This window comes from Rhizobium herbae (genome assembly GCF_017873135.1).
Lineage (GTDB): Bacteria > Pseudomonadota > Alphaproteobacteria > Rhizobiales > Rhizobiaceae > Pararhizobium > Pararhizobium herbae.
Genome location: NZ_JAGGJV010000006.1, coordinates 230,687 through 458,550, shown reverse-complemented (window position 1 = coordinate 458,550; position 227,864 = coordinate 230,687). Strand labels below are relative to the sequence as shown.

204 protein-coding genes, 7 pseudogenes and 2 riboswitches (2 of these 213 running past the window's edge) are annotated in these 227,864 nt (G+C 61.1%); of the genes and pseudogenes, 69 read left to right on the top strand and 142 right to left on the bottom strand.

Annotated features, from left to right (window positions below):
• The 3 genes and pseudogenes from J2Z75_RS18730 to J2Z75_RS18720 form a co-directional block, all read left to right on the top strand.
• A protein-coding gene (locus J2Z75_RS18730; protein WP_234937415.1) for a hypothetical protein crosses the window boundary here: on the top strand, positions 1-69 show its end. 294 nt of this gene lie to the left of the window's left edge; only the last 69 of its 363 coding nucleotides appear in the window; its start codon lies off the left edge, out of view; its stop codon occupies positions 67-69.
• 163 nt (positions 70-232) lie between these two features.
• Complete coding sequence (locus J2Z75_RS18725; RefSeq protein WP_209854260.1) at positions 233-2,452, top strand: copper-transporting P-type ATPase; 2,220 nt, start codon at positions 233-235, stop codon at positions 2,450-2,452.
• Positions 2,449-2,652: pseudogene (locus J2Z75_RS18720) on the top strand (DUF2933 domain-containing protein); the annotation flags it as partial. The gene J2Z75_RS18725 and the pseudogene J2Z75_RS18720, both read left to right, overlap by 4 nt.
• Positions 2,653-2,663: 11 nt before the next feature.
• Here J2Z75_RS18720 and J2Z75_RS29275 read toward each other — a convergent pair.
• A pseudogene (locus J2Z75_RS29275) lies at positions 2,664-2,777 on the bottom strand (DedA family protein); the annotation flags it as partial.
• 234 nt (positions 2,778-3,011) lie between these two features.
• Here J2Z75_RS29275 and J2Z75_RS18715 point away from each other — a divergent pair.
• The 7 genes from J2Z75_RS18715 to J2Z75_RS18685 all read left to right on the top strand — a co-directional run bounded on the left by J2Z75_RS18715 (position 3,012) and on the right by J2Z75_RS18685 (position 8,796).
• Positions 3,012-3,356 (top strand): hypothetical protein, encoded by a 345-nt coding sequence (locus tag J2Z75_RS18715; protein ID WP_407692785.1) that lies wholly within the window; start codon positions 3,012-3,014, stop codon positions 3,354-3,356.
• A gap of 90 nt (positions 3,357-3,446) precedes the next feature.
• Positions 3,447-3,674 (top strand): hypothetical protein, encoded by a 228-nt coding sequence (locus J2Z75_RS18710; RefSeq protein ID WP_209854257.1) that lies wholly within the window; start codon positions 3,447-3,449, stop codon positions 3,672-3,674.
• Positions 3,671-5,134: a TolC family protein gene (locus J2Z75_RS18705; RefSeq protein WP_209854256.1), complete on the top strand. Its 1,464-nt coding sequence runs from the start codon at positions 3,671-3,673 to the stop codon at positions 5,132-5,134. Before J2Z75_RS18710 ends, J2Z75_RS18705 begins: the two co-directional genes overlap by 4 nt.
• Positions 5,135-5,148: 14 nt before the next feature.
• Entirely contained in the window at positions 5,149-6,498 is a 1,350-nt protein-coding gene (locus J2Z75_RS18700) for a multicopper oxidase family protein (RefSeq protein WP_209854255.1), read from the top strand.
• A 32-nt stretch (positions 6,499-6,530) separates the two neighbouring features.
• Entirely contained in the window at positions 6,531-7,010 is a 480-nt protein-coding gene (locus J2Z75_RS18695) for a cupredoxin domain-containing protein (protein ID WP_115113918.1), read from the top strand.
• Between the two features lie 22 nt (positions 7,011-7,032).
• Complete coding sequence (locus tag J2Z75_RS18690; protein ID WP_209854254.1) at positions 7,033-7,317, top strand: copper-binding protein; 285 nt, start codon at positions 7,033-7,035, stop codon at positions 7,315-7,317.
• A 123-nt stretch (positions 7,318-7,440) separates the two neighbouring features.
• Positions 7,441-8,796 carry an adenylate/guanylate cyclase domain-containing protein gene (locus tag J2Z75_RS18685; protein ID WP_209854253.1) on the top strand — a complete coding sequence of 452 codons (1,356 nt, stop codon included), beginning with the start codon at positions 7,441-7,443 and terminating at the stop codon, positions 8,794-8,796.
• Between the two features lie 786 nt (positions 8,797-9,582).
• Here J2Z75_RS18685 and J2Z75_RS29270 read toward each other — a convergent pair.
• From J2Z75_RS29270 to J2Z75_RS18640, 9 genes are all read right to left on the bottom strand, one after another.
• Positions 9,583-9,759, bottom strand: a complete 177-nt coding sequence (locus J2Z75_RS29270; protein WP_234937443.1) for a hypothetical protein — start codon at positions 9,757-9,759, stop codon at positions 9,583-9,585.
• 144 nt (positions 9,760-9,903) lie between these two features.
• Positions 9,904-10,899 carry an inositol 2-dehydrogenase gene (gene iolG, locus J2Z75_RS18675; protein WP_209854251.1) on the bottom strand — a complete coding sequence of 332 codons (996 nt, stop codon included), beginning with the start codon at positions 10,897-10,899 and terminating at the stop codon, positions 9,904-9,906.
• 68 nt (positions 10,900-10,967) lie between these two features.
• On the bottom strand, positions 10,968-11,780 hold the full coding sequence (locus tag J2Z75_RS18670; RefSeq protein ID WP_209854250.1) for a 3-methyl-2-oxobutanoate hydroxymethyltransferase: 813 nt from the start codon (positions 11,778-11,780) through the stop codon (positions 10,968-10,970).
• Between the two features lie 11 nt (positions 11,781-11,791).
• Positions 11,792-12,577 (bottom strand): TIM barrel protein, encoded by a 786-nt coding sequence (locus J2Z75_RS18665; RefSeq protein ID WP_407692777.1) that lies wholly within the window; start codon positions 12,575-12,577, stop codon positions 11,792-11,794.
• Positions 12,578-12,579: 2 nt separating this feature from the next.
• Positions 12,580-12,891 (bottom strand): MocE family 2Fe-2S type ferredoxin, encoded by a 312-nt coding sequence (locus J2Z75_RS18660; RefSeq protein WP_209854248.1) that lies wholly within the window; start codon positions 12,889-12,891, stop codon positions 12,580-12,582.
• A gap of 143 nt (positions 12,892-13,034) precedes the next feature.
• Positions 13,035-13,859: an ATP-binding cassette domain-containing protein gene (locus J2Z75_RS18655; RefSeq protein WP_209854247.1), complete on the bottom strand. Its 825-nt coding sequence runs from the start codon at positions 13,857-13,859 to the stop codon at positions 13,035-13,037.
• A complete protein-coding gene (locus tag J2Z75_RS18650; protein ID WP_209854246.1) occupies positions 13,859-14,869 on the bottom strand; it encodes an ABC transporter permease in 1,011 nt (336 codons plus the stop codon). Before J2Z75_RS18650 ends, J2Z75_RS18655 begins: the two co-directional genes overlap by 1 nt.
• A 110-nt stretch (positions 14,870-14,979) precedes the next feature.
• The gene (locus tag J2Z75_RS18645; RefSeq protein WP_209854333.1) at positions 14,980-15,930 is read right to left on the bottom strand and encodes a substrate-binding domain-containing protein; all 951 of its coding nucleotides are present in this window, start codon (positions 15,928-15,930) and stop codon (positions 14,980-14,982) included.
• Between the two features lie 149 nt (positions 15,931-16,079).
• Positions 16,080-17,102, bottom strand: coding sequence for a sterol desaturase family protein (locus tag J2Z75_RS18640; protein ID WP_209854245.1), 1,023 nt, complete (start codon positions 17,100-17,102; stop codon positions 16,080-16,082).
• 305 nt (positions 17,103-17,407) lie between these two features.
• Here J2Z75_RS18640 and J2Z75_RS18635 point away from each other — a divergent pair, with 305 nt between their 5' ends.
• From J2Z75_RS18635 to J2Z75_RS18620, 4 genes and pseudogenes are all read left to right on the top strand, one after another.
• Positions 17,408-18,436: a LacI family DNA-binding transcriptional regulator gene (locus tag J2Z75_RS18635; RefSeq protein WP_209854244.1), complete on the top strand. Its 1,029-nt coding sequence runs from the start codon at positions 17,408-17,410 to the stop codon at positions 18,434-18,436.
• Between the two features lie 141 nt (positions 18,437-18,577).
• Positions 18,578-19,807: an NAD(P)/FAD-dependent oxidoreductase gene (locus J2Z75_RS18630; RefSeq protein ID WP_327791272.1), complete on the top strand. Its 1,230-nt coding sequence runs from the start codon at positions 18,578-18,580 to the stop codon at positions 19,805-19,807.
• Positions 19,808-19,868: 61 nt separating this feature from the next.
• Positions 19,869-20,753 carry a formyltetrahydrofolate deformylase gene (gene purU / locus J2Z75_RS18625; protein WP_209854243.1) on the top strand — a complete coding sequence of 295 codons (885 nt, stop codon included), beginning with the start codon at positions 19,869-19,871 and terminating at the stop codon, positions 20,751-20,753.
• Between the two features lie 42 nt (positions 20,754-20,795).
• Positions 20,796-20,891: pseudogene (locus J2Z75_RS18620) on the top strand (bifunctional methylenetetrahydrofolate dehydrogenase/methenyltetrahydrofolate cyclohydrolase); the annotation flags it as partial.
• Positions 20,892-21,444: 553 nt separating this feature from the next.
• On the opposite strand, the gene J2Z75_RS18615 reads toward J2Z75_RS18620, so the two are convergent.
• The 5 genes from J2Z75_RS18615 to J2Z75_RS18595 are packed head-to-tail and all read right to left on the bottom strand — an operon-like array spanning position 21,445 to position 26,557.
• A complete protein-coding gene (locus tag J2Z75_RS18615; protein WP_209854242.1) occupies positions 21,445-22,182 on the bottom strand; it encodes an ABC transporter ATP-binding protein in 738 nt (245 codons plus the stop codon).
• Positions 22,179-23,027 carry an ABC transporter ATP-binding protein gene (locus J2Z75_RS18610; RefSeq protein ID WP_209854241.1) on the bottom strand — a complete coding sequence of 283 codons (849 nt, stop codon included), beginning with the start codon at positions 23,025-23,027 and terminating at the stop codon, positions 22,179-22,181. Before J2Z75_RS18610 ends, J2Z75_RS18615 begins: the two co-directional genes overlap by 4 nt.
• The gene (locus J2Z75_RS18605) at positions 23,014-23,916 is read right to left on the bottom strand and encodes an ABC transporter permease (RefSeq protein WP_209854240.1); all 903 of its coding nucleotides are present in this window, start codon (positions 23,914-23,916) and stop codon (positions 23,014-23,016) included. Before J2Z75_RS18605 ends, J2Z75_RS18610 begins: the two co-directional genes overlap by 14 nt.
• A complete protein-coding gene (locus J2Z75_RS18600; protein WP_209854239.1) occupies positions 23,916-24,941 on the bottom strand; it encodes an ABC transporter permease in 1,026 nt (341 codons plus the stop codon). The genes J2Z75_RS18605 and J2Z75_RS18600 overlap by 1 nt, the downstream gene beginning before the upstream one ends.
• A gap of 14 nt (positions 24,942-24,955) precedes the next feature.
• Positions 24,956-26,557: an ABC transporter substrate-binding protein gene (locus J2Z75_RS18595; protein ID WP_209854238.1), complete on the bottom strand. Its 1,602-nt coding sequence runs from the start codon at positions 26,555-26,557 to the stop codon at positions 24,956-24,958.
• A 128-nt stretch (positions 26,558-26,685) separates the two neighbouring features.
• Here J2Z75_RS18595 and J2Z75_RS18590 point away from each other — a divergent pair, with 128 nt between their 5' ends.
• From J2Z75_RS18590 to J2Z75_RS18575, 4 genes are read left to right on the top strand one after another with little or no spacing between them, the layout of a single operon-like run.
• The gene (locus J2Z75_RS18590; RefSeq protein WP_209854237.1) at positions 26,686-27,405 is read left to right on the top strand and encodes a FadR/GntR family transcriptional regulator; all 720 of its coding nucleotides are present in this window, start codon (positions 26,686-26,688) and stop codon (positions 27,403-27,405) included.
• Positions 27,406-27,465: 60 nt separating this feature from the next.
• A complete protein-coding gene (locus J2Z75_RS18585) occupies positions 27,466-28,440 on the top strand; it encodes a mannonate dehydratase (RefSeq protein WP_209854236.1) in 975 nt (324 codons plus the stop codon).
• A 51-nt stretch (positions 28,441-28,491) separates the two neighbouring features.
• Positions 28,492-29,394 (top strand): 5-dehydro-4-deoxyglucarate dehydratase, encoded by a 903-nt coding sequence (kdgD, locus tag J2Z75_RS18580; protein WP_209854235.1) that lies wholly within the window; start codon positions 28,492-28,494, stop codon positions 29,392-29,394.
• A gap of 47 nt (positions 29,395-29,441) precedes the next feature.
• Positions 29,442-30,746, top strand: a complete 1,305-nt coding sequence (locus tag J2Z75_RS18575) for a GH1 family beta-glucosidase (RefSeq protein WP_327791271.1) — start codon at positions 29,442-29,444, stop codon at positions 30,744-30,746.
• A 207-nt stretch (positions 30,747-30,953) separates the two neighbouring features.
• Here J2Z75_RS18575 and J2Z75_RS18570 read toward each other — a convergent pair.
• Both J2Z75_RS18570 and J2Z75_RS18565 read right to left on the bottom strand, forming a co-directional pair.
• Positions 30,954-31,711 (bottom strand): annotated as a pseudogene (locus J2Z75_RS18570) (IS6 family transposase).
• 121 nt (positions 31,712-31,832) lie between these two features.
• Positions 31,833-32,429 carry a TetR/AcrR family transcriptional regulator gene (locus J2Z75_RS18565; RefSeq protein ID WP_209854234.1) on the bottom strand — a complete coding sequence of 199 codons (597 nt, stop codon included), beginning with the start codon at positions 32,427-32,429 and terminating at the stop codon, positions 31,833-31,835.
• A gap of 104 nt (positions 32,430-32,533) precedes the next feature.
• On the opposite strand from J2Z75_RS18565, the gene J2Z75_RS18560 reads away from it, so the two are divergent.
• Positions 32,534-33,577 (top strand): saccharopine dehydrogenase family protein, encoded by a 1,044-nt coding sequence (locus J2Z75_RS18560; protein ID WP_209854233.1) that lies wholly within the window; start codon positions 32,534-32,536, stop codon positions 33,575-33,577.
• A 290-nt stretch (positions 33,578-33,867) separates the two neighbouring features.
• Here the strand turns inward: J2Z75_RS18560 and vapC are convergent, their stop codons facing one another.
• The 8 genes from vapC to J2Z75_RS18520 all read right to left on the bottom strand — a co-directional run bounded on the left by vapC (position 33,868) and on the right by J2Z75_RS18520 (position 40,819).
• Entirely contained in the window at positions 33,868-34,269 is a 402-nt protein-coding gene (gene vapC, locus J2Z75_RS18555; protein WP_209854232.1) for a type II toxin-antitoxin system tRNA(fMet)-specific endonuclease VapC, read from the bottom strand.
• On the bottom strand, positions 34,269-34,499 hold the full coding sequence (vapB, locus tag J2Z75_RS18550) for a type II toxin-antitoxin system VapB family antitoxin (RefSeq protein ID WP_209854231.1): 231 nt from the start codon (positions 34,497-34,499) through the stop codon (positions 34,269-34,271). The genes vapC and vapB overlap by 1 nt, the downstream gene beginning before the upstream one ends.
• Before the next feature lie 359 nt (positions 34,500-34,858).
• Positions 34,859-35,152, bottom strand: coding sequence for a DoxX family protein (locus tag J2Z75_RS29700; protein ID WP_407692784.1), 294 nt, complete (start codon positions 35,150-35,152; stop codon positions 34,859-34,861).
• 29 nt (positions 35,153-35,181) lie between these two features.
• The gene (locus tag J2Z75_RS18540) at positions 35,182-36,231 is read right to left on the bottom strand and encodes an ABC transporter ATP-binding protein (RefSeq protein WP_209854229.1); all 1,050 of its coding nucleotides are present in this window, start codon (positions 36,229-36,231) and stop codon (positions 35,182-35,184) included.
• A 10-nt stretch (positions 36,232-36,241) separates the two neighbouring features.
• Complete coding sequence (locus J2Z75_RS18535) at positions 36,242-37,750, bottom strand: apiosidase-like domain-containing protein (RefSeq protein WP_209854228.1); 1,509 nt, start codon at positions 37,748-37,750, stop codon at positions 36,242-36,244.
• A 2-nt stretch (positions 37,751-37,752) separates the two neighbouring features.
• Positions 37,753-38,619, bottom strand: coding sequence for a carbohydrate ABC transporter permease (locus tag J2Z75_RS18530; RefSeq protein WP_209854227.1), 867 nt, complete (start codon positions 38,617-38,619; stop codon positions 37,753-37,755).
• Positions 38,616-39,500 carry a carbohydrate ABC transporter permease gene (locus tag J2Z75_RS18525; RefSeq protein WP_407692783.1) on the bottom strand — a complete coding sequence of 295 codons (885 nt, stop codon included), beginning with the start codon at positions 39,498-39,500 and terminating at the stop codon, positions 38,616-38,618. The genes J2Z75_RS18530 and J2Z75_RS18525 overlap by 4 nt, the downstream gene beginning before the upstream one ends.
• A 74-nt stretch (positions 39,501-39,574) precedes the next feature.
• Positions 39,575-40,819, bottom strand: coding sequence for an ABC transporter substrate-binding protein (locus J2Z75_RS18520; RefSeq protein ID WP_209854225.1), 1,245 nt, complete (start codon positions 40,817-40,819; stop codon positions 39,575-39,577).
• 237 nt (positions 40,820-41,056) lie between these two features.
• Here J2Z75_RS18520 and J2Z75_RS18515 point away from each other — a divergent pair, with 237 nt between their 5' ends.
• A complete protein-coding gene (locus J2Z75_RS18515; protein WP_209854224.1) occupies positions 41,057-42,271 on the top strand; it encodes an ROK family transcriptional regulator in 1,215 nt (404 codons plus the stop codon).
• Between the two features lie 113 nt (positions 42,272-42,384).
• Here J2Z75_RS18515 and J2Z75_RS18510 read toward each other — a convergent pair.
• The 12 genes and pseudogenes from J2Z75_RS18510 to J2Z75_RS18455 form a co-directional block, all read right to left on the bottom strand.
• Positions 42,385-42,540: pseudogene (locus J2Z75_RS18510) on the bottom strand (type II toxin-antitoxin system RelE/ParE family toxin); the annotation flags it as partial.
• The gene (locus J2Z75_RS18505; protein ID WP_209854223.1) at positions 42,537-42,779 is read right to left on the bottom strand and encodes a type II toxin-antitoxin system ParD family antitoxin; all 243 of its coding nucleotides are present in this window, start codon (positions 42,777-42,779) and stop codon (positions 42,537-42,539) included. The pseudogene J2Z75_RS18510 and the gene J2Z75_RS18505, both read right to left, overlap by 4 nt.
• Positions 42,780-42,954: 175 nt before the next feature.
• Positions 42,955-43,272 (bottom strand): DUF982 domain-containing protein, encoded by a 318-nt coding sequence (locus J2Z75_RS18500; RefSeq protein WP_209854222.1) that lies wholly within the window; start codon positions 43,270-43,272, stop codon positions 42,955-42,957.
• 227 nt (positions 43,273-43,499) lie between these two features.
• Entirely contained in the window at positions 43,500-44,264 is a 765-nt protein-coding gene (locus tag J2Z75_RS18495) for an ABC transporter ATP-binding protein (RefSeq protein ID WP_209854221.1), read from the bottom strand.
• Positions 44,261-45,301, bottom strand: a complete 1,041-nt coding sequence (locus J2Z75_RS18490) for a FecCD family ABC transporter permease (RefSeq protein WP_209854220.1) — start codon at positions 45,299-45,301, stop codon at positions 44,261-44,263. The genes J2Z75_RS18495 and J2Z75_RS18490 overlap by 4 nt, the downstream gene beginning before the upstream one ends.
• An 8-nt stretch (positions 45,302-45,309) precedes the next feature.
• Positions 45,310-46,359 (bottom strand): ABC transporter substrate-binding protein, encoded by a 1,050-nt coding sequence (locus J2Z75_RS18485; protein ID WP_209854219.1) that lies wholly within the window; start codon positions 46,357-46,359, stop codon positions 45,310-45,312.
• A 251-nt stretch (positions 46,360-46,610) separates the two neighbouring features.
• Positions 46,611-46,853: riboswitch (cobalamin riboswitch) on the bottom strand.
• Positions 46,854-46,898: 45 nt separating this feature from the next.
• Positions 46,899-47,693, bottom strand: a complete 795-nt coding sequence (locus J2Z75_RS18480; protein ID WP_209854218.1) for an SDR family NAD(P)-dependent oxidoreductase — start codon at positions 47,691-47,693, stop codon at positions 46,899-46,901.
• 101 nt (positions 47,694-47,794) lie between these two features.
• On the bottom strand, positions 47,795-48,769 hold the full coding sequence (gene nrdF / locus J2Z75_RS18475) for a class 1b ribonucleoside-diphosphate reductase subunit beta (protein ID WP_209854217.1): 975 nt from the start codon (positions 48,767-48,769) through the stop codon (positions 47,795-47,797).
• A gap of 49 nt (positions 48,770-48,818) precedes the next feature.
• A complete protein-coding gene (gene nrdE, locus J2Z75_RS18470; protein ID WP_268842084.1) occupies positions 48,819-50,972 on the bottom strand; it encodes a class 1b ribonucleoside-diphosphate reductase subunit alpha in 2,154 nt (717 codons plus the stop codon).
• Positions 50,942-51,358 (bottom strand): class Ib ribonucleoside-diphosphate reductase assembly flavoprotein NrdI, encoded by a 417-nt coding sequence (nrdI, locus tag J2Z75_RS18465; protein ID WP_209854216.1) that lies wholly within the window; start codon positions 51,356-51,358, stop codon positions 50,942-50,944. The genes nrdE and nrdI overlap by 31 nt, the downstream gene beginning before the upstream one ends.
• Before the next feature lie 18 nt (positions 51,359-51,376).
• Complete coding sequence (nrdH, locus tag J2Z75_RS18460) at positions 51,377-51,598, bottom strand: glutaredoxin-like protein NrdH (RefSeq protein WP_209854215.1); 222 nt, start codon at positions 51,596-51,598, stop codon at positions 51,377-51,379.
• A gap of 264 nt (positions 51,599-51,862) precedes the next feature.
• A riboswitch (cobalamin riboswitch) is annotated at positions 51,863-52,086 on the bottom strand.
• Between the two features lie 271 nt (positions 52,087-52,357).
• Positions 52,358-53,557 carry a multidrug effflux MFS transporter gene (locus J2Z75_RS18455; protein ID WP_209854214.1) on the bottom strand — a complete coding sequence of 400 codons (1,200 nt, stop codon included), beginning with the start codon at positions 53,555-53,557 and terminating at the stop codon, positions 52,358-52,360.
• Positions 53,558-53,797: 240 nt separating this feature from the next.
• Here J2Z75_RS18455 and J2Z75_RS18450 point away from each other — a divergent pair, with 240 nt between their 5' ends.
• Complete coding sequence (locus J2Z75_RS18450; protein WP_209854213.1) at positions 53,798-54,460, top strand: TetR/AcrR family transcriptional regulator; 663 nt, start codon at positions 53,798-53,800, stop codon at positions 54,458-54,460.
• Positions 54,461-54,749: 289 nt separating this feature from the next.
• On the opposite strand, the gene J2Z75_RS18445 is transcribed toward J2Z75_RS18450, so the two are convergent.
• The 5 genes from J2Z75_RS18445 to J2Z75_RS18425 form a co-directional block, all read right to left on the bottom strand.
• Positions 54,750-55,487: a ThuA domain-containing protein gene (locus J2Z75_RS18445; RefSeq protein WP_209854212.1), complete on the bottom strand. Its 738-nt coding sequence runs from the start codon at positions 55,485-55,487 to the stop codon at positions 54,750-54,752.
• Between the two features lie 16 nt (positions 55,488-55,503).
• Positions 55,504-56,589 carry an ABC transporter ATP-binding protein gene (locus J2Z75_RS18440; RefSeq protein WP_209854211.1) on the bottom strand — a complete coding sequence of 362 codons (1,086 nt, stop codon included), beginning with the start codon at positions 56,587-56,589 and terminating at the stop codon, positions 55,504-55,506.
• A 27-nt stretch (positions 56,590-56,616) separates the two neighbouring features.
• Complete coding sequence (locus J2Z75_RS18435) at positions 56,617-57,531, bottom strand: carbohydrate ABC transporter permease (protein ID WP_209854210.1); 915 nt, start codon at positions 57,529-57,531, stop codon at positions 56,617-56,619.
• The gene (locus J2Z75_RS18430) at positions 57,532-58,419 is read right to left on the bottom strand and encodes a carbohydrate ABC transporter permease (RefSeq protein ID WP_209854209.1); all 888 of its coding nucleotides are present in this window, start codon (positions 58,417-58,419) and stop codon (positions 57,532-57,534) included.
• 102 nt (positions 58,420-58,521) lie between these two features.
• Positions 58,522-59,814 (bottom strand): ABC transporter substrate-binding protein, encoded by a 1,293-nt coding sequence (locus J2Z75_RS18425; protein WP_209854208.1) that lies wholly within the window; start codon positions 59,812-59,814, stop codon positions 58,522-58,524.
• Positions 59,815-60,014: 200 nt separating this feature from the next.
• On the opposite strand from J2Z75_RS18425, the gene J2Z75_RS18420 reads away from it, so the two are divergent.
• Genes J2Z75_RS18420 through J2Z75_RS18410 form a run of 3 tightly spaced genes read left to right on the top strand, consistent with a single transcriptional unit; the run spans position 60,015 to position 64,310 of the window.
• The gene (locus J2Z75_RS18420) at positions 60,015-61,022 is read left to right on the top strand and encodes a Gfo/Idh/MocA family protein (protein ID WP_209854207.1); all 1,008 of its coding nucleotides are present in this window, start codon (positions 60,015-60,017) and stop codon (positions 61,020-61,022) included.
• Between the two features lie 11 nt (positions 61,023-61,033).
• Complete coding sequence (locus J2Z75_RS18415; RefSeq protein ID WP_209854206.1) at positions 61,034-62,032, top strand: LacI family DNA-binding transcriptional regulator; 999 nt, start codon at positions 61,034-61,036, stop codon at positions 62,030-62,032.
• Positions 62,033-62,066: 34 nt separating this feature from the next.
• Entirely contained in the window at positions 62,067-64,310 is a 2,244-nt protein-coding gene (locus tag J2Z75_RS18410) for a glycoside hydrolase family 2 protein (protein WP_209854205.1), read from the top strand.
• Between the two features lie 40 nt (positions 64,311-64,350).
• Here J2Z75_RS18410 and J2Z75_RS18405 read toward each other — a convergent pair whose 3' ends face one another.
• The 10 genes from J2Z75_RS18405 to J2Z75_RS18360 form a co-directional block, all read right to left on the bottom strand.
• Positions 64,351-65,160, bottom strand: coding sequence for a phosphate/phosphite/phosphonate ABC transporter substrate-binding protein (locus J2Z75_RS18405; protein WP_209854204.1), 810 nt, complete (start codon positions 65,158-65,160; stop codon positions 64,351-64,353).
• Positions 65,161-65,280: 120 nt separating this feature from the next.
• On the bottom strand, positions 65,281-66,201 hold the full coding sequence (locus J2Z75_RS18400; RefSeq protein ID WP_209854203.1) for a fatty acid desaturase: 921 nt from the start codon (positions 66,199-66,201) through the stop codon (positions 65,281-65,283).
• Between the two features lie 157 nt (positions 66,202-66,358).
• On the bottom strand, positions 66,359-66,874 hold the full coding sequence (locus tag J2Z75_RS18395) for an RES family NAD+ phosphorylase (RefSeq protein ID WP_209854202.1): 516 nt from the start codon (positions 66,872-66,874) through the stop codon (positions 66,359-66,361).
• On the bottom strand, positions 66,867-67,238 hold the full coding sequence (locus J2Z75_RS18390; protein ID WP_209854201.1) for an antitoxin Xre/MbcA/ParS toxin-binding domain-containing protein: 372 nt from the start codon (positions 67,236-67,238) through the stop codon (positions 66,867-66,869). The genes J2Z75_RS18395 and J2Z75_RS18390 overlap by 8 nt, the downstream gene beginning before the upstream one ends.
• Before the next feature lie 78 nt (positions 67,239-67,316).
• Complete coding sequence (locus J2Z75_RS18385; protein WP_209854200.1) at positions 67,317-68,108, bottom strand: crotonase/enoyl-CoA hydratase family protein; 792 nt, start codon at positions 68,106-68,108, stop codon at positions 67,317-67,319.
• Positions 68,105-68,986 carry a hydroxymethylglutaryl-CoA lyase gene (locus tag J2Z75_RS18380; RefSeq protein WP_209854199.1) on the bottom strand — a complete coding sequence of 294 codons (882 nt, stop codon included), beginning with the start codon at positions 68,984-68,986 and terminating at the stop codon, positions 68,105-68,107. The genes J2Z75_RS18385 and J2Z75_RS18380 overlap by 4 nt, the downstream gene beginning before the upstream one ends.
• Positions 68,986-70,971, bottom strand: a complete 1,986-nt coding sequence (locus J2Z75_RS18375) for an acetyl/propionyl/methylcrotonyl-CoA carboxylase subunit alpha (RefSeq protein WP_209854198.1) — start codon at positions 70,969-70,971, stop codon at positions 68,986-68,988. Before J2Z75_RS18375 ends, J2Z75_RS18380 begins: the two co-directional genes overlap by 1 nt.
• Positions 70,972-70,988: 17 nt before the next feature.
• Entirely contained in the window at positions 70,989-71,372 is a 384-nt protein-coding gene (locus J2Z75_RS18370; RefSeq protein WP_209854197.1) for a RidA family protein, read from the bottom strand.
• 11 nt (positions 71,373-71,383) lie between these two features.
• Positions 71,384-72,991, bottom strand: a complete 1,608-nt coding sequence (locus tag J2Z75_RS18365) for a carboxyl transferase domain-containing protein (protein ID WP_209854196.1) — start codon at positions 72,989-72,991, stop codon at positions 71,384-71,386.
• 40 nt (positions 72,992-73,031) lie between these two features.
• Positions 73,032-74,195 carry an isovaleryl-CoA dehydrogenase gene (locus J2Z75_RS18360; protein ID WP_209854195.1) on the bottom strand — a complete coding sequence of 388 codons (1,164 nt, stop codon included), beginning with the start codon at positions 74,193-74,195 and terminating at the stop codon, positions 73,032-73,034.
• Between the two features lie 263 nt (positions 74,196-74,458).
• Here J2Z75_RS18360 and J2Z75_RS18355 point away from each other — a divergent pair, with 263 nt between their 5' ends.
• Positions 74,459-75,673: a TIGR03862 family flavoprotein gene (locus J2Z75_RS18355; RefSeq protein ID WP_209854194.1), complete on the top strand. Its 1,215-nt coding sequence runs from the start codon at positions 74,459-74,461 to the stop codon at positions 75,671-75,673.
• 21 nt (positions 75,674-75,694) lie between these two features.
• Here the strand turns inward: J2Z75_RS18355 and J2Z75_RS18350 are convergent, their stop codons facing one another.
• From J2Z75_RS18350 to gcl, 4 genes are all read right to left on the bottom strand, one after another.
• Complete coding sequence (locus J2Z75_RS18350; protein ID WP_209854193.1) at positions 75,695-76,963, bottom strand: glycerate kinase type-2 family protein; 1,269 nt, start codon at positions 76,961-76,963, stop codon at positions 75,695-75,697.
• A 62-nt stretch (positions 76,964-77,025) separates the two neighbouring features.
• A complete protein-coding gene (locus tag J2Z75_RS18345) occupies positions 77,026-77,910 on the bottom strand; it encodes a 2-hydroxy-3-oxopropionate reductase (RefSeq protein WP_209854192.1) in 885 nt (294 codons plus the stop codon).
• 5 nt (positions 77,911-77,915) lie between these two features.
• Positions 77,916-78,728 carry a hydroxypyruvate isomerase gene (hyi, locus tag J2Z75_RS18340; RefSeq protein ID WP_209854191.1) on the bottom strand — a complete coding sequence of 271 codons (813 nt, stop codon included), beginning with the start codon at positions 78,726-78,728 and terminating at the stop codon, positions 77,916-77,918.
• 22 nt (positions 78,729-78,750) lie between these two features.
• Complete coding sequence (gene gcl / locus J2Z75_RS18335; protein ID WP_209854190.1) at positions 78,751-80,535, bottom strand: glyoxylate carboligase; 1,785 nt, start codon at positions 80,533-80,535, stop codon at positions 78,751-78,753.
• 284 nt (positions 80,536-80,819) lie between these two features.
• Here gcl and J2Z75_RS18330 point away from each other — a divergent pair, with 284 nt between their 5' ends.
• Entirely contained in the window at positions 80,820-81,656 is an 837-nt protein-coding gene (locus J2Z75_RS18330; RefSeq protein WP_209854329.1) for an IclR family transcriptional regulator, read from the top strand.
• Between the two features lie 38 nt (positions 81,657-81,694).
• Here the strand turns inward: J2Z75_RS18330 and J2Z75_RS18325 are convergent, their stop codons facing one another.
• Positions 81,695-83,530 (bottom strand): patatin-like phospholipase family protein, encoded by a 1,836-nt coding sequence (locus tag J2Z75_RS18325; RefSeq protein ID WP_209854189.1) that lies wholly within the window; start codon positions 83,528-83,530, stop codon positions 81,695-81,697.
• A 344-nt stretch (positions 83,531-83,874) separates the two neighbouring features.
• On the opposite strand from J2Z75_RS18325, the pseudogene J2Z75_RS18320 reads away from it, so the two are divergent.
• Positions 83,875-84,000, top strand: a pseudogene (locus J2Z75_RS18320) (ATPase); the annotation flags it as partial.
• Positions 84,001-84,088: 88 nt separating this feature from the next.
• Positions 84,089-85,306: an MFS transporter gene (locus J2Z75_RS18315; protein WP_209854188.1), complete on the top strand. Its 1,218-nt coding sequence runs from the start codon at positions 84,089-84,091 to the stop codon at positions 85,304-85,306.
• Positions 85,307-85,356: 50 nt separating this feature from the next.
• Here J2Z75_RS18315 and J2Z75_RS18310 read toward each other — a convergent pair whose 3' ends face one another.
• The 5 genes from J2Z75_RS18310 to J2Z75_RS18290 form a co-directional block, all read right to left on the bottom strand.
• Positions 85,357-86,376 (bottom strand): glycoside hydrolase family 25 protein, encoded by a 1,020-nt coding sequence (locus J2Z75_RS18310; RefSeq protein ID WP_209854187.1) that lies wholly within the window; start codon positions 86,374-86,376, stop codon positions 85,357-85,359.
• Positions 86,377-86,567: 191 nt separating this feature from the next.
• Positions 86,568-87,452 (bottom strand): PA3715 family protein, encoded by an 885-nt coding sequence (locus tag J2Z75_RS18305; protein ID WP_234937414.1) that lies wholly within the window; start codon positions 87,450-87,452, stop codon positions 86,568-86,570.
• Positions 87,453-87,505: 53 nt separating this feature from the next.
• Complete coding sequence (locus J2Z75_RS18300; RefSeq protein ID WP_209854186.1) at positions 87,506-88,243, bottom strand: class I SAM-dependent methyltransferase; 738 nt, start codon at positions 88,241-88,243, stop codon at positions 87,506-87,508.
• A 766-nt stretch (positions 88,244-89,009) separates the two neighbouring features.
• The gene (guaD, locus tag J2Z75_RS18295) at positions 89,010-90,344 is read right to left on the bottom strand and encodes a guanine deaminase (RefSeq protein WP_209854185.1); all 1,335 of its coding nucleotides are present in this window, start codon (positions 90,342-90,344) and stop codon (positions 89,010-89,012) included.
• The gene (locus J2Z75_RS18290; RefSeq protein ID WP_209854184.1) at positions 90,341-91,576 is read right to left on the bottom strand and encodes a urate hydroxylase PuuD; all 1,236 of its coding nucleotides are present in this window, start codon (positions 91,574-91,576) and stop codon (positions 90,341-90,343) included. The genes guaD (J2Z75_RS18295) and J2Z75_RS18290 overlap by 4 nt, the downstream gene beginning before the upstream one ends.
• Before the next feature lie 135 nt (positions 91,577-91,711).
• Here J2Z75_RS18290 and J2Z75_RS18285 point away from each other — a divergent pair, with 135 nt between their 5' ends.
• Entirely contained in the window at positions 91,712-92,626 is a 915-nt protein-coding gene (locus tag J2Z75_RS18285) for a LysR family transcriptional regulator (RefSeq protein WP_209854183.1), read from the top strand.
• Positions 92,627-92,629: 3 nt separating this feature from the next.
• Here the strand turns inward: J2Z75_RS18285 and xdhC are convergent, their stop codons facing one another.
• The 4 genes from xdhC to uraH are packed head-to-tail and all read right to left on the bottom strand — an operon-like array spanning position 92,630 to position 97,684.
• Positions 92,630-93,493 carry a xanthine dehydrogenase accessory protein XdhC gene (gene xdhC, locus J2Z75_RS18280; RefSeq protein ID WP_209854182.1) on the bottom strand — a complete coding sequence of 288 codons (864 nt, stop codon included), beginning with the start codon at positions 93,491-93,493 and terminating at the stop codon, positions 92,630-92,632.
• A gap of 5 nt (positions 93,494-93,498) precedes the next feature.
• Positions 93,499-95,835: a xanthine dehydrogenase molybdopterin binding subunit gene (gene xdhB, locus J2Z75_RS18275; RefSeq protein WP_209854181.1), complete on the bottom strand. Its 2,337-nt coding sequence runs from the start codon at positions 95,833-95,835 to the stop codon at positions 93,499-93,501.
• A 10-nt stretch (positions 95,836-95,845) separates the two neighbouring features.
• On the bottom strand, positions 95,846-97,321 hold the full coding sequence (gene xdhA / locus J2Z75_RS18270; RefSeq protein ID WP_209854180.1) for a xanthine dehydrogenase small subunit: 1,476 nt from the start codon (positions 97,319-97,321) through the stop codon (positions 95,846-95,848).
• 3 nt (positions 97,322-97,324) lie between these two features.
• Positions 97,325-97,684 carry a hydroxyisourate hydrolase gene (gene uraH, locus J2Z75_RS18265; RefSeq protein ID WP_209854179.1) on the bottom strand — a complete coding sequence of 120 codons (360 nt, stop codon included), beginning with the start codon at positions 97,682-97,684 and terminating at the stop codon, positions 97,325-97,327.
• A 164-nt stretch (positions 97,685-97,848) separates the two neighbouring features.
• Between uraH and puuE the strand changes: the two genes are divergently transcribed.
• The 3 genes and pseudogenes from puuE to J2Z75_RS18250 form a co-directional block, all read left to right on the top strand.
• The gene (gene puuE / locus J2Z75_RS18260) at positions 97,849-99,267 is read left to right on the top strand and encodes an allantoinase PuuE (RefSeq protein WP_209854178.1); all 1,419 of its coding nucleotides are present in this window, start codon (positions 97,849-97,851) and stop codon (positions 99,265-99,267) included.
• A gap of 11 nt (positions 99,268-99,278) precedes the next feature.
• Positions 99,279-99,764: an ureidoglycolate lyase gene (locus J2Z75_RS18255; RefSeq protein ID WP_209854177.1), complete on the top strand. Its 486-nt coding sequence runs from the start codon at positions 99,279-99,281 to the stop codon at positions 99,762-99,764.
• Between the two features lie 26 nt (positions 99,765-99,790).
• Positions 99,791-99,954 (top strand): annotated as a pseudogene (locus tag J2Z75_RS18250) (YciI family protein); the annotation flags it as partial.
• Between the two features lie 948 nt (positions 99,955-100,902).
• Here the strand turns inward: J2Z75_RS18250 and J2Z75_RS18245 are convergent.
• Together J2Z75_RS18245 and J2Z75_RS18240 are read right to left on the bottom strand one after the other, a co-directional pair.
• Entirely contained in the window at positions 100,903-102,195 is a 1,293-nt protein-coding gene (locus J2Z75_RS18245) for an NCS2 family permease (RefSeq protein WP_209854176.1), read from the bottom strand.
• A 399-nt stretch (positions 102,196-102,594) separates the two neighbouring features.
• A complete protein-coding gene (locus tag J2Z75_RS18240; protein ID WP_234937413.1) occupies positions 102,595-103,029 on the bottom strand; it encodes an Lrp/AsnC family transcriptional regulator in 435 nt (144 codons plus the stop codon).
• 127 nt (positions 103,030-103,156) lie between these two features.
• On the opposite strand from J2Z75_RS18240, the gene J2Z75_RS18235 reads away from it, so the two are divergent.
• From J2Z75_RS18235 to J2Z75_RS18200, 8 genes are all read left to right on the top strand, one after another.
• On the top strand, positions 103,157-106,210 hold the full coding sequence (locus tag J2Z75_RS18235; RefSeq protein ID WP_209854174.1) for an aminotransferase class III-fold pyridoxal phosphate-dependent enzyme: 3,054 nt from the start codon (positions 103,157-103,159) through the stop codon (positions 106,208-106,210).
• A gap of 104 nt (positions 106,211-106,314) precedes the next feature.
• Positions 106,315-107,325 (top strand): amino acid ABC transporter substrate-binding protein, encoded by a 1,011-nt coding sequence (locus J2Z75_RS18230; RefSeq protein ID WP_209854173.1) that lies wholly within the window; start codon positions 106,315-106,317, stop codon positions 107,323-107,325.
• 549 nt (positions 107,326-107,874) lie between these two features.
• On the top strand, positions 107,875-108,894 hold the full coding sequence (locus J2Z75_RS18225) for a LacI family DNA-binding transcriptional regulator (protein ID WP_209854327.1): 1,020 nt from the start codon (positions 107,875-107,877) through the stop codon (positions 108,892-108,894).
• A 41-nt stretch (positions 108,895-108,935) separates the two neighbouring features.
• Positions 108,936-110,174 (top strand): ABC transporter substrate-binding protein, encoded by a 1,239-nt coding sequence (locus tag J2Z75_RS18220; protein WP_209854172.1) that lies wholly within the window; start codon positions 108,936-108,938, stop codon positions 110,172-110,174.
• 74 nt (positions 110,175-110,248) lie between these two features.
• Positions 110,249-111,166: a carbohydrate ABC transporter permease gene (locus tag J2Z75_RS18215; RefSeq protein WP_209854171.1), complete on the top strand. Its 918-nt coding sequence runs from the start codon at positions 110,249-110,251 to the stop codon at positions 111,164-111,166.
• A complete protein-coding gene (locus J2Z75_RS18210) occupies positions 111,163-112,041 on the top strand; it encodes a carbohydrate ABC transporter permease (RefSeq protein WP_209854170.1) in 879 nt (292 codons plus the stop codon). The genes J2Z75_RS18215 and J2Z75_RS18210 overlap by 4 nt, the downstream gene beginning before the upstream one ends.
• A 21-nt stretch (positions 112,042-112,062) precedes the next feature.
• Complete coding sequence (locus J2Z75_RS18205; RefSeq protein WP_209854169.1) at positions 112,063-113,991, top strand: glycoside hydrolase family 127 protein; 1,929 nt, start codon at positions 112,063-112,065, stop codon at positions 113,989-113,991.
• A 4-nt stretch (positions 113,992-113,995) separates the two neighbouring features.
• Entirely contained in the window at positions 113,996-115,069 is a 1,074-nt protein-coding gene (locus J2Z75_RS18200; RefSeq protein WP_209854168.1) for an ABC transporter ATP-binding protein, read from the top strand.
• Positions 115,070-115,091: 22 nt separating this feature from the next.
• On the opposite strand, the gene J2Z75_RS18195 is transcribed toward J2Z75_RS18200, so the two are convergent.
• The 4 genes from J2Z75_RS18195 to J2Z75_RS18180 form a co-directional block, all read right to left on the bottom strand.
• Entirely contained in the window at positions 115,092-118,235 is a 3,144-nt protein-coding gene (locus tag J2Z75_RS18195; protein WP_209854167.1) for an efflux RND transporter permease subunit, read from the bottom strand.
• Between the two features lie 32 nt (positions 118,236-118,267).
• Positions 118,268-119,419: an efflux RND transporter periplasmic adaptor subunit gene (locus tag J2Z75_RS18190; RefSeq protein ID WP_209854166.1), complete on the bottom strand. Its 1,152-nt coding sequence runs from the start codon at positions 119,417-119,419 to the stop codon at positions 118,268-118,270.
• 58 nt (positions 119,420-119,477) lie between these two features.
• Positions 119,478-120,080 (bottom strand): TetR family transcriptional regulator, encoded by a 603-nt coding sequence (locus J2Z75_RS18185; protein ID WP_209854165.1) that lies wholly within the window; start codon positions 120,078-120,080, stop codon positions 119,478-119,480.
• A gap of 96 nt (positions 120,081-120,176) precedes the next feature.
• Positions 120,177-121,085 carry a LysR family transcriptional regulator gene (locus tag J2Z75_RS18180; protein WP_209854164.1) on the bottom strand — a complete coding sequence of 303 codons (909 nt, stop codon included), beginning with the start codon at positions 121,083-121,085 and terminating at the stop codon, positions 120,177-120,179.
• 122 nt (positions 121,086-121,207) lie between these two features.
• Between J2Z75_RS18180 and J2Z75_RS18175 the strand changes: the two genes are divergently transcribed.
• The 3 genes from J2Z75_RS18175 (at position 121,208) to J2Z75_RS18165 (ending at position 123,605) form a co-directional block, all read left to right on the top strand.
• Positions 121,208-121,825 carry a glutathione S-transferase family protein gene (locus J2Z75_RS18175; protein ID WP_209854163.1) on the top strand — a complete coding sequence of 206 codons (618 nt, stop codon included), beginning with the start codon at positions 121,208-121,210 and terminating at the stop codon, positions 121,823-121,825.
• A gap of 58 nt (positions 121,826-121,883) precedes the next feature.
• On the top strand, positions 121,884-122,819 hold the full coding sequence (locus J2Z75_RS18170; RefSeq protein WP_407692776.1) for a pyridoxamine 5'-phosphate oxidase family protein: 936 nt from the start codon (positions 121,884-121,886) through the stop codon (positions 122,817-122,819).
• 93 nt (positions 122,820-122,912) lie between these two features.
• Positions 122,913-123,605 (top strand): DUF2161 domain-containing phosphodiesterase, encoded by a 693-nt coding sequence (locus J2Z75_RS18165; RefSeq protein WP_209854162.1) that lies wholly within the window; start codon positions 122,913-122,915, stop codon positions 123,603-123,605.
• Positions 123,606-123,626: 21 nt separating this feature from the next.
• Here the strand turns inward: J2Z75_RS18165 and J2Z75_RS18160 are convergent, their stop codons facing one another.
• The 10 genes from J2Z75_RS18160 to J2Z75_RS18115 form a co-directional block, all read right to left on the bottom strand.
• On the bottom strand, positions 123,627-124,775 hold the full coding sequence (locus J2Z75_RS18160) for a serine hydrolase domain-containing protein (RefSeq protein WP_209854161.1): 1,149 nt from the start codon (positions 124,773-124,775) through the stop codon (positions 123,627-123,629).
• Positions 124,772-125,638 carry an N-carbamoylputrescine amidase gene (aguB, locus tag J2Z75_RS18155; protein WP_209854325.1) on the bottom strand — a complete coding sequence of 289 codons (867 nt, stop codon included), beginning with the start codon at positions 125,636-125,638 and terminating at the stop codon, positions 124,772-124,774. Before aguB ends, J2Z75_RS18160 begins: the two co-directional genes overlap by 4 nt.
• A gap of 20 nt (positions 125,639-125,658) precedes the next feature.
• Positions 125,659-126,690, bottom strand: coding sequence for a histone deacetylase family protein (locus tag J2Z75_RS18150; protein ID WP_209854160.1), 1,032 nt, complete (start codon positions 126,688-126,690; stop codon positions 125,659-125,661).
• Positions 126,691-126,760: 70 nt separating this feature from the next.
• Positions 126,761-127,795 carry an ABC transporter substrate-binding protein gene (locus J2Z75_RS18145; protein ID WP_209854159.1) on the bottom strand — a complete coding sequence of 345 codons (1,035 nt, stop codon included), beginning with the start codon at positions 127,793-127,795 and terminating at the stop codon, positions 126,761-126,763.
• Positions 127,796-127,815: 20 nt separating this feature from the next.
• A complete protein-coding gene (locus tag J2Z75_RS18140; RefSeq protein ID WP_209854158.1) occupies positions 127,816-128,616 on the bottom strand; it encodes an ABC transporter permease in 801 nt (266 codons plus the stop codon).
• Positions 128,609-129,529, bottom strand: a complete 921-nt coding sequence (locus J2Z75_RS18135; protein WP_209854157.1) for an ABC transporter permease — start codon at positions 129,527-129,529, stop codon at positions 128,609-128,611. The genes J2Z75_RS18140 and J2Z75_RS18135 overlap by 8 nt, the downstream gene beginning before the upstream one ends.
• 1 nt (position 129,530) lies before the next feature.
• Positions 129,531-130,640, bottom strand: coding sequence for an ABC transporter ATP-binding protein (locus J2Z75_RS18130; RefSeq protein WP_407692782.1), 1,110 nt, complete (start codon positions 130,638-130,640; stop codon positions 129,531-129,533).
• 109 nt (positions 130,641-130,749) lie between these two features.
• Entirely contained in the window at positions 130,750-132,420 is a 1,671-nt protein-coding gene (locus J2Z75_RS18125) for an amidohydrolase (protein ID WP_209854155.1), read from the bottom strand.
• An 82-nt stretch (positions 132,421-132,502) separates the two neighbouring features.
• Positions 132,503-135,427, bottom strand: a complete 2,925-nt coding sequence (locus J2Z75_RS18120) for an aminotransferase (RefSeq protein ID WP_234937412.1) — start codon at positions 135,425-135,427, stop codon at positions 132,503-132,505.
• Between the two features lie 234 nt (positions 135,428-135,661).
• Positions 135,662-135,808 carry a DUF1127 domain-containing protein gene (locus tag J2Z75_RS18115; RefSeq protein ID WP_209854153.1) on the bottom strand — a complete coding sequence of 49 codons (147 nt, stop codon included), beginning with the start codon at positions 135,806-135,808 and terminating at the stop codon, positions 135,662-135,664.
• A 272-nt stretch (positions 135,809-136,080) separates the two neighbouring features.
• Here J2Z75_RS18115 and J2Z75_RS18110 point away from each other — a divergent pair, with 272 nt between their 5' ends.
• A complete protein-coding gene (locus J2Z75_RS18110; protein ID WP_209854152.1) occupies positions 136,081-136,260 on the top strand; it encodes a hypothetical protein in 180 nt (59 codons plus the stop codon).
• A gap of 108 nt (positions 136,261-136,368) precedes the next feature.
• On the opposite strand, the gene J2Z75_RS18105 is transcribed toward J2Z75_RS18110, so the two are convergent.
• From J2Z75_RS18105 to J2Z75_RS18075, 7 genes are all read right to left on the bottom strand, one after another.
• Positions 136,369-136,881, bottom strand: coding sequence for an NUDIX hydrolase (locus J2Z75_RS18105; RefSeq protein WP_209854151.1), 513 nt, complete (start codon positions 136,879-136,881; stop codon positions 136,369-136,371).
• 5 nt (positions 136,882-136,886) lie between these two features.
• On the bottom strand, positions 136,887-137,891 hold the full coding sequence (locus J2Z75_RS18100) for a LacI family DNA-binding transcriptional regulator (RefSeq protein ID WP_209854150.1): 1,005 nt from the start codon (positions 137,889-137,891) through the stop codon (positions 136,887-136,889).
• A gap of 316 nt (positions 137,892-138,207) precedes the next feature.
• Positions 138,208-139,305 (bottom strand): HPP family protein, encoded by a 1,098-nt coding sequence (locus J2Z75_RS18095; protein WP_209854324.1) that lies wholly within the window; start codon positions 139,303-139,305, stop codon positions 138,208-138,210.
• A gap of 157 nt (positions 139,306-139,462) precedes the next feature.
• On the bottom strand, positions 139,463-140,989 hold the full coding sequence (locus J2Z75_RS18090) for an ABC-F family ATP-binding cassette domain-containing protein (protein WP_209854149.1): 1,527 nt from the start codon (positions 140,987-140,989) through the stop codon (positions 139,463-139,465).
• Positions 140,990-141,340: 351 nt separating this feature from the next.
• Complete coding sequence (locus J2Z75_RS18085; RefSeq protein ID WP_209854148.1) at positions 141,341-142,096, bottom strand: ABC transporter ATP-binding protein; 756 nt, start codon at positions 142,094-142,096, stop codon at positions 141,341-141,343.
• Entirely contained in the window at positions 142,090-143,157 is a 1,068-nt protein-coding gene (locus J2Z75_RS18080) for a FecCD family ABC transporter permease (RefSeq protein ID WP_209854147.1), read from the bottom strand. The genes J2Z75_RS18085 and J2Z75_RS18080 overlap by 7 nt, the downstream gene beginning before the upstream one ends.
• A gap of 4 nt (positions 143,158-143,161) precedes the next feature.
• Entirely contained in the window at positions 143,162-144,289 is a 1,128-nt protein-coding gene (locus tag J2Z75_RS18075; RefSeq protein WP_234937437.1) for an ABC transporter substrate-binding protein, read from the bottom strand.
• 123 nt (positions 144,290-144,412) lie between these two features.
• Here J2Z75_RS18075 and J2Z75_RS18070 point away from each other — a divergent pair, with 123 nt between their 5' ends.
• The 4 genes from J2Z75_RS18070 to J2Z75_RS18055 all read left to right on the top strand — a co-directional run bounded on the left by J2Z75_RS18070 (position 144,413) and on the right by J2Z75_RS18055 (position 148,028).
• Positions 144,413-145,231 carry a class I SAM-dependent methyltransferase gene (locus J2Z75_RS18070; protein WP_209854145.1) on the top strand — a complete coding sequence of 273 codons (819 nt, stop codon included), beginning with the start codon at positions 144,413-144,415 and terminating at the stop codon, positions 145,229-145,231.
• Positions 145,232-145,313: 82 nt separating this feature from the next.
• Complete coding sequence (locus J2Z75_RS18065; protein ID WP_209854144.1) at positions 145,314-146,420, top strand: aminotransferase class I/II-fold pyridoxal phosphate-dependent enzyme; 1,107 nt, start codon at positions 145,314-145,316, stop codon at positions 146,418-146,420.
• 10 nt (positions 146,421-146,430) lie between these two features.
• Positions 146,431-147,048, top strand: a complete 618-nt coding sequence (locus J2Z75_RS18060; RefSeq protein WP_209854143.1) for a helix-turn-helix transcriptional regulator — start codon at positions 146,431-146,433, stop codon at positions 147,046-147,048.
• Positions 147,045-148,028, top strand: coding sequence for an ornithine cyclodeaminase family protein (locus J2Z75_RS18055; protein WP_209854142.1), 984 nt, complete (start codon positions 147,045-147,047; stop codon positions 148,026-148,028). The genes J2Z75_RS18060 and J2Z75_RS18055 overlap by 4 nt, the downstream gene beginning before the upstream one ends.
• Here the strand turns inward: J2Z75_RS18055 and J2Z75_RS18050 are convergent.
• A complete protein-coding gene (locus tag J2Z75_RS18050) occupies positions 148,003-148,428 on the bottom strand; it encodes a MerR family DNA-binding protein (RefSeq protein ID WP_209854141.1) in 426 nt (141 codons plus the stop codon). The genes J2Z75_RS18055 and J2Z75_RS18050 overlap by 26 nt on opposite strands.
• A 58-nt stretch (positions 148,429-148,486) precedes the next feature.
• Here J2Z75_RS18050 and J2Z75_RS18045 point away from each other — a divergent pair, with 58 nt between their 5' ends.
• On the top strand, positions 148,487-149,308 hold the full coding sequence (locus tag J2Z75_RS18045; RefSeq protein ID WP_209854140.1) for a MauE/DoxX family redox-associated membrane protein: 822 nt from the start codon (positions 148,487-148,489) through the stop codon (positions 149,306-149,308).
• Between the two features lie 49 nt (positions 149,309-149,357).
• On the opposite strand, the gene J2Z75_RS18040 is transcribed toward J2Z75_RS18045, so the two are convergent.
• The 4 genes from J2Z75_RS18040 to J2Z75_RS29540 form a co-directional block, all read right to left on the bottom strand.
• Positions 149,358-150,215, bottom strand: coding sequence for a metal ABC transporter substrate-binding protein (locus J2Z75_RS18040; RefSeq protein ID WP_407692781.1), 858 nt, complete (start codon positions 150,213-150,215; stop codon positions 149,358-149,360).
• Between the two features lie 65 nt (positions 150,216-150,280).
• Complete coding sequence (locus tag J2Z75_RS18035; RefSeq protein WP_209854138.1) at positions 150,281-151,144, bottom strand: metal ABC transporter permease; 864 nt, start codon at positions 151,142-151,144, stop codon at positions 150,281-150,283.
• On the bottom strand, positions 151,141-151,884 hold the full coding sequence (locus tag J2Z75_RS18030; RefSeq protein WP_209854137.1) for a metal ABC transporter ATP-binding protein: 744 nt from the start codon (positions 151,882-151,884) through the stop codon (positions 151,141-151,143). Before J2Z75_RS18030 ends, J2Z75_RS18035 begins: the two co-directional genes overlap by 4 nt.
• Positions 151,881-152,009, bottom strand: a complete 129-nt coding sequence (locus J2Z75_RS29540; protein WP_268842083.1) for a hypothetical protein — start codon at positions 152,007-152,009, stop codon at positions 151,881-151,883. The genes J2Z75_RS18030 and J2Z75_RS29540 overlap by 4 nt, the downstream gene beginning before the upstream one ends.
• 348 nt (positions 152,010-152,357) lie before the next feature.
• On the opposite strand from J2Z75_RS29540, the gene J2Z75_RS18025 reads away from it, so the two are divergent.
• The gene (locus tag J2Z75_RS18025; protein ID WP_234937409.1) at positions 152,358-152,822 is read left to right on the top strand and encodes a Fur family transcriptional regulator; all 465 of its coding nucleotides are present in this window, start codon (positions 152,358-152,360) and stop codon (positions 152,820-152,822) included.
• Between the two features lie 104 nt (positions 152,823-152,926).
• Here J2Z75_RS18025 and J2Z75_RS18020 read toward each other — a convergent pair whose 3' ends face one another.
• From J2Z75_RS18020 to J2Z75_RS17940, 17 genes are all read right to left on the bottom strand, one after another.
• Positions 152,927-153,784, bottom strand: coding sequence for a metal ABC transporter permease (locus J2Z75_RS18020; protein WP_327791269.1), 858 nt, complete (start codon positions 153,782-153,784; stop codon positions 152,927-152,929).
• Entirely contained in the window at positions 153,781-154,638 is an 858-nt protein-coding gene (sitC, locus tag J2Z75_RS18015; RefSeq protein ID WP_209854136.1) for an iron/manganese ABC transporter permease subunit SitC, read from the bottom strand. The genes J2Z75_RS18020 and sitC overlap by 4 nt, the downstream gene beginning before the upstream one ends.
• Positions 154,638-155,543, bottom strand: a complete 906-nt coding sequence (locus J2Z75_RS18010; protein ID WP_209854135.1) for a manganese/iron ABC transporter ATP-binding protein — start codon at positions 155,541-155,543, stop codon at positions 154,638-154,640. The genes sitC and J2Z75_RS18010 overlap by 1 nt, the downstream gene beginning before the upstream one ends.
• The gene (locus J2Z75_RS18005; RefSeq protein WP_209854134.1) at positions 155,540-156,448 is read right to left on the bottom strand and encodes a metal ABC transporter substrate-binding protein; all 909 of its coding nucleotides are present in this window, start codon (positions 156,446-156,448) and stop codon (positions 155,540-155,542) included. Before J2Z75_RS18005 ends, J2Z75_RS18010 begins: the two co-directional genes overlap by 4 nt.
• Before the next feature lie 149 nt (positions 156,449-156,597).
• Positions 156,598-158,103: an aldehyde dehydrogenase family protein gene (locus J2Z75_RS18000; RefSeq protein ID WP_209854133.1), complete on the bottom strand. Its 1,506-nt coding sequence runs from the start codon at positions 158,101-158,103 to the stop codon at positions 156,598-156,600.
• Complete coding sequence (locus tag J2Z75_RS17995) at positions 158,100-158,582, bottom strand: (2Fe-2S)-binding protein (RefSeq protein ID WP_209854132.1); 483 nt, start codon at positions 158,580-158,582, stop codon at positions 158,100-158,102. Before J2Z75_RS17995 ends, J2Z75_RS18000 begins: the two co-directional genes overlap by 4 nt.
• Positions 158,579-161,734, bottom strand: a complete 3,156-nt coding sequence (locus tag J2Z75_RS17990) for a molybdopterin cofactor-binding domain-containing protein (protein ID WP_209854131.1) — start codon at positions 161,732-161,734, stop codon at positions 158,579-158,581. Before J2Z75_RS17990 ends, J2Z75_RS17995 begins: the two co-directional genes overlap by 4 nt.
• A 2-nt stretch (positions 161,735-161,736) precedes the next feature.
• Positions 161,737-162,606 carry an aromatic ring-hydroxylating oxygenase subunit alpha gene (locus tag J2Z75_RS17985; RefSeq protein WP_209854130.1) on the bottom strand — a complete coding sequence of 290 codons (870 nt, stop codon included), beginning with the start codon at positions 162,604-162,606 and terminating at the stop codon, positions 161,737-161,739.
• A 21-nt stretch (positions 162,607-162,627) separates the two neighbouring features.
• Positions 162,628-164,013 carry an amidohydrolase family protein gene (locus tag J2Z75_RS17980; protein WP_209854129.1) on the bottom strand — a complete coding sequence of 462 codons (1,386 nt, stop codon included), beginning with the start codon at positions 164,011-164,013 and terminating at the stop codon, positions 162,628-162,630.
• Between the two features lie 45 nt (positions 164,014-164,058).
• The gene (locus J2Z75_RS17975; RefSeq protein ID WP_209854128.1) at positions 164,059-165,618 is read right to left on the bottom strand and encodes a GMC family oxidoreductase; all 1,560 of its coding nucleotides are present in this window, start codon (positions 165,616-165,618) and stop codon (positions 164,059-164,061) included.
• Entirely contained in the window at positions 165,618-166,226 is a 609-nt protein-coding gene (locus tag J2Z75_RS17970) for a thiamine pyrophosphate-dependent enzyme (RefSeq protein WP_209854127.1), read from the bottom strand. The genes J2Z75_RS17975 and J2Z75_RS17970 overlap by 1 nt, the downstream gene beginning before the upstream one ends.
• Entirely contained in the window at positions 166,223-166,723 is a 501-nt protein-coding gene (locus J2Z75_RS17965) for a thiamine pyrophosphate-binding protein (RefSeq protein ID WP_209854126.1), read from the bottom strand. The genes J2Z75_RS17970 and J2Z75_RS17965 overlap by 4 nt, the downstream gene beginning before the upstream one ends.
• 93 nt (positions 166,724-166,816) lie before the next feature.
• Complete coding sequence (locus J2Z75_RS17960) at positions 166,817-167,737, bottom strand: LysR family transcriptional regulator (protein ID WP_209854125.1); 921 nt, start codon at positions 167,735-167,737, stop codon at positions 166,817-166,819.
• Positions 167,738-167,740: 3 nt separating this feature from the next.
• Positions 167,741-169,540 carry an adenine deaminase gene (locus J2Z75_RS17955; protein WP_209854124.1) on the bottom strand — a complete coding sequence of 600 codons (1,800 nt, stop codon included), beginning with the start codon at positions 169,538-169,540 and terminating at the stop codon, positions 167,741-167,743.
• Between the two features lie 29 nt (positions 169,541-169,569).
• A complete protein-coding gene (locus J2Z75_RS17950; protein WP_209854123.1) occupies positions 169,570-170,202 on the bottom strand; it encodes a glutathione S-transferase family protein in 633 nt (210 codons plus the stop codon).
• Positions 170,202-170,942: a Rieske (2Fe-2S) protein gene (locus tag J2Z75_RS17945; protein WP_234937408.1), complete on the bottom strand. Its 741-nt coding sequence runs from the start codon at positions 170,940-170,942 to the stop codon at positions 170,202-170,204. The genes J2Z75_RS17950 and J2Z75_RS17945 overlap by 1 nt, the downstream gene beginning before the upstream one ends.
• A 27-nt stretch (positions 170,943-170,969) precedes the next feature.
• The gene (locus J2Z75_RS17940; protein WP_209854121.1) at positions 170,970-171,206 is read right to left on the bottom strand and encodes a hypothetical protein; all 237 of its coding nucleotides are present in this window, start codon (positions 171,204-171,206) and stop codon (positions 170,970-170,972) included.
• 551 nt (positions 171,207-171,757) lie between these two features.
• Here J2Z75_RS17940 and J2Z75_RS17935 point away from each other — a divergent pair.
• The 10 genes from J2Z75_RS17935 (at position 171,758) to J2Z75_RS17890 (ending at position 183,735) form a co-directional block, all read left to right on the top strand.
• A complete protein-coding gene (locus J2Z75_RS17935) occupies positions 171,758-172,882 on the top strand; it encodes a BMP family ABC transporter substrate-binding protein (RefSeq protein WP_209854120.1) in 1,125 nt (374 codons plus the stop codon).
• 100 nt (positions 172,883-172,982) lie between these two features.
• Positions 172,983-174,557, top strand: a complete 1,575-nt coding sequence (locus J2Z75_RS17930; protein ID WP_209854119.1) for an ABC transporter ATP-binding protein — start codon at positions 172,983-172,985, stop codon at positions 174,555-174,557.
• A complete protein-coding gene (locus J2Z75_RS17925) occupies positions 174,557-175,606 on the top strand; it encodes an ABC transporter permease (RefSeq protein ID WP_209854118.1) in 1,050 nt (349 codons plus the stop codon). The genes J2Z75_RS17930 and J2Z75_RS17925 overlap by 1 nt, the downstream gene beginning before the upstream one ends.
• An 11-nt stretch (positions 175,607-175,617) precedes the next feature.
• The gene (locus tag J2Z75_RS17920; RefSeq protein WP_209854117.1) at positions 175,618-176,553 is read left to right on the top strand and encodes an ABC transporter permease; all 936 of its coding nucleotides are present in this window, start codon (positions 175,618-175,620) and stop codon (positions 176,551-176,553) included.
• A gap of 20 nt (positions 176,554-176,573) precedes the next feature.
• Complete coding sequence (locus J2Z75_RS17915; RefSeq protein ID WP_209854116.1) at positions 176,574-177,974, top strand: 8-oxoguanine deaminase; 1,401 nt, start codon at positions 176,574-176,576, stop codon at positions 177,972-177,974.
• Between the two features lie 23 nt (positions 177,975-177,997).
• Positions 177,998-178,855, top strand: coding sequence for an aromatic ring-hydroxylating oxygenase subunit alpha (locus J2Z75_RS17910; RefSeq protein WP_209854115.1), 858 nt, complete (start codon positions 177,998-178,000; stop codon positions 178,853-178,855).
• The gene (guaD, locus tag J2Z75_RS17905; RefSeq protein WP_209854114.1) at positions 178,852-180,237 is read left to right on the top strand and encodes a guanine deaminase; all 1,386 of its coding nucleotides are present in this window, start codon (positions 178,852-178,854) and stop codon (positions 180,235-180,237) included. Before J2Z75_RS17910 ends, guaD (J2Z75_RS17905) begins: the two co-directional genes overlap by 4 nt.
• Positions 180,238-180,467: 230 nt before the next feature.
• Positions 180,468-180,926, top strand: coding sequence for a (2Fe-2S)-binding protein (locus tag J2Z75_RS17900; protein WP_209854113.1), 459 nt, complete (start codon positions 180,468-180,470; stop codon positions 180,924-180,926).
• Between the two features lie 3 nt (positions 180,927-180,929).
• A complete protein-coding gene (locus tag J2Z75_RS17895; RefSeq protein WP_209854112.1) occupies positions 180,930-183,086 on the top strand; it encodes a xanthine dehydrogenase family protein molybdopterin-binding subunit in 2,157 nt (718 codons plus the stop codon).
• A gap of 10 nt (positions 183,087-183,096) precedes the next feature.
• Positions 183,097-183,735 (top strand): Isoquinoline 1-oxidoreductase subunit, encoded by a 639-nt coding sequence (locus J2Z75_RS17890; protein ID WP_209854111.1) that lies wholly within the window; start codon positions 183,097-183,099, stop codon positions 183,733-183,735.
• A 207-nt stretch (positions 183,736-183,942) separates the two neighbouring features.
• On the opposite strand, the gene J2Z75_RS17885 is transcribed toward J2Z75_RS17890, so the two are convergent.
• Together J2Z75_RS17885 and J2Z75_RS17880 are read right to left on the bottom strand one after the other, a co-directional pair.
• The gene (locus tag J2Z75_RS17885) at positions 183,943-184,194 is read right to left on the bottom strand and encodes a helix-turn-helix domain-containing protein (RefSeq protein WP_209854110.1); all 252 of its coding nucleotides are present in this window, start codon (positions 184,192-184,194) and stop codon (positions 183,943-183,945) included.
• A gap of 229 nt (positions 184,195-184,423) precedes the next feature.
• Positions 184,424-184,708 (bottom strand): acylphosphatase, encoded by a 285-nt coding sequence (locus tag J2Z75_RS17880; RefSeq protein WP_209854109.1) that lies wholly within the window; start codon positions 184,706-184,708, stop codon positions 184,424-184,426.
• A 203-nt stretch (positions 184,709-184,911) separates the two neighbouring features.
• Between J2Z75_RS17880 and J2Z75_RS17875 the strand changes: the two genes are divergently transcribed.
• Both J2Z75_RS17875 and J2Z75_RS17870 read left to right on the top strand, forming a co-directional pair.
• A complete protein-coding gene (locus tag J2Z75_RS17875; RefSeq protein WP_209854321.1) occupies positions 184,912-185,118 on the top strand; it encodes a hypothetical protein in 207 nt (68 codons plus the stop codon).
• Positions 185,119-185,150: 32 nt separating this feature from the next.
• Entirely contained in the window at positions 185,151-186,020 is an 870-nt protein-coding gene (locus tag J2Z75_RS17870) for a glycerophosphodiester phosphodiesterase (RefSeq protein ID WP_209854320.1), read from the top strand.
• On the opposite strand, the gene J2Z75_RS17865 is transcribed toward J2Z75_RS17870, so the two are convergent.
• The 7 genes from J2Z75_RS17865 to J2Z75_RS17835 all read right to left on the bottom strand — a co-directional run bounded on the left by J2Z75_RS17865 (position 186,017) and on the right by J2Z75_RS17835 (position 193,224).
• On the bottom strand, positions 186,017-186,841 hold the full coding sequence (locus J2Z75_RS17865) for an inositol monophosphatase family protein (RefSeq protein WP_209854319.1): 825 nt from the start codon (positions 186,839-186,841) through the stop codon (positions 186,017-186,019). The two genes, J2Z75_RS17870 and J2Z75_RS17865, sit on opposite strands and share 4 nt — an antisense overlap.
• Positions 186,841-187,845, bottom strand: a complete 1,005-nt coding sequence (locus tag J2Z75_RS17860) for a LacI family DNA-binding transcriptional regulator (RefSeq protein WP_209854108.1) — start codon at positions 187,843-187,845, stop codon at positions 186,841-186,843. The genes J2Z75_RS17865 and J2Z75_RS17860 overlap by 1 nt, the downstream gene beginning before the upstream one ends.
• Positions 187,838-188,608: a glycerophosphodiester phosphodiesterase gene (locus J2Z75_RS17855; protein ID WP_209854107.1), complete on the bottom strand. Its 771-nt coding sequence runs from the start codon at positions 188,606-188,608 to the stop codon at positions 187,838-187,840. The genes J2Z75_RS17860 and J2Z75_RS17855 overlap by 8 nt, the downstream gene beginning before the upstream one ends.
• Positions 188,608-189,663: an ABC transporter ATP-binding protein gene (locus J2Z75_RS17850; RefSeq protein WP_209854106.1), complete on the bottom strand. Its 1,056-nt coding sequence runs from the start codon at positions 189,661-189,663 to the stop codon at positions 188,608-188,610. Before J2Z75_RS17850 ends, J2Z75_RS17855 begins: the two co-directional genes overlap by 1 nt.
• A complete protein-coding gene (locus J2Z75_RS17845; protein ID WP_209854105.1) occupies positions 189,663-190,505 on the bottom strand; it encodes a carbohydrate ABC transporter permease in 843 nt (280 codons plus the stop codon). The genes J2Z75_RS17850 and J2Z75_RS17845 overlap by 1 nt, the downstream gene beginning before the upstream one ends.
• Positions 190,506-190,507: 2 nt before the next feature.
• On the bottom strand, positions 190,508-191,809 hold the full coding sequence (locus J2Z75_RS17840) for a carbohydrate ABC transporter permease (protein WP_209854104.1): 1,302 nt from the start codon (positions 191,807-191,809) through the stop codon (positions 190,508-190,510).
• A gap of 68 nt (positions 191,810-191,877) precedes the next feature.
• Positions 191,878-193,224, bottom strand: a complete 1,347-nt coding sequence (locus tag J2Z75_RS17835; RefSeq protein WP_209854103.1) for an ABC transporter substrate-binding protein — start codon at positions 193,222-193,224, stop codon at positions 191,878-191,880.
• Positions 193,225-193,626: 402 nt separating this feature from the next.
• Here J2Z75_RS17835 and J2Z75_RS17830 point away from each other — a divergent pair, with 402 nt between their 5' ends.
• A complete protein-coding gene (locus tag J2Z75_RS17830; protein ID WP_209854318.1) occupies positions 193,627-194,091 on the top strand; it encodes an acyl-CoA thioesterase in 465 nt (154 codons plus the stop codon).
• Here the strand turns inward: J2Z75_RS17830 and J2Z75_RS17825 are convergent.
• The 4 genes from J2Z75_RS17825 to J2Z75_RS17810 all read right to left on the bottom strand — a co-directional run bounded on the left by J2Z75_RS17825 (position 194,088) and on the right by J2Z75_RS17810 (position 198,488).
• Positions 194,088-195,107: a LacI family DNA-binding transcriptional regulator gene (locus J2Z75_RS17825; RefSeq protein WP_209854317.1), complete on the bottom strand. Its 1,020-nt coding sequence runs from the start codon at positions 195,105-195,107 to the stop codon at positions 194,088-194,090. The two genes, J2Z75_RS17830 and J2Z75_RS17825, sit on opposite strands and share 4 nt — an antisense overlap.
• A 120-nt stretch (positions 195,108-195,227) precedes the next feature.
• On the bottom strand, positions 195,228-196,238 hold the full coding sequence (locus J2Z75_RS17820; RefSeq protein WP_209854102.1) for a zinc-dependent alcohol dehydrogenase family protein: 1,011 nt from the start codon (positions 196,236-196,238) through the stop codon (positions 195,228-195,230).
• A 23-nt stretch (positions 196,239-196,261) separates the two neighbouring features.
• A complete protein-coding gene (locus tag J2Z75_RS17815; protein WP_209854101.1) occupies positions 196,262-197,032 on the bottom strand; it encodes an L-iditol 2-dehydrogenase in 771 nt (256 codons plus the stop codon).
• Between the two features lie 142 nt (positions 197,033-197,174).
• The gene (locus J2Z75_RS17810; protein WP_209854100.1) at positions 197,175-198,488 is read right to left on the bottom strand and encodes an ABC transporter substrate-binding protein; all 1,314 of its coding nucleotides are present in this window, start codon (positions 198,486-198,488) and stop codon (positions 197,175-197,177) included.
• A 359-nt stretch (positions 198,489-198,847) separates the two neighbouring features.
• Here J2Z75_RS17810 and J2Z75_RS17805 point away from each other — a divergent pair, with 359 nt between their 5' ends.
• Complete coding sequence (locus J2Z75_RS17805; protein ID WP_234937433.1) at positions 198,848-199,810, top strand: tagatose kinase; 963 nt, start codon at positions 198,848-198,850, stop codon at positions 199,808-199,810.
• Positions 199,803-201,080, top strand: a complete 1,278-nt coding sequence (locus J2Z75_RS17800; protein WP_209854098.1) for a D-tagatose-bisphosphate aldolase, class II, non-catalytic subunit — start codon at positions 199,803-199,805, stop codon at positions 201,078-201,080. The genes J2Z75_RS17805 and J2Z75_RS17800 overlap by 8 nt, the downstream gene beginning before the upstream one ends.
• Positions 201,081-201,122: 42 nt before the next feature.
• Here J2Z75_RS17800 and J2Z75_RS17795 read toward each other — a convergent pair whose 3' ends face one another.
• The 8 genes from J2Z75_RS17795 to J2Z75_RS17760 all read right to left on the bottom strand — a co-directional run bounded on the left by J2Z75_RS17795 (position 201,123) and on the right by J2Z75_RS17760 (position 213,558).
• Positions 201,123-201,932: an ABC transporter permease gene (locus J2Z75_RS17795; protein ID WP_209854097.1), complete on the bottom strand. Its 810-nt coding sequence runs from the start codon at positions 201,930-201,932 to the stop codon at positions 201,123-201,125.
• Positions 201,929-202,798 carry an ABC transporter permease gene (locus tag J2Z75_RS17790; RefSeq protein ID WP_209854096.1) on the bottom strand — a complete coding sequence of 290 codons (870 nt, stop codon included), beginning with the start codon at positions 202,796-202,798 and terminating at the stop codon, positions 201,929-201,931. Before J2Z75_RS17790 ends, J2Z75_RS17795 begins: the two co-directional genes overlap by 4 nt.
• 60 nt (positions 202,799-202,858) lie before the next feature.
• Positions 202,859-204,037, bottom strand: a complete 1,179-nt coding sequence (locus J2Z75_RS17785) for an ABC transporter substrate-binding protein (protein WP_407692775.1) — start codon at positions 204,035-204,037, stop codon at positions 202,859-202,861.
• A 56-nt stretch (positions 204,038-204,093) separates the two neighbouring features.
• Positions 204,094-205,176 carry an ABC transporter ATP-binding protein gene (locus J2Z75_RS17780; RefSeq protein ID WP_209854094.1) on the bottom strand — a complete coding sequence of 361 codons (1,083 nt, stop codon included), beginning with the start codon at positions 205,174-205,176 and terminating at the stop codon, positions 204,094-204,096.
• 1 nt (position 205,177) lies between these two features.
• The gene (locus J2Z75_RS17775; protein WP_209854093.1) at positions 205,178-207,241 is read right to left on the bottom strand and encodes a hydantoinase/oxoprolinase family protein; all 2,064 of its coding nucleotides are present in this window, start codon (positions 207,239-207,241) and stop codon (positions 205,178-205,180) included.
• Positions 207,238-208,932 (bottom strand): hydantoinase B/oxoprolinase family protein, encoded by a 1,695-nt coding sequence (locus J2Z75_RS17770; protein ID WP_209854092.1) that lies wholly within the window; start codon positions 208,930-208,932, stop codon positions 207,238-207,240. Before J2Z75_RS17770 ends, J2Z75_RS17775 begins: the two co-directional genes overlap by 4 nt.
• Positions 208,933-209,051: 119 nt before the next feature.
• Positions 209,052-211,622, bottom strand: coding sequence for a LuxR C-terminal-related transcriptional regulator (locus J2Z75_RS17765; RefSeq protein WP_327791268.1), 2,571 nt, complete (start codon positions 211,620-211,622; stop codon positions 209,052-209,054).
• A 313-nt stretch (positions 211,623-211,935) separates the two neighbouring features.
• On the bottom strand, positions 211,936-213,558 hold the full coding sequence (locus J2Z75_RS17760; protein WP_209854090.1) for an ABC-F family ATP-binding cassette domain-containing protein: 1,623 nt from the start codon (positions 213,556-213,558) through the stop codon (positions 211,936-211,938).
• 176 nt (positions 213,559-213,734) lie between these two features.
• Here J2Z75_RS17760 and pepT point away from each other — a divergent pair, with 176 nt between their 5' ends.
• The gene (gene pepT / locus J2Z75_RS17755; protein ID WP_209854089.1) at positions 213,735-214,967 is read left to right on the top strand and encodes a peptidase T; all 1,233 of its coding nucleotides are present in this window, start codon (positions 213,735-213,737) and stop codon (positions 214,965-214,967) included.
• On the opposite strand, the gene eglC is transcribed toward pepT, so the two are convergent.
• The 4 genes from eglC to J2Z75_RS17735 form a co-directional block, all read right to left on the bottom strand.
• Positions 214,964-216,355 (bottom strand): endo-1,3-1,4-beta-glycanase EglC, encoded by a 1,392-nt coding sequence (gene eglC / locus J2Z75_RS17750; protein WP_209854088.1) that lies wholly within the window; start codon positions 216,353-216,355, stop codon positions 214,964-214,966. The two genes, pepT and eglC, sit on opposite strands and share 4 nt — an antisense overlap.
• Positions 216,356-216,573: 218 nt before the next feature.
• Entirely contained in the window at positions 216,574-217,305 is a 732-nt protein-coding gene (locus J2Z75_RS17745) for a methyltransferase family protein (protein ID WP_234937406.1), read from the bottom strand.
• Positions 217,306-217,328: 23 nt separating this feature from the next.
• The gene (gene cmoA, locus J2Z75_RS17740; RefSeq protein WP_234937405.1) at positions 217,329-218,087 is read right to left on the bottom strand and encodes a carboxy-S-adenosyl-L-methionine synthase CmoA; all 759 of its coding nucleotides are present in this window, start codon (positions 218,085-218,087) and stop codon (positions 217,329-217,331) included.
• A 162-nt stretch (positions 218,088-218,249) separates the two neighbouring features.
• Positions 218,250-219,587 (bottom strand): aspartate aminotransferase family protein, encoded by a 1,338-nt coding sequence (locus J2Z75_RS17735; protein ID WP_209854085.1) that lies wholly within the window; start codon positions 219,585-219,587, stop codon positions 218,250-218,252.
• A 142-nt stretch (positions 219,588-219,729) separates the two neighbouring features.
• Here J2Z75_RS17735 and J2Z75_RS17730 point away from each other — a divergent pair, with 142 nt between their 5' ends.
• Positions 219,730-220,278 carry a cupin domain-containing protein gene (locus tag J2Z75_RS17730; RefSeq protein ID WP_209854084.1) on the top strand — a complete coding sequence of 183 codons (549 nt, stop codon included), beginning with the start codon at positions 219,730-219,732 and terminating at the stop codon, positions 220,276-220,278.
• Between the two features lie 15 nt (positions 220,279-220,293).
• On the opposite strand, the gene J2Z75_RS17725 is transcribed toward J2Z75_RS17730, so the two are convergent.
• The 6 genes from J2Z75_RS17725 to J2Z75_RS17700 form a co-directional block, all read right to left on the bottom strand.
• Positions 220,294-221,508, bottom strand: coding sequence for an MFS transporter (locus J2Z75_RS17725; RefSeq protein WP_209854083.1), 1,215 nt, complete (start codon positions 221,506-221,508; stop codon positions 220,294-220,296).
• A gap of 77 nt (positions 221,509-221,585) precedes the next feature.
• Positions 221,586-223,022 (bottom strand): M81 family metallopeptidase, encoded by a 1,437-nt coding sequence (locus tag J2Z75_RS17720; RefSeq protein WP_209854082.1) that lies wholly within the window; start codon positions 223,020-223,022, stop codon positions 221,586-221,588.
• Between the two features lie 8 nt (positions 223,023-223,030).
• The gene (locus J2Z75_RS17715; protein ID WP_209854081.1) at positions 223,031-224,950 is read right to left on the bottom strand and encodes a beta-N-acetylhexosaminidase; all 1,920 of its coding nucleotides are present in this window, start codon (positions 224,948-224,950) and stop codon (positions 223,031-223,033) included.
• 17 nt (positions 224,951-224,967) lie between these two features.
• Positions 224,968-225,744: an SDR family oxidoreductase gene (locus J2Z75_RS17710; RefSeq protein ID WP_209854080.1), complete on the bottom strand. Its 777-nt coding sequence runs from the start codon at positions 225,742-225,744 to the stop codon at positions 224,968-224,970.
• 27 nt (positions 225,745-225,771) lie between these two features.
• Positions 225,772-226,635 carry a MurR/RpiR family transcriptional regulator gene (locus J2Z75_RS17705; protein ID WP_209854079.1) on the bottom strand — a complete coding sequence of 288 codons (864 nt, stop codon included), beginning with the start codon at positions 226,633-226,635 and terminating at the stop codon, positions 225,772-225,774.
• Positions 226,636-226,760: 125 nt separating this feature from the next.
• Positions 226,761-227,150 (bottom strand): RidA family protein, encoded by a 390-nt coding sequence (locus J2Z75_RS17700; RefSeq protein ID WP_209854078.1) that lies wholly within the window; start codon positions 227,148-227,150, stop codon positions 226,761-226,763.
• A 113-nt stretch (positions 227,151-227,263) separates the two neighbouring features.
• Here J2Z75_RS17700 and J2Z75_RS17695 point away from each other — a divergent pair, with 113 nt between their 5' ends.
• Together J2Z75_RS17695 and J2Z75_RS17690 are read left to right on the top strand one after the other, a co-directional pair.
• Positions 227,264-227,755, top strand: a complete 492-nt coding sequence (locus J2Z75_RS17695; protein WP_209854077.1) for a hypothetical protein — start codon at positions 227,264-227,266, stop codon at positions 227,753-227,755.
• 24 nt (positions 227,756-227,779) lie between these two features.
• Positions 227,780-227,864: the 5' end (the start) of a M81 family metallopeptidase gene (locus J2Z75_RS17690; protein ID WP_209854076.1), read on the top strand. 1,391 nt of this gene lie beyond the right edge of the window; 85 of the gene's 1,476 nt are visible here — the first part of the coding sequence; the start codon lies at positions 227,780-227,782; its stop codon lies beyond the right edge, outside the window.

The following is a 227,864-nucleotide window of genomic DNA, read 5'->3' as shown; positions in this document are numbered from 1 at the left end:
GATCGTCAGCGGCCGATCACCGGCCTCAGCTCTCGACCTGCACTCGGCCCTCCCCGATCCATTATTTGAACACTTCGCTCAACGGCGGAATGATCGGTTGTTGCCTGCGATACCTGCACGGCGATCATTTCGGCGCAATTGCCGACGCCGCCGCACCGCGTCTCCTTGCGAAGTCTTGGACTAGGCTGGGGAAGCGTCCGGACAAGAGACGAACCATCACGGAGTTAATCCAATGGACGATCAAAAGGACCATAAAGGTCATGACCACCACCATCATCACGGGCACGATGCTCAGGCCGCATTGGCAGCCGAAAAGAGCGCGGTCACCGATCAGGCCGCGGGCGTGATATACACCTGCCCCATGCACCCACAGGTGAGGCAGATTGGACCGGGGAACTGCCCAATCTGCGGGATGGCGCTCGAACCGGAAGTGATTACAGCCGAAACCGGGCCGAGCCCCGAACTGCTCGACATGAGACGCAGGTTCTGGATCGGGCTGGTCCTGACGGTGCCAGTGCTTGCCTTGGAAATGGGTGGTCACCTCACCAACCTCCATATGTTGCTCGGTGCGCAAACATCGAACTGGCTGCAGCTTGTCTTCGCCACGCCTGTGGTCTTGTGGGCAGGCGCTCCTTTCTTCGAACGGGCGTGGCGGTCAATCGTCACGCGTCACCTCAACATGTTCACCTTGATAGCGATGGGCACGGGCGTTGCTTGGGTCTACAGCGTTGTGGCGACAGTGGCACCCGGCCTTTTCCCTGCAACGTTCCAGTCCGGCGGAGGATCGGTGGCGGTCTATTTCGAGGCCGCCGCCGTCATCACGGTGCTTGTTCTGCTCGGACAGGTCCTGGAATTGCAAGCCCGCGAACAGACCGGAGGCGCAATCCGCGCATTGTTGGACCTTGCACCGAAGACGGCCCGCCGCATCCGCAGCGATGGAACCGACGAGGACATCGCGCTCGAAGCCGTTGCGGTTGGTGACCGGCTCCGCGTTCGCCCTGGCGAGAAGGTGCCGGTCGATGGCACGCTCGTCGAAGGTCGCAGCTCGATTGATGAATCGATGATCACAGGAGAGTCGATGCCCATCACCAAGGAGGTCGGTGGCAACCTCATAGGCGGCACGATGAACCAGACGGGCGGTTTCGTCATGGAAGCCGGAAAAGTGGGACGCGATACCATGCTATCGCGGATCGTGCGCATGGTCGCGGACGCCCAACGCTCCCGCGCCCCTATCCAGCGACTGGCGGACGAAGTCTCTGGCTGGTTTGTCCCCGTGGTCATCGCAATAGCCGTCATCGCATTCGCTACGTGGATGGCGTTTGGACCGGAGCCACGTTTCGCCCATGGGCTTGTTGCCGCAGTCGCGGTGCTCATCATCGCCTGCCCGTGCGCCCTTGGTCTTGCCACTCCGATGTCGATCATGGTTGGCGTAGGACGGGGCGCACAGCTTGGCGTTTTGATCAAGAACGCCGAAGCGCTGGAGCGCTTCGAGAAAATCGACACGCTGGTGGTCGACAAGACGGGAACTCTGACTGAAGGCAAGCCCAAGGTCACATCAATTGCGACGACAGACGGGGTGACGGAATCCGAACTGTTGCGGGTTGCCGCGACGTTGGAACGGGCGAGCGAGCATCCACTTGCGGCCGCAATCGTCGATGCCGCCAACGAACGCGGTGTGGCGCTCAGCACTGCCGAAGACTTCGACAGCCCCGTAGGCAAGGGGGTTACCGGGACAGTCGAGGGCTGCAAGGTTATTATCGGAAGCCACCGCATAATGGCTGAGGAGAACGTGGACGTTTCGTCCCTCACCGACCAGGCGGAAGTTCTTCGTGGTGATGGGGCAACCGTTATCTTTACCGCCATCGACGGCCACGTCGCCGGTCTTTTCGCCATCTCCGATCCCATCAAGGCAACGACACCCGCCGCTGTCCAAGCGTTGTTGAAGGAAAGTGTCCGGGTCGTCATGCTCACGGGAGATAACCAGACGACCGCCAATGCTGTCGCACGGAAGCTGGGGATCACGGAAGTCGAGGCGGAAATCCTGCCGGAGCACAAAAGCGAGATCGTCGCACGCCTGCGCAAGGAAGGCCGGATCGTCGCAATGGCCGGGGACGGGGTTAACGACGCCCCTGCCCTTGCCGCCGCCGATGTCGGCATTGCGATGGGAACGGGAACGGACGTGGCCATTGAAAGCGCAGGGGTCACTCTGCTCAAGGGCGACCTTCAGGGCATCGTCCGGGCACGGCAGTTGAGCCATGCCACGATGAAGAACATCCGGCAGAACCTGTTCTTCGCCTTCATCTACAATGCGGCGGGAGTGCCGGTTGCAGCAGGCGTCCTGTATCCGGCCTTCGGGCTTCTCCTGTCACCGATCATTGCCGCAGCGGCCATGGCGCTGTCCTCCGTCAGCGTGATCGGGAATGCACTCAGATTGAGAGGTGTGCGGATATGAAGTGGGAACGCAAATGGGCATTGCTCGTGGCATCCCTCGGTGTGATCGTGGCCTTCTTCGTGCTGCGGGAACACTGGGCGCACGCTCTCGGTCTGGCTCCCTACCTGCTGCTGTTGGCGTGTCCTTTGATGCACCTTTTTCACGGCCACGGTGGTCATCACCCTGATCAACACGAGCAGCGCACGAAAACGGATGACCTACGTTGCACAGGGAATTTGCCCGAAGCTAGGAGTCCAATGAGCACGGGCTCGGACTGAAATGGCAAAATCGTCGCTGCCCCGAAGGCGACCAGGAAAAGCCCGATATAGGCCGTTAAGTTACTCACTGAATATAACCCGCATATCTCCCATAAATTCCACACTCCCCCTTTAGAGCCCTGTCGACCTTGCCATGGTTGGAAGCTCTACAAGGTTTCTTAATTGGTGCATCGGAGGCATGGATCTTTGTGCAACGCCATATAATCGTCGCGAATCATCGGCTAGATGAAGTGCGTAATTGACAACTTCCGGGCTGATGGTAGTCCTCGGGCATGGGTATGTATCGAATCACATTGGCAAAAATGCTGGTTCTGCTTCGGTTGGCGATCATTGCATCACTGGCTGGATACTCATTGCCCGCCGCTTCGGCAGCGATGCATGGGTCGATAGCGACATCGACGGCTGTTGACGACCACCACGAGATGACAAACGGCGACCACGTCCATGGAGACGAAAGCGCCTCTCCGGATGAGATGCAGAAAATTGCGAAGACGGAGTGCTGCAAAGACTTCTGCGTGAGTTTTGCGATTATCGCGACCGCCGATGTGGACGGCGGCCCCGTCGTGATGGGTTCCATCCGCAATTTCATCGACGACAATCGTGTCGTCGGCGAACTCGTGCCGCTGCATCGCCCCCCTAATATCTGAATAGGACACGCCCGTCCTTGCGGGTCTGAACGTGCGTAGGTGGGCGTGATTGCCCGCTGCGCCGCTGCCATCTCCTATTCGGATTACACCATGAAACCTATATTTCTGGTGGTTGCCTTGCCGCTGTTCGCGAGCGGTTGCGCTGCCACGTTGCCTCCTGAAGTCATTGCTTCGGGCGATCTTGCCGACCTGCCGGTCGGCGTTCGCCCGGTCCGCTATCAAAGCCCCGTTTCGGGCTACACGCACCGCGTCCCGGTCGATCCCAAACCGTGGCGAAACCAGAACGACGCGCAGGCTCCTGACGGAGGCGCGTCATGAACGTAACGAAACTCAAGCTCGCGGCGACCGTCGCGCTCCCGCTTATTCTCGGTGGATGCGTCTCGGCAGCAGAGTATTCCCAGAAGAACTCCGGATTTTCGTCCGTATCCAACAAAACCGCAGAAGCGACTGGAAAAGACACGGTCTGGATTCAGAATCGCCACGATGCCCAGGCCGTCTCGGGTCGGGTAAAGACGTTGCTGGCGAAGAAAGACGTCGACGTCGAGACAGCGGTGCAGGTCGCCCTCCTCAACAACAAGGGTCTACAGGCAGCCTATGCCGATCTCGGTGACTCGGCTGCCGACGCCTGGAAGTCCACCATGCTGGTGAACCCGACGGTCGAGGTGGGGTTGATTGGAATTGGCACGCCGGGATTGGAGGCGTTCAAGACCGTCGAAGGTGTGATCGCCACCAACATCCTGGCCCTCGCCACACACAAACGGAACGTGGGCATTGCCGATACCGAATTCCGCAAGGCCCAGCTCAATGCGGCCCTGCAGACCTTGCAACTCGCAGCCGATACCCGGCGGGCATGGATCAACGCCGTTGCCTCCTGGGAAACGGTCGCCCAGCTCAACCAGGCACAGGCGACGGCAGATGCGGCCTCGGAGCTTGCGCAAAAGCTCGGCGAAACGGGTGCGATGACCAAGGGCGGCCAGGCCCGCGAGCACGTATTCTATGCGGAATTGGCGGGGCAGACCGCAAAGGCCCGCCTTGAGGCCCGCCTCGCGAAAGAAGAACTGACGCGGCTGATGGGGTTGTGGGGATCGGACACCGACTACCAGATTCCCAATCGCCTGGCACAGCTCCCGAAGGGTCTGATCAAGCGAGACCTGATCGAGGCGGAAGCCCTTCAACGTCGCGTTGACCTGCAGATGGCCAAGCTCGATCTCGACGCCACCGCCAAGTCGTACAACCTCACGGAAGCGACACGCTACGTCACCGATCTCGAAATCCTGACGGGGTTCGAGGCAGAACGGGAACTGGAGGATGGCGAGAAGAACGTCGACACGACCGGCAACGTCGCGCTGGAGTTCGTGATCCCGATCTTCGACAGCGGCAAGGCCCGGATGCGGAAATCGGAGCTGGCCTACATGCGGGCCGCCAACCTGCTCGCGGAAAAGGCCGTGAACGTTCGTTCCGAGGCGCGGTCCGCCTACCAGGCCTACCGATCGAACTACGACATCGCCCGACACTACCGCAACAGCGTCGTACCGTTGCGGACCAAGATCGAGGAAGAATCCCTCCTCACATACAACGGCATGATCACCAATACGTTCGAACTGCTCGCCGACAGCCGAGAGAAGGTCAACTCGATCCTCCTGGCCGTCAACGCAAAACGCGATTTCTGGTTGGCCGAAGCCAATCTCGCGCCTGCCATTTACGGCGGTGGCGCGGGAGCAGCGGGTGGTGAAACGGAAGTCGCAGCGGCTGCCGAAAGCGGCGGCGGCGGTCACTAGGAAAGGACAAAGACATGTTCAATAGAAGACAGATGCTCGGCGCAGGTGCGGCCCTGGTTTCGACCGCCGCCTGGGCGAAGACCTCCAACATGGGGCTGCCTGAGGCTGCCATCATGGAAACCGCCGACACGCAGACTCCAGTTCGGCCCTCATCGGGACCGAATTACACCCCGGTCGTAACTCTGAACGGATGGACGCTACCGCATCGGATGAACAACGGCGTCAAGGAATTCCACCTTGTCGCCGAGCCTGTCGAGCGTGAGATGGCCGAGGGCATGACAGCACACCTCTGGGGCTACAACGGCCAGTCCCCGGGCCCGACCATCGAGGCGGTCGAAGGCGACCGCGTTCGCATCTTTGTGACCAACAAGCTGCCGGAACATACGACCATCCACTGGCACGGCATGATCTTGCCGTCCGGCATGGATGGGGTCGGCGGCCTGTCGCAGCCCCACATCCCCGTCGGTAAGACCTTCGTCTACGAGTTCGACCTCGTGAAGTCGGGGACCTTCATGTACCACCCGCATTCCGACGAGATGGTCCAGATGGCCATGGGGATGATGGGCATGTTCATCATCCATCCGAAGGACGAGAAGTTCATGCCGGTGGACCGGGACTTCGTGTTCCTGCTCAGCGCCTATGACATCGATCCCGGCACCTACGTTCCGCGCATCATGGAAATGACGGACTTCAACCTCTGGGCCTGGAACAGCCGCATCTTCCCAGACATCAGCCCGCTTGTGGTCTCCAAGGATGACAGGGTCAGGGTCAGGGTGGGTAATCTCACCATGACCAACCATCCGATCCACATGCACGGCTATGACTTCGAGGTCACCTGCACGGACGGGGGCTGGGTAAGGCCGGAAGCCCGCTGGCCGGAAGTCAGCATCGACATCCCGGTCGGCGCGATGCGGGCCTACGAGTTCGACGCCAAATACGTCGGTGACTGGGCGATCCATTGCCATAAGTCGCACCATACGATGAACGCCATGGGACATGACGTCCCGACATTCATCGGTGTCGACAAGAAACAAGTCGCGGAAAAGATCAGGAAACTCCGCCCCGAATACATGCCGATGGGGACCGCTGGCATGGCCGACATGGGCGAGATGGAAATGGAAATTCCGGAGAACACCGTGCCGATGATGACCGGATGGGGTCCCCACGGCCCCATCGAGATGGGCGGCATGTTCTCCGTCGTCAAGGTCCGCGAGGGGATCGCGGCCGACGATTACACCGATCCCGGCTGGTACGAAAACCCGCCCGGTACGCAGGCCTGGGAGTGGACGGGCGAGCTTCCCGACACAACCAAGGCCAAGGATGCCAAAACCCAGATCACGGCCAAACCCATGAAGCACGGCTGATCTCATCTCCCAACCAACCAAAGGACTGAAACATGAAGACTGCAATTATCGCACTGTTCCTCGCGGCGCTCGCGTCTCCGGCCCTTGCCTCCGGTTCACACGCCGGCGGTCACGGTGAAGCCATGGCTGTCGGCGAGCCTGGCAAGAAGGCGCAAGCCACCCAGACCATCCGGGTTTCGATGAAGGAGACGGACGATGGCAAGATGATCTTCACGCCGAACACGTTCAAGGTCCGCAAAGGTCAGACCATCGTCTTCTCCATCAAGAACGCTGGCGAGCTGGACCACGAGTTCGTCCTCGACCAGGAAGACAAGATCATGGAGCACAAAGCCGTGATGGAGAAGTTCCCCGAGATGGAACACGACGACCCGAACGCGATCCGTTTGGCCGCTGGCAAGTCCGGCGAGATCGTCTGGAAGTTCACCAACGACGGCACGTTCAAGATCGCCTGCCTGGTTCCCGGTCACTACGACGCCGGGATGCATGGTGACGTGACCGTAGCCAAGAAGTAATCCGATACAAGGAGAAATGGACATGAAATCATCCATCAAGGTCGCTTCTGCGACGGTTCTCGCACTCGCGCTTGCTTCCGGGGTTTTCGCTGCCGAATTCACCAAGGGCACCGTCAAGAAGGTCGACGCCAAGGCGAAGAAGGTCACGCTGATCCACGAGGAACTCAAGTCCCTCGAAATGCCTGCCATGACGATGGTGTTCCGCGTCAAGGACGACGCCCTGCTTGAGAAGCTCAAGGAGGGCGCGAGCATCGAATTCGTCGCCGAGCGCGTCGAGGGCAAGCTGACTGTCACCGAGGTCAAGTAAGCCGATATTATCAGGGACGCAGCCCTTCGCATGGCCGCGTCCCACGCTCCTTTACGGTAACCGAGACAAGCGGGCTCGGCCGACAGGTAGGTCTTCGAAACACACCCGCCTCAAGCGACAGCCATGACGTCTTCACTTAGCGCCCATTGGGACACTGCACGGGAAATCCGTTCAATCCTTTTGCGGTTTGTCGCCTTCGCCATCCTGCTCGCCAACCTGTTGCTTGGCGGCAGCGATGGTGCCGAAGGGACCCATTTCCTCGTCGTCGTCAGCTATCTCGTCATCAGCATCGCTTCCGTGGCGACCGCGCGGTTCCTGCCTGGCCTCTCCTGGCTCAAGACGGTCTTTGTAGCTCTCGACGCGCTGCTGGTCGCCCTCATTCTGTACGCCCACATTCTTGGCGGACCGGTTACGAAAAACCACAACCTGACGACGACCAGTCTGGTGGTGGCGTTCATTCTGCTCAACCATGTCGGCCTGAAGCAAGACCGTCGGCTCGTCCTTGTCTTCTCGGGCATTGTCCTGGTTTCCTGGGTAGCCATGCTGGCGATCACAGCCGCCAGACATCATACAGCCGACGCAATGTCGCTGCTTGCGGCATTCTTTAACCAGGACCTGGGTCTCACGGTAAGCTTCGGCTTTACAGCCTTCGCCATCTATCTGCTTGCGAGGGATCACGACCGGACCCGAAAGGAGGCATTGAAAGCCGACAAGCGGCGTCTCAACCTTTCGCGCTTCTTCTCGCCGCTTGTGGTCGCGGACCTCCAGGAAGGCAGCTCAAACCTTGACCTTGAACGTCGCAATGCCGCGATCATGTTCGTCGACCTGCGAGATTTTACGAGTTTTGCCGAGACAGCGCCTGCGCGGGAACTGGCCCTGGTGCTGGCGGAATACCGCCACCTCGTTTCCGGGACCATCTTCCAACACGGGGGGACCGTCGACAAGTTCATCGGGGACGGGGTGATGGCGGTCTTCGGACAACCTACCCCGACAGAGGACGACGCAGACCGGGCCCTGGCATGCGCTCTCGACCTCGTCGATGCACTTAGCGATTGGAAGAACCACAGCATGTTGAACGGCTACCCTGCCCTCAACGCGGGCATCGGCCTGCACTACGGCACGGTCGTCGGCGGGGTACTGGATAGCGGATGCCACAGCGAGTTCACGGTGATCGGCGATGCTGTAAACGTCGCGCAGCGACTGGAAACCTTGGCTAAATCACTCGACGCACCACTTGTCGTCTCGTCTGCAGTGATGATCCGGCTGCAAAATCCAGTTCCATCCGCCCTCTGGATACCCCAAAGCTCCGTGCCGCTGCCGGGACGTCGGCTTCCGATAGATGTTTGGTATTTGCGTCGTGAAGCGGGTCTCAATCAGGCCGAGGACAACTCAGGCTACGAGACAGGGGGCATGCAGACCGCCCTCCAAAGATCGCCCTTCCAGTCATCCCCTCCCGCGTCCGATCTGCGCACCGCGTAATCAATGCCTCGGACGGACACCTTGGCGGGATCGCTACATTTCACGAGTGCTCGATGCTTTCCAGGATCAATGTAGACAGAACCGCCCGTAGCGTCACCTTGTGAAAGCGATATTACGACGTCGTAATCGTATCCAGCTCGCTCAGTCGCATGATTACTGACGAGACCAAGATTGACCACAGTGTCGTCGTCGAAATGCGCAGTGTGGAATATCAGGGGCTCTGCTGCCACCGCGCTTAAAGCCGATAGCAATCCGATCGCGAGGGTGAGTACAAAAGCACGCATTCCCACCTCCCATGGGTCAGCGAAGCCAGTATCATATCACTTATGTGGCGGCTTTCCACCAGAGTCTGACCAGTACTCAGACGTTCGCATACCTTGCGATTTCGCGACTATGAAACCGAAACCTCATTGGCGAATATCGAAGGCCGATATCGCCGAGTTTCGTCAACGTTACATATCAAAGACAGAGCTGAGACAGCTCATAAGGTCGAAAGGCCAGTCGCTAAGGCCAGTCCGCTGCGGAACACGACTTCACTCCGACCATACTCCGGTCTGACGTCGGCGAAGATTTTTTCATCCAACGGAAATAATGCAAGCATTCTGAGTTTCCGTTTGTGCCGGGCATCAGCCCGGGTTTTTATTGTCCCCAGAATTGGGAAATTTGGGCTTCATTTTGGGAATCCAAGCTTGCTTCACCCAAGATCAAAGCCCGGAAAACCGGGATTGTAAGCGCTGGGTTTCGTCGATTGGGAAATTACGGCGTGCTGATCACAACACATCTGAATCAGGCTCTACCCCCGAAACGTAGCTTTACTTCTCCTTGAAACAGGTGGCGAAGATTCCGATACGATCGAAACCCCAGCAGGCGCGTCAACCGAAGTGCCGTAGATTGTGAAACCCCACAGCCATGTGCGATGGATCCGGCGCTGTCGAACGCGGCACAGCCCGGCTGTTCAAGCATCGCCCTCGCCATAACGCCCGGCTTTCCGGAAAGAATAATCTTCCCGGAAGCAATCAAGGATTTCAGCTCCGCCACGGACTTTGGCGGCTGACCCTCATGTGTGAACGTCATGGTATGCCCCCGCAAAGAGCCAACCCCAAACCATTAAATGCTTGCCAAACTGACAGTCTGACCAGACTTGGCCGAGCGCGTCGCAGCCTCGGCGACGGCGAGCGCGTTGACGCCATCGTCAAGCGTGACGGGCAATGCCGACCCCGAATTGACGGCGTCGACAAACGCTGCCCATTCCGCGGAATAGGCCCGCATGTAGCGCTCCAGGAAAAAGAACTCGGGCTTCGCCGAGGTCACACCGTCCTTCGTCGCCTTGGAGACGGTATTCTCAAGGACATTGCCCGCAGACAGGAGCCCCTCCGAACCGAGCAACTCGACCCGCTGGTCGTAGCCATAGACGGCGCGACGGCTGTTCTTGATGACCGCAATGCGACCGTCGGCAAAATGTAGCGTCACCACGGCGGTATCGACATCGCCGGCCGCGCCGATTTCCGGATCGACGATCGAGCTGCCGACGGCCGTCACCGTTTCCGGCAAACCGCCCATGAGCCAGCAGGCCATGTCGAAGTCATGGATCATCATGTCGCGGAACAGACCACCGGATACCTTGACGTAGGAAACCGGCGGCGGCGCGGGATCGAACGACGTCACGGACAACAGCTCAGTCTTGCCGATCTCGCCACGATCGACAGCCGCCTTGAGCGCTGCGAAATTGGGGTCGAAGCGACGGTTGAAGCCGATCATGACCGGACGCCCGTTCTTCGCCGCAGCCACCTGGCAGGCTCGTGCCCGCTCAAGGCTGAGGTCGACCGGTTTTTCACACAGGACGGCCTTTCCGGCGGCGGTCGCTGCTTCAATCAGATCTGAATGGGTATCCGTGGATGTTGCGACCAGCACGGCGTCGATGGACGGGTCGTTGATGATCTCGGCCGTTGCCTTAGCCTCGGCCCCGTATTGGCCGGCGAGCTTTCGTGCCGCATCCATATTGACGTCCGAGATCGCAACCAGCGTGCTGCCGGGGTGCGAGGAGATTGCCTTTGCGTGAACGTTGCCGATGCGGCCGGCGCCGAGGAGGCCAACTTTGAGCATTTCAATTCCTTTCCATGGGCGGCTCGACGGCCGCTCGTTCTTTCTGATGTCGACAATGTTGCTCGACGTTAAGCTTTAATGCTGGCCGCGAAGCGCTCGAATTCGGCGTCCGTTATCGGCACTGCATGCTGCGGGGCCGGATAGGCGCCCGTCTCGACGTCGGAGATGAATTCCTTGAAGGCCGCCACCCGTTCCTGCTGCAGTCGCGCATATTCGGCCGCGAAGTTGCGATAGGTCTTTGCGTGCCTCGGTTTGTGGCCGGTCGTATGGCCAAGCACGTCCTCGGCGAAGAGATATTGCGCATCGGCTCCCGCCCCCGCGCCCATGCCGAGCATGATCAGCGGGGTGCTTTTAGAAATCACCTCGCCGACGCGATCCGGAACGACTTCCAGCTCCGCGCCGAAGCAGCCGATCGCCTCCAGCCGCTTGACGTGATCCCAGACCGCCCTGGCGCTTTCGGCAGTCTTGCCAACCGCCTTGAAGCCGCCGGTCCAGGTGGCTTGCGAGGGGATCAAGCCGACATGGGCGATCACCGGAACGGCGTTATCGCAAAGCGCTTTCTGAATATCGAGCGAGGCGGCGCAATAGACGCAGTCCGCGCCGATCGCCATGAAGCGGAAGGCCTCGCGCAAATAGTCTTCGGCGGTGGCGAGCTTGCCGAACGGGCCGAAGGGCAGCCCCACCTGGACAAAGCAGTTTCCGGCAGCCTCGCGCATCTCCGGGCTGAAGAATCGGCCCTCGATCGATAACATGTCGATACCCGCCGCGTTGGCAGCGGCCGCTTCGTCGAGCGTCGTGACATAGAGCATCGAGATCTTCTGGCCACGTGCTTTTATGGCACGGATGTCAGAGACCGTCGGACGGGTGTGATAGAGGCCCATTGGTTACCCTTTCAAATTGTGAATGCGTTACGGAAGGCTTCGAGTGCTGTGTCCGCATCGCCGGAGGCGAACGCTTCCATGCCGACCGGACCGGAATAACCCATGACCTTCAATGCTTTCGCGATGCCATGCCAGTTCACCTCGCCTGTTCCGGGTTCGCATCTCCCAGGGACATCGGCGACCTGAATTTCGCCGATCCACGGCAGGGACCTGCGGCAAAGCTCGATCAGGTTCCCCTCGCCGATCTGTGCATGATAGAGATCGAGATTAAGCCGCAGGCGCGGATGGTTCACGGCTGAAACGAGCGCCAGGGTGTCCTCCGCGCGGCCGAACGGCACGCCCGGATGATCGACCGGCAGGTTCAAGTTCTCCAGCGTGAACGTCACATCCGCTGCGTCAGCCAGGTCGACAACCCGGCAAAGCGTGTCGCGTGCTTTCATCCACATCGCGCCCGTCACGACTTCAATCGGCTGGACAGGAAGACCGCCCTCCCCGAGGCCGGTTCCGTGCAGGTTGAGGCGCTGCACGCCCAGCCGCTTGCCGACCTCGGCGGTTTCACGCGCAGTCTCCAAGAGCTCCGCGGCGCCTTCGTCATCCGTCAGTCGGCCGCGCAGATACCCGTTCATGATGGTGAAGGTGGCGCCGGTGGCCTCCAGCTTCGACAGGTCGTGATCCGGCCAGTTCCAGAGCCCGACGCCGAAACCCAAGTCTTTCAGCCGACTGGCTCGCCACTCTATCGGGCGATCGCGCCAGAGCATTTCGGCGCACGCGGCAAGTGCGAATGTTCCAGTTGTCATGTTCATATCTCGATAAAGACGCGGTCGTTTTCGACCTTGGCTACATAGGTCTTCAGGTTGATGCAGACGGGCATGCGCATCGCCTCACCCGTGCGATAATCGAAGACGCCGCTATGTTTGGGGCATTCGATCGAATGATCCATCACCAGGCCGTCTGAGAGATGAACCTTCTCGTGCGTGCAGAGGCCATCCGTGCAGTAGAAGTCGTCTTCCGGGCTACGGAAAATACAAAATGTTCGACCCTGATGATCGAAGCGAATGACTTCTTCCTGTTCCACGTCGTTGGTTCCACAGGCTTCCACCCATTGAGGCATGTCACGAATACTCTCTTCTGTTATCGCTTTTGGGGTCTACGACCCGGACCATGATGGGTCCGGGTCGCGAGGTGTCCGCACGTGGAGGTGTGCGGACCGGGAGAACTTAATCGACATCGCTTGCGCGGTGTCTGGCGGCCGCATCAATGCACGTGCTTCGCCGGCTCCGGATGACCTTCGCCTGCAGCCATGTAGCTTTCGATTTCGGCCTCCAGCTCGGCCATCTGCTCGCCGCCCGCCATCAGATCGGTGATCTCTTCCCGGCTCTTTTCGCCCTTGCGGAAATCTGCCGCGATGGCGCCGCGGATCAGCACGGCGAAGTGATCGCCGACGGCCATGGCGTGCATGACCTGGTGGGTGATGAAAATCACCGCGAGGCCGCGCCGCTTGGCCTCATTGACGATGCGCAAGACGTGCGAGGCCTGTTTGACCCCCAGCGCTGCGGTGGGCTCGTCCAGGATGAGTACACGTGCGCCGAAATGGACAGCGCGCGCGATGGCCAGGGCCTGCCGCTCGCCGCCCGACAGACCGCCGACCAGCCGGTCGCCGTCGTCAATGCGGGTGATACCGAATGACTGTACCGCTTTGACGGCAGTATCGTTGGCCAGCTTGCGGTCATAGACCTTAAACGGCCCGACCCACTTCGTCGGCTCTCGTCCGACAAAGAACGACCGCCCGACTGACATCAGCGGAAAGGTCCCGCCAAACTGATGGACCGTTGCGATGCCATGGTCGGCGGCCTCGCGCGGATTGGCGAAGGACACCGGCTTGCCGTCCATCGCCATCACGCCCGAGGTGGGTTTGTGCACCCCGGAGAGCAACCGGATCACCGTGGACTTGCCAGCACCGTTGTCGCCCAGCAGACAGAGTACTTCACCGGCCCGCACTTCGAGGTTGATGTCGTGCAAGACGTCAATCGGGCCAAAGCTTTTGTTGATGTTCTTCAGCGAAAGGATTGCCTGTGGCATTATTTGACCCCCATCTTCCTGGGCGAATAGGACAGCGCCATCTTGCGGAACGTGTTGTTCATCAAAACAGCCACGAGCAACAGGATGCCGATGATCAGCGACGACCAATTGCGGTCGAAATCGGTGTAGTAGATGCCCTGGTTGACGATGGCGAAGGTGATGGTGCCGAAGAAGATCCCGACGATCGAGCCGAAACCACCGGTCAACAGGACGCCGCCGACCACGACCGAGATGATGGCGTTGAAGATAAAGCTCTGCCCGCCTGCGACCTGCGCCGAGTTATAAAGGATCGCCTGACACATGCCGACGAAGGCGGCCGAGGTCGAGGACAGCACGAACAAGAGGATCGTCATCCGTTCGGTCGGGATGCCGGCATTGCGTGCCGAAACCTTGTCGCCGCCCATCGCGAAGATCCAGTTTCCAAAACGCGAGAAGTGGACGAAGAAGATATAGGCCGCGGTAATTGCAAGCCACCACAGCACCATTACTTGAACCTGCCCGCCGAAGAAGAAATCGCCGAAGATTGTCTTGGCCGCCCCCTCGGTGCTCAGCGCAACGCTGGTGGATTTAGTGATCAGAACGGTCAGGCCAAGGACGACGCCCTGCACGGCAAAAAGCGTACCCAAGGTGACGATTAACGACGGCACAGCGGTACGGATCACCATATAGCCGTTGATCAAGCCGATCAGGACGCCGAAAGACAGGGCGGCTGCAATGCCGAACCAGATCGGCAGACCGTAGTGGCCTGAGATCACAGCCACCGTCATCGCGCCAAAGGGCACCATCGCGCCCACCGAAATGTCCAGCTCTCCGGCGATCATCAACAGGCCGACGGGAATTGCGATAACGCCGAGGTTTGACGCCACGTTCATCCAACTGGCCATGCCTGCAGGTTGCAGAAAGGTCAGGCCGCCAAAGATTCCGAAAAAGATCATTACGGCTAGCAGGCCAAGAAAGGCGCCGGCCTCGGGGCGGCGCAGCATGGCGCCTGGTGAAAAGCTACTTTGCATGGGATCCCTTTCCCCGGATTTTAAATGTTTGATCAGCCAGAACCGATCCCGGTCGTTTGGGGTTCGGCCCGCAGAACGTGTCTGCGGGCAAATCCGTGCTTAAGGCGCGGTCAGCGTGCGCCTTTTTCAACACCGGCCAAAGTGGCTTCGATGTTGGCCGCGTCGACGATGCCCGGGCCGGTCAGAACCGGGTAGGTCGGCAGCGAAGTGCCAAAATCGATGGCCGAGGCCAGCAGGCTGACCGCCAGATAGCTTTGCAGGTAGGGTTGCTGGTCAATCGCGAAGGTCTGGGTGCCGCCCTTGATGCGCGCCAGACCCGCTGCGTTCATATCGAACGACCCCAGAGACACAGTGGTAATGCCCGACTGCTGGATACCGGTAGCCGCCGCATCCGCGTCGCCGGCCGAGATCGTGATGACGCCGTCGATCGTAGTGTCCTTCAACAGCGTGGCCTTGATGGCTTCGGCCACAGCGGTCGGGTCGCCAAAGCTGGTGGACGGCAGAGGCAGTTGCTCGGCAGCGCCGCCCCCGGCAACCATGCCGTCGGTCACGCCTTTACAGCGTGCTTCGGTGTTGTTGGCGCCCGGCAGAGTGTTCACGCACAGGACATGCTTCTTGCCATGGCTTGCAAAATAGGTGCCGCCAGCCTGACCAGCAACATATTCGTCAGAGCCGACATAGTTGATCGCCCCCAATTCGCGGGCTTTGTCAGCGCCGCCGGCGTTCATCAGGATCACCTTGATGCCGGCCGCAATCGCGTCCTTGATCGCCGGATCTTCGGCTTCTGGCACCCAATTCGGAATGACCAGACCGTCGACCTTCTGGCTGATCGCGGTGCGGATCAATTGCACCACGTCCGGCGCGAAGTTGTCGTAGTTCTGCAGGCGCAGATAGTTGACCGAACCACCATTGGCGACAACGGCCGGAGTGGCGTCATCGATGCCCTTTTTGATCAGGTTCCAGAAGGCGTCATCGTTCGAGCCGCCCACGACGGCAATTGTCGCCGCATTGGCCGTCGATGCGGCCGATGCGATCAGTGCCACGACGGCCGCGGCTTTCATCAGGTTCTTCACGAGTCTCACGTTAGTCTCCTCCCAGTTTTCGCCATTTGGCGGGTTTGAAATGTTGGTATCCGGTGCAGACGCCCGATTGCGGATCGTCTTAACCGTCGGGCACCGCCTCCTCGCGACACCCGATCCGATCTCGAATGTCAGGTGGTGGTGCCGCTCGCCTTGGCGTTCAGCCGTGCCTTCTTTTCCTGGAACCGTGCCTGCATCTGAGCCTCACCTTCCTTGGTGCCGTCGTGCCAGGTGCCGAACCACTTATCGAGCGGTATCAGCCCGTCGCCGCCGTAGTTCACCTCGAAATATTTGTGGTGCAGGTAGTGCGCATAGGCGTGGCCATCGACGGCGGTTTCCTCGGTGAGCTCGAGCTTTTCGAAGCCGATATGGCCGTTAACCGCACCAAATCCGGCGATGTGCAACTGGAACAGCGCGACGATCGGATTGGAGGGAATGACGAGGTGCCACAGGGCCACGGCGTGATAGAGAAAGCCTTCCACCGGATGCATGGACAGCGATGACCAGGGCGACGGATTGACCGAATTATGGTGCACGGAGTGGATCCACTTGTAGAGCAGCGGCGTATGGATCAGCCGGTGGATTAGGAAGAAATGGACCTCGTGAATGACCGGTGCGATGAAGACCAGCAGGGCCAGATAATAGGGATGCTCGTCCCAGTTGACCCAGGTGGCGGAGCCGTTTGCGAAACACCAGAGCATAAAGACTTCGACCACGGTCCAAAGTGGGATCGAGATGAAGAAGCTCCGCATGAAGTTGTCGATGTTCTGGCTCTTGAACCAGAAGACGTCAGAGGGCTGCTCCGATGGAAACTTGGCGTTATATTTGAAGCGATTTCCCTGAACGCGCTTCACATAATAAAAAAGCTCGATCGAGCCGTACATGACAAAGATCGCGGCCGCATTGACCGCATAAAGATAGAGCGGCCAGCCCCAGCTCAAGGTCTTCATCGTTTCGACGTCCGGAACGACCAGATACCAATAGGCAAGCGCGGTCGCCATGTGGAACGCATTCCACGGAAAGAGGTATTCCGGAAGCCAATGCAACACCTTCAGGAATTTTGGCGGCCATGCCCAGAACGGAGCAATCTCGATGCGTCCATTGGGAGACCAATCCCCTCGCTTGTTTCGTGTACCGAACTTCAGATCATCCATGTTCAATCCTCGAGCGAGCAACGTACATTGCTCGACAGCAGCCTTGATGTTGTTCACACAGGTCGATGCCGATCGACGGAGACAGACGGATCCGTTCGGCGCCCAGGTACTGGGTCCGTTCATCACACTCCGTTCCGCTGACTATCTTCCTCCCAAACGGCCGCTCATCCCGAGGCCGTCTTGCATGAGTGAAGTAAATGGCTTGACGCCTCTCAACGCAAGTGTTGTTGATATACAGAGATACAAAAGTTTCATTTGTATCAAAATGGCGTGAAATTTGATATTAAATGATACGAGGAGCGAAGATGACGCGTCCAACGATACGTGACCTGGCTGACGCTGCCGGCGTTTCCATCGCCACTGCGAACCGTGTGATCGGAGGCAGCGGCAACGTCAAACAATCGACCATGCTACGGGTAAAGGAGGCGGCCCAGGAGATCGGGTTTTACGGCATGGGCACGATCGACAGCCGGATTGCTGCCGCAAGGGCAAGATACCGTTTCGGCTTCCTGTTGCACCAGCCGTCCCGGCAATTTTACCTCAACCTCGCGCAGGCACTGCGAACCGCGGCTGAGCGAACCTCTGATTCCGTGATTGAACTGCGTATCGAGTTTCTCGACGACCTGTCGCCACAGAACACCGCAGCAAAAATGCTAGAGCTTGCCGAGAACTGCGACGCCATCGGCGTCGTTGCAGCGGTTCATCCCATCGTGAGCCAGACAGTGGAAACGCTGCAACGTCAGGGAACACCGGTATTCGCGCTGATTTCGCAGATCGCACCAACAGGCCAGGTACACTTTATCGGCCTTGATGGTTGGAAAGTGGGGCGCACGGCCGCCTGGATGTTCGAGCATGTTTGCGATCGCCCAGGCAAACTCGGCGTTCTCATGGGGAACCCCCGCTATAGATGCCAGGAGATGAACGAGAGTGGATTTCGATCTTATTTTCGGGAGTATGCCTCCGATTTCACCATTCTCGAACCCAGATCCACTTTTGAATCGAAGGCGGTTGCCGAGGAAATGACAGAGGATCTGCTCAGAGAACATCCTGACTTGCAAGGCCTGTATGTTGCCGGAGGCGGCATCTCCGGCGCTCTGAGCGCATTGAGGTCTACGGGTAGTGCGGGGAAAGTCATGCTGGTCGGCTACGAGCTGATGGACATAACGAAGCAGGCGCTTCTCGATGGAGCGATGACATTTGTCATCTCCCACCCCTTAAATCGCGTGGCCGAGGAAGCCCTTTCGGGCATGGTTCGTTCCGTCAAGGCCAAGGGAAGCGATGGTGTCTATACCAGCGTTCTGCCATTCGAAATCTATACCCGCGAGAACATATAGGTACGCGTGTAACGGCTTATGTTGACGTTATTAATCTCATTTTTATCAGATTATGATACATTTTGATATATTATATCATTGATGTGTTGCGTGCCGCCGGACATTGCGTATGGTCTGACCATACTTTGGGAGGCAACACCTGTGACTCAACATATCGTCATCGTCGGCGCTGGCGAGTGCGGCGGCCGTGCGGCACTGTCGTTGCGCGAAAGGGGCTTTGCAGGGTCTTTAACCCTGATCGGTAGCGAAGCCCTCGCGCCCTATGAACGGCCACCATTGTCCAAGGACGCGATCGTTCTCGAAGCGGAACCGAAGTTTGTTGCGGAAGCAGACCGGTACGCATCGCTTGCCATCGATTTGCGGCTCGGCGTTTCGGCAACCGGACTCGACCGCGGCCAAAAGCGTGTTGTCCTCTCTGACGGAGCGTTTGTTTCTTATGACAGGCTGCTTCTTGCCACGGGCGCGCGACCGCGTGAGCTGCCCACAATTTCCTCCCCGCGCGAGCGCGTCCGGACACTCCGCAGCCACGCCGACGCGATGGCTATACGCTCCTGCCTCGGACCGGGGCGGAAGATGGCGATCATCGGCGGCGGCTTCATCGGCCTGGAGCTGGCGGCGAGCGCAAGGCGGCTCGGCACATCGGTGACGCTGATCGAGGGACTGCCGCGGATCCTGTCGCGTGGCGTTCCTCCGGAGATCGCCGAGATTGTCGCGTCTCGCCATCAGGCAGAAGGCGTGGATATTCTCTGCAACGCCCGCATCGTCGGGATCAACGAGACTGGTAGCATCGTGCGTGTTCTCCTGGAAGACGGTTCCGCAATTGAAGCCGATATTCTGGTTGTCGGAATCGGATCAATCCCGAACATGGAGATCGCCGCCAAGGCAGGTTTGGCTGTTGACAACGGGATTGCCGTCGATACCCACCTGCTGACCAGCGACCCGGACATCTACGCCGCGGGTGACTGTTGCTCCTTCCCGAGCGATCACTACGGCGGGCGCCGCATCCGGCTTGAATCGTGGCGCAGCGCCCAGGAACAGGCACTTCTTGCCGCCGCCAACATGATGGGTGAGACGGAAGCACTCTCCGCCGTGCCCTGGTTCTGGTCGGATCAGTACGACCTTACTCTGCAAGTTGCGGGGCTGGCCGAGGGTGCCGTGACCACCGTCCGCCGTCACCTCTCTGAAGAGGCCTTTATTCTCTTCCATCTGGCCGCCGACGGACGGCTGCTTGCAGCCAGCGGTATCGGACCGGGCAACGCAATCGCCCGCGATATCCGCCTGGCCGAAATGCTCATTGGCGCCGGCCGGCATCCCGACCCCAAGGCGCTCGCAGCGCCGGAAGTCAAGCTTAAGCAATTGCTGGCAGCCTGACCCTTCCCCTTTTCGCAATCAACGCAGATAGACCGCTCGCTCGTTTCGACAGAGGATTGTCATGACCTCCTATGTACTTACCGTTTCCTGCAAATCGACCCGTGGCATCGTCGCGGCAATTACCGGCTATCTTGCCCAACAAGGGTGCAACATCGTCGATAGTTCACAGTTCGACGACCTCGAAACCGGTCTGTTCTTCATGCGGCTGAGTTTCGACAGCCAGGAAGGAAACCAGCAGACAGAGCTGGAAAAAGGCTTTGTAGCCATCGTAGCGCGGTTTCAAATGACAGCGCAGTTCCACGACAGCGGACACCGCATGAAGGTGCTGTTGATGGTGTCCCGCTTCGGCCATTGCCTGAACGACCTGCTCTACCGCTGGAAGATCGGTGCGCTGCCGATCGAGATCGTCGGCGTCGTCTCCAACCATTTCGACTACCAGAAGGTCGTCGTCAACCACGACATACCGTTCCACCATATTCCGGTCACCAAGGCCAACAAGGCACAAGCAGAAGCCCGGATCATGGACGTGGTCGAACAGACCGGCACCGAGCTGATCGTGCTCGCCCGTTACATGCAAATCCTGTCGGATTCGATGTGCCAGAAGATGTCGGGCAGGATCATCAATATCCACCACTCCTTCCTGCCGTCGTTCAAGGGCGCCAACCCCTACAAGCAGGCCTATGAGCGTGGCGTGAAGCTGATCGGCGCGACGGCGCACTATGTCACGGCCGATCTCGACGAAGGTCCGATCATCGAGCAGGACATTGCCCGCATCACCCATGCGCAGTCGGCCGAGGATTACGTCTCGATCGGCCGCGATGTCGAAAGCCAGGTTCTGGCCCGCGCCGTGCATGCCCATATCCATCACCGCACCTTCATCAACGGCAACCGCACCGTTGTCTTCCCGGCAAGTCCCGGCTCCTACGCGTCGGAACGCATGGGCTGATTCCAGGCTGTAGTTGTAAATGGAAAACAGGTTGCAGCATCGGTGATCGATGCCGTGAAAACCGCGTCGCAAACACTCAAGGACGAAATCGGCGTCAAGACCGGTCTGGCTGTGGTCATCGTCGGAAACGATCTGGCGATTTGATTGGCGTATCGGTCGTCCATTGGCTTATGCTTGAGAAAGGGGCATCATTTCCATTGGAGTGTCCGGCACGTTGATTGACGCCCCGTCTATCGAGGAGCTCATCATGAAAACGATGCAAGCGCTCGTCCTTTTCAAGCTCGGTCCAGTCGAAAATCTTGTTCTGAAGAAGTGTCCGTCCCGGAAATCAAAGCCGGCTGTGGTCCGCGCGACGCGTTCTCCTTCGCCCAATCGAGCGGGAATCGATGCTCGCCGAACTCGAGGCCTATGCAGGTTCGATCCTGCATGAGAGCGGGGTGCCAGTCGTGTCCCAGACTGAAATCCGCTTTGACTGAGAGTGAACTTTTGAAACCACAAAGCTGATGGTCGCCGTCGGATTGCTCTGATCCCCAACAACTGGACCGTTCATAACTGGAGTTTTCCGCGGTATTTTCCCGGCGGTCCAAAGTTTGGTCCCAGAGCAGCGTGATCTCGGCTTTGTGACGAGGGGCCGGTTTGCTATGGGCGCAGGTTGGAACATCGCGTTACTTCCGCTTAGAGAGCGGTTGCTTCACAAAAAGCTCGACTGGAACAACACCGCCGAATACTCCGCATGCGTGCGCCCAGCCTGCAAATCCGCCCGGTCGAGTTCATCGACAAAGACGCCATCCTTCATCACCAGTGCACGGTCGCACATATGAGCGATGACCGAGAGGTCGTGACTCACAAGCACATAGGTGAGCCCCTGCTGTTCGCGCAGATCGCTGAGGAGATTCAGCACCTCTGCCTGCACGGAAACGTCAAGTGCCGATGTCGGCTCGTCGAGCAGGAGGATTTGCGGTTCCAGCACCAGCGCGCGGGCAATGGCGACACGCTGGCGCTGGCCACCGGACAGTTCATGCGGAAAGCGTTCGGCGAAACCGGCGGGCAAGCCCACCCGTTCGAGGGCTTTGGGCACGCGGTCCCAGCCGCCCCCTTTTTTCATCGCCCGCACCGGCTCTGCCAGCACACGTTCGATGCGATGGCGCGGATGGATCGAACCGTAGGGGTCCTGGAACACCATCTGTGCCAGCAGCAGCTGTTCGATGGTACGGTTCTTGTCGACCGACTGGCGGTTCAGGCTGATACGCCCCGTCCAGTGACGGTCGAGACCCGCCAGCGAGCGCAGCACCGTAGATTTTCCGCAGCCGGATTCACCGACAATCCCAAGGCTTTCGCCCCTGGCGACGGAGAAGGACACCGCCTTCACCACCTGCTTCAGATTGCCGCCTTTGCCGAAGGCGACTTCGAGGTTTTCGACTTCGATCACGATCTTACCTCCGCTGCGTCGATTGATGGCCGGTCGAGTACCTGAAGCCGTCTCACGGGATGGCGCGGATTGGGCATGGCAGCAACAAGACCCCTTGTGTAGGGATGTTGCGCGTCTTCCAGCCTGACGAGGTTCTCCACCACCCGGCCCTTGTACATCACGAGGATGCGCTGGCAGAACGCGGCCACCATCCGGATGTCGTGGCTGATCAGGATCAGGCCGGAATTGTTCTCGGTGACGAGTTCGTCGAGCAGCTTAAGGACATCCCCGCGCACGCTGACATCGAGAGCCGAGGTCGGCTCGTCGGCGATGACAAGACGCGGCTTGGCAAGCAGCATCATGGCGATCATGACGCGCTGTCCCATCCCGCCGGAGATCTGATGGGGATAGAGGCGCATGGTCCGCTCGACATCGGCAATGCGCACCCGCTCAAGCATTCCGGCCGCGGCCTTGTAGGCAGCGGCTTTGCCCAGGCCCAAGTGAAGCTTGGCGGCTTCGGCAACCTGGTTGCCGATCGACAGCACCGGGTTCAGCGAATAGCGGGGATCCTGCATGATCAGCGCCATCTCGTTGCCGCGCAGTTTCCGCATCTGCTTTTCAGAGGCCTCGCCGAGCGATGTGCCCGCGAATTCGAGAGCCTCGGCTTCGATTTTTGCCGAATTGGGCAACAGTTTCATGATGGCGCGGCCCAACGTCGACTTGCCCGAACCGGACTCCCCGACGATGCCGAGCCGCTCCGCGCCCAGCGTAAAGCTGACGCCATCGACAGCCTTGAGCGTGCTGCGCGCAAAGTTCACATTCAAGTTCCTGACAGTCAGGATGCTGGTGCTATCAGGAACGGGCATGGCGCGGATCCAGAAGGTCGCGGAGGGCGTCGCCCACCAGGTTGAAAGCAAGGCTGGTCAGGAGGATCGCGATCCCCGGCATCACCGCAACCCACCAGTTGTCGATCATGAATTTCCGGCCGCTGGAGATCATCGCGCCCCATTCCGGTGACGGAGGCTGCGCGCCGAGACCGAGGAAGCCGAGTGCTGCGGCCGTGAGAATGATCCCGGCCATGTTCATGGTCAGCCGGACAACAACCGAGGGAATGCACATCGGGGCGATATACAGGAACAGCAGACGCAACGGAGACGCACCATAGAGGCGAGCCGCGGCGACATAATCGGTGTTGCGCACGATCAGCGCTTCGGCACGTGCCAGCCGGGCGATCGGCGGCCAGCCGGTCAGCGAGATGGCGATGATGGCCGTTCCCAGGCCTGCCCCGAGAGCAGCGGCAAAGGCCAGCGCCAGGATCAGCGACGGGAAGGACAGCACGATGTCGGTGGCCCGCATCAGGATAGCGTCCGTGCGGCCGCCGGCGAAGCCGGCGACCACGCCGATAATCAGCCCAACCGGCCCGACAATGACCGTGACGGACAGGACCGTCTGAATGGTGATGCGCGCACCGTAGATGAGGCGGGACAGGATATCGCGGCCGAATTCATCCGTGCCGGCCAGATGCGTCCAGCTCGGCGGCTGAAGCGCCTGCGGTAGGTTCTGCGTGATGGGGCTGTAGGGCGCGATCCAGGGCGCAAATATCGCCACGAGGATCAGCAGCGCAAGTACGGCAAACCCCAGCATGCCCAGCGGCTCGCGCGTCAGCTTGTCGATGCTCTTTTGAAGCGACCGGTAGAAACGGCCAGCACCCTGATGCAGCGCATTGTGTTGGACAATCATCTTCGCCTCGGTCATCAGCTGGCCTCGCGGGTACGGGGATCAAGAAGCACATAGGCCAGGTCGGCCAGAAAATTGAGCACCATGAAGATCAGCCCGATGACCAGCGTCCCGGCAACCACCGCGTTCATATCGCCGATCATCAGGGCATTGGTCATGTATTGGCCGATGCCGGGCCAGGAGAACACGATTTCCGTCACCACCGCACCTTCGAGCAGGCTGCCGTAGGAAATCGCAAGGACGGTGATCAGCTGCACGGCGATATTGGGAAGAATGTGCCCGATGACGATCCGGCTGCTCGAGGCACCCTTGGCGCGGGCAGCCACCACGTAGTCCTGGTTCAGCTGCTCCAGCGTGAAGCTGCGCGTCATGCGGGTGATATAGGCCATGGCCGAATAGGCCAGAATGCAGGCCGGCAGGATGATGTGGTTGACCGCGCTCCAGAACACTTCCGTGTCGCCTGCGAGCAGGCTGTCTATCAATAGAAGTCCGGTTTTCGGCTCGACGAGGCCTTCGAGATAGGTATCGACCCGCCCCGGCCCGCCGACCCAGGAGAGGCCGGCATAGAAGATCACCAGCCCAACGATGCCGAACCAGAAAACCGGGATGGAATGCCCGACAAGCGAAAGCACACGGGCGATCCGGTCGATGAGGGTATCGCGAAAGATCGCCGCCGCCATGCCCAGGGGCACGCCGACGACGGTGGAGATGATGACGGCCAGCGTGGCGAGTTCAAGGGTCGCCGGAAAGGCCGTGGACAGATCCTGCATCACCGGATTTCCGGTCAGAATCGCCGTCCCCAGATCTCCATGCAACAGCGCCTTTATATAGAGAAAGAACTGTTGGTAGAGCGGCAGATCAAGGCCAAGCCTTTGGCGCATCGCCTCGAAGGCGGCGGGGTCGGCCAGTTCGCCGACGATTGCGCCGACAGGATCCGCCGGCAGAACGCGGCCGATCACGAAGGTGACTGTCAGGAGCACGAACAGACTGACGAGCAGCTGGATCGCTCGTTTGCCGAGCTCTTTCAGGTTAAACTCTTGCATGATCGGCTACTCGATTACTGCGCGTCTGACTTGGTGATTTTGTTCACCCGCGTCATACCCATGGGATGGCCGCTATAGCCGATGACGCGCTTGTTGAGCGCAATCGGTTCGAAGCGTTCGAACATCGGCAGGACGGCCGGGCCGGCGGCGATGAACTTCTCCTGGATTTCCGTGACCAGCGCCTGACGGCGGGTGGCGTCGCGCTCGGCATTCGCCTCGTCGCGCAATTTGCTGATTTCCGGAATGTCCCATGCGGAACGCCAGACGAAATTGCCGGCGTTTTTCGCTTCTGCCGAGTTGTCCGGATTATAGGCGAAATTATCCAGCGCGCCGAGAGCGGTCGGCATGTAGGCGGATGTTTGCGGGATCAGAAGATCGAAATCCCGCGCCCGATGCGCCGCAACGATATCGGCGCCATTGCCCTGCTGGATCGTCACCCGGATGCCGACTTCGGCCAGATTGGCCTGAATGGCGGTTGCCATGTCGACCCTGGGGGCCTGCGAAACGACCTTGAGCGTCAGATCGAACCCATTGGGATAACCGGCCTCTGCCAGCATCTTTTTCGCTTCTTCGGGATGAAAGCCCCAGTCCGGGTTCTTGATGGCTCCAGCCCAATCCACCGGTACTGGCACATTGCGGGCCCGGCCATAGGCGCCGACGATGGTTTTCTCGATGCCTGCATAATCGATGCTGTTGGCAATCGCCTTGCGCACGAGGGGATCGGCCAGTTCCTTGCGGCCGGCATTCATCGACAGCACATAGAAGCCACCGGTCTGAACGCGATCGATAACGAAACCGTCCTTGTTCTGGAAGTAACCGATGTCGGAGGCGCTGAGCGCATTGGCGATATCAATATCGCCACGCTCCAGCATCAGCCGGGCCGCCTGGCTCTCGGGAACATGGCGCATGATGACACGGCGCAGCGTCGGCACACCTTGCCAGTAATCCTTGTTGGCCTCGAGCATCACGAGATCGTTGGGGGTCCAGCGCCGCAGCGTGAACGGCCCGGAACCCGCCGTGTTGGTCCGCAGCCACTCATTGCCGTAGTCGCCATTGTTGACGTGCTTTTGCACTTCGACGCTATCGACCACGCTGGCGACACCCATCGACATCCGGTAAAGCAGCGCGTCGGGGGTAACGGTCTTCGGAAACTGGATTCGGAATGTGCGGTCGTCCGGAGCCGAAACCATGCTTTCAATATTGGCAGCGCTGTATCCGGCCGTCTTGAAGTTGGCGGCGGACGCCTGGTCGAGCTTCATCAGGCGCACCAGCGAGAAAACCACGTCCTTCGCGGTCACCGGGTTTCCGGAGGCAAACTTGGCCTCGCGCAGATGAAAGGTGATCGAATCCTCGGTGACATCCCATTTTTCCGCCAGCTGCGGGGCGATGACATTGCCGTTCTGATTGTCGGTATAGACCAGACGATCATAGGTATTCGTCAGAATTTCGATTGTCTTTGCATCGACCCCCTGTTGCGGGTCCAGCGACAGCACCTGCACGAGCGAGGTACCGATAACCAGCTGGTCATTCGGCGTCGCCGCGATCGCCGCGGGAACATGCGCGGCCATCAGGGAAACAGCCAGCGCCAGGCGGATGGGCTTCCAAAACGATTTCATAATTCCTCCACTTCTGATACTTCTAACGTTAATGCATCATTCGTATCTTGTCATATGACTTACGTTAAGTGACGAACGCTTGCAAGCCCGTTGAGATCGCAGCGAAACCAAATGCCGAGGGAGAGACAATGAACAACGATGGCAAAGTGGAGCCCCACCGAAGGCAGCGGCTGGCACAGACCGTGATCGAGACGCTGCGCGACCGCATCGCCACAGGAGACCTGACGGAAGGGGATCAACTGCCAACGGAGATCCAGCTCGAGAGCGAATTCGGCGTGAGCCGGACAGTGGTACGCGAGGCGATCGCCGAACTCCGCGCGGGCGGGCTGGTGACGCCGGTCCAGGGCAAGGGCGTCTTCGTGGCAAGACAACAGCCCGGATTCCGGCACACAAGCCTGACGCCCCGGGAAATCAAAAGCATTCCGGAAACCTTGGAATTGCTGGAGTTCCGAATCGCCGTGGAGGTGGAAGCAGCGGCAATTTCGGCCTATCGGCGCTCGCCACATCAGGAAGAAGCGATTCGCGCCGCCAATCAGCAAATGGTCGCGGAGATCCAGGCCGGGAACCCGACGGTGGATGCCGATTTTGCCTTCCATCTCGCCATCGCCCAGGCCACCGACAATCGATATTACATTGAATCGATATCCCGCTTCGGCGCACGGTCGATCCCGCGCAGCCAGTTCCCGACACTGCCCGATACCAGCAATGTCGATTATCTCATGGGTATTACCGCGGAACACGACCGGATCATCGAGGCCATTGCCGACCAGGATCCGGATACCGCGCGCAACGCCATGCGTGACCATCTGCTGAACAGTCAGAAGCGATATCGCCGTCTCGCACGGTAACGTCTCGACAGCCATCAAAATTCATATTATGTCATACCTCACTAAAGACGGAGGTATGACATGTATATTGGTACACAACTCGCTGCGCGCGACGACGACGATTATCGGGTCTGGGCCCAGCTCGGCATCAAGCACATTTGCGCCGACCCGGAGGGCAAACCCGGAACGTGGTCGCTCGACGACCTCCACCGGCTCAGGGACAAGGTCGAGAGCTTCGGGCTGATACTGGACATGATCCAGCTGCCGCTTCCGTCCAACCCGATCGAGACCGCCACCTACCCCGACATTCTGCTTGCGGGGCCGGAACGCGACCGCCAGCTCGACGCGCTCTGCCGCCTGATCGAGAATCTGGCCACGGCCGGCATCCCGGCGGCCAAATACAATCTCAACCTGATCGGCATTCCGCGCACCCCCGACGAGCTTGGCCGTGGCGGCTCGCTGAATGCCTCGTTCCGCTGGGACAAGATCGACCAGTCCGCAGCCCCCGGCCTTGCCGGCGTGCTGTCGGAAGATGAGAACTGGGAGCGCATCGACTATTTCCTCTCCCGCGTGGTGCCGGTCGCAGAAGCCAGCAAGGTCCGGCTCGCCTGCCATCCACATGATCCGTACACCCCGCCGGGCTTCAAGGGCGTGACGCGCGTGCTCGGCACGGTCGACGGTCTCAAGAAATTCGTCACCATGCACGAGAGCCCCTATCACGGCCTCAATTTCTGCCAGGGAACTGTCGGTGAAATGCTCGACAATCCGCGAGAGGAAATCGACGACGTGATCCGCTGGTTCGGCAGCCGCAACAAGATCTTCAACCTTCACTTCCGCAACATCCGCGGCAAGAAGCTCTCGTTCATGGAAACCTTCCCGGACGAGGGCGACATGGACATGGCCCGCTCCATCAAGCTCTACCGGGAGGTGGGCTACCAATACATGATCATGCCGGATCACGTGCCCACGATCAGCGGCCGCGATCCGCAGGGCGTCGCCTTTGCCTTCTGCTACGGCTACACGGCCGCCCTCCTCCAGGCGCTTGACGTCTACTGAGCCATTTCCCGCCTTTTCTTTTTTCCTGCCCTTTCAGAAGGACCTTTTTTCATGACTCCGAATGAACTCAAGATCGCGCTCGGCAGCGGCCTGCTCTCTTTCCCAGTCACCACGTTCAAACCCGATCTCAGCATCGACGAGGAAGCCTATCGCGCCCATATCGACTGGCTCGATGGATTTGGCGCCGCCGTGCTGTTTGCGCCCGGAGGCACAGGCGAGCTTTTCTCGCTGACACCGGCGGAAGTGGCCGCTGTCACGAAAATGGCCAAGACCTCGGCCGGCAAGACGCCGATTCTGGGCGGTGCCGCCTACGGCACGGCCATGGCCGTGGAGATGGCCAAGGCGGCCGAAGCTGCCGGTGCCGACGGTATCCTGCTGCTGCCGCCCTATCTGATGTTCTGCGAGCAGGAAGGGTTGGTCGCCCATGTGGAAGCGGTGTGCAACGCGGTTGAAATAGGCGTCGTCGTCTATAATCGCGACAATATCGTTCTGACCGCCGATAGCCTGCAGACGCTCTGCGACCGGTGCCCCAACCTCATCGGCTTCAAGGACGGCTATGGCGAGGTTGACCGCGTGATCGAAATCACCACCAAGCTGGGAGACCGCATGGTCTATATCGGCGGCATGCCGACCCACGAACTCTATGCGACCGCCTATTTCGCCGCCGGCGTCACGACCTATTCCTCCGCCGTTTTCAACTTCGTGCCCGAACTGGCCCAGCGTTTCTACGCGGCGCTCCTTTCCGGGGACACGAAGACGACCGACAGCATTCTGAAGAACTTCTTCTTCCCGCTGACCACCCTGCGCAATCGCCGGAAAGGCTATGCCGTATCGATCATCAAGGCGGGCCTGGAGGTCAGAGGCCGCAAAGCTGGGCCCGTGCGCCCCCCTCTGGTGGATTTGACTGCAAGCGAAATGGACGACCTCAAGGCATTGGTCGACGCCAATCTTTAATCCGCAGTATTGGTGCTCCTGTCAAACAAGCAGCTCGGAACGGGAAAATGATGTTTTCGCACGATCGCAATGACTTCGGTCCTGACTTTGTCTTCGGTGTCGCGATGGCCGCCCATCAGATCGAAGGTGGACAGACCGACGGCAGAGGCGCGTCCATTTGGGACAGCTTCGCCGCCACCCCTGGCAATATCAAGAACGCCGAAAACGGAGTGGTCGCCTGCGACCACTATAACCGGTGGGCGGAAGATCTGGATCTGATCCGCGACGGCGGATTCGATGCTTACCGATTTTCATTTTCCTGGCCCCGGCTCATCCCGGAGGGGACGGGAGCCTCGAACGAAGCGGGCTTCGACTTCTACGATCGCCTCATCGACGGCATGCTGCAGCGCAATATCAAACCGCTCGCCACGCTCTATCATTGGGACCTGCCAAGCGCCCTGCAGGACAAGGGTGGCTGGATGAACAGGGACACGACCCGTGCCTTCGCAGATTATGCCACGCAGATCACCCGGCGCTTCGGCGACCGGCTGGCCACCACCGCAACCCTGAACGAGCCTTGGTGCATCACCATCCTGAGCCATTTTCTCGGGATACACGCACCGGGCTATCGCGACATCCGTGCCGCGTCGCGCGCGATGCATCATGTCCTGCTCGCCCACGGCCTCGGCATCGACGCGATGCGCGCCGAAGGCGGCAAGGATCTCGGCATCGTCGTGAACATGGAAAAATGCGAGCCGCTGACACAATCTCCGCAGGATGCGGCGGCCGCCGAGCTCGGCGATGCAATCTTCAACCAGTTCTTTCTCGACGGCGCCTTGAAAGGCCGGTACCCGAAACTCGTCACCGACAGAATCGCGCAATACCTGCCCGCCAACTGGCAGGACGATCTCAAGCAGATTTCCCCTCCGGTGGACTGGATCGGCCTCAACTACTATACCCGCTCCCTCTACCAATCTGATCCAACCGTTCCCGTATTTCCGTTTACCCAGTCCAGAGGTCCACTCGAAAAGAACGATCTTGGCTGGGAAACCTATCCGCAGGCCCTGACGGAGTTTCTCAAGCGCGCCTCCGATCGCTACCCCGGGCTGCCCATCTACGTCACTGAGAACGGCATGTCGGAGAGTGACGACGGCAAGCGCATCGAATTCTTCGACAAGCATTTCGCCGCTATCCGCGATGCCCAGAAGCAAGGCGTCGATGTCAGGGGATACATGGCCTGGACATTGATCGACAACTTCGAATGGGCCGAAGGCTACAGCGCAAAGTTCGGTATCGTCGCGATGGATCCCATAACCAGAGATCGAACGCCCAAAGGCAGCTATCAGGCATTTCAGACAATGCTCCACAAATGAAACGCGACAAAAATTCATAGCCGAGCAGTTTGATTTCGAGCAGGAGGAGCCGACCCCAGGCAAACTTTGTCATCCTGGCGCAATAAGTCTGCCACAGCACCTCTTTCTTTGGCTGTCCTTCAGAATGACGAGTCGAGACGGGGGCTGAGCTGGTCATCGGGCTTGTCGCAAACATTTTCGGAGCGCGCGATTATCCCCTGAGCATCTTCATTTTAATGCTTTGTTAACCTTTTGCAGTCCGAAGAGGCGCGCAAGCAAATCGTTCTGGTCGTTGACAGTCCAGCCGCCGGAAAAGCCGAAGCCCTTCTTGAGCCAGAGCATGGCTTCGAAACCTGCGATCGTCCGCCGCGCCGTTTTGAAGGATTGGAAACCGCCGATCTTGGGCATGGTCTTCTTTACCCGGAAGTGGTCGCTCTCGATTCTCTGTTGGAGGTGCTTGGTGACATAGTGAACCGGATCCGGATGCAGGTACCCACTATCGACTGACGTCTTGATTGCCGACGGAAAAGTATTTGCGCCGTCCGTCCCGATCTTTGCCGGTGATAGCAGGGGCTCGTCCTTCAGCATTCTGCGAAAGAACCGCTTGGCGGCGTCGAGATCGCGCTTAGCAGTCAGCAGGAAATCCACCGGATTGCCGTGTTTATCGATGGCTCGGTACAGATAGCGCCATTTGCCGCGGATCTTGACATAGGTTTCGTCGATCCGGACCGAGCCACAATGCGGGTGCCGAAACTGCCGCAGTCGTTTCTCGATCATCGGCGCATAAGCCAATACCCAGCGGTTGACCGTACTATGATCGACCTCGAACCCCGCTCGCGAAACATCTCTTCCAAGTCTCGATAGCTGAGCGGGTAACGCAGGTACCAGGCAACCGCCTGTACAATCAGCCATGCCTCGAAATTCCTGCCTTAGAAATCGTCCTTCGACTGGCGCTTCAGCTTCTCGGCAGTGGCATTCAAAATCATGGCTGGCTCCGCAACTTTCGGAGCGGCAATTTCCATGCCTATGGTCAACATACGGTTAAGCCCGAAAATTTGCGACAAGCCCGTTCAAGTCCTGCTGAAACTCAACAGCCCGTGAACCCAATCAACTGCGGCTCGCAGCAATCAGCGCATGGGCGGCATCGCGGAGCAAGCCGGTTGCCTCGCCGGGTTCAAAGAGTTGCATGCTGACAAAGGCGCCATTGATCAGGACCGCGAGCTGACCGGCAAGCCGGTCAGGTGCCGCAACCGACAGCCCCTGAGCTATGGTCCTCAGGCGTCGCCGCATCTCGCACATGTGGGCCTCGGCGACCTTGCGGGCGGGATGACCCGCTTCTGGAAACTCGGCCGCCGTGTTGATCTGCGGGCAACCCCGGTAGTTGTCCCGTCCGACCCTCTCGCCGATCCACTCGAAATGAGCGTCGAGCTCGGCCCTGGGGTCGTCCTGATGCTGTTCTTTCACCCGCTCCCAAGTGCTCCAGAAATCCTGGTCCTCACGCTTGAGGAAGGCGGCGATCAAATCATCCTTCGTGCCGAAATGGCGGTAGAGGCTGGTTTTGGCGACACCGGATTTTTCAACCACCAGATCGACGCCGACAGCGCGCACGCCACGGCGATAAAAGAGCTCCGATGCTGTCGCTAGAATTCTGTCCCGTACGTCGTTGATACCGGACGCGGGAGAGTTCGCTGTGTTCTTTGCCATATCTTTATCTCCAAGATTTCCCTTTCTAGCAGAAAGCCGATTGACACGCTACAGACCTGTATGTTGTATTAGCTACAGACAGGTCTGTAGCGAAGGAGAGAGCGATGACCAATAACCACGAGCAAATCACCAGGATACTACAGCCCGTAGCGGTCATAGGCGCGAACGGCCACACCGGCCGCTTTGTCGTCGCCGAACTGTTGCGGCGCGGATTCAAGCCGATTGCGATCGGGCGTAGTAGTGTGCGGCTGGCGGAGGCGGGTTATTACGAGCGCGGCATCGAATGCCGTGAAGCTGCAGTGGAAGACGACGCGGCGCTGGATCGGGCGCTCGCCGGCGCGGCGGTGGTCATTAACTGCGCCGGGCCGTTCATGGATACGGCCGACGCTGTGGTACGCGCCGCCTTGCGGGCGGGCATCCACTATCTGGACGTGACGGCCGAGCAGCCGAGCGTGCAGGCGACGTTCGAACGCCACGAGGTTGCGGCCCGCGATGCAGGCGTCGCCGTCATCCCTGCCATGGGCTTTTACGGCGGCCTAGCCGATTTGCTCGTCGCAACCGTCATGGGTGAGTGGGATCACGCCGACACCATCGAAATCCACGTCGCGCTCGACAGCTGGCTCCCAACAAAAGGCACGCGCATCACCGGAGAAAAGAATACTGCGAAGCGCCTTGCCGTCAGCGGCGGGCAGATGCAACCAGTGCATCAGCCTCCTGTCGAAAAAGTATCCGTCCTACCCGCCCCGTTCGGCCAGCAGACCTTCGTCGAGCTTCCCTTTTCGGAAGTGCCGCTGATCACCCGTCACGTTCGGACGAAGGAGTTGCACGCCTTTCTCAGCAAGGCAGCCCTAGGGGACGTACGCGATCCATCGACGCCTCCGCCGCGGGCCGTGGATGAAACCGGACGTTCGGCGCAGCGCTTCGCCGTGGAGGTCGTCGTCACGCAAGGAGAACTGCGCCGCCGGATCATCGCGCAAGGCCAGGACATCTACGCCGTCACGGCGCCGATCATCTGTGAAGCGGCCCAGCGCATCTTGTCGGGCGACATCCGCGATACCGGCGCAAAGCCGCCCGCCGCGATTTTCAACGCCGACAGCTTCCTGCGCGAGCTTGACCCGCATCTGTCGATCGAGACATTGGAAGTGTAGTCGGAAACGCTAAATCTAGACACCAGAAAGTCCCTCACAACAGTGTGGGACCTTTCTCACCGCTCATTTGAGAAAGCGGGGCTCGACAACCCCGCGGCCAAGCCTGGCAACATGGCATAACGACAGAGCAACGAACTATCAGCCATTTCGGTGCGGCGTGTTCAGTGCCAAATAATGTGGCTAAATTTCCTTCGCCTTGAACCAATACGAACCTTCGACCCGTCAGTAGGTGCCGACGGAGAGACGTTATCGGGGGGCTATCGACGGCTATGGTGAGCAAACGTTTTAGACTAGCCCGTCCAGTCTTCCACCCGTAAGCCGGGAACGCGATCAAATTCCCTTCGATTATTCGTAACGACAATCAACCCGCGCGAGCGAGCGTGTCCCGCAATCAATTGATCGTATGGACCGATTGGAGTTCCACTGCGCGCCAGTTCGGCTCGTAATTGACCCGTATGGCTTGCTGCCGGTTGATCGTACGATAACACTTCAAGGCGCGCCGCGAAGCCCTCCACAACGGGAAGGTTCTTTTCAGGACTGGCTGACTTTTCCGCTCCGTAGATCAGTTCCATCAAACTAACCGAGCTGATGCACAATTGATCATGGAAACGATTGAACGCCTCGCGCGCATGCTGTGGTCGATTTTTGATCGTAAAAATGCAAATGTTGGTGTCCAGCATGTACTTCAGCATTAAAATGCCTCGCGCTCCTGCGAGGCGGCCTGATCACGCTCACTCATGAAGTCGGATGTGGCCGCCGCTCCTTCAAACCAGCTGTCCCAGACCTCGCCAGCAGGTGCGATAATGCGAGTGCGTCCGACAGCGACAATATCGACGCGCTTCACATCATCAGGCAAAGCGACTGCCTTTGGAAGACGGACAGCTTGGCTTCGATTGCTTTGGAATACTGCACCCTGTTCCACCCAACGTCCCTCCGGATTGCATCCCGACTAATGATATACATAACGCTCCGTTTGGGATATGTCAATGGGATATACATCAGGCACGCACCACCAATTTTCGATACGGCTTCATAGCCCAATGCCTTCGCACTGCAGGAATCGAACCGCCGCTGCGAATAAAAAACAATCTATTTCAGATCTTAAGCCCAGTTTTTGGCGTAAGCATTTTTATGGAACTTTCTTCTAGAGGATATGGTGAATCGCTGTTCGCCCCGCACAAAGCCGGTCGATGTCGTGCCATCCGTCAGAAAAGATACGTCCTCCTGACCGATCAAATATCCTTGTATGGAACGACCGGCCTTCAATAAAATTTGTCGCGGCTAGAATTCTCGGCGGATAGTGCGGTCGACAGACAGTCTCTCACCTCCACGAACGGCGATGGCCAAGCAGACTATCGTCCAAAGTACACTATATTCCATTGCTCCCCACCCCCGCGCTGAGGTGACCCAGATCGTTACTGCGAGGAGGCCAGCGCAGATTGCGGCGGCCGGTCGTGTGAGAAAACCGGCGGCGACCAGCAAGCCACCAAAAAGCTCAATGACACCGGTAACCATCACAAGCAATTCCGCCGGTTCAAAGCCGATGGCACGGAACGCCCCCGCAACAGGAAACACCAATGCCGCGGCGGCGCATACGAGGCGAGTCAAATTCGTCTACCAGTTGCGGTTTCAAAAACGTGGGAACGGGGAGAAGCAAGGCTTACCATCAGCGTCTCGCCGGGCTTTGCGCTCAGGCGCTCCTTCGAGACGATGGTTATCTCCTCGCCGGCGAGGCGCGCCGTAATATGGGTCTCCGCACCGGTCGGCTCGATCACCAGAACCTCGACAGGAACGGCCCCCTCGCCGCCAATAACGATATCTTCCGGGCGGATGCCATAGGAAATCTCCGTGCCGACCATAACATTCGCAAGGCCCGGCAGTTCTAGCAGCCCGGCGACCGTGATCCCCATCCTGTTGGCTTTCGCCGGCAGGATGTTCATGGCCGGGCTTCCCATGAATGTCGCGACGAACAGGTTGTCCGGGCGGTCGTAGAGCTCTAGCGGCGAGCCGATCTGCTCGACGCGCCCGGCATTCATCACCACAATCTTGTCAGCCATCGTCATGGCCTCGATCTGATCGTGGGTCACATAGACGATCGTCGATTTGAGACGCTGATGCAGCGCCTTGATTTCGGCGCGCATCTTGACCCGGAGTTTCGCGTCGAGGTTCGACAAAGGTTCGTCGAACAGGAAAACTTTGGGATGCCGCACGATCGCGCGGCCCATAGCGACGCGTTGCCGCTGGCCGCCAGAGAGCTGGGCCGGCTTGCGATCGAGGAGCGGTGTCAGCGACAGGATATCGGCAGCCTTGTCGACTTCCGCCTTGATGTCGGCCTTGCTGCGCCCCGCAAGTTCCAGCGCAAAACCCATGTTCTGCGCCACCGTCATCTGCGGATAGAGCGCATAGTTCTGGAAGACCATGGCGATGTCCCGGTCTTTCGGCTCCAGATCGTTGACCCGCCGGCCATCTATGACGATCTCGCCCGATGTGATGGATTCCAGTCCTGCGATCATCCGAAGAAGCGTGGATTTCCCGCAGCCGGACGGACCGACCAGAATGACGAATTCGCCATCCAGGATCGGAACGTCCACGCCATGCATCACCGGGACGGCGCCGTAGGACTTCTTCAGATTGGAGATTTCGACGGTTGCCATGGGGAGTACCTCAGTCGAGTTTTCGGATGCGCAGGGCAAGATTGGGACGGCCCGGAAGTTCGATGCCGAACGCCGCCTCTGCCTTGCCGCCACGGACGATGTTGCCGTGGCGCTGCGGATGGGGAATGTGCGCGGCAATGCGCTTTGCCGGTGTTATCGTCATGTTCCAGGTGTCGATCAGGTCGATCTCGTAAGCACCGTCTTCGGCCGGAAGCCCCGTCGTCCACTGGTTCGGCTGGTGTTCGCCGAAATAGATGAAATCCACCTTGCCGCCGAGGTCACGCGCGCCGGAAATCCGGCTCCACGGCCACTGGTCGTTCATCCCCATCGGCTCAAGCCCTTCAAGCCGGTCTTCCTGGAGCAGCTGCAGCAGGAACTTGATCCTCTTCCAGCTTTCGCCGTGAAGGGTGCCGCCCTTGGCCCACCAGATCAGGTCGTCCCGGTCCGCATAGGTTTCGCCGTGGCCGGCATAACCGCCGCGCAAAACGGTCGTCCAGAAGCGGTGGACGAGTTCCTGCGCTGTGATATTGCCCCAGCTCGGCCAGATGTTGCCCTCATATTCCGGCTCGTCGTTGACGACGGGTTTACCGTAGGCGACGCGCCATTCCGGCGTGCGCTTCACATCCCAGTTCTGGATACAGACATGGGTGATCCACGGCTTGCGGTGATCGAAATTCATGGTCTGTTCGCCATTGTGAATCGAGCGGAGATGCTGGGCCGGATCGTTTTCCTCCAGAATGTGGCAGAAGCGGTCCCACGCCTGAACAGGGATCGTGTCGAGCAGAAAATCATATTCGTTGGCGAGTGCCCACCAGACGTTCCGGAAGGCCGAAAATCGTGCCGCCATGTATTTCACGTAACGCAGGTTCTGCTCTTCCGACATGGTGGCGTAGCCCCATCGGTCGTAGGGATGGAAGAGGATCAGGTCGGCTTCGATGCCGAGCTCGCCGAGACGGGCGATCTGCGTTTCCAGGTGCCGGAAGGCAACCGGATTCGGGTGATCGAAATCGATAGTGCCATCCGCATTTTCCATGAACATCGGCTGCAGCGGTTCATTGGTGTTGAAGGGATAGTCCTTCGGGAACACCGCCATGCGGATTTTGTTGAAACCGCTCATCTCGAGGCTTGCGAGCGTACGCTCCTGCATCTCCAGCGGCTGGTGGGCCCATGCGTAGCAGGTGGTGCCGAAAGGATAGTAGGGCGTGTTGTCGTCATAGGCGAAATGGAAGCGATTGCGCACGCGCACCGCACCATGCACACCCTCGCGCGCCGGCGCCACCGTGACTGAGCCAGACTGGCCATCGAGTTCCGCGACCGACGACTCGGTGACGAAGGTCCATTCTCCGATGGTGTCGGGCATGAAGCGAAGGAGATAATCCTCGCCGCCATCGTGGAAGCCGGTGACACGAACCTTGCGGTTACCCTGGCTGAAATAGCCATGAAACGTCAGGTCGAGATAGGGATTGTTATCGGCCGGGGCTTTGAAGCGGGTTTCGAAAACATCGTAGAGATGCGTCATGATTATTCCTTGACCGCCCCGGATGTCATGCCGGAGACGAAATAGCGTTGGAACATGAGATAGACGATGGCAGCGGGAAGCACCGTCATGATGATGGCAGCGTTGAGCTGGCCGTAATCGCTCTGGAACTGGCTCTGAAAATTCATGAGCCCGAGCGGCAGTGTCCACATCCGCGGATCCTGCAGGATCACCAGGGCCATGGCGAATTCATTCCAGGTGGCGACGAAATCCAGGATCAGCAGCGCCGAAAGAACCGGAAGCGAAATCGGCAGGAAAATTCGCCGGAAGATGGTGAAGTGGGAAGCCCCGTCGATGCGGGCCGCTTCCGACAGCTCCTTCGGCACGGCCGAGAAAAAGCCGTAGAGAATGAAGACCTGATAGGGGATGCCGAAAGCGAGGTAAGGCAGGATAATGCCCGGATAGGTGTTGATCAGGCCGAAGGCGTTCACCTGCCGGAAGATCGGTGCGAGCATGACCTGGAAGGGCAGCATCGTGCCGAACACGAAGAGCGCGAACAGTGCCCTGCTCATCCGCATCGGCACCTTGGCAAGCGCATAGGCCGCCATGGCCGAGACGAACAGTCCCAGCGGCACCTTGATGAATGTGATGACGATGCCGTTGAACGCGGTGGTCGAGAAATTGCCGCGGTTCCAGGCTGCGACGAAGTTGCCGAAGGCCAGTTCGGTCGGGGGACTAAAGGCGCTCGCGCCCATCACCGTCGCGTTCGACTTCAGCGACGTGAAGACGATGAACAGGAAGGGCATGATCCAGATGATCGCAAGCAAGATGAAGGCGACCCAAAGGGCCACGAGCACGGGATCGACCTTGTTGGAGCCGACGGGGCGAAACGCCTGGGAAAACATCTTCATCGCACCGCATCCTCACGCTTGAACATCCAGCGCATGTAAGGGATCACGACGACCAGCGTGATCAACAGCAGCACCACGGAAACGGCAGCCCCTCGCCCGAACACCCCGAGCTGCATCGATTGCGTATAGGCCCACATCGCCAGCATCTGCGTCGATTGCGCCGGCCCGCCGCCAGTCATGCCGTAGACGATATCGAAGGCCTTCAACGAATTGATGAGCGACAGCACGATGACGACCGTAATTGTCGGAACGAGAGCCGGCAGCGTTACATAGCGGAACACCCCCCAGCGCCCTGCCCCGTCGATGCGGGCCGCCTCGATCAGCGTCGTCGAGACACTCTGCAGCCCTGCGAGAAACAGCACCATGGAAAAGCCGACGGACTGCCAGAGATGGGCCACGAACACGGACCAGAGCGCGATCTTCTTGTCGCCGAGCCAGTCCATGATCCATCCGCTCAGCCCCCAGCTGGTCAGGAGCCCGTTGAAGAGGCCGAAGAACGGGTCGTACATCCATTTCCAGATGGTCGCGACGGCGATCGACGCGATGATGACGGGCAGGTAGAAAATGATGCGAAGCGACGAGCGGCCGGGAATGTTCTGGTTGAGCGCGAGCGCCACGCCGAAGGCGATCAGATTGGGCACGATCACGGCCGCGGTGGTCCAGATCAGCGTGTTCCACAGCGCACCCCAGAAAACCGGGTCCTGCGTCAGGATCGCACGGTAGTTTGCGACGCCCACGAACTTCGCCTGCGGGCTCAATCCATTCCACGACGAGAAGGACATCCGGATGACGTCGATCATCGGATAGACCGCGAACAGCAGGTAGACGATCAGGGCTGGCGCAAGCAGGACATAACCCTGCGTGCTCGGCCGCAACGACAGGCGCACTTTGGACATAGGATCACCGGGCCGGTGCAGGGTCCTGGAGCATGCTCGCAGGACCCTGCCTTGGGAGGTTAGCGATTGGCGATGAAGGTCTGGAGGGTCTTGCCCGCAGCGTCTGGCTTGATGTTGCCGGATGCCACTTCGTTGATGACGCGGAAATATTCCGTTGTCACGTCGAGCGGGAAGGCCTGGTCGCCATTCATGTAGATCTTGGTGTACTTGGCGAAGATATCCATCCACTTCTGGTCAAGCGGATCGACCTTCTCGTACTTCACGTTCGCGTTGATCGAGATCGAACCGAACGCACCGAGATTGTCCTGCTGCACCGTGTCGGAAAGCATGTAGTCGAGGAATTTTGCCGCCGCGTCCGCCTTGCTGCTCTTCGAGGAGACGTAGAGATATTCCGCGAATCCGTAGAGGCGATCGGTTCCGGTCGGGAACGGGAACAGATCGAAATCGGCGAGACGATTTTCGCCGCGCAGCTGACTTACCAGCCAGTCGCCTTCGAGCATCATAGCCGCACGGCCGGCGAGGAACAGGTTGAAGCTCTGCGAATTGTCGATGCCCATGAACGGCGAGAGAATGTAGTTCTGCGACCATTCATTCAGCTCCTGGAAGCTCGCCGTCGCGCAGGCCTCCGTCGACCAGTCGACCTTCATCGCCATCAGCGTATCGTGCTTTTCAGCGCCGCACTTGGCTTCCAGAATCACGTCCATCAGGCGCATCAGATGCCAATTGACCGTGCCGCCGAAGGTCATAGCGGGAATGCCCGCATCCTTCAGCTTGGCCGCATCGGCCTTCAGCTCGTCGTAGGTGGCGGGCGGTTGCGTGATGCCGGCCTTTTCGAACAGCCCCTTGTTGTAATAGATGCCCTCGCCATGGAAGGTATAGGGAACACCGTGGCGACCGCCCTCATAGATATTCGAAAAGCTGCCGGCCGTTCCGACCAGACGCTTGTCCCAACCATACTGGTCGTAATATTTGTCGAGCGGCTGCGAAAGGCCAGCATTGACGAATTCACCGCCGAGGCCAAGACCTGCCCACATGAAGAAGATGTCCGGCCCCTGGCTCGACTGGGCAGCGACGCGCAGGGCGGCTTTGTGCTCATCGACCGAGCGGTTCTCGAGCGAAATGGTGATATCGGGGTTGGCAGCCTCGAATTCCTTGATGATTTTCTGCCAAGCGACGTTGGCGGACTCGTTTTCGAACGACAGTGTCCAGATTTTCAGCTCTTCGGCGGCAGCCGAATTCAGCCCAAGTCCCGCGGTGATCGCCAGCACAGATAGTGTAGCTGCAATAGCAGTTCTGATTTTCATAAAAGCCTCCCATAGAGCGGTCCTCCCCGCTGCCCAAAAAATCGTTGACAAGGCCTCGCTTGTCAATCACTTTTTTCATATTCGAAATAAATGACTACAAAAATCTGGATTTTTGCGCGCATTTATGGCCGAAAAGAGCATTATTTGTCGCTTCGCAACGCAACATACTTCGTCCTCGAAAAATATTGCGTTGCGGTCGAGAGTCTGAATTAAAATTGCGCGGGAGGAGAAAGAAATATGCACGACGTAAAAGAGGTTTTTAGGGATCAGGAAGCGCCAGCCGGCCGCATCGTACGCGCGATTGCCGCGATCGGCGCGGCCACAGCATCGCAACTGGTAAAATCCACCGGCCTCGCCCGCTCTACGGTTTCAACACTTCTTTCGGAATTGAAAGATTGCGGCATTGTTCTCGAACTCGACACCAAGAGCAATGGCTTTGGTCGACCTTCGCAGCTTCTCTCCCTTAACCCCGCAACAGGGCGCTGCGCGGGCGTCCTCCTAGGTCTCGGCGAAATCCGCATCGTTATCTGCGACCTTGCCCATACCGTGCTTTCCGATGTCTGGTTCGAGATGCGCCGCGACTATACGCCGGAAGAAGCGGCTGAGCAGATCAAGGACAATCTGACCCGGCAATGCGCCTCGCTCGACCTTGCCATTGAGGACCTCCTAGGCGTTGGTCTCGCAATCTCCGCTCCACTCAGCTATGACGGGCGCGTACTGAATGGCGACGTGTTGCCGACCTGGGGCGGCGTCGATCTCGCCGCGATCTTTTCAAAACATCTTGAGTGTCCGCTGCATGCGGAAAACGAAAGCCATTGCGGCGCCCTTGCCGAAATGACCTGGGGTGCGGCGATCGGTGAAAAGGACTTTGTGCTCTACAAGTTCGATCTTGGCGTAGGCGGCGCAATTGTACGCGACGGCGTCGTCCAGCGGGGCTTCAACGGCAGTGCAGCTGAATTCGGCCACATTGCTCTTGATCCCAACGGTAGTCTCTGCCGCTGCGGCAATCGTGGCTGCTTGCAGACCTTTGTCGGTGGCTATCATCTCATGCGGCATGCGGAAGAATTTGGCGGCCAGCCGGTTACAATCGATCAGTTTATCGAGCGCGCCCGAGAAGGACGGTTAGGATACCGGCGGCTGATCGAGGATGCTGCGGAAAAGGCGGGTTGGGGCATGGGTGTCACAGCCACAATCCTCAATCCACCGCTCTTCATCATCGTCGGCAAGCTGGCGACGATCGGAGAGGCATTCACAAATCCCCTGAAGCGCAGTTTCGCGCGTCACACGCTACCCCCACCCGACCAGGTTGCCGACATGCCAAGACCCCGTTTCGTTGTGGGTAAGTTCCTTGGCAACGACGATACCGTGCTCGGTGCAGTGGCACTTGTGCTGCATCAGCACGGGCGAGTGGCTAATCGCTCTGAGACCAGAATCAAAAGCACCGCCGCATAATTGGTGCTGTCTCAGATTCAAAATCGCAGCCTTCCAGATTGTTTGAGCATAAATGAATACATGGGTCGCCTTGAACCAATTCGAACCTAAGGCACACCAAAACCCACAGCTCCATCCGTGGCGCTATGTGGATTAGCCGCTATCAGATCAAATAGTGCGAAAAGTTCATCGTGGTAGCGTTTTGCCTGGTCTAATCCGAACATACGAGCACCCTGCTCGGCGATCGCAATGATGTCTTCTTCCGCCTCGACAGAAAGTTTAAAACTCATGACTTGCTGGCACGGGCCATCGCCTCGACAAAGAGTTCATCCTTCGATCGAATGCCAATGCCACTTTGGAGCCCGGCCTCGACGAAACTTTGCATGGCGGCAATCTTGTCGCTTCGTGTCTGGTCGCGTCGGATCAGGTCGCGCACGTAGTCGCTAGCGTTCGAATATCGCCCAGTCCTGGCCTGCGCCTCCACCCAATCCTTCATCGGGTCTGGAAGAGATACGTTCATGGTCGCCATCGGAAATCTCCATTTGAAGGGATCAAATTCGATTTTGGCAAAGTTTGTCAAATATTTCCACATCTACATGGGGTCGGATCCGTCCCCCCCATTCTCTCTGCCGGTGGGATAACGCCTTTATGGAACTAAAATATACGTTTCGCAGGAGCCGTTTATGTTTCAGAGTTGCTCGTTTTCAAGCGTGTTTCGCGCCTGAACTTGTATTTCTGATGGACTTTCGGGACTCCTCACCCTGGATGACGCAAATGTAACAAATGAGGGCCTCGTCTGCAGCGCACATGAGCGCCTCACGCGCCGCATACGCCGGCACGATATCCCGCAATGCATCGCGACAAGCCCGTAGAGCATCAATATATTTGCTGCCGTCATGCGAAGGCCATTGTTCAATTAGCAACTGAGCGGCGGCGTCGACCGTGTCTATACGCCTGTATTTTTCTCCAACACTCATGAGTATCCAAAGTGCAGGAAAATGATGCGGCATGTTCGAGCCCATGACACTTTTCCTCCTGTCTACTTGCATATATTAGCTTTCATGCAAATATCATTCCAAACTGCCTGTCCATCGGGCTGATTGATTTGATCGACAAAGGCACGAAACCAGAGGTTCTGCCTGCGAACGTGGGGCGCTTTTATAAAAGCATTGGGCTTACCGCCGCTGCATGCTGGGCTTACCCGAAAAATAAGCCGTCGCGCCGAGCGGGAGCAAACACCCGTTTACAGTTAATCCAGCCGGTAGTGCACATGCTGCCGCCCATGATGGGCCGAGCGCTCGATATAGGCCCGCACACCAAACACATTGGCGATCAGCTCTTCGGTCAGTACGTCCTCCGGCGTTCCCGCAGCCACGACCTTTCCCTGGTGAAGAACGGCCAGAGTATCGCAGAACATCGCCGCGAGATTGAGATCGTGCAGCGCAATAATGCTGGTCGCCGGCAGTCGCGCCACGAGACTCAGGATTTCCAGCTGATGCTGGATATCGAGATGATTGGTCGGTTCATCGAGCAGCAGTTCGCTCGGCGTCTGCGCCAGGGCACGGGCGATATGCACCCGCTGGCGTTCGCCGCCCGACAGCGTATGCCACAACTGGCCGGTGCGCTCCGGCATGCCGACCTGGCGAAGTGCGGCATTGACCGCGGCATCGTCCGCAGCACTCCACGGCGACAGCGGCCCACGATGCGGCGTGCGGCCCAGCCGGACGACATCCAGCACGGTCACCTGCGCCTCGGTCGTTGCCTGCTGCTCGACGAAGGCAACGCGCCGGGCGATATCGAGACGCGCCATCGCGGCAATATCGGTGTTTCCGAGCGCGATGACGCCGCTTTTCACATTTCGCAGGCGGCAGATGAGCCGCAGCAGGCTGGATTTGCCCGACCCGTTCGGACCAAGCAACCCCAGCGTCTTGCCGGGGGCGACATCGATGCTGATGCCGTCGACGATCATCAGACCGCCGGCCGACCAGTGCACGTCACGAACCGAAATGCTCAAACCGGCCTCCTTGCCTTGTAGAGAATGAGCGCGAAGGCGGGCGCGCCGAACAATGCCGTCACCACGCCGATCGGCAAGATCTGCTGCGGAATGATGATACGGGAGACGATATCGGCCGCCACCATGAAGATCGCCCCGATCATCGCCGATGCCGGCAGCAGCCGCCGATGCGACGGGCCGACCAGAAACCGCGCGGCATGCGGAATGACGAGCCCGACGAAGCCGATGGAGCCGACGATGCTGACCATCGCCGCCGTCATCAGCGCTGTGGCGCCGAGAAGGATGACGCGGACCCGATTGACCGCGATCCCGAGGGCCGCCGCGGCATCGATACCGAACGTGAAGGCATCGAGCGCACGGGCATAAAACAGCGATACCACAAGACCGATGACCGCGACGGGAGCGGCCAGATAGACATCCGGCCAGCGCACGCCCGAAAGACTGCCGAGCAGCCAGAACATCACGCCGCGCGCCTGCTCGGCATTGGCGGATGTCGTGACGATGTAGGATGTCAGCGCGTTGAAAAGCTGCGAGCCGGCAACGCCTGCGAGAATGATCCGGTCAGCGCCTCCCCCCGCCCCGGCAGCGAGAGCCGAGACCAGCATGAAGGCGACAACCGCGCCGATAAACGCTCCGGTCGACAGTGTCAGGACGCCATAACCGAAGCCGAGGATCATCACCGCGACGGCGCCTGTCGAGGCGCCGGCCGAAATCCCGAGCACATAGGGTTCGGCCAGCGGGTTGCGCAGCAGCGCCTGCAGGATGGCCCCTGACAATGCCAGCGCCGCCCCGGCACTGGCCGCCAGCAGCGCGCGGCTGAGACGGTAGTCCCAGACGATGCCCTGATGGATGCGGCTCAATTCGAAGGCCGTGCCGAACAGTCGGTTGGAAACAGCCTTTGCCGTCGTTTCAAGCGGGATGGAAATCTCGCCGATGGAGACGGCAAGACTGATGATGAAACCGAGTGCTACGAAGCTGAGGGTGACGAGCGCCAGATGCGCCCACCACCTCCGACCGATCGCGACCGGTTGGACCATGGTTAGGCTCACTGCGACAATCCGAGGGACTTGATGCCCTTGGCAAGGATCTCGATACCGTCGATCGTGCGGATCGTCGGGTTCATCGATTGCGCGTCCATCTCGACAAAACGCTTGTTCTTCACGGCGTCGAGCTGGCGTGTGACCGGGTCCTTTTCGAGGAAATCGATCTTCACGGCCGGATCGTCGGCCGCGTAACGCCGGCGATCCATGGTGGCGATGACGATCACCGACGGATTGGCTTCGGCGATGGTTTCCCATCCGACCAGCGGCCACTCCTCTTCCGTTGTCACGACATTTTTGGCACCGAGTGTCTTCAGGATATAGGCCGGAGCGCTGTTCTTGCCGGCAATGAAGGCATCGCCCGCGACTTCCTTGCTGGAAAACCAGAAGACGACCGGAAGCGCGCCGAGCTTGGCATTGCCGATCGAGGCGACGGCATCGGCCTCGCGCTTCTTCAGGTCTGCAATGAGCTTGTCGCCGCGATCCCGGATATCGAAAATCGCCGCGAGTTCATCGATCTCCTGATAGATCAGATCCATCGTGAAGAGTTCGCGGCGCACGCCGTCGCCGCCATCGGTGTTGACCTTGGCGACACAATCGGCCGGCGAGACATAGGTGTTGATGCCGAGACCGGAGAACTGTTCGCGCTTGCCGACCGAGCCTTGCGCGCCGACATGCCATTCGAATTCGGCGGCCACGAGATCCGGCTCTTCGCCAACGACGGATTCGAAGCTCGGATCATTGTCTGCAAGCCGCTTGATCTTCCGGTTGTCGGCGTCGAACTGTTTCAGGACCGGCCCGACCCATACCGCGGTGCCGGCGATCTTGTCGGCGAGCCCCAGCGAAAACAGGATTTCGGTCATGCCCTGACCGATCGAAACGATCTTTTCAGGCGGCTTTTCGAAGCTGACGGACTGGCCGCAATTGGTGATTTTCAGCGGATAGGCCGTCGATGCGGCGGCGGTCGGCGTGGAGAGGCTGACAATCGCGAAAACGCTGGCAGCAAGCGGCGCCAGCAACGCAAGGGGGCGGATGGACGTGACGAGATTTGGCATACTGAGTTTCCTGAAACGGATGTCCAAGCCAAGCGACAGCGCGCTTCGGCCTTGGAGTGAAAGGGAAAACGGGCAACGCATCGGAAGCAGGCGCATGGCTACACAAGCGGGAGCGCCGTATTACCGAGACATGGGGCCTGGAATTTCTAGGAGGAAATTGCCGTTTCAAAGAAAATGGCGATGGGACGCTGGGGGTAGCGGTCGAAATCAGTCATGATGGCTCCTGTTCCGGGCAACCCCGCCCGGGAAGTTGGATGTTGCTTTCGACGGCAGGTCTCCTGGCTCGCGGATATCTGTCTTTCGCCTGCCTTCCCGAAAAACCCGTGGGGTTCGCAGTGGCATGGCGCTTCAAGGAAGCGCCACAGGGGCGATCGGCAATCCGCTTACAGTTGCGGGGGCAGCCACGGTCTTGGTCCCTGTTGGGTCTTCCGCACCGTGTTCCCTATTAATCCCCTCGAAGTCATCCATCGGGGAACCGTCTGATCTCACTTAGTCCGAGCACGGCGGCGGCGTCAAGACGGGAGCACCGCCCTTCCCGCCTACGGCATCAACTGGCCGCCATTGACCTCGATGATCTGGCCGGTGATGTAGCCGGACAGCGTCGGGGATGCGAGGAACAGATAGGTGCCGACGCACTCTTCCGGCGTGCCGACGCGACCCATGGGAACCGTTTTCCGTTGCGCGTCCAGCATTTCGGGGCTGGTGTAACGATCATGAAATGGCGTCGCGATAACGCCCGGCGCCACCGCATTGACGCGGATGTCGTCGCCGGCGAATTCCTTGGCATGCCCGCGCGTGATCGTCGATACGAAGCTCTTGGAGGCAGCGTAGAGGATCGCCCCGCCGCCGCCGCCGTTGCGGGCGGCGATCGATGTCGTGTTGATGATGAAGCCGCCCTGTCTCTTCAGCCACGGATGCGCCGCCCTGGTCGCCGCCAGCACGGAGCGGGCATTGAGGTCCATCACCCGCTCGTAATGCGCATCGCTCATCTCGGCCGTTGAGACGCGACCGAGCATGCCGCCGGCATTGTTGATCAATCCATCGAGGCGGCCGAAGTGACTGGCGGCCTCCCCGACCACCCGTTCCGTCACGCCATCGGCCGAGACGTCGCCCTGCACCAGAACCGCCGTGCCGCCGGAGCCCTCTACCTCGGCAAGCAAGTCCATCGCTGCCTGCCGGCTCTCGTTGTAGTGGATCGCCACCTTGGTGCCCTGCGCTGCGAAGGCGCGGACCAGCGCAGCCCCGATGCCTGTCGAAGCACCGGTGATCAGAACTGCCTTTCCATCGAGATCGGCAATCCTGATCCCGTCCCATAGCCCCTGTTGGCCTGTCATCTGCGTCCTCCATTTCCGGTCCGCATCATCGGATCCGGTTGGGAGAATAGGGGCTGGTCAGGAAATATCCAGCGTCCCATGGCAAAGGCACAATCCCCCGCTCAGAAATCCCAGTCGTCATCTTCGGTCGCGACCGCCTTGCCGATGACATAGGACGAGCCGGAGCCTGAAAAGAAGTCGTGATTCTCGTCGGCATTCGGCGACAGCGCCGAAAGAATGGCCGGATTGACCTTGCAGGCTTCGGGCGGAAACAGCGCCTCGTAGCCAAGGTTCATCAGCGCCTTGTTGGCGTTGTAGTGCAGGAACTTCTTGACGTCCTCGGTCAGGCCCACACCGTCATAGAGCGTTTCGGTATATTTGGCCTCGTTGTCATAAAGCTCGAAGAGAAGTTCGTAGGCAAAGTCCTTGATCTCCTGCCGCTTTTCGGCATTCAGCCATTCCAGCCCCTTCTGGAACTTGTAGCCGATATAATAGCCATGCACCGCCTCGTCGCGGATGATCAGGCGGATCATGTCCGCGGTGTTGGTGAGCTTCGCCCGGCTCGACCAGAACATTGGCAGATAGAAACCCGAATAGAACAGGAAGCTTTCCAGAAAGACGCTGGCGATCTTGCGTTTCAGCGGATCGGGGTTGCGGTATTGCTCGAGGATCAGCGCCGATTTCTTCTGCAGATGCTCGTTTTCCTCCGACCAGCGATAGGCGTCGTCCACGTCGGGCGTCGAGCACAGCGTCGAGAAGATCGAGGAATAGGAGCGCGCATGCACCGCTTCCATGAAGGAGATATTGGAATAGACGGCCTCCTCATGCGGCGTGATCGCGTCCTCCATCAGTTTCGGCGCGCCGATACTGGTCTGGATCGTGTCGAGCAGGGTCAATCCGGTGAAGACGCGGATGGTCAACTGCTGCTCTTCCGGCCGCAATGTCGCCCAGGACGGAATGTCGTTGGAGAGCGGCACCTTTTCCGGCAGCCAGAAATTTCCGGTCAGCCGGTTCCACACTTCAAGGTCCTTGTCGTCCTCGATGCGATTCCAGTTGATGGCGCGCACGCGGGAGGCGGGCTTGATGGCGATGTTCATGGGATGTCCTTGATTTTCATTGTTTTCGCACGTGGAATTGCCCCTCACCCTACAACGTACAGGACACGCACCCCTGCACCTCGGTACCGGACAACGCCATCTGCCGAAGGCGGATGTAGTAGATCGTCTTGATGCCCTTCTTCCAGGCATAGATCTGCGCCTTGTTGATATCGCGCGTCGTCGCCGTGTCGCGGAAGAACAGGGTCAGCGACAGGCCCTGGTCGACATGCTGGGTGGCCGCCGCATAGGTGTCGATGATCTTTTCCGGGCCTATCTCGTAGGCGTCCTGATAGTAGTCGAGGTTGTCGTTGGTCAGGTACGGCGCCGGATAGTAGACGCGGCCGATCTTGCCTTCCTTGCGGATCTCGATCTTCGAGACGATCGGATGGATCGAGGAGGTCGAGTGGTTGATGTAGGAGATCGATCCCGTCGGCGGCACGGCCTGCAGGTTCTGGTTGTAGAGCCCGGACGCCATGACGTCCTTCTTCAACGCCAGCCAGTCTGCTTGCGTCGGGATGTGGATGCCGGCGGTCTCGAACAGTTCGGCCACGCGCCCAGTGGCTGGCACCCATTCGGCTTCCGTATACTTGTCGAAATAGTCGCCGGAGGCGTATTTCGAGTTCTCGAAGCCCTTGAAGCTGACGCCTCGCTCAACCGCGATCCGGTTGGAGGCGCGGATGGCATGATAGGTCACCGTATAGAAATAGATGTTGGTAAAATCGACGCCTTCCTCCGAGCCGTAATGGATGCGCTCGCGAGCGAGATAGCCGTGCAGGTTCATCTGGCCGAGGCCGATCGCATGGCTGTCGTCGTTACCCTTCTCGATCGACGGGACAGACGAGATATGGCTCATGTCGGACACTGCGGTCAGCGCCCGGATCGACGTTTCGATCGTCTTGCCGAAGTCGGACGAATCCATTGCTGCTGCGATGTTCAGCGAGCCGAGATTGCAGGAAATGTCCTTGCCCATGTGCTTGTAGGAGAGGTCGTCATTGTAGTCGCTGGCCTCGCTCACCTGCAGGATTTCCGAGCAGAGATTGCTCATGGTGATGCGGCCGGCGATCGGGTTCGCCCGGTTCACCGTGTCCTCGAACATGATGTAGGGATAGCCGCTCTCGAACTGGATTTCGGCCAGCACCTGGAAGAACTCGCGCGCCTTGATCTTCTTCTTGGAGATGCGGGCATCATCCGCCATCTCGCGGTATTTTTCCGTCACCGAGATTTCGGTAAACGGCACGCCGTAGACGCGCTCGACGTCGTAGGGCGAGAACAGGTACATGTCCTCGTTATTCTTCGCCAGTTCGAAGGTGATATCCGGAACGACGACGCCGAGCGACAGCGTCTTGATGCGGATCTTCTCGTCGGCATTTTCGCGCTTGGTATCGAGGAAGCGCATGATGTCGGGGTGATGGGCGTTGAGATAGACGGCGCCAGCCCCCTGCCGCGCGCCGAGCTGGTTGGCATAGGAAAAACTATCTTCCAAAAGCTTCATCACCGGAATGATGCCCGACGACTGGTTCTCGATCTGCTTGATCGGCGCCCCGGCCTCGCGAATATTGGTGAGCGACAAAGCCACGCCGCCGCCGCGCTTGGAGAGCTGCAGCGCCGAATTGATCGAGCGGCCGATACTCTCCATATTGTCCTCGACGCGCAGCAGGAAGCAGGAGACGAGTTCGCCGCGCTGCTTCTTGCCGGCATTGAGGAAGGTCGGCGTCGCCGGCTGGAAACGGCCGGAAATAATCTCGTCGACCATGTCGCGCGCCAGCGCCTCGTTGCCCTGCGCCAGCGCCAGCGCCACCATGCAGATGCGGTCCTCGTAGCGCTCGAGATAGCGTTTTCCGTCAAAGGTCTTCAGCGTGTAGCTGGTGTAATACTTGAAGGCGCCGAGAAAGGTCGGGAAGCGGAATTTCTTCGCATAGGCATGGTCGAACAGGTCGCGCACGAAGTTGAAGGAATACTGGTCGAGCACCTCCCGCTCGTAATAGCCTTCCGTCACCAGGTAATCGAGCTTCTCCCTCAGATTGTGAAAGAAGACCGTGTTCTGGTTGACGTGCTGGAGGAAGTACTGCTTCGCGGCCAGCCGGTCCTTGTCGAGCTGGATCCTCCCCTCGTCGTCATAGAGGTTCAGCATCGCGTTGAGCGCATGATAATCCAGCGCGGTTTCAGCCGCCTTCAAAGGGCGTTCGAGCGTTGAGACGTCCAAAATCGTTCCAATCCGTTGATGACATTGGCGACATCTTCCTCCGTGCCCAGCAGCTCGAACCTGTAGAGGTACGGCACCTGGCACTTCCTGGAGATCACATCGCCCGCGAGACCGAACGTCTCGCCGAAATTGCTGTTGCCGGCTGCGATCACGCCCCGGATGAGAGACCGGTTGTCCGCGTCGTTGAGGAAGCGGATCACCTGTTTGGGAACGGCTCCCTTGCCGTCATCGCCGCAGTAGGTCGGCAGAATGAGGACGAAGGGCTCACGCACGTCCGGCGGCGCATCGCCAGTGCTGACGGGAATGCGGGCCACGCGCAGTCCGAGCTTGGCGACAAAGCGATGGGTGTTTTCCGAAAGGCTGGAATAATAGACGATCAGGCCCATCGCTTGGCACCTGCGCGATCAGGACAGCGCGCTGATCTTGTCCGGCCTGAAGCCGGCCCAATGGTCCAGCCCGGCCACCACCACCGGCACCTGCTGGTAGCCAAGACCGACCACGGTTGCAAAGGCGTCCTCGTCGCTGGAAATGTCGATGACCCGGTAGTCGATGCCGCTGCGCTCGAGCGCGCGATAGGTCGCGGTGCACTGGACGCAGGCAGGCTTGCTGTAGACGGTAATGCTCATGTCGTTCCTCGTTGTCTGTGATGAAAATGGGCGCACGAAAGGGTTCCGAGCCGCTGCACGCGGATCCGATCGTGTTGTTCTCAATGTCGCGCTGGCGAATGGACTAGGCGTACGCCGTCAATCGCGATCCCGCGTCTCCTGGTCTGCGAATGCGTTTGACTGACATGCCTTCACCCCGAAGCCTTTTGGCAGGTATCGGAGGAACGCAACATAAAGCGGAGTCATTCCGCTGCATATCACGCGACCTTCCGGACACCCCGCCCGTGGACGTTTTCGCTCAAGGCAGGTCTCCTGGCTTGCGGGTCGTCGCTTCTGTCCCGTCTTCCCGAAGCGTCATGCTTCAGTGACTTGAAATGGGACAGATGCTCGCCGCTTACAGTTGCGGGGGCAGCTCCGGCATTGCTCCGCCGGACTGGCAGCGCGCACCGTATTCCCGTCTTAGCCTCCGATCCTTACGATTCGGAGGAACCTCGAACACTAGATATGGTATACGACGGAACGGTGACGTCAATGTGTAGTTATCGGAAACATACCGCGAAGAGCGGAATTTTCCGGCTTTGTGGATAACGGGGAGTTAACGCCGTCATGCTGAAGCTGGCTTTGGAAAGACGCGGTGCCCCTCCCCTCTGCGACGTCGCGCGGCTGAAAACGTATCGACGTCCAATCTCGATATCAGCGGTGAAGCCTGTTAAAATTGCCAAGGCCCGGAACGCTTGTCCCGGGCCCTGGCAATTTGTCCAAAATCAATGGCCGGCGATTTTACTCGGCGGCGGCAACCGCGCGGCGCCGACCGATGGTCGCCTGGGTGAGAAGCAGCGCCCCGACCGCGCAGAGCGCGATGCCCATGGCCATCGGGACGGCCGTGCCGTCGAAGAAGACCGACGCGACGACCATCGCAACCGCGGCAGTGACGAAATGCAGCGTGCCCATCAGCGACGATGCCGTACCGGCAATCTCGCCATGCTCTTCCAGGGCAAGCACCGCCGTTGTCGGAATGACCAGACCAAGGAAGCCGTAGCCGACGAAGAGGAAGGCGGCCAGAACCGGCAACTGGTTGAAGCCGAGGCTCATGACGATGGCCATCGCGGCCATGGTGAGCGCGAAAGCGGTCACTGCGATGCGCATGACACGGACAAGGCCGAAGCGTTCGCCGAACCAGCCGGTTGCCTGCGATACCGTGAAGAACGACACGGCATTGATGGAGAAGGCGAAGCTGTATTGCGTCGGCGTCAGACCGTAATAGTCGATCAAGACGAAGGGCGAGTTTGCCAGATAGACGAGGAAGCTGGAAATGCCGAGGCCGCCGATAAAAGTGAGTGTCAGGAAGTTCTTGTCCCGAAGCAGCAGACCATAAGCCGCCATCGCGCTGCGCAGGCCGCTTTCGGCGCGGTGTTCCTTCGGCCGGGTTTCCTGCAATTGCGTCGCCAGCAGGATCAGGCCGATGAAGGCAGCAAGCGTCACGGCCCAGAATACGCCGCGCCAGCCGTAGAACTCGATGACCGCGCTGCCGGTCAGCGGCGCAAGAATGGGCGAAATGCTGAACACCAGCATCAGGAGCGACATCAGACGCGCAGCCTGCACGCCGGTATGCATGTCGCGGACGATGGCGCGCGGAATGACCATGCCGGCGGCACCGCCGATGCCCTGCAGGAAGCGGAAGGCGATCAGGGTTTCGATATCGCTCGCCAGTGCGCAGCCAATGCTGGCGACAGTGAAAATCCCGATGCCGATATAGAGCGGCGCCTTGCGTCCCCACATGTCCGACAGGGGACCGTAGACGAGCTGGGAGAGGGCAAATGAGATGAAGAAGGCGAGCAGGCTCAGCTGGACGATGTGGTTTTCAGCGCCGAGGTCCTGCCCGATCGATGGCAAAGCCGGCAGATACATGTCGATGGCAAAGGGACCGATGGCGGACAAGAGACCAAGAATGAGCGCGGTGCGGAAAAAAGAGGATGTCATGGTGATCATCTTTCAGAAAACAGCAGCGCAAAACCGGATCCGGTTGGCGCTGCATTGCTCTCACGAGGGTTCAATGTGATCGTTGCCAAACGGTCGCGCGGCGCTTGGGAGGAACTCGCAACCACTTGGCAGCCTGTGTCAATAAAATTGGACACAGGTGTAAAATTAGACACCATTGTCTAAAACGTCAATAGGCATTATCTTCTGTGCATGAAAAGTCCCAACGATACCGTTCCCAAGATGTCCGTACACAGCCAGCGCGGCCAATGCGCCAAGCGTCTCTCTATTCTGGAAGCCGCAGCCGAAGTCTTCTGCCGCCAGGGTTTTGCCGGTGCGAGCATCGACGAAATCGCTTCGGAAGCCTGCGTTTCGCGCCAGACGGTCTACAACCACTACCGCGAGAAGGACAATCTCTTCATGGCGGTGGTCGAGGATGTCATGGATCGCGCCAATGCGATGCTGTTTTCGACCCTGTCGAGCTTTCCGGAGAACCCGGAAAGCCTCGAAGACGATCTTGCCGCCTTCGCCGTGCGCCTCAGCCACAATTGCATCTGCAACCAGGATGGCAAATTCCTGCGCAAGCTGGTTCTATCCGAAGGCGAGCGCTACCCGCATCTGTTCGAATCCTGGCGCCAGCATGGGCCTGGCAAGATCGGCACGGCACTGGCAGCCCTTCTCTCCCGGCTTTCCCGCAAGGGCCTGTTGCAGATCGACGACTTCGATGTCGCCGCAAGACAGTTCCTGGCCCTGGTCAATGCGGACCTGCAGATGAGCACGCTGTTTGGCGTAACGCCAACGCAAGCAGAACTGGAAAGTGCTGCGCGCAATGCGGTGCGCACGTTCATGCGGGCCTACGCCCCACCGCCAGCGCAGACCAACGCGCCTGCGCTCAGGACTGCGTAAATCCCGGCCTCAATTGGCGCCGGTGATCATCGAAACGATCTCGTTGGATCGCATCGATCTTGCGCGCCCATATCCGGCTTTCTGGGAAACCGACAAATTCGCCTCGTTACCGAGCGCACCCCGCAACAGCGCAATCGCGCCACCTTCCTGAAATAATCTTTTATATTCAATGACTTGAACACGCTGACGCCCGCCACAAGGGCGAGCGCGACGGGCGAGTAACAGACTTGACAGCTCATGATTGGGGACCGGCCGGAAACCGAACCTCAGCACTGGCGGAGAACCGAGTTCAATCCGGACGCTTATGAATCGGCTCGGCACGGTGCCAGTTTTCCAGAATGCGGCCGTCCGTATGCGCCTGCTTCACCCAACGGATGCCGTTGGAAATCACCCGGTGCACGTTTTTGTCGTGATAGATGGGGAACGTCTCGTGGCCGGGGCTGAAGTAGAAGATGCGGCCCCTGCCGCGCTGGAAGGTGCAGCCGCTGCGGAACACTTCGCCGCCGGAATACCAGGACAGGAAGATCAGTTCGTCCGGCTGCGGAATATCGAAGGGCTCGCCGTACATTTCGGACGCATTGATCTCGAAGAACGGCGGCAGGCCCTCGGCGATCGGGTGCGACGGATTGATCACCCAGACGCGCTCAAGATCGCCCTCCGGCTTTTCCCGCCAGGAGAGATTGGCGTTGGTACCCATCAGCCGGCGAAACAGTTTCGAGTGGTGACCGGAATGCAGCACGACCAGCCCCATGCCCTTCAGCACGCGCTGCTGGATGCGGTCGATCAGCCCGTCGCTGACCTCCTCATGCGCCATGTGTCCCCACCAGAGCAGCACATCCGTGTCGTTGAGTACGCTGTCCGGCAGGCCCTCATCGGGATCATCGAGCGTGCCACGGCGGATGTCGAAATCCGGATGGGCGATGCCGGCGGCGATCGCGCCGTCGATCCGGTCGGGATAGATGTCCTGGACGGCTTTGTGAACCTGCTCGTGGCGGCCCTCGTTCCAGATGGTAACCTTGGTCTTCATGATGTCCTCGATGGTTTCAGAGTGTCTGCGGCCGGCGGATGACCAGGCCGTTGGAATCGAACAGGTGGCAGGCGGAAAGATCGACCGTCAGCGAAACACGGTCGCCGGGCCGGATGGAAAGGTCGCCTTCGGCGCGCACCACGATCGGATCCTTCGGCGAACCGACCGCCAGGTATGTTTCCACACCCAATCGCTCGACGATGACGACCTCGGCCGAGAAATCGCCTTGGCCGCCCAGCGAAACCTTCAGGTGTTCCGGCCGGATGCCGAGCTTCGCCTCGCCTACAGCGACATTGGCGCCGCCGTCCGCAAGCGAGATCGCAAGACCATCGGCATTCTCAAGCCGCAGCTTTCCCGCATCCGGCCGCGACAGCGTTACCGGCAGAATGTTCATCTTCGGCGAGCCGATGAAGGTGGCGACGAACTCGTTGTCGGGCGAATGATAGAGGTCCATCGGATGGCCGGCCTGCGCGACGGTGCCCTTGTTGAGCACGACGATCCGGTCCGCCATGGTCATCGCCTCCACCTGGTCGTGGGTGACGTAGACGACGGTCGCCTTCAGTTCCCGGTGCAGCCGTTGCAGTTCGGCGCGCATCTGCACGCGCAGGGCCGAATCGAGATTGGACAGCGGCTCGTCGAACAGGATCAACGACGGCTTCTTGATGATCGCCCGGCCGATCGCCACGCGCTGCCGCTGCCCGCCGGAAAGGGCGGCCGGGCGGCGGTCGAGATAATCGGTCAGCTGCAGGATTTCCGCGACGTCGCCGACCTGCCGCTTGATCTCGGCGACCGGCACCTTCTTAAGGCTCAGCGAAAAGCCGATATTCTCGGCCACCGTCATATGCGGATAGAGCGCATAGGACTGGAACACCATGGCGATGCCGCGCTTGTCCGGCGGCACGTCGTTGATGCGCTTACCGTTAAGGATCAGGTCGCCCTCATCGATGCCCTCGAGCCCGGCGATCATCCGAAGCAGCGTCGATTTCCCGCAACCGCTCGGGCCGACGAAGACGGCGAATTCTCCATCCTCGACGGTGATATCGACGCCCTTGATGACTTCCAGCGCGCCATAGAATTTTCGGACGTTCCTGAGATTGATCATGTCAAATGCTCTTGTCGTTTGGCCGCGTCATCCCTTGACGCCGCCTGAGAATGTCTGGACGAGGAACCGCCGCGCGAAACCGAAGGCGATGACGGCCGGCATCAGGTAGATGAAGGCAAGGGCCGCGAGGAACCCGTAGTCGATGGTGTTGACGCGCAGGAAGGCGCGGAACAGGCCGAGCGGCAGGGTCTGCAATTCCGGCGACGACAACAGGATCAGCGGCAAGAGGAAATCGCCCCAGGCCGAAATGAAGGCAAACAGCCCGGCCGCCGCCAGCCCCGGCAGAGCCAGCGGAATCAGCACCCGGCGGATCCGCTGCAGCATCGTCGCGCCATCCATCACCGCCGCCTCCTCATAGTCGCGCGGCAGGCCGTCGAAGAAGGTCTTCATGATCCACAGCGCCAGCGGCAGCTGCATCGTCGCCAGCACAAGGATCAGGCCGAGATAACCGTCGATGAAGCCGATCCAGCGCATGATGGCGCGCGCCGTGTCGCCACCAACAAAGATCCGGACCAGATTGCCCTCGATATTGTTGAGCGTCAGCAGGATCTTGTAGAGCGGAACGACCAGCGCCGTCGGCGGCAGCACCCGGATCAAAAGGATGGCGTAGAGAAACGGCTGCTTCCACCAGGCCCGCGTGCGCGACAGCGCATAACCGCCAAGCCCGGCCAGAACCATGACCAAAAGCGTCGCGCTGCCGACAACGAACAGCGAGTTGAACACCCAGCGCGCGCCGTCCTCCTCGGCAAACACGCGCACATAATTGTTGAGCGTCCATTCGCGCGGCCAGCTGAGGAATAGCTGCGCATTGCCGTCGAGCGAGGCAAGCAGCACCCAGAAGAACGGCACGGCGCAGAAGGCCGAGATCAGCGACAGGGTCGCATAGGCCAGAAGGTCCGGCCGGCGCGATTTCCCGGGTTTGTCGAGAGCGAAATCCGTCATTCAGAGCTGCACTTTCATGGCGCGCACATAGGCGATGCCCAGCACCAGCGAGATGGCCAGCGCCACCACCGCGACGGCAGCGCCATAGCCCAGCTGGAAGGCGGTAAAGGATTGATTGTAGATATAGATGCTGATGACCTCCGTCGCTCCGCCCGGCCCGCCGCGCGTCAGCGCATAGACGAGGCCGAAGACGGCAATGGTCGAGACGGCCGAGATCAGCATGTAGAGCAGGATCGTCGGCATCATCAGCGGCAGCGTGATCCGCCGGAAGATCTGCGAGGGGTTGGCGCCGTCCATGCGGGCTGCCTCGTAGACCTCGGACGGAATTGTACTGAGGCCCGCCGTCAGCAGGATCATCGCGGTGGCAATGCCGCGCCAGGTGTTGACGACGATGATCATCGTCAGCGGAAAGGTCTGCAGCCAGTCGGTCGGCGTCATGCCGAAGAACATCACGATGCGGGACAGCGTCGCATTCTCGCCGCCGGCTAGCATCGAGATCCACATGAAGCCGGCGACCACTTCGGGTGCAGCGTTCGGCAACAGGATGATCGAGCTGAACAGCTGTTTGAAGGCGAGATTCCGGCGCAGCAGGATGGCCGAGATCAGGCCAAGCACGAATTGCCCGATGATCGCCGACCCGACGACGAAGAAGAAAGTAACAAGCAGCGAGTTCCAGAACTTCGCGTCATGCAGCAGCCGGGAATAGTTGCGCAGGCCGACGAACCGGGGATTGAGTGCCGCCGCACCCGTCAGCGCCTCGTTGGTGAAGCTCAGATAGACGGAATAGACGGCGGGATAGATGACAAAGGCCAAAAGCAGCAGCAGGGATGGCGAAAGGATCAGCAGGAGCTGCCGCGCAACGCGCTTTTCGTATGTGCTTCGAACCATGGGACCCTGCGGCATGAAAGAAAAAGCGGGGGAGACGCGGCCAATGCCATTTGTTAAGGTGGCGGGTCGCGTCTCCCTTTGGATGATCAACGGTCAGGAGGATTATTTGACCGCTTCTTCGCCCAGGATTTCGCGTGCATAGTCGACGAGGATCGCTTGCGCGCCGGCCGCATCGGTTTCCTTGCGCAGCAGCGCTTCGGTAGCGCGGGCGACACCTTCGGCGACGGTGGCAAAACCGGCAGCCTGTTTCAGGTAGACGCCGTTTTCAGCCGCCGCATGGATCGGCAGCAGTTCGGTCAGCTTCTGGAACTCCGGATCCTGCGCCGCTGCCTTGCTGGCCGGGATATTGCCGATCTGCGCAGCGTAGGACACCTGTGTCTCGACCGAGCCGATTTCCATCAGCACCTTCTTGGCCAGTTCCAGGTTTTCAGCCTTGGAGTTGACGCCCCACGGAGCAGCCAGGTTGGCGAGCACATATTGTCCGCCGGTCTGACCCGGAATGGTCCAGGTTCCGACAGCCTTTTCGACATCCGGGATCGGGTTCTTGCTCTCGCGGCCCCAGTCGAAAATGTAGCACCATGAACCGCAAGTCGTTGCTGCCAGCCTGCCTTCCGGGAACATCTGGTATTTCGGAATGACCCAGGGCTCAGGCCCGAGCAGCGGCTGCGTCGGCATCAGGTCCTTGTCGATCAGTTCCTTGTAGACGCCGAACACGTCCTTGACGCCCTCGCCCGTCAGGTCGAGCTTGCCATCTTCGGTTGCCAGCTGCGGCGTCTTGGAGCCGACCAGCAAGTGCTGGAAGCCTTCGTCGAACGCGCCGGTACCCCAGCTGACGCCGGCCGGAAACAGCAGACCATAGGCGCCGGTCTTTTCCTTGATTTCGGCGGCCCGTGCCAGCAGATCGGCCCAGTCCTTCGGCTGCTCGGTCGAAATGCCGGCCTTGTCGAGAACGTCGCGGCGGAAATAGATTTCCTGGATGCCGAGCATGAACGGCATGACATAGGTCTCGCCGTCCGGGCTGACCGCCAGCTGCTTGGCGACGTCATAAAAGTTTGCGTAGCCATCCCAGGCCTTGAACTCGGCGGTAATCGGCGCGAGATAACCGGCTGCCACCATATCGGCAACGTAGGCCGTGGTCGGCGCGGAGAATATGTCGGGCGCGTTGCCGGCGCCGAGCTCGGTCAGGAGCTTGGTCATGTAGTCCTTGTCGGGCGAGGGATATTCCACGACCTCGACGGTGATGCCGTATTTCTTCTCGATTCTTGCGACGGTCGACTTCATGGCGTTGATGCCAGCCTGACCGTGGTTTGCAATGCGGATCGTCTCTGCCTGCGCCAGCGTCGCGAATGCGCCGAGCGTGATGGCACACAGGCCCACCAATACCGTTCTGTTCACGGATTATCCTCCCATTTCTCCTCACGGTGCCCTCCAGCGCCGCATGAAAAAATGTACACGTATTCTGAAATGAGGCAATAGTGATTTTCATAAGTCACTCCATGAGAAATTAAAGATATGAAATTCAACACTTATTTTCATATTGATTTGAATTTCACAGTTGTGTAATCGTGTACACAAAATCAGCGGGAGGATTTTTCATGTCATCGAAACTGCGCCTGGGCGTCATCGGCGCCGGGCTGAAAGCAGCCGAATATGCGCAGAGCTGGGCGGCCATGCCGGAGATCACCTTCGTCGCGCTCGCCGATGTCACCGAGGCCTCGCGCCAGCGGCTCGTCGATATCGTGACCGCGACGGGTGCGCCTGCCCCGCGATGCTTCACGGATTATCGCGAGATGCTGTCGGCCTGCCGCGACGAGATGGATGCGATCTACATCTCCACCCCGCACGCCTTCCACGCGGAGCAGGCAACCGCCGTCGCCGAAGCCGGGCTCGATATCTTCCTCGAAAAGCCGATGGTGACGACCGTCGCGGAAGCCGAAACGCTGATTGCCGCGCAGAAGAAATCCGGCGTCCTGATCGTCACCGCCTTCCAGGGCGGCCTCTCGCCGCTGGTGCTGGATACCTGCAAGCGCGCAGAAGCGGGCGAGTTCGGCGAACTGATCGCCATTGCCGGAACCATCTGGGAAAGCTGGGCGAGCAATTATGCCGGCCACTGGAAACAGCAGCCGGCAATTTCCGGCGGCGGCTTCATGTTCGATACCGGCGCCCACATGATGAACACCGTCTGCATGCTGGCCAATTCCGACTTCGACCGCGTCTCCGCCTACATGAACAATCGCGGCACGGCCGTCGATATCGTCACCGCCGTCTCCGCCCGGCTGAAGAACGGCGCACTGGCGACACTGACCGCCGCCGGCGAAGGACCTCCCGGTTGTGCGTCACATCTCACCTTTTTCTATTCGAAGGCGATCGTGCGTATCGACGCCTGGGGCGGCTGGCGCGAGATCAGCCTTGAAGGCAAACCCGGAACCCGCGAAGAGGCGGAAATCCTCGGCAATCCGATGAAAAACTTCCTCGCCATCCGCGCTGGCCTGTTGGAAAACTCAGGCTCGGTTGAAATGGGCTTGCGCTTCGCCAGGCTGTGGGATGCAATCAAGCAATCGGCAGCATCCGACGGCCAGTCCGTCTTCATCGATGCTGCCTGAAACCGGGTGGAATGGCAGGCATGAGCAGGAAGCGGATCACGTCGAAGGAACTGGCAAAGCTGGCCGGCGTGTCGTCCGCCACGATTTCCCGCGCCTTTTCACCCGATAGCCGCATCGGTGGCGCCACCCGCGACCGCATCCTCGCGGTTGCCCGCGAACATGGCTACCAGCCGAACGCCATTGCCCGCTCGCTCAACAACCAGCGCTCCCGCCTCGTCGCCCTCGTCGTCAACGCCATCGGCAACCCTTGCGAGGCGGAAGAGCAGCAGCTGCTCGTCCATCGCCTGCAGGCCAAGCAGCTGCTGCCGATCATTCTCTGCTGCGCCGACCATACCGACCGTTTGCAGCTGATGCGGCTGGCTTCCACCTATCAGGTGGATCATGTCGTCGTGTTTTCCGACATGGTGTCGATGCAGGACGCCGTCGAAATCTTCCACACGACACGCCCGATCATCGTTTCCTTCGAGCCGCTGGAAAATGACAGCGTCTCGCATATTCGCATAGACGGATCGGCGGCAGCCGGCGAGATCATCGACAAGATAGTCAAGGACGGCAAAAAGCGCTTCGCCTATCTCTCCGGCACGTCGTCCAGCTGGATCGACAAGCTGCGCCGCAAATGGTTCGCCGATGCGCTGGCCAGGCACGGCATGGCTTTCGAGGCGGATGCCTATGGCGACTATTCCTATGATTCCGGCTTCAAGGAAGCGGTTTTGCTGCTGCACCGCTCCAAGGCCGATGCGCTCATCTGCGGCAACGACGTCATGGCGATCGGCGCCCGCGATGCCGCCCGTCGCGTACTCAACCGCAATACGCCGGATGATCTCGCCATCGTCGGGCAGGACGGCATCGCCATGGCTGCCTGGGACTGTCATGATCTCACGACGCTCAGCCTCGATCATGCCGCCTTCATGGATGCCGTGGTAGACCTGATCGACCGTCACGACGCGGATCTTGAAGGTCCGCACAGCATCACCCTCACCTGCAAGGCCCGCTGGGGCACCACGGCCTGAAACCTCCAAACAGACCCGAACACAGGAAACCGCAATGCGTATCCTTGCCAATTTCAATGAGAACTGGACCTTCCACGAAGGCTTTTCACCCGACCTCGCAAAAACCTACCGTGAGGGACAGGCTATCAGCCTGCCGCACAACGCCGTCGAGCTGCCGTTCAACTATTTCGACGAGACCAGCTATCAACACGCCTTCACCTACCAGAAGATCCTCGCCTGGCAGCCGGATTTCGCCAATCGCGAGGTCTCGCTCGTCTTCGATGCGGCGATGGCCGATTCCGTTGTCTATCTGAACGGCGAGAAGATCATCGCCCACAAGGACGGCTACACGCCTTTCGAAGCGCGGCTGACGGGTCTCCTGAAACAGGGCGACAACCTGATTGCCGTCAAGATCGACGGCAGCGAGAACCCGTCAATCCCGCCCTTCGGCGGCCGTATCGACTACCTCACCTATGCCGGCATCTACCGCGATGTCTGGCTGAAGGTCACTGCCCCGGTTTCCATTGCCAATATCAAGATCGAGACGGCCAATGTGCTGGCGGATGCCAAATCCGTTTCGGTTCGCTGTGATCTGAACAACCCGCAAGGCCTTGCCTTCACCGGCACGGTCGATATCGAGTTGAAGAACGCTGCGGGCGAAACTCTCGCCAGTGTCTCTGCCGGAACGGATGGCAACAGCGTTACACTGACCATCGGCGACCTCCCCGGCCTCGACCTGTGGACCCTCGACAACCCCGTTCTCTACAAGATCGCGGTCACCCTGACCTCGGCCCACGGAACGGACATCACTTCCTCCCATTTCGGCTTCCGCACCGCCGAGTTCACACCGGAAGGCTTCCGCCTCAACGGCAAGCCGTTGAAAATCCGCGGCCTCAATCGCCACCAGTCCTTCCCCTATGTCGGCTACGCCATGGGCCGCGCCGCGCAGGAAGGCGACGCGGATATCCTGAAGAACATGCTGAAGTGCAATCTGGTGCGCACCTCGCATTACCCGCAGTCGACATGGTTCCTCGATCAATGCGACCGCATCGGCTTGTTGGTGTTCGAGGAAATTCCCGGCTGGCAGCATATCGGCGACGCGGAATGGAAGCAGGAATCGATCCGCAACGTCCGCCGGATGATCGAGCGCGACTGGAACCATCCGTCGATCGTCATCTGGGGCGTGCGCATCAACGAATCCCTCGACGACCATACTTTCTACACCGAAACCAACCGCCTCGCCCGCGAACTCGACCCGACGCGCCAGACCGGCGGCGTGCGCTACATCACCGACAGCGAACTGCTCGAAGACGTCTACACCATGAACGACTTCATCCTCGGCAACGAGGAACTGCCCGGTGCCAACCGGCCGCGCACGGCGCTGCGCAGCCAGCAGGAATGCACCGGCCTGTCGCGCAACGTGCCCTATCTGATTACCGAGTTCGGCGGGCACATGTACCCGACGAAGATCCACGATGCGGAGCAGCGCCAGGCCGAGCATGTCCGCCGCCATCTGGAGGTGCTCAACGCCGCCCATGCCGATCCGTCGATTTCCGGCGCCATCGGCTGGTGCATGTTCGACTACAACACCCACCAGGATTTCGGCTCCGGCGACCGCATCTGCTATCACGGCGTGCTCGACATGTTCCGAGAGCCGAAATTCGCAGCCTATGTCTATGCCAGCCAGTGCGATCCCGCCGACGAGGTGATCCTGAAGCCAGTCACCTACTGGGCGCGCGGCGAGCGCAGCATCGGCGGCGTGCTGCCCTTGATCATCCTCACCAATTGCGACGAGGTCGAACTGCGCTACGGGTCGCTGACCAAGCGGATCGGCCCGGATCGGGAGAATTTCCCGCATCTGCCGCACCCACCCGTCGTTATCGACCACCGGCATTTCAGCAATGACGAACTCGGCGTCTGGGGCCTGAAATGGGAGGACGGCTTCTTCACCGGCTATCTCGGCGGCAAGCCCGTGTCCGAACTTCACATGGTCGCCAATCCGCTACCGACGACGCTCGACATCCGCCCCGACCGGCAGGTGCTGAAGGCAAAGGGACGCGACAGCACCCGCGTGATCGTCCGCGCACTGGACCAGGTCGGCGCCCGCCTGCCCTTCCTGAATGATGTCGTGACGATCACGGTCGATGGCCCGGCCCGCGTCATCGGACCGGAGACGATCGCCTTCCAGGGTGGAACGACCGGCTTCTGGCTGGAGACGACGGGAACGCCCGGAGCGATCACGCTCACCGCCTCATCGTCCCGCTTCGAAACCGTAACGCTGGAACTGCAAGCCGCCTGATTGAGCCGACCATCCGTCGCCCGGCATCAGGCGACGGATATCAGGCGATGGCGGGATAACCCAGCCGCTGTGCCTGCCGCTCAAGTTCGGCTAGCGGTTCGTAATCGGCATCGGAAAGAACCGCGAAATCCTTCAACGACAGCACATTGCGAGCAGTCTCCAGCAAAGGCTCCGTGATCGCCTGCCGCAGGACTTGCCGCAGCAGCACGATTTCCTCGTCGGAAGCGTCGGCGCGTGTGATGAACGGCAACCCCGGCCCCCTGACCGTTTCGGCAAGGATGCGAACACCAGCAAGGCTCCCCGGATCGAACCGCAGCACGTTGCCATAGGTGACGCAGTCGATCGCCGCCACGTCCGCCTTGCCGGCTGTGATCGCCGCAATGCTGTTGCGATGCCCGCCGGTTGCGATCACCGAGGAAAAGAACCGGCCGTTGCGGGAAAGCGGCGCAATGGCGGCGCGCAACAGGTTGACGCCGGAATTGCTGTCCGGCTCGTTGATTGCCGCCCGCAAGCCCCACAGGTCGTCAAGCGACCGGGCGTCCGATTCCTTGGCGACAACGATGAAACTGCACTTGAACGGCCCGTCACAGCCGGGATGCCCGTAGACCGGCGTCGCCACCAGCCGCACCTTGCCGCGCAGGTGTTTGACATAGGGAAAACCGCAGGTCTGGGCCAGCAACAGGTCGGGATGCGTCCAGGCCTCGTTGTAGCGCACGGATGTGTCCAGCTTGTCTGGAACGCCCTCAAGACCAACCTGCTTCAGGGCGTCACTGAGGAACCGCCATAAAACCGCCGTCGCCTCGGCGAGCGGTGGCGGGCTGGTGTACATGGCAAGGCTCGCAAGGCGCATTCAGGGACTTTCACAAATAGCAGGCCGCGATGGCGTGAATAACACAAATCGACCGGCTCGATATCGTCGCTCGCGCAGATTTCGCCACGCCTCCCTGGTCTCAAACATATCCCTGCGGGATCAGGAGTGTCCGGGATGTGTCGGGTTGTCGTGCGGTTTCAGGAAAAACCGTCGCGCGATATCCCAGTAGCTGTTGTAGACCAGCCCGCCGTTCGAGCCGATCAGGGTCTCGCGGTTCTGGCGATAGACGGTTGGCAGACGGTACCAGGAAATGCCCGGCCGCAGGTGATGCAGCACATGCAGGTTGTTGTACAGAAACAGCAATCCGAACAGATGGCTGTTCTCGACGATCGCGGTGCGCTCCTCGTGCCGCTCGGCATAACGATGCTCGGCATAGGACCTCAGCCGCGTCATCGCCGCCCCCAGATAGACGAAGCCGAGGAAATAGAGCCAGAACGGCATGCCGCAGACAACCACGACCCAGAGCAGCACGACGGCGACGCCCGCAAGATGGATCGCCCAGATTCTGGCCCGGCCGGGCTCTCCCGCCCGCACAAGCCGTAACTCCTGCGCCAGAAAGCTCAGGAGCATGACGGCCGGTCCGATGGTCAGCCGCCCGAGCAATGTCGTGTTCCAGCGGGCGAGCAATCGTCCCGTGCCACCAAGGCTCTCCCAGGCCGTTCTGGTGAAATAGGAGGATTCCGGATCTTCGATCGGGTCCGTCAGATGCTCGTCGCGATGATGCTCCAGATGGCTTTCCCGATAAATCTCGTAGGGCAGCCAGAGCGAAAGCGGTATCGACCCGATGGCATCGTTGATCCGCTGGTTGCCTGTCGGATGCCCATGAATGACTTCATGCTGCAATGACCCATGCCAGGCGATCAGCCAGCCGCCGGCAAGCGCAACGACGATCAGCGGCAGGGCATGCCACCAGAAGGTCAGCGCCAGAAAGCCGCCATGGATCGTTGCGGCCAGAATGACGGTCGGCCATTCCACGCGGCGCGCAGGGACCTTGATGACGTAGGACAGTCTATCGGACATGCGCTGCTATTCCCCCAGGAGTTGAGAGAAATTACATCCCGGCGGTCGAATTAGATAATTATGTTTATTTATTTTGTGGGCTAATCGAGGAAAAATCGTTCGATTTCAATAGCCGCGCGCGAAGCTTTTGGCGAGAGCACCAGCTAGCGAAGACCGATCAAATCCAGGATGCCGGCGTCTTCGGCAGGCGTCCATCCGGATCGATCACGTCGAGCCGTGGCGCATCCTTTGCATTCCACCGCCAGAGCGCCACACAGGTCCCGCCCGGCGACATGAAGGATGGATAGACCACGCCATCGAACCCCTTACCGATCAGCCGTTCGCGCAGTCGATGGGTTTCGGGCGCCTCGCCCCGGTCGAGATGCATTCGCCATTCGCAACGGTGTATCTCGGCGGAGATCCCGAGACTGGAAAGCATTGTGGCATCGGTCAGGTCGGCCAGCTCCGCGCTTTTCAGCTCCAGCTGCGTGATCAGCGCCGGGTGCTGGACGAAGCCCTGATTGTACTCCGCCCAGGCCGTCGAGAGTTCGCGCGCCGCATAGATCGTCGGCACGCCGACCGGGTTCCAGCGGCCGCCGAAACGCGCGGCGCCCTCGCCCGAAAGCGGCGCGAAGGCCCATCTCGGCACGAAAGCGCGCCAAAGCGTCAGCGTCTCCGGGCTTTTGTCAGGCATAGACGCCGGACCGCACCGCCTCGAGATAGGCCAGCACCTTGTCCGATTTGCCTTCGCTTACCAGATCATAAGCCGTCTTGCCCGCCCAGCCGGGGATCGGCTGATGCTTGAACCAGATGGTCGCGCGGTTTTCGTCACCGGCCATTTCGCTGGCCATGGCAAGGATGCGCACGACCTGGCTCAAGGCGCTGTCCACCTTGCGCGCGCTCGATTTCGCCGTCAGCGTATTGCGGGCGACACCGATCAGCCGGGCAAGCTCGGACATTGTAACGCCAAGCTGTGCCGAAACACGCGGTGCCGACAGGAATGGCGACTGACCATCCCCAAACCGGCTTGCTGTCGTATCGAAGCTCAACGCTGTCATGACACATTCCTAACACATCTTGATAAAGACAGCATCAAAATATGCTCAAACCATGCGCCTTTCAAGCGCAGGACGCGATTAAATCGGTTTGCGCCACCACGGCTCCCGCTTCTCCAGAAACGCAGAGATGCCCTCCCGCGCCTCCGCCGTCTCCCAGGTATCGGCCAGACGCTCGATCGTCGCCTCGATGACGGCATCGGTGATCGGCATGCCCAGAGACCGCGCCAACGCCTTCGAGCGTCCCACGGCGCCCGGAGCCACCTGCAGATAGGGCGCGATCTCCGCCTCCATCGCCTTGTCAAGCATCTCCATCGGCACGACGCGCGTCAACAACCCGGCCGCCTGTGCGGCCTGCGCATCGATGATCCTTCCGGACATGAACAGCGGCCGCGCCTGTCCCTCGCCGATCCGCGCCACCACGTAGGGGCTGATCGTTGCCGGGATCAGCCCGAGCCGCGTCTCCGTCAACCCCAATTTCGCGGTATCCGCGGCGAGCGCAACGTCGGCAATGGCGATGAGGCCGATACCGCCGCCGAAGGCATTGCCATGGACCCGGGCAATGACGGGTTTTTCCAGGTCGTTCAGGGCCTTGAACATCCTTGCCAGACGACGCGCCTCCGCCATCCGCGTCGCCCGGTCCGCTTCGACCTGCGCCTTCATCCAGCCGAGATCGCCGCCAGCGCAGAAGCTTTCGCCCTCTCCCACCAGTTCGACCGCGCGCACCACCGTATCGACGCCCAGTTCCATCGCCACGTCCGTCAGTTCGTCGATCATGATGCTCGACAGCGCATTGTGCTTTTCCGGTCGCGCGAGCGTTACACGCGCCACGCCCCGGTCATCGACGAAAAGACGGATGGTCTCGAATGTCATCTGGAACTCCTCAAGCTGCGCGCAAACACCGAAGCCCTCTCAAGCGCGTCTTCTGCAAGGCCCGTTTCAAAACCGCGCCCCTTCAAATATCGGTGGACCATCAGCGTATCGACATTGCCCTTTGCCCCCGGCGCATAGGGGCAACCGCCGAGCCCGCCGACCGACGCGTCAAAAACCCGGATGCCGCGTTCGAGCGCGACGCCGATATTGTCGAGCGCCCGGCCGGACGTATCGTGGAAATGCCCGGCCAGTTTGGCAGCGGGGATCGCCGCCAGCACAGCCTCCAGCATGCGATCCACAGCTTCCGGCGTTCCCCTGCCGATCGTATCGCCGAGGCTGATTTCGTAGCAGCCGAGATCCTTCAGACGCCCGGCGACGCTGGCAGCGCTTTCGGGCGCAACAGCCCCGTCATAGGGGCACTCCACCACGCAGCTCACATAGCCGCGCACCGGAACCCCCTCTTCTCGTGCTGCCGCCGCCACCGGGCGAAACCGCTCGATGCTCTCGGCGATGGAGCAATTGATATTGTGCTGCGAAAACCCTTCGGATGCGGATGCAAAGATCGCCACCTCGTCCGCTCCGGCCGCAAGTGCTGCCTCGAAGCCCTTCATGTTCGGCGTCAAAACCGCATAACGGACCCCCGGCCTGCGGGCGATCCCGGCCATGACCTCAGCGGCATCGCCAAGCTGCGGCACCCATTTGGGGCTGACGAAGCTGGTCACCTCGATCCGTTCGAAGCCGCAGGCCGACAGCATATCGACCAGGCGGACCTTGGCAGCCGTGTCGATCAGCACCTTCTCGTTCTGCAACCCGTCCCGCGGCGCCATCTCGACGATCGAGACGCGGTTCGAAGCCCCGGCGGCATACGGCTCCGCCATCAGGCCTCCTCCGGCTTCAGCACGAGCAACACCGTGCCCTCGGTCGTCTGGTCGCCCTCCGCAACATTCAGGCTCTCCACGATGCCATCCCGGCTTGCCGACAGCGTCAGCTCCATCTTCATCGCTTCCATGACAACAAGCGCATCGCCTTTTGAGACCGCATCGCCCTGCCGCACGCGCACCAGCTTGATGAGACCCGGCATCGGCGCGATGAGACGGTCGCTACCGGCCGCGCTCTCCGATGCTCCGTCGAGCGGATCGGGCAGGCGGAAATCATGAGATCGGCCGTCGAGAAGCAGCGTCAGCCCATGGGGGTGTTCCAGCACCTCGACCCGGCTCTGCCGGCCATCGACTTCGGCATGGCAGCCCGTTTCCGACCGGCTGCCAATGCGCACAGGAACGACGCGGTTGCCGATGTGGACGGCAAACAGATCCAGCCCGCGCGCCGCCACGCGCAGGATGTGGCGTTCGCCGGCATGGTCCAGCGTCGCCGTGCGGGTCGCCTGCCCCCAGAGCTGCCAATGGCCGAGCGACAGCCAGGGATCGCCGGCCGGCGGGGTTTTCAGGGCGCCCAGAGAGAAAACAGCAGCAAGCGCCACCACCGCGTCGGCGGGCGCCTCGTTTTTGGTCAACGCCTCGAGCTCACGGTCGATCAACCCGGTATCGGGATATCCGAAGGCAAAATCCGGTTGCTGGCTCAGCCGGGCGAGAAAATCCAGATTGTTGGCAACGCCGCCGATATGGCTGCTTTGCAGCGCCTCGGTCAGACTGGCGAGCGCTGCCGTTCTGGTCGGCCCATGAACGATCACCTTGGCGATCATCGGGTCGTAATACGGGCTGACGCGATCGCCTTGCCGCACACCCGCATCGACCCGGACCCCGCCGGCCGGGAAGGCAAGATAGGACAGCGTGCCGGTCGAGGGGAGGAACCCGCGCGCCGGGTCCTCGGCATAGACCCGCGCTTCGAAAGCCCATCCCTCGATGGCGATGTCGGATTGTTTTTTCGGCAGCGGCTCGCCGCTCGCCACCCGCAATTGCCATTCGACCAGATCGACCCCGGTGATCGCCTCCGTCACCGGATGCTCGACCTGAAGGCGCGTGTTCATTTCCATGAAAAAGAACTTGTCCGGCCAGAGACCATCGGAGACATCGGCGATGAACTCGACCGTGCCCGCGCCGCAATAGTCGATGGCCCGTGCCGCGCGGACCGCCGCATCGCCCATGGCCCGGCGCATTTCCGCCGTCATGCCGGGCGCCGGTGCTTCCTCGATCACCTTCTGGTGCCGCCGTTGCAGGGAGCAGTCCCGTTCGAACAGATGCACGACATTGCCATGCCGGTCGCCGAAGACCTGGATTTCGATATGGCGCGGCCGCAGCAGGTATTTCTCGATCAGCACGGCGCCGTCGCCGAAGGCAGCTTGCGCCTCCCGCCGTGCCGCTTCGAGCGCCGGACCAAAATCCTCCGCCCGGTCGACCCGTCGCATGCCCTTGCCGCCGCCGCCGGCCCGCGCCTTGATCAGCACCGGAAAGCCGATCCCCATGGCCTGCTCGCCGAGAAACGCGGCATCCTGGTTGTCGCCGTGATAGCCGGGAACCACCGGCACGTCCGATTGCTCCATCAGCGCCTTTGCCGCATCCTTCAGCCCCATGGCGCGAATGGCTGCCGGTGACGGGCCGATGAACACCAGTCCCGCAGCCTCGACGCTTTCGGCAAATTCCGCATTCTCCGAAAGAAACCCATATCCGGGATGGACGGCCTGCGCTCCGGATCGCTGCGCCGCCGCGATGATGCGCTCACCGGACAGATAACTGTCGCTTAGCGATGCGCCACCGATGCGAAAAGCCTCGTCCGCCAGTTCGACATGCAGGGCGCCGGCATCCGCATCGGAATAGACCGCGACGGTGCGCACGCCCAGGCGCCGCGCCGTGCGGATGATGCGGCAGGCGATTTCGCCGCGATTGGCAATGAGGATCTTCGAGAACATCGATGTCTTCCGGTGGACTATTGTGCTGCGACGATTTCGACCTCAAGCAGCCAGCTCTCGTCGAAGATGCCGGCGATCACCACCGTCATCGCCGGCGCCAGGTGCCCGAGATACTCGCTGCGGATCTCGCGGTTGGCGATCGTATGGTGCCGGTCGGCGAGATAGGTCGTCACCTTGACGATATCCGCCTTGGTCATGCCGGCCGCCTTCAGCTGTGCATCGATGTTGAGCCAGACCTGCCGCGCCTGTGCCTCGAAGCTTGCGGGCACGGTGTCGTCGGAATCCGCCGGAATCTGGCCGCTGACCAGCAGCAGCCGCGTAAAATCCTCAAGCCGCACGGCCTGCGAATAACCGCCGCGCGGCTGGGGAGCATTCTTGGCATTGAAGGCTTCACGTTTCATGGTCTTTCTCCTCACATCCTGAACAGGCCAAAGCGGGTATCGGCAATCGGTGCATTCAATGCTGCTGAAAGAGACAGCGCCAGCACGTCGCGGCTCCTGCGGGGGTCGATGATGCCGTCGTCCCAAAGCCGGGCCGAGGCGTAGAGCGGGTGGCTCTGGGTTTCGAACAGGTTGAGAACCGGCTGCTTGAACTTCGCCTCGTCCTCTTCGCTCCAGGGGGTACCCGCCCGCTTTAGCGCGTCACCCCGCACGGTCGCCAGCACACCGGCCGCCTGCTCGCCGCCCATCACAGAAATCCGGCTGTTCGGCCAGGTCCAGAGGAAACGCGGCGAAAACGCCCGGCCGCCCATGCCGTAATTGCCCGCCCCGAAAGAGCCGCCGACCAGCATGGTGATCTTCGGCACCTTGGTCGTTGCCACCGCCGTCACCAGCTTGGCGCCGTGCTTGGCGATCCCCTCCGTCTCGTATTTCCGCCCGACCATGAAGCCGGTGATGTTCTGCAGGAAGACGAGCGGGATCTTGCGCTGCGAGCACAGCTCGACGAAATGAGTGCCCTTCAGCGCCGATTCCGAAAACAGCACGCCATTGTTGGCGATGATGCCGACGGGAATGCCGTGCACATGGGCGAAACCGCAGACCAGCGTTGAGCCATAGCGCGCCTTGAACTCGTCCAGCCGCGAACCGTCGACGATGCGGGCAATCACCTCGCGAATGTCATAGGGCGTGCGCAGGTCGGATGGGACAATGCCCGGAATGTCGTCGGGATTGTAGACCGGCTCCTCCGGTGCCTGCCGCTCGACGGTGGCAATCCTTGGTCGGTTGAGGTTGGCGACCGCCCGCCGCGCCAGCGCCAGCGCATGCGCATCGTCGCGCGCCAGATGATCGGCAACACCCGAAAGGCGGGTATGAACATCGCCGCCGCCGAGATCCTCGGAGGAGACGATCTCGCCGGTCGCGGCGCGCACCAGCGGCGGCCCCGCGAGGAAGATCGTGCCCTGCCCTTCGACGATAACAGCCTCGTCCGACATGGCCGGCACATAGGCGCCGCCCGCCGTGCACGAGCCCATCACCACGGCGATCTGCGGAATGCCGGCGGCCGACATATTGGCCTGATTGTAGAAGATGCGGCCGAAGTGATCGCGATCCGGAAAGACCTCGTCCTGGTTCGGCAGGTTGGCACCGCCGGAATCGACCAGATAGATGCAGGGCAGGTTGTTTTCCGCGGCAATCTCCTGCGCCCGCAAGTGCTTCTTCACCGTCATCGGATAATAGGTGCCGCCTTTGACCGTGGCGTCGTTGCAGACGATCATGCAGTCGCGGCCGGAAACACGGCCGATGCCCGTCACCAGTCCCGCCCCCGGAGCCTCGCCCTTGTAAAGCCCGTGCGCGGCGGTCAGGCCGATTTCCAGAAACGGCGTCGCCGGATCGATCAGCTGCGCAACGCGCTCGCGCGGCAGCATCTTGCCGCGGCTCACATGCCGTTCGCGCGCCACCTCGCCGCCGCCGCCGGCGGCCAGAACGGCCGCCTCCTCGACAACGCGCATCGCCTCGGCCATCGCCGCGCTGTTGGCACGGAATGTTTCCGACGACGTCGAAACCTGCGATTTCAGAACGGCCATTCATCCCCCGATCGACCAAACATCCTGCTCTCCTCCCGCGTTACGCCGTCTCGCCGAACAGCTCCCTGCCGATCAGCATGCGGCGGATTTCCGAGGTTCCGGCACCGATCTCGTAAAGCTTCGCATCCCTGAGCAACCGGCCCGCCGGATAGTCGTTGGTATAGCCGTTGCCGCCCAGCACCTGGATGGTTTCCAGCGCCAGCGCCGTTGCCCGTTCCGCCGCGTAAAGGATGCATCCCGCCGCATCCTTGCGCGTCGTCTCGCCCCGGTCGCAGGCGGCGGCCACGGCATAGACGTAAGCCCGCGCGGCGTTCATCGTCACATACATGTCGGCGATCTTGCCCTGCATCAGCTGGAATTCGCCGATCGGCTGGCCGAACTGCTTTCTCTCATGCAGATAGGGGACCGCGACGTCGAGGCAAGCCGCCATGATCCCGAGCGGCCCGGCGGACAGCACGACGCGTTCATAGTCGAGCCCCGACATCAGGATGCGGACGCCGCCACCTAAAGTACCGAGAACATTCTCCTCCGGCACAGCGCAATCGCTGAAGATCAGTTCGCAGGTGTTGGAGCCGCGCATGCCGAGCTTGTCGAGCTTCTGGCCGGTGGAGAACCCGGCGAAATCCTTCTCCACCAGGAACGCCGTGATGCCGCGCGGCCCTGCTTCCGGGTCGGTTTTGGCGTAGACGACCAGAACGTCCGCATCCGGCCCGTTGGTGATCCACATCTTGTTGCCGTTCAGCACGTAGCGGTCGCCGCGCTTGTCGGCGCGCAGTTTCATCGACACCACATCGGACCCGGCTCCGGGCTCCGACATCGCCAGTGCCCCGACATGTTCGCCGGAAATCAGCTTGGGCAGATAACGGGCCTTCTGCGCGCCGGAGCCGTTGCGGTTGATCTGGTTGACACAGAGATTGGAATGCGCCCCGTAGCTCAGGCCCACCGACGCCGACGCCCGGCTGATCTCCTCCATCGCCACGCAATGGGCGAGATAACCGAGACCGATGCCGCCGTAGTCCTCGCCCGCCGTGATGCCGAGCAGCCCGAGTTCGCCCATCTCCCGCCAGAGCGGCATCGGAAAGCTGTTGTCCCTGTCGATATCGGCTGCCTTCGGCGCGATGCGTTCGCCGGCAAACCGACGCACGGTCTCACGCAGAGCCTCGATCTCTTCGCCCAAGGCAAAGCTCAAACCGCCTGAATACATCGAACCTCCTCCCGAGATCGCAGCCGTCAGACACAGACCGGGCAGGCTCCTCTTCCCGTCCGGTCAACACGTCTGATGACACTATCACACGTGCCCGACAATTTCCGAACCAAGACAGGAAGTTGTGCGCACGATTTGCAAAAATTGCGATGCAAAACCGGTTGTTTGCGTTCCGGCGATGGCGGGGCAAGATCAACGCCGCCCTTGCGCCGGGCCTCAGCAAACGCCAAGACTGGACCACGAGAATCGGCACTGGGCAATTCATGACGGGAAAGCAGATCGCAATCATCGGCGGCGGGCCGGCGGGGCTGATGGCGGCGGAGGTGCTGTCGCTCTCCGGCCATGCCGTCACGGTCTACGACGCCATGCCGACCTTCGGGCGTAAATTCCTGCTCGCCGGCAAGTCCGGCCTCAACATCACCCATTCCGAAGACTACCAGCGCTTCGCCACCCGTTTCGGAGATGCATCCGGGCGACTGCGCCCGGCGCTTGATGCCTTCACGCCCGAAGACGTGCGGACATGGGCCACCGGTCTCGGCACGGAGACATTCGTCGGCACATCGGGCCGCGTCTTCCCGAATGTCATGAAGGCCTCACCGCTTCTGCGCGCCTGGCTGGGGAGGCTGGAGGCACAGGGCGTGACGCTGCTGACCCGCCACCGCTGGAGGGGTTTTGCAGATGGCGGTCTTGCCTTCGAAACACCCGGTGGCCCCACAACGATCCGCAGCGACGCCACCCTGTTTGCGCTCGGCGGCGCCAGCTGGCCGCGCCTCGGGTCGGACGGCGCCTGGACCACGCTTTTGCGCGACCGGGGCGTCAGAGTGAACGACCTTCAGCCCGCCAATTGCGGCTTCGATGTCGACTGGAGCGATGTCTTCAAAACGCGCTTTGCCGGAGCGCCCTTGAAGTCGGTCACCACCACATCGGACGCCGGCACGTTTCAGGGCGAGTTCGTGGTCTCCCGGCACGGCATCGAAGGCAGTCTCGTCTATGCGCATGCTGCGGCATTGCGGGACCGGCTGATCCGGCAGGGGGAGGCAAGCCTCATCGTCGATCTTTCTCCAGGAAGAAGTGTCGCGCGTCTGGCAAAGGACCTTGCAAGGCAGGACGCAAAGGCAAGCCTCTCCAATCGCCTGCGCAAGGGCGGCGGTCTTGAAGGCGTCAAGGCTGCTCTGGTGCGCGAACTTGGGGCCCAGTCCATTCTCAACGATGCCGCGCAGTTGGCGCATTTGATCAAGGCGCTTCCCATTCCCGTCGTCCGGCCGCGTCCCATTGCCGAGGCAATCTCCTCGGCGGGCGGCATTGGCCTTCACGGTGTGGATGATCGTTTCATGCTGAAAGCTGTCCCTGGCCTCTTTGCTGCCGGCGAAATGCTCGATTGGGAAGCGCCGACCGGTGGCTATCTGCTGACCGCGTGTTTCGCGACCGGTCGGGCGGCGGCGCAGGGGATCGATGGCTGGCTGCGGACAAGCGGTTGAGGATTATATCGGCGAAAGTGCCTATTGGACGAGAATCGCCCGGAAATCATTGACATTGGTGCCCGTCGGGCCCGGCTTGAAAATGTCGCCGATCGCATCGAATGCCGACCAGCTGTCGTTACGGTCGAGCAGAGCAGCCCCATCGACACCGGCCTTGGCAAGACGCGCAACAGTCGTTCCATCGGCAAAGCCCCCCGCATTGTCCTCCGACCCGTCGATGCCATCGGTATCTGCCGCGAGCGCTGCAATGCCCTCCGCTCCATCGATGCCCAGGGCCAGTGACAGCAGAAATTCGCTGTTGCGCCCACCCCTGCCCTTGCCGCGGATCGTCACCGTGGTCTCGCCGCCCGAGAGAATGACCACGGGTTTGCGGAAAGGCCGGTTGCGCGCTGCCACTTCGCGGGCAATCGCCGCATGGACGCGCCCGACCTCGCGCGCCTCGCCTTCCATCGCATCCGACAGAATGACGGCTTCGATACCGGCGGCCCGCGCCTTTTCGGCCGCCGCCTCCAGAGAAACAGCCGCGGATGCGACGAGTTGCACATGGTTTCGCGAGAAGCGCGGATCGGATGGACTTGGCGCAGCGGATGCATCGCTGCGGATGAATGCCATCACTTTCTCCGGCAGATCGAGCCGGTAACGCTCGATATAACGCAGCGCATCCTCCCGTGTACTCGCATCGGGAATCGTCGGCCCCGAGGCCACCAGCGCCGGATCGTCGCCAGGAATATCCGACACCACCAGCGACACGACCTTCGCCGGCCAGGCCGCAGCCGCCAGCCGCCCGCCCTTGATGCCGGAAACATGCTTGCGGATCGCATTCATCGCGCTGATCGGCGCTCCGGATGCCAGCAGCGCCCGGTTGACCGCAATCTCATCTTGAAGCGTCAGGTCGCCCGCCGGCAACGGCAACAGCGCCGAGCCGCCACCGCAGATCAGCGCCACGACCAGATCGTCCTCGCCAAGCCCGCTAACCTCCTCCAGCAAGCGCCGCGACGCCGTCAGCCCGTTCTCGTCCGGCAGCGGATGCGATGCCTCCAGCACCTCGATCCGCTCGCAACGGGCGCCATATCCGTAGCGTGTCACGACCGCGCCCGAGAGCGGCCCCTCCCAAAGCCGCTCGAACACCTGCGCCATCTGGGCCGCACCCTTGCCGGCGCCGATCACCACGGTGCGGCCCTTCGGCCTTTCCGGCAGACTGGCGGCCAGCACCCTGGCCGGATCGGCGGCAGCGATCGCCGCATGAAACAGCGTTTCCAGAAAGGCTTTCGGGTCGGCGATCACGGCCATGTCTTTATCCTTATTCATGAAAGAGACCGGGCGGCCCTCCTCCTGGCCGCCCGGTCCTGTCGTCAGGCGACCGCGTGGTTGGCCATGCGTTCCAGAGCCGTGACGAGGCCCGAGTGATCGAGGTTGGCGTCGCCATTGGCGGCGCAGCTGTTGAACAGTTCCTGGGTTGCCGCCGTGTTCGGCAGCGAGATGCCGAGCGATTTTGCTCCTTGCAGTGCCAGATTGAGATCCTTCTGGTGCAGCGAGATGCGGAAGCCCGGCTCGAAGGTGCGCTTGATCATCCGGTCGCCATGCACTTCGAGGATACGCGACGAGGCAAAGCCGCCCATCAGGGCTTCGCGCACCCGCGCCGGATCGGCACCGGCCTTCGATGCAAAGACCAGCGCTTCCGAAACCGCCTCTATCGTCAAGGCAACGATGATCTGGTTGGCAACCTTGGTCACCTGCCCGTCGCCGCAATCGCCGACCAACGTGATGTTCTTGCCCATCAGCTTGAACAGCGGCAGCGCCCGCTCGAAACTTCCTTCGGTACCGCCTGCCATGATAGACAGCGACGCGTTCCTGGCGCCGACTTCGCCGCCGGAGACCGGGGCGTCCATATATTCGGCGCCCGTCTCGCGAATCTTCCTGGCAAATTCCTTGGTGTCGATCGGCGAGATCGAGCTCATGTCGATCACCAGCTTGCCCTTCGACAGGCCGGAGGCGACGCCGTTTTCGCCGAACAGGACGTCCTTCACATCCGGCGTATCCGGCAGCATCAGGATGGTGATGTCGACCTTGTCCGCCAAAGCCTTCGGGGTGTCGGCAAAGCGCAGGCCGTTGTCGATGAGCTCCTGCTTCGGCGGGATGTGGAATTTCGAGGTAATAACGGTGTGGCCGGCATCCTGCAGGTGGCGCGCCATCGGCGTGCCCATGATACCCAGTCCGATAAAGCCGATTGTGGCCATGATGCTTAACTCCTGATCCTGATGATGTCTGCGCCGCGGGCGGATGTGGCTGATGCAAGCCAGCCGAGCCCTTCGGATGTCGTGGTGCGCGGCTTGTATTCGCAGCCGATGAAACCGTCATAGCCGGCCGCATCCAGCGCCTCGAAGACGAAGGGATAGTTGATCTCGCCGGTGCCCGGTTCGTTGCGGCCGGGATTATCGGCCAACTGGATATGGGCAATCTGCGCCTGGTGCTTCCTGAACGTGCCGATCAGCTCGCCCTCGGTGCGCTGCTGGTGGTAGAGGTCGTACTGGATGAACAGGTTGTCGCTGCCGACTTCGGCGATGATCGACGCCGCCTGCTCCACCGTGTTGAGGTAGAAGCCGGGAATATCGAAGCGGTTGATCGGCTCGATCAGCAGCCGGATGCCGTGTTTGCTGAGTTCGCTCGCCGCCAGCCGCAGATTGGCAACGAACGTCGCCCGCAGCACCGCATCCGAAACGCCGACCGGCGCAATGCCCGAGAGGCAGTTGATCTGCGTGCAGCCGAGCGCCGTCGCGTAGTCGATGGCGGACGCCACGCCACGGCGGAATTCGTCGATCCGGTCGGGAAGGACGGCGATGCCGCGCTCGCCGGCGGCCCAGTCGCCGGCCGGCAGGTTGTGCAGCACCTGCGTCAGGCCATTGACCTCCAGCGCCGCCTTCAGCGCCCTGGCGTCGAAATCATAGGGAAAGAGATATTCCACCGCCGTGAACCCGGCCTTGGCGGCCAGCGCGAACCGGTCGAGGAACGGCACCTCGTTGAAAAGCATGGTCAGGTTTGCCGCAAACTTGGGCATGATGTTTCCTCCGTATTTTCTGTCAGTCGAGCAGCGCCATGATCGCCGTCGGGGCATCCTCGCCACGTTCGGCCAGCTCCTCGAACTCGACCACCGCATTGATATCGGCGCCCATCGAAATATTGGTGACGCGCTCGAGGATGAATTCGATCACGACCGGAACCTGATGCTCATTCATCAGGTCCTTGGCCCTTGCGAACGCCTCCTGGAACTCGTTCGGGCTCCTCACCCGGATCGCCTTGCAGCCGAGCCCTTCGGCGACTGCCACATGATCGACGCCGTAGCCCTTCTCGGCATCCCCGGATGCGTTGATATTGTCGAAGGCAAGGCTGACTTCGAAATCCATCGCAAAACCGCGCTGCGCCTGACGGATCAGGCCGAGATAGGAATTGTTCACGACCACATGCAGGTAAGGCAGCTTGTGCTGGGCGCCGACGGCCAGTTCCTCGATCATGAACTGGAAATCATAGTCGCCCGAAAGCGCCACGATCGTCCTGTCCGGATCGGCTGCCCGCACGCCGAGCGCTGCCGGCAGTGTCCAGCCGAGCGGGCCGGCCTGGCCGCAATTGATCCAGTTGCGTGGGCGATAGACATGCAGGAACTGCGCGCCGGCGATTTGGCTGAGCCCGATGGTCGAGACATAGCAGGTGTCGCGGCCGAATGCCTTGTTCATCTCCTCGTAGACACGCTGTGGCTTCAGCGGCGTCTGGTCGAAATGCGTCTTGCGCAGCATGGTCCGCTTGCGTTCGCGGCACTCCTCCGCCCAGCCCGACCAGTCCTTCAGCTTGCCCGCCGTCTTCCATTCGGTGGCGACATCGAGAAACAGCTTGAGGGCCGCGCCCGCATCCGAGACGATGCCGAAATCAGGCGCGAAGACACGGCCGATCTGCGTCGGTTCGATATCGACATGAACAAAGGTGCGGCCTTCCGTATAGGTCGGCACGTTGCCGGTGTGGCGATTGGCCCAGCGGTTGCCGACCCCGAGCACGAAGTCGGAGGCGAGCAAGTTGGCATTGCCGTAGCGGTGCGACGTCTGCAGCCCGCACATGCCGGCCATCAGCGGATGATCGTCCGGGATCGTGCCCCAGCCCATCAGTGTCGGGATGACCGGAATGCCGGTGATCTCGGCAAATTCCGTGAGCAGATCGGACGCATCCGCATTGATGATGCCGCCGCCGGCAACGATCAGCGGCCGCTCCGCTGCGTTCAGCATGGCGATCGCCTTTTCGGCCTGCGCCCGCGTCGCCGCCGGCTTGTAGGGCTCAAGCGGCGCATAGGTGTCGATGTCGAACTCGATTTCGGCGAGCTGCACATCGACCGGCAGGTCGATCAGCACCGGACCGGGACGGCCCGAGCGCATCAGGTGGAAGGCCTTCTGGAACACGAACGGCACCAGCGCCGGCTCCATGACGGTGACCGCCCACTTGGTCAGCGGCCCGGCGATCCTGGCTATATCGACCGCCTGGAAATCCTCCTTGTCGAGCCGGGCGCGCGGCGCCTGGCCGGTGATGCAGAGGATCGGGATCGAATCCGCCTGGGCCGAATAGAGCCCGGTGATCATGTCGGTGCCGGCCGGCCCCGAGGTGCCGATGCAGACGCCGATATTGCCGTGGCGGGCGCGGGTATAGCCTTCCGCCATATGGGAAGCGCCCTCGACATGCCGCGCCAGAATGTGGCGCACCGAGCCGCGCGCCTTCAGCGCCGAATAAAAGGGATTGATCGCCGCCCCCGGAACCCCGAAGGCGCAATCGACGCCTTCCCTCTCCAGAACCAGAACCGCCGCATCGACTGCGCGCATTTTCGCCATGACTGTCTCCTCCATCGTGTGAGGATCAGGGTAGACATTTTTTTCCATCAGGCAATTATTGAATGGAAATCATTCCCATCATGTGGAAATAAACATTTTCAACGAATCCGCTATGAATGGAGGCCGCTGGGAGCATGAAAAATCGCTATGGATTTCAGGGCCCGGCCACGCCCTCCCTCTTCTCCCCGCTGGGGAGAAGGGGAAGAAGCCGAATGCACCCCACAATCGTTCCGCTTCAGGCAGCGATGCAATATGTCATCACCTACGAAACACACGGAGCCGACATGCCCGACAAGCCGCAACCATCGAGACAGGATGCCCTCCGTGCCAAGCCCGGCCGCAAGGCGAGCGAAAACGCCGCCCCTTCCTCCGTCCAGGTTCTCGACCGCAGCCTGAAACTGCTCGACCTCGTCGCATCCGGTGAAGGTGCGGCCCTCACCGACCTTTCCGACCAATCCGGCATGGCCCCCTCCACCGTCCACCGCCTGCTCACCTCGCTGGAGGGGCACGGCATGGTCGCCCACGATGCCGAGACCGGCGCCTGGACGATCGGACTGAAAGCCTTCGAGATCGGCAATGCCTTCCTGCGCTTCCGCAAGCTCGGCACGATCAGCCGCCCGTTCCTGAAACAGCTGATGGAACATTCGGGCGAAACCGCCAATATCGGCATTGAGGACGGCGGCGATGTCGTCTTCATCTCGCAGGTCGAAAGCCATGCGCCGATGCGCGCCTTCTTCCGCCCCGGCCGCCGCGGCCCGATCCACGCGTCCGGCATCGGCAAGGCCATTCTCTCGACCTGGAACAACGCCGACATCGAACGCCTGCTCTCCCCCCGCCCCCTCGCCCGCTTCACCGAAAAAACCCGCGACACCCTGCCCAGGCTGCTCGCCGATATTGAGCTTATCCGCACCCGCGGCTGGTCGATCGACGACGAGGAACACACGCTGGGCATGCGTTGCCTCGCCGCCCCGATCTTCAACGAATATGGCGAAGCAATCGCCGGGATTTCCGTGTCGGGCCCGGCGGTGCGGCTACCGGACGAGACGCTTACGGCACTGGGTCCGGTGGTGCGGGCGGCGGCGGACGGCGTGACGCGGGCGATGGGGGGATCGGCAGGTTGACAGATGGGCGTTCCTGCTGGTTCTTGGATCAGGCTCGCCTAACCACGTGAGGCCCCGAGCACCGCTCGAACTCCCGGGTTATCCTCGCGGAGCCGTTCTTCGATCCATCGGCGCGTCCAGTCATAGGCGTCCGAAACCAACTCGGAGTGCCGGCTCCAGTCCATGAAACCGATCGGGTTGGCAAGCTGTGGGCAGACCGAGACATCCTCGTCGCCAAGCGCGATGTCCTGTGACCGGTGCGCCAGCATGCTGGCAGCAATGACCTGAAGCATGCTGGGGACCTTTGGCAAGCCGGCGTGACCGAAAGGGTTCAGCCAGGCGACGGCCAGTTCGGTCGCTCCGGGGATGCGGTCATAGTCGATGTGGTATTTCTGCGGTGCATTCGACCCAAGGCTAACGACGACATTCGGTCCGGTCTTGAGTTCCTTCATCTGGTCCAGTGGCAGATTGTTCATGATGGCGCCGTCCACCAGCATATCGCCGTCTGCCGTAAAGAAAGGCGGCAGGACGCCGGGGATGGAGCCGGACGCGCGAACGGCCTGCCAGAGCTTTCCGCGACGGTGGACATGCGGCTGACGGCTGCTCAGATTGCTCGAAAGGGCAAAGAACGGAAGCCAGAGATCCTCGATGAGAACCTCGCCATATTGCAACCGAAGCGCCCGGTCGAACACCTTGTGATCCAGAAGTGCGAAATGCGGCACCGTGAGGCGACGAAACGCCCGGCTCTTGATGAATATGTCGTGCGTGCCCCGGTCGATCCCGTCGGCATCCAGCCCGCTTGCGAAGCCGGCCATCATCGCCGCTCCGGAACTCGTGCCCCCGAGATAGTCGAAACAAGCGCCCGCCTCGACGAAAGCCTTGTAGACGCCCAGATGGGCGCTGCCGAGGGATCCACCGCCCGCCGCCACGTAACCCCGTGCCTTGCCGGAGATAAATCGGACGAGCCGCTCTATGTCAGCCCCGTCCTCCAGCGCGACATGATGATGATGGCCAACGTGAGGACGCTCATCAAGCCATGCCGAGGTACCCGAGACGGTTGCCGAACGACTCTCGTGTATGAGCACGAGCCGCGCGTTCGATGCCGGGTGGGTCGATAGCGCCAGTTCCTCCGACGCGTTCCGGCGGGGCGAACAGGACGCATCGCCGGTCAACAGGACGACATCGGCCTGGCGTATGCAGACCCGTGTCCATTCATTGGGTTCCTCTTCGGCGACATAGACGATGATTTCCGTTTCGGCCTCCATCTCGTTCAACCAGTTGAGGACCCGGCGGTGATCGACCGGGAGACCGGCAAACCGTGCGCAAATGTCGGCCCGGGTGACGAGTTGAACCCGCGTCGCGGCATCGAACGCTTTCTCTAGGTGCGCGATGAAGATCGGTGAAATGCGGCTTCCGCCGGCTGGAACGATGGCAACCGTCCGGATCTTGCCATTGTCCTTGAAGCGCGAAGAGCTGGCCGATTGCATGGCAAAACGGCGTGCCAGAAATACGGTGACGGCCTGTCGCAGGCAAGGCAAGGCCTCGGCCGCCGTGTCGAAGTGGTCCTTGCGGATTTCGAGGACGATGGAGTCACGTGCGGCAATGACGGTAGCTGTCCGGGGCAGCCCTGCGAAGAAGCCGACCTCGCCAACGAGTTCGCCCTGACCGATCTCGGCGACCGGGCCGGCAGATTCTCCTTTATGCACGACAAAGCGCCCCGACAGCACGATGAAAAACCTGTCGGATGGATCGGCCTCCCGAACCAGAACCTCACCGCGCCGCAAGACCCGGCGATCGGACTCTGCCGCCAAAGCCTCGAGAGCCTCCAACGATGCCCGATCGAACATCAATGTCGCCGACAGCGATCTCACGGCAAGAGAATCGACGGAGGGCATCTGAACCACCTCCTGGGCGTTCCGGTCTGATCGTGGTTTGTATCTGCTTACATAAGGATCGCCGAAAACCGCAAAATAGCAATCTCCGCTCTCACAAGGCGCAGGCTGCTCACACGAGGCCCCAAGCGGCGACCATTCGCAGGGTCGGCGTTCAATCGCTTTGCGTGCCCTTATTCGAAACCTCAGCACAGAACATTCAACCAAACAGTTGACTATCCAGCTTCGCGCATCTATATTCACCCTTATGGTTGATCATTTACGCCCAATGAATTCCGTATTCCACGCCCCGTTGGGAAGATTCCCCGCCAAACCCCCAACCATCGGCCCAGCGAAGGAGAAGACCAATGAACCAGCTTGCAACCGTCAATGCCTTTGGCGTTCTGACAGCGCCCGGAACCTTGAAGATCGAACGCCTTCTGCCCGGACCGATCGAGCGCGTCTGGGCCTATCTGACCGAATACGACCGGCGCATCCCGGCCTGAAACCGGCTCTTTGCGGCGGCGGACCGTCGTCGTAAACTCGAGCCGCGCATCGCATGCTTGAAACGGAGACACGGGAATGAACGCCTCTTCCTATCGCTGGGTGATTGTCGCCGCCGGCGGCCTGCTCGGCTGCCTCGCCATCGGCGCCATGTTTTCCCTGCCGGTGTTTCTCCTGCCGATCTCGCGCGATACCGGCTGGTCGGTCACCGGCATATCGAGCGCCATGACCATCGGCTTCCTTGCCATGGCGCTCGCCAGCATGGTCTGGGGCACGCTGTCGGATCGATGGGGGCCCCGCATCATCGTGCTGACGGGATCGGTCATCCTGACGGCAAGCCTGGCGCTCGCCAGCCGGGCAACGTCGCTTGTCGAGTTCCAGCTGGTCTTCGGGCTTGTCGTCGGCGGCGCCACCGCCGCCATCTTCGCGCCGATGATGGCCTGCGTCACCGGCTGGTTCGATACCCGTCGCAGCCTTGCCGTTTCGCTCGTCTCGGCCGGCATGGGCATGGCGCCGATGACCATGTCGCCGCTCGCCGCCTGGCTCGTCTCCGTCTATGACTGGCGAACCTCGATGCTGATCATCGCCGCCCTTGCCGCCGCCATCATGATCCCCGTTTCGTTTCTGGTGCGCAGCCCTCCCGTCGAGGAGCGCGAAAGCACAATTGCCTCCGGCGATGAAGGTCCGCGGTCCGGGATGACCGTGGCGCAGGCCGTCAGGTCGCCGCAGTTCATCGTCCTGCTGCTGACGAATTTCTTCTGCTGCGCCACCCATTCCGGTCCGATCTTCCATACGGTGAGCTACGCGGTCAGCTGCGGCATCCCGCTGATCGCCGCCGTGTCGATCTACAGCGTCGAGGGCCTTGCCGGCATGGGCGGCCGCGTCGCCTTCGGCCTTCTCGGAGACCGGTTCGGCGCCAAGCGCATCCTGGTCATCGGCCTGCTCATCCAGGCTTTTGGCGCCCTTGCCTATGTTTTCGTGCGCGAGCTTTCGGCGTTTTATGCCGTGGCGGCGCTGTTCGGCTTCATCTATGCCGGGGTGATGCCGCTCTACGCCGTGCTGGCGCGCGAAAACTTCCCGCAGCGGATGATGGGCACCGTCATCGGCGGAACGGCCATGGCCGGCAGCCTCGGCATGGCGACAGGCCCGGTGGCAGGCGGCCTGATCTACGACACCTTCGCCACCTACAGCTGGCTCTATATCGGCGCCTGGGGCATCGGCATCGGCGCCTTCCTGATCGCGATGACGTTCAGGCCATTCCCGAAAGCCCAGCCTGCGTTCGCACAAGCGGCCTGAGCGGCAGGGCAAGCCGGATCAGCAGCACCGCTTCCTGGGGCGGAGCAAGCTCAGTTGCGCGCCACCCAGTCGTGCCAGTCGTCCTCGCTGCCGTGAAACACATTGAGGTCGATCCTGCCCTCGACGCCGTGCGAGAGCCCCGAGCCCGAATATTGCCAGAACAGCCATTTGCGGCCCGGATAAACCTGGGACGGATGGGCGGCGACCGAACGCAGCCAGAAGGGATGGTTCTTGAATTCGCCCGTCAGATTGTCGCGGTAGAAATCCGGTGCGGTATAGATCACCGGGCGCTTGCCATAGTGGCGCTCCAGCTTGTCCATGAAGACCTGCATCTTCTCGACCGCCTTGGCCCGCGACAGGCGATACTTGCAGCTCGATTCGCCGTTATATTCGACGTCGATCACCGGCGGCAGCGCGTCCGGGTCGCGCGGCACGTTGCGGATGAACCAGTCGGCCTGTTCGCCGGCTGTGCGGCACCAGTAGAAGAAGTGATAGGCGCCGCGCTTCAGCCCGGCATCCTTGGCCCGCTTCCAGTTCTTCCTGAACATCGGATCGAGATGGTCGCCGCCGTCCGTCGCCTTGATATAGGCGAAATTCGCGCCTTGCGTCCGCAGCTTTTCCCAGTCGATGTCGCCCTGCCAGCGCGAAATATCGACGCCGTGCACGGCCAGTTTGCGCGGCGAAGCCTTGCCGAAATTGATCGGATGCGCATCGCGGAACTGGCGGCTGTAGATCTGCGCGCGCCGGGTCCGCACGGTATTGCCGGCCGGGTCGTCAGGAACGACCAGCGCCACCGGCCGCTCCGCCGGAACGGCCATGCCCTCGTCTGTCATCGATTCGAACGCCTGCGGCTGCGGCACCTGGCCGGCCCATGCCAGCTGTTCCGGATGATTTTCGGCCTGCGCGATGATCGCCCCGACATCGGCCGTCGGTACCGGCCCTTGCGCGACGGAACTCGTCGTCTCCTTCGACGGCAGCCCGGATACCAGGCTTTCCGGCCCGGAACTCGACGTGCAGCCCGCCAGGACAAGGGCGGCAAAAAGGATCGCTGGAACAGCCAATAGACGCATCAATAACCCGTACGCAAAACAGAAACTGGCGGCATCCGCGCCCACTGCTTCAATTGCTAACGGAAAATTACCAACAAAAACTGAATCCGATCTATTTCGGGAAAGCGCGGAGCAACAAACCGGGCCGGCGTTCAGATGACGGAAATCGTTTCAGCCGGGAGACCAGCACGCCCGCAAACGGCCGGAGCCGTTCAATCCAGTGGCTTGGAGGCCTCTGGAACGTTGTATTGCTTGCCATCGTAGACGAGGCGCATGGTCGATTTCTTCTGGCTCACTTGCTGGTCGCCGCACTCGCCGTTGGCCCCCACCGCCGAAACCCTGGACGACGATGTCTCCGAGACCAGAATATCCGCGTACCCGTTATGAACAGTCGATTGCATCGCCAGAGTGCGATTGGTTTCGTCAAACGTTCCGGCGCAGTTGGTATCCCATTCGCCGTGATTGTCGCTCACCGTGATCCCGTCCAGCACCGGCACGAGCTTGCCGTTCACGATCGCATAGAGCCAGAGACCGACCTCTCCGAACGGGTTGGGGCCTGAGCTCCCGTGCTGGAAGATGCGCAGACCGAATGCCATTTGCCCCGGAGCCAACTGGTAACGGGCGGTATCAAAGGCAACCTGCGTGATGCGCACCGCGTCATCCGACATGCGGCCCGCAAGGCGCAGACGTTGCCGGACATCCAGGCTGGCCGCATCGAGCACCAGCAGTTCCAGATCGCCCGTATTGCCGTCATCCGATTGCGCGCCGACCAGCGGCACCGCGACCAGCATCAGCTCGGGATGGGCCGGCCAGACGCGGCACAGGATGGCATGCGGATCGTCGCCAACCAGACTCTCTTCCGGCAGCGTGATCACGAAGCCGTCCACGGTGAAACCGGTATCGGATGCTTTTACCGCGTTGGGATAGGCGTGCTGGACAATATCCTTGGCCCGCGCGCCACATTCGTCGTCGGCGGCGTGCGACACCCCCATACCGAGCAATAACGTCGCTGCGGCCAGCAGGGTATGCAGGACAGCGATTTTTGCGGCTCGGATCATCATGGGGCGGAAATTGGCACAGCGCGTCTGAAATGACAAACACGCGGGCTTCCGCCCGAGAGGGAGCTACGCGCCCGGGGCATCTGCCGGGGTCACTTTGTCAGCACGCAGATGAATCCTGTTGTGAAATAGGGTGTCTTGGTGCGGCCCAGTATCGGCCGCAGAATGAGCAAGATCGGTAGGTTCCAAACGAACAACAACTGTACCGCGAGGTCTATGCGTTTATCCTTGAACCACAGGCTACGCACCAGAAGGTGCATCGCGGTCCGCCCCCAACTCGCCCTCGCCCGGATATTGATCGATGAGCAATGCTGGAAGAGTTTCCGGAGCCCGAATTCAGTGTACCGGAAAAAGTCATAAGGCTCGTCATGGAGGGGGAAAAAGAACGGCGCTGACACGAACGCCATGCCCCCTTCTTTTAAAACGTGCCGAATGTTTTCCGCCGCAGCGTAGGGGTTGATAACATGCTCGATCACTTCTGCGCATATGACGAAATCAAACGACTTCGCGGGCAACTTTGTCGCTGTCAAATCATCCACGACGTCAGGCTTGCGAGCTGGATCGACGTCCGAGCTGACGACCTCGACACCAGTCTTAACGTTGGCGAGGATCACATCCATCACTTCTCCGCCAGCGCCAATATTGAGCACCCTGCTTCCCGATGGGATCAGGCGGACGAATTCAGAGAGAGCAGAATTCAATGGATCGCGAGACAGCCGTTTCGCGAGTTTTTTCAATTTTGATTTTAACAAGACGTCCCCAAACAAGCCGGCAAAATCTACAATTATAGATAGTATCGCATTTGTAACGGGCTGTTTCTCTATAGGCAACTAAGTTTTCCAGCGCTTCCCGAATACAGACTTGAGTACGCTTCTTGCATTGACGGAACGTGTTCCCGGCCTACCGCATTGCTGCATACGAGGGATAACGTCACGCCGTCTCCAGCGCCCGTTTGGCACCCGTTTCCAGCTTCCGTCCGTTCATCGCCTTGCCCGCTACATAATCCTCGGGCTTGACCCAAGGATTCGCTCCCAAGCATCATTCCCAGTCAGCGCCCACCGAAAAAACCATCCCCGTTCATCCCCGCCCTTTCGTTCCGTGCGATCCTCCTCTCGTTCCGCCAAGGATACACCGGTTTGCGTTGCCGGCGAGGCGGGGCCGGTGCCCGGACGGTTTGGCGAAACGCGCGCGAAATCCCCGGGGCTGCGTGAAAGGCGGTTCTCCTCCGGTTCGTGAATGAACCGGGCGTGCCGGGTCATCACACCGTCTTACGACGGTCCAGGATGGTACCCCGCCTCATTGAAAGGCTCGGCGGATAAGCGGCCGGGCCGGGGCATTGGAGGTCTCTCCTCGAAAAGGGAGAGGCGTAGAAGAACCTGAGAAGCGCGGCAAAAGACACTGAACGGGGCGCTGGAAGGCGTCATATAAATTACTTAGTCATCGGCACTTTCCAGCGCCCCGGCCAAGTAACACAAAAGCAAACCCACGGCGGATTTTCCGGGCGTGGCTGAAGGGCGTTGAAGCTGCCGCGATTTCCCTCTTCTCCCCAGCGGGGAGAAGAGGAAATTCACCCCCCTCAAGGGGAGGGTATAAATCTCACACCGTCTCCAACACCCGCGCAGCGGCATTCACCTTCCGCGCCTTCATCGCCTTGCCCGCCACATAGACCTCGGCGACGCAACGATCGTCGCCCATCGTCTGCAGGATGAACAGTTCCTCGACCAGCGATTTCGCGGTACGCATCCTCAGCTCCATCGCCGATTTGCCACTCGAGTCGAGCACAACGATATCGGCGTCGGCGCCCACGTGCAGCGAGCCGATGCGATCCTGAAGACCCAGCGCCCGGGCGTTGCCCAGCGTCATGCGATAGAAGGAATTGAGCGGCGACAGGCGCTGGCCCTGCAGGTGCAGAACCTTGTAGGCCTCGTCCATCGTCTCCAGCATCGAGAAGCTGGTGCCCGCCCCGACATCGGTTGCCACCGACCAGCGGGCGCCGAGCCGGTCGAAGCGGTCGCGGTCGAACAGGCCGGAGCCGAGGAAGAGATTGGAGGTCGGGCAGAACACGCCGACCGCCCCGGTCTCCGCCAGCACCGAAATCTCCCGGTCGCTGAGATAAATGCAGTGCCCGAGCAGCGTCTTGTCGGTCAGGAGATCGTAGCGGGCATAGATGTCGGTATAGTCCTTCGCATCCGGATAGAGCGAGGTGGCAAAGGCGATCTCGTCCTTGTTTTCGGACAGATGCGTCTGCACGTAGCAATCCGGATGCTCGCGTACCAATGCCCGGCTCATCTCCATCTGCTCCGGTGTCGAGGTGATGGCAAAGCGCGGGCTGATCGCATACTGCGCCCTGCCGCGTCCGTGCCATTTGCCGATCAGCCGCCTGGTCTCGTCATAGCCCTTTTGCGGCGTGTCGCGCAGCGCGTCCGGCGCATTGCGGTCCATCATCACCTTGCCGCCGACCATCAGCATGCCGCGCTGTTCGGCCGCCGTGAAATAGGCATCGACGCTTTGCGGATGCACCGAACAATAGGCCACCGCCGTCGTCGTGCCATTGGACAGCAGCTCGTCCATGAACCGTCCGGCGATGAAGGCCGCGTGTTCGGCTTGCGCGAATTTCTGTTCCTCGACGAAAATATAGGTGTTCAGCCATTCGAGCAGTTGCGCGCCATAGGAGGCGATCGCCTGCGTCTGCGGAAAATGCAGATGCGTATCGATCAGACCGGGCAGGATCAGATGTGGCCGATGATCGGCCACCGTCACGTCGGCGGTCGCGGCCTTGCGAATATCGGCATAATCGCCGACGGCTGCGATCTTGCCGTTACGCACCAGAACCGCCCCATCGTCCACGGTGAGGTACGATGCGGTATCATCGATACCCTTCGGCTCATCGACAAAGGTCAGCACGCGTCCACGGATCAGGAGTTCGCTCATTGGGTTTTTCCTCCGTTCACAACTGTCTCGTACCAGGCGGCCAGCAGCTTGCGCTCGTCGTCGGTCACGGCCGTCACGTTTGCCGGCGGCATCGCATGCGAGCGGCCGGCCTGCAGGTAGATTTCGCGCGCATGGGCGGCGATCTCGGCGTCGGTCTCCAACACCACCCCCTTCGGCGGCTTGATCATGCCCTCCCAGCCCGGTTCCTGCGCATGGCACATCGCACAGCGGCCAAGAATGGTGTCGCGCACCTTCGGAAAGGCCTCCGCCGTCACAAAGGGCTGTTGCACTGCCGAAACCTGTTCCGGCTCGCCGGTCAGGATCTTCGGCACGGTCGAAAGCCACATGATGACGATGAACAGCAGCACGGTGGCCAGCCAGGTCCAGGTCGGGTTGCCGGCATTGGCGTGGCGCGTGTTGAAATAGTGGCGGATGGTGACGCCCATCAGGAACACCAGCGAGGCGATGATCCAGTTGAACTCAGTGCCGAAGGCCAGCGGATAGTGGTTCGACAGCATCAGGAACAGCACGGGCAGCGTCAGGTAGTTGTTGTGCGTCGAGCGCTGCTTGGCGATCCTGCCGTATTTGGCGTCCGGCGTGCGGCCCGCGATCAGGTCGGCGACGACGATGCGCTGGTTCGGCATGATGATGAAGAACACGTTGGCGGACATGATCGTCGCGGTGAAGGCGCCGAGATGCAGGAAGGCGGCGCGGCCGGTGAACAGCTGCGTATAACCCCAGGCAACCGCGACCAGGATGAAATAGAGCGCCACCATCAGCCGCGTATTGTCATTGCCGAACGGCGACTTGCAGATCAGGTCGTAGATGATCCAGCCGAAGGCCAGCGAGGCGAGCGATATGCCGATGGCGACGGGCTTGGAGACATCGAGAACGTTCGGATCGATCAGGTAGAGATCGGCGCCGGCATAATAGACCAGACACAGCATGCCGAAGCCGGAAAGCCAGGTGACATAGGATTCCCATTTGAACCAGATCAGGTGTTCCGGCATGTTGGACGGTGCCACCAGGTATTTCTGGATATGGTAGAAGCCGCCGCCATGCACCTGCCATTCCTCGCCATAGGCGCCGGCCGGAAGGTCCGGACGCTTGCGCAGGCCAAGATCGAGCGCGACGAAATAGAACGACGAACCGATCCAGGCGATGGCGGTGATGACGTGGAGCCAGCGGACGGCAAAGGTCAGCCAGTCCCAGGCAATGGCGTATTCATACATGTGGGCCTCCCTGTTTGGGAGACTTCTGCCATCGCGCGATACCAACCGAAATGCCGGCTAATCCCGAACACTTTCAAAAAAATCTATAAGATCACCCCCGCTGTGATCGGTTGCTGCCTGTGGTAGAAGGGTGCCATGTCCTATCTCGATAACATCCGCGTCTTCGTCCGCGTCGTCGAACTCGGTACGCTTTCCTCCGCCGGCCGCGACCAGCGGGTGACGCCGGCTGTGGCCAGCAACCGTATCAAGGAACTGGAAAAACACCTCGGCGTGCGCCTGTTCAACCGCACGACGCGCAAGCTGTCGCCGACCGAACATGGCCGCGTCTTCTATCTGGGCGCCGTCAAGATCATCGAGGCGGTCAACGAGGCCGAAAGCGCGATTGCCGATCTCTCGCACAATCCCAAGGGGTCGCTGCGGATCACCGCGCCGCTCGGCATGGGCCGGCGGCTGATCGCCTCCGGCATTCCCGAATTCCACGACAAGTATCCGGATATCGAGGTGCGCCTGCGCCTCTCCGACCACAATGTCGATATTTTGAGCGAAGGCGTCGATGTCGCCTTCAAGCTCGGCGTGCTCGAAGATTCCAACCTGCGCATGCGCGGCATCCTCAACTGCCAGCGCGTTGTCTGCGCCGCCCCCGGCTATCTGGCGAAACGCGGCATACCGCAGACGCCGGATGCCCTCATCGACGACAAGCACGACTGTCTGCTTTTGCGCTATCCGGGCTCGAAGGAATATTACTGGACACTGCAGACGCCGGACGGCATTCGCAAGCTGGAAATCGGCGGCCCCTACGATTCCGACGACGGCGACGTGCTGACCCAATGGGCGCTGGAAGGTCGCGGCATCATCAACAAGCCGCTGTTCGAGGTCAAAGCCCATCTCAACGACGGCACGCTGGTGGAAATCCTGAAAGACACCCCGCCGGCCACCGTCCAGCTCGCCGCGATCTATCCGCACAAGCGCTTCCAGGACCCGAAGGTCCGCCTGATGATCGATTTCATGGCCGAGCGCTGTCAGCGGATGATCAGCAAGATGCTGGAGTAGCGACTATCGTGCGCTCGCTGTGGCGCGGTTGCTTCGTGCGGTGCCAACTTTGGCAACATCATGATTGAGGGCCGCCGTCATGATCTCGGCGGCGGCCAATGCCGCAATCACCGCCGGCCGCTTGTCCTTCACCGCCGTGCCGCCGATCGGGCAGATCAGGCGGTCGAAGAGATCGGCGCGGCCGACTTCGCGGGAGAGCCAGTTCTTGAAGGTCGCGCGCTTCGTCTTTGAGCCGATCATGCCGACATAGGCGGCATCGTCGCGGCGCAGTGCCTCCGCAGCGATCAGGAAATCCAGCGCGTGGTCATGGGTGAGGATGACGAAAGAACTTCCCGCCGGAGCATCGCGCACCAAAGCTTCCGGCACCGCCGTCAGGCAGGTCTCGATACTAGGCACATTGGATGCGGACAGTTCGTCCTCGCGGGTATCGACGAGAATGATGCGCAACGGAACCAGCGAAAGAGCCATGGCGAGCGCATCGCCGACATGCCCGGCGCCAAAGATATAGACATGCGGTCGAGCCGCCATTTCATGGTCGCAACGGGCGATGAGTTGTGTCGAGAGGTCGGTATTCATGGCCGTGAAGGCAAGGCCGACGCGGCCGCCGCAGCATTGGCCGATTTCCGGGCCGAGCGGCACATCCATCGGTTCGGCCGGCAGACCTTGCCGCAGAGCCCGGCGGGCGTGATCGATGGCCATATATTCGAGCTGGCCGCCGCCGATCGTGCCGAAGATGCGCTCGGCTGTCACCAGCATCCAGGCGTCGGTATCGCGCGGCGTCGAACCGGCGGCACCCGTCACCTCGACGAGCACGCAATCCGGTTCCCGGCGCAGAAAATCCCTGATGTCTTCGCGCTTGGCAGCCATGCCATTCACCCGTTCTTTGCCGCGCGGCGCAGCCGCTCGATGGCGAGCAGCACCCGCTCCGGCGTTGCCGGCGCGTCGATGCGCGGTGCGATACGATACGCCGCAACGCTCGCCGCCGCCATCGAGATCGCTTCCAGAACCGAGATCGGCAGCATGAACGGCGGCTCGCCGACAGCCTTGGAACGGCGGATCGTCTCCTCGCGGTTGACCGACCATTCGGCGAGCTTGACGTTGAAGATGCGCGGCCGGTCGGAGGCGAGCGGGATCTTGTAGGTCGACGGCGCATGGGTGCGCAGCCGGCCCTTGGCATCCCACCACAATTCCTCCGTTGTCAGCCAGCCCATGCCCTGGACGAAGGCACCCTCGACCTGACCGATATCCAGCGCCGGATTGAGCGACTTGCCGACATCGTGGAGCACGTCGACACGATCGACCTGATACTCGCCGGTCAGCGTATCGACGCTGACCTCAGAGCAGGAAGCGCCATAGGCATAGTAGAAGAACGGCCGCCCCCGGCCCTCGGACCGGTTCCAGTGAATTTTCGGCGTCTTGTAGAAACCCGCGGCCGAGAGCTGGATACGGGATCCGTAGGCGATCCTGATGAAATCCGAAAAGGCGATGCGCTCGGCGCCGATACGGATCGTGTTCGGCTCGAAGGCGACATCCTTCTCGCTGACGCCCCAGCGCTCGGCGGCAAAGGCCACCAGCCTTGCCTTGATCTGCTGCGCCGCGTTGGCGGCGGCCATGCCGTTGAGGTCCGAGCCGGACGAGGCGGCGGTCGCCGACGTGTTCGGCACCTTGCCCGTGGTCGTTGCCGTCACCTTGATCCGGTTGAGATCGACCTGGAATTCATCGGCCACCACCTGGGCGACCTTGGTATAGAGCCCCTGCCCCATCTCGGTGCCGCCATGGTTCAAATGGATCGAACCATCGGCATAGACATGCACCAGCGCACCGGCCTGATTGTATTCCGTCTTGGTGAAGGAGATGCCGAACTTGACCGGCGTCAGCGCGATGCCACGCTTGATGATTTGGCTTTTGCGGTTGAAGGCGAGCACTTCCGCGCGGCGCGCGGCATAATCGCAGGATGTTTCCAGCTCCTCGATGATGCGACCGATGATATTGTCTTCGACGGTCTGGTGATAGGGCGTCAGGTTGCGCCCTTCGCCGCCGTAAAAATTCAGCTTGCGGATGTCGAGCGGGTCCTTGCCGAGCGCATAGGCCACATCCTCGATCATCCGCTCGCCGCCGACCATGCCCTGCGGCCCGCCGAAACCGCGAAAGGCGGTGTTAGACACGGTGTTGGTCTTCAGCGGCCGCGAGCGCAGCCGGACATGCGGATAGAAATAGCAATTGTCGGCATGGAACAGCGCGCGGTCGGTCACCGGGCCGGAGAGATCGGCCGAGAAGCCGCAGCGGGCTGAGAAGATCGCATCGACAGCCTCGATCCGGCCGTCGTCGTCGAAGCCGACCTTGTAGCCGACATGGAAATCATGGCGCTTGCCGGTCGCGGTCATGTCGTCGTCGCGGTCCGGGCGGATCTTCACGGCGCAATGATATTTCTTCGCCGCCAGCGCTGCCACGGCGGCAAACAGGTTGGCCTGCGTCTCCTTGCCGCCGAAGGCGCCGCCCATGCGGCGCACGTTGATCGTCACCGCATTCGAGGCGACGCCAAGCACCTGGCCGACCATGTGCTGCGTTTCGCTTGGGTGCTGGGTCGAGGAATAGAGTGTGATCTCGTCGTCCTCGCCGGGAATGGCAAAGGAGATGTGGCCCTCGAGATAGAAATGATCCTGCCCGCCGATGCGCATCTCGCCTTCGAGGATGTTCTTGGCCTTGGCAAAACCGGCGGCGATATCGCCGCGCTCCAGCTTCAGGGGATCGATGACCAGCGGATAATTTGCCGCGGCCGCTTCCAGAACGTCGGTGACATGCGGCAGGTCGCGGTACTCGATCTTGACCCTGGCGGCAGCGCGGCGGGCCGCATCGCGGGTTTCGGCAATGACGGCGAAGATCGGCTGGCCGTGGAACTCGACCTTGCCGGTCGCAAAGACCGGGTCGTCATGCTTGTGCGCCGGGCTGACATCGTTCTCGCCGGGAATATCCGCCGCAGTTAGAACTCCGATGACGCCGGGCGCGGATGTCACCGCGTCGAAATCGATCGACAGGATTTGCGCATGAGCGCGCTGCGACAGGCCGAGATAGGCGTGCAGCGTGCCTGATGGTTCGGGAATGTCGTCGATATATTCGGCGGTCCCGGTCACATGCTTGTGGCCGGATTCATGGCGCTCGTTTTCGTGGACGCCGCCGCGGATGCGGTCGATGGGCTGCATGACGTTCATGATCTTCTCCTCACACAGCCTGCTTGCGGTCAAGCCGCACCGGCTCGTCGCCCTGCGTTTCCAGATAGAAGCGGCGCAGAAGGTTTTTCGCCACCAGCAATCGGTAATCGGCGGATGCGCGCCAGTCGGTCAGCGGCGTATAGTCCTTGCCTAGCGCTTCCATCGCGGTCTCGATCGTCGCCTCGGTCCAGCCGGCACCGATCAAGGCGGCCTCGGCATTGGCGGCCCGCTTCGGCGTTCCGGCCATGCCGCCGTAGGCGATCACGGCTTCTGAGACCTTGCCGTTGCCATCAACGACCAGGTGGAACGCACCGCAGACGGCGGAGATGTCCTCGTCCAGCCGCTTGGTGATCTTGTAGACCGCATAACGCGCATTCTCGCTCACAAACGGAATGCGGACCGCCTCGACGAATTCGCCGGGCTGGCGGTCCTGCTTGCCGTATTCGATGAAGAAGCTTTCGAGCGGCACGGTTCGCTGCACCTTGCCCTTGCGAAGCACGACGGAAGCGCCGAGCGCGATCAGGGCCGGTGGCGTGTCGCCGATCGGCGAGCCGTTGGCGATGTTGCCGCCGATGGTGCCCATGTTGCGCACCTGCTGGCCGCCGATGCGGTTCCAGAGTTCGATGAGCTGCGGAAAGTGTTTTGAGATCAGCGGAAAGGATTCGGTGTAGCTGACACCGGCGCCGAAGGTGATGCCGGTCTCATCGGCCGTGATGCGGCGCAGTTCATCGAGATGGCTGAGATGCACGACGGGCGCGATGTCGCGCATGAATTTCGTCACCCACAGGCCGACATCGGTGGAACCCGCGACGATGCGGGCGTTGGGCTCCGCCTCGTAGATATCGGCGAGATCGTCGACGGAAGCCGGCAGCAGGAAGCGCTCGGAACCCTCGCCGATCTCGACGCGCTTGCCGTCCTTCAGCGCCTCCAGCTTCTGGATGATCTTGGCGCGTTCCGCGACCAGCGGATCGCGGTCGAGATCACCGATCACCGACACGGCCTCGGCAGCGCGGATGATGGCGGCATAACCGGTGCAGCGACAGAGATTGCCCTGCAATGCCTTCTCGATCTCCGTCACCGAGGGTTTCGGATTTTCCATCCAGAGACCGTAGAGCGACATGACGAAACCGGGCGTGCAGAAGCCGCATTGCGAGGCATGCGTATCGACCATTGCCTGCTGCACCGGATGCAGCGGGCCGCCGGGCGAAGCGAGTGAATCCACCGTGACGACATGGCAGCCGTCAAGCGAGCCGACGAAACGGATGCAGGCATTGACCGATTCATATTTCAGCCGGCCATCGAGCAAGCGTCCGACCAGCACCGTGCAGGCACCGCAATCGCCTTCGGCGCAGCCTTCCTTGGTGCCGCGCAGATTGCGGTCGAGCCGCAGGAAATCGAGCAAGGTCTGGACTGCCGAAACGGCCGAAAGTTCGACCAGGCGGTGATTGAGCAGGAAGCGGATGGAACTGCGTATCTGGACGGTCATGGCTCAGCTCCCGCGATAGGTCGAATAGCTGTAGGGCGAAAGCAGCAGCGGCACATGGTAATGCACCGACACGTCCGCGATGCCGAAGCGGATGGGGATGATGTCGAGAAACGGCACGTCGCCGTCCTTTCGGTCGAGGTAATCGCCGGCATGGAAACGCAGTTCGTAGGTGCCGGAGGTCATCGCATCGCCGCTCAACAGCGGCGCATCGCAGCGGCCGTCATCATTGGTGCGGGTGGAACCGATCAGCCCGGCGCGTTCGCCGTCGATGCGAAAGAGATCGATGCGCAGGTTTTCGGCAGGCTTGCCGAGCGCCGTGTCGAGCACATGGGTCGTCAGCCGGCCGGCTGTTCCAGTTTGCATGCGTTTCACCTCCTCGAGACTGCATTCATCGGACCACTATCCGCCAGGGCACTTCCCTGCGGTAGCGGGCTGATCGTTCGAGACTTTCAAAATTTTGAAGGGGAATGGCGCGCGCGTTTTCTGTTTAGAAATCGGTCAATCACACATCTGGGAGGAATGACTTCATGAGATATCCCCGCGATCTGCAGGGCTACGGCGCCGTGACGCCCGATGCAACCTGGCCGGGAGGCGCCCGCATCGCAGTCCAGTTTGTCGTCAACTACGAAGAGGGTGGCGAAAACTGCGTACTCCACGGCGACATCGCCTCGGAAGCCTTCCTGTCGGAGATTGTTGGTGCCCAGGCATGGCCCGGCCAGCGCCATTGGAACATGGAATCGATCTATGAATACGGCGCCCGCGCCGGCTTCTGGCGGCTACACCGGCTGCTGACCGAACGGGACGTTCCGGTCACCGTCTATGGTGTCGCTACCGCCTTGAAACGCTCCCCGGAACAGGTGGCGGCGATGCAAAGCGCAGGCTGGGAAATCGCTTCGCACGGGCTGAAATGGGTCGAACACAAGGACATGGACCCGGCCGAGGAGCGCAAGCAGATCGTCGACGCGATCCGGCTGCATACGCTCGTCACCGGCGAACGGCCGCGCGGCTGGTACACCGGCCGTTGCTCGGAAAACACCGTCGATCTGGTGACCGAGGAAGGCGGCTTTGCCTATGTCTCCGACAGCTATGCCGACGACCTACCCTATTGGCACGAACACGCTGGCAGGCACCAGCTGGTCATCCCCTATACGCTCGACACCAACGACATGCGTTTTGCCACAGCGCAAGGGTTCAACAGCGGCGACCAGTTCTTCAGTTATCTGAAAGACACGTTCGACGTGCTTTATTCGGAAGGTGCAGAGGGCGCGCCAAAAATGATGAATATCGGCCTGCATTGCCGGCTGGCGGGACGGCCGGGGCGCGCGGCGGCTCTTGCCCGGTTCATCGATTACGTGAAGAGCCACGACAAGGTCTGGATCGCCCGCCGCATCGATATCGCCGATCATTGGGCCAAGGCATTTCCCTTCAAGCCGAATGAAAACCGCCCGTCGCACCTTGCAGAAGAGGCTTTCGTAACCCGCTTCGGCGGCGTCTTCGAACATTCGGACTGGATCGCCCGGCGCGCCTATGCGGGCGAGTTGGGAGCAGCCAACGATACCGCGATCGGCCTGCATGCCGCCTTGGCGGCGGTCTTTCGTGGGGCGAGCGAAACGGAGCGGCTGGCGGTGCTCAATGCCCATCCGGATCTCGCCGGAAAACTGGCGCAGGCCAAGCGCCTGACCGAAAGCTCGACCAGCGAACAGGCGTCCGCCGGGCTCGACGCCCTGACGGATGCCGAACGCGAGCAGTTCACCATTCTCAATGGCCGCTATGTCAAGACGTTCGGCTTCCCCTTCATCATCGCCGTTCGCGGTCTCGGCAAGGACGACATCCTGGCCGCCTTTCAACGCCGTATCGGCAATGACTGGCAGAGCGAATTTCAAACGGCCTGCCGTCAGGTCGAGCGGATCGCCCTGCTGCGCCTGACCGACATGCTGCCGAACTGAGGGTGGAGAGGATGAAGACGATCGACATCAGACCGCTGACCCGCGAGGCTTTCGCCCCCTTCGGCGAAGTTCTCGAAACCGAAGGCGCACACAGTTTCCCGATCAATGCGGGCAAATGCGTGCGCTACCATGATCTTGCCAGGATCGAGACGACGGGTGAAAAGGCCCGCCCGATGATCAGCCTGCTGCGCGGCGAGCCCTATTCGCTGCCACTGGAACTCGGCATGGTCGAGCGGCACCCGTTGGGTAGCCAGGCGTTCATACCGCTAAGCGAACATCCCTTTCTCGTGGTTGTTGCCGAGGAAACGCCGGACGGGCCGGGCGAGCCGATCGCCTTCAAGACGGCGCCCGGCCAAGGCGTCAATATAGGCCGCAACGTCTGGCACGGCATCCTGACGCCACTCGAAGGGGTCTCCGACTTCGCCGTCGTCGACCGCGCCGGCGAAGGCGTCAATCTGGAAGAGTATTTTTATGAGACGCCGTTTTTGATCCGGTGAGGCCAGCTCTAACAATGAGACAGACGATGCGTGTGATGGTGTTCGTGAAAGCTACCGAAGATAGCGAGAAGGGGGTTTTTTCACGCCCGAGACCAACACGATGATGGAGGCGATGGGCAAATTCAACGACGAGCTTCGCGATGCCGGCATCCTTCGCGGTGCCGATGGCCTCAAGCCCTCCTCGGCGGGCTGAGACTGTCGGCCGAGGCCTCTCTAATTCCTTTATGGTCTTGGCCGACAACGCAGCATGACCGCAGGCAAGGCACAGCAGGGGAAAGTGATAACTCCCCGAGTTCACCAAGAACGGACATTGTTTTCGTCGCAGAACTCCCTATCATTCCACGTTGCAAACATAGAAAAGTAAATGACACTTCAGTCGGGACTTTGCGACAAAATAGAATAAGCCGATCAGAAGCAGGCGAAATTGGAGTTATCGAGTTTGAAGCCCTTCATCAGTGCTATCGAAAGAGCGGATGGAAAAGCTCGAGTTACATTCGTTGACCACGGTAATGGACTGTACTCATTCGGGGAAGAACAAGAGCTTGACGATGAAATCCCTGGATTTGGACCATACACCTACTGGAGTCCAACCTACGAGTCGGGGCTTTATGATGAGTTCACAGCAGCAGAGCACGAGGCGAAGGCCGTTATCCAATGGCTAAGAGAAACAAGAGCTGATTAATTGAGTGATCGCGTTGGGGTCCAGAAGTGGCCATGTAACACAATCATTCGTAGCGTATTTTTTGCTTCCGCCGATGCGATAGTAATGTGTCCGCTGCTTCCTCGGTGGAGGGAAGTGGCCGCTCTGCCCTGAGTATATGGAACGCACCGCAATTCTCATCTGGACATCCACATGATACGACATCGACATGATATCGGGTCTGACCTGACCTTTTTTGTTGCGCATTCATTCGCTCATCGCTCTTAATGGTGTCTACGATCGCACCACGCCTTAGAAATTTCCCCGTCATTGCTAGCCTGCCTTGTTCGGTGTTCGCCCGTCTCAAAATGCCAGCACAACCGTCCGTCTGCAATGCGCCGACAGCGTACGCCCGAACATATCGTGAAAACGGGCCGCGATGAATGCGACCCGTTTCCGAAGCATTGGCGAGCGGGGTTATCGCCCCTTCGCCTCGCCTCACTCCGCGAAAAACGCAAAGCGGATGACGAACAGCACTGCCACAATCAGGGTTGCCGGATGGATCGCCCGCCATTTTCCGGTGAACAGTTTCAGGACGACATAGCTGATGAAGCCGAAGGCGAGGCCGTTGGCGATCGAGTAGGTGAAGGGCATGGCAAGTGCCGTGAGCGCTGCCGGTGCGGCTTCGGTCAGGTCTTCCCAATCGACTTCAGTCAGTTCGCGCATCATCAGGCCTGCGACGTAAAGCAGGGCCGGTGCCGTCGCATAGGTGGGGACGGAGCCTGCCAATGGCGAGATGAACAGCGAGGCGAGGAAGAGGACGGCGATGACCAGAGCCGTCAGACCCGTGCGGCCGCCGGCCTGAACGCCCGATGCGCTTTCGACATAGGCGGTGGTGCTGCTGGTGCCCATCAGCGAACCGGCGACGATGGCCGTGCTGTCGGCGAGCAGCGCGCGGCCGAGGCGGCTCGGCTTGCCTTCCTGGATCAGGTTGGCGCGCTTGGCGACGCCGATCAGCGTGCCGGTGGCGTCGAACACTTCGACCAGGACGAAGACGAGGATGACATGGATCAGGCCGCCATGCAGCGCGCCGACGATGTCGAGCTGCAGGAAGGTCGGCGCCATGCTCGGCGGCATCGAGACGATGCCGCGGAATTCGCTGACGCCGGTCATCCACGACAGCACCGTGACGGCCAGAATGCCGATCAGGATGGCCCCGCGCACCCTGAGCGCATCAAGCACCGCGATGACGAAGAAGCCGAAGATCGCGAGCAGCGGCCCGGTTGCCTTCAGGCTGCCGAGGCCGACCAGCGTTGCCGGATTGTCGACGACGATGCTGGCATTCTTCAGGGCGATGATGCCGAGGAAGAGGCCGATACCGGTGGCAATGGCGCTGCGCAGCGAATGCGGGATACCTTCGATCAGCCAGCTGCGGATGCCCGTCACCGTCAGGAAGACGAAGATCAGGCCCGAGATGAAGACGGCGCCCAGCGCCTGCTGCCAGGTGAAGCCGAGGGCGGCGACGACCGTGAAGGCGAAGAAGGCATTCAGCCCCATGCCCGGCGCCATGCCGATCGGCCAGTTGGCAACCAGCGCCATGACGGCCGAGCCAAGGGCTGCGGCGATACAGGTGGCGACGAAGATCGCGTCGCGGTCCATGCCGGTGGTCGACAGAATGTCCGGATTGACGAAGATGATGTACGACATCGTCAGAAATGTCGTCATGCCCGCGACCAGTTCGGTGCGGATTGTCGTATTGTGCTCAGTCAGCTTGAAGAGCCGTTCAAACATATTTCCTCCCTTGCCCAGGATCGTCAGATCCTGGCGCATGCCACTGGCCAAACCGCCTTCTCCTCCGGCGGACCAACCAAAACTGTACCGATTTTCAAGCCGTATCGGCTTGTCAGGGCCCCTGCCCGATCAGTCTCCCGCTGCCCAAGACGGGAAGCCGGATGTCTCATTTACGGTTTTGTGATTGTGCGTTTTCGTGCGCCGGATCGCTAGCCGTCCATTTCGACGGGGCAAGCGAAAGACTTTCAAATTTTTCGAGGGACAGTTTTGGGCGGAACGGGGTTCGGCGGCCGGAAACGTCGCGGCCTCTTTCGTCAAGTTGGCGCTGCCACGGGTGTAGTCGCTGCAATTCGTCCGTACATCATTGTGTGGGCATTGGCAGCGAAGTCAAGCGCGGCCTCAGCTGCGCTCGATGTCGCGGCGCAGAACGATGGAGGTCGTCAGGTCATCGACATTTTCCATCGTCGCCACTTCGTTCCGCAGTTCGTTCAGCGCATTGATCGACCCGACCTCGACCTCGACGACGAGATCGAGCTGACCGCTGACGGAGGACACTTTTCGCACGGAGGAGAACCCGGCCAAGCGGTCGAGCACGCCGATCGACGGCGTCTTCTTCAGCGTCAAAAGCAGGAAGGCCTGGACCTGGCCTTCGTCCAGCTGACCGATATCGGCCCTGTAGCCACGAATGATCCCCGCCTTTTCCAGCCGGGTGACCCGCTCGGTCGTCGCACTTCTCGACAGGCCGATGCGTCCGGCGAGCGACTTCATCGGGATCCGCGCTTCCCGCGACAGGATGCTCAGGATCGTCCGGTCGATCGCGTCTGTATCCTGCATATTTTCCGCCTTTGAGGGAGCCGACAAGATGACGGTTATTATAAACACAATGCCGGTGCAACCGTCGCTATGCCGGGTGCACCGGACGGCCCATCGTGCAACTCTGATGGCAACACGGGGACACGACATGAACGATATGCTGAAGACCACACCGGATTTTTCCATCGACGACGCCAAGAGCCTGCTTGCCGAGCATTATGGTCTCGACGGTTTGCTGTCGCCGCTCGACAGCGAACGCGACCAGAATTTCAAGGTGGTGGCCAATAATGGCGGGGTCTATATCCTCAAGATCGTCAATGCCGGCGAACCGCTGGTCGAGAGCGAATTCCAGACCGCCCTTCTCGGGCATATCGGCCAGCACGCGCCTGATCTGCCGGTTCCCCACCTTTGGCCAACGACATCCGGCTCCAGCCTTGCGGAGACGACGAGCGCGCATGGCGTTCGCCACCTGCTGCGCCTCGTCGGCTGGGTGCCGGGTTTGCCGCTGGCCCAGTCCGCCCGCAGCGAGAACGCGCTGACGTCGCTCGGCCGCCTGCTCGGCCGCTTCGATGAAGCGCTGCAAGGCTTCATGCATCCGGGGGCTCTCCGCGATCTCGACTGGAACATCCGCAATGCCGGTCGCTCCGCCGACAGGCTGCAGCATATTGACGGCACCGAGGACCGGGCGCTGCTCAAGCGATTCCTCGCCCGCTTCGAGACGGTGGTCGAGCCGAAACTGCCGAAACTGCGCTCGACGGTCATTCACAACGATGCCAATGACTGGAACGTGCTGGTCGCCGATGACGATCATGACCGGATCGCCGGCCTGATCGATCTCGGCGACGCGCTCTATGCGCCTGTCATCGCCGAGGTTGCCATCGCTGCCGCCTATGCCGGGCTCGACCATGCCGATCCGATCGGTGCTGCCGCCGCGATCGTGCGCGGCTTCCATGCGGAATATCCCCTTCTCGAAGAGGAAATCGATCTCCTGTTCGATCTGATCGCCATGCGGCTCGTCACCTCGGTGACGATCTCGGCCTCGCGCCATGCCCATACCGGCGGCAACCCCTATCTCGCCATCAGCGAAAAGCCGGCCTGGACGCTGTTGCGCAAGATGGATGCGATGAACCCGCGTTTTGCCACCGTGATCCTGCGTCATGCCTGCGGCTTCGAAGCCGCACCGGGCGCGCATGCCGTTACCGCGTGGATTGCAGCCAACCGCAAGTCGCTTCGTCCGCTGCTCGACAAGCCGGCCGCGACCTACCCGGCCGCGCTCGTGCCCTATGCTGACCCCAAGCATCCGATGACGGTGGCCTCCGCTGGCGAGCGGCCGAACGAGGCGCAGGCGATCTGGGAAGCCTATTGCAGCGAACGGGGAGTCGATCTCGGCATCGGCCCCTGGGGAGAGGCGCGCACGGTCTATTCCGGCGAGATGTTCGTATCGCGGCTGATCGAAAAGACCCGCCGAACCCGTCATCTCGGCCTCGACCTGTTCATGGCTGCGGGCACCAGGCTCTACACGCCGCTTGCGGCCACGGTCGTCAGTGTCGAGATCGAGCCGGATCCGCTCGGCTACGGCTGCCTGATTGCGCTGCGCCACGAACCGGAGGGCTGCCCGGCCTTCGTAACGCTCTGGGGCCATCTTGCCCACGAAGCGCTCGGCAGGCTGAAAGCGGGCGACCGTCTGGAGGCCGGAGCGCTGGTCGGGGAGATGGGGGCTTCCACTGAAAACGGCGGCTGGGCGCCGCACCTGCACCTGCAGATTTCCACCGACACCCGGCTCTCCGCCACCGAAATCCTCGGCGTCGGGGAAGCGCGCTATCTGGATGTCTGGGCCGAGCTGTTTCCGGATGCGCTGACATATGCAGGCATCGCGCCGGAATTCTACGCGAAAACCGGGCGATCGCATGAGGAGATCGTCAAGCAGCGCAAGGAACTTTTGGTTCCCAACCTGTCGATCTCATACGACAAGCCGATCAAGTTCGTGCGCGGCAACGGCGTCTGGTTGATCGACGACAGCGGCCGTGCCTATCTCGACTGCTTCAACAATGTCTGCCACATCGGCCATGCCCATCCGGCCGTGGTCGAGGCAATGGCGCGACAGGCAGCGACGCTCAACACCAATACGCGTTACCTGCACGATAATATCGTCACCTATGCCGAGCGGCTGACCGCAACGCTGCCGAAGGAACTGACGGTCGCCGGCTTCGTCAACAGCGGCTCGGAGGCCAACGGCCTGGCGCTCAGGATGATGCGCGCCCATACCTGCCGCGAAAACGCCATCGTGCTCGACTGGGCCTATCACGGCACGACGCAGGAGCTGATCGACATCAGCCCCTACAAGTTTCAGCGCAAGGGCGGCAAGGGACAGAAGCCGCATATCCATGTCGCACCGGTTCCCGACAGCTATCGTGCACCCGCTGACTGGCCGCTCGAGGAACACGGAAAACGCTATGCCGAAAGCGTCGCAGACCTGATCGCGGCGATGCAGGCGAAGGGCGAAGGTCCGGGCTTCTTCATCGCCGAATCCATCCCCAGCGTTGCCGGACAGGTCTTCCTGCCGGACGGTTACCTGAAGGAAGTCTACCGGATGGTGCGTGAGGTCGGCGGCATCTGCATCGCCGATGAGGTCCAGGTCGGCTTCGGCCGGGTCGGCAGCCACTGGTGGGCCTTCGAGGAACAGGGCGTTACCCCCGATATCGTCACCATGGGCAAACCGATCGGCAACGGCCATCCGCTGGCCGCCGTCGTGACGACGCGCGAGATCGCCAACAGCTTCAACAACGGCATGGAATATTTCAACACGTTCGGCGGCAATCCAGTGTCCTGCGCCGTGGGCCTCGCCGTGCTTGATGTCATCGAGGGGCAGGACCTGCGCCACAATGCGCTGGAGATCGGCAATTATCTGATGGCCGGCTTCCGGGCGCTGCAAGAACGTCACGAAGTGATCGGCGACGTGCGCGGCATGGGGCTTTTCCTCGGTGTCGAACTCGTCACAGACCGCAAGACCAAGGCACCCGCAACGGACTTCGCACGCGCAGTCTCGAACGGCGCAAGGCGGCGCGGTGTGCTGATGGGCACCGAAGGACCGCATGACAACGTGCTGAAGATGCGACCGCCGATGATCTTCTCGAAACGGGACGCGGACCATCTGCTGGCCGTACTCGAGGAAACATTCGAGGCGGTCGCGGCAAAGAGCTAACCGTCCCGACAAATACGAAAAAACCAACAACGACAGAGCTTGGCAGCGCTTGGCGCCGCCCGGACAGAACACGTGCGACTTAAAAACCGGAGGAGAACCAACCCATGAAATCAGCAATTTTTGCATTGGCGGCCACAGCAGTGCTGGCCGCTACCACAGCGCAGGCGGGTACGCTCGACATCGCCCGCGAACGCGGCGCGCTTCGCTGCGGCGTCAGCCAGGGCGTGCTCGGCTTTTCGAGCCCGAACGACAAGGGCGAGTGGACCGGCTTCGACGTCGATTTCTGCCGCGCGGTTGCGGCGGCGACGCTCGGCGATTCCAGCAAGGTGCAATATGTGCCGCTCTCGACCAAGGAGCGTTTCGCCGCCCTGCAATCGGGCGAAGTCGATCTCCTGTCGCGCCAGACCACCTGGACGCTGTCGCGCGATACCGATCTCGGCATGAGCTTCATCGGCGCCAACTACTATGACGGCCAGGCCTTCATGATCCGCAAGGATATGGGCGTGAAAAGCGCCAAGGAACTGTCCGGCGCTTCGGTCTGCACCGAAACCGGCACGACCACCGAGCAGAACATGGCCGACTATTTCAGCGCCAACAACATCCAGTACAATGTCATCGCGTTTGAAAAACCGGACCAGACCATTCAGGCATTCGGGACCGGCCGCTGCGATGTTTACTCGACGGACGCCTCTGCCCTCTATTCCCAACGCCTGACGCTGACCGATCCCGACAACTACGTCGTGCTCCCGGAAGTCATTTCCAAGGAGCCGCTGGGACCGGCCGTGCGCCAGGGCGACGAGCAGTGGTTCAAGATCGTCCGCTGGACCTTGTTCGCGATGATCGAGGCGGAAGAACTCGGCATCACTCAGGAAAACGCAGCCGTGACGGCGGAAGACGGGACCGTTGCACAGAAGCGGTTTCTTGGCAGCGATGGCGGCATCTCGAAAAACCTGGGTCTCGATCCGAAATGGGCATTCCAGGCCATCTCGGCCGTCGGCAATTATGGCGAGGTCTTCGAGCGCCATCTCGGCAAGGACAGCCCGCTCAAGATCGATCGCGGCCTGAACAGGCTGTGGAGCGACGGCGGCCTCGCCTACGCGCCGCCACTGCGATAAAAACACAAACATGCAAATAGCCGTCGCGAGGTTCACGCTTCGCGGCGGTTTTTCGTTTTCTGGAAAATGAATGTTTGGAAAGGTCCTAGAATCGAAAAAGCCTGCCGCGGGAGGAGGTGCGGCAGGCTTTCGAATAGAACCGAACGGCAACTGGGAGGAGGAGTGTTGCCATTCCGCAAGTGCCCTCTGGGAGGAGGAGCGAGGACACTCACAATACCGAAGCTCTGCGGGAGGAGGTGCATCACTTCGATGAATTCAATATACATTGATTTCGCTTAAATCGTAGGCAGAATTTTGCAAAGCAGCCATGCGCTATGCGCGTAGCAAATAGCTCGCCAAACCATAAATCGTTTCAATGCCCGGCCCGCGTGATCTGCCCGCATAGCAGTGAGTGCCACTCTTTCGCGGCATTGCGCAACGGAAGAAAGTCTCCATCGACACCTGCAACGCCTGCTTCCCTGACCTCCATCAATTTTTTTGAGAAAACGTTTTTCCATTTGACATAGCCGCTGGTAAAAGGTTTTCTCATGTCAACAAAGGGAGGATGTTCTGGATATCGGGGGAACCAAGAAGCGGATTACCATCCATGACGTTGCGGCCGCGGCCGGCGTCAGCATTTCGACTGCGTCGAAAGCGCTGAACAATACAGGACGCATGGGAGACGAGACGCGGGAGCGTGTGAAGCGTGTCGCAAGCAATATCGGCTTTCGTCCGAACGCATTGGCGCGCGGCCTGCTGAGCAAGCGCAGCTTCACCATCGGGCTTCTGACCAACGATACCTACGGCCGTTTCACCCTACCGGTGATGGCCGGAATCTCGGAGGCGCTGGTCGATCACGGCGTCTCGGTCTTCCTCTGTGCCATCGAGGACGATCCGGCGCTCGGGCAGATTCATGTCGAGGCGATGCTCGACAAGCAGGTGGATGGCATCATTGCTACCGGCAAGCGGCTCGACAGGCGCCTGCCGGTCGATCTCTCCAACCTGCCGGTTCCGGTGGTCTACGCCTTCACAGAGGGCACGCCGAACAGCGTTACGTTCCGCTCGGACGATGCACAGGGAGCCACGCTCGCAGTTGAATGGCTTTTGAAGAGCGGCCGGAGCCGCATCGTGCATATCACCGGACCGAAGGAATTCTTTTCGGTGCGGGAGCGTGCCGATGCCTACAGCGCGGCGGCCGGTGGAGATGAGCCGGTGATGTACGGCGTCTGGTCCGAAAGTTGGGGTCACGAAGCGATCAAGCAGATCTGGAACAGAGCGGGAGAAAAACCGGATGCGCTGTTCTGCGGCAACGACCAGATCGCCCGGGGCGCCGTGGACGCCCTGCGCGAGCGCGGCGTCAAGGTGCCGGAAGATGTGTCGGTCATCGGCTTCGACAATTGGGAGATTGTCGCGGCCCAGACGCGGCCGCCGCTGACGACGGTGGATATGGAACTGAAGGAACTCGGGCGGCAGGCGGGATTGACCGTTTTGGCGCTCGCGGAGGGACGGCCTGTCGAGCCGGGCGTGAGGAAACTGCCATGCCGGCTGGTTGTCCGGCAGTCATGCGGGGGCAAAACCCCGAGGGAATAAGCAAAGGCGCGAGGAGAAAGCGCCATATTGGGAGGAGTGTCATGATCAAGCGACTATTGGCAGCGACCAGCATCGCTACCCTGTGCCTGGTTGCCAGTGCATCAGCCGCCGAAAAGGTGGAAATGTGGGTTCGCACCGGCGTCGGCGATGCCTTCAAGAAGGCCGTCGAATCCTATAATTCCAGTCATGAGAACCAGGTCGCCATGACCGAAGTACCGTTCTCGGAACTGGTGCAGAAATACGCGACTTCGATTGCCGGCGGACAGGCGCCCGATGCGCTGTCGATGGACCTGATCTACAACCCCGCCTTCGCAGCGGCCGGTCAACTGGAAGACCTGACGGACTGGGCGAAGTCTCTGCCCTATTTCAATTCGCTATCGCCCTCGCACGTCAAGCTCGGCACCTACGAGGACCGCATCTACGGTCTGCCTCTATCTGTAGAGACCTCGGTCTTCGCCTGGAACAAGGACCTCTATAAAAAGGCCGGCCTCGACCCTGAAAAGGCACCGACCACCTGGGATGAGATCACCGCCAACGCGGAAAAAATCCGGGCATTGGGTGACGATACCTATGGCTTCTACTTCTCCGGTGGCGGTTGCGGCGGCTGCATGATCTTCACCTTCACCCCGCTCGTCTGGGGCTCCGGCGCCGACATCCTGTCGGCCGACAGCAAGACCGCGACGCTCGATACGCCGGAAATGCGCAAGGCGGTCGATATCTACCGCAACATGGTCAAGAAGGATCTCGTGCCGGCAGGGGCTGCCAGCGACAACGGCGCGAACTTCCTCTCTTTCACCAACGGCAAGATCGGCCAGCAGAGCCTCGGCGCCTTTGCCATCGGGTCGCTGGTGACCGAACACCCGGACATCAACTTCGGCGTCACGCTGATCCCCGGCGCCACGGGCGGAACGTCGTCTTTTGCCGGCGGCGACAATTTCGTCATCACCAAGGGCACGCCGAAGATCGCCGCCGTCAAGGAATTCCTCGAATATATCTATTCCGAGGACGGCCAGAAGATCATGGCAAAATACGGCAGCCTGCCGACCCGCGGCGATATCGCCGACAAGGTGCTGGCGGGTCTCGATCCGCGGCTGCAGGTCGGCATTCAGGCGATTTCCGTCGCCAAGACGCCCTATACGCTGCAGTTCAACGACCTGATCAACAGCGCCAACGGCCCCTGGGCGAGCTTCACCAACGCCGCCATCTACGGTGACGACGTTGATGGCGCTTTCTCAAACGCCCAGACGGAAATGCAGTCGATCATCGACAGCGGCCAATAATCTCCCCGGCCGCTGTGGCCGGGAGGAAAAGCCGCCTCCCGGCCAATTTTTCCAAATCCATGCGGAGCATTTCGATGACCGGTTCCGGTTCGAAGACCCTATCGCCGCAGCGCAAAAGACGGCGCAGATCGGGTTGGCGCGGCCTTGTCTACATCGCGCCGGCAATGGCGCTCGTTATCCTGTTCTTCGTCATGCCGGTGATCTTCACCGGCTGGATGAGCCTGCACAACTGGCCGCTGATGGGCGGCACGCGCTGGATCGGCTTCAAGAATTACGTCCGCATGTTCCACGACGCCCGCTTCATGTCGGCATTGCAGTTCACGGCCTATTATACCGTCATCGTCACCATCGCGATCTTCGCCGTCGCCTTTCCGCTGGCGATCTTCGTGGAAAAACAACGGCGCTTCGTCAGCGCCTACCGCACCATCATCTTCCTGCCCGTCGTCGTCGGCCTCGCCACCGCCTCGCTGCTCTGGGTGTGGCTTGCCAATGTCGACAGCGGCTTCATCGGGCCGGCGCTGAAGGCGCTTGGTTGGGTCGACAAAAGCCCGAACCTGCTCGCCACCTTCGATAGTGCCTTCCTGACGATCATTGTCATGGTCGTGTGGAAGATCGCAGGCTTTACCATGATCATCCTTTTGACCGGCCTCCAGGCCATCCCGTCGGAACTGACGGAGGCCGCCCGCATCGACGGCGCCGGACGCTGGCAGCGTTTCCGGCATCTGACACTACCCTTGATGCGCAAGACCATCGCGCTGGCGCTGATCATTTCCGTCACCGGCTCGATCCTTGCCTTCGACCAATTCTACATCATGACATCCGGCGGACCGCAGAACCGGATGATCTCGGTGGTCTACTACATCTTCAACCAGTCCTTCGTGTCGTTCAATCTCGGCTATGGCGCGGCCCTTTCGATCGCCCTTCTCGCCATTCTGGTTGCGATCAGCATCGTCCAGCTCTGGCTGCTGCGCGTCGGCGAGGAGCGGCCATGAATCCTTCAACGAGGAACCTTTCGAAGCAACGCCGCGCAGCTAAGGCCTTGCGGTCCAACAGCGCCTATCACGCGACTGGTATCGCCATCTGCCTGTTCTTCCTGGCGCCCTTCGTCATCACCTTTCTGGCTTCCTTTCGCCACGGCACGGAAGCCCGCCTGCCGCCGCTGCCGCCATGGCCGAGCTCTGGCATCAGCATCGATTCCTACCTGTCGCTCGACACGTTCGGCGCGGGCATCTGGCAGCACACGATCAATTCGCTGCTGGTCTCGCTTGCGACCGTGGTGCTGACCGTCGCCGTCAGCCTGCTCGCCGGCTATGGGTTCTCGCGCTACCGCTTTCCGCTGAAGAACGTGCTGTTCGTCTTGATCATCGCCACGCTGATGATCCCGTTCCAGTCGATCCTGACGCCGCTGTTCATCATCCTCGCCAAACTGGGCTTGAACAATTCGCTGCTCGGGCTGACGCTGGTCTATGTGACGCTGCAGCTGCCCTTCTCGGTATTCATGATGCGCAACGCCTTCGATGCCGTGCCGAAGGAGATCGAAGAGGCGGCGCGCATCGACGGCGCGCGCGATCTGCGGTTGCTTGTGCGCGTGCTTCTGCCGCTGGTCCTGCCGGGCGTCGCGACCGTGGCGATCTTCGCCTTCCTCAACGCCTGGAACGAATTCCTCGCAGCGCTGATCCTGTTGTCCAGCAACGACAAATACACGCTGCCCGTCCTGATGATGGCGGTGCGTGCCGGGCGTCTCGGCGCGGTCAACTGGGGCGCGGTGCAAGCCGGCGTTGCCGTCATGACGGTCCCCTGCCTGATCGTCTTCCTGCTTTTGCAACGCTACTACATGCGCGGGCTGATGGCCGGCGCGGTGAAATGATCTCAAGAAACGGATGAAGCCATGAACACGATGAAAAGAGACCGCCAGTTCCGCCCCCTGCCCGTACCCAGCGTCGATATCCACGGCCTGTTCGGCGATCGCCAGGATGCGATCTGCGACACGACCGCCGAAACGCTGCTCGACCGCTGCGTCGAGGCCGGCATGCTTGATGCCATCGACACCAGCAAGCCGAGCCCCGGCATCGTCATCCCGATCCAGCCCTGGGGCGGCACCACGCAGATGTTCTGGGACTCGGATCTCGGCAAGTCGATCGAGACGGTCGCCTATTCGCTATACCGCCGACCGAACCCGAAGCTCGAAGCGCGTGTCGACGAGATCATCGACATGTACGGGAAGATGCAGGATGAGGACGGCTATCTCAATGCCTGGTTCCAGCGTGTCCAACCCGGCCGCCGCTGGACCAACCTGCGCGACCATCACGAACTCTATTGCGCCGGTCATCTGATCGAGGGCGCCGTCGCCTATTTCCAGGCGACCGGCAAGCGCAAGCTGCTCGACATCATGTGCCGTTATGCCGACTACCTGATCAAGACCTTCGGCCGTGGCGAAGGCCAGCTGCGCGGCTATTGCGGCCATGAGGAGATCGAACTGGCGCTCGTGAAGCTTGCCCGCGTCACCGGCAGCAAGAAATATCTCGACCTCTGCAAGTTCTTCATCGACGAGCGCGGCACCGAGCCGCATTATTTCACCGAGGAAACCATCCGCGACGGCCGCGATCCGGCCAACTTCATTCAGAAGACCTATGAATACAGCCAGTCTCACCAGCCCGTGCGCGACCAGAAAAAGGTCGTCGGCCATGCCGTGCGCGCCATGTATCTCTATTCCGGCATGGCGGATATCGCCACCGAATACAACGACGACAGCCTGACGGCGGCGCTCGAAACCCTCTGGGACGACCTGACGACCAAGCAGATGTATATCACCGGCGGTATCGGTCCGGCCGCATCCAACGAGGGCTTCACCGACTATTACGACCTGCCCAACGAAAGCGCCTATGCCGAGACCTGCGCCTCGGTCGGCCTCGTCTTCTGGGCCAACCGCATGCTCGGGCGCGGCCCGAACCGACGCTATGCCGATATCATGGAACAGGCGCTCTACAATGGCGCCATGTCGGGCCTGTCGCTCGACGGCAAGACCTTCTTTTACGAAAACCCGCTGGAGAGCGGCGGCAAGCATCACCGCTGGGTCTGGCACCATTGCCCCTGCTGCCCGCCGAACATCGCCCGCCTGCTCGCCTCGATCGGCTCCTATATGTATGCATTGTCGGACGACGAGATCGCCGTGCATCTCTATGGGGAGAGTACTGCACGGTTCGAGATCGGCGGCGCCAAGATCGAGCTGGCGCAGAAGACCCGTTATCCCTGGGACGGCGCGATCCGCTTCGATGTGACGACGGACAATCCGGCCCGTTTCGCAATCTCGCTGCGCATACCGGAATGGGCTGATGGTTCGATGCTGAAGGTCAACGGCGAGACCGTCGATCTCAGTGTCGTGACGATCGACGGTTATGCCCGCATCGAGCGCGACTGGAAGAGCGGAGACCATATCGATCTCGATATTCCGCTTGCACCACGGGCGCTGTTTGCCAATCCGCTCGTCCGCCAGGATGCCGGCCGCGCGGCGCTGATGCGCGGACCGCTGGTCTACTGCGTCGAGGCAACCGACAATGGCCGGGAATTGAACGCGATCGAATTGACCGGTAACCTCGCCGCGGCAAGGACAACGGAAATCGCCGAGCTGCGCGGCGCGGTGGCGCTCGATGTTCCCGTCATGCGCGATGAAACCGACTGGGGCACCACGCTTTATCGTACAACGCCGCCGAGGACGAAAAGGGCAACGGCGCGGTTCGTGCCTTACCCTTTCTGGGACAATCGGGAGCCGGGCGAAATGCTGGTCTGGGTCCGAGCGGGCGAAGTAAGCGGTGAATAACAATATGTCCGATACCGGTGTGGTGCTGACCGACATTCGCAAGAGCTTCGGCAGCCTGGAAGTCATTCACGGCATCGACCTGACGATCGCGGAGGGTTCCTTCGTGGTCTTCGTCGGCCCGTCCGGCTGCGGAAAATCGACACTGCTCCGGATGATCGCCGGGCTGGAAGAGGTGACCGACGGCGAGATCGAGATCAAGGGGCGCAACGTCACCGATCTCGATCCCTCCGACCGGGGCATCGCCATGGTCTTCCAGTCCTATGCGCTCTATCCGCATATGAGCGTGCGCGACAACCTGGCCTTCGGGCTGAAGATGGCGCACACGGAGCCGGCCGAGATCGAAGCCCGCGTCAGGGCAGCATCGGCGATCCTCAAGATCGATCCTCTGCTCGAACGCCGGCCCGGACAGCTATCCGGCGGCCAGCGCCAGCGGGTGGCGATCGGCCGGGCGATCGTGCGCAAGCCGGATGTGTTCCTGTTCGACGAGCCGCTCTCCAATCTCGACGCGGAACTGCGCGTCTCGATGCGCATCGAGATCGCACGGCTTCACCGCGAGCTCGGCAATACGATGATCTATGTCACCCACGACCAGACGGAGGCAATGACGCTCGCCGACGTGATCGTCGTGCTGCGCGATGGCCGCATCGAGCAGACCGGCAGCCCGCGCGAAATCTACGAGAACCCGGCCAATATGTTCGTGGCCGGCTTCATCGGCTCGCCGCGGATGAACCTGTTGAATGCACAGTGGCTGGGCAACGGCAAGGTCGCGATCGGGCAGACCGAAATGACGATCCCCGTGAGCGGTGGCGGCCTCAAGCCCGGAGACAAGGTGTCCTTCGGTATCCGTCCCGAGCATCTTGTCGTCGCTGATAATACCGACGAAGGGCTCGATGCGAGGGTCGATTTCTTCGAATATCTGGGTGGCACGCAATATCTCTACTGCCAGCTCGCCGACGGCCAGCCGATTACCGCCGAGCATCGCGGCGCCGAACCGATCGCGGCGGGAAGCACCGTTCGACTGACGTCCGAGACAGGCAAACGGCGCCTCTTCGATCATGAAGGGCGCCGTCTGACGTAGCTTCCGCTCAAGGCTGGGTGGACTATTCCGCCGCAAGCGATGCCGGATACATCGTCTCCATCTCGGGTTCGTCGCTCGCCTGCTCGGGCTCGGCAGCCTTGCTCTTCGGTTCCTTGCCGAAGAACAGGGCGTAGCCGGCCGGCAGCACGAGGATGGTCAGCACCGTGGCGACCAGGATGCCGCCCATCATCGCATAGGCAAGCGGTCCCCAGAAGACGCCGCGCGAGATCGGGATCAGCGCCAGGACCGCCGTCATTGCCGTCAGCACGATCGGGCGGAAACGGCGGACGGCCGAGCCGACGATGGCCTCCGTCCGATCCATGCCTGCGGCAATATCCTGGTCGATCTGATCGACGAGGATGATCGAGTTTCGCATGATGATGCCGAGCAGCGCGATGACGCCGAGGATCGCCACGAAGCCGAAGGGCGCGCCGCTGATCAGAAGGGCGGCGGCCGCACCGATGATGCCGAGCGGGCCGGTTGCCAGCACCAGCATCGCCTTGCCGAAATGCTGCAGCTGGATCATCAGCAGCACGACGATGACGGCGAGCATGATCGGCGCCTTGTCGGCGATCGACTGCTGGCTTTCGGCCGCATCTTCGGCGCCACCCTGGATTTCGACCGAGTAGCCGGGCGCTAGGCTGTCGCGCAGCGGCTTCATGTCGGCATACATCTTCATCGCCACGTCGTTGGGCTGCACGCCATCGGGCAGCGTGCCGCGCACCGTGATCGTCGGCAGGCGGTTGCGGCGCCATTCAACGCCCTGCTCCAGAACCGGGACGACCTTGGCAACCTGCGACAACGGCACATAACTGCCGAAATCGGTCGGGATATAGATCGAATCCACCGCCGACAGCAGATGGCGGCTCGTTTCCGGTTCGCGGGCAACGATCGAAACCGTTTCCTCACCGTCGCGGAAATCGTCGAGCGGCGCACCGCTCATCGTCGCCTGCAGCACCTGGCGGATGCGCTGCGAGGAGACGCCAAGGGCACGGGCGCGGTCCTGGTCGATCACCAGCTTCATGGCAGGGACCGGCTCGAGCCAATCATCATGGATGGCGCCAAGCTCGGGGTTTTCGGCAAACTTCGCCTTGACCTGATCGGCAATGCGGCGAACTTCCGCACGGTCCTGTCCGGTCACGCGCATCTGTACCGGCCAGCCCGTCGGAGGCCCGAGGAACAGACGGTCGACCTTGCCGCGAATGGACGGGAAATCCTCTGCAAGGATCGTCCGCAACTTGACGATCAGTCTTTCACGGGCCGGTTCGTCATTGGCCATGACCAGAAGCTGGGCGAAGTTCGGATTGCGCAGCTGCTGGTCGAGCGGCAGGAAGAAGCGCGGGGCGCCTTCGCCGATATAGGTGGCGATGAACTTCTTGTCCTTGTCGTCCAGTATCTTCGCTTCGAGCGCCTTGGCCTGGGTCTCCACCTCCTTGATGCTGGTGCCTTCCGGCAGCCAGAGATCGACGAGGATTTCCGGACGCGAGGACTGCGGGAAGAAGTTCTTCGGAATGAACTGGAAGGCCCAGAGGCTGGTGGCAAAGGTCATCAGCGTCAGGACAAGAACGATGGCGCGGTGGCGCACGGCCCAGCCGACTGTTCCGCGCAGGCGACGGTAAAAGCGCGTGTCGAAGACATCGTGATGCTCGCCGGCATGGGCACGCTGCTTGAGGATCATATAGCCGAGCCAGGGCGTGAAATAGACGGCCACGAACCACGAGACGACCAGCGCGATGCCGACCACATAGAACAGCGAGCGCACATATTCGCCGGCGGTGGAGGCCGCAAAGCCGACGGGGATGAAGCCCGCAGTGGTGATCAGCGTGCCGGTCAGCATCGGAAAGGCCGTCGAGGAATAGGCAAAGCTGGCGGCATCGAGCTTGCCCAGCCCCTCCTCCAGCTTCCGCTCCATCAGTTCGACGACGATCATCGCATCATCGACCAGGAGCCCGAGCGCGATGATCAGGGCACCCAGCGAAATGCGCTGCAGGTCGATGCCGAGTTCGTACATGATGGCGAAGGTGGCGGCGAGGACGAGCGGAATGGCAATGGCGATGACCAGGCCGGAGCGCCAGCCGATCGACAGGAAGGAGACGACCAGCACGATCACCAGCGCCTCACCGAGCGCATGCATGAACTCGGTGACAGCGTCGGTCACCACTTCCGGCTGGTTGGCGATCTGATCGACGGCGACACCATAGGGAAGCGCGGATTCGAAGCGCTTGTAGGTCTCCTCGACCGCCGCGCCGACATCCTTGACGTTGTATCCCTTGGCCATGACGACGCCGAGCTGGACGCTATCCTGACCGTTGTACCGGTACTTGCGCTGGTAGGGATCCTCAAGGCCCGAAGAGACGGTGGCGATATCGCCGAGGCGCGTGACCTCGCTGCCGGATTTCAACCGAAGCTCGCGGATATCCGACGCCTTGGTCAGCCCGCCCTCGACGGAGATACGCACCGAGCGCGTGCCGGTATCGACGGAACCGGCCGGATCGACATTGTTCTGCCCCTTGATGGCATTCTGCACGTCGGTCAGCGTCAGTCCGCGGGAGGCGAGCACCGCGGAGGAAATGTCGATATAGATCTTCTCCGGCTGGTCGCCGATGATGACGGCCTTTTCGACGCCGGGCGTCGTCAACAGCATGTCGCGCGCCTGGATGGCAAATTTCTTCAGTTCCGGATAGCTGTAGCCATCACCGCTGAGCGAATGCAGGGTGATGAAGGTATCGCCGAACTCGTCGTTGAAATAAGGCCCGAGCAGGCCCTGCGGCAGTTCGTTGGCGATGTCGCCGACCTTCTTGCGCACTTGATAGAAGGCATCGGCAACCTCAGCCGAATTGGTGTCGCCCTTGACCTGCAGCGTGATGATGGCGCTGCCGGCACGGGTATAGGAACGGACGAAATCGAGATGCGGCGTTTCCTGCAGCTTGCGCTCGATCTTGTTGACGACCTGGTCTTCCATGTCCTGGATCGAGGCGCCCGGCCAGATCGCCTGAACGACCATGACACGGAAGGTGAAGTCCGGATCTTCCTTCTGGCCCATGCGCATCAGGCCGAGCACGCCGGTGATGAGGATCAGGCCGAACAGGAACCGCGCGATGCTCGGATGCCCGATCGCCCAGCGCGACAGGTTGAAGGACTGCTTTTGATCGATGGAGGTGGTCATCGGCGTTGTTCCGCTTTCGATGGATCTGGGTTTCAGCGCACGAGCCGGGCGTTGCTGCCGGCGTCATTGGCCGACGCGGACTGCTGCGGTGTTTCGCTGTCGAGCTTCACCTTGAGGCCTTCCGTCATGAACTGGGTGCCGGCGGCGACCACAACATCGCCGGGCTTCAGCCCTTCGGAGATCCGCACGCCGTCACCGGTAAAACCGGCGACCTTGACCGGTCGGGAATGCACGGTGTCACCGGCACGATCGACCGTCCAGACGACCGGCTGATCGTCCTTCTTGGCAAGCGCGCTGAGCGGGATGGACACCAGCTGCTGGTTATTCGTCGCGGAGGCGACAATACCGGCGGTCATGCCGAGAAGCACGTTCGGATCGCTCGGCAGGCTGACGCGGACGGCAAAGGTGCGCGATTGCGGTTCTGCGCTGCCGGCAACCTCGCGAACCCTGCCCTGAAGGAACAGCGCGGCATCCGACCAGAAGCCCACCTTGACGGCCTTGCCGGGCTTGAACTGTGCGATATCCGTTTCGGGTATGGCAACCAGCACTTCCTTCTCGCCGTCGACGGCGACAGTGACAACCGGTGTTCCAGAGCTGACGACCTGGCCGACATCGGCGTTGATGGCGGTAACGATGCCGTTCTGATCGGATTTCAGATCGGTGTAGCTGACCTGGTTCCTTGCCTGATCCAGAGCCGATTTTGCCGAGTCGCGGGTAGCGACAGCCTGATTGTAACTGAGCGTCGCCTGCTCCAGCTGCGATTTCGGAGAGACGTTCTTGGCAAACAGCTGCTCGGCACGGACGCGAGCCAATTCCGTGGTTTCGACCTGCCGATCGGCTGAATCAAGGCTTGCCTGCGCGCTGCGGACGGCAAGCTCATAGTCTGCCGGGTCGACACGGGCGAGCAGATCGCCGGATTTCACCCGCTGACCGATATCGACGAGCCGCTCCGTGATCTTGCCATTGATCCGAAAACCGAGGTTCATTTCGGTGCGGGCACGAACCGTGCCGGAATAGCTGAGCATGCGCGTGCTGTCGACCGCGGCAATCTCGACCACCTTCACGGGGCGGACGATCTCCTTCGTCGCTGCTTTCTCCTCGGAGCAGCCCGACAATGCAAGGACCGCGACGGACGTAAGGGCAATAACCGACAAACGAATGCTGGACTGACTGGGCGAAAACATCTTCGCGCTCCTGATTTCTAAATGAATTGTCGAAGGTAGGCCGCATGCGCGGCCGCGTTTATCTCAAGGCCTTGATGGCGAATTCGATGAGTTCTTCGGGCGTCGCCCGATTAGGCTTGGAAAGACATTGGGCCACCATCTGCGGATGGCACATGTTGACGGTCGCAGCACCGAAACACCGGGCCGCAATGGCAGCGTCCTGCTCGGCAAATTCGCCGGAGGCTATACCCTGACGGATGATCTCCTTGAGCAGCTCTTGCATCCGGTCAATGTGCTTTTCGATGACGTGCCAGTCCCGCTCAATGGCGACGATGACCATCTCGTGCACCTTTTCGTGATCGAGCATCGCAGTAACGATCATCTGGTGCTGCGCATGCAGATACTGCCGCAGCCGATCGGCCGCGCCGATCGGCAGACGGGAGATTGCCAGGGCCTGCTGATAGCCGCCCTCAAGCATGCGTCCACAAAGAGCCTGGTGAATTTCGGTCTTCGACGCAAAGAAGCGGTAGATATTGGCGGGCGACATGCCGAGGTCACGCGCAATGTCGGCGACATTGGTTTTGGTGTAGCCATAGTGCCGGAAAAGCCGCTCGGCGGAATCCAGTATCCGCGTCACATTTTCCTGCCGGGTGGCATCGAGGATTTCGGTGCTGTCATTCATCTCTACAATCTTTCGATTTACGACTGACGAATTTTGAATTTCGTCAGTCGTAAATCGAAAACGGCCGCCTGTCAACCGGGCAATTTTAGCAAATTCTTATGAAGAGGCACTCTGCACATAGCGATTGGCGCGCAATTCCGACACGAGAAAATCGACAAAAGCGCGTGTCTTGGCGGAGACATGCCGGCCCTCGGCGTGCATCACATGGATCGGCACGGGCGGCTCTTCGTAGTCCGCCAGCACGATCCGCAGCCGGCCATTACTGACAGCCGACGCCACCTGATAGGACAAGGCGCTTGCCAGGCCCCAACCGCTGACGGCCGTCGAGATCGCGGCATCGACCGTGTTGCAGAAAAGCCTGGGATGAAGCGTGACGCTGGTATCGGCTCCTTGAGCAAACCGCCAGTCGAGCGGCGCCGACGAGCCCGTATTGGCAATGATGGTGTGCCCCGCCAGGTCGGCGGGAACCCGTGGCACCGGATGGTTTTCGAAATAGGAAGGCGCTCCGCAGATGACCCGCCGCACGCTGCCGACCTTGATGGCGCTATACCCGGAATCCGGCAGGTGTCCGATCCGCAAGGCGACATCGATGCCCTCCTCCATCAGGTTGACGACGCGGTCGAGCAAAAGCGCGCGCCCTGTCACCGCGGGATGCCGGGTCAGGAACGATGTCAGGATCGGCATGACATAGATCTGGCCGAACAGAACGGGTGCCGTGACCGTCAGCAGGCCGGACGGCGTGGCATGGGAGCCGCCGGCGGAGGCTTCGGCTTCGTCGATATCGGCAAGGATGCGGCGGCAATCCTCGACATAGCGGCGGCCTGGCGCCGTCAGTTTCACCGATCGCGTCGACCGCAGGAACAGCCGCGCGCCGGTCAAGTCCTCCAGATAGGCAATGGCCCGGGTCACTGCCGGCGGGCTCGTGTGCAGCGCCCGCGCCGCCTGGGCAAAACTGCCGGTATCGGCGACCTTCACCACAACCCGCATGCATTGAAGCCGATCCATGATCTTTCTTCCTCACCATTATTTCGTAAAATGGAATTATGTCTTGATATTTATCATGCTTCTGTTCGCACAAAGAAAGAAACATAGTCTCCACGGCGATCAACGAACCATGGAGACCCGCTATGAAGCTCTATTACCATCCCCTTTCCGGCCATGCGCATCGCGCCCGGCTGTTCCTGTCCCTGCTCGGTGTCCATGCGGAGCTGGTCGAAGTGAACCTTGCAGCCGGCGCGCATAAAGCACCTGACTTCCTCAAGCTCAATCCGTTCGGCCAGGTGCCGGTGCTGGATGACGGCGGCACGATCATCGCCGATTCCAACGCCATCCTCGTCTATCTCGCGAAGAAGCACGCGGCGGAAAACTGGCTTCCCGAAGACCCAAAGGGTGCCGCTGCCGTGCAACGCTGGCTTTCGGTCGCCGCCGGAGAGATCGCCTACGGCCCCTGTGCGGCGCGGCTTGTCACCGTCTTCGGCGCACCGTTCAACGCAGCCGAAGTCATCGCCCGCGCCCATGTCATCCTGGCGCGTGTCGACGCGGAACTCAACGGGCGCCAATGGATCGCCGCCGACCATCCGACCATCGCCGATGTCGCGCTCTACAGCTACATCGCCCGCGCGCCGGAAGGAAATGTCGACCGAAGCGCCTATGCGAATGTCAACGCCTGGCTGAAGCGCGTCGAAACTCTTCCCGGCTTCGTTGCCTTCCAGAAGACCGCGATCGGCATTCCTGAAATGGCCTGATCAAACACCCGGAGAGCGGCGTCGTGCCGCTCGTCCTTCTTTTCAAGAGGACCATACGATGCCGACCGCCCACATGATCGAAGCCCCATCACCCTGGCATGCGGGCGAGCGTGCCCTCCAGCAGCAAACCGGCGTTGCCGAGCGCATGGAAGAGGTCGGCCGCCGCGTACTGCGCGATTACCTGATCGACCAGCATCGAGCCTTTTATCCGCAACTTCCCTTCATCGTCCTCGGCACTGTGGATGACGAGGGGAACCCCTGGGCGACGTTGCGCGCCGCGCATCCGGGCTTCCTGCAAAGCCCCGATCCTGTCACGTTGAGCGTCAGCCTCGCGCGCGAACCCGGCGACCCGGCTGACGCCGGAATGGACGATGGCGACGCAATCGGCATGCTCGGTATCGAGCTGCACACGCGCCGCCGCAACCGGCTGAACGGAACGATCACACGCAGCGGGTCCGACGCGTTTGATGTGAAGGTCGGTCAATCCTATGGCAACTGTCCGAGATACATCCAGCCGCGCGATTTCAAGTTCATCCGCGACCCGTCCGCATCGCCTGCCGGTGAGCCATTGACGCTTGATCGGCTCGACGCTGGCGTTCGGCGGATGATTACCGCCGCCGATACATTCTTCGTCGCGTCCTATGCCGAGGTGGAGAACGGGCAACGGCAGGTGGATGTCTCGCATCGCGGCGGCGAAGCCGGCTTCGTCCGCATCGACGAGGCCAGCGTTCTGACCATTCCGGACTTCGCCGGCAATCTGTTCTTCAACACGCTCGGCAATATCCTTGCCAACGGCAAGGCCGGCCTCGTCTTTGTCGACTTCGAGACCGGTGACCTGCTCCACCTGTCGGGCGACGCGGAAGTGGTGCTGGAATCTCCGGATATTGCAGCTTTTCAGAGAGCTGAACGTCTCTGGCGTTTCACGCCACGCCGCGTCATCCGGCGGCCCGATGCCTTGCCCTTGCGTTGGGGTTGGGATCAGGAGGGGCAATAGCAGCCAGCCACTGTCCGCAAAATTGCAAGCCTCCGTTGATCTCGCCCACGAAACGCGTAAAGACCGTGGCTGACGATGATGTGAGGACATGATTTGGAGACCACGCTCTATCTGCCGATCAAAGGTTTTCTCGAAGCGGCCGGCTACAGCGTCAAGGGCGAAATCGCCGGCTGCGATCTCGTGGGCCTCACGCCTGACGAGCCGCCGGTCGTGGTGGTCTGCGAACTCAAGCTCAGTTTCAATCTCGAACTGGTCCTCCAGGCCGTCGACAGGGCGGCGGCGAGCGACGAAGTGTGGATTGCCGCCCGCGTTTCTGCGAAGGGAAAGGGCCGCGAAAGCGATCGTCGCTACCGCGACCTCTGCCGGCGGCTTGGTTTTGGCATGCTCGGTGTTGCCGACAATGGCACGGTCGATGTCATCGTCAGCCCGGTTGCACCGATGCCGCGCAAGAATGCGCGCAAGCGGTCGCGCCTCGTCAACGAACACAAGCGCCGCAAAGGCGATCCGGCGGTTGGCGGCAGCACGCGCGCACCGATCATGACGGCCTATCGCCAGCAGGCGCTTGCCTGCGCGGCCGCCCTGCAAGCCGGGCCGCTCCGCCCCAGGGACCTGAAGCCGATCGTGCCTACAGCAATGAATATCCTGCGCGGCAATGTCTATGGCTGGTTCGAACGGCTTGAGCGCGGCATTTACGGCCTGACGCCTTTGGGCGCGCAGGCCCTGATGCGCTGGCCAGCTACTCCGGACGAAGAAGCGAACATGCTGCTTATCGAGAAAGCCGGCTAGCCCGATTTCGCACCGCCTCCATCAGGAGGCCGCAGCTGTGGCGACTTTGCGCAGCATGCGCACGATGGCCTGATCGAGGATCGGATCGACCGGCAGGGCCTGCGACGACAGCTTGACGATCACAGTTTCGGTGGCCGGCTCGATCCAGATCCATTGGCCGTGAATGCCGATGGCTGCAAGTTCTCCGCCGCCGGTCTCGTACCAATAGTTGCGGTAGCTGCCGGTTGGAAACAGCGTCGTCTGGTCGCCGTTCTTCCATGCTTCACGGTTGCCGCCCGTCCAGAGGCCATCGATGAAAGACGGCGGGATCAGTCCGCCGCCCTGCCTGCGGACGAGTTCGCCGGCCAGCGCCAGGTCGCGCGCCGTCGCCGACATGCCACCGGCGGCGCGGGCCGTGCCGATGCGGTCGACCGTGATCATGGCATCGGACTTAGCCCCCATCGGCTTCCAGAGATGCTGGCTGAGCAACGTGGCCAGCCGCGCACCGGCAGCCCGCTCCAGCACGATACCGGCAAGATCCGTATCGGGCGAGCGATAAGCATGTTTTTCTCCGTGTTCCCAGGAGCCCTTCCCGATGCTGCAGATGAAGCTCTTCAAATCCGGCGCCGGGTTGCCAGGCTTGTCGGGGTTCCATCCGGTTGCGCGGCGGTAGCGGTCAAAGCCGCCCGAGGTGTCGAGATAGTCCTCGACGAAATCGACGCTGATTTCCATGTCGAACAGTTGCTGCACCGTTGCATCCGCATAGGCGGAACCGGCGACTTCTGGCACGTAGTCACCGACAAGCTTGTCGAACGAGAGCAGACCCTTTCCGGCAAGAATTCCGGCAAGCAATGCGGTCAGCGACTTTGAAACGGAGAAGATGATGTGTGGGCGGGCCGGATCGGAATGCGCCGCCGACCATTCGGCGACGATGCGTCCGTTCCGCATCACGACAAGCTCGTCGGTTTCGCTCGAGGTTAGAAACGCCTTCAGCGACACGGCCCCGCCGTCAACGCCTGATACCTCCAGCGTTTCAAGCGCGCTCAGGTTGATCGGCGGCCCTTCGCCCTGGCGGCTGGAGAGAATGACGGCGGAAGGCACGACCTCGCTGACATTCCGGAAGGACCAGCGGGAATAGGGCGCTGTTCGCCAGTTGGCGAGCGTCACGTCCGCGCGTGTGAAATCCGTCATGTCCTGTCTCCACCATCCGCCGTTGCCAGCACGCCATAAAGCTCCGGGCGACGATCGCGGAACATGCCCCAGGCGGCGCGATTATCGGCCAGCAATTGCCTGTCGAAACTGGCGACCAGCACCTCCTCGGCATCGCGCCCGGCACTGGCCGCAAGTTGCCCATCCGGACCGGCAATGAAGGAAGAGCCGTAATAGGATTGTGACAGGCCGCCGATCGTTTCCGAGCCGATCCGGTTGGCGGCGGCGACCGGCATCATGTTGGCGGCGGCGTGGCCGCGCATCACCATGCGCCAATGCTCCATCGTATCGAGATCGGGCCGGGCGGGCTCCGAGCCGATCGCGGTCGGATAGAGGACCAGCTCTGCCCCCATCAGCGCCATGGCGCGGGCGGCTTCCGGAAACCACTGGTCCCAGCAGATCCCGATACCGATCGTACCGAAGCGTGTCGGCCAGACCTTGAAGCCGGTATCGCCGGGCCGGAAATAGAATTTTTCGCTGTAGCCCGGCCCATCCGGAATATGCGATTTCCGGTAGACACCGAGGATCGCGCCCGTGTCGTCGATCATCGCAAGGCTGTTGTAGAAAGCCTGGTTTTTCTTCTCGAAAAATGAAACCGGCAGCAGGACGCCAAGTTCGCGTGCCAAGGCCTGCATCGGTGCGATCACCGGATGAGCGGCAAGCGGATGCGCCTGCGCGAAATGGACCGGATCCTGCGTCTGGCAGAAATACAGACCTTCGAAAAGCTCCTGAACCAATACGATGTTGGCGCCCTTCGCAGCGGCCTGCCGGATCAGCCGCGAAGCGGTCGCGAGATTTTCGGCGAGATCATCCGTGCAGGCGAACTGCACGACGCCCAAACTCATGATTGATGCGGGAGCCACGATCAAACGTCCTCGAATCCGGTCAGGACGCTCACCGCGTTGACGCCGATCTCGGCGACGGCATAGCCGCCTTCCATGACAAACAGTGTCGGCACGCCGAGGCGGGCAATGCGCTCTCCGATCTTCGGAAAATCCTCGGTCTTCAGCCTGAACTTGCTGATCGGATCCTTCTCGAACGTATCGACGCCGAGCGAGACCACCACGACATCAGGATTATAGGCCACCAGCTTGCCGCAGGCATCCTCCAGCGACTGGCTCCAGCGCGCCCAATCGGTGCCGAAACGCATGGGATAGTTGAGATTGTAGCCCTCCCCCTCACCGGCGCCGCGTTCGTTCGCATGTCCGAGGAAATAGGGATACTCCTGCATCGGATCGGCATGGAGATTGATCACCTGCACGTCAGCGCGGGAATAGAAGATTTCCTGCGTGCCGTTGCCATGGTGATAGTCGACATCGAGGATCGAGACACGTTTGGCACCGTTGTCGCGGAACCATTGCGCGGCCACGGCCGCATTGTTGATGTAGCAATAGCCGCCCATGAAGCCGGCGCCGGCATGGTGGCCCGGCGGGCGGCAGAGCGCGAAAGCGGCGCGTTCGCCATCCTGCACGAGACCGGCGGCCGTCAGCGCAACATCGTGCGAGGATTTGATCGCGTCCCACGAGCCTTCGACGATGCCGCAGCCGGCATCGAAGGAATAATAGCCGAGCAGCCCATCGATGAACTCCGGCGGCACGTCGCCGCGCAGGCCCCGTGTCGGCCACGTGAAGGGCAGCGCCGTGCCGGAACGGCCCTCGGCGGTCCAGCGGTCCCAGATCGTCGGCAGGAAATCGAGATAATCCTGCCTGTGAACGCGGGCGGCCGTCGTCAGATCATGCTCCTCAGGTGCAAGGATCGGCCCCAGGCCGATGGCCTTGATGCGCGCGGAAACATATTCGGCACGCGAGGTCAGTTCGTAGCCGGGAACGATGGCACCCGCGACGAGTTCGAGCTGGTCGGCATGGCCGCGGTGGCGGGGCGAGAATACGGTTTTCATGAATGATATCCGTCAGCAGGAATGAGATCGCACCCCGCGCTGCTTGCTGCGGGGTGCGATGATTTCGGGCTTACTTCTGAAGCTCGGTCCAGATCTTCGTGTAGAGTTCCTGAACTTCCGGCGGGCAGGTCTTCGAAGGAACGCCAAGCGACGCGAACTCCTTCGGCACGTCGATTTCCGGCGCCCCCTTCATGTCGGCCGGCATGAACTTGTCAGATCCGGCGATGCCGTTGGCATAACGGTGGAAGCCGGAATTCATGCCGGCATTTTCCGGATCCATCATGAAGTTCTGGAACAGCTTGGCATTCTCGACATTCTTGGCATCCTTGAGGACGGCAAGATTGTCGCTCCAGTTGACGAAGCCTTCCTTCGGATAACCATAGTGAATCGCCGGGTTCTTCAACCGCTGGCGGAAGGCCGAGCCGTTCCAGTCGCTCGAGGCGGAAAAATCGCCCGAGCCCATCTTCTCGATGGTGCCGTATTCCATCGCCACCCAGTTCGGCTTGGCCTTGACCAGCGTGTCGCGCACCTTCTTGAGGATCGTCAGATCGCCGGTGCATTTGGTTCCGCCGTTGTAGAGTACGGCGGCGTCGATGACGTCGGTCATTTCCGGAACGACGTTGACCTTGCCCTTCAGCTCATCCGGCGTATCGAAGATGATGCCCCAGGTGTTGATATCGCCCTTGTAGACATCGGTGTTGACGACGGTACCGACCGTGCCCATCGCCCAGGGAACCGTATACTTTCGGCCCGGATCGAAGTCGGTCTCGGTCCATTCGGGCGCCACGTTCTTGAAGTTTTCCATCTTGGACGGATCGGTTTCAAGCAGCAGCCCTTCCGAAATCCAGATGGGAACATAATTCTGCGACGGCACGACCATGTCGAAGCCGGAACCGCCCTGGCGAACCTTGGCAAGCGCGGTGTCGTTGGAATCGTAGTCGGTGATGGTCACCTTGACCTTGTACTGGTCCTCGAATTTCTTGATCATCTCTGGACTGGTGTAGTTGCCCCAGTTGTAGATGTTGAGTTCGCCTTCCGCATGGGCAAACCCCGCCGACGCGAGAAGTGTGGCCGTCAAGGCCATGGCTGCTGTGATCCGTTTCATGGTGCTGTTCCCTTTTCTTGTTAGACTCGTTTTCTGTTGACGACGAAGAAGACGGTGACGACGCAGATCGACAGGAGCAGAAACAGCGTCGAGATCGCGTTCATTTCCGGGGTGATGGTCCGGCGGATCTGGCCGAGCATGTAGGTCGGCAGCGTATCCTGACCCGCCGATTTGACGAATTCGGTGATGACGACATCGTCCAGCGAGATCACGAAGGCCAGCATGAAGCCGGCGAGAATGCCGGGCCAGAGCAACGGCAGGGTGACGTAGCGAAAGGCATTCCACGGCGTCGCGTAGAGATCGGCGGCGGCCTTCTCCAGCGTCAGGTCCATGTTTTCCAACCGCGCCCGGATCGGCAGGTAGGCAAACGGGATGCAGAATGCCGTGTGGGCAGCGATGAGATAACCAAGCCCGGAATAGCCGGTCCAGATCTTGATGCGGGCAAAGAAGATCAGGAGCGCCACGGCGGTGACGATCTCCGGGATCATCAGCGGCTGGTTGATGAAGGCATATTTCAGCGTCAGGCCGCGATAGGGCTCCGTCCGCGTCGTCGCCAACGCCGCCATCGTGGCTGCAATCGTTGCGATGACGGCCGCGACCGCAGCGATCTGCAGGGAGCGCAGCGATGCGTCGATGACCTGCTGATTTTCGAAGGCCTTGGCGAACCACCGCAGCGAAACACCTTCGAAGGAGGCGAGCGATTCCCCGGCATTGAACGAATAGAACACCAGAACGGCGATCGGCAGATAAAGCGCGAAGAAGCAGATCATCGCAATCGTGGTGAAGCCGCGCTGGCGGCGGATCGAGAATGTCCTAGCCATGCCGGCTCCCTTGCGATCCGGCATTGCGGACGTAGGCCAGCAGCGCCACCATGACGATCAGCATCAGCGTGATCGACAGCGCCGATCCGAGCGGCCAGTTGCGGCCCTGCCCGAACTGCAATTCGATGAGGTTGCCCAGCATCAGGTTCTTGCCCCCGCCAAGGATGCTCGGTGTCACATACGCCCCGAGCGCCGGGATGAAGACGAGGATCGAGCCGGCGATGATGCCGGGCTTGACCAGCGGAATAACGATCTTGCGCAAGACCTTGAACGGTGTCGCGTAGAGATCGTAGCCGGCTTCGACCAGCCGGAAATCCAGCTTTTCCATGCTGGCATAGAGCGGCAGGACCATCAGCGGCAGATAGACATAGACCATGCCCGTGAGGATGGCACCGTCGGTGAACAGCATCTGGATCGGCCCTGAGATCAGATCGAATTTCAACAGAAGGCCGTTGATCAGCCCCTCGTTGCGGATGATTTCGAGGATGGCGAAAGTCCGGATGAGAAGATTGGTCCAGAACGGAATGGTGATCAGGAACAGCCAGAGTTCCCGCGTCCGCTCCGGCCGTGTCGCGATGAAATAGGCCGTCGGAAAGCCGGCCAGCAGCGTCAGGATCGTGGTGACCAGCGACAGCACGACCGAGCGCACGAAGATCGACACATGCGCATCGGCGATCGAGAACGTGCCGTCAAAAATATCCTTTTCCATGACGACGCTGATCCAGCCCTCCAGCGAAGGCAGCCATTGCACGTCGCCGTAGGGGCCGGGCGTCAGGAAGGAATAGACAAGAACGATCAGCAGCGGACCAGAGGCGGCAAGGAGGATGATCAGTAGGGCGGGAAGCGAAAGCAGCCACCGTTTCCGGATGTCCCTGCTCTTTTCCGCCTCGATCGTCCCCGCTGCGTCTGGCATCTCAGTTCCTCAAGACCCGGGCGGCGTTGGCCTCAAGGGCGATGCCGACCCTGTCACCCTCGGCAAAACGCGCGCTCTGCAGCGGTTTGTTCTGTTCTCGCAGGGTAAAAAGCGTCTCTCCGTCCGAAAGGCGAACATGGTAGTGGGTGTCGGTGCCGAAATAGACGACGTTTTCGAGCGTTCCGGTCATCTGGCAGGCGGCGGGCTGGTCCGGCGGGCAAAGCATCGCATGTTCCGGCCGCAGCACCACCGTCACCTCGCCTTCCGCATGGAAATCCTGCGGCACCGTCGCCGAAATCCGGCCTGCGACCGGCGTGTCAACGTCGGCCACACCGTCGGCCACAGACTTGATCCGGCCTTTGAGGAAATTGGTCTCGCCGATAAAATCGGCGACGAAACGATCCGTCGGCGCATCATAGATCTCGCGCGGATTGCCGACCTGCAGGATTTTGCCCGACGACATGACGGCGATACGGTCCGACATGGTCAGCGCCTCTTCCTGGTCATGCGTCACGAAGATGAAGGTGATGCCGGTTTCAGCCTGCAGGCGCTTCAGCTCGATCTGCATGTCCTTGCGCAGCTTGTAGTCCAGTGCCGACAGCGGCTCGTCGAGAAGCAGGACCTTCGGCTGCGGCGCAAGCGCGCGGGCCAAGGCGACGCGCTGCTGCTGCCCGCCGGAAATCTGGCTCGTCCGCCGGCCGGCAAGCGCTTCCATGCGCACCAGCCTCAGCATGGCGGCGACGCGATCCCTGACCTCCTGTTTCGGGCGACCAAGCATCGTCAGGCCGAAGCCGATATTGTCAGCGACCGTCATATGCGGGAAGAGGGCGTAACTCTGAAAGACCGTGTTGACCGGGCGCTTGAAGGGCGGCATGGCAGCAATGTTCTCGCCATTCAGCATGATGTCGCCGGATGTCGGAAACTCAAAGCCGGCAATCAGCCGCAAAAGGGTGGTCTTGCCGCATCCGGAAGGCCCGAGAAGCGTAAAGAACTCGTTTTGCCGGATCGATACCGATGCCTTGTCGACGGCGGCGAACGCAAACTCGCCGAAGCCGAATATCTTGGAAACATTGCGAATTTCAATCGCGTTCAATTCCGCCATATGCGGCACACCCAACCTTGCATGAAGCTGCTGTTCCCGCCTTTTCGGCTTTGCGCTAGGTGACCACAGCGCCTTCCCGTTGACAACACGATTCTGTTTTCTAAGGCAAAAATATTTATCAGGAGGAAAAACTTATCCGCCCACCGCAAATGGTGGTGACCGGTTTGATCGTGTGCAAGTCGGCCGGAGCCACCGTTTCGATATCCCCGTTGAGCACAACGATGTCGGCAAGGTACCCTTGCCTGATCTTGCCCTTGCGGTCCTCCTTGAACTCCGCATAGGCGCCCTCGACGCAATAGGCGGAAAGCGCCTCTATCAGCGAAAAGGACTGGTCCGGATCGCTCCCGGCCCAGCGCTTGCGGGTAACTGCGGCCTCGACGCCGATCAGCGGGTCGATCGGCGACACCGGCCAGTCGGAGGCAAAGCAGATGCGCGCGCCTGCATCCTTCAGCGTTCGCCAGGCATAGCTCAGCGGCCAGCGTTCCCTGCCAATGCGCGAGACGGTCGGCTCCAGCGGCACGCCGGCGCAGCCGGGCGGGTGCGGCGGCTGCATGGAGGCGATGACGCCGAGTTCGGCAAACCGGGCGATGTCGTCGGGATGCACCACCTCGATATGCTCGATGCGATGGCGGCTGTCGCGCGCGCCGTTCTCCTGCCTTGCTGCTTCATAGCCATCGAGCACCGCACGAACGGCACCGTCACCGATGGCATGGACCGCGATCTGCAGCCCGCGCCGGTCGGCCTCCACGGCCACCGCGCGGAAACTCTCGGGCGTGAACAGCCCCTCGCCGCAATCGCCCGGCTTGTCCGCGTATGGCTCGACCATGACCGCCGTCCAGCTGTCGAGCACGCCATCGTAGAACACCTTGACGACGCCGGAAGACAGCCAGTCGCTGTCAAAGCGACGGGCCAGATCGGAGGCCTTTTCGAGCATGTCGAGCGACATGAAATTCTTGTAGTGGAAAGGGATCATCACCCGGCATGGCAAACCACCGTCTTCCTTCTCGATCGCCGAGAGCAGCTCAAGCTGATAGAGATTGCCGTCCATATTCTGGATGGTGGTGATGCCGTGGCGGGCGCAATAGTCGAGGCCGCGCCGCATCACGGCGATATCCTGCGCCCATTGCGCTGCGTTCGGATAGGGATCCGGCTCGCCGCCGGTTGCAAGACCGAGGCGGTAGCGATCGAACCCGCCGGCCGCCTGCAACGGGCTGAAGGCTTCCATCTCGCGCAGTTCCCCGGTCGCCAGACCGTCCTCGCCCATCACGACCTCGTTGCCCGGACCGAGTTCGGCGCCATGGAGCATGTCGACCAGTTCGAGCGCCCCGGTATTGGCCCAGGCCGTGTGATGATCCGGCGCAAAGAGGACCAGCGGCTGGTGCGAGAGGATCGCATCGAGATGATGACGCGTCAGGCGCTCGGTATCGCCCAGGATCGTATAGTCAGCCCCTTGCGCGAAGAGAACTCTTTCATCGGTCCGTGCCGCAGCATAGGTCCGCACAGCCTCGGTCAATGCTGCAAGCCCGCTTACCCCGGCGAGCTGGAGATGATCGAGTTCGGCCGCGCCAGAAAACAGGTGCATGTGGTTTTCGGAAAATCCGGGGAGCACCGTTCCACCGGCCGCGTCGATGACCTGCGTGTCTGCTCCTAGAAACGAATCGATATCCGCCTGGGTACCGACCGCGACGATCCGGCCGGAGGCGAGCGCCACGGCCTCGGCCCGGGTATTGTCATCATCCAGCGTCAGGACACGCGCGTTGAGAATGACGATATCGGCGGTCTGGGTCATGAGGGGACTCGCTGCTTGCCATGAATGTGGCGCGAGCTAAGCCGATCGCGCCACGCAATTCAACCGGGATCAATGGCTTTCCTCACCATCCTTCCGAAAGCACGCGCTCCAGCATGTCGGCGAAGAAATCGGCGCTCTGACGCGACAGACAAAGCGGCGGCTTGATCTTCAGCACGTTCAGATGATCGCCGGTCGGCTGCATGAGGACGCCGAGTTGCAGCAACCGGTCGCAGATCGCAGCCGTTTCCAAGGTTGCCGGCGTGAGCGTCTCGCGGTCGCGGACGAATTCGAGACCGAGATAGAGCCCCATACCGTGCACCGCGCCGACGAGGGGAAAGCGCTGACCCAGAGCTTCAAGCCGGCGCTTCAGGTGACCGCCGACGATTCGGGCATTTTCCTGCAGACCCTCGTCGCGCATGATGTCGAGCACGGTCAAACCGACGACGGAGCTCACCGGGCTGCCGCCGGCGGAGGAGAAGAAGTAGCCTTCCTTCTCCAGTGCATCGGCGATTGCCCTGGTGGTGATGACGGCACCGAGCGGATGGCCGTTGCCCATGCCCTTGGCAATCGTGATGATATCGGGCGTGACGCCCTGCTCCTCGAAGCCCCAGAAGTGATGGCCGAGACGGCCATAACCGACCTGCACCTCGTCGGCGATGCAGACGCCGCCGCGTGCCCGGACCATCGCATAGACATCCTTCAGGTAGCCGGGCGGCAGAGGAATGCCACCGGCGTTGCCGTAGACGCATTCGCAGATGAACCCGGCCAATCTCTTGCCGTCCCGGTCGAGTTTTTCGAGCACGGGAGCGACAGTTGCGACATAGTCGGCCGTCGATCCCGGTCCCCGAAAAGGGCCACGATAAGTGTTGGGCGACATCACCGGATGCACCCAGTCCGGCCGGGTGGTCAGCGCCTGCGGGTTGTCGGCGATGGAGGTCGATACCGCGTCGCTGGCGACCGACCAGCCGTGATACCCCTCGAGAAGACAAAGCATGCTGCGCGCACCCGTCGCCGCCCAGGCGAGCCGCAGGGCGAGATCGTTGGCTTCCGAGCCGCTGTTGACCAGAAACACCGTATCGAGCCCATCGGGCGCCAGCGCCGCCAGCCGTTCGGAAAACTCCGCCACCGAAGCATAGTGAAACCGGGAATTGGTGTTGAGCCGCTGCCATTGCCGGTGGACGGCATCGGCAAGCCGCGGATGTCCATGGCCGAGAATGGTGACGTTGTTGACCATGTCGAGATAGGCGCGTCCCTCGACATCGACCATATGCTCGCGCCAGCCACGCTCGATCTGCGGCGGTGTCTCGTAGTAGTTCTTCTGCGGCTTGGCGAAATGGCTCTGGCGGCGGGCAAGAAGCGCTGAACTCCCGGGCGCCGGCGCATCGCAGTCGAAGCCGAGAAGCCTGGCAGGCGACGGGCAGAGCGCCGCCCAGGCCGCGGCATGACCCGGAGATACGAACGACGGCGGCACAATCTCCTTGTCGCGGCAGAGTTGGACCCGCAACATGCCCTTTTCGCCCTGCGCACCAGCGACCGCGCCAAGCGGCTTGCCGCGACCGACAACGGTCTCCAGGCTGGGCAAGGTCTCGATACCGGTCAGATGGAGTGCTGCATCCTCCCCCACCAGGACGAGGCCGTTGTCGGTGAATTTGAGAATACCATCAAAGGGGGCTACGACGCTCGTGCCCGCCGGCAAAAGCAGATCGACATGGAGTGCGAAGGTATCGGCTGGCTTCGGCGAAAGCAAAACCGTGCGGGTCAAACGGTATTCGCCATAGCGGGTCGCAGTAAGAGCGTGTTCGCCACAGGCGTTCTGCAACGCGCTCACCTCGAGTTCGAGTTCCGGCCATGGTACACCGTCGAACAGCGGGCTTTGCGTATCCAATGCGATCGTTGCAACCTGCGCCAGATCGATTCCTGGCAACAGCAAGCCGCCGGCGATAGGGGTGGCCGGGGCAATCGAGTACCCCACGGACTGGACGATCGCCGTCTCCATCAGCGCTGGCGGCACGGAGACCGCCACGTCGAAGATCATCCGTTCGTGGTCGATATTGCCGCTGACATAGGGGTTGTCCGGATCAAGCGCCAGCTGCTGTTCGCTGCTCGCCACCAGCACGGCGGACCGCGCCACGATCAGCGGCCAGAGCGCCTGCAATTCGGCGTCATTGAGTGGAAAAACCGCGTGAAACGCCTTTATGGCAGGCAAAATGACGAAGGGATCGCCATCGGCATGATGCAGCAGCGAAGCGCACGTGACGGCGAGATCGGCTGCGAGCCAGCCGTTCATACTATCGCCGAAATCGATCACCCCGTTCGGGATCAACTGGCCATGGTCGTTCGGTTGGCTGACGACATTGTCGTCGGTCACGTCATGATGGATCGCCTGCAGCCGCAGCTCCGGTTTCAGAGCGTCGAGCCGTTGCATGGCCGTGTCCATCGCCCGGGTGATACGCTCCTTTCGATCAGCGTCGTTCACGGCGGACAGGAGATGGCGCACGACCGGTTCGGCGTGACGCAGATCCCATTGCAGATCGCGCGACAGGCCGGGATGGATGAAATCCGAAAGCGCCAGCGCAAGCCGACCGCCGAGCGCGCCGAGTGCCGCGATCGTGACCGGGGGCAAATGTTTCCGCCGCGTCAGCGGCTCGCCCTCGATATAGTCGAGCAGGCGGATCTGATAGTCCTGTCCGCGCACCTTGGCGAACACGATGTCCGCTCCGTCTACGGCCGCGATAACCCTCGGCACGCGCGGCATTCCGGGTTTGCCGGCGATATGGCGCAAAGCGGCGTTCTGGGCTTCAAGCTCAATGGTCGCATAATCCGAGCGGCAGATTTTCAGGACGAAACGGCCGTTTGCCGCATCGATGCGATAATTGCGATCCTGCTGGCTGCCAAGTTCGACGATCGGTCCCGACAGACCATAATGGACGGCGAAAAGACGAGCGGTATCTTCGGCATTCACTTCGGGCCGCGACAACTCTGCCCGCCGCAAAAACGCATGTTCCAATGTCTCGCTCCCCGGAATCAGATTGCCTGCAGATTGGCACAGCCCGGAATGAACGCGAACGGAAATTGACATGGCTCTTACACCCTGGGTTCCGGACCTCGAAGCCTCTTGCGAGACACCGATGACGGTCCGCCAAAACCCAGTTCTGAATTCAAATGTCATCCAATGCAAAACGCCCGCTGCGGTGCAACGGGCGTTTCGACAGATCTCTTCAAGGTACGGTGTTCGCTCTGATCAGCGAGCGACCGACGCACGAGCGATGCTCTGGATGTCGAAGCGGTCGATGCCGAGATCCTGGAGTTCGCGGGTAGTCATGCGGCCGAGTTCAGTGACCGTCTGACGATACTTGCGCCAGTTATTGAAGGAGCGTGCTACGTTCATGATGATCCCCTTTCTAGGGCTGTCCGATTCCGGCAGCCAGTCCGTGGCGCCGTTGTCGTTTTGATGATCGGAATATAAGCCTCCCGATTATGCAGTAACAGCGCCAATACTTCAGGCCACCCATGCGTCGGATGCATAGTCACTTTGGCGAAGATGCCTTCGAAGACGTATCGTGCTTCAATCATCATTCATTGCGGCGTTTTTTGCCGGCGCGCTGGAACTTCCCGCCATCTACGGCGTTTCAAGCGCGAGATGAAACAGGAGTCCCTAATATGCTCGCAAAGTTTTCTTATCTCGCATTCGGCTTCGTTCTGGGCGCTGCTCTCTTGCTGACGCTGACAATGGTCAACAGCAACAACACGGTGCTGTCGAAAACGAGCCGCCTGAACGGAATTGACACGCCCGCGCACACTACGGCACCCGCAGATTTTGCGATGGAACGGTTTGGGTAGAAACGCGGTCGCGGGGAGTTATGTTTGGATTTCATCGCGCTCCAGGTGATCGCGACATTGAATCCCATGTTGTGAACCAGGACCCGCTCTCATCATCCAGCAATGACCTCACGACAACAGAGCCCGCTGCATCGACAGGAAAAGACCCTTCAGCTCCGGTTCGCGGACACGCCGGGCTGCTTCGCTGCAAGACACCCACTCGCTGATCCGCTGGCCTTTTTCGCGAAAGGCGTCTGAAACCTCTTCGACATCAAGAAGATGAACTTGGACGCAGCAAGGAATGCGCTGGCCGTTGCCGGACACTTTCAGGTAGGTGAAATATCCAAACGGCTTCTTCTTAGTCTTGCCGCGCACGCCGGCCTCTTCAAAGGCTTCTATGGCAGCGACCTCGTGCGGCTTCTTCCCCGCTATCGGCCAGCCCTTCGGAATGATCCAGCGGCCGCTCTCGCGACTGGTCACCAGAAGCACCTCGAAGAGGCCACGGTCCTTGCGGAGGCGATAGCAGAGTGCCGCGAACTGGTCGCGCATTCGTTCCTTAAGCGGCACGCCGGTGACGGAGGCGGGTTCGAACAGAAACGTGCCCGGCTTTTTCGAGAGCTTTTTTTTGGGTGCACTGGTCATGGCATCTAGCCGCCTCTGATCGAGGTTCGCCACACCAGATCGGCGTGCAGACACACCGATTGGCTTTCGGGCTGCACGGTATCTCCCGCCAACCAGGAAACCGTCTCGCGCGCGATCATGTCCACCGGCTGTGCGAATGTGGTCAACTGATAGGACGACCAGGAGGCCTGTTCGATATCGTCGAAACCGGCCACGCAGATCTGATCGGGGATCGACATCGAAAACTGATGCCGGGCAGCATCCATGAAGCCGCAGGCAAGGAGATCGGTGGCACAGAACACGGCATCCGGACGCTCCTTGCGGGTCAGAAGCTGCTGGGCGACAACCCGGCCACTCTCGTAGCCCGTATGACCGAACCGTTCGACGATCACATCCAGTCCGAGCGCCTTGGCGGCAGCAACGAAACCGCGCTCGCGTGCCATCAGGCTCGGCGTTCCCGCCTGCGAATTGGCAAAGGCAAGCTTACGGCAGCCTGCCCGCACGAAAGCCGTGGCAATCCGCGCCGCCGCATCCTCGTCGTCGAGGTTGATTTTGAGCGGCCCTTCACTGTCGTCATCGCGGTTGATCAGTACCAGCCGCTGGCCGTTCTTCAGACACAGGTCGGTAATCGACTTGTCGGGCAGGCCGGAGAGGATGATCGAGGCGTCGGCGCGGTACCGGATCGCCTGCCGCAGCGCAAGATCGACGCTGTCATCGGAGCGATCGGTATTGATCAGCATCGCGACCTTGCCGGAATTCTGCAACTGCTGTGTCAAGGCCCGGGTCATCGCCGAGCGATAGGGCGTGCCGATGTCCGACACAATGAGGCAGACGATGCCGCTCTCGTTGCGCATCAGCCCACGAGCCAGATGGTTGACGTGGTAGCCAAGCACCTCGGCGGCATCCAGCACCTTCTGGCGGGTTTTCGGCGATACGCTGGCGCCGGACGTAAACGTGCGCGAAACCGCGGAGCGCGAAACGCCCGCCTTTTCAGCTACTTCCTGCGCACTGACGAATAGTTTTTGCGACACGTTGCTGTCCACCCTCTTGGGGGAAAGGTTGCATAATTTTGCAATTGTGTGCAAGCATTAGATCAAGTGAAACATGATAGTTTTATGACAAATTTATGACGAAATCGTTTGAGACGGTTCTCGCCTCCCGCAGAATTTGCACAGGATTGCAAAAAGCGATTGACCTCGAGGCGATGCTTCAACAGGAGGACGTTTCAGCTTGCCGTCCGGCCGAATTCGATCACTCTGGATGCTTGCCGCCGCCGCCGGTGCAATAGAAGACTTGCGTAAAATCGCCGGGCTTTGAAAGAAACGCCGGGATCGCAAATAATCCAGGCTACCCAGACGTCGGGAATGTTCGCGCCACCGCGCTGAGCAGGTCGGTCTGGGATATCAATCCGACAATCCGCCGGTCCTCGTCGACGATGATGACCGCGTGGCTCCGTCCGTCCGTCAGCACCGGCAGCAGGGAGAACGCCGGATCGATCGCCGAGGCGGTGGCCGCCTTCGACAGGAGTTCGCCGACGCGCCCGCCTGACCTCGAAAGTTCCCGCAGGCCGATCGTTCCGACCAGCCGGTCATGCTCATCCCTGACCGGCAGCGTGCGGATATTGTGCTTCAAAAGAAGCTCTCGCGCGTCAGTGGGATCGGCATGCTCGTCAATGGAAATGACATCGCGGGACATGATGTCGGCGCAGCTGATATCGCCATGCGCGCGGATGGTCGCCTGTAGCGCGACCTGTTGGAGCAGACGGCTGAGATCCCCCCGGTCGATGTCGAAGGTTTCATCCAGCGTCACAAGCGCCGCATCGACATCCTCATCGCGAAAGCCGACCCGCAGCGACGGCGGCACATCCGCGGTCAGGTGAGTATTGACCACTGCCTTGGCTGCGACATGAGGATAGTTTCGCCGCGCGAGCTTGTGAAACAGCAAGCCGAGCCCGACGAGAATGCATGAATTCAAGCCGACCGGGACAAAGGGAAAGAGCAGGCCCCAACCGGCAACGACCGGCCCGCCGAGCACGGCGGTCAGCGCCGCAGCACCGCCGGGCGGATGAAGGCAGCGTGCAAACGACATCGCGCCGATTGCCAGCGATACGCCGACACCGATGGCGATGATCGGGTCATGGATCAGATAGGCCGCGATGATGCCCATCAGCGCCGAAATCGTATTGCCGCCGATGATCGACCACGGCTGCGCCAGAGGGCTGGCAGGAACCGCAAACAACAGCACAGCGGAAGCCCCCATCGGCGCCACGATCAACGGCAGATGCGGCCCCTGCCCGAACAGGTAACCGCTGATCAGGCCCGTCAGGCCGATGCCGATCAGCGCGCCGACGCAGGCGATCAACCGTTCGCGCAAGGTCGCGCCGGCCAGAATCGGCGCGAACATCCGAAAACGGCCGTCCGATTTTGGCTTTTGAGGATGGGACATCAGGAAACCGGACGCGCGGAGAGATAAGATCGGGATACCGGCGCGCATGATCCCGTTTCCCGGCTATAGGAAAATCATATACAAAGCGCAACGTCCAAAACGGCCGCGCGCCGAGGCGGCATTGGGGAGCGTCCGGTTTTCCGGCCGCCCCCGTTGCTTATTCAATCCTCGCCGCGGCAGCGAAAAACCCTTCCGGGCTTTCGACTTCGACCAGCTTCTTCCTGTCGATCTGCCAGAAGCGGTTGCCGACCGCGCGAACGAAACTGCGGTCGTGCGAAACGAAGAGGCAACTGGCCTGATGCGCCATCAGCTCACCTTCCAGCGCTTCCTGACCATCGATATCCAGATGGTTCGTCGGCTCGTCGAGCAGATAGACGTTCGGGTTGGTCAGCCGCAGGACGAGCATGCCGAGCCGCGCCTTCTGTCCACCCGAGAGTTGGCCGACCGGTCGTGCCTGCAACTCTATTGCCATGCCGGCGCCGGCAAGCAGCGCCCTTGCCCGCTGATCGCCGATATCGAAACGGCGAATGATCGTCTCCATCGGCGTTTCGGCATCGCGGAGATCGGCGAGCGCCTGATCGCCATAGCCGAGCACCAGCGAGGGCGTCGCCTTGATGCCATCCTGCGCTATCTCCGGCTGTTCGATCGCCTTGCGGAGCATGGAGACGAGGCGGGTCTTCCCAGTACCGTTGGCGCCAAGCAGCACGATCCGGTCGCCCTGGCAGACGAATTGCCTGCCGGTCCTGAACAGCAACGTGCCGTCGGGTGTCTGAACCGCAGCATCCTCCAGCGTGATCAGCACCTTGGCGTGGGTGCCGCGATTGGCAAGCCTGATCGCCCCGGCGGAACGCTCCAGATGCGCGGGCTTGGCGGCATCTTCGAGTTTGTCGGCCCGCTGCCTCAACTGCTTGGTCTTCACCACCAGCAGGTCGCTGCCGGAGTTGATGCCGATATTGTTGAGCTTGGCCGCCTGCTTGCGCAATTGCTCGGCGACCTTGATATCGCGCTGATAGCGGCGTTCATCGGCAGCGTCGGCATCATCCAGCGCTGCCCGCGCCCGTGTGTAGGGCAACGGAAAGATCGGCGATTGCTCCGTCCGGAGAAAGAGCGTGCTGTTGGTCACCGTGTCGAGGAAGGCCCGGTCGTGGCTGGAGATAATCACCGGCACGTCGCGTGGCAGCGCATTCAGCCACGCCTCGAGCATGGCGATCTTGCCGAGATCGAGATGGTTGGTCGGCTCGTCGAGCATCAGCACATCCGGCTCGGTCACCCAGACGCGGGCCAGCATGGCGATGCGTTGCCAGCCGCCGCTCAACTGTTTCAATGGACGCTGCCGCAGGGCTTCCGGTACATCGAGCGATTCCAGCACCACATCGACACGCCAACTCTCGCTCTCCTGCTGGTCGGCGGGGAGTGCGTCGAGTACCACGGCATAGAAAGACATGTCGGACAAAGCAGGCGGTACATTCTGCTCGACATAGCCGATCGTCAGCCCGCGCGCCTTTGTGATGTCGCCTTCGCTCGCTTCAAGCACACCGGCAATGCAGCGAAACAGCGTCGATTTCCCGCGGCCGTTGGCGGCGACGAGGCCGATGCGGTCGCCGGCATTGACGACGAGGTTGAGCCTGGAGAAAAGCCGGCTGCCCAGCACGATGCCGAGATTGCGGATGTTGATAAGGGTCATGATCGTTCTCTGGTCTTGCCGCACGGTCATCCATCGAGGGCTCTCAGGCCATCATCGATGCGATGCGTCAGGCGCGGCGGATATAAAAATGCAAGCGGCTCAAGTCATTAACTCAAGCGCCGCAGTGCCACGAAGGGCAGACCAGAAGGCGGTTTTCTTAAGAGAAACGGACTTTGGTCAGCCCTGCAAACGCATTTGCAGGGCGTTGACGGGGCCACGCTGGCGATGGTGCCGGAAATATGTGTTCATTGCGCAGCCCTCCTTTCTCGATATACGCACTCATAACATCCGATTCCGGGAACCGCAATCGCCCCACATCGAGCAAAAGCTGGCTCGACCCGCTGCGGAATCTCAGATGATCGAGTGATCGACGATGACGACCGGCTTGCCGTGCGAGCACATCTCGACCCGCGCCTCGACCCGGTAGATATCGCGGAGCATCGCCTCGGTGATCACGTCGCCGGTCGTGCCGCTGGCCACCATCGCGCCCTTGGCGATGACGATGGTGTTGTCGCAATAGCGCAGTGCATGATTGAGATCGTGCAGGGCGATCAGCACCGACATGCCCGATTTTGCCGCCAGCTTGCGCATGAAGCCGAGCACCTCGATTTGACGAAACAGGTCGAGCGCCGAGGTGGGTTCGTCCATCAAAAGAACTTCGGGCTTGCGGACCAGCGCCTGGGCGATAGAGACGAGCTGGCGCTGACCGCCGGAAAGCTCGCCCAAGCCACGGAAAGCCAAATCGTTGATCCGCAGCGCCTGCAGGATGCGGTCGATCTCCAGCAGTTCGCTGTCGCGTACCTTCCAGCTGGATCCCTGCTTGCTGGCGAGCAGGACCGATTCGTAGACCGTCAGCACGGCATTGGCGCCGGTATCCTGCGGCATGTAGCAGATGGTCTCCGGCCCCTTCAGCGTATCGGAGAGCACCACCGTTCCCGGTCCCGAGGCAAGCCCGGCGATACGCTTGAACAAGGTGGATTTGCCGGCGGCATTAGGCCCGATCACTGCGGTCATGACGCCGCCGTTCAGAATATCGGTATCCACGTCCGACAGCACCGTGTGCTTGCCGTATTTCGCGCCGACGCCTTTCAGCGTAAGGCCTACCATGCCCGCCTCCGGTTGGTGAAGATCAGCACGAAGAAGAACGGCACGCCGACAAGGGCGGTGATGACGCCGATCGGCAGGATGGCGCCGGGAATGAGCGTCTTCGAGACGATCGAGGTCGTCGACAGCAGCAGCGCACCGCAGAGAACGGAGGCTGGCAGAAAGAACCGCTGGTCTTCGCCCACCAGCATGCGGGCGATATGCGGGCCGACCAGCCCGACGAAACCAATGGTGCCGACGAAGGAAACGGGAATGGCGGCGAGCAGGCTGACCGTCATCATCGTATGCAGCCGCAGCCGGCGCACGTTGATGCCGAGGCTTGCCGCCTTGTCTTCGCCGAGACGCAGCGCCGTCAGCGCCCAGGCATGCCGCGCAAACAGCGGGATGGCGAACAGGAGGACGGCGCCGGTGATCCAGACCTTCGGCCAGGTCGCCTTGGTGAGACTGCCCATCGTCCAGAAGACAACGGCGGCCAGCGCCTGTTCGGAGGCCAGATATTCGAGCAGCGACAGCAGCGCATTGAAGGTGAAGACCAGCGCGATGCCCAGAAGCACGATCGTCTCGACGGTGACACCGCGCATGGTGGAGGCGAAATGGATGAAGAGTGCGGCGGCCATTGCCATCAGGAAGGCGTTGATCGGGATCATGTACTGGACGGCAGCCGGAAAGATCGCCACGCCGCCGACGAGACCGAGTGCCGCGCCGAACCCGGCGGCGGCGGAAATGCCGAGGGTAAAGGGGCTGGCCAGCGGATTGGCGAGAATGGTCTGCATCTGCGCGCCGGCCAGCGACAGCGATGCCCCGACGGTGATCGCCATCAGCGCGATCGGCATGCGGATATCCCAGATGACGACGCGCAGCTGATCACTGACCGATTCGGCATGAAACAGCGAGGTCAGCACTTCACGCAGCGTGTAGTTGGCCGGCCCCAGCGCCATGTCGATCGATACGCTCAGGAACAGAGCCACCAGCATGCCGCAGATCAGGGCAATCCGGCGAAAGGCGAGAGCGCGATACTGATCGCGCCCTGTAGTCGTTTCGATCTGTTCGGCGGCGACGGCCATCGGACTATTCGTCCTTCAGGGAGACGAAATAACCGGGCTTGTAGTCCAGCGGCAGGAAACGCGCATGCAGCTCCTTGAACGTGGCCTCAGGATCGAGGTCCTTGAACAGGTCTGGATGCAGCCATTTCGCAATCTCCTGGATCGCCACGAACTGGTACGGATTGTTGTAGAACTGGTGCCAGATGGCGTGAACATTGCCATCCTTGACAGCCTTGACGCCGGTGAAGGCAGGGCGCGTGGTCAGGTTTTCGAGCTTGCGATGCGCTTCGGTGAGGTCGGCGCCATAGCCGACGCCAACCCAGTTGCCGCCGGGAACGTAACCTTGCCAGTTGCCGCCAGTGATGATGATCTGGTCGGGATTGGAAGCGATGATCTGCTCCGGATTGACGGTACCGAACGTGCCTGGAATGATGTCCTTGGCCATGTTCGTGCCGCCGGCGATTTCGACCATCTTGCCGAAATTCTCATTGCCGAACGACATGCAGCAATCGTCGGAATAACCGCCGGCGCGCTCAACGAACACCACTGGCCGGGCCGGGTCCTGCTTGGCAAGCACGTCCGTAACCTTGGCGATGCTGTCGGCACGGAACTTGATGAAGTCTTCAGCCTTGGCTTCCTCGCCGAGCAGCTTGCCCATCACCCGCATGCTGGCCTCGGTGTTTTCCATCGGCTTCTCGCGGAAGTCGATATAAACAAGCGGAATGCCGACCTTGGCGAGTTTTTCGATATAGCCTGCTTCTTCGGTCGCCGTCTTGGCATCGAGATTCATAATGACGACGTCGGGCTTCAGCGAAACGGCCTGCTCGATATCGAAGGTGCCGTCCTTCATGCCGCCGAACGTCGGCAGCTTGGCGATCTCCGGATATTTGGCGAGATAGGCAGCATAGCTTTCCGGATCGGCCTTGGTCAGATCGTCCCGCCAGCCGACGACGCGCTTGAAGGGAGCATCCCGGTCCAGAGCCGCGACGAAATAGATCTGGCGGCCTTCGCCGAGAATGACATGTTCGACCGGCACGCTCACTTCGACATCACGGCCCGTCACATCCTTGATGACGACCTTCTCGCCGGCCAGTGCCGTGCCGGAAAAAAGCGCGCAGAAAGCTGCGGCGACCAAGGTCGCCTTGCCGAACATACCCATTGTTTTCAACTCCATCGGGGAAACTGTGCGCTTCGTAAATATCATGATATTGACAGTCAAGTTATATCTTTTAGAAGCATTCCAGGAACCGGCCACTTCGATTCAAGGCAGCATATTATGAGCGATACTCCACGACTGACGAATTACGACCTGCGCGACGAGATAAAAGCCTATTGGTCGGCGCGCGCGGCAACGTTCGATCAGTCGCCCGGCCACGAGATTTTCTCCGAGGAGGAACGCGCCGCCTGGCATCGCCTGATCGTCAAGCACCTCGGCAGTGGCGATGGCCGCATGGCGCTCGATCTGGCGAGCGGCACTGGCGTGATCTCACATCTGATGGACGATCTCGGTTTCAAGGTCACCGGCCTCGACTGGGCCGAACCGATGCTGGAGCGCGCACGCAACAAGGCAAAAACGCGCACCCGCAGCATCACTTTCCGCATTGGCGACGCGGAAAACACCATGGAGCCCGACAATCACTACGATGCGATCACTAACCGGCATCTCGTCTGGACGCTGGTGGACCCCGTCAAGGCCTTTGCCGAATGGCTGCGGGTGTTGAAACCCGGTGGAACGCTGCTGGTGATCGACGGCGATTTCGTCAACACGACCTTGTTCGAACGCATGCTGATGAAACTCGCCGGCTGGGGGCAGCGCTACCGGCTCCTGAAGAGCGATCCGCTTCATGCCCCGCCCGGCATGATGGAAACCCATCGCAGCATCCTGTCGCGGGTCTATTTCTCGCAAGGGGCACGGGCCGAAGCCGTTGCTGGCCTGCTGGCTCAGGCCGGGTTCGAAAATATCACCATCGATACAGATCTGGGTGAGATTCACCGGACCCAAGCCAAAAACTGGAATGTCCTGAAGGGCATGGCCCGCAGGACTCAGCATCGATATGCGATCCGGGCCATCAAACCGGCATGGGCACAAATGTAGACAAAATTTCTATTCGATACTTTATTGTCTACATTCTCCATGCTAGACAAGCCGCACAGCCATTGTCGCGGAGATCACCAGCATGCAGATCGAGGAATTCACGCTCGAACGGATTCAGTCGCTCTACGAAAACCTCGTTGAGTTCAATCTCTCCGACAGCGGCGTCCATCCCTATTCGCTCAAGGAACTGCTGACGCCCGATCAGCTGCTCGGGCTGCATGAGGTAGAACTCGGTTACGGCTGGACCAATGGCGGCGTCGAGCTGCGCGACACCATCGCCCGGCTTTACAAGGACCGCGACCGCGAAAACGTCATTGTTACCAACGGTTCGGCGGAAGCGAACTTCATTCTGGTCATGACCCTGCTGGAACCCGGCGACGAGCTGGTGCTGTTCGTGCCGAACTACCTGCAGATCCGCGGCTGGGCGAAGGCGCTCGGCGTCACAGTCAAGGAGATCGTGCTGCGTGAGGAGCTGGGCTGGCTGCCGGATCTGGACGAGGTTCGCGCCGCGGTGACGCCGAAGACAAAGCTGATCAGCCTGTGCAACCCCAACAATCCGACCGGCAGCCTGCTGCCGCGCGAAACGATGGATGCACTTGTCGCTATCGCCCGCGAACATGACGTCTATCTGCATGCCGACGAAATCTACAAGGGTTCGGAGCTGGATACCGAGGAATCCATCAGCTTTGCCGATCTCTATGAAAAGGCCGTTGTCACCGCCGGCCTCTCCAAGGCGATGGCGCTTCCGGGCCTGCGGCTCGGCTGGTTGGTCGGACCCGCAAAGGAAATCTACGGCACCTGGCAGCGCAAGGACTACACCTCGATCACCACCGGCGCGCTCAGCGAACACATCGCCAATATCGTTCTACAGCCGGCCAAGCGCGCGGAAATCCTGTCGCGCAGCCGCCGTCTGCTGCGGGAAAACCGTGCCCTGCTGACGTCCTGGATCGACGCCCACAACAATCTCTTTTCCTACCTGCCCCCACGGGCCGGCGGCATGGCGTTCGTGCGCTACAACCGGGACATCAACTCATCGGTGCTGGTCGATCGTATCCGGCAGGAAAAGAGCGTCATGCTTGTGCCCGGCGATGTCTATGGCCTCGATGGCTATATCCGCATCGGCATCGGCGCACCGAAACATCATCTGGAGGTCGGGCTGGGCCGACTGGCGGACTTCATGAGAGGTTGAGGAGCGACGGATGAAACCAGAACTCGCTCCCTATGCGGCCGTTTGCGATGGCGTCGCCCAGCTGTTCCAGCCTTTCGTCGAGGTCGTCCTGCACGACCTCGAAACGGAGACGGCAGCGCATATCGCCGGGAATTTTTCCAAGCGCGAGATCGGTGAACCGTCGCTGCTGCACGAGATCGATTTCCGGCCCACCGAGCGTCTTCTCGGCCCCTATGAAAAGGTCAACTGGGATGGCCGCCGGATCAAGTCGATCAGCATCATCGTGCGCGACGGTACCGAGCGACCGATTGCCGTGATGTGCATCAACGCGGACGTCTCGCATTTCCACGCGGTGATGCAGACATTGAGCGCCTTCGCCTCGGTCCCGGTCGATCATGCCAAGCCGGCAAGCCTGTTCAAGGAGGACTGGCACGAGCGGATCAACGAGTACATCCAGAACTGGACCGGTTCGCGCGGACTGATCATCTCGGACCTGACACGTGAGCAGAAGCAGCAGGTGGTCAAGGATCTCTCCGCCGACGGCGCCTTCGGCGGCAGGAACTCGGCTGCCTATATCTCGCGCATTCTCGGCATGGGCCGTGCGACCGTCTACAAATACCTGAACCAGGAACGATCGGCCGAAGAATGATCATCCTGTCCCGATCGGAAATCGAAGCCGTGGTCGATCTCGGCAGCGCATTGGGCACCATCGAAGCGGCCTACATCGCCGCATCCGAAGGCCGGGCGACGATGCCGCCGGTCGGCTATCTTGCCTTTCCGGAACGGGATGGCGATTGCCATATCAAATACGGCCATATCGCAGGCGACCCCAGCTTCGTCGTCAAGATCGCATCCGGCTTCTACGGCAATCCGTCGATCGGGTTGCCGACGTCGAACGGGGTGATGCTGGTCTTCTCCGCCAGCACCGGCGTTCTGGAGGCGATACTGCTCGACGAAGGCTTCCTGACTGACCTGCGCACCGGCCTTGGCGGCGCCATCGCCACCCGGGCGCTTTGCCGGCCGGATGCGCGGCGCGTGGCGATCGTCGGCACCGGTATTCAGGCCCGATGGCAGATCCGCTGCCTCCGGCAGGCGATGAAGCAAACGCCGCTCGCTTTCAGTATCTGGGGCCGCTCGGAGAACAAGGCACGGGAAACGGCAAGCGCCTTGGCGAGCGAGGGCATCGACCTGGAGGTCGCGCCCGACCTTGAGCGCCTCTGCCGTGGCGTCGATATTATCATCACCACCACACCGTCCCGCGAGCCGCTGATCCACGATGCCTGGATCCGGCCCGGCACGCATATTACCGCGATCGGGGCCGATGCGCCGGGCAAGCAGGAACTGGACACGTCGCTCGTCATCCGCGCCGATCGCCGCATCGGCGACCGGCTCGAACAGTCGCTGGATCACGGCGAATTCTCCACCGTATTCAAATCCGGATTGATGGCGCGCAAGGACTGCGCCGAGCTTGGAGCGGTTCTTTGCGGAAAGGCCGCTGGCCGGACACGTCCCGACGACATCACGATTGCCGACCTGACAGGCATAGCCGTCCAGGACATCGCCATAACGAACTCGATCCTCGATGCCTACCGGCTTTCGTCAGTCAGTCACCCTCGAAAGCCGCGATGATGGGGCACGGGCCGCTTGCGGTCGCGCCGCAGGCATCGGCGAGCCGGCGGAGCGATTGACGCGCAGCGCTCAACTCGGCAATTTTGGCATCGAGCGCAACGATGCGCTCCCGCGCAAGCGCATGAGCGCGATGACGGTCCTCGCTGGCATCCAGCTCCAGCAGTTCGCCGATCTCATCGAGCGTAAAGCCCGCCGTCTGGGCCGAACGAATGAAGCGCAGGCGGCGGACATCGTCGTCTCCATAGCGCCGGACGCCGCCGGCAGCACCTACGCCACCCGTGCGCTGTGGTGTGCCAAGAAGACCCCGCCGCTGATAATAACGCACTGTCTCCACGCCGACGCCGCCTGCGCGCGCCAGCCCGGCAATTGTTGTTTCCTTCATCGCTTGACTCCGTACCACGGTACAGACCTTATAGTCCCTGCAATCGATCGAACCAAGCGAAATGAAAGATTGCAACATGCTCGACAAAACATCCCGGACAGCCACCCTTTACCGGATGGTCATGGACACCCACACCTGCCCCTATGGCCTGAAGGCCAGGGATCTGCTGCAGCGGCAGGGTTACACGGTGGACGATCACTGGCTGACGACGCGCGACCAAACCGACGCATTCAAGGCCGAACACGCCGTCAGGACGACGCCGCAAACCTTCATCGACGGGGTGCGCATCGGCGGCTACGATGATCTGCGCCGGCATTTCGGCAAGACGGTCCGGGACCCGAAGGCCGTTACCTACCGGCCAGTGATAGCCGTCTTTGCCGTTACCGCGCTGATGGCGGTTGCAACCAGCTACGCCGCATATGGCACCATCTTCACGGTCCGTGCGGCGGAATGGTTCATCGCCTTCAGCATGGCTGTACTGGCTATCCTGAAACTCCAGAATATCGAGAGTTTCTCGACGATGTTCCTGAACTACGACCTGCTGGCGAAGCGCTGGGTTCGTTACGGCTACATCTATCCGTTCGCGGAAGCCGGCGCGGGTATGCTGATGATAGCCGGCGCGCTCAACTGGGTTTCGATCCCCGTCGCACTGTTCATCGGCACCATTGGAGCCGTGTCGGTGTTCAAGGCCGTCTATATCGACAAGCGTGAATTGAAATGCGCCTGCGTCGGCGGCGACAGCAATGTGCCGCTCGGCTTTGTGTCCCTGACGGAAAACCTGATGATGGTGGCCATGGCAATCTGGATGCTGGCGATGATGCTGTCCGGCACCGGCGCTGAACACGCCATGCCGGACCTCGGCATGATCCATGGCAGTCTTTCAGGCCCAGCTGGTTAATATCCCCAAAGGCAGGCAGGGCGGCAAATCCCGCCACCCTGCCTTGTTCCTATTTGGCGAATGCCGTCGCAACCTGATCAACGTTATAACGGAACATCTTCAGATACGAAGAAGCCGGCCCGTCCTTGTCGGACAGGGATTCCACATAGAGCTCACCGCCGGGCTTGGCACCTGTCGCGGTGGCGATCTGGTTGACAAGCTTGGGATCATTCGAATTCTCGATGAAGTAAACCTTGACCCCTTCGGCCTTGATCTGGTCGATGAGCTTGGCAACGTCGGCGGCAGAGGCTTCCGTCTCGGTGGACAGGCCGACCGGCGAGAGGAACTTTACTTTGTATTCCCGGCCGAAATATCCGAATGCGTCATGGCTCGTCAGAACCTTGCGCTTGTCGTCGGGTACCGCGTCAAGTTTGGAATGCGCATAGGCGTCGAGCTGCTTCAGTTCAGCGAGATATTTTTCAGCATTGGCGCGGAAATGCGGGGCATCCTGCGGATCGGCCGCCGACAGCGCCTTTTCGATATTCGTCACCCACAGCATGACATTGACCGGGCTGTTCCAGACATGGGGGTCGGTCACCTCTTTGCCGTCCTCTTCCATCTCGCGGGTCTTGATCCCCTCGGAGGCGACGGTTGGCTTGCCCGTATATCCGGATGCGGTAATCAGCCGGTCCATCCATCCTTCCAGACCTTCGCCGCTGACGAACACCACGTCGGCCTCTTTCAGGGCCTTGGCATCGTCAGGGGACGGCTCGAACTCATGCGGGTCGCCGTTGGGGCCGACCAGGCTCCTGACGTTGACATGAGTGCCGCCGATTTCATGGACGACGTCGGCAAGCACCGTGAAGCTCGCGACGACCTCCAGGGTCTTCGCCGAAGCGAGCGGTGCCGACGCCAGCAGCGAGATCATCGCCGTTCCGACAAGGATCAACTTCCGTAAATGTGCCATCGGGCACTCCTTATGTTTTGCATCGTTCAGATGCGGGCTGGGAAAAGACGCCGGACTGCGCCGGAAGGGCAGAAAAGCAGCGAAAGGCAATAGGCGGCAGCGGCGACCAGGATGATCGTCGGCCCCGATGCCAATCCGAAATGGTAGGAGATGATCAGCCCGAGAAGGCCGGAGACGGCCGCCACGCCGGCGGCGATGAGCATCATGACAGGCAGGGTCCGTGCCCAGAGCTGGGCAACGGATGCGGGCAGCATCATGAGGCCGACCGCCATCAGCGTTCCCAGGGCCTGAAAGCTTGCAACCAGGTTGAGAACGACCAGAAACAGAAAGAGGACATGGTAGATCGCGCCGCCGCCGCGCACGGAGCGCAGGAAGCCGGGATCGAAGCATTCGACGACCAAAGGCCGGTAGACAATGGCGAGCGTGACGACCGTAAACGACGTGATCGCGCCCACGAAATAGAGAGCCGTTGCGTCGATGGCGAGAATGGTGCCGAACAGCACGTGAAGCAGATCGATGTTGGAGCCGCGCAGCGAGACGACCAGCACTCCGAGCGCCAAGGAAGCCAGATAGAAGCTCGCAAAGCTTGCATCCTCCTTCAGCACCGTCGTGCGGCTGACCAATCCGGAAAGCAGAGCAACGATCAGGCCCGCGACGATGCCGCCGAGCCCCATGGCGGGAAGGGAAAGCCCGCCCGCAATCAGGAAGCCGATTGCCGCACCCGGGAGGACCGCGTGGCTCATCGCATCGCCGACAAGGCTCATCCGCCGCAACATCAGCAGCACGCCGATCGGTCCCGATCCGATCCCCAATGCGACGCAGGCGATCAAGGCACGGCGCATGAAGCCGTATTCGACGAACGGATGGATGACAGCCGCATAGAAGCTCATGCCGCGAACCCCTCGCCGGGGGGGTGGCCATGGAGGTTTTCCGCCATCGTCCTTGCCCGAAGCAGATTCTCCGGCGTCAACGCGGTTTCGGTGGAACCCCAGCTGATCGGGCGGCGAGCCATCAGGAGCGTCTGCGGAAAATGCGCGCGGATCTGATCGAAGTCATGCAGGACGGCGATGACGGTCCGTCCCGCCCCGTTCCAACGTTTGACGATCGCCAGCAGATCACGCGTCGTTCCGGCGTCGATAGCGGTGAATGGTTCGTCCAGCATGATGATCTCCGCGTCCTGAAGCAGAAGACGGGCGAACAGGACACGCTGGAACTGGCCGGCAGAAAGGGTGCCGATATGGCGGCGTTCCAGCCCCTCCAGCCCGACCGATTGAAGCGCATCCCTCCCCTTTCGCGCCGCCTCACGCGACACGCCGCCGAAAGCGCCCGTCCGCCCCCACATGCCCAACATCACCGTATCGGCGACGGACAGGGGGAAGTGACGATCGATCTCGGCAGCCTGTGGCAGATAACCGAACCTGGAACCCTTGGAAGTTCCCCTTTCGATGCTTCCCGAGGACAGCGAAAGCTCGCCCATCACGGCTTTGAGCAGCGTCGATTTTCCCGCTCCGTTCGGCCCGGCGATCGCGGTCAGGCTTCCCGGTTCGAACGATCCGGTGATGCCCTGAACGGCAAGCAGCCGGTCGTAGGTAATGGAGACGTCGTTCAGCCGAACCGCGCCCTGTCTCATGGCAGAGCCACCGCCCAGGCGATCGCTGCCCACAACGCGACAAGCAACACGCCAATTGCCGCCACCCGGACCACGGACGAAAACGCCATGACTGACGCGCGGAAAGGGTCGAAATCGAATTTCATATCAACATTCTTTGACGTTATATCATAACAAACCGATTGCTAGCCGACGATCCCGGTCGTTGTCAACTCCCTGTCGAATCAAAAAGCCGCGGACAACAAAGCCGGACCAGATAGCGGTGTTCGACATCCCGGCGATCAACACGCTGACGGTCTCGGCGTGGAAATCGCAGGGCTTCCGTCCAACCTCTATCTGCCGGAACTGGCACATCTGAAGGATGGATACGGTCGTCGGCGATATCTCCGAGCCCAACCTCGAAGCATTGAGCGAACGTCAACCGGATCTCATCACGTCGGCGGCGATTTGTTCTCCTCTCGACTGACAGTATGGAATGGGCGTAGAAGGAATCGATGACGAAAAAGACGACTGAAATCGCAGAAGCGACGGCCACGCTGGAGCGGCTTTGCCGGGAGAAAGGGCTGCGCATTACCGGCCCGCGGCGCATCATCGTGCAGGTTCTTGCCTCGTCCGACGATCATCCCGATGTCGTCGAGCTTCATCGCCGGGCGACCGCCGTCGATCCCGGCATTGCGATCGCCACGGTCTACAGAACCGTCAAGCTGCTTGAGGAAAATCGCATCGTCGAACGCCACGCCTTCGGCGACGGGCGCGGCCGGTTCGAGACGGTCGATCAGGTCCATCACGATCACCTGATCGATGTGGATACCGGCAAGGTGGTCGAGTTCCATTCGGAAGAGATCGAGGCGCTTCAGGAAGAAATCGCCCGCCTGCATGGCTACACCATCGTCAGCCACCGGCTGGAGATTTTCGTCAAGAAACTCGACAAAAACGGCTCCACGAGCGATTCGGAGTGAACGGTCTTTTCTGTGCGGGAACCGCACCGTCCTGATTTTTCAACTTTCAGAAGATGGCAAAGCGCCGGCGGGACCGGATCCGTAATCCGGCCCCTTGTCATGCCTCAACGCATCTCGGCTTTCGCCCCACCGGCCTCGCTCCGCGCCGCTGTGCGGGTGGCATGGACGAAGGCGGCAATGAAGGCGGCCGTCATCAGAAGGACGATGGTCGGTGCCGGGGCGCTATCGATGAAAAAGCTCAGATAGACGCCGAAGAAGGACGCGACAACCGCGACGGCCACCGCCAGCATCAGCATCGTGCTGAACTTCTTGGTCAGCAGGAAGGCGATGGCGCCCGGCGCGATCAGCATGGCGATGGCGAGAATGATGCCGACGGCCTTCAGCGCGCCGACAATCGTCAGCGAAATCAGGCAGAGCAGGCCGTAATGCAGCAGCCTGACTGGCAGGCCGACAGCTTTCGCCTGTGCAGGATCGAAGGCGTGCAGCAGAAAATCCCGCCATTTGACCGCAATGATGCCTGCCGTGATCGCCGCGATGACGGCCGTTTCGGCGATATCGCGCCAGCCGACGCCGAGCATGTCGCCAAACAGGATATGATCGAGATGCACGTCGGACTGGATCTTGACGTAAAGCACCAAGCCCAGACCGAACATGCCGGAAAAGACAACGCCCATCACCGTGTCCTGCTTGATGCGGCTGTTGTCCTTGAGGAAACCCGTGGCAACCGCGCAGAACATGCCGGCTGCGAATGCTCCGACGGCGAAAGGAAAGCCAACGATATAAGCAATGACCACGCCCGGAAAGACCGCATGGCTGATGGCATCGCCCATCAGCGACCAGCCCTTCAGGACCATGAAACAGGAAAGCAACGCGGTTGGAACCGCCACCAGAACCGAGATGACGAGCGCATTCACCATGAACCCGAACTGAAACGGGGAAAGCAGTGTTTCGATGGCGGTCACAGGCCTGCCTCCAGTCCCTGGTTTGCCCGACGGCGGGCAGCCAGCATTCCGTGCTTGGGGGCGAAGAAGAAAGCCAGGAGGAAAATCAGCGTTTGCAGAACGACGATGATGCCGCCGGTCGCGCCGTCAAGAAAATAGCTGGCATAGGCGCCGGTAAAACTGGTCAGCGCGCCGATGACGACGGCAATGACGAGAAGCCGTGGAAAACGGTCGGTCAGCAGATAGGCGGTCGCACCCGGTGTGACGACCATGCAGATGACGAGGAACGCGCCGACGGTCTGGAGAGCGGCGACCGTCGAGGCGGACAAAAGCGTGAAGAACATGATCTTCAGCGCCGCCGGGTTGAGGCCGATCGAACGCGCGTGGTTTTCATCAAAGAAGACCACCATCAGGTCCTTCCACTTCACCAGAAGAATGGCGAGCGAAACGAAGCCGATGATGGCGAGTTGCAGCGTATCCTGCGGCGTGATGGCGAGGATATTGCCAAGTACGATCGTCTGGATATTCACCGATGTCGGCGACAGCGACACCATGAACAGCCCGAGACCGAAGAAGGAGGAAAAGATCAGGCCGATGATCGCATCTTCCTTCAACTTGGTCCGCTGGTTGAGAAACAGCATGGCGGCGGCGGCAAGGCCGCCGGAGAAGAAGGCGCCGATGGAAAACGGCAGACCGAGCATATAGGCGCCGGCAACCCCCGGCACGATCGCATGCGAAAGTGCATCGCCGATCAGCGACCAGCCCTTGAGCATCAGATAGCAGGACAGGAAGGCACAGACGCCGCCGACCAGCGCCGACACCCACATGGCGTTGACCATGTAATCATAGGTGAAAGGTTCGAACAGCAGCGCCATCAGTCCTTGCCTCCGGCGCCATCTGCCGGGTCGCGTTCGACCGGTTCGTCGCCATAAAGAACGAAGGGTCTTTCATCGTCGGAGATGAAACCGACCGGATGCTGCTTGCCGCCGTCGGCGCCGCTCAGAACGAAATGCCGCAGCACGCCACCGAACGTTCTTTCGAGATTGGCCTGCGTAAAGGTTTCCGCCGTCGGGCCGTAAGCCAGCACGGTGCGATTGAGCAGAACGGTGCGATCGCAGAATTCCGGCACACTGCCAAGATTGTGGGTGGAAACCAGCATCACCCGTCCCTCGTCACGCAACGCGCGCAGCAGTGTGATGATGGCGTCCTCCGTCTTGACATCGACGCCGGTGAAAGGCTCATCGAGCAGGATCACGCGCCCATCCTGGGCAAGCGCGCGCGCAAGGAAGACGCGTTTCTTCTGGCCGCCGGAGAGTTCGCCGATCTGGCGTTTGCGAAAATCGCTCATGCCGACGCGGGCAAGCGCCGATGATACCGCTTCATGGTCCACGCTCCTGGCTCTGCGCATCATGCCCATATAGCCGTAGCGGCCCATCATCACGACATCTTCGACAAGTACCGGAAAGTTCCAGTCGACATCCTCGCTCTGCGGAACATAGGCAATGAGGTTCTTCTTGAGCGCTGCGTCCACCGTCTGGCCAAGCACCGAAATGGACCCCTTCGATGTGCGCACGAAGCCCATGATCGCCTTGAACAGCGTCGATTTGCCGGAGCCGTTCATGCCGACCAGCGCGGTGATCGTCCCGGTCGGAATGTGGAACGTGGCGTCATGCAAAGCCGTATGACCGTTGCGGTAAGTCACCATCGCATCCGTGACGGAAATGCCTGAGCCCCCCTCCAAGGAAGGGGGGCTTGCAAAGGAATGGACCTGAGCGTTCATTCGGCAAGACCGTTGGCAATAGTGTCGGAGGTCACGCGCAGCAGGTCGATATAGGTCGGAACAGGACCATCGGGCTCGCTGAGGGAATCGACATAGAGGACGCCGCCGTATTTGGCGCCCGTCTCCCGCGCAACCTGTTTTGCCGGATTGGCCGAGATTGTACTCTCACTGAAGACGACAGTGATCTTGTTGGCCCGGACCGCGTCGATGACCTTACGAACCTGCTGAGGCGTTCCCTGCTGGTCGGCATTGATCGGCCACAAATACAGCTCCTTCAGCCCGAAATCGCGTGCCAGATAGCTGAACGCGCCCTCGCTCGATACCAGCCAGCGCCTGTCTTGCGGAATGGCGGCAAGCTTGGCCTTGATCGGATCGACGGCATCCTTGATCTTCTGCTTATACGCAGCAGCGTTTGCCTTGTAGGTCTCGGCATTCTTCGGGTCGTATTTCACGAAGGCATCGCGGATGTTGTCGACATAGATTGCCGCCGCGCTCGGGGACATCCACGCATGCGGGTTGGGCTTGCCCTGATAGGGGCCTTCGGAAATCCCCATCGGCTCGACGCCGTCCGAGACCACGACACTCGGAACATCCTCGACGTTCTGGAAGAATTTTTCGAACCAGAGCTCCAGGTTGAGACCGTTCCAGAGGATCAGCTGCGCCCCCTGCGCCCGGCGAATATCGCCCGGCGTCGGCGCATAATTATGGATCTCCGCCCCGGGCTTGGTGATCGATTCGACGATCGCGGCGTCACCCGCAACATTCTGGGCGATATCGGCGATGACGGTAAATGTCGTAACGGCCTTGAATTTCTCCTCGGCTGCCGCCGGCGTTGCCGCTACGGCAAGCGCGATTGCGGCCCCCATCATTCCGGCCAGCGCCGACCGCCTCACCCTATCGAGCATCCGCGTCTCCTTATTGCGACTAAGTTTCAACTACAACAATAGGCGATGTCGCCTTTATTGCAAGTGCGAATTAGTCGCAATAATGACTTTTAATGGCCGAACTTCAACGCGGAGCATACCGGGCGTCAGAGCCCCGGGTAGGCGACGCCTCATATGACGGCGCAAACGGTCTTTGTTTCCAGATAGTTTTCCAATCCCTGCGCACCGTTCTCATAGCCCCAGCCGGACTGTTTGTGCCCGCCCTTGGGCAGTTCCGGAGAAAAGTAGGAATGGCAGTTGATCCAGACAGTGCCCGACCGGATGCGCCCTGCCAGCCGGTGGGCGGAACCAAGATCCGCCGTCCAGACGCTGGCGGCAAGGCCGTAAGGCGAGTCATTGGCATAGGCGACGGCTTCATCGACATCGTCGAAGGGGGTTATGGCCACGACGGGACCGAAGATTTCCTCGCGCATTATCCGCATGTCCGCGCGAACGCCGGTCACCACCGTCGGCTGGAAGAATGCGCCGTCCTGCCCGCCTCCGGCAATGATCGTCGCACCGTCGCTACGCCCTTCGGCGATATATCCGGCCACCCTGTCCGCCTGCTTGCGGTTGACCAGCGGCCCAAGATCCACTTCCCGATCGAGCCCGTGGCCGAGGCGCAGCTTTGACGCCTCCCGCGCCAGCCCCTCGACCAGCCGCTCGTGCACAGAACGATGCGCATAAACCCGCGAACCGGCGACGCAGACCTGACCGGCATTGGCAAAGATACCGCGTGCGATGCCCGGGACAGCGAGAGCGAAATCCGCGTCGGGCAGGACGATGGCGGGCGATTTGCCGCCGAGTTCCAGCGTCAGCTTCTTCAGGTTCCCCTGCGCCGCGCCGAGGATCATCTTGCCGACTTCGGTCGAGCCGGTGAAGGCGACCTTGTCGACGTCCGGATGCGCCGTCAGCGCCGCGCCCACGGTTTCGCCAAAGCCCGTGACGATATTGGTGACGCCTGCGGGCAGGCCCGCGTCCAGCATCAACTCACCGAGACGCAGCGCCGTCAGCGATGTCTCTTCTGCCGGCTTGAGCACGACGGTGCAGCCGGCGGCAAGCGCCGGCGCCAGCTTCATCGCCGCCATCAGCAGCGGCGAATTCCAGGGCGTGATGGCGGCAACGACGCCGATCGGTTCGCGGGTGGTATAGGCGAACATTTTCTTGCCCGGCGGCTGATAGCCGATCGAGGTCGGGATCGTCGAACCGAGGATCTTGGTGGCGAAACCGGCAAAATAGCGAAACTGCTCGGCAGCAGCCGGTATTTCGCCGAAGCGGCCGGTCTTCAGGGATTTCCCCTGATCAAGCGTTTCGAGTTCGGCGAGTTCATCCGCATGCGCATCGATCAGATCGGCGATGCGCCACAGCAGCTTGCCACGGGCGGATGGGGTCATGCCGCGCCAGAGATCACTTTCGAAGGCGGCGCGGGCCGAAGCCACGGCGCTGTTTGCATCGTCTGCCGTCCCCTTGGCAAGTTCGGCCAGACGGCGGCCCGTTGCCGGATCGAGCGTTTCAAAAACGGAACCGTCGGACGCATCGACCCAGGCGCCACCGATCAGGTGTTGCTTGCGCGACCGGGCGAGAAAGGCCCTGGCCGCTTCATTGGTCGGCTCGCTGTTGCGGATGATGACGGTCATTGTGTTTCTCCGGCGAGTGCGGCCACGGCGGCAAGCGCGCCGCGAATGATGGAATGATAGCCGGTGCAGCGGCAGAGATTGCCCTCCAGGGCGGCACGGATATCGGCCTCGCCCGCATCCGGCTTTTCCCGCAGCAGGGCCGTCAGCACGATCGAGAACCCCGGCGCGCAATAGCCGCACTGGAAGGCGTTTTCTGCCGCAAGCGCTTGACGGATGACCGTCGCTTCGGAAAGACGATCGAGCCCTTCCGGCGTGACGATGTCCGCCCCTTGCAACTGCCAGGCCATCAGAAGGCAGGCATTGACTGGCACGCCATTCATCAGGACGGTACAGGCACCGCAACGGCCGATGCCGCAGGCCTTCTTGGCAGCCATATGCCCAAAATCATCTCGCAACAGGTCAATCAGGCACGCATCGCCGGGCGCATCGAGCTGGATGATTTCACCGTTGAGACGAAACGTGACGTGTTCGCCGGTCATGCGCGGCCTTCCATGGTATCAAGCAGCATCTGCGGATCGAACGGCGTGCAGACCGGCCAGATGCCGATGGCATTCGCAACCGCATTGGCGACAGCCGGAGTAACGGCGCCGATGCCGAGTTCGCCGACACCGCGCGGGCCGAAGGGATCGTCCGCATCCAGCGTTTCCAGCGCATGCACCCGCAGCGTCTCCGGCGCATCGGCGATGCCCGGCAGCATGTAGCTGTCGAGGTTGCCTGTCACGAAAAGTCCGTTCTCCATGATCGCATCCTCGCTCAGCGTGAAGCCGAGACCTTGCAAGCCGCCGCCTTCGATCTGGCCGAGATAAGCGGCGGCATCCAGCACCGGCCCCGCCGCCGTGTGCTGCACGAGATCGAGAACGCGCACCTGACCGGTAATGCGGCTGACGGCGACCCGCGCCAGCGTGGCGCCGAAGGCAAACAGGAAACGGGCATTACCGTACTGGTATTCCGTCTTCGGAAAATCGAAGCTTGTCGAGACAGAGGGCAAAGCGTCGGGGCCGAGCGCATCGGCAAGCTGGCGGAAGTTCAGGAGGGGCACGCCACTGTTCGATCCGCGCTCGCCGATACCGCCAGCCATCAGAACAAGCTGTGAGACCGGCCGCTTGAGCACGCCGGCAGCACCGGTCAGGATATTTTGCGAGAATTCAGGCGCTGCCAGCGCGGCAGCCTTCCACACGACATAGGTACCCCGCGACGCGGTGGTCGAGCCGGATTCCGGTGTTGCTGCGGTATCGCCCGTCACGGCGCGGATATCGGCGCGGGCGCAGCCCAGCGCGCTTGAAACTGCCGCCTGAACGGAGGCCAACAGCCCCTGCCCCATCTCGTCCAGTCCATACAGCGCCTCGATCATGCCATCCGGTGCCAGCCGCAGCCCGCCGCCTGCCGGATCAGGCGGCAGGGTGCCGAGACCGTTGCCCTGATAATTCAACGCCATGCCGATACCAAGAACCTCGCTGCCATCCGGCGACAGGCCACCGGGCTTCCGCCAGAGCGAATCGGCCTGCGCGGCGGTGAGCATTTCAGCCAGCCGTTCAGAGGGCGCGACCCGTTGGCCGAGCGTTCCCGGCATGCCTGGCTGCCGCAGATTGCGGCGGCGCATGTCGAGGGGATCGAGGCCGCAGACTGCGGCCAGCCTGTCCATCTGGCATTCGACTGCAAAGGTCATCTGATTGGCGCCAAAGCCGCGAAAGGCACCGCAGACCCCGTTATTGGTATAGGCAAGCCTGCCGCTGCTGGCGACATGCGCAACAACATAGGGGCCGCAGGCATGTTCAAGCGCTGTTTCGAGAACCGCCGCACCGAGAGAGACATAGGCCCCGGCGTCGCCGATAACCTCCACTTCCTGGGCAAGAAGCATCCCTTCCCTGTCGCAGGCCGTGCGCATGCGGATCGTCATCGGGTTGCGCTTCGTGCCTGCCGTCACCGATTCCGCCCGGTCAAGCTGCAGGCGAACCCGACGGCCGGTCTTCAAGGCCAGAAGCGCCAGAGCGGGCTGTACGGTCAGTTCGTCCTTGCCGCCGAAGGCGCCGCCGGTGGGACTGGTGACAACGCGGATCCTGTCTTCCGGCATTGCCAGGATTCGCGACAGTTGCAGACGGTCGCGGCTGCCATGCTGGCCGCCCGCGCAGACGGTCAATATTTCGTCTTCGTCGACGAAGGCATGGCCACCTTCGGTTTCCATGAAGCCGTGCATCTGCCTCGGCGTCTCATAGGTGGCCTCGATCACATGGGCGGCATGGGCAAAGCCGGTCTCGATATCGCCCTTCGAAAAGCTCAGGGCACATTGCAGATTGCCGCCGTCATGGACCGCTTGCGCATCCGGCAGGAGGGCCGTGCGCGGATCGGTCACCACCGGCAGCGGCGCATAGTCGACCCGGATCAGGGCAAGTGCCCTTTCGGCCGTTCGCGCATCGACGGCGGCGACAGCGGCCACCGCGTCGCCGGCATAACGGACGGTGTCGAAACAGAAAGCCGGCTGGTCCTGGATGACGATGCCGAAGGCATTGTCTCCGGGGATATCCCGGTGCGTTACGACCGCGGCGACACCGGGCAGCGCTTCCGCGGCGCTGGTATCGATCGAAAGGATACGTGCATGCGGGATGCCGGCGCGCAGGATGCGCCCGACCAGCATGTCCGGCGTGCGGTGGTCCGTCAGATAGGCAAATGTGCCGGCGACCTTGGCGGGACCATCGGGACGGACATGCCAGCGATCGCCATACGCGGCTTTCGACAGCAGCGTTTCGGCCACCGGATTGCCGGACGCATGCATCATGTCCACGGCGCCTGGCTGGGTGTCGCCCGGCAGTGCGCCGCTGAGACCGTAAACGAGCGCATTGGCAGCGGCATGGCACCGATAGGCAGCTGAGCGGAACGCATCGCCGGGCGCTGCGATTTCCGTAAGGAGACCGGCGTGTATCCCGGCCCAATCGACTTCCGCAAGAGGCCGGTTCGCAAGCATCCGCTCCGTCCGTAGCAATCGGGCCGGCATGACACTACCGCCACCGACAGCAAGCCGGGCAGCTTGGATCGTGTCTCCATCGAGATCGAGTACGGCCGAGATGCCGATGATGCTTGGCGTGAACGCGGCGCGCAGGCCGATCTTGCGCTGTGTCCAGCGGCAACCGGGCTTTGGGCGGGGAATAATGATGGTCTCGATGACAACGGGGCGGCTATGGTCTTCCGCAAGCCATGCGGCCAGCGATACCGTCCGTCGCCCCTCAAGCGTTACGATTTCCAGCGACGCATCCAGTGCCAGAAGGGACGGCAAGAGACAGCCGGTTCGCCCGGCGATATTGCCGCCGACGGTTGCCAGATTGCGCACGGCGGGGCCTGCGACAGTTTTCGCGACGGCGGTCAGTAGTGGCAGGGCAGCAGCCAGTGCGGCATCGCGCGTCAGCTGCGCAAGCGGGACGAGCGCGCCGATGCGGACCTTATCAACACCGACCTCGATCGACGACAGTCCCACGATCCGCGTCAGATCGATCAGCCGTTGCGGCCTTGGCTGGCCTTTCGCCCATTCGAGCTGAAGCGCCGTGGCGCCGGCCACAAGGCGGGACGAGGGATCGGCGGCAAACGACAGCGCTTCGTCTGCCGAAGCCGCGCGCACCACCGTGAACCCACTTGCGGCCATGGTCACGCAGCCCCTGCCGTGGTGCCGAAACGCAGACCTTTTTCCTTCAGCCAGCGGCGATAGGCGATGGAGGAGCTGTCGGCGCGGGTCGGGATTTCCTGACGGGGTTCCAATGGCAGCAGAAGCGGGCGCTGGTTTTCCACGATGATGCGGTCCTGCAGGAAGATGACCTGTTCGAAATTGAGCAGCGCGGTCTGCGTCGAGGTATCATCGACCAGATACATCACCGGCTGGGCCCGGCAGAGCCCCTCTTCCAAAGGCTGGATGAACAGCGCAATGGCATCCAGCCGATTGGGCGAGGTCGGACAGACCCGGTAGAGCATCACCACGAAAGGATTGGGCACGCGGTAGGTCAAGTGCACGAAGGCGCCTTCGGATTCGGTGGCGGCGATGCGCGGCTGGAAGAAGGTGCAGTTCGTCGCCCAGACCTCATCGACATCGCGGCGGATTTCGCTGAGATAACCCGGTACTTCCGTGTGCGGTTCGGAGCCGAGAATATCCGCATGGACGAAGGGGAAATGCGCCATGTCGAGGAAATTCTCAACGACGCGCAGGCCCGAGGCGCGCATCTTCACCCAGCCGCACGGCACGAAACGGCGATCGTCCTCGCCCGCTTCCATGATATCGAAGATCTCGCGCCGGGGCGTTCCGAGCGTCGTCCAGATGCAGCCGTAGCGTTCGCGCACGGGCAGAGGCAGGCCGAATGAACCATCGTCAAGCAGCTCGCGGACGACCGGGGCACCGCCTTCGTCGCGGTAAAGCTCGATCTCCTGTCCGAGCAGGCGCGTGCGCACCGGCTGGGCCGTGAGGTCCGCGCCCGTTTCCACGGCGTACCACTCGTCAAGCGCTGCCCTGTCGGTCGTCTTGCTCATCCGCTCAGGCTCCCTTTGCCTTCATTGGGTCTTCTGGGTCCATTGGACCGTCCCGCCGGCGTTTTCTGCCAGAAAGGCGGCACGGCGGGCGAAATGCCCCGGCGCCAGCCTGTGGATTTCACGGATGATCTCCTGAATATCCGCCGTTTTCAGCACACCATCCTCGACCAGGATCTGTCCGTCCACCATGGTCAGCGACACGTCGCCGCCGCGCACGGCGTGAACGAGATTGTGCTGCAGGTTGAAATACGGCCCCTCCCCGAAGAGCGGCGTCATGCGCGGCGTGTCCGTGCGCACGGCAATGATATCGGCCCGCTTGCCCACCTCGATGGAGCCGATTTCATCGTCGAGCCCGATCGCCTTTGCGCCGGTGATCGTCGCCATGCGCAGTACCTGCCAGCTGTCCATGGCGGCCGCATCCAGGTCCTTGAGCTTGCCGAGCAGCGAGGCGACCTTCATTTCCTCGAACATGTCGAAATTGTTGTTTTCCTTCTCGCCATCCGTACCGATGCCGACAGGAATGCCTGCCGCCAGCATGTCGCCGACCAGTGCGATGCCGCTGGCGAGCTTCATGTTGCTGACGGGATTGTGTGCCACGGATACCCGGTGGTTGGCGATGAGTTCGATTTCGGCGGCATCGAGCCAGACACCATGGGCGATCATGGTTCGCGGCGCCTCGAAAAACCCGAGGTCCTCCAGCACGAACATCGGCCGCTTGCCGTAGCGCGTCTGGAATTCGGCAAGCTCGATCTCGGCTTCGCTGCAATGGGTATGGAAGCCGGTGCCGTGCTTCCTGGCGATCTCGATGGCGCGTCTCTGGCCCGCCTCGTCGGCATAAAACAGATGTTCGAGCCCCACCCAGACATTGACCCGGCCGCCGGCCTTGCGATGCCATGTCTCGATCAGCGCCTCGTTCATGTCGAGCGTATCGAAATAGTTGTATTCGGGATGCTCGCCGACATAGGGCACGGCCACCAGCCGGTTGCCGATGGCCTCGGCCGCCTTGGCACTGCCGTCCATGAAACGCCACATGTCGACGACGGTTGTGGTGCCGCCAAGCACGGATTCCGCATAACACAGCCATGAGGCGGCTTCGGCTTCATGGCGCTGCAGGACGCGGTGCATGGGATTGATATGCAGCGTCAGCCAGTCCCAGACCGGCAGATGCTCGGCCGTGCCGCGCAGGAAGCCCGAATGGGCGTGGGCGTTCACCAGACCCGGCATCAGCACGCTGTTGGCCACCTGCTTGACCGGCACGGCGGCATGCACGGTCTGCAACGCCGCAAGCGTGCCAACGGCCGCAATGCGGCCATCCTCGATCAGCACCGCGCCATCCGGCACGACGCTGTTTGCGGCATCCATGGTGAGCAGATAATCGCCTGCCAGAATGATACTGTCCGTCGTCATGGCCGCAGCCTCCCTTTCGGCTTTTTCAATCAGGCCATGCAAATCTCAGGCCGCTTGCAGGATAAAGTCCGCCGCGCGCTCGCCGATCATGGTGACGGGCGCGTGGGTATTGCAGCTGGGAATGATCGGAATGACCGAGGCATCGGCGATCATCAGCCCGTCCAGCCCGTGCACCGCCAGGCGGCTGTCGACGACCGACATGGCGTCCTCGCCCATCTTCGCGGTGCCGCAGGTATGAAAGAAGGTCGAGCAGGACATGCGGATGAAATCGATGATTTCCGTCCGGCCCGGGTGCCTGGCCGGCGCCGCGAAACCATCGAACCAATCGGCATAGGCATGGGTTCGGGCAAGGTTCAGGGCAAAATCGACCGCCTGGACCAGGTCGTCCATATCGCCTTGTTCGGCCAGAAAATTCGGCTGTATGTCGAGCGGCGACCGTGGGTCCGTCCCCAGCAGCCGCAGAAAACCGCGGCTGCGCGAGCGCATGAGCCCGGTGCCGATCGCAAAAACGTCGCCGCTCAGATCATAACTTGCGGTAACATCCGGCGTGGCGCTGCGATTGAGCACCGGGAAGGTGTGGACGTTGGCCTGGGCAAGGTTTGCCTGCGTCTTCCAGTTGACCATCGACCCGCCGCCATTGTCGCGCGGGGGACCGACAGGCCTGCTGGCGCGGAAATTGATGGCGCGGACCAGAGGATGATCCTGCAGGTTCCGGCCGACGCCGGGGAGATCCGCCAGCACGGGAAGCCCCAGCCGTTTCAATTCGGCGGGATCGCCGATGCCAGAGAGCATCAGCAGGCGGGGCGTGTCGATGGCGCCCAAAGCGAGAACGATGCCGGCGCCGGCGCGGGTTTCTATGAGCACGTCGTCAACCATATGCCGGACGGAAACGCAGCGCCGCCCGTCGAAACCGAGGGAAACGGCAAGCGACCCGGTCAGGACGTGCAGGTTCTCACGGTCCAGCACGGGCCAGAGATAGCCTCGCGCCGAACTCCAGCGCTTGCCGCGCGATATATTGAAATTGGAGAGCGCGGCACCCTCATTGTCTGGACCGTTCGGGTCGTCGATGACCGGGACGCCCAGTTCGTGCGCGCCGTCGACAAGGGCCGTGGCAAGCGGATGCGGATCCGGGCTGCGCTCGATTCTAAGCGGACCGCCTGCGCCGCGAAACGCCGTTTCACCGTCTTGCCAGTCCTCGCACCTTTTGAAATAGGGCAGAACGTCGGCAAAGCTCCAGCCTCTGGCACCTGCGGCTTCCCAGGCGTCATAATCCGCCGGATGACCGCGATACCACATCATCGCATTGATGGCCGACGATCCACCCAGCACGCGGCCGCGCGGAATGCCGATGGTGCGGCCGTTGATGCGATCCGTCGGCGTGTAGTCGTATCCCCAGTCATAGACACCGCGGCCGAGCGGCACCCATTGGGTGGGATCATCAATTTCAGGGATGCCGATGCCCCCCGGCCCAGCCTCGATCAGAAGCACATCCGCGCCGGCATCCACCAGGCGGCGGGCAACCGCCGCGCCGCCCGACCCCGAACCGACGACGATATGGTCGTAGCTTGGCTTCAAGGGGCGGTTCTGGATGGAGGGATGCGTCATCAATTGTGTTCGCTCGGCCCCATGATGACGATGCCTTCGGTGGCCTCGACGTGTCGCACGAAGATGTACTTGTCCTCGCGGCCGTCGCTGTGCTTGCGCTTGATATCCGGCTGAACCGTTCCCGCGACCTTGGCGACGACGACGTAAGGCACGTCGGCTGCAAGACCCGCAGCGCAATGAGCATCGAACTCTTCCAGCGTGCGGGCGGTAAAGGCATTGTCGACGCCGGCGCCCCGGGCGATGGCGGCGATATCCACGCGGCCGGAGGCGGTATGGGTCGGCGGGCCGCCGATCGACTGGTAGCATTCATTGTCCCAGACGACGACGAACAGGTTCTTCGGCTGCTCGTTGCCAAGCGTGGCGAGGATGCCGAGATTGAACATCATGCCACCATCGGTATCGAGCGAGATGATGCGCCGGTGCGGCAGGCCGGCGGCGAGCCCGAACGCCTGCGGGGTGACACAGCCGAGCTGCTGCTGAAACAGGCTGGCGGCACGCATATGGGGTGCTGCGTTGTACCATTCGTCGACGCTGGCGCCGAGCGAGAGGATCACAAGTTCGTCCTTGAGGCGGGCAGACAGAGCCTTCATGCAATCGAAACGCTTCATCGCACCACCTCGCCGCCGAGCGCCACGGCCGAATGATAATAGGAGGCATAGGACCAGGCATAGGCATCCGTGATGGCGCGCTCGATCCTGTCTTCCTCGCGCACGACGGAATAGGGAATACGCAGCGCATTCAGCACCGGTTCCATGGTGATACCGTGCGGAATGGCCCACCAGTTGTTTTCGCCGAGTTCACCGCGATAGCTCATCAGCATGACGACCGGAATGCCGGCGCCAAGCCCCATGCGAGCCAAGGGCTCGACAGAGGCGCGAAGACCGGAATTTTCCATCACCAGCGCCGCCTTCTTGCCCGACAGGAAGACGCCGCCACAGATGGCAGCGCCCTCGCCCTCGTTGGTCACCCTTATGGTGCGGATATCCGGGTCGGCATCGAGCGCCGGATAGAGTTCCTTGAAAAGCGAATCCGGCAGGTAGCAGACGACGCTGACCCCCGCCCTCTTCAAACCGCGGATCACCGCGTCCACTGCACTCTGCTTCATGAATTTCCCTCTTCGCAACCGGACTTTCGCAGGCGAGAACTGTTTCGAATAGCGGCTATTTCCTGACGCAAATGATGCGCAAAACGCAACATGTCAGTGCTGCAACCCGTCGATCGCCTGCGCCAGCAGGGTTCCGAAGGCGGTCGCGGCGTCAGACATCTCCTTGGCCGAACGCGACAGCAGCATCAGGCGGCGCGGATTGATCTTCGGATCGCGCAGCGGCACGAACAGCAGCGCGCCCTCAGCCATTTCCTGCTCGATACCGACCCGTGTCTGCAACACGGTGCCCAGACCGAGTTTCGCCAGATCGACCATCAGACCGATCGAGTTGGTGCGTGAGCGACGGTTCAACTCGACAAGAGAACGGCTGAAAGCTTCCTCCACGGAATTGCCGAGCATGAGGCTGGCATCCGACATGATCACCCGTTCGCCGGCAAGATCGAACAGCTTCAGTTCCTTCCTGTCCGCAAAACGGCTGCCGGGCAGTGCCAGAACACCCAGCGGCAGGGTGACGGATGCGATGCGCCGGACATTGCGAGGCACGCGCACGTCGAAGGTCAGCGCCAGATCGCAATCGCCCTCGGCCACCGCGTCGCAAACCTGCTGCGAGCCCATCACTTTCACATCGACGGTGATCTCGGGATGTTTCGCCCAGAAATCGGAGAGCGCTCTGGGCATCAGGCCACGGGCGACGCTTTCAATGACGGCAACGGAGACCGTGCCGCGATGCAGGCCGTGCAGATCGTTGATCTCCGACCAGGCGCGGTTGAGTTCCGCGGTCGAAACGCGGGCGTGATAGAGCATCAGTTCGCCCGCGCTGGTGAGCTTCAGGCGCTGGCGGATGCGCTCGAACAGCGGCGTGCCGAGTTCATCCTCCAGCTGCTTGATAACGCGGCTGATCGACGACGGCGCGGCATTCAGCGCCAGCGCTGCCTGCCGGATCGAGCCGAGCCGCGCGACGAGCTGGAAATAGTGGATGCGGGTCGCGACAAGGCCGAGCCGGTAAGGGTCCATGGATCAGGCCACCTCGAACAGCGGCACGATCTCCATTTCGGGCACCAGCACCAGCCCCTTGTCGGTGATGCGGATTTCCGGGATGACCGAGAGCGGGATCAAGTTGAAACCCATATAGGGGATAGAGCAACCGGCCTTCTCCCACTCGACCTTCAGCGCCCGCACCTCTGCAGCAACCTCCGTGACACGCTTGTCTGAGAGCAGCCCGGCGATCGGCAGCGGCACCATTGCGGTGACCTTGCCATCCATGACGACGCAGGCACCGCCCTGCGTTTCTTCCAGTGCCCGCAGCGCGACGTGCATATCGGCCTCGTTGGTGCCGGCGATGATGATGTTGTGGCTGTCATGACCGACCGAGGAAGCAACCGCTCCCTGCTTCAGGTTGAAACTGGTCAGAAGCCCATGCGCGACATTGCCGGGCGACTTCGCATGCCGCTCGACGACGGTGACGAAGCAGAGGCCGTGGCGTTCGAAATGCGCCTGCCAGTCATTGGCCGGCTCCAGCGTGACTGTGACATGGCCGAGCGTGATGCCCGGCAGCTCCGTCTTGATGGTGTGGGCGATCACCTTTTCGGTTGGCAGATCGGGCGTCAGTTTGATGTTCTTCGGCAACTTGACCGTATGATAGGCGGCTTGCGGGTATTGGTAGCGTGTCGATAGCGCCTGATCGAGCAACGGGGTGATCTTGCCGCCCTCGACAACCAGCTCGCCGCCGTACCATGTGTTGACCGGCTTGAAGGCGTCATCGAGCAGGACGAGATCGGCCCGGCGCCCGCCGCCCAGACCGCCGATATCGCCTTCCATGCCGAAACGGGTGGCGCCGTGCAGCGAGCCCATGGCCCAGGCCTGCTCCGGTCTCATGCCCGCTTTCATCGCCTCTCGGGTCACCCAGTCGAGGCCGAACATCATCAGGTCGTCGGCGTCGCGGTCGTCGGTACAAACAGCGATGCGCTTGTGCGAGGAGCCAAGCTCGGTGATCGTCTTGATCGCTTCCGGCAGGCTGTGCCATGGCGTCGTCGGCGGGCCGCCGCGCAGAAACAGCCAGATGCCGGCCTCCAGCATATCGTCGGCAATCTCGCGATCGATGGCTTCATGGGTGTCGGTGACGCCGGATGCTGCGTATGCCGAAACGAACTCGCGGCCGTAGACATGGCCCGAGACCGGACGCCCGCGTTCCAGCGCCGCGGCAAGGATCGCATGGCTTCGCTCGTCGCCCATCGCCACCTGGACGAAATCCATCTTTTCACCGAGCGCGACGGCTTCCGGCCATTTGTCGAAGAGCGCCGCGATCTTCGCCGCGGTCAGATCGCCACCGGCCGTTTCGAGCTGAGGCGAGGTTGCCGGCACCGTACTCGGCACGGTCAGGAAGATCGACAGCGGCGCCATGCGTGCATCTTCCAGCATCGCCTCGACACCGGCCACGTCCATGACGTTGCCGATTTCATGGCTGTCGCAGAAGATCGTCGTCGTGCCGTTGAGAAGAGCCGCCTCGGCATAGGCGCAGGCGGTCACCATCGAGGATTCGATGTGGATATGCGGGTCGACCAGGCCGGGCGCGATGATGCCGCCCCTGGCGTCGTAGCTTTTCGCCGAGCCCTTGTGCGTTCCAGCCGGCTTCACTGCCGCGATGCGCCCGCCCGACAGCCAGATCTCCCGGTCCGGCAGGATGCGCTCCGAATAGGTCGAGAGCACGCGGGCACCCTTGATCACCAGATCCGGCTCGCTCCGCCCGAAGGCGACATCGGCGAGCCGGCGGGTCATCGTCGACAATGGCTTTACGGAAAATCGGGTCAACGCGCTCATCGGATCACTCCCTCGTTTTACATTCTGCTTCAATGATAGTCAGGAATGCCCGGCATGGTCATGAAGCCCTTGATCGTCCGGAATTTTCGCGCCCAGCGCCGAAGCGCCGGGTATTCATCGTGATCGATGCCGAAATCGCGGGACAGCGCGAAGGCCGGAAACAGGGCGATATCGGCAATCGTGGCACCGGAGCCGACGAACCAGTCCGCGCCTTCAAAACCCCGCGCAGTCATATGATCGTCCATCACCCGCAGGGCTTTGGCGGACGCTGCGCGCAAGGCCGTCTCGTCGCCCGGCGCGTCGAACAGCGAATGCTGGCGGGCAGCGATCGTCGCGTCGAGATCGCGGGCGGAGAAGTTCAGCCATTGCATGACCAGCGCAAAGGCCGCGCCGCTCTCAGGCAGCCACTTTCCGGTGGCATCATGGGTTTTGGCGAGATGGGCGAGGATCGCCTCCGTGCCGGAGAGAACGAGATGGCTGTCCTTGAGGATCGGCAGCCGGCCGGCCGGGTTCATGGCGAGGAACGCGGGTGTCGTCTGTTCCTTGCCCGGAAAGACGTCGACAGCGATCGTCTCCCATGTGAGGCCGAGCATCGAAAGCCCGAGGCGGACCTTGTAGCAGCTTTCGTCCAGTTCGTAATTGTACAGCGTCAGCGCAGCCATCACAGCACCTCCGCAACGGCACGCGAGGATACGGCGAAGGTCTTCTTCGGTGGATTCTCGATGCGGTAGCGCAGATCGAGAGCCCAGGAGAGAAAGTGAGCCTGCCCGCCGCCCTCGTAGACTTCCGGCAGGCCGGAGATCACCACGTGCAAGGCCGTCCGCTCATCCGTGATGGTCTGGATGCCGATCAGCAGACGGTCCTGCCCGGACGATACCGCGTAGAGCGATGGGTTGACGGCAGAAATCGTCGTTTCGGCATCGCGTCCCGCCGAGAAGGGCGCAAGCGTCATGCTCTCAAGCACGGCAATGACAGCGTCCGCCGAACAGTCGACATAGAGGCTTTGAACGGGAACCGTTCCGGTCTCGTCTGCCGGCACCGTCAAGGGTCCGGCATCCGCCGCCAGCGTCGTCCAGATCATGCCTGCCCGCTCCTCGGTCAGATAGACCGGGACCTTGATGGTCTTTGGAACCTCGAGATCGGGATGGGCTGGAATGTACTGGCACTGGCCGCCGGTATCATACTGCCAGCCGTGATAGAGACAGGCGATGTGATCGCCGCGCACGAAGCCGAAGCTCAGGCGCATGCCCCTGTGCGGACAGCGATCCTCCCAGACATGGGCGATGCCGCTGTTGTCGCGCCAGACCACCAGATCTTCACCCGACAGCCGTGTTCCCGCCGATGTGGCGGTTTCGATCGAATGGGACAGGCTGACCGGTTGCCACATGTTTCCCGTAGTCATTTTCAACTCCCGTTTCGCCGTCACCCATCAGGCGGCGGTGCGAACCACATCCAAGACAAGACAATCATAGGGGCCGAGGCTGCAGGCCATTTCGAAGGCATCAAGCAGATCGACCGGCCCTTCGACAGTGACGTTCACCGCCTCTCCATCCGCGCTTGCAATATCCAGAACGATGTCGAGACGGCGGGCGCGGTGACGGGCGAACTCGACAAAGGCCTCGGGGTACAGATGCCCCGTGAAGACAAGGCGGGCTTTTTCATTCATGCGAACAGCCTCGGGCGTCAGCAATCCGCTCGAAAGGCGCGACGCCGCCGTCACCGGCCCGTTCAAACTGCGAAAACTGCCTCAAAACATCACTTCCAGCTCAAAAAATACCCAAATCGCACAAATTTTACCCATGCACTTAAATTGTGCATGAAGTATGCTTGCGGGTTTTACGCCCATGAAAATCGCGTCGTCAAGTGTTGCGTTTTTCGCACTGCAATCATCGTAAAATACGCTCTATTGCGAACACCGGGCATCTGAAACAGTTTTCGCGCTGGCCGGATCGGGGGTCAGAAGCGGCACTTTGCGCCTCAGCTGTCACGTCGCACTGCCAATGCCTTCGCCATACGCCGTCGTTTTGACCGGTCTTCTGGCTCGCGCAGGACAGGCGCCTCTTGAGCTGTCATTGGCCAAGCATCTCGCTTCGTTCCCGACGAGGCGGCTTGGCACAATTGTTGCGTTGCCAATTCACGGTATCCAAAAGCGGCATTGGCGGCAAACCGGATCATCCGGCTGCCAGTCACCGCCGTCAACAATCAAAAGGGGAATACATGATCGACCTGCGCACATTGTCCCGCCGCGGCTTCCTGAACATGAGCGCTGCCGGTGCCGCAGCACTTGCATTGCCCGCCGGCCTGTTCCGGGCCGGCACGGCATCGGCTGCCACCTTGCCAGCCGTTGCCGAAGAGGACGCCGTCATCGGCTTCGGCCATGTCGGCCCGATCACCGATGAAGGCTGGACCTGGAGCCATCATCAAGGCCTGCTCGCCGTCAAGGAAGCCTTTCCGAAGCTGAAGAAGGTCATCGAGGTCGAGAACGTTCCCTATTCCGCCGACGCGACGCGCACCTATCGCCAGTTCGTCTCGGAAGGCGCCAACATGATCTTCGACACATCGTCGACGGGCGACTTCCTGCATGAAGTCGTCAAGCGCGCGCCGGAAGTCGCCTTCATGGAATGCGATGGTCATCAGGTGATGGACAATCTCGGCTGGTACTATCTGGCGCACTGGTACCCGACCTATGTCATCGGCGTTGCCGCCGGACATCTGTCCAAGACCGGCAAACTCGGCTATGTCGCGTCCTTCCCGGTCGCATCCGTGTTCTGCAGCACCAACGCCTTCCTGATGGGCGCCCGCTCGGTCAACCCGGCTGCCACACTGCAAACCATCGCCATCAACTCCTGGTTCGATCCGCAGGCCGCCACCCAGGCCGGCACGGCGCTGATCGACAACGGCTGCGACTTCCTCTTCGGCATCATGGACGAGGCCGGCTACCTGCAGGTCGCCGAACAGCGTGGCGTCTGGGCTGCGATGTGGAACACCGACATCCGCCGCTACGGCCCGAACTCTTACGTCTCTTCAGTCATCATCGACTTCAAGAAGTTCTACGTCGATCAGGTCGGCAAGCGTCTGGCCGGTACATGGTCGCCGAGCGAGACCTTGCTGCAGATGGGCTCGGGCGTCGATCGCGATGTCTGGGGCGCGAAGGTTCCGGCCGATGTCGCCAAGGCAGCCGATGCCGTCCGCGACAAGATCGTCGGCGGCTGGTCGCCCTTCACCGGCGAGATCAAGGATTCGACCGGCACCGTCCGCATCGCCAAGGACCAGAAGATGACCGACACGGAACTCTACACCTGGGATTGGTCGGTCGAAGGCGTCAGCGGCCTGACGAGCTAGGCCGATCGTTCCAGCATTGAGGGTGGCGGACGCCGCCGCCCTCATCTGACTATCCAGACAGCGCCCTGACCAGCGCGTCGCACGCAGCCGGATGCCTTCGATGAATGATACCACGCCGAGCCTCCCTCTTCCGCCGGGAACGCCACCGCTCGTTCAACTGAAAGGCATCGCCAAATACTTTCCCGGCGTCATCGCCAACCATGATGTCGACCTCGACGTCATGCCCGGCGAGATCCATGCGCTTCTCGGGGAGAACGGCGCCGGCAAATCGACGCTGATGAACATCCTCACCGGCATCTACCGGCCCAATGCCGGCGAGATCATCATCGATGGCTATGCCAAGGAATTCGCCTCGCCGCTTGATGCGATCGCCGCTGGCATCGGCATGGTGCATCAGCATTTCAAGCTGGTGCAGGCGTTCACGGTCGCTGAAAACATCCACCTCGGCTGGGACAAGACGCCGAAGCGCGCTTCCGCCCAGAAACTGGAAGCCCGCACGGCCGAGCTAGCCGCGAAATTCAATCTGCAAGTCCGCCCCGGCGCCCGCATCAACGAGCTTTCGACCGGCGAACAGCAGCGCGTCGAAATCCTGCGGGTGCTGGCCCGCGAGGCGCGTGTGCTGATCCTCGACGAACCCACCGCCGTGCTGACGCCCGCCGAGGCGCGCGAACTGTTCAAGGCGCTGCGCGAGTTCCGCAACCGCGGCAACGCCGTCATCTTCATCAGCCACAAGCTGGACGAGGTGCTGGAAATCTCCGACCGCATCACCATCCTGCGCGGTGGCCGCAAGATCGCCACCGAGCAAGCGGCGGACTGCAATCCGCGTTCGCTGGCCAAACAGATGGTCGGCCGCGACATCGTGCTGGCCGACATGCGCCAGCGCCCGGTGGGGGCAGCGCCGATTTCCAAGGACCCCGTGCTGCGTCTCGACACTGTTTCGGCGCTGGGTGAAACCGGGCTTTCCGCCCTGCACGGCGTGACGCTCGACGTGTTTGCCGGGGAAATCATCGGCATCGCCGGGGTCGCAGGCAACGGCCAGCGGGAGTTGAGCCAGGTACTGACGGGTATCCGCGCGCCCTCCTCCGGCCAGATCCTCATCGACGGCAAGCCGGTTGCACACGCCAATGCCGCCGAATTCGTCGAGATGGGTATAGGCCACATTCCGGAAGACCGGCTGCACAGCGGCCTGGCACCGGCGCTCAGCGTCACCGTCAATGCCGTCATGCGCGAGTACAAGAAGCCGCCCGTCACCACGGCAGGCCTCTATAGGCCGGGGGCTGCGACCACGCTTGCCAAGGACATTGCTGAAGTCGCCGACGTCGCTGTTCCGGATTTCGGCATGCCGATCCGCAACCTGTCGGGCGGCAATCAGCAACGTCTTGTCGCCCGCCGCGAGATGCGCATTGCCAGCAAGGTGCTTGTTGCCGCCTATCCGAGCCGCGGGCTGGATGTTGGGGCCATCAACACAATGCTGAAATACATCGTCGAGCTGCGCGACGCCGGTGCCGGCATCGTGCTGATTTCGGAGGAACTGGAGGAACTGCTCAATCTCTCCGACAGGATTGCCGTGCTTTATGAAGGAAAGATCATGGGTGTGATCGACAACGACAAGGTCGATATCGACGAGATCGGCCTGTTGATGGGTGGTCGCCAGCAGACCAAAGAGGTCGCCTGATGCTCTCCGGCCTGCGCCTTCAGCGCCTTCCTTCCGCCCATCCCGGCATTGCGCTCGGCGCTCGTGTCGCCGCGATCTTTCTTGCCCTGCTGCTCGCCTCGATCGTGCTGGAAATTTCCGGCGCCGCGCCGCTCGAACTCGGCATTCAGGTGATCAGCGCCACCTTCGGTTCCACCTATGGCATCGAGGACCTGTGTCTCTTGCTGATCCCGCTCTTGATGACAGGCCTTGCCGTCGCCGTCGGCCAGCAGATCGGTGCCTGGAACATCGGTGCCGAAGGCCAGTTCTATGCCGGGGCCTTTTCGGCGACAGCAATCGGCCTGTTCGTGCCCGGCCCGGAGATCTTGATCCTGCCCTTGATGTTCATCGCCGGTGCGGTCGGCGGTATGATCTGGATCCTCGTTCCGACGCTTGCCCGCGCCTATGCCGGCGTCAACGAATTGATAACCACCCTGCTGCTCAATTTCGTCGCTGCGCTGATGGTCTACTACGTCTCGACAGGCCCCTGGCGCGATCGGGTCGGCATGTCCAATTCGGCAACGCCGCGCGTCAAAGCGGAAATTCCGGAATTCTGGGGCCTTGTCCACTGGGGGCTGCCGCTCGGCGTGCTGATGGCGATCGGTTTCGCGCTGGTGCTGTCCTATTCGAAATGGGGTTATGAAGTCCGACTGTCCGGTTCCAATCCGTCGGCCGCCAAATATGCCGGCATCCCGGTGCGCCGCCATATCATCACCGTCATGCTGCTGTCCGGTATGGTCGCGGGCATTGCCGGCATGTTCGAGATCGCCGGCACCGTGCACCGGCTGCAGGGCGGAATTTCCAACAACTTCGGCTACCTCGGCATCATGGTCGCAGTGCTTGCCCGCAATTCCTGCGTCGGCGTGATCTTTTCGGCGGCCCTGATGGCGCTGATCCTGAATGCCGGCATCATCCTGCAGACACAGGGGCTGACCACCTCGGCGGTGCTGGCGATCACCGGCCTCATCCTGTTCCTGACCGCGATCGGCGACGAACTGGCGCATTACCGCATCACGCGCATCAAGATCTGAGGAGAAAAGACATGGACCTTCTGACCGGACTTTTCTCGACCGCGTTTCTCGCCGGTGGCGTTCTGGCGCTGGCGGCCCTTGGCGAGGTGCTCGCCGAACGTGTCGGCGTGGTCAATCTCGGTGCCGAGGGGCTGATGGCGATGGGGGCGATCACCGCGATCGCCACCGTGACGGCGACGCCGTATCCGATGCTCGGATTTCTCGCGGCACTTGCCGTCGGCGCGCTGTTCGGCATGGTGTTTGCGGCCGCGACCGTCTGGCTGCGCGCCAACCAGGTGCTGTGCGGTCTGGCGCTGACGCTGATGGGCACCGGCCTCGCCTCCACCATCGGCCGCTCCTATTCCGGCATGCCGGCGCGTGCGGTGTTCGAGCGTATCGAAATCCCGCTGCTCAGTCAGCTTCCCATTCTCGGCAAGGCGCTGTTTTCGCAGAATATCCTCGTATACCTGATCTATATCATCCTGCCGATCGCCCTGCATTATCTGCTGTTCAAGACCCGCCATGGCCTCAACCTGCGTGCAGTCGGCGAGAACCCGGCGGCAGCCGACGCTGCGGGTATTCCGGTCAATGCGATCCGCTTCGCCTATGTGACAGCGGGCTCGGCTCTGGCCGCCGGTGCCGGCGCCTATCTCACGCTCGCTTTCGTACCATCGTGGTCGGACGGGGTCGTGGCCGGGCGCGGCTGGATCGCGGTCGCGCTGGTGATTTTTGCAGGCTACCGGCCGATCCCGGCGGTGCTGTCCGGCCTGCTCTTCGGGCTGATCACCGCGCTCGGCTTCGTCGGCCAAGCCCGCGGTTGGCCGGTGGCGCCTGCCGTGCTGTCGATGCTGCCCTATCTCGGTACTATCGCCCTCATCATCGTTCCGGTTCTTGCCTGGCAACGCATGCGCCGTGTCATGGCGGCACCGGCCGCCCTTGGCGAACCCTATTTCCGCGACGTCCGCTAGACGCCCGTATCGGAGTTGAAATGCCCAGCCTGCTCGTCAAGAACATCGATCATCTCGCCACTTTCGACGATACCCGTGGCGAATTGACCAACGGCGCCATTCTCGTGCGCGACAATATCATCGAGGCCGTCGGTACCAGCGGAGAACTGGCCCATCTGCAGGCCGATGAGACTCTCGATCTCTCCGGCCACATCGTCATGCCCGGCATGGTCAACACGCACCACCACATGTACCAGAACCTCACCCGGGTGATGGTGCAGGACGACGAGCTGCTGGTCTGGCTGAAGACGCTTTATCCAATCTGGTCGGAACTGGACGACGATGCCATCGGCATTTCCGCCCGGGTGGCGATGGCAGAACTCATCCATTCCGGCTGCACCACCAGCTCCGACCATCTCTATATCCTGCCGAACAACTGCACGCTGGATGCCACCATCGATGCCGCCCGCGATATCGGCCTGCGTTTTCACGCGGCCCGCGGTGCAATGTCGCGCGGCGAAAGTCAGGGTGGCCTGCCGCCGGATCGCTGCGTCGAGAAGGAAGATGCGATCCTTCTCGATGCCGAACGGTTGATTGGCCGGTATCACGACAATTCGCGTCATTCGATGAGCCGGATCATCCTTGCGCCCTGTTCGCCTTTCTCGGTGACGCCGGATCTGATGCGTGAGGCGGCAAAGCTCGCCCGTAAACATACGGGCGTGCATCTGCATTCGCATCTGGCCGAAGAGCTGTTCGAGGAGAAATACTGCCACGAGATCTACGGCATGCGGCCGGTGGAGTTCGCCGAATCCGTCGGCTGGCTCGGGCCGGACGTCTGGTTTGCCCATTCGATCTTCATGACCAGCGAGGAGATCGACCGGTTTGCCGAAACCGGCACCGGCGTCGCGCACTGCCCGTCGGCCAATATGCGTTGTGGCCAGGGCATCGCCAAGATCCGCGAAATGCTCGATAAGGGCGTCAAGGTCGGTCTCGGCGTCGATGGCTCCGCCTCCAACGACACGTCCAACATGTTCATGGAAGCGCGGCTGGCGATGATGCTGCAACGCGTCGCGCCGCATCACTACCTCTCGGAAAAGCCCGGTGGACGCGGCGGTTTCGGCGGTACGCCGAAGGCATTGTCGGCGCGGGAATCGCTGGAAATGGCCACACGCGGCGGGGCCGCCCTTCTCGGCCGTGACGATATCGGCTATCTTGCGCCCGGCATGAGCGCCGATTTTATCGCGGTGAAACTGAACCAGCTTGGGCTTTCCGGCACGCAGCGCGATCCATTGGCAGCGCTCGTGATGTGCGGCCCGTTCAAGGTGGATTATTCCTTCATCAACGGCCGGGAGATCGTCCGGAAGGGCGAGTTCACGGGCTTCGATGTCGAAGCCGCGATGTCGGCCCATGAGGGCGTGATGAACCGCATCTACCGCCAGTGAACACCAACAAAGAGGACCGCACCATGAGCAGACCCGCCGAAAAGGCCGCCCTCGACCAGTGGTATTGCATCGAGGCGCTGCAGGATATTGCCGAGGGCACGATGGCCAACCGGCTGCTCGGAGTCGACCTGACGGTGAACCGCACAGCCGATGGGGCGATTACGGTGCATGCGGCAGATCGCAGCGAGCCTCTCCAGGCAACCGAGCGCTACGGCTACCTCTGGGTGACGCTTGGGCAGCCGGAAACCGATGTACTGCCTATCCCGGAAACGCAAGAAGACGACCGCCGCATCATCGTCTGCGGTGCGATCTCGGTGAAAGCATCCGGGCTGCGCATCGTCGAGAACTTCCTCGACATGGCGCATTTCCCCTTCGTCCATACCGATATTCTCGGTGCCGAGCCGCATACGGAAGTGCTGCATTACACCACCGAAATCCGCCGCGACGTCGACGAAGTCTGGGCAACCAACTGCCAGTTCTTCCAGCCGCAGGCGGCACTGTCGGCGACCGGCGGAATCATGACGCAATATATGTACCGCGTCGCCAATCCCTTCGCGACCATCCTCTACAAGACCTGCCCGAACTCTGCCAACCGCTGGGATGTCATCTGCCTGTTCGTGCAGCCGCTGGACCCGGATCGCTGCCGGGCGCATCCGGTGATGTTCCTGATCGATGACGTCTCGACCTTGACGGAACTCATCCATTTCCAGCAACTGATCTTCCTGCAGGACCGCATCATCCTGGAAAACCAGCGACCGCGCCTGCTTCCGCTCGAGCCGCGCTCGGAAATCCCGACCCGCGCCGACGCCTCTTCCATCGCCTATCGCCGCTGGCTGAAGGAAAAAGGCATCACCTACGGAACGAATGTGCAGGCGGCATGACCGATCTTCGTGGCAAGACACTTGTCGCTTCCGGCTTCCACATGCCCGAGCGCGGGACAGTCGATGAACTCACGGATGCACTGATCACGATCGGCGAGGATGGGGCGATCATCTCTATCCTCCGGCCCGGCGACGCGGACTATGAGGCAGAGAAGCGGACGCTCTCGGCAGAAGGAAACCTCGTTACCCTGCCCGCGGGCGCTTTTCTCCTGCCGGGCTTTGTCGATCTTCACGTCCATGCGCCGCAATATCCGCAGCTTGGGCAGGCCCTCGACGTTCCGCTCGAGGTCTGGCTGCACCAGTACACGTTCCCGCTCGAAGCGCGGTATGCCGATATCGCCTTTGCCAAGCGAAGCTACGGGCTGCTTGTCGATGATCTCTTGGCAGGCGGCACGACCACGGCCCTGTACTTTGCCACCATCCATCAGGACGCCAGCCGCCTTCTCGCGGATATCTGCCTGGAGCGCGGACAGCGGGCTCTGATCGGCAAGGTGGCGATGGACAATCCGGACCAGTGCCCGGACTATTACCGCGATGCATCGCCGGAGGCAGCGATCGGCGGCACACAGGCTCTGATCGACTATATCCATGCGCATCCGGATAATGGCGAAGCCCTTGTCCGGCCAGTGATCACCCCGCGTTTCATTCCCTCCTGCACCGATGCCGCGCTGGAAGGCCTGGGGGCGCTTGCCAAGAGCTGCGGGTGCCATGTCCAGACCCATTGCTCCGAAAGCGACTGGGCGCATGGTTACGTACTTGAACGCCACGGGATGACCGACACCGGGAGCCTCGAACGCTTCGGACTGCTCGGCCGGCGCAGCGTGCTCGCCCATTCGAATTTTCTGACGCCGCCGGACATGGAAACGATCCGGGTGCGGCAAGCGGCGGTGGCCCATTGTCCGGTGTCGAACGCCTATTTTGCCAATGCGGTGTTTCCCCTGAAGGCGGCGCTGGAAAAAGGGCTGCATGTGGGGCTCGGTACGGATATTTCCGGCGGACCGATCGGTTCCATGTTCGATGCCATGCGCGGCGCGATCATGGTTTCGCGCATGCTGGAAACCGGCACCGATCCCAATCTTCCGCCCGAGGCAAGAAGCAGGCAGGCAAACAGCCGCGTCGATTTTCGCGATGCTTTCTATCTCGCCACCACCGGCGGCGGCATCGCGCTGGATTTGCCGATCGGCCGGTTCGAACCGGGATATCAGTTCGACGCGCTGGTGATCGACACCACGGCCGAAAACGGGACCATCCGCCTGTGGGACGATCTCGATCGCGGAGAGGCCATCCTGCAAAAGATCATCTATACCGCCTCGAAGCCGAATATAGCCACCGTCTGGGTCGGCGGCCGTCCGACAATTCAAGGTCATCGTACGCTCGCGTGAAGCAAAAATCCTCGCCGAATGCGTTGACCGTATCGTTGTGCGGACGGTCAAATCTAGGTTGATCGCGCAACGCGCAAAGCTCTCGCCGAACGGAATTCCGATCACATCCCGCAAGATGCCCTAGAAAAATTCGGATCGCTCACTACCTCCTGTTATCAACATGCTGCTGAAGATCATCTTCCCATTTCAAGCCGCCCATTCTGGCGCCGGAACAATTGCGAGGCTTCACCGTGGTTACTTTCACATTGAATGGAAAAGAACGCTCTTTCGATGGAGATCCGGATACGCCCCTGCTCTGGGTGATCCGTGATTTCGAGAAGCTGACGGGTACCAAATATGGCTGCGGCGTCGCGCAATGCGGAGCCTGTACGGTGCATCTGGACGGCATGACACGGCGCTCCTGCATCACGCCGATTTCCACCGTCGATGGGTCCGAGGTGATCACGATTGAGGGCATCGACGGCCCGGAGGCCAAGGCTGTACAGGCTGCCTGGGTTGCTATCGACGTTCCCCAATGCGGCTACTGTCAATCCGGCCAGATCATGTCGGCGGTCGCCCTTCTCCAGGTCACACCAAAGCCGAACGATGCGGATATCGACGGCGCAATGGCCGGAAACCTCTGTCGATGCGCAACCTACCACCGAATCCGGCAGGCTATCCACAATGCCGCCGATGCGATGGAGGGTTGAGCCATGACACTGCAACAGATTTCTACCACACGACGCGCTTTTCTTGCAGGAAGCGGCCTTGTCATCGGGCTTGCGCTGACACCGCGCCTGTCGGCGTTTGCTGCCACCAAGGGCGTTCAGGCCGGCGGAGAAGATGCGCTGACTGCGTTGAACGCTTTCGTCAAGATCGGCGCCGACGACACCGTGACGGTGCTTTCCAAACACATCGAATTCGGCCAGGGGCCGTTCACGGGGCTAGCGACGCTGGTCGCCGAGGAGCTTGACGCCGACTGGTCGCAGATGCGGGCTGTCCATTCCCCCGCCGACGACAAGGTCTATGCCAACCTCGCCTTCGGACTTCAGGGAACCGGCGGATCGACGTCGATTGGCAATTCCTACGAGCAATTACGCAAGGCCGGAGCGACGGCGCGGGCGATGCTTGTCGCAGCAGCGGCAGAGGAATGGGGCGTTCCGGTCGGTGAAATCACCGTCGAGAAGGGCCGCATCAAGCACGCGGCCTCCGGCAAGGAGAGCGGCTTCGGCGCGCTGACCGTCAAGGCGGCAACGCAGACCCCGCCGGAAAATCCGAAACTGAAGGACCCTTCGCAATTCGTTCTGATCGGCCAGGAGCTGCCGAAGCTCGATACCATCGGCAAAACCAACGGCACGGCGATCTTCACACTCGATATCGCCACCGACGACATGCTGATCGCCGTGGTCGCGCATCCCGATCATTTCGGAGCGTCGGTGAAATCCTTCGACGACAGCGAGGCGCGCAAGGTCAAGGGCGTCATCGACGTCAAGCAGGTGCCGCAGGGCGTCGCCGTCTATGCCGACAACACGTTCGCGGCGCTCAAGGGCCGCGACAGCCTCAAAATTGAGTGGGACCTCTCCAAGGCGGAGACGCGATCGAGCAAGGCGCTTGAGGCCGACTACGCCAAGAACTTCGCCGAAAAGGGCCTGGAAGCGACGAACAACGGAGATGTTCAAGCTGCCTTCAGCAAGGACGGCGTGCAGACGCTTGAGGCCGAACTCGTCTTTCCCTTCCTCGCCCACGCCCCGATGGAGCCGCTTGACGCAGTGTTCATGAAGGCCGCGGACGGTTCGCTCGATATCTATACCGGCGCGCAGTTTCCCGGCATGGATCTCGCCACGGCGGCCAAGATCGTTGGGCTCGATCCCTCAAAAGTCAGGGTCAATACACAACTCACCGGCGGCAGCTTCGGCCGCAAGGCACAGTTCGGCTCTCCCTATATGCAGGAAGCAGCCGCGGTCTATGCGGCGACCGACCGCACGCGGCCGGTCAAGCATATGTGGACACGCGAAGACGACATCCGCGGCGGCTATTACCGACCGATGTATGCGCACAAGATGCGAGGCGCGATCGACGCGGAAGGCCGGATCACTGCGTGGGACCAGGTGATCGTCGGCCAATCGATCATGGGCAAGGCGGACCTTGACGAAACGTCGGTCGAAGGCGCTTCCAACCTGCCCTATGTGATCCCCAACCTGCGTGTCACATCGCACAATGTTGAGCTCGCCGTGCCGCCGCTCTGGTGGCGTTCGGTCGGCCATACGCATACGGGCTTCGCCGTCGAGACCTTCGTCGACGAACTGCTCCAGAAGGTCGGCAAGGATCCCGTCGAAGGACGCCTTGCGCTGTTGACGAACGAACCACGGCATATGGGAACTCTGAAGAAGGTCGCGGAGATGGCCGACTGGGGCTCGACCGTGCCGGACGGCCGTTCCCGCGGCGTCGCCGTGGTCAGGAGCTTCGGTACCTACGTGGCGCAGATCGTCGAGATTTCGGCCGGCGATGATGGCGCACCGCGCGTGCACAAGGTCTGGTGCGCGGTCGATTGCGGCGTTGCCATCAACCCGAATGTTATCAAGGCGCAGATGGAAGGCGGCATCGGCTATGGGCTTGGCGCCGTTCTCTTCGACGCAGTGACGCTTGGCGAGGGCGGCAAGATCGTGCAGTCGAACTTCCACGACTATCGCTCGCTGCGCATCAACGAGATGCCGGCGGTCGATGTGGCGATAATTGCCTCGACGGAGAAACCGACCGGCGTCGGCGAACCGGGTGTTCCGCCCATCGGACCTGCGGTTGCCAATGCCTGGCGGCGACTGACCGGCAGCCCGGTGCGCCGGCTGCCGATCGTCAATGTCGTGACGTCGTGAGGGATCGACCATGAAAAAATTCGTATTCGCTTCCGCCGCCATCGGTGTCGCTGCTTCCTTCTTCGCTGCCACGTTTTCGGTTGCGCAGGACAATCCGGCGGAACAATCCGCGCCGCTCAAACCAGCGGCCGAGTTCCAGTCCATCACGGATGCGAAGCAGCGCTCCTGGGCGCTGTTCGAGGAGGCCGGGAAGGTGATCCAGCACCCGCGATGCGTCAACTGCCATCCGGCAACGGAGCGGCCGCTTCAGACTATGGCCATGCACCCGCACCAACCGCCGGTTTCGCGTGGAGAGGGCGGCATGGGCATGCCGGGCATGACCTGCAACACCTGCCACGGCGCTGCCAATGTCTCGGTAGTGGGCCAAGCGGAAACGCTGAAGAGCATCCCCGGCAACCCCGCCTGGCATCTGGCCCCGATCGAGATGGCGTGGGAGGGTAAGTCGCTTGCGGAAATCTGTCGCCAGATCAAGGACCCGGAACGCAATGGCGGCAAGACGCTCGCCGAGATCACCGAACACATGACCCATGACAGCCTCGTCGGCTGGGGTTGGCAGCCGGGTGCCGGACGCGAACCGGTTCCCGGCTCGCAGGCCGTGTTCGGCGAACTGATCGCCGCCTGGGTCGAGAGCGGCGCCGCGTGCCAGTAGGCCGCCGCGTGCCGGGATTAGCCGACCAGATGATACAAATGTTGGGTGTCTTTGTCTGAGAAGGAGCGCGCCGGGGTTTTGGAGTATTCTGGTTCCAACCCCGTCTCGCAGTCTGTGCCTCGATAGTGGAAAATCCGACGCCGTGAGTGCGGCAATCCCGTTTGTCCACGCCACTGTCTCAAACAGGTGGCCGAGCCAAAATCAGGTTTAGGAATCAGTGGTCAGCAAGGCCGTTACGGGAACCTGGAGTGCCGTAGCAATCCTCCTTAGCTTCGCCGGATCAGCATCATTGCCGTCCTCGATCGCCGAAATCTCGGAATTCGCCAGTCCGCATGTCACCGCAAGATCCTCAATGCTGTAACCGGCAGATTCCCGATAGGCCTTGACCAGGGATGCTACGGTTGTGCCGGAAATTGCGCCGAGGCCGAGGCCGTCGATGGTGTTGAGTGCAATGGACATAGAAGTCTCCTATTGTTCATGGATATGACGTACGCGCTTTATGGTTCCCCGTTTTTGATGTCTGACGGCAAAATGTCGATCACCCTTTTATTGCTGCATTGCGTCATGGACAAGCGATAATGTTGCACATGCTCGGTACGCGGGGCGCGAGCTCGAAAATTTCCATCAAAACAATATGTAGGAACACGATCTCTCAGATCCACGATCCGACCACGCCTTGTTCCAATCGCTATTTCGTGATGCGGAACCCTGATGGTACCAAGTCAGGAGAGGCTGTTTCCATATCGACGCTCGAAACCGACGCGCCGGGAGGTCCGTTCCCAAACTGTTTCAGCATGGATGAGACTGCCGAATCCGGCCCGGCGATCAAGGCCCTCACCGATCCATCGTCTTCGTTGCGAACCCAGCCTGTCAGGCCGAGACGTTGCGCCTGCTGGCGCGTCCAGACGCGGAAACCCACGCCTTGCACCCTTCCTGTTATGCGAACCAGCACCGCCTTGTGATCATCCATCATAGCCATCTCCATGAATGCCTTTCTCGTGACTCTCGAACATGCCTGGAAGATTACAAGCGTGTTTTCCGCTCGGCGGGAGGAGCGGCATGCCCACCACGCCGCCCTTTGTAAGACAGCCTTCCCCTGCTATTGGAGATACCGGTTGGACTGGAAAGAGATGCGGCGCCCAGCCCGCAACAAACGATGCAGCAATGGATAGACAAATGGATACCGTGGAAATCAATGGTCGCAGCGATTTTGCTCTTTGGGCAATCCAGCGGGCGCAGGAAATCGTCATGGCCGAGGGAGCCGCACTTGCGCTGGCGGCACGCGATATGGACGAGGCGGCCCTCCAGGAAAATGGAACCGCTCTGGGCAAGGCCATTGCAGACGCAATGCTCGAAGTCTTCGATGGTTTGATGACCGAATAGATGTGGGAGAGCATGTGGGCTTCTGAAGAGAAATAATCGAAGTGAGTATATCCACTGTGTCGGACCTACAGATTGAATACCTAGATCATCCCGTCCGGCTGAAATGGCACCGGCTTCGCCGGCAACTCACCGACCCGCTGTTTTCCCTGGACGTCATGCGGGCGGGTTTTTCGCTTGGTGCATCGATGGAACTCGACCTGCGGGTGCGCGCCGATGGTGGCTTCGTCGTATTGCATGACGAAGCGCTTGACGGCGAAACGACGGGACGCGGCCGGATAACCGAAAAAAGCCCCGACGATCTGCGTGACGCCCGCATGCGCGACGGCGACAGGGCGCTGACCTTCAGCGAAGACCTTGCCGCCATGCTGCAATCGGCGCATCCCGATGCGCTACTGCAATTCGACATGAAGGACGATTACGAGACGATCGGCGAGAAAGGGATCGCACATCTGGCGGCGCATTTTCAGAGCATGAACGCTTCGGTGATCGTCAGTGGTCACTGTCTCGATCTCATCGTCGCGGTCAAGGAAAAGCTGCCACACCTGCTGCGCGGCATCGATCCGACCGATACGCTCATTGATATCTACCGGCAGGGCGGCTTGAAAGCGGTGGAGAAGAGCCTGCTTGCCGTCATCAGCGGCCCGACGGAGCCGGACACCGTCTATCTGCAATGGTCGCTGCTTTTACAGGCGGCACGCGACGGTCTCGACATGGTTTCCCTCTGCCGGAGCGAAGGCAAGCGTGTCGATGCATGGACCTTCACGCTGAAGAACCCGGCAGGTGGTTTCAGCGATGCGGAGTGGCATGATTTTTCGGCATTGATGGCGCTGAAACCCGACCAGATCACCACCGACGAGGCAACAGCGACAGCGCGTGCCTGGTCGAACCGCATGGCCGGCTAGCGGCTGGAAGCAACCAATCCTTCCAGGTTGAGAAGGAAGGCGAACTCGCTTTCCATCCCGGCCGAATAGGCGATCACCGGGCCGCCGTCGTCGAGGAGATCGCGAAGGCCAGGCATGCCCACTTTCGCCCCGGCCTCCTGCGCAATCAGCACGCCGGCAAGCATATCCCAGGCATTGAGATGCCGTTCGTAATAGAGATCGGCCACGCCCTCGGCCACACGGATCAGGCCGATCGCTGCGGCACCCATGCGGCGATAATCCATTCCGCGCTCATACAGCCGTTTGGAAATTGCCTGATAGTCGTCGAAGCTGGTGCGGCGGGAATGGCCGAGAATGATCATGCCTTGGGACGGATCGGTGGTTACGGCCGCATGAATCTCCTCGCCGTCCTTGAAGGCACCACCGCCACGAATGGCATGGAAGACCCTGTCCTGCGCCGCATCGTAGATCACGCCGATCTCGATATGGTCCTCGTTCAAGAAGGCTATCGAAACGCCCCAATGGCGGAAGCCGCGAATATAGTTCGTCGTGCCGTCGATCGGATCGACAACCCAGGTTCCAGCCGTTCCGGATTGTCCGCCGCTTTCTTCGCCCATGAACGTATCCTCGGGAAACTGCGCCAGCAGGCCGTCGCGGATTGCCTTTTCCGCCTGCCTGTCGGCAACCGTCACGAAATCCTGCAGCCCCTTGTTTTCGACATGCAAGGTGCCGGCCTTCGCCTCCTGCCGGAAACGGGCGGCGTCGCGTCCCACCTGCCGCGCAACGCGGATCGCCGCCTCGGCGCGAGCTTGGATGGCCGAGGGATCGAATATGGCAGGCATCATGCAGTCCTTCTCTTGATCAGCGACACCGGCGTGAACTCGACGCGCGCGGTCATATCGGGCTCGGCCATCCGGCTTATCAGCAGGTCGATGGTCTGATCGGCCTGGAGATCGCAAGGCTGGCGGATGGTCGTCAGCGCGTAGGCGGCCCAGCTCGCCTGCGGAATGTCGTCATGGCCGACGATCCGGATCGGCGGCGTATCCTGACGGCCGAGATCGCGCATCAGACGGTCGACAACGCCGCAAGCCATGTAGTCGTTGGCGCAGAAGACGCCGTCGACGCCCAGCGTCTCGAGATCGCCGGCAGCACTATAGCCGTTCTGATAATCGTTGATCTGCAGTGCGATCAGCCGCGCTTCCAATCCGAGTTGCCTGCAGCGGCTGAGAAAAGCCTCGCTGCGGCGACGCGCCGTGTAGGACACCACCGGTGCGGCCATGACGGCCGGCGCGCGCACGCCGCTTTCAAAAAGGTGATCGGCGGCAAGATGCCCCGCCGCGCGGTCGTCCGAAACGATCCTGTCGACGAAGGGAATGTCCTCGCCCTTGTTGATCAGCACGATCGGCACGCCTTCGGCCGCACATTGCTCGCAAATCTCCGTCGGCGGCGCGTCTGATGTGACGATGACCCCGGAAACCGCATAATGCAGCAGCTGGCCGATAACGGCGGATGTGTCGGCCTCCTTCGAGGTCGGCAGCAGGATCGGGCGGAAATTGCGCGCCAGCAGCGCCCTTGCCAGATGCTCGATCTGCATCGTGCGGAACGGATTGTCGAGGCCGGCAGCGACAAGGCCGACGAGATCGGAACGCTTGTTGGTGAGGCTGCGCGCAAGATAGTTCACCCGGTAGCCGAGCTCCTTGGCTGCCTGATAGACCTTTTCCCGGGTTTTTGGCGATACGCTCGCATCCGGCGTGAAGGCACGCGAAACGGCCGCGCGCGAGACACCCGCCACGCGCGCCACGTCGAACGACGTCACCTTGCGCGGTCCATTGTCCTTGTCAGCCAAGTCTCAGTTCCTCATCCTTCGGGGGACGCATCAGATCTGGTAAATCCGTGCAGATGCCGAGCACGGGAAGCTGCACGATATCCCGGAGAATGGCCGGTCGCTCCTCGTGCCAGAGGACAATCTCCCTGCCTTCGTCAAAGGCTTTCCGCATCAAGTCCGTTGTTACCAGATCCTGTGGCCGCTCCCCTGCCCTTTCCCAGCAAAGATGCAGGATATCGGCGCCGGCCTCGGCGCCGAGCGCGTGCGGATCGTGGCCAATGCGCACCAGAACCGAAAGCGGGAAGTCGCAACCCGCATCACGCAATTGGCGCACCTGCGCTGTGTCAAACGAGCCGAGGCAGGCGAAGCGCTGGCCCATCTGCCGCAGATGCTGCCAGCAGAAGATACCTGTGCCGGAAGCCTTGAGTTCGATGTAAAGGCCCGTTTCGAGTTTGCGGGCGAGCGCAGCCACCGCCTCGAAAGTCGGGACGTTGACGCCCTCCAACTCTCCAAGCTCGGCGGCTGTCATCTGCGAGATATGGCGATCGACGCCGAAGACGCGCGCAAGGTGGTCGTCATGCGATACGACGACAATGCCATCCTTCGTCAGCTGCGTATCCAGTTCCCACATCTCGGCACCGAGATCCGATGCCAGCAGAAATGCCTCAAGTGTATTTTCGCGCGCATGGCCGCTCGCGCCGCGATGGCCGATGCAGAATGGAAGCTTTCCTTTGCCGGCAGGCCAGCCGTAGCGCTCGAAGAATGCGGAAAAATCGCGGGACATCAGAGCCTCCGTCCGTCATCGGCAAACACCAGAACGCCTTTGCTGTCGATCGCCCAGGTAACCGCATCGCCGATGTTGACATCATGGCGAACCGGCTGGATCGATCGCAGCAACGGACCGCCATCGAGCGAGACATCGTAGAGATTTTCGCGCCCTTGGGTTTCGGCGAAGGTCACCTTGCCGGAAACGGCAATGTCGCCAGCCGGCGTGAAATGTTCGGGCCGCACGCCGAGCATCAACTTTGTACCTTCCGATGCTGCGATGGAGACCGGCAAGGGAACACGGATTTCGCTGTCGGGTATCGCAAAGGCGCCGTTGGCCATGACACCGCGCAGGAAGGTGATCGGCGGATTGCCGAGGAAGCCGGCGACGAATGCGGTGCGCGGATCGTTGTACATTTCGGCCGGTGTGGCGATCTGGACGATCTCGCCCTCCTTCATGATGGCGATGCGGTCGCACATGCTCATCGCCTCGACCTGGTCATGCGTTACCAGGATCGCGGTGATGCCGGTTTCGCGCTGGATGCGCCGGATTTCCGAGCGCATTTCGAGACGCAGCTTGGCGTCGAGATTGGCGAGCGGCTCATCAAGGAGCAGAACGTCCGGCTTTCGCACCAGGGCGCGCGCCAGCGCCACGCGCTGCTGCTGGCCGCCGGAAAGCTCGGCCGGCCGCCGGCCGAGGAGATTGCCGATATGGACGAGCCCGGAAATGCGATCGACCTCCTTGCGGATGTCTTCGCCGGGCATTCCCTTCACCTTCAGCGGAAAGCCGATGTTTTCGGCGACCGTCATATGCGGATAGAGCGCATAGGACTGGAAGACGACACCGATGTTGCGCGCCTGGCTCGGCAGATCCGTGACGTCGCGGTCGCCGAACAGGATGCGGCCGCCGGTCGGCCGGTGAATGCCGCAGATGGCAAACAGCGTCGTCGACTTGCCGCAGCCGGAAGGGCCGAGAAGCGCCAGCATCTCGCCATGGCCGACCTCGAGCGTCATGTTCTCGATGACCTTGGTGGTGCCGAAACTCTTGGAAAAATTGTCGAGAAGGACGCGCATCAGCCTTTGCTCCCGCCGCCGTAAATGTTCATCAGGTATTTGTGGAACAGTGCGTAAACGATCAGCACCGGAACGATGTAGAAGACGCCGACGGCCTTGAAGGTGCCGAAATCGAAATTGTTGTCGTCGGCGATCAAACTCGACAAATAGACCGACAGCACCTGCACCTTACCGCCGGGGGCCAGCACCTGCGGCAGGATGAATTCGCTCCAGCCGGACAGGAAGGAAAACAGCCCCAGCGCCATGATCCCGGGCCGGACCTGCGGCAGCACCAGACTGCGCCAGACCCGGAAGCGCGACGCGCCATCGACGACCCCGGCCATTTCGATTTCCCACGGCACCGTGTCGTAGAAACCCTTCATCAGCCAGATGCCGAGCGGCAGGTCGATGGCGGCCTTCACCAGGATGACGCCGATCAGCGAATTGTAGAGACCGATCATCTGCAGCACGATGAAGATGGCGATGATCAGCGTCACCGAGGGAAACGCATGGAGCACCATGACGCCGGCCAAAAAGAAGCCGCGCGCCGGCACGTTGAGCCGCGACAGCACGTAGCCGGCCATGGACGAGACGAGCACGATGACGGCGGTCACGCTCGTCGTGAAGATCAGCGTATTGAGGGTGACGAGCCAGATATTCGGCTTGCCCGGCAGCGTTTCCCAGAGAAAGCGCCAGTGCCGCAGCGTAAAACTGTCCGGAATGAGCGATCCCACCGCCGTGTCGGTGATCGTGTCGAGGAAGAGATAGGCATACATCAGCACAAGCGGCGCACTGACGATCGACAGTGCCAGGATAACCGGCCAGGTGCTGTAGTTTGCCGAGACTTGCGATTTCTCCGCCATGGTCAGTCCTCGATCAGCGGCCGGGAAACCAGCGTGCCGTAGTTGAAGATGCGCAGATAGAAGAGCGAAAGAACGATGCCGATGACGACCAGAACCAGCGCCATGGCGGCGCCGAGACCGTATTCCAGGTTGCCGGCATAGTTGTTGAGCGCGGTGTGGTAGGCAGCCAGCGACCAGACTTCCGTCGCCTTGCCCGGACCGCCGCGCGTCGACAAAAGGATTTCGTTGAACGAGGCGAGCAGCGAAAGCGTCTGGTAGCAGGTGACGAAGAGGATCGGCCAGCGCATCTGCGGCAGGATGATGTAGCGGATCTGCTGCCAGCGGCTGGCGCCGTCGACTTCGCTGGCGAAGAACTGGCTCTTCGGGATCGCTTTCAGCGCCGAGGAAAACACCAGCATGCCCATCGAGGCGCCGATGAAACCGTTGATCAGTATGACGAACAGCCAGGCATTATAGGCATTGTCGAGCAGGTAATTCTTTGGTGGGTATCCGAATTTTCCCATTAGCACCGAGATGAAGCCCGTATCCCAGGCCAGCCACTTCCACATCAGCACATAAATGACGACGGGGGTGATGCGCGGCAAAAGCCAGATCGAGCGGAAGATCGTCGCCGGCGCGGCCGGCATGTAATGCGTCCAGATCGCCAGAAGCATCGCATAGGTCGTGTTGAAGAGAACAAGCACCAGCGCGACATAGAGCAGCGTGTTGAACAGAACGCGAGCCATATCCGGCGAGGAGACGATGCGCGAGAAATTCTCCGTCGTCCAGTTCCAGCCGGTATAGGTCGCCTCGGCGATGCTGTCCTTCTGCGCATCCGTCAGCTTGAAGCCGAGCGTGTCCAGGGCCGTGAAGAGTTCTTGCCTGCTGGAGAAACGGGAATTAACGACGGAACGGTTGAACTGCTCCGAAATCTGCTTGACCTGCGTGGTCGAAGGCCCCTGATCCAGCCCCTTGATCATGCGCTCAGCCTCACGGCGGGTCTTGAAGACCTCGCCCATGTGCTTTGCGCGCAATTCCGTGGCGATGCCCGCGTCGAGACCGAGCCCTTCGACAGCCTTCAGGCCTGTCTCGTCGATCGTGTAGCGCGGCTGCGACATCTGCTCGGCAATGTCGGGCATGGTCGATTTCAGGTCGTTCAGCGAATGCGGCGCAATCTGGTATGCGCCGCCGGAAATACCCGTTGCGGTCGTCATGTTCGTCATCGAGAAGACGCCGGTCAGGACGACCGGCATCAGAAAGAACAGAAGGATCATGATCGCCGCCGGCGCGATCATGATCAGTCCAAGCATTCTGGATGATTTCATCGAAGATCTCCCCGGCTTTTCCGGGCGGCGGACCGCCCGGAATTTTGCGCCGATGTCAGCGGCAGGTGTCAGCGAATGACGATCTTGTCGCCGAGCGTGCTTTTCAACTCGGTTTCAACGTCACCGATCGACGCATCGACGGTCTTCGCACCGGTCCAGGATGCTTCGAGACCCTTCCACATGATGTTCCAATAGGTGCCGAAATCGGCATTGTTCGGCATCGCGTTGGCATAGGGCAAAAGGCGTTCCGTCGCCTCGCGCGCCCAGCGATCGGACGAGTAGAGGTCGATTTCGCTTTCGGCCTTCGCGATGCCGAGATGCGCCGATTTCATCGCATGAAGAACGTTGATGCGCGGCTCGGAGGCGATCTTGATCAGCTGGGCGGCAATCTCTGTCTCTTCCTTCTCATGACCGGAGGTGAGGAGATAGACGAGCGGATGCGTCAGCGTATTGGCCTTGCCGCCTTCGCCGGCGGGGATCAGCGTGAAGACGACATTGTCGAAGAAATTCGTCAGGCCTTCCTGCTTGACGAGACGGGCATAGTGCCATGTGCCGCCGTGCCAGATGCCTGCCTTGCCGGTGGCGACTTCCTTCCACCACTGGTCGCCGGGCATGCCGATATGGTTCTTCTTGGTGACGCCATCCTTCACCGCGTCGGCGAAGAACTGGTAGGTCCGCGTCATCGCGGCCTTGTCGAAGACGAGCTTGCCGTCTTCTTCCATCGTACCGCCGAAGCTGGTGTAGAACTGCCAGTAGTCCGGGCCGTTGCTGTTACGCGGATAAAAGCCGTAACCGGGCTGAACCAGCCCCTTGTCCTGCATCTTCTTGGCGTCTTCCAAGACGTTCGCCATGGTGTAGCCGCCGTCCTGAACCTTCTGCGGCAAGGCATCGAGATCGGCGTCGCTGTAGCCAATCGCCTTCATGTACGGCTTCCAGAAGAACATCGGCCGGGATTCCGCGTCCTGCGGGATACCGTAGACGACGCCATTGAAGGAAGCGATCTCCATCAGGTTTTCATAGATGCCGTTGAGCGGCCAGGAATCCAGATCGACATAGTCTTCGATCGGCACGATAAGCCCGGCCTGCGACCAGGGACCGATATCCTCATGCCCGGTGGCGACGATATTCGGAGCCTTCTTGGCTTCGGCTGCCAGGGTCAAGGCCTGCTTGAAGCTTTCCCAGTCGGCGTAAGGCGTCTTTTCGACTTTGATCTTCAGGTCCTCGCCGCGGATGGCGGCTTCACGTTCCAGCTGCTGGGCAGCGATCTCGATGGCATCGAGGCGGTAGGTGTCGTTCGGGCCTGTTCCGCCGGCCCAGACGCTGATGGTGATGTCCTTGGCGAAGGCCAGAACCGTGGTCGAGGCCAGAATGGCGGCGGCAACCGTCAAGCATTTCAATGTTGGCAGAATGGTCATTTTCTTCGTCTCCCGAGAAGAGCAATGCGGGGGTTTGCGAACGGGCGCACTCGCATGACGGCCGTTTCGCAACCCCGCGAAAACGTGGCGTATCCTGCTCTATGGGGCGAACGTAACGGCCGGATGACAAAAATGAGCACGTGTACAAAAATTGTGATGCATGCATTTTGGACAGAGAACCACCAACGACCGATCACGCCATTTCCATCTATTCACAATGGACCATACGGGCGTTTCACCCGCAGCGCATGAACCAGCCGCGAATTCCCCGCACCGATTGGCATTGAACAGTGTCGAGCCGTTGTAGATAATCGGAGCCGGTTTCAGGCAAAGCCGACCGTGCAACGGAATTGAGAGAGAGGGTTCACTTTGGAAACTGGTCACGACACGAGCCAACTCGAGATGGTTGTCCTGATGACGCCCGACATGGCCAATTTCAGCGGCAAGGTCCATGGCGGCGCGCTTCTCAATCTTCTGGACCGGGTCGCCTTCTCCTGCGCCTCGCGCTACTCGCAGGAATATGCCGTGACGCTGTCGGTCGACCAGGTCGTCTTCCGGCAACCGATCCATGTGGGCGAGCTCGTTACCTTTCGCGCCTCGATCAATTACGCCGGCCGAACGTCGATGGAAGTCGGTATCAGGGTCGAGGCAGAAACCATCCGGACAGGCGAACGCCGGCACACCAATTCCTGCTATTTCACGATGGTTGCGGTCGATGCGGAGGGGCGTCCAACCAACGTGCCCGCCTATGTCCCAAAGACTGGCGTAGCAAAGCGCCGCCTGCGCGCAGCGGAGGTGAGGCGCAGCCTGAGACGGGAATTCGAAGAGCGCTTCAAGGCAGCCGGCTCGACACCGGACGGCCTTTAGGCCGAACTGCGCAGCATGATATCCGCGGTCAGCAATACACGTTCCTCCATTCCGCCGAAGCCCGGGCCGGAGGGCGCGTCGCCAAGCTTGTGAAGCAGCAACTCGATCGCGCGGCGTCCGATCTCGTTGTAATTCTGGGCGACGGTCGTCAGCGGCGGACAGGCGTAGCGCGACAGCGGATGGTCGTCATGGCCGGCAACGCGCAGATCGCAGTCGCCGCCGTGCCCGACCTTGAGACCTTTCTGGTAGGCCGCCGAGATGACGCCGAACGCCACCCGGTCGTTGGCGCAAAGAATGGTTTTGGTTGGCAACCGGCCGCCGGATTCCAGCAGACGGATTGCCTGCTCGAAACCGAACCGCTCGAAATCCCAGGTGGCGCTGTCGGGAACATCGATGATTTCCGGCGTGAAGCGAAACTGCTCCATCGCCTCGATATAGGCACGTTGCCGCGTCGTCGCGTTGGTATTGACCTGCGGCATCCCGAAGTAGCATGGCGGCTCCCCGGAACGGCACAGATAGTCGACGATCAGGCCAAAACTTTGCCGATTGTTGGTTCCGACGAAGGCCGATGTTTCGTCCAGCGGCGAGTCCACGTAGATCAGCGGAATGCTCTTGCCGAGTTGGTCGAGCGTTGAATGATGCGACTTGATCCCGAGCGGGGCGATGATTGCGCCGGCGACGTTCATCGACTTGAACGTCTTGATGGCCCGGTCCTCCATCTCCGCCTTGCCATCGGATGACAGGACGAAGGCCAGGAACCCGGCTTCGTTGGCAGTCGCCTCTATGCGGCGGGTGAGCGCCATGTAGAACGGGTCGGTGGAATTCGGAATGATGACGCCGATGATGTTGCTGCGCCTGCGATTGAGGTTGACGGCGAACATATTCGGCCGAAAGCCCGACTTCTTGAGCGCCGCCTCGATGAGGTCCCTGGTTTTCTTGCGCACCGAGCCGGGATCGTTAAAGTATTTCGAGACTGTAGGACGCGACAGGCCGACGAACTCGGAAAAATCCTCCATCGTTCTGATCGTTTTCCCCAACTGCTTACTCCTGACACGGCAAACCTTTCGGCTTTTTAGATGACTAAGCGGTGCGCGCAAAGTCGAAAGCGTGCCAGCGATCGCGGCGTACTCAAAAACTTAGTCGGCAACGAATTGTACCTTCATCGTCGCGGCATCGCTCGACTTCGTTGTCAGGAACGGCAGTATCTCCGGCAAGGACAGGCGGTGCGACACAAGCCGCGCCATGGCACCCTTGTCCTTCGTCAGGATTTCCAAGGCACCGGGTATGTTGCGGTTGAGCGAATGCGAACCGACCAGCTTGATCTGGCGGCGGAAAATCTCGAACGGTGCGACGGAAATCCGTGCATCGGGAGCGCAGACCCCGAACACCAATACAGTACCCCCGTCTGCTGCGAAGCCGATCATGCCTTCGACAACACTTGCGACCCCCGTGGCGTCGGCAACGAAATCAAAGTCGCGCTTGCGTGCCAGCAAGTCCTGCGATCCCGAGACCGCTGCCTTGAGCCCGAGTTCCTGCGCGAACGCGAGGCGGTTCTCGTTGATATCGGCGACGGTGACCGTCTCGACACCTGCCACTTTCAGCGAGAGCGCCAGGAGCAGACCAATCGGGCCGGCGCCGAAGACGAGGGCGCTTTGCGTCCCGAAAGGCCCGGTCTTCAGGTCCGCGCTACCGAGGCCGTTGACGACGCATGCCAGAGGTTCAGCCAGGGCGGCGACATCGAACGGCAGCTCGCCGATATCGTGGAGATGACTTGCTTTAACGACGCTGAACTCCGCAAAGCCGCCGTTGTGCGTCACACCATAGGCCTTGAGATTGCGGCAAAGATTCGTAAGACCCTTTCGGCACGCCTTGCATTCGCCGCAGGGCAGATTGGGATCGACCGCTACCCTCGAACCCGGTTGAACGCCGGTCACATCAGAGGCGATCGCCTCGACGACACCGGCATATTCATGACCCGGCACCAGAGGGAAACGTCCCTCGCCGTAACGACCGTGCAGAACGTCGATGTCGGTATGGCACAGGCCGGCCGCCTTGACGCGCACGAGGGCGTGACCCGGCGGGATTTCCGGCAACGGCAGGTCTGCCGGGGCTGCGACGCCCTTGGCGACAAATTGAATTGCTTGCATGTCTTTCGTCTCCCTGCGTCCGCTCAACTCATCCAGTTTCCGCCGTCGACATTGTATGTCTGGGCAAGAATGTAGTCGCTGTCGGCGGAGGCAAGAAAAACGGCCAGCCCCTTGAGGTCGTCAGGCGTTGCAAAGCGGCCGATCGGCACGGACTTAGCAACCGCTGCCTTCTTCTCTCCTGGCTTCAGGCCTTCCCACTCGGCAAACTTCGCATCGACAATGTCCCAGTGCTCGCCGTCAACGACACCCGGCGCAATCGCATTGACGTTGATGCCATGCTTGACGAGGGCGAGAGCCGCCGACTGGGTGGCCGAGATGATCGCGGCCTTCGAGGCGCAATAGAGCGTGACAAGCGCCTCGCCGCGCCTGCCGGCCTGGCTTGCCATGTTGATGATCTTGCCGCCCCGGCCACGCGCGATCATCACGTTGGATACGGCCTTCATCATGAATAGCGGTGCCTTCAGATTGATGGCAAAGACCCGATTATAGCTGTCTTCGGTGATCTCGTTGATCGGCGCCATGTCGAAGATGGCGGCGTTGTTGACGAGAATGTCGATGCCGCCGAACTCTTCATCGATGGCCTTGACGACCGTATCGATCGCCGCAAGGTCCGTGACATCGAGTTTGACAGCCTTTGCGGCCGGACCGATTGCCGCCGCGGCGGTCGTGGCCCGCTGGACGTCGATATCGGCGATCACGACCCTTGCGCCCTCCTTGACGAAGGCCTCGGCGAAACCGAGCCCGATGCCGCGCGCGCCGCCGGTGATCAGCGCAATCTTGTTGTGTAGCTTCATGTCAGTCTCCGATAGTCGCAGGCAGCACTTGCGATGGGTGGGCCTTGCAAATCGCTTTCATCTTCAATGCGAAAGGTCCGGCAGACCAGCTGCCGGGCCCTCTCCGGGAGGAACCCTGCGGCCGGAGCCGCGGGCAGAGACCTCACTTGATGTAGCCAGCCCGTGTCATATCGCGCTCGACCTGCGTCTGCGCTGCTTCGAGTGCAGCATCGACGCTCTGCTGGCCGGCAAGTGCCGAAGCGATCTGCTGGCCGACAACCGTGCCAATTGCCTGGAACTCGGGGATCGCCACGAACTGGACACCCGTATAGGGGACAGGGTCCTTGGTTGGCTTGGACGGATCGGCGGACAGAATGGCCTCCAGAACCGTTGCCGCAAACGGCGCAGCCTTCTGGTATTCCGGCAATGCGTAGGTCGATTTGCGCGTGCCTGGCGGTACGGCAACCCAGCCTTCCGTCTCGCCAACCAGCTTCACATATTCCTTCGATGTCGCCCATTTGAGGAACGATTTCGCGGCTTCGGCCTTTTGCGAGGTCTGCGGAATGGCAAGGTTCCAGGACCATGACCAGCTCGATCCGTTCGGGGTCACGGCAACAGGAGAGCGCGTGAACGCCGTCTTGTCGGCGACCTGGCTCTGCTTCGGATCATAGACACGGCCGGCGGCCGATGTCGCATCGATCCACATGGCGCAATGCCCGGTCGAAAACAGGGCCTGGTTCTCGTTGAAGCCGTTCGCCGTGGCACCTGGAGGGCCGTAATCCGTCAAAAGCTGGACGTAATCGGTCACGGCCTTCTTCCATGGCTCGGAATTCAGCTGCGGCTTCCAGTCCATATCGAACCAGCGGCCGCCATAGGAATTGACCATTGTTCCAAGGAACGCCATGTTCTCGCCCCAGCCCGGCTTTCCACGAAGGCAGAGACCATATTGCTGCTTCGACTTGTCCGTCAGCTTTGCCGCGAATTCCTTGATCTGATCGTAGCTCGGCTGCTCCGGCATCTTGAGGCCGGCCGCGTCGAACAGGTCCTTGCGATACAGGGTGAATGAGCTTTCCGTGTAGAACGGCACCGCGTAGAGCTTTCCGTCGACGGTCAGGCCGGCCTTGATCGGTTCCAGCAGGTCGCCATAGTCATAATCGTCGCCGAGGTCATCGACGGGGGCAAGCCAACCGGCCTTGCCCCAGATCGGCGCCTCGTAGCCGCCGATCGTCAGGATGTCGAACTGGCCGCCCTTCGTGGCGATGTCCGTCGTCACCCGCTCGCGCAGGACGTTTTCCTCAAGCACGATCCAGTTGAGCTTGTTGCCGCTCTGCTTTTCCCACTCGGCCGACAGCTTCTGCATGATGATCATGTCGCCGTTGTTGACGGTCGCGATCGTCAATTCCTCGGCAAAGGCCATTCCTGCCATCAGACCGAAGCCGACGGCGGACGAAGATAGAATTCGAATGATGTTCCTCATGATTCCCGCTCCTCCTAAACGGATGTTCACGCATAAAACTTACATGCGTAAACTTTGTATCCGACAATATCACAGCACTTGTCAAGCAGAAGAGTATTCGAGTAGAGTTCCGTTTTCTCGAGTTTTGGTTATATAACTGATATAAAATCATAATTTTCACACCTGCGACCGCATATGCATGCGCCGCAACAAAATCATGCACCGCAAAAATAATTACCGCGCGTAAATTATTGTTGACTGCGTCCGGCATGCCGACTATTCGGCTCTTTAGCCAGCAGCGCTGGAAAATATCCAGGGCTTGAGTGGATCAAGGGAGGTTGATGTTGTCCGTTTCGAATATCCGGGGCCTGGCGCCGGAAATGCTTGGACCCACGGTTACGGTTGGCGAAATCCTCGTGGAGATCATGGCGACGACGGTTGGCTCGGGATTTCTGGAGCCGCAGTCGCTGATCGGGCCCTATCCAAGCGGCGCTCCCGCCATCTTCATCGATCAGGTGGCGTGGATGGGCGGGTCTGCAGGGATCATTGCCAGCGTTGGAAGCGACGATTTCGGCATGCTGAACATCGAACGCCTCAGACGCGACGGTGTCGATGTTTCGGCGATCTCGATTATCGACGACAAACCCACCGGAAGCGCATTCGTCCGATACCGCCCTGACGGTGTTCGCGATTTCGTCTTCAACATCGCGCATTCCGCAGCGGGTGACATCAGGATGACGGAAACCGCGCGGACTCTGGTGGAGCGCGCCGGCCACGTCCATATCATGGGATCGGCCTTTGCCATTCCCGGCGTGGCCGAGGTTCTGGACTATGCCATCAAGACGGTGAAGCGCCGCGGCGGGTCGGTCTCCTTCGATCCGAACATTCGCAAAGAATTGCTCGATGCCGAACGCGGGCGCACGCTTCTGGACGAGATTATCGCGGTCACCGACCTGTTGCTTCCCTCGGGAGAGGAACTCCTCGCCGCCGCCGGCGAAACCGACGAAGCGGCCGCGGTCACGAAGCTCCTGGATGCCGGCGTCAACGAAATCGTGCTGAAACGTGGCCGGGACGGCTCATCATTCTTCGGCCGCGATGGCAAGCGGGCCGATTGCCCTGCATTCATTGTTGACGAAGTTGACCCGACGGGCGCGGGCGACTGTTTCGGCGCGACCTACCTCACGTGCCGCCGCATGGGCATGGAGCCCGAAAGGGCGCTCCTGCTCGCCAATGCATCAGGTGCCCGCAATGTGACCAGGCAGGGGCCGATGGAAGGCGTCTCCAGTCTGGCGAACCTCGAAGCCTTCATCACTGCGACCACGACGGAGAATGCTCATGAATGAGATTCTGATGCGGCTGGCACCGTCGAGGCGCAATGGCAATCCCTTCGGCATCACGTCCGTATGCTCCGCGCATCCCATTGTGCTGCGGGCTGCGGTGAGACGCGCGGCCCTGAGCGGCCGCGAGGTCCTGATCGAGGCGACCTGCAATCAGGTCAATCATCTGGGCGGCTATACAGGCATGACGCCGCAGGCCTTCATCGATTTCGTCAACCGTATCGCCGACGAAGAGGGGTTGGACCGGAGCCACATCATCTACGGTGGAGATCACCTTGGTCCCAATCCCTGGAGGAAGGAACAGCCGGACAGGGCGATGGAAAAGGCCGAGGCGATGGTCGATGCCTATGTGCGGGCCGGCTTCTCCAAGATTCATCTCGACGCTTCGATGGGCTGCGCCGGCGAGCCGGCGGCCCTCGACGACAAGGCGATCGCGCAACGGGCGGCGCGGTTGGCGCTTTTAGCGGAAAAGGCAGCTCTTGCGGCCAATGTCCAGCCGCCGGTCTATATCCTGGGAACAGAGGTTCCGGTCCCCGGCGGCGCCGATCACGTTTTGAGCAGCGTGGAACCGACATCGCCTGACGCCGCGCGGTCGACGATCGAAATCCATCGGGCCGTCTTTCAGCAGGCGGGCCTTGCGGACGCATTTTCCCGCGTCATCGCGTTCGTCGTTCAGCCCGGGGTCGAGTTCGGAAGCGACAACGTCATCGCTTACAAATCGGAGCGCGCGTCGGACCTTGCGGCCCTGCTTGACGAGCAACCCCAGCTGGTCTTCGAGGCCCATTCCACCGACTATCAGACCGAGGCGGCGCTTACTTCGCTGGTTCGCGACGGGTTCCCGATCCTGAAGGTCGGACCGGGCCTGACATTTGCGTACCGCGAAGCCGTTTATGCCCTCGACATGATCGCCTCGGAGCTGGTCGAGGGCTATGGAGATCGTCCCCTTGCGAAGGCCATGGAAGACACGATGCTTGCGTCACCCGGCGATTGGAAGGGGCATTATCACGGAGACGAAACCGCGCTTCGCCTTCAGAGACACTACAGCTACAGCGACCGTATCCGTTATTATTGGGGCAAGCCCGATGCGGAAGCAGCCGTTGCGAAACTCATGACGGCCCTCAAGGGAAAAGCGATCCCGGAAACGCTGGCGCACCAGTATCTGCCAAATGACCTCGCTCAGCTGGCAGGGGCAGGTGAGCCCGAGACAATCCTGATTGCTTCCGTCGATGCCGTTCTCGCCGCATACGAACTGGCATGTCTTCCACCAGCGCGATAAAACGCAAGCGTCTGCCAGAACGTGCCCCATATCTTCCACCCCTTACCGGGGCGACCGCTTGCCTGCGCCCGGCCATATGGACCGGATCGCAATCAACGCGACGCATGCGACAGAGGCCAGAAAGATGGCGCCCGACATGGCGTAGATCACCGGTGACGCGCCCGAATTCATCTTGCCGAACAGCACGACCGGCAGGGTGTTCTGACGGCCGGCCAGATAGAAGGCGCGGGTGAATTCGTTGAGCGACAGCAGGAAGGAAAAGATGAAGGCGCTCACCAGCCCGGGGCGGATCAGCGGCAGGGTGATATCGACAAACTGGCGCCACCGCGTCGCCCCCAGATCGGCGGCAGCAACCAGATAGGAGCGGCGCACGGCGGCAAAGCTGGTGAGAATGACGATGAAGGCAAAGGGCATGGCCCACAGGAGGTGGCCGGCGATGACCGTCAGGCTGGAAGCCTTGATGCCACTGCGGGTGAACACCGCCGACAGCGCCAGCCCCTGGATGACCCCCGGAACGAACATCGGCAGGATCACCGTCAGGAACCAGGCCGTCCGTTGCGCGCGCAGCTCGAAATAGGCAAGGGCTGCCAGCAGCGACATGCCGGTTGCCATCACCGCCGTCACCGTCGCGATGATCAGCGACTGCTGCAGCGCCCCGACAAGCGCCCGCTCCTTCGGCAGCGCCGCATACCAAGTCAGGCTGAGGTCAGACAGTCTCGGCAGGCCGGGCTGCAGAGCGGGATTGAACGACACGGCCAGCAGGTAGAGCGGCGGCGCATAGATGACGATCAGCCCGGCGATGGTGATCGCCCAAAGCAGGATGCGGTTGGCAAGCCCTTCATGGATCATCATTGCGACTGATCCTCGAACAGCGAGGCAAGACCGAAGATGCGGTTGCCGATCAGCACAAGACCGAAGATCACCACGAGGACGATGGTGGAGATGGCAAAGGCGAGCGGATAGTTGGCGACGCGCATCACATCGTTGATCATCACCGACACGATCGATGCACCGGCACCGCCGAGCATCTGCACCTCGGTGGAAGATCCCACCACCATCACGAAGACAAACAGGAAGCCGGCAAAAATGCCCGACATGGTCAGCGGCAGAAGGATGCTTGTCAGGCTTTTCCAGAAACCGGCCCCCAGATCCTGCGCTGCGGCCAGAAACGTCGGATCGACGCGACGCATCGACAGAAGCAGCGGAAAGGTCGCAAACGGCAGATAGGAGGCGACGAGCCCGACGACGACGGCGAAATTGCTGAACAACAGCCATTCGAGCGGCGCATGGGTGATGCCCCAGTCCTGCAGCCATGTGTTGAGAACGCCGGTGCGCCCGAGTACGAGCCGCCAGGAGAAGGACCGGATGAGGTAGGACGTGAAGAACGGGATGGTGATCAAGGCCAGCAGAATGATGCTGAGGCGCCGCCCGGCAAGGAAATGCACCGCATAGGCCGTCGGATAGGCAATCAGCAGACAAAGCAGCGCCGTGCCCAAGGCCTTTACCAGCGTCGAGACGATCACCGTCCACCGTCCCGCCTCCAGAATGGCCGCATAGCCGGCAAGGCTCAGATCCGGCTTGATCCAATAGGTCAGCGGATCCCAGCTCCAGAAACTCCAGACGACGACGATGGTCAGCGGCGCCAGTCCAAACGCCAGGATAGCCAGTAGCGGCGGCGTCATCAGAACCGATGAAGTTGGCAGGCGCGGTCCGGTCATACTGGTCCTTCAAGGGTTTGGCGGCAGCGGCAAGGACATTGCCGCTGCCAGTCATCGGCCTCAAGCGTTGCGCAGCTTCTGCCACCATTCTTCGTAGAGCTGAAAATTATCCGGGCGGGCATTCTGCCAGTAGACCTTGCCGGCAAACTTCGCCTTCACGTGCTCGCCAAGCTTCTCGACGTCATCAGGCTTGTATTCCTCCGGATGGGCCTTGGCATAGACGACATTGTTGTCGGTCGGCACGAGATAGCCGCGCGCCTGACCGAGTTCGCAGCCGTAGAAGCCACCGAGCAGGCCGTTGACGAACGTATGGGCCGTATCCGAAACGCCGCGGTCGCCGGCACCTTTCAGAAGAACCATATTGTTTCCCCAGCCCTCATATCCCTCGACGGGTGCGGCATACTCCACCTGAAGCCCGCGCTTGCGGCCTTCGTAGACAATCGGCTCCCAGCCGGTCATCGCATCGACTTCCTGATCGGCAACAAGTTGGACGCCCTGCTCCCAGCCGTTCCAGAAGGTGCGGAACTGACCGTCGGACTTGTGCTTGATCAGGAATTCCATGACCAGGCCGAGTTCGGATTCCGACAGATTGCCGGGATCGGCAATCGGCTGGTTTTCGCTTTCCTTGAGATACATCGCGGTAAAGATGGCGCTGTTGATCCAGGCATCCTCCATTGCCACGCGGCCCTTCAGCTTCGGGTCGAAGATCGCACCGTAGCTGTCGATCTTGCCGAGCTTGTCGGGCCGGTAGATGATCGAGTCGGCATTGACGACGGCCGGAATGCCGTATTGCTTGCCATCATGCTTGAGATAGGGGATGTCCTTCGCCCATTGCCAGACGCTGTCGTAATTCGGGATCTTGGCAACGTCCCATGGAATGATAACGCCCTGGCGCGCCAGCTCCTTCTCGGCACCGCCCTGAAAGCCGCCGATGTCGAAGAGATCGTTGGCATTCCCGGCGGCGAGACGCGCGATCACCGGACCGAGGTCGTTGCCGTTGTCGGTGAACTCCGGCGTAACGCCATTCTGCGTGGCGAACTCCTGCCATTTGTCGCCGATATCCAACGTCGCCGTCGCCCAGAAGGCGACGCTTGCGGCATCCTGCGCGGCAAGGCGCGGGGCAAAGCTCAAGCCGCCGGCAGAGAGCGCGATGCCGCCCGCCCCCATCAGCTTGAGAAAATCACGCCGCTGCACATTGCTGTGCTGCCGGGGTAGAAACGGTCTGTTCTGCTTGCTCATTGTCATTCCCCTTTTTGGTACTTGGCACGCGTTGTCATTTCTTCGCCGCCGGATCATCAGGCCGGCGGTAATCCCGCGCTGGAAATCAGCACCGCTGCGTCCGGCTTGAGGCCGACGGAAACCTGCTGTCCGGCAGAAAGCTGTCCGATATCCGCGTCCGCCTCGATGGCAATCACCAGCGTCTGGCCATCCGAAAAGGCAAGCTTCAGATCCCGGTGCAGCCCGCGGAACGTCGTTCCGACAACCATCAACGTCAGCGCGGGTGGCATGCCTTGCGGGGCCAGAAACAAGCGATCCGGGCGGATGGCGACAACGCTGGCAGCCAGGTCGGCAGGACCTTCCACGCGCACGGGCAGCGTCTGGCCGGCAATGGTCGCTTCCGCATGATTGCCGGTTGCGACAATCCTCTCCGGCCGCAGCAGCGTGTCGATACCGACAAAACGGGCGACAAAGGCATTGGCAGGAGCCTCGAAGAAGCGGGCGGGCGCATCCACCTGCTCGATCCGCCCCCTGTGCATGACGGCCATACGATCCGACAGGCTCAGTGCCTCGTCCTGATTGTGGGTGACGAGGATGAAGGTGGCGCCGGTGCGCTTGTGCAGTCGTCCGAATTCATCGCGCATCTGCTGGCGCAGGCGTTCGTCGAGACCGGTCAGCGGTTCGTCAAGCAGCAGAATGCCCGGCTCCATCACCAGGGCGCGGGCAAGCGCCACGCGCTGCCGCTGGCCGCCCGATAAAAGGTTGACGTCGCGCTGGCCGAAGCCCGAGAGTTCGACGAGATCCAGCGCACCGCTGATCCTGGTCTCGAGCGTGGAACCCGATAGACCTCTTAGCCGTAAACCGTAGCCGACGTTCTGAGCTACGCTCATATGTGGAAACAAGGCAAGGCTCTGGAATACCGTATTGACCGGCCGCCTGTTGGCCGGGAGATTGCCGACATCCTTGCCGTCGAAGGCGACACGACCGGACGTCTGTCTGTCGAAGCCACCGATCAGCTTCAGAAGCGAACTTTTCCCGCATCCCGACGATCCAAGCAGGGTGAAGAACTCACCCGCCCTGATGTCGAGCGTCACGTCATCCAGCGCCTTGACCGGTCCATATTCCCGACTGACACGATCGATCTGGATCGATATCGCCATATCACCCCGCCTTAACGCTGTTTTCGCGGATGATCAGAATACCGGTATTCGTCACTTCAAGCACCTGATTTTCCTGAACGAGCGTGGTTGCCGTCGCCTCCTCCACAATCATCGGTCCCTCGATCGATTGGCCAGGCCCGAGCAGGCAGCGCTCATAGACGGGGCATGATAGCCAACCAAGGCTCGCACCGAAATAGACGTCTCGGTGGCCCGTCAAGGCTGCATCGACACTGCGGTCGGTTCCCGGCAGTTTCGGCAATGTGATTACCGGACCGTTTAGCACCGCCTCCAGATGCAGCGTGGTGATCTCAATCCCCGCGTCAAGCAGCCGGAACGAATAGGCGCGCTCATGGTTTGCGTGAAAGCGCTCCGCAAAACTCTGGACATCATCCTCGCGACTATACTGGGCAAAGACGCCATGTTCCTGCCCACGGTAACGGGCTTCAATCTGATATGTGAAGCGGATATCGGCATCCTGCCCCTTGGCAAAATAGGCGATGGCTTCGGCTTCGAGCCCGTCGAAGCGGGCGGACAATTCCGTCAGCGCGTCCGCTGTCAGCGCCGAAAACCAGGTGCCGCGAAAATCGGCGCGCGGCTCCGCGGCCAACATGCCCCAGGCGGAAAAGATGCCTGGATGCGGCGGGATGACTGTCGCCTTGACGCTCAAGTCCCGTCCCAGGCGCGTGGCCAGCGCAGGCCCGGCACCGCCGCTGACGACGAAAACCGCATCGCGTGGATCGTGGCCACGCTGTACCGTCACCAGTTTCAAGGCATTGATCATGCTGGCATGGGCGATGTCGATAATGGCGATCGCCGCATCCTCTATGCTCATGCCGAGCGGGGTGGCGACGGACGCGATTGCATCCGCCGCCTTCTGCCTGTCCAGATGCATGCTGCCGCCGGCAAACGTGGCGGGGTCGAAAATACCGATAGCGAGGATGGCATCCGACAGCGTCGGTTTCTTGCCGCCAAGCCCATAGCAGGCGGGGCCGGGGGTGGAACCAGCACTTTCCGGACCGACACGCAACGCGCCCCGATCGTCGAGCCGGGCGATCGAACCACCGCCGGAGCCAATCTCGACGATATCCACCACCGGCACCTGCACGGGATGGCCGGGCCGGATGCGGGTATGTTCCAGCTTGTAGTCGACATTCAGGGTCGGGCGCCCGCCGTGGATCAGCGAACATTTGGCGGTGGTGCCACCGACATCCAGCGACAGGACCTCACTCTCGCCAATCGCGTCACCGATCCGGGCCGCGCCGGCAACGCCACCGGCCGGCCCCGATTCCACCAGTGTCAGCGGGCTGCCCACCGCCTGATCGAAGGTCGAGATACCGCCGTTGGACTGCATCGCGTAATAGGGGCATGTGAGGCCGCGCTTCATCAGAGCTTCTTCCAGCCGCTCGAAATAGTGCTGGATGATCGGCTGGACATAGGCGTTGAGCACCACCGTGTTGGTGCGCTCGTATTCGCGCCACTGCCGCGATACCGCGTGGCTCGCACAAACCGTAACCTCGGGAAGCGCATCGGCGAGAATGCCTGCGCAGAGAATTTCATGTTCGGGATTGGCGTAGCTGTGCAGGAAGAGGACCGCGATGGCCTCGATCCCTTCCGCCTTGCAGCGGGCAATGATCGGCCTCAGATCGTCAAGCTCCAGAGGCAGGATGACCTTGCCCGAAGCGTCAAGCCGCTCGCGCACCTCAAAGCGCAGGTCCCGGGGAACGAAAGGTTCGGGGCTGTGGAACTGCAGATTATAGAGATCAGGGCGATTGCCCCGGCCGATTTCAAGCACGTCACGAAAGCCTGCGGTGGTTACCAGCGCCGTGCGCACGCCCTTGCGTTCGGTGATGGCATTGATGACCGTGGTTCCACCATGGGCAAAGAAGGTAACGTCCCTCGTTCGAAGCCCGCACGCCTCTTCCGCCGAGGCAATGGCATTGAGTACGCCCCTGGATTGATTTCGCACCGTCGTCAGGCTTTTTGCGGTAAACAGTTCGCCGCTGCTCTCATCATAACCGACAAGATCGGTAAATGTGCCTCCGACATCGGTTGCCAGCCTGATCATCCTGAAACCTCCCTGTTGTATCCGTAAACACTCAAGGCCTGCGCCTCGGTCAGAAAGCCATTGCGTAAGTCCTGTTCGACCAAGAGAGGCTCGCGCTTGCGGGCATCGCCCCATCCGCCGCCACCGCCGGTAATCACGCGGAGAACATCGCCCTTGTTCAGATCTATATGGGCGACACGGCCATAGGTTCGAAGTTCTCCACCCTGTGTCGGTGCGATCTGCAATGCATTCACGGTTCCCTGCCCGCCGCCATCCATGCCCCAGGGCTGTGTTACCGTGCGCCCGAAACTGCCATAGGCGGAGGCGTCCTCGCTGAGGATCTCGTATTCTCGCACAATACCGAAGCCGCCGCGCCGGCGGCCGGCGCCCGTACCACCCTCGATGTTGAAGCCGTAGCGCTTGACCCTCAGCGGAAACCGCGCCTCGATCACTTCGACCGAATAATTGTAGGTATCGCCATCTGTCAGCGCGATCAGCGCGTCGGCGCCGTCCCGATCCTCACTCGCTCCCCAACCGCCGTGCTGCGGCTCGATGTGGATGAACGGCCGACCGCTCAGATCCTTGCCGGAAATATAGACCACGCAGAGGCTGGAATAGGACCCGGCGGAAAAGCGCGATGGCATCAGCGGCGCCAGAGCTTTCCAGACCAGTTCGGATGCATGCACGGACCCCTCGTAGTACCAACCGGTCGGCGAAGGTTTTTCGGCGGTGAAGATTGTGCCTGCCGGAGCGATGACGGTGAGCGGACGGAACCAGCCTTCGTTGGAAGGATCCTGGGGGCCGACCATCGCCTTGACGATTGTCTTGACCGCCGACTGCAATGCGCCGCGGGAGCAATTGATCGGCCCGGCAACAGCCGGCGGACAGCCGGTGAAATCGACTGTGATGCTGTCGCCGGCAATGGTCACCACCACATTGACGGGAATCGGCACAGAGCTGACGCCGTCACCGTCGATGACGTCGGTCGCCGTGTAGCGCCCATCGGGAAGCGCGGCAATCGCCGTACGGCTGCGCATCTCGCTTGCGCTCAGAAGATTGGCGAAAGCGGCCCGAACGACCCCTGCCCCGTATTTGACGGAGAGTTCTGCCATCCGGCGCGCCGCAACCCGCACTGTTGCCACCTGCGCGTTGAGGTCACCGAGAGCGATTTCGGGCAGACGGACATTCTCGCCGATGATGTGCAGAATTTCATCGTAGAAGACATCGGCACGGACGATCTTGACCCCCGGCAGGCGCAGGCCCTCCTGGAACACCGACGTGGCATCCGGAGCAAGGCTTCCCGGTACGGACCCGCCGACATCAAGGTAATGGGCGACATTGATCGCATAGCCGAGGATTTTATCATCGACGAACAGAGGCTTTACGACGGCGAAATCGCAGGCATGCGTGCCGCCCGCATAGGGATCGTTGGACAACAGGATGTCGCCATCAGCAAGATTGCCTGTAAATTTTTTGATGAGCGCCTTCACCTGCACGCCGAAAGTGCCGGTAAACAGCGTGATACCGTTCATCTGGGCGACCAGTTCGCCATCGGCGGTCAGAAGACCGCAGGCGAAATCGAGTACTTCGTAGATGACCGGGCTCATGCTGGTGCGAGCCATGACGATGCCCATCTCATCGACGGTCGCCATCAGCTTACCTTCGATGATCTCCTGCGTCACGGTGTCGACAGGATTTTGCCAGGCGGTCATAATTCGTCACCCTCAGTATTCTTGTCGAGGGCAGACTAAGCGCGTTCGGCAAAGGCAGGTAGCCTACCAGATGGGTAGGCCGTTCCTTGCCAATCCCACCCATTTGGGTGGGGGTCGAGCTAGGACAGAGTGCCGATATCGCGTCCCGCCATCACAGCTGCCGTCCGTGTCGTTACGTTCAGCTTGGCAAAAATATTGCGCAGGTGAAATTTGACCGTGTTGTCGCTCAGGTTCAGCTTGCGGCCGATTTCCTTGTTGCTGAGCCCCGCGCTCAGGAGAAGCATCACGCCGCGCTCGCGTTCGGTCAGGCCGCCGGTCTCCGGCAATGAGGAGGATAGGCCTTCGGCAGCGCCGCGCGCTGGCAGCCCGGCATCAAGGGCACGGAAAAGCCGTTGCGTCACCACGCCGGGCATTTCCAGGGATACGGTCAGTTTGCGGAGCTGATCTGCGAATTCCGTCCCTTCGACCTGCAGGATTGCCCGGTAGTCGGCAACCGGCAACGACAGCAGCAGATCGGAAAGCGCGGCCGCGGCCGCCTGCTGCTCGTCTTCCGCCAAAAGCAGGCGGATATCCATGAAGCCGAGTTCGATGCGGCGGGGCACATGCGGCTTCTGGGCCTGCCGCGTCATAAGGTGCCGAAAGACAGCGCGAGCGCGCACGGTTTCGCCCAGTGCCGCATAGATCCGGGTCCACAAAAGGGCCGGCACACAACCGCGCAGGTTGACGGCCAGATTGTTGGCTCCATCGGAATTGGCGTTCTGCACATTGAAACCGGAGACTTCAGCGTATCGTATTGCCTCCTCGACGTCTCCCGACGCGATCAGAAGCGTCGCCCGTTCACCGTCGATCAGCCGCGTCAGCCGGTCGAAACCCCTGCGCCGGGCCGCCGCGCGGGTGCTGTCGATTGCTGCGTGGGCCGCCATCACATCACCATTCAGCCGAAACACCCGCTGCTGCGCCATGAAACCGGCGGCAAGCAGATCAAACCAGGTATCGTGCCGTTCCAGATGCGGGAGTGCCCAGGACAGGGCGGAGGACGCCGCCTCTTGCTCGCCGCTCATGGAAAGAACTTCGCTCTGCAGCACCTGACCGACGGCGTCGAGATCACTCCCCTCGCCGATATTGGACTGCGCTTCGGCAATCAGGTTGCGATAGGAGTCTGCGGCGCTGGCGCTGTCGCCGCTGAAAAATGCTGCCTGGCCGATATGGGTATAAAGGTGCATGGCGCCAAAGTCCGCACCGCCATCGCGAAAGGCCCGCATGGCAAGCTGCCCGTAGTGCAAGGCTCGTTCGAGGTCGGTTCGGATGAGAAAATTATAGGACAGCATATTCAGCGCCAGTGCGCGATGGATCAGCTCCATATCGCTATCCTGGGACAGATCGGCCTCCAGTGCCGAAAGATCCGCCGCTGTCGCCCAGCGGTCGGTGTAGAGCGACATGAGGACACGGACAACCCGCAAGTCCCGCGACAGTTTCTCCCCGGTGGCGCCACGTTCGGCGATTGCCAGATAATGGTTGGCTGCGTCCAGCTGACCCGCCTTGGCGCTGACCACTGAAAGCCCGAGCGTCGTCAGGGGGAAGTCGGAAAGGTTGATCTCTGCAGCCCTGGCGATCAGCGTCTGAAACAGCAGGGTGCCGCCGCGCGTGGTCGCATAGACCCGCCGCCATCCGCCGGCGGCCTCTATGATCTCTGCGGCCAGCTCTGCGTCGCCGGCAAGCAAGGCGTGCCTTACGGCCGCGTCGCAGTCGTTGCGTGCCGCGAACCAGCGCGCGGCTTTTCTCAACATTTGGCCGGTTTCAATACCGACGCGTTCCGCCTCCTCCTTCAGGAAGCTGTTGAACACGGGATGGTAACGGATCCACGTCCCCTGGCCATCGAGAACGGCGATCGGCAGCGCATAGTCCCCAAGTTGGCTGAAGAGCGCGCCCGCACCCGACTGGCTGCAGACGGCCGTGACGAGAGCCCGGCTGACGGCGGGAAGTGCTGCCGTTTCGGTCAGGAGATGGCGTATGTCCTCGGGCAGGCTGGAGAATACCTGCTCGGAGAGATAACGCCCCATCTCGGCATTGCTGCCGTCGAATGAGGAAAGTATGGCGCCGCTTTCGATGTTGTCGTTGACGAGGACCCGGACCATCTGGAGCGCGACCGCCCAGCCTTCGGTACGCTGATTCAGTTCGCCCACCTGCTCGGGTGTGAGTTTCGCAGCCCTGCCGGCGAAAAACTCCTGCGCCTCCGTATCGGAAAAGCTGAGATCGGTAACGCCGATCTGCCTGAGCTCATTGTTGAGACGCAAGGTCGAGGTCGGAAATCGCGGCGAACTGCGTGAAATCAGAACGAACTTCACATGGCTAAGATCGCTTGCCGCCAAAAGCTTCGCCAGAAGTGATTCAGTCCCGTCTGTCTGGGCGAAATGGTAATCGTCGAGGAAAAGCGTAACCGGCGTTTCTATACGGCGCAGGCGCGTCACAAGAACAGAAAGAAGCGCTGCAACCGGCATGCTGCTGGCGTCGAGCCCTCGTGCCTCGTCCGGGAGCAAATGCTGGAAGGATTCCAGCAGCGCCAGAAGAAAATGGCCCTGGTCGCAGTCGTCGTGCTCAAGCGGAACCCAAACCGGGCTGCCGCCCTGGTCTTTCAGAAGATTGTACCACTGAGCGCCGAGCGAGGTCTTTCCATAGCCGGCGGGCGCCACGATGGTTGTCAGGCGCCGAGGCCCTGAATGCTGCAGTTGCAGCAGAAGGCTGTGGCGCCTGATATGCTGTTGTCCGCTAGCCGGCGGCTGAAATCGGGTTTGATTGCTGACCATTCCCTATGATTGCGGCGAGCAAACCAGTTTGCAAGTTAGACATTGTGCCATAACCGCCAAAAGGGCACGAACGCAGCCTTGTCATAGAGCTTCGATACCAATCTATTTCCCCCGCTGGCCGTGGCGGTGAGGTCAAAACCGGGGTTCGTTGGCTTTCGCCTTCGTCACCGACTGCCCGGCAAACACTCGCCACTTTGCCTCAGCTCCGCAGACCCGGCGCTTCATGGCCGGTGCGCGCCACATATTCCGTGTAGCCACCGCCATATTCGTGAATGCCGTCAGGCGTCAGTTCCAGCACCCGATTCGACAGCGCGCCGAGGAAATGCCGGTCGTGCGAGACGAAAAGCATCGTGCCCTCGTATTCGGACAGGGCCTTGATCAGCATTTCCTTGGTGTCGAGGTCCAGGTGGTTGGTCGGCTCGTCGAGCACCAGAAGATTGGGCGGGTCGAACAACATGATCGCCATGACCAGCCGCGCCTTCTCGCCACCGGACAGCACCCGGCACCGCTTTTCGACATCATCACCGGAAAAGCCGAAGCAGCCTGCCAGAGACCGCAGCGGGCCTTGACCGGCACGCGGGAATTCATGTTCCAGCGTCTCGAACACGGTGCGCTCGCCGTCCAGAAGATCCATGGCGTGCTGGGCGAAATAACCCATCTTGACGCTGGCGCCGAGCGCGACGGTTCCCTTGTCCGGCTCGGTCGAGCCGGTCACCAGCTTCAACAGCGTGGATTTTCCGGCGCCGTTGATGCCCATGATGCACCAGCGCTCCTTGCGCCGCACCATGAAGTCCAGCCCCTCATAGATGCTGCGGCTGCCATAGCTCTTGTGCACGTTCTTCAGGTTGATCACATCCTCTCCGGAGCGCGGCGCCGGTTGGAATTCGAACGCGACGACCTGACGGCGCTTCGGCGGTTCGACCCGTTCGATCTTGTCCAGCTTCTTCACGCGGCTTTGCACCTGGGCCGCATGCGAGGCGCGCGCCTTGAAGCGCTCGATGAACTTGATTTCCTTGGCGAGCATCGCCTGCTGCCGCTCGAATTGCGCCAGCTGGTGCTTCTCGTTCAGCGCTCGCTGCTGCTCGTAGAATTCGTAGTCGCCCGAATAGGTCGTCAGCCCGCCGCCGTCGATCTCGATCAGCTTGGTGACGATGCGGTTCATGAACTCGCGGTCGTGCGAGGTCATCAGAAGCGCGCCCTCGTAGCCTTTCAGGAATTCCTCCAGCCAGATCAAGCTTTCCAGATCCAGATGGTTGCTCGGCTCGTCGAGCAGCATGACATCGGGGCGCATGAGCAGAATGCGGGCGAGCGCCACGCGCATCTTCCAGCCGCCCGACAGCTTGCCGACATCGCCGTCCATCATCTCTTCGCTAAAACTCAGGCCCGCCAGCACTTCGCGCGCACGTCCGTCGAGCGCATAGCCGTCCAGTTCTTCATAGCGCGCCTGAACTTCGCCGTAGCGCTCGATGATGGCATCCATCTCGTCCAGCCGGTCGGGATCGACCATGGCCGACTCAAGCTCGTGCAATTCGGCGGCAACGATGCTCACCGGGCCTGCACCGTCCATGACTTCGGCGACCGCGCTGCGCCCTTCCATCTCGCCCACATCCTGATTGAAGTAGCCGATGGTGACGCCCTTCTCCACCGCCACCTGTCCTTCGTCGGGCTGCTCCTCGCCGGTGATCATCCGGAAGACGGTCGTCTTGCCCGCGCCGTTCGGGCCGACAAGACCGATCTTCTCGCCCTTGTTGAGCGCGGCGGAAGCCTCGATGAAGAGAATGCGATGGCTCAGCTGCTTGCTGATATTTTCGATACGGATCATGTTGCGGTGCCCAAGAATGTTGCGGCGCCCTTATGCCACGTGTCTTGCGGAATGTCGCAGGTTTTCCGCGTTCTGATCTACGGCTTTTTGAATGGCCTTTTTCTCTGAAGAGTCTTCACGGCGCCACCTGTGAAGCCTACAGAAAGTCACTTGATGCACATGGAATGGAGCAAGCCATGCCTGACACCGTTACCGACCGCTTCCTTCGCTACGTCGTGATCGACACCCAGTCGGATCCTAAATCGGCGACACAACCCTCGACCGAAAAGCAGAAGAATCTCGGCCGCCTGCTGGTCGAGGAATTGCTGGCGATCGGGCTTTTGGATGCGCATCTCGACGAGTACGGCTACATCTACGCGACCATTCCATCCAATGTCGATAAGCCGGTACCTGTCATCTGCTTCTGCTCGCACATGGATACGGCGCCCGATTTCACCGGAACGAACGTCAAGCCGCAGATGATCCGCGCCTATGCCGGCGGCGACATCCAGCTTTGGGGCGATTCGCAGCAGATCATCCGCGTTTCAGACAATCCGGCGCTGCGCGACCAGATCGGCAACGACATCATCACCACCGATGGCACGACATTGCTCGGCGCCGACGACAAGGCCGGCCTTGCCGAGATCATGACAGCCGCGCAATTCCTAGTCGACAATCCGGACATCAAACACGGGACGATCAAAATCCTCTTTACCGTGGACGAGGAGGTCGGACGCGGGGTCGACAAGGTCGATCTGAGGAAACTCGGTGCCCAGTTTGCCTATACCATGGACGGTGAAACGGCCGGCCATATCGAGGATGAAACATTTTCGGCCGATGGCGTCGACATCACCATCCAGGGTGTTGCCATTCATCCGGGTTTTGCCAAGGGTAAGATGGAGAATGCGATCAAGATCGCCGGCGCCATCATCGACCGGCTGCCGAAACACATTGCGCCCGAAACGACGTCCGGCAAGGAGGGCTTCATTCACCCCACGGGCGTGACCGGCTCGATGGAAAAAGCGACAATCAGCCTGATCGTCCGAGACTTCGATGACGAGGGTCTTGACGCCAAGGAGGCCATGATCGAGGCGATCGTGCAGGATGTCATGCCGGACTATCCCGGTTCCTCCTACACATTCGAGGTCAAGCAGCAGTATCGCAACATGAAGGTGGTCCTCGATCGCCACCCGGAGATCATGGAAAACGCCGTCGAGGCCATCCGGCGCGCGGGCATGGAGCCGGTGCGCGGCAGCATTCGTGGCGGCACCGATGGTTCGCGCCTGTCGTTCATGGGCCTGCCCTGCCCCAACATCTTCGCCGGCGGCCATGCTTTCCACTCGCCGCTCGAATGGATCAGCCGGCAGGACATGGAAAAGGCCGTCCAGACCATCGTCGAACTCGCGAAGGTCTGGGAAGAGCGCAGTTAGGCGAGATCGTCCAGCGTATAGGCCCGGATATAGTCGATCTTCATCTCCGAACCATCCGGCAGCCCATCGGTCGGCGTGCCGGCCATGCCGCCGACAGCGAGATTGACCAGCATGTACATCGGTTCATGCATGTCGGAGGGCGTATCGGCACGGGCTACGGCCACATCGTCGATGTACCAGACGATCTCGTCCTCCTGCCACAGGACGCCGTAGGTATGGAAGCCTTCGGTATCGGAGACGCTGACAGCCGAGGAAACCGAGGTCTGCGATCCGGTTTCGTTCGAATGAACGGTCACATGCACGGTGTTCGGGTCCTGGCCGCGCATCTCCACGACGTCCAGCTCCGGCGGCCAGGAGCCGTCCTCCGGAAGCAGCCAGAAAGCCGGCCATACGCCTTTGTCGTCCGGCATATCGGCGCGGATTTCGAAATAGCCGTAGGTCTGCGCAAAGGACGCATGCGTCGTCAGCATGCCGGAGGTGTAGTCATATCCGTCAACCTCGGCGCTGATCGAGGCGGGCGTCTGCTCAGCAGTGATCGTCAGCACGCCGTTATCAATTGAAAATGGATTGGCGGCCGCGGTCGGCGCATAGAGCGGATTGACGTACCACTGAAGTTCGCCGTTTCCCGACAGGGTGGCGCCCTTGTCCGGCGCCCACCAGTATTTTGCCTCCCACACGCCGCCCGTCCCATTGACCAGCTGAAGTGTGTTGAAATTATCATTGAACGTCTGCGTCAGAGCCGAGCGGTCCAGACTCAGCTCGAACTGGCTGGCATTCAGATCCGTGATGGCCTTGTCGGCAAAGACCAGGCTTTCCCCGTCGCCGAGGTCGAGCCGGAGATTTGCACCCTCCTGCGTGATATTGTCGAGAAGCTGATCGAAGGATGTCAGCGAGTAATCGTTCAGCCGGACGATATCGGCCGACGCAAAATCGGTGATCAGGTCGCTGCCGTTGCCCTTGGTGAAAATGAACGTATCCGCGCCGGCACCGCCAATGAGCACATCATTGCCATCACCGCCATCCAGCGTCTGCCGCCCGGAGGCGCCCTTGATGATGTTGTCGGCGGAATTTCCAAAGGCATAGCGCAGATCGCCGGTGACGGTAAGGTTCTCGAAATTTTCCGGGAGGGTGTAGCTCATCCAGGTGCTGATGGTGTCGATGCCCTGGCCGGCGGCCTCGGAGGCCCGGTTGATCGCCGAATAGAGGTAATAGATGTCGTCGCCCGTCCCGCCGATCATCGTCACGTTCACGGCGCTATCGCCCCACATGGAATCGTTGCCCGCCGTCCCGTACAAAGTCGGACCGGAGCCGGTCGCCGAGAAAAATCCGGTCGAACTGTCGCTGTAAAACAGGGTTTCCCCTAGGGCGTTCAGAACCGTTTTGCGCATGGCTGTCTCCTGTCGGCGATGCTGATGACAGCCGACGGCGACCATTGCGAATAAATAAATGGCAGCTCGGCTGCGCCCAGACTATCGTGGCGCAGCATTTTCCCAATCAAGGATCGCGATTGATTGCGGTAAACCGTTGGAGGCCGTTAACGCGGCGATAAGCGATCCCCGTTTTGGGTCAACTGTCCCCGGCTATGGGGCTGCCGAGCCTCGCCGCTTCAAGCCAACTTGCTCTCGCTGAAAACACCGCGTTTCTTGAGCCCGCTGACAAGCGCGGTGGCGACGCCCGTGAGAGCGATCAGCGCGACGAGAATAGACAGATACCGAACGTTGGTCGGACCGGCTGCCGCCGCATGCTCGTAAATCTTCGCCAGCAGCAAGGTGATCAGCGTCGCGGATGCAGTGGAGTAATCCTTGGCGATGACGCGCTTGCCATTGAAGGCCATACCGTCCGTGGCTTGTGAGAATTTGCCGAAGCGTGGGATCCAGCGCGGGACATCGGCGCAATAGGCCTTGTATCCTTCGCCGAACTTGTCTTCGAGAAATGCTTCTTCCGCATAGACGATGCATTGATACATGAAGCAGAACAGCAGGATGCCGGTGACCATCACGACCGGTTCGCCATGAATGATGAAGAGGGCTGAATAGATCAGCACATTTCCGACGTATAGCGGATTGCGGCAGATGCTGAACATGCCTTCGGTGACGAGATTCTTGGCGTAGACCTTTTTATTCAGACCACCACGCTGGATATAGGCATATCCGATCACTGTCGCACGGAACAGGAGGCCCAAAAAGACAATGAACCAAGCGGCGATCTCAACCGCATATTCAAGCGTTGTGCTGCCAAATATTTCTGTCGCGGGGGGTGCGGAAAGAAACAGCGCAACGATGATCAGCGGGAAGACCTGGTTTCGATACCGGAATAGGAAGTTTCCGATGGATATCATCAAGGATTTCATTTTTTTCTCGATTATTTGACAGCGATGATTCCGCAGAAATTGTACCAGCGGAAAAATATCTCGACATGCCGGAACCCTGTTTCCTTGAGAAGCAGGACGTTCTCTTCAAGGCGATAGGGAATAAGGACATTTTCCAGCGCTTCGCGTTTCTTGGAAATCTCGATCTCCGAATAGCCGTTACGGCGCTTGAAATCGTAGTAATGCTGAATGAACAGGCGGTTGAACGTGGTGTCCTCACTCGTCAATTTTTCGATCAGCAGCAGGCAACCCTGATCGTTGAGGCCCGAATAGATCGTCTTCATCATCCGCTCGCGATAGAGTGGGCGGATGAACTGCAAGGTGAGCAGCATCGTGACGACGCTGGCATTCTCCATGTAGAAGCCTTTGTGCAAATCGGCGGTCTGCAACTCTATCAGCCGTTGCGTGCCGGTCTGGGCGATCTTCTCGCGTGCTTTTTCCAGCATGTCGGGCGCGTTGTCGACGCCAACGAACCTGACGCTGGGATCGAGGATCGGGTCGAGTGTCAGAAGCGTCGTCGCGGTCGAGCAGCCGATATCATAGAGGCTGGTATTGGGCTTGGCGAAATCCTGCGCCAGTTCGCAGACCATACGCTGCATTTCTTCGTAATGCGGCACCGAGCGGCTGACCATGTCGTCGAAGACGTCGGCGACCTTTGCATTGAAGGAAAAATCTCCGACAGGCGGTTCGTCCTGGCTGAAGACTGTGTCCTTGCGTTCCGTCTGGAGGACGATGTTCAGTGCCTTGTTCATCATTCGCTTTCCCTGAGTGCTCTCGCATTCGCTCACAAAACGCAGCCGAAGCTGACAGAGACCTGAACGTGATGCCTGGTAGGGATAGCGGAAGTGGAGGAACCGGCGAGCAATCGGGGAAGGTGCCCGGAAAAGGATCCGGGCACCTAGGGGAAATTCTGGCTACCGCGCCCGCTTCAAAGCATCGCCCAGGATCGAGACAATGTCGTCGATATGGGATTTCTCCGCGATCAGCGGCGGCGAGAAGGCGATAATGTCGCCGGTCACACGAATGAGAAGGCCGCGCTCGAAACAATCGACGAAGACGTCGTAGGCGCGCGCGCCGGGAGCGCCATCGCGTGGCGTGAGTTCGATACCGGCGATGAGCCCGATCGTCCGGATATCGCTGACATTGGGAAGCCCCTTGAGGGAATGCATCGCCTCGTGCCAGTCATCCTGCAGGTCCGCCGCCCGCGTCAGCAAGCCTTCGTCGCGGTAGATATCGAGCGTCGCGATGCCGGCCGCACAGGCTGCCGGGTGACCGGAATAGGTGTAGCCGTGGAAAAGTTCGATCTGACCTTCCGGCCCGTGCATCAACGCATCATGCACCTTGCGGCTGGCAAACACCGCTCCCATCGGGATCGCGCCGTTGGTGAGCCCCTTTGCCGTGGTCACCAGATCGGGCGTCACGCCGAAATAGTCGGTGGCGAATGAGGCGCCGAGGCGACCGAAGCCGGTGATGACCTCGTCGAAAATCAACAGGATGCCATGGGCGGTGCAGATCTTGCGCAGCCGCTCAAGATAGCCTTTCGGCGGAATGAGCACACCGGTCGAGCCGGCGACGGGTTCGACGATGCAGGCCGCGATGGTTTCGGCACCATGCAAGGCAACCAGCCTTTCGAGGTCGTCGGCGAGTTCGGCACCATGCTCCGGCTGCCCCTTCACGAACGCATTCTTGGCGGGATCATGAGTATGGCGCAGATGGTCCGTGCCGGGAAGCTGCGGAAAGACCCGGCGGTTGTTGACGAGACCACCAACCGAAATGCCGCCGAAGCCGACGCCGTGATAGCCGCGCTCCCGGCCGATCAGCCGTGTGCGCGTACCCTGCCCGATTGAGCGCTGGTAGGCGACGGCGATCTTGAGGGCCGTATCGACGGATTCCGAACCGGAGCCAGTGAAGAAGACGCGGTCGAGTTTTCCGTCCGGACCGCCCGGCGCGATCTCCGCCAGCCGCTCGGCGAAATCGAAGGCGATCGGATGCCCCATCTGGAAGGAGGGGGCGAAATCCAGCGTGGTCAACTGGCGCTCGACCGCGGCGGCGATCTGGCGGCGGCCGTGACCGGCATTGACACACCAGAGGCCTGCCGTTCCGTCGAGGATCCTGCGCCCGTCGACACTCGTATAATGCATGCCCTCGGCCGAGGCCAGCAGGCGCGGTGCCGCCTTGAATTGCCGATTGGCGGTAAACGGCATCCAGTAGCTGTCGAGTACCGGGGTGTTCTGTCTGCTGTGCTGGTTCATGACGACCTCCTGTGAAGCCGCGATGACGCCATGATTTCATATGGCTAAACAAGTCCTTTTCTTATGATCCACAAGGCATTGAAAAAGCATGGCATGATCTTTAATAGTTTCGATATTTCGAACATGCGAAACGGGACAATCCATGTCGGTCGATATCGGAAACCGATTGCGCCATCTGCGCATCCTCAACAACCTGTCGCAACGGGAGCTGGCCAAGCGGGCGGGCGTGACGAATTCGACGATCTCGCTGATCGAGTCCAATTCTTCCAATCCATCTGTCGGCGCGCTGAAGCGCATCCTTGACGGCATCCCCATCGGGCTTGCGGAGTTTTTCGCATTCGAGCCGGAGCGCCCGAAGAAGGCCTTCTATCAGGCAGACGAACTGGTCGAAATCGGCAAGGGACCGATTTCCTACCGGCAGATCGGCGACAGCCTGTTTGGCCGGAGTCTCCAGATTCTCAAGGAATGTTATCAACCCGGTGCCGATACAGGCAAAGTGCCGCTCGTTCACGATGGGGAAGAAGGCGGGATCGTCCTGTCCGGGCGGCTCGAAGTCACCGTCGATGATGAGCGCCGAATCCTTGGACCCGGCGATGCCTATTATTTCGAAAGCCGCCGCCCCCACCGATTCCGTTGTGTCGGCCCCGTGGCGTGCGAAATCATCAGCGCCTGCACGCCGCCGACATTTTGAGAGATCGGCATGCGGTTACTGCAGGTGCTTCCGTCTTGCCCCACCCCCGTCGAGATAGAGCAACACGGCAAAACCCAGTATGCCCGCAAGCGCGCCGAGCAGTGACGTGCCCGAATAGTCGCTGAAACGAGTCCCGAGCGCGAACAGGACGGCGCTAAGCCCGCCGCTCAAAAACAGGTTGACCGAGATGAGCGAACTGCCAAGACCGGGGCGGTCGGCGATGAGGTCCTGGATATAGGTTATCGGAATGCTGATCAGTGCCGCGGCGGCAAAAGCGCTGAGCGGAGTCAGCGCATAGATATGCCAGGGCGCGGAGGAAAAACCCAGCAAAGCGAGGTAGACCGCGTAAAGCGCCGCACCGGCTGCAAGCGCCGTCACCGGGTGCATGTGGAGCTGGATACGTGCCCATAGGAAGATGAACACGACTTCGAGAAACGCGACGATGCCGACGACGAGGCCGATATCGGTGACCGTGCCGCCGGCAGCCCCCGTTATGATCAGCGGCTGCACCGCTGCGTTGACATGCAGCGTCGAGGTAATCAGCGAAACGGCCATCAGTCGGGCGAACACACGTGGTGAAAGAACTTCGGCGAAAGACGCGAGATAGGAATGGCGATGGCTTTTTGCCGGAGGCGGCCCCTCGGCGGCCGGCAACTTGAAGAAGACCAGCGCCAGATTGACGATACAGCCGAGGCAGGCGAGCAGATAGGCCGGCAGCATGCTGCCGCGTCCGACGAGTACCAGTGCTACGAGGCCGGGCACCAGCACCCAGGCGACCGAAATTGCGGCACGCACGCCGGAATTGATCGCCGCCGCATCACGTCCGCCCTCGGCATTGGCAATGGCGCGGACATTGGCAAACAAAAGCGATGTCATCGAATTGTAGACCGGCAGCATGATCAGCGTGCAGAAGACGAAGCTGGCCGGTACCGGCACGGCATAGACCAGGCCATATCCGAAAATCCCGAATGTCATGACGGTCATCAGCAATATCCGGTAATTGCCGATGCGGTCGGCGAGAACGCCGACCCAGAGACTGACGATCACGTTGACGGCGGCGGCGGCAAAAATCAGGATCGAATAAAAGCCGTCACTCAGGCCCAGCTCGGTGATGCCGATCACCGATTGATAGGGCGATGTCGCAGCGCCCGTGAAGCCGAACAGAAAGATCGCGATCATACTCAGCCGAACCACGGGGTGGCGGAAGGCGATCAACAGCGTGGACGTCATGACAGGGCACCGGAAGGGAGATCAAATGCCGTCCGGAAGTGCCGGACGGGGATTGCAGATGCTGAACGCCAGACCGGTCACTCCTGCCAGCGCGCCGACAGCTTCGCTTGCGGCGTATAGTCGAAATCGCGATCGAAAGGATAGGCCGGTCTTGTCCTGCGGTTGCTCGCAAGATTGGCGATATCCTGATTGACGACGCCGTCGGTCAGCGCCATCAGGTTCGGATTGGCGATCGGCGCCAGCTCCGGCGACAGATAACCCGATTTTACTACCAGCAGCCGGACGGCCTTCGGATCGAGACCCAACCGCCGGAAGTCTTCGATATTGTGGTAAGGGCGGCGGCGGGCAGCGAGCACGATCTCGATTCCGCCAGTGCGGATGACGGCCTGACGGTCGGCCGCAGCACTCGGATCATCAAGGCGCAGGACGACTGCCGTGACATCCGCAGCGGTGCTTGCCGGATCGAGGCTGCCGCCGATGCGAAGCTTAACCGATGCGCCCTCTCCGGCAGCAAAACAGGCTTCGACGGCGGGCGGGTCGGTGATGCCAGCCAGCAGAGCCCCCTGCCAGTCGCGGGCAAGGAGCGCACGCAGCACATCGGCGCGGTCGCCGACGCCGCCACCGGTCGGATTGTCGGCGGAATCGGCCAAAATGACCGGGGACGTGGTCGCTTTCTCGGCGATATCGAGCATCTCTTCCAGCAGCCCCGTGACCGGGCCAAAACCGAAGTTTTCGCGCGCATTCCAATATTGCAGCGCGATCGCCTCGGCCGCTTCCCGCGCGGCGGCCTTGTCCGAGCCGGTGACGACGGCGCAGGCCGTGGCCCGCGGCTCGTCAGCCCAGACATAGCCGATCATCAGGTTGGCATCGAGGATGCCCGGCCGCGCGTCGAAGGCCGGCAGACCGAGATAGATCGATTTCGCCGGTTCATCCTCCGTCGAGGTGCATTCGCCGGGCAGCAGGATCGGCACCTTGGCCCAGGCGACGCCCGGACGAGTGCCGGTCCGCAGCGTCTCGACCAGCATCGACCAGGCCCGCACCATGGTCTCGCGCACATCGATGTGCGGCGCCGTTCGATAGGCTGCGAAAATATCGAGCTGATCGATGATCCTCTGGCTGACATTGCCGTGCAGGTCGTAGCTCGCAGCAACCGGGCAATCCGGCCCGACGACGGCGCGGGCGGCAGAGATCCAGTCGCCCTCGGCATCGTCCATGCCTTCGACATTGACCGCGCCATGCATGGCCAGATAAAGACCGTCGATCGGCAAAGCCGCCTTCAGCTTTTCAAGGAACTCTGCCTTGAACGTCCCATAGGCCTGGCGTGACACCGGGCCGCCCGGCACGGCGCGGGCATGGAGCAAGGGCACGTGTTCGATCCCGTCCGCATCGAGGAAGCTGAAATAGTCGGCCCCGAGAAGATCGGCATCGCGAAGCACGCGAAAATCCTCGACCGCCATCATGACGGGCGAATAGGTGCTGCATTCTGTATGAATTCCGCCGACGGCAATGCGCATGATTTTCCTCACAGTTTCGGGCTGAGGCCGACGATTGCCGCAAAGCGCAGCCAGTTCTTTTCACTCTTGGGCGTCCAGGCCGCCTCGGCAATGGCCGGCAGGCGCGGGAAGACCAGGCGGTTGAAATAGCCGCGCGACAGGAAATGCTCGGACCAGATGCAGGCCTGCACGCCCTTCAGCCGATGCTTCAATTCCTCCGGAAAATCACCCTCGGCCTCGTAAGCATAGGTATGGGCGGGCGGCACGGTGCCGGCCCAGCTCGCGCCGGGTTCCTGCCATTCCTCTCCCTGAACCATGTCCAGATAGTAGGCCTGGCCCGGCGTCATCACCACCTCGTAACCTTCGCGCGCAAGCTCGATACCGACTTCAGGGCTCTGCCAGGCCATCAGCAACGTGCCATCGGTATCGACGCCGCCGCCATGGGCAACCTCGTTCCAGCCCGCAAGCTTCTTGCCGCGCGTGGTCAGCATCGCCTTTATCTGCTTCAGGAAATAGGACTGCAGCCCGAACGTCCCGGAGATGCCTTCCTGCTCCATCAACTTGCGGGCCATCGGCGAGGCAAGCCAGGATCCGTCTGCGACCTCATCGCCGCCGATATGGATATAGGAGGACGGAAAAAGCGCGACCATTTCATCGAGGACCTTTTCCAGAAACGCGTAGGTGAACGGCACGGCCGGATTGAGCGCGTTGTTGGCATAGCCCTGAACGGAGTGATAGCTCTCCGGTGCCTCCTGGCCGTCCGAAAGATCCCGCAGCGCCACGAGCGTGGCCGCGTTGTGGCCGGGAATATCGATCTCCGGCACGATTTCGACATTCAGCGCCGATGCGTGCCCGACGATCGCACGAACATCATCCTGGGTATAGAAGCCGCCAACCGGGTCAGCGCCGTTGCCGAGCTGCGGCAGAAGCGGACCGTCGGGGCTTCGAAGAACGCCGACCGTGGTCAGTTCAGGATAGGCCTTGATCTCCAGCCGCCAGGCCTCGTCATCGGTCAGGTGCCAGTGGAAGATGTTGAGCTTGAACCAGGCAAGGATATCGACCAGCCGGACAACATCGGCGACCGGGTAGAATTGCCGGGAAACGTCCAGATGGCAGCCCCGCCAGCTATAGCGCGGCGCGTCGGAGATCGTGCCCCCGACCGGAAACCGGAATTTCTCGGGCGCGCGGCGGGCACCGTTCAGCAGTTGCGCGAGCGCCGTTAGTCCGTATTGACGGCCGGCAGTGCCACCGAAGCTCAGGCGGACATCATCCGCCGAAAAGGACAGCGCATAGGCTTCCGGCGCCAGTGTCGCATCCTGCTTCAGGTGCAGCACCCTGCCCTGGCTGTTCGGCATCAGGCTGAGCGGTGCATGGTCGGCTTCAAACAGCCGGCGGAAGAGCGCAATCACCGTGTCGATCGCCCTGAGATCCTCCATCGACGCGCCGGAGGCCGGATAGAGGCAGACCGGGAAACCGTCGCCGGGTTCCGCATTGATCTGCCGAGGCCACGGCTGCAGCGCAAACGGCAGATCGAGTTTGCCCTCCGGCAAAAGCGCCGGCGGTGGTCCGCTGACCCGGCCCTCAAGCAGGAGGTCCGAGACCGCAACCGGCAGATGGCGGCCATCGGAGAGTGTCAGATAGGCGGATTTCGCACCGTCGGTGCAATGCACGGCCTTGCGGTGCAGGCCACTGACGGTGAAGGTCCAGGTCGCACCGGGCACGAGCGAGAAACCCGCGGGCGGAGCAAATTCGTGATAATTGGCGTCCCGCTTGACGAAGACCGCGTTTTCACAGGCCTCCCGGTCGATAACCCGCGTCAGCGACGTATAGACAATGGTGAAACCCTCGATCGGCGCGTCCGACAGGTTGAACAGCGCGAAGGTGAAGCGGCCATGCGGGCCGCCGTCCGGTTGCCACGTGCTTTCCAGACGATAAGATGCCGATTGCATGTCTGTTCCTTTTATTTCTAGTAGTCGTCGGATTGGGAGAAGGTGCGGGCAAGTTCCGCCTGACCGGCCGTCAGGCCGCAATCGACCGGCAGGCAGGCGCCAGTGATGGCGGCTGCCAGCGGGCTGGCGAGGAAGCCGACGGCATTGGCCACATCCTCCGGATTGGCGATCCGTTGCAGCGGATACCAGCGCCGGGCGTCCTCGAACACATTCGGATTGGCGGCCGCGCGGTCTTCCCACGCCTGGGTGCGCACCGTCCCCGGTGAGACGGCATTGGCGCGGATGCCGAATTTTCCATACTCCACCGCGATCAGTTTCGTCAGATGCAGCAGGCCGGCCTTGGCGGCGCTATAGGCCGGGTGGCCGAAAACGTTGGTACCGTTGACCGATGCGATGTTGACCACCGAGCCCTTGGTCTGCTTCAGAGCATCCTCGACCGCGCGGAAGCAGAGGAAGGCCGCCTCCAGATTGAGAATGCTGTCCATCCGCCAGATTTCCGGCGTCGTCTCCTGCAGGCTGACGGCGCGTGCAGCCCCGGCATTGTTGACGAGGGTGCGAACCACGCCAAGTGCCGCCGCTCGTGCCGCCATGTCGGCAACGTTTGCCGGATCGGTAATATCGCAGGCGAGAGCAATAAACTTGCCGGGATTGCCGAGGCTCACCGCGGCCTTTTCAACAGCCGCGCCATCAAGATCCGGCATCAGCACGATATCGTGGTCTTCTGCCAGACGGCGGGCGATGGCGCGACCGATCTCGCCTGCGGCCCCCGTTACGATCGCAACAGATGATGTCATGCCGGTTCCTTTCTGGTCATGCCCGCGTCAATCTCCCAGAAGCTGGCGGTCGTCGCCGTCGCGGTGGGCGACAAGCTGCTGTTTGATGCGGCGCAGCGTTACCGCCGCCTGCGGCTGGATGTGATAGGCGACGAGGCTGGCGAGAATATCGACGAGTGCGAGATAGGCGATGCGCGTCGAAGTCGGGCGGTAGATATTGCTGCCTTCAGGCAGATCGACCGCCACGGTGATATCGGCCGCGCGCGCGACCGGGCTACCGCTCTGCGTCAGCGCAATGGTCGTCACCTTATGGTCGCGCGCAAGTGTGAAGGACCGCACCAGTTCGGCATTGCGGCCGGAAAACGAGGAGCCGATCACGACGTCGCCGGGCCTGGCGGCAGCCGCCATCATCAACTGCATGCTGTGGTCGGAGCTTGCGGTGATGCGCAGCCCCAGACGAAAGAGACGGTTCTGCAACTCGCTGGCGATCATCGAGGAATTGCCGCCGGAACCGAACGCATAGATCATCTCCGCTCCTGCGAGCTTTTCGGTAGCCTGCTCGATCGCTGCGAGGTCAAGGCTGCGATGCAGCATGAAGAGCGCGTTCTGCGCCTTCGAGATGATGTCCTGCGCCACGTCGGCCGGTTCCCGGCTCTTCGGCTCCGGCTTCAAATAACGCATGCCGACATAGGCGGTGCGCGCAAGTTGCACCTTGAAGTCGGAAAAGCTATCGCAGCCGAGCCGCCGGCAAAAGCGCGTGACGGTTGGCGGCGACACATCGGCCTTGCCGGCAAGCTCGATGATCGAGGCATTCACGGCGAATTCGAAATCGGTCAGCAGGATTTCGGCGATGCGGCTTTCGGCCTGCGAAAGCTTCGCCTTTTCTTCCTGAAGCGTGGAGAAAATATCCATCAGAGAACACCTTTAACGAGATCGGCAGGCTGCCTTGAGGAGGCCTCCTGAAACCGCTGCAATGCTGCGATCCGGCACACGATTCTCACTCGATGTCCACCCCGTTCCCGGCAGCGTTTTGCGCGCTACGCGTCTTTTCCCTTATAGGCGATGCAATCGATCTCAACCTTGCAATCGACCATCATCGACGCCTGCACGCAGGCGCGCGCCGGCGGATGCTGGCCGAAATAATCCTGATAGATCTTGTTGAAAGTCCAGAAGTCGCGCGGATCATCAAGCCAGACGCCAACGCGGACGATATGCTCGACGCCGTAGTCGGCTTCCCTGAGAATCGCCAGCAGATTGCCGATCGTTCTATGCGTCTGGGGAATGATCCCCCCTTCGATGATTTCGCCGTTTTCCATGGCAACCTGGCCGGATACATGCAGCCAGCCGTTCGCCTCTACCGCGCGGGCAAACGGAAGCGGCTTGCCGCCCGCGCCGACCTGTTCGGCTCCGTAACGTTTGATGGACATTGTCTCGTCTTTGCAAATTATTTTCTTGATCCGTTGACAAGTGACCATAGAAAGCGGAATTTGACCAGAGAAAAACGTCATTTATGAAAAGAATTTCAATACAGGGAGCAAACGTGCGCGATCCTTTCCGCAATCCGTTTCCATCTTCCGACGCAGCCCGCCACGCAATCTGGCAAATGCTGGTCGAGCGCGACATCGATGCTTTCCTCACCGCCGACTGGTCCAAGGTCGCCGGCGATTTCGTCGAAGACGGCTTCATCGGCATTGATGGCAAACGCGAGGCGAGCCCCGACAAATGGCGCCTTGCCTTCCCGTCGCTGACGGCCTATCGCGACGAGTGGCTGCGCCAGGCGGAAGATTTCGCCAAGCAGTCCTTCGCCGAGGATCCGCGCAACGCCATTTTCACGACGACGACGCTCGAAGATATCGAGATCGAAGGTGACATGGCGCTTGCCCGCAAGAAGTTTGACGGCAGCCTGAAAAAGTCGGATGGCAGCGTCGATCTCCTCAAGTGGCAGACACTCTATTATTGCCGCCTGCATGAGGGGCAATGGAAAATATGCGGCTTCACCGGCTATCTGCCCAATCCGATGGGCGAGGCCTGAGCGGGCAAGCAAAAGGCAACGGCATTGCGCATCTTCACCGCCGCTCTGGCGACCGAAACGAATACGTTTTCCCCGATCTGCGTCGATCGCCGCGCCTTCGAGGCCTCGC

Excerpts from the sequence above, each read along its gene's own strand:
- J2Z75_RS18725 (WP_209854260.1), top strand. The coding sequence starts at position 233 with ATGGACGATCAAAAGGACCATAAAGGTCATGACCACCACCATCATCAC.
- J2Z75_RS18715 (WP_407692785.1), top strand. The coding sequence starts at position 3,012 with ATGCTGGTTCTGCTTCGGTTGGCGATCATTGCATCACTGGCTGGATAC.
- J2Z75_RS18710 (WP_209854257.1), top strand. The coding sequence starts at position 3,447 with ATGAAACCTATATTTCTGGTGGTTGCCTTGCCGCTGTTCGCGAGCGGT.
- J2Z75_RS18705 (WP_209854256.1), top strand. The coding sequence starts at position 3,671 with ATGAACGTAACGAAACTCAAGCTCGCGGCGACCGTCGCGCTCCCGCTT.
- J2Z75_RS18700 (WP_209854255.1), top strand. The coding sequence starts at position 5,149 with ATGTTCAATAGAAGACAGATGCTCGGCGCAGGTGCGGCCCTGGTTTCG.
- J2Z75_RS18695 (WP_115113918.1), top strand. The coding sequence starts at position 6,531 with ATGAAGACTGCAATTATCGCACTGTTCCTCGCGGCGCTCGCGTCTCCG.
- J2Z75_RS18690 (WP_209854254.1), top strand. The coding sequence starts at position 7,033 with ATGAAATCATCCATCAAGGTCGCTTCTGCGACGGTTCTCGCACTCGCG.
- J2Z75_RS18685 (WP_209854253.1), top strand. The coding sequence starts at position 7,441 with ATGACGTCTTCACTTAGCGCCCATTGGGACACTGCACGGGAAATCCGT.
- J2Z75_RS29270 (WP_234937443.1), bottom strand. The coding sequence starts at position 9,759 with ATGCTTGAACAGCCGGGCTGTGCCGCGTTCGACAGCGCCGGATCCATC.
- iolG (WP_209854251.1), bottom strand. The coding sequence starts at position 10,899 with ATGCTCAAAGTTGGCCTCCTCGGCGCCGGCCGCATCGGCAACGTTCAC.
- J2Z75_RS18670 (WP_209854250.1), bottom strand. The coding sequence starts at position 11,780 with ATGGGCCTCTATCACACCCGTCCGACGGTCTCTGACATCCGTGCCATA.
- J2Z75_RS18665 (WP_407692777.1), bottom strand. The coding sequence starts at position 12,577 with ATGACAACTGGAACATTCGCACTTGCCGCGTGCGCCGAAATGCTCTGG.
- J2Z75_RS18660 (WP_209854248.1), bottom strand. The coding sequence starts at position 12,891 with ATGCCTCAATGGGTGGAAGCCTGTGGAACCAACGACGTGGAACAGGAA.
- J2Z75_RS18655 (WP_209854247.1), bottom strand. The coding sequence starts at position 13,859 with ATGCCACAGGCAATCCTTTCGCTGAAGAACATCAACAAAAGCTTTGGC.
- J2Z75_RS18650 (WP_209854246.1), bottom strand. The coding sequence starts at position 14,869 with ATGCAAAGTAGCTTTTCACCAGGCGCCATGCTGCGCCGCCCCGAGGCC.
- J2Z75_RS18645 (WP_209854333.1), bottom strand. The coding sequence starts at position 15,930 with ATGAAAGCCGCGGCCGTCGTGGCACTGATCGCATCGGCCGCATCGACG.
- J2Z75_RS18640 (WP_209854245.1), bottom strand. The coding sequence starts at position 17,102 with ATGGATGATCTGAAGTTCGGTACACGAAACAAGCGAGGGGATTGGTCT.
- J2Z75_RS18635 (WP_209854244.1), top strand. The coding sequence starts at position 17,408 with ATGACGCGTCCAACGATACGTGACCTGGCTGACGCTGCCGGCGTTTCC.
- purU (WP_209854243.1), top strand. The coding sequence starts at position 19,869 with ATGACCTCCTATGTACTTACCGTTTCCTGCAAATCGACCCGTGGCATC.
- J2Z75_RS18610 (WP_209854241.1), bottom strand. The coding sequence starts at position 23,027 with ATGCCCGTTCCTGATAGCACCAGCATCCTGACTGTCAGGAACTTGAAT.
- J2Z75_RS18605 (WP_209854240.1), bottom strand. The coding sequence starts at position 23,916 with ATGACCGAGGCGAAGATGATTGTCCAACACAATGCGCTGCATCAGGGT.
- J2Z75_RS18600 (WP_209854239.1), bottom strand. The coding sequence starts at position 24,941 with ATGCAAGAGTTTAACCTGAAAGAGCTCGGCAAACGAGCGATCCAGCTG.
- J2Z75_RS18595 (WP_209854238.1), bottom strand. The coding sequence starts at position 26,557 with ATGAAATCGTTTTGGAAGCCCATCCGCCTGGCGCTGGCTGTTTCCCTG.
- J2Z75_RS18590 (WP_209854237.1), top strand. The coding sequence starts at position 26,686 with ATGAACAACGATGGCAAAGTGGAGCCCCACCGAAGGCAGCGGCTGGCA.
- J2Z75_RS18585 (WP_209854236.1), top strand. The coding sequence starts at position 27,466 with ATGTATATTGGTACACAACTCGCTGCGCGCGACGACGACGATTATCGG.
- kdgD (WP_209854235.1), top strand. The coding sequence starts at position 28,492 with ATGACTCCGAATGAACTCAAGATCGCGCTCGGCAGCGGCCTGCTCTCT.
- J2Z75_RS18575 (WP_327791271.1), top strand. The coding sequence starts at position 29,442 with ATGATGTTTTCGCACGATCGCAATGACTTCGGTCCTGACTTTGTCTTC.
- J2Z75_RS18565 (WP_209854234.1), bottom strand. The coding sequence starts at position 32,429 with ATGGCAAAGAACACAGCGAACTCTCCCGCGTCCGGTATCAACGACGTA.
- J2Z75_RS18560 (WP_209854233.1), top strand. The coding sequence starts at position 32,534 with ATGACCAATAACCACGAGCAAATCACCAGGATACTACAGCCCGTAGCG.
- vapC (WP_209854232.1), bottom strand. The coding sequence starts at position 34,269 with ATGCTGAAGTACATGCTGGACACCAACATTTGCATTTTTACGATCAAA.
- J2Z75_RS18540 (WP_209854229.1), bottom strand. The coding sequence starts at position 36,231 with ATGGCAACCGTCGAAATCTCCAATCTGAAGAAGTCCTACGGCGCCGTC.
- J2Z75_RS18535 (WP_209854228.1), bottom strand. The coding sequence starts at position 37,750 with ATGACGCATCTCTACGATGTTTTCGAAACCCGCTTCAAAGCCCCGGCC.
- J2Z75_RS18530 (WP_209854227.1), bottom strand. The coding sequence starts at position 38,619 with ATGAAGATGTTTTCCCAGGCGTTTCGCCCCGTCGGCTCCAACAAGGTC.
- J2Z75_RS18520 (WP_209854225.1), bottom strand. The coding sequence starts at position 40,819 with ATGAAAATCAGAACTGCTATTGCAGCTACACTATCTGTGCTGGCGATC.
- J2Z75_RS18515 (WP_209854224.1), top strand. The coding sequence starts at position 41,057 with ATGCACGACGTAAAAGAGGTTTTTAGGGATCAGGAAGCGCCAGCCGGC.
- J2Z75_RS18505 (WP_209854223.1), bottom strand. The coding sequence starts at position 42,779 with ATGGCGACCATGAACGTATCTCTTCCAGACCCGATGAAGGATTGGGTG.
- J2Z75_RS18500 (WP_209854222.1), bottom strand. The coding sequence starts at position 43,272 with ATGGGCTCGAACATGCCGCATCATTTTCCTGCACTTTGGATACTCATG.
- J2Z75_RS18490 (WP_209854220.1), bottom strand. The coding sequence starts at position 45,301 with ATGGTCCAACCGGTCGCGATCGGTCGGAGGTGGTGGGCGCATCTGGCG.
- J2Z75_RS18485 (WP_209854219.1), bottom strand. The coding sequence starts at position 46,359 with ATGCCAAATCTCGTCACGTCCATCCGCCCCCTTGCGTTGCTGGCGCCG.
- J2Z75_RS18480 (WP_209854218.1), bottom strand. The coding sequence starts at position 47,693 with ATGACAGGCCAACAGGGGCTATGGGACGGGATCAGGATTGCCGATCTC.
- nrdF (WP_209854217.1), bottom strand. The coding sequence starts at position 48,769 with ATGAACATCGCCATCAAGCCCGCCTCCCGCGTGCGCGCCATCAACTGG.
- nrdI (WP_209854216.1), bottom strand. The coding sequence starts at position 51,358 with ATGGGCCTGATCGTCTATTATTCCAGCCTTTCGGAAAACACCCATCGC.
- nrdH (WP_209854215.1), bottom strand. The coding sequence starts at position 51,598 with ATGAGCATTACCGTCTACAGCAAGCCTGCCTGCGTCCAGTGCACCGCG.
- J2Z75_RS18455 (WP_209854214.1), bottom strand. The coding sequence starts at position 53,557 with ATGACATCCTCTTTTTTCCGCACCGCGCTCATTCTTGGTCTCTTGTCC.
- J2Z75_RS18450 (WP_209854213.1), top strand. The coding sequence starts at position 53,798 with ATGTCCGTACACAGCCAGCGCGGCCAATGCGCCAAGCGTCTCTCTATT.
- J2Z75_RS18445 (WP_209854212.1), bottom strand. The coding sequence starts at position 55,487 with ATGAAGACCAAGGTTACCATCTGGAACGAGGGCCGCCACGAGCAGGTT.
- J2Z75_RS18440 (WP_209854211.1), bottom strand. The coding sequence starts at position 56,589 with ATGATCAATCTCAGGAACGTCCGAAAATTCTATGGCGCGCTGGAAGTC.
- J2Z75_RS18435 (WP_209854210.1), bottom strand. The coding sequence starts at position 57,531 with ATGACGGATTTCGCTCTCGACAAACCCGGGAAATCGCGCCGGCCGGAC.
- J2Z75_RS18430 (WP_209854209.1), bottom strand. The coding sequence starts at position 58,419 with ATGGTTCGAAGCACATACGAAAAGCGCGTTGCGCGGCAGCTCCTGCTG.
- J2Z75_RS18420 (WP_209854207.1), top strand. The coding sequence starts at position 60,015 with ATGTCATCGAAACTGCGCCTGGGCGTCATCGGCGCCGGGCTGAAAGCA.
- J2Z75_RS18415 (WP_209854206.1), top strand. The coding sequence starts at position 61,034 with ATGGCAGGCATGAGCAGGAAGCGGATCACGTCGAAGGAACTGGCAAAG.
- J2Z75_RS18410 (WP_209854205.1), top strand. The coding sequence starts at position 62,067 with ATGCGTATCCTTGCCAATTTCAATGAGAACTGGACCTTCCACGAAGGC.
- J2Z75_RS18405 (WP_209854204.1), bottom strand. The coding sequence starts at position 65,160 with ATGCGCCTTGCGAGCCTTGCCATGTACACCAGCCCGCCACCGCTCGCC.
- J2Z75_RS18400 (WP_209854203.1), bottom strand. The coding sequence starts at position 66,201 with ATGTCCGATAGACTGTCCTACGTCATCAAGGTCCCTGCGCGCCGCGTG.
- J2Z75_RS18395 (WP_209854202.1), bottom strand. The coding sequence starts at position 66,874 with ATGCCTGACAAAAGCCCGGAGACGCTGACGCTTTGGCGCGCTTTCGTG.
- J2Z75_RS18390 (WP_209854201.1), bottom strand. The coding sequence starts at position 67,238 with ATGACAGCGTTGAGCTTCGATACGACAGCAAGCCGGTTTGGGGATGGT.
- J2Z75_RS18385 (WP_209854200.1), bottom strand. The coding sequence starts at position 68,108 with ATGACATTCGAGACCATCCGTCTTTTCGTCGATGACCGGGGCGTGGCG.
- J2Z75_RS18380 (WP_209854199.1), bottom strand. The coding sequence starts at position 68,986 with ATGGCGGAGCCGTATGCCGCCGGGGCTTCGAACCGCGTCTCGATCGTC.
- J2Z75_RS18375 (WP_209854198.1), bottom strand. The coding sequence starts at position 70,971 with ATGTTCTCGAAGATCCTCATTGCCAATCGCGGCGAAATCGCCTGCCGC.
- J2Z75_RS18370 (WP_209854197.1), bottom strand. The coding sequence starts at position 71,372 with ATGAAACGTGAAGCCTTCAATGCCAAGAATGCTCCCCAGCCGCGCGGC.
- J2Z75_RS18365 (WP_209854196.1), bottom strand. The coding sequence starts at position 72,991 with ATGGCCGTTCTGAAATCGCAGGTTTCGACGTCGTCGGAAACATTCCGT.
- J2Z75_RS18360 (WP_209854195.1), bottom strand. The coding sequence starts at position 74,195 with ATGTATTCAGGCGGTTTGAGCTTTGCCTTGGGCGAAGAGATCGAGGCT.
- J2Z75_RS18355 (WP_209854194.1), top strand. The coding sequence starts at position 74,459 with ATGACGGGAAAGCAGATCGCAATCATCGGCGGCGGGCCGGCGGGGCTG.
- J2Z75_RS18350 (WP_209854193.1), bottom strand. The coding sequence starts at position 76,963 with ATGGCCGTGATCGCCGACCCGAAAGCCTTTCTGGAAACGCTGTTTCAT.
- J2Z75_RS18345 (WP_209854192.1), bottom strand. The coding sequence starts at position 77,910 with ATGGCCACAATCGGCTTTATCGGACTGGGTATCATGGGCACGCCGATG.
- hyi (WP_209854191.1), bottom strand. The coding sequence starts at position 78,728 with ATGCCCAAGTTTGCGGCAAACCTGACCATGCTTTTCAACGAGGTGCCG.
- gcl (WP_209854190.1), bottom strand. The coding sequence starts at position 80,535 with ATGGCGAAAATGCGCGCAGTCGATGCGGCGGTTCTGGTTCTGGAGAGG.
- J2Z75_RS18330 (WP_209854329.1), top strand. The coding sequence starts at position 80,820 with ATGCCCGACAAGCCGCAACCATCGAGACAGGATGCCCTCCGTGCCAAG.
- J2Z75_RS18325 (WP_209854189.1), bottom strand. The coding sequence starts at position 83,530 with ATGCCCTCCGTCGATTCTCTTGCCGTGAGATCGCTGTCGGCGACATTG.
- J2Z75_RS18315 (WP_209854188.1), top strand. The coding sequence starts at position 84,089 with ATGAACGCCTCTTCCTATCGCTGGGTGATTGTCGCCGCCGGCGGCCTG.
- J2Z75_RS18310 (WP_209854187.1), bottom strand. The coding sequence starts at position 86,376 with ATGCGTCTATTGGCTGTTCCAGCGATCCTTTTTGCCGCCCTTGTCCTG.
- guaD (WP_209854185.1), bottom strand. The coding sequence starts at position 90,344 with ATGAGCGAACTCCTGATCCGTGGACGCGTGCTGACCTTTGTCGATGAG.
- J2Z75_RS18290 (WP_209854184.1), bottom strand. The coding sequence starts at position 91,576 with ATGTATGAATACGCCATTGCCTGGGACTGGCTGACCTTTGCCGTCCGC.
- J2Z75_RS18285 (WP_209854183.1), top strand. The coding sequence starts at position 91,712 with ATGTCCTATCTCGATAACATCCGCGTCTTCGTCCGCGTCGTCGAACTC.
- xdhC (WP_209854182.1), bottom strand. The coding sequence starts at position 93,493 with ATGGCTGCCAAGCGCGAAGACATCAGGGATTTTCTGCGCCGGGAACCG.
- xdhB (WP_209854181.1), bottom strand. The coding sequence starts at position 95,835 with ATGAACGTCATGCAGCCCATCGACCGCATCCGCGGCGGCGTCCACGAA.
- xdhA (WP_209854180.1), bottom strand. The coding sequence starts at position 97,321 with ATGACCGTCCAGATACGCAGTTCCATCCGCTTCCTGCTCAATCACCGC.
- uraH (WP_209854179.1), bottom strand. The coding sequence starts at position 97,684 with ATGCAAACTGGAACAGCCGGCCGGCTGACGACCCATGTGCTCGACACG.
- puuE (WP_209854178.1), top strand. The coding sequence starts at position 97,849 with ATGAGATATCCCCGCGATCTGCAGGGCTACGGCGCCGTGACGCCCGAT.
- J2Z75_RS18255 (WP_209854177.1), top strand. The coding sequence starts at position 99,279 with ATGAAGACGATCGACATCAGACCGCTGACCCGCGAGGCTTTCGCCCCC.
- J2Z75_RS18245 (WP_209854176.1), bottom strand. The coding sequence starts at position 102,195 with ATGTTTGAACGGCTCTTCAAGCTGACTGAGCACAATACGACAATCCGC.
- J2Z75_RS18240 (WP_234937413.1), bottom strand. The coding sequence starts at position 103,029 with ATGCAGGATACAGACGCGATCGACCGGACGATCCTGAGCATCCTGTCG.
- J2Z75_RS18235 (WP_209854174.1), top strand. The coding sequence starts at position 103,157 with ATGAACGATATGCTGAAGACCACACCGGATTTTTCCATCGACGACGCC.
- J2Z75_RS18230 (WP_209854173.1), top strand. The coding sequence starts at position 106,315 with ATGAAATCAGCAATTTTTGCATTGGCGGCCACAGCAGTGCTGGCCGCT.
- J2Z75_RS18220 (WP_209854172.1), top strand. The coding sequence starts at position 108,936 with ATGATCAAGCGACTATTGGCAGCGACCAGCATCGCTACCCTGTGCCTG.
- J2Z75_RS18215 (WP_209854171.1), top strand. The coding sequence starts at position 110,249 with ATGACCGGTTCCGGTTCGAAGACCCTATCGCCGCAGCGCAAAAGACGG.
- J2Z75_RS18210 (WP_209854170.1), top strand. The coding sequence starts at position 111,163 with ATGAATCCTTCAACGAGGAACCTTTCGAAGCAACGCCGCGCAGCTAAG.
- J2Z75_RS18205 (WP_209854169.1), top strand. The coding sequence starts at position 112,063 with ATGAACACGATGAAAAGAGACCGCCAGTTCCGCCCCCTGCCCGTACCC.
- J2Z75_RS18200 (WP_209854168.1), top strand. The coding sequence starts at position 113,996 with ATGTCCGATACCGGTGTGGTGCTGACCGACATTCGCAAGAGCTTCGGC.
- J2Z75_RS18195 (WP_209854167.1), bottom strand. The coding sequence starts at position 118,235 with ATGACCACCTCCATCGATCAAAAGCAGTCCTTCAACCTGTCGCGCTGG.
- J2Z75_RS18190 (WP_209854166.1), bottom strand. The coding sequence starts at position 119,419 with ATGTTTTCGCCCAGTCAGTCCAGCATTCGTTTGTCGGTTATTGCCCTT.
- J2Z75_RS18185 (WP_209854165.1), bottom strand. The coding sequence starts at position 120,080 with ATGAATGACAGCACCGAAATCCTCGATGCCACCCGGCAGGAAAATGTG.
- J2Z75_RS18180 (WP_209854164.1), bottom strand. The coding sequence starts at position 121,085 with ATGGATCGGCTTCAATGCATGCGGGTTGTGGTGAAGGTCGCCGATACC.
- J2Z75_RS18175 (WP_209854163.1), top strand. The coding sequence starts at position 121,208 with ATGAAGCTCTATTACCATCCCCTTTCCGGCCATGCGCATCGCGCCCGG.
- J2Z75_RS18170 (WP_407692776.1), top strand. The coding sequence starts at position 121,884 with ATGCCGACCGCCCACATGATCGAAGCCCCATCACCCTGGCATGCGGGC.
- J2Z75_RS18160 (WP_209854161.1), bottom strand. The coding sequence starts at position 124,775 with ATGACGGATTTCACACGCGCGGACGTGACGCTCGCCAACTGGCGAACA.
- aguB (WP_209854325.1), bottom strand. The coding sequence starts at position 125,638 with ATGAGTTTGGGCGTCGTGCAGTTCGCCTGCACGGATGATCTCGCCGAA.
- J2Z75_RS18150 (WP_209854160.1), bottom strand. The coding sequence starts at position 126,690 with ATGAAAACCGTATTCTCGCCCCGCCACCGCGGCCATGCCGACCAGCTC.
- J2Z75_RS18145 (WP_209854159.1), bottom strand. The coding sequence starts at position 127,795 with ATGAAACGGATCACAGCAGCCATGGCCTTGACGGCCACACTTCTCGCG.
- J2Z75_RS18140 (WP_209854158.1), bottom strand. The coding sequence starts at position 128,616 with ATGGCTAGGACATTCTCGATCCGCCGCCAGCGCGGCTTCACCACGATT.
- J2Z75_RS18135 (WP_209854157.1), bottom strand. The coding sequence starts at position 129,529 with ATGCCAGACGCAGCGGGGACGATCGAGGCGGAAAAGAGCAGGGACATC.
- J2Z75_RS18125 (WP_209854155.1), bottom strand. The coding sequence starts at position 132,420 with ATGACCCAGACCGCCGATATCGTCATTCTCAACGCGCGTGTCCTGACG.
- J2Z75_RS18115 (WP_209854153.1), bottom strand. The coding sequence starts at position 135,808 with ATGAACGTAGCACGCTCCTTCAATAACTGGCGCAAGTATCGTCAGACG.
- J2Z75_RS18110 (WP_209854152.1), top strand. The coding sequence starts at position 136,081 with ATGCTCGCAAAGTTTTCTTATCTCGCATTCGGCTTCGTTCTGGGCGCT.
- J2Z75_RS18105 (WP_209854151.1), bottom strand. The coding sequence starts at position 136,881 with ATGACCAGTGCACCCAAAAAAAAGCTCTCGAAAAAGCCGGGCACGTTT.
- J2Z75_RS18095 (WP_209854324.1), bottom strand. The coding sequence starts at position 139,305 with ATGTCCCATCCTCAAAAGCCAAAATCGGACGGCCGTTTTCGGATGTTC.
- J2Z75_RS18090 (WP_209854149.1), bottom strand. The coding sequence starts at position 140,989 with ATGACCCTTATCAACATCCGCAATCTCGGCATCGTGCTGGGCAGCCGG.
- J2Z75_RS18085 (WP_209854148.1), bottom strand. The coding sequence starts at position 142,096 with ATGGTAGGCCTTACGCTGAAAGGCGTCGGCGCGAAATACGGCAAGCAC.
- J2Z75_RS18080 (WP_209854147.1), bottom strand. The coding sequence starts at position 143,157 with ATGGCCGTCGCCGCCGAACAGATCGAAACGACTACAGGGCGCGATCAG.
- J2Z75_RS18075 (WP_234937437.1), bottom strand. The coding sequence starts at position 144,289 with ATGTTCGGCAAGGCGACCTTGGTCGCCGCAGCTTTCTGCGCGCTTTTT.
- J2Z75_RS18070 (WP_209854145.1), top strand. The coding sequence starts at position 144,413 with ATGAGCGATACTCCACGACTGACGAATTACGACCTGCGCGACGAGATA.
- J2Z75_RS18065 (WP_209854144.1), top strand. The coding sequence starts at position 145,314 with ATGCAGATCGAGGAATTCACGCTCGAACGGATTCAGTCGCTCTACGAA.
- J2Z75_RS18060 (WP_209854143.1), top strand. The coding sequence starts at position 146,431 with ATGAAACCAGAACTCGCTCCCTATGCGGCCGTTTGCGATGGCGTCGCC.
- J2Z75_RS18055 (WP_209854142.1), top strand. The coding sequence starts at position 147,045 with ATGATCATCCTGTCCCGATCGGAAATCGAAGCCGTGGTCGATCTCGGC.
- J2Z75_RS18045 (WP_209854140.1), top strand. The coding sequence starts at position 148,487 with ATGCTCGACAAAACATCCCGGACAGCCACCCTTTACCGGATGGTCATG.
- J2Z75_RS18040 (WP_407692781.1), bottom strand. The coding sequence starts at position 150,215 with ATGATCTCGCTGCTGGCGTCGGCACCGCTCGCTTCGGCGAAGACCCTG.
- J2Z75_RS18035 (WP_209854138.1), bottom strand. The coding sequence starts at position 151,144 with ATGAGCTTCTATGCGGCTGTCATCCATCCGTTCGTCGAATACGGCTTC.
- J2Z75_RS18030 (WP_209854137.1), bottom strand. The coding sequence starts at position 151,884 with ATGAGACAGGGCGCGGTTCGGCTGAACGACGTCTCCATTACCTACGAC.
- J2Z75_RS29540 (WP_268842083.1), bottom strand. The coding sequence starts at position 152,009 with ATGAAATTCGATTTCGACCCTTTCCGCGCGTCAGTCATGGCGTTTTCG.
- J2Z75_RS18025 (WP_234937409.1), top strand. The coding sequence starts at position 152,358 with ATGACGAAAAAGACGACTGAAATCGCAGAAGCGACGGCCACGCTGGAG.
- sitC (WP_209854136.1), bottom strand. The coding sequence starts at position 154,638 with ATGGCGCTGCTGTTCGAACCTTTCACCTATGATTACATGGTCAACGCC.
- J2Z75_RS18010 (WP_209854135.1), bottom strand. The coding sequence starts at position 155,543 with ATGAACGCTCAGGTCCATTCCTTTGCAAGCCCCCCTTCCTTGGAGGGG.
- J2Z75_RS18005 (WP_209854134.1), bottom strand. The coding sequence starts at position 156,448 with ATGCTCGATAGGGTGAGGCGGTCGGCGCTGGCCGGAATGATGGGGGCC.
- J2Z75_RS18000 (WP_209854133.1), bottom strand. The coding sequence starts at position 158,103 with ATGACCGTCATCATCCGCAACAGCGAGCCGACCAATGAAGCGGCCAGG.
- J2Z75_RS17995 (WP_209854132.1), bottom strand. The coding sequence starts at position 158,582 with ATGACCGGCGAACACGTCACGTTTCGTCTCAACGGTGAAATCATCCAG.
- J2Z75_RS17990 (WP_209854131.1), bottom strand. The coding sequence starts at position 161,734 with ATGGCCGCAAGTGGGTTCACGGTGGTGCGCGCGGCTTCGGCAGACGAA.
- J2Z75_RS17985 (WP_209854130.1), bottom strand. The coding sequence starts at position 162,606 with ATGAGCAAGACGACCGACAGGGCAGCGCTTGACGAGTGGTACGCCGTG.
- J2Z75_RS17980 (WP_209854129.1), bottom strand. The coding sequence starts at position 164,013 with ATGACGACGGACAGTATCATTCTGGCAGGCGATTATCTGCTCACCATG.
- J2Z75_RS17975 (WP_209854128.1), bottom strand. The coding sequence starts at position 165,618 with ATGACGCATCCCTCCATCCAGAACCGCCCCTTGAAGCCAAGCTACGAC.
- J2Z75_RS17970 (WP_209854127.1), bottom strand. The coding sequence starts at position 166,226 with ATGAAGCGTTTCGATTGCATGAAGGCTCTGTCTGCCCGCCTCAAGGAC.
- J2Z75_RS17965 (WP_209854126.1), bottom strand. The coding sequence starts at position 166,723 with ATGAAGCAGAGTGCAGTGGACGCGGTGATCCGCGGTTTGAAGAGGGCG.
- J2Z75_RS17960 (WP_209854125.1), bottom strand. The coding sequence starts at position 167,737 with ATGGACCCTTACCGGCTCGGCCTTGTCGCGACCCGCATCCACTATTTC.
- J2Z75_RS17955 (WP_209854124.1), bottom strand. The coding sequence starts at position 169,540 with ATGAGCGCGTTGACCCGATTTTCCGTAAAGCCATTGTCGACGATGACC.
- J2Z75_RS17950 (WP_209854123.1), bottom strand. The coding sequence starts at position 170,202 with ATGGCTGCGCTGACGCTGTACAATTACGAACTGGACGAAAGCTGCTAC.
- J2Z75_RS17945 (WP_234937408.1), bottom strand. The coding sequence starts at position 170,942 with ATGACTACGGGAAACATGTGGCAACCGGTCAGCCTGTCCCATTCGATC.
- J2Z75_RS17940 (WP_209854121.1), bottom strand. The coding sequence starts at position 171,206 with ATGAATGAAAAAGCCCGCCTTGTCTTCACGGGGCATCTGTACCCCGAG.
- J2Z75_RS17935 (WP_209854120.1), top strand. The coding sequence starts at position 171,758 with ATGATCGACCTGCGCACATTGTCCCGCCGCGGCTTCCTGAACATGAGC.
- J2Z75_RS17930 (WP_209854119.1), top strand. The coding sequence starts at position 172,983 with ATGAATGATACCACGCCGAGCCTCCCTCTTCCGCCGGGAACGCCACCG.
- J2Z75_RS17925 (WP_209854118.1), top strand. The coding sequence starts at position 174,557 with ATGCTCTCCGGCCTGCGCCTTCAGCGCCTTCCTTCCGCCCATCCCGGC.
- J2Z75_RS17920 (WP_209854117.1), top strand. The coding sequence starts at position 175,618 with ATGGACCTTCTGACCGGACTTTTCTCGACCGCGTTTCTCGCCGGTGGC.
- J2Z75_RS17915 (WP_209854116.1), top strand. The coding sequence starts at position 176,574 with ATGCCCAGCCTGCTCGTCAAGAACATCGATCATCTCGCCACTTTCGAC.
- J2Z75_RS17910 (WP_209854115.1), top strand. The coding sequence starts at position 177,998 with ATGAGCAGACCCGCCGAAAAGGCCGCCCTCGACCAGTGGTATTGCATC.
- guaD (WP_209854114.1), top strand. The coding sequence starts at position 178,852 with ATGACCGATCTTCGTGGCAAGACACTTGTCGCTTCCGGCTTCCACATG.
- J2Z75_RS17895 (WP_209854112.1), top strand. The coding sequence starts at position 180,930 with ATGACACTGCAACAGATTTCTACCACACGACGCGCTTTTCTTGCAGGA.
- J2Z75_RS17890 (WP_209854111.1), top strand. The coding sequence starts at position 183,097 with ATGAAAAAATTCGTATTCGCTTCCGCCGCCATCGGTGTCGCTGCTTCC.
- J2Z75_RS17885 (WP_209854110.1), bottom strand. The coding sequence starts at position 184,194 with ATGTCCATTGCACTCAACACCATCGACGGCCTCGGCCTCGGCGCAATT.
- J2Z75_RS17880 (WP_209854109.1), bottom strand. The coding sequence starts at position 184,708 with ATGATGGATGATCACAAGGCGGTGCTGGTTCGCATAACAGGAAGGGTG.
- J2Z75_RS17875 (WP_209854321.1), top strand. The coding sequence starts at position 184,912 with ATGGATACCGTGGAAATCAATGGTCGCAGCGATTTTGCTCTTTGGGCA.
- J2Z75_RS17865 (WP_209854319.1), bottom strand. The coding sequence starts at position 186,841 with ATGCCTGCCATATTCGATCCCTCGGCCATCCAAGCTCGCGCCGAGGCG.
- J2Z75_RS17855 (WP_209854107.1), bottom strand. The coding sequence starts at position 188,608 with ATGTCCCGCGATTTTTCCGCATTCTTCGAGCGCTACGGCTGGCCTGCC.
- J2Z75_RS17850 (WP_209854106.1), bottom strand. The coding sequence starts at position 189,663 with ATGCGCGTCCTTCTCGACAATTTTTCCAAGAGTTTCGGCACCACCAAG.
- J2Z75_RS17845 (WP_209854105.1), bottom strand. The coding sequence starts at position 190,505 with ATGGCGGAGAAATCGCAAGTCTCGGCAAACTACAGCACCTGGCCGGTT.
- J2Z75_RS17840 (WP_209854104.1), bottom strand. The coding sequence starts at position 191,809 with ATGAAATCATCCAGAATGCTTGGACTGATCATGATCGCGCCGGCGGCG.
- J2Z75_RS17835 (WP_209854103.1), bottom strand. The coding sequence starts at position 193,224 with ATGACCATTCTGCCAACATTGAAATGCTTGACGGTTGCCGCCGCCATT.
- J2Z75_RS17830 (WP_209854318.1), top strand. The coding sequence starts at position 193,627 with ATGGTTGTCCTGATGACGCCCGACATGGCCAATTTCAGCGGCAAGGTC.
- J2Z75_RS17825 (WP_209854317.1), bottom strand. The coding sequence starts at position 195,107 with ATGGAGGATTTTTCCGAGTTCGTCGGCCTGTCGCGTCCTACAGTCTCG.
- J2Z75_RS17820 (WP_209854102.1), bottom strand. The coding sequence starts at position 196,238 with ATGCAAGCAATTCAATTTGTCGCCAAGGGCGTCGCAGCCCCGGCAGAC.
- J2Z75_RS17815 (WP_209854101.1), bottom strand. The coding sequence starts at position 197,032 with ATGAAGCTACACAACAAGATTGCGCTGATCACCGGCGGCGCGCGCGGC.
- J2Z75_RS17810 (WP_209854100.1), bottom strand. The coding sequence starts at position 198,488 with ATGAGGAACATCATTCGAATTCTATCTTCGTCCGCCGTCGGCTTCGGT.
- J2Z75_RS17805 (WP_234937433.1), top strand. The coding sequence starts at position 198,848 with ATGCTTGGACCCACGGTTACGGTTGGCGAAATCCTCGTGGAGATCATG.
- J2Z75_RS17800 (WP_209854098.1), top strand. The coding sequence starts at position 199,803 with ATGAATGAGATTCTGATGCGGCTGGCACCGTCGAGGCGCAATGGCAAT.
- J2Z75_RS17795 (WP_209854097.1), bottom strand. The coding sequence starts at position 201,932 with ATGATGATCCATGAAGGGCTTGCCAACCGCATCCTGCTTTGGGCGATC.
- J2Z75_RS17790 (WP_209854096.1), bottom strand. The coding sequence starts at position 202,798 with ATGACCGGACCGCGCCTGCCAACTTCATCGGTTCTGATGACGCCGCCG.
- J2Z75_RS17785 (WP_407692775.1), bottom strand. The coding sequence starts at position 204,037 with ATGAGCAAGCAGAACAGACCGTTTCTACCCCGGCAGCACAGCAATGTG.
- J2Z75_RS17780 (WP_209854094.1), bottom strand. The coding sequence starts at position 205,176 with ATGGCGATATCGATCCAGATCGATCGTGTCAGTCGGGAATATGGACCG.
- J2Z75_RS17775 (WP_209854093.1), bottom strand. The coding sequence starts at position 207,241 with ATGATCAGGCTGGCAACCGATGTCGGAGGCACATTTACCGATCTTGTC.
- J2Z75_RS17770 (WP_209854092.1), bottom strand. The coding sequence starts at position 208,932 with ATGACCGCCTGGCAAAATCCTGTCGACACCGTGACGCAGGAGATCATC.
- J2Z75_RS17760 (WP_209854090.1), bottom strand. The coding sequence starts at position 213,558 with ATGATCCGTATCGAAAATATCAGCAAGCAGCTGAGCCATCGCATTCTC.
- pepT (WP_209854089.1), top strand. The coding sequence starts at position 213,735 with ATGCCTGACACCGTTACCGACCGCTTCCTTCGCTACGTCGTGATCGAC.
- eglC (WP_209854088.1), bottom strand. The coding sequence starts at position 216,355 with ATGCGCAAAACGGTTCTGAACGCCCTAGGGGAAACCCTGTTTTACAGC.
- J2Z75_RS17745 (WP_234937406.1), bottom strand. The coding sequence starts at position 217,305 with ATGATATCCATCGGAAACTTCCTATTCCGGTATCGAAACCAGGTCTTC.
- cmoA (WP_234937405.1), bottom strand. The coding sequence starts at position 218,087 with ATGAACAAGGCACTGAACATCGTCCTCCAGACGGAACGCAAGGACACA.
- J2Z75_RS17735 (WP_209854085.1), bottom strand. The coding sequence starts at position 219,587 with ATGAACCAGCACAGCAGACAGAACACCCCGGTACTCGACAGCTACTGG.
- J2Z75_RS17730 (WP_209854084.1), top strand. The coding sequence starts at position 219,730 with ATGTCGGTCGATATCGGAAACCGATTGCGCCATCTGCGCATCCTCAAC.
- J2Z75_RS17725 (WP_209854083.1), bottom strand. The coding sequence starts at position 221,508 with ATGACGTCCACGCTGTTGATCGCCTTCCGCCACCCCGTGGTTCGGCTG.
- J2Z75_RS17720 (WP_209854082.1), bottom strand. The coding sequence starts at position 223,022 with ATGCGCATTGCCGTCGGCGGAATTCATACAGAATGCAGCACCTATTCG.
- J2Z75_RS17715 (WP_209854081.1), bottom strand. The coding sequence starts at position 224,950 with ATGCAATCGGCATCTTATCGTCTGGAAAGCACGTGGCAACCGGACGGC.
- J2Z75_RS17710 (WP_209854080.1), bottom strand. The coding sequence starts at position 225,744 with ATGACATCATCTGTTGCGATCGTAACGGGGGCCGCAGGCGAGATCGGT.
- J2Z75_RS17705 (WP_209854079.1), bottom strand. The coding sequence starts at position 226,635 with ATGGATATTTTCTCCACGCTTCAGGAAGAAAAGGCGAAGCTTTCGCAG.
- J2Z75_RS17700 (WP_209854078.1), bottom strand. The coding sequence starts at position 227,150 with ATGTCCATCAAACGTTACGGAGCCGAACAGGTCGGCGCGGGCGGCAAG.